The sequence below is a fragment of the Legionella sp. JM-2024 genome (assembly GCF_055389095.1).
This window is the reverse complement of record NZ_AP039388.1, coordinates 2854015-3084700: the sequence shown is the minus strand read 5'-3', so window position 1 is coordinate 3084700 and position 230686 is coordinate 2854015. Positions and strand designations below refer to the sequence as shown.

The window sequence follows — 230686 nt, the reverse complement described above, 5'->3', positions numbered from 1 at the left end:
GATTATAAATTTTAATGCCGGCATTTATTTTCTCTTGAGCCAGTGAATTAATAGCAACGGTTGCGGAATCCTTGGGTAAAATCTTTTTTTCAGAATAGCTCATTATTTTTGGACCTTTTTAGAATTTAAAATAATTATTTTGAACAATCGATTAACAAATTCCTGTTGTAAGTGGTACTCTTTGGATAAATGCTCATAATATTCAAACAATTTTTTTTCGCGCAGACGATCTACAATTTTTTTCCCTTCCTTCGATTTTAACGCCCCGATTTGTTTTGATAATTCTTGGCGTTGTGCCAGTTTTTCAATGATGTAAGCATCTGTTTGTTCAATTTGTTTTCTTAGCTCTTCAATAGTACTCATGAGGAACTCCTTACTGGACAAGGTCTTTATCACAATGTTTTTTTACCAATATAAAAGCCGTTTTGTTTGGATGGCTGTCCTGAATATTTCTGGCTCTTATTTCCAAATCATAAAGTGGTGCACAACGAGCTGAGGCAATGACAGCAGAGCAAGGCGGTAATACTCCTTGTGCCAAATCCTGTGCCGCTTTGGCTGTATCAATCCATTCTATTTGTTCAATATTCTTGAATTGTTTCAATAGAAATTGTCGACATTGAGCAAGCCCCTGAGGGTGCGATACTATGCTCGTAATTTCATGAAGTTGGGTACCTGGCCTAACCAGTAGGCATTGATTAATTTCATGCCAAAACTCATCAATGGGCATAAATAAATGTTTCCCCATCGCCTGAAATGCCGGTTTTACCAATCCCCCCAAAAGATTCATGACCGGCAATATACCGAGATCGATGGTTTCATTTTCAATGCCAGCCAGCACACCTTCCATATCCAGCAAATGAACAAGAACAGGATTGAGCCCTTTCTCCTCGGCATAGAGCATTGCAGCTTCTTCGGAAAAAGAGCCTGCTTCGCCTGAAACACCGAAGCGAGAAGTCATAATTTCTTCTCCTTTTTTAACGATTTTCTTCATAAAGACCTCAGATCTGCTAACTCCAACAGAAACGACTCTGTCTGTTCCCAGCTTAAACAAGGATCCGTAACGGATAGCCCACTTAAATCAAGATTTTCAGGATTGATAGAGTCTACTTTTTGATTCCCTTCCTTTATGAAGCTTTCTACCATGAATCCTTTGACCAGTTGTTTTAAATCAGGTCTATTTTTAAGATTTTCCAGAACATTTAAAGCAATGGATGGCTGCAATTGATGATTTTTTTTCCCATCGACCAGACAATTATCATGACTAACATCAATAATGACAGAAGGGTTAATTATTTGATGCAAGCCCATGTAATGCATCACTTCCTCAAGGTGAGAAATAGAGTAATTGGGAGTATGATTTGAACCGCGTAGAACGAGATGAGCATGGTGATTACCATGGGTTTGCACTTCATAACCATCGAAAACAGCGACATGAGGATGCTGTGATGCAACCAGGCTGTTTACTCCAATAGCCAGTGAGCCATGTGTAGGGTTTTTTAATCCTACGGCACAGTCGAGGGCGGAGGCAAAAATTCGATGTTCCTGATCCTCTGAGCTACGCGCACCAATAGCGACCCATGATAGAAGTTCAAGAAATCCCTTGGCATTATGAGTGAAAAGGGCCTCATCAGCGATAGGAAGCCCCATTTCAATGACTTTTATCATCATATCCCGAGTATATTTTATTCCTGCTTCAATATCGGGGGTTGAAAATAAATCGGGTTGATTAACAGGTCCTGTCCAGCCCTTGGTGGTTCTGGGCTTTTGAATGTACACCCTCATGATTAATTTTAATGAGTGTTTTACTTCATCGTTTAGTCTCACTAAACGTTCAGCGTATTCCAGAACCGCTTTTTTAGGCCAGGCCGAACAAGGGCCTACTATCATCAAGAGACGGTTATCTCGACCTTCCAAAATCGCTTTGATTTCTTCTCGGTCACGAAGAATTTGCTGATAGGCAGAATGAGGTAATGGCAATTCCTCAATAATTTCTTCTATTGGTGGTAGTTTTTTTAAGACTGAATAACTCATCGTGTCCTCCTACAGCTGGCAAACGCTATGGATGGATGATGAATTCGAGACGGATGGCACATCATTCACACTCCTATTTTGATTTCATCCAACTCCCATGTTTTTTATTGGTCTGGGGATGTCGGGTATCAAAAACCCCCAGACTAAGCTGGGGGTTGGAGTGTTATTTTCTTCTACCTACCACCCAGCTCGGGGTTAAAAAAGCTAAAATAAAAAAAGCAAGCAAAAGTCTGTACAAGACTTGCTTTTTTATTTAACTGATTTTGTGTAGTAGAGTAGAACATGAATAATCACAAAAAATTAATTTGTATATTATGTATACAATACTGTAACAGCCCTGTCAATACCCATAGCTAAAGGCCAGTTTTATAGCAAATCCTTTCGTGTGAATTAACTAAATAATTTATATGGAAAATATTAACCTAATATTAATCGTACTCACTGATCGGAAAATGATATAAAAGTATTGCATGAATCATTTTGATCGTATAGATTGCATTTTATACCAAATAAAAACTAAGGGATTAAGGTTGTGTCAATGTGTTGGGATTTATTCATAAAAAATGACACTCTGCAAGATGCGAATATCTACAATCACTCGATTAAAATTAATGACTCCGAACTGATCCTTAAAAGAATTTTTTCTGCTTTTGATAAACAATCAACTCACTTGACTAATGACGTAACCAAATACCCGTCTATCAATAATAGACAATTCATAAGCCTTTCAAATATTAAAACACAAACCAAGGAGGAGAACTAACCAACAAAACTATTAACGCTGTAACGTTGTAAGGATTTTGAATTTACAAAAAAGGAGTCAATATGTTTCATGTGGATAATAGTGGTAAAGGCAATTGTTTGTATTATGCATACAGTATTTCATTAATGTATTATTTGCGGGCAAAAAATAGCATCGGACTTACAGATGATATTTTTAATAAATTAAAACTAAGAGAAGAAGATCGGGCTCGTTTAAAAAAACTATTATCCAAGGAAGTCGATCAGGAATTTACGCGCGAAGAAATCAAAACGATCATAGAACCAATTCTTGGCAGGGCAACCAGAGATTTGGCCGCAGAACATACCAAAATAGAGTTTAAATCCTCTTCTAAAGATACGCCATTATTTACATCTCTCCACTATGCATTGGAATTTGGGTTCAAACGATCACTGGAGATAAATAGTTCAGATTTGTCGAAGCTGATTGACAATAATTTTTCGAATCCAGATTATACTGAGGCAGAGGTATACAAGGTAAGTGGTATGCTGGATGCTCTTCAAGAGTATATTTTAACAAAAACCCCTGGTGTCTTGGAAGAATTCAACCGTCAGTGGGAAAATAAAAAACTAGAGCTTAAAGAACAGGAGTTAGATGAAAAGGAAATCCAACGTTATCAAGTGACTATTTTAGATAATATTCTGAGAAATGAGACGGTGGAGTTTTTTTTATCCAGTGATGAGAAATATCTTAATTTATATCGGGATCATCTCCAAAAGGAGTATGTTTGGGGTACCGAAGAAACGCTCATGGTTTTACATCGTGCGATACAGGGCGAACGTATGGTGCGTAATCATAAAGGAACTATTGATGTCGTCTATGATAATGAAATAGTTTTACATATTCATAGAAATGGTATAAGTCCTTCTTATGAAGCTGGAAGTCCAGAAATGATCCTAAATAATGAAGGTAACTTTCATTGGACTTCTATAATTCCCGAGACCATATTTATATCAAAACTGAATGACAAAGAGCGAAAATTTTACGAAATACTGGAAAAGATGGAGGTAGAATGTGGTAGTAAATCCCTCGGAGTCGATAAATATTCCCTGGTGAATGACTGGATTGGCGATTTAAAGAAACAAATTGATGTTATTAAAAATGGGTCAACTCTTGTAATGAAAGAGAAAGAAATCGAGTTTTTCTTTCAACTTTTAGGCAAAGCGACATGTAAATTAGCATCCGATCCGTCTTTGAAAATGTCTTTGAATCACATTTTTTCTGCTTTTCTTGAATGTGTTCCTACCTTGTTGGTTGAAAATAAAGTCAGTACAGGATTGGTTCAATTTGGATTGTATAGCCATGCTCGAAGTCCTGAAGTAACTAATAAAAATGTCGTGTTATCAGCAGAAAGTTTAACCAGGGATGAAGAGGCTCCAAAACCATCGCAAAAAGGGGTGTTGAGTCAATTTTCCAAGCATACTCTGCTTGCGACATCAGTTGATACGACCCCAAAAACATTTCCTCGAGAAATAGCTCCTTATGTTCGAGAACGCAAGCAAACTGGTCCAAAAGTAGCATGTGCTCTTAGACAGATGTACCAAAAAGGGCTGGATGGGGATGAAAGGTATTCTCCTGAAAAATGTAAAGATATTGCTCAGCGATATGTAGAATATGCAAAGTATAATAAACGCAATTTTATTCTGACTGATGTGATGCTTTTTCAACAAGAAATGAAGAAAAACATTAAACAAAAAGAAGAAACGAATGAAAGCTTAGGTAAAATTGCTTCACTATAAACACCATATTATTTTCTTGAAATACATGGAAATATAAGGTCACTTGATACGTTTTGTTTCCTTATCAAACTCGTGTCTGAATTGGTAAGGGAGCAAAATGTTGTGGCTGATATTAGCATTATTTTTGATATAGATGGATTCTTACAAATCAGGACGGAAAGAAGCCCCTAAAGGCTGAAAGCTATTTGAATTGGTTTAAGTTGTTTCCTGGTACTGGATTTTCACTTGACGATTTTTTTTCTTGATGGTCCTTAAAAAAATAAGGAGATTTATCACTCATGGATGAACCGGATTTAATAACATTGCTCTCTTTTTTCAACTCGGAAGATGCGTTAATCGAACCACATAAATAAATTGTCTGAGGTTTCACCTGTTTTTCCACCGTATCATTTCGTCCGTTGGCAAGCATTATCTCGCCAAGATCTTTTTCGGTTAATACTACTTCTTCAGATGGATTGGTATTCGCCACAATAACAAAAGAGGTTTCTGTATAACCCCAACCCTGGTGAATAATAAACGTCACCAAATCAGGATGATCTGGCAGAAAGACGCGTTGCGCCCATTCAGGGAAATGAGGTTCGGGCAATTGGGCCAGGATTGTGTTGACTTCACATATAAAGCCAGAAAGATCAAATCGTCGCAGATTGTCTTCTTGATGATATTCAATAGGGGTTGGATCAAAAACATTAACCGGTTTTGTGGCACCGAATTCATCGCCATACTGTAAAATCCAGCCTCCATCAGAGCAAAATGCAGTAACAGCTAACTTTTCGCGCATGCGTTTTGCAAGTACAGCATTATCCTCGATGCCTTTATCAATTAGTTGCTGAACATATCTCGGCTCATCATGAGACCCGGGAAAACCAATCGTTGGGCCAACTTGTTGTAACAGTCCTTTATTTTTGGTAAACCAATTATCATCCTGATGCCACAAATCAAATGGATAGCCATACCCACCCTCAGGGCCTGGCATCCAGAATACACTGTTCATCGTGTGGGTTACGATACCTTTCAAAGCAAGGTTTTCCTCCATATAACCCCTGCCGATAGTTTCTGCAATAATAAGCGGATCACGCTGAAATTTGCACTGGCAGGCTTTCTTTGCGATTTCTGTCAAACGAGACAATACTTTGTTATTCACCATGGCCGGAGCGTCGATACGAATTCCCTGAAAACCAAGATATTCGATATTATGCTGGATAAAGGGTTTCCAATAATATTCGATGATTTGTTCGCAAATAACCGGATCATCATAGTTAAATGTTGCAACATCACACCAGGGGTTGTCGGTCAATGGTTTGTAATTTTCATCCATATTATGCATAACCAAATTTCCATTGGGGTGACGCTTAAACCATTTTTTAGTATCGATGTTGTATTTTTCAAGAAAAAATTGATCACCATTCACAAAACGATGATCAACTGCTATGTGTCTTGCAACTAAATCAAATACTGGTGTTAATCCTAACTCATTGGCTTTTCCAGTATATTGCCTGACACTGCTATCGTCCTTGGCATATCGGGGATAGATCGATTCATTTTGCATGGCATATGGACTATGAATACGATTAGTCATATTAGGAATAGGGTTATATTGGCAGGGTGTGTAAAATGGGTTTACCCAAACCTGCTTAAAGCCCATCTTTTTGATTCTCTCCAAATCTTCCCGCATCGCATCAAAATCCTGATACAACCCAGGGTATTGATTGTAACAACGAATACGTGGAAACATGCCCGTGCTCATTTTTATTTCTTGGTATATGAATTATAGTCAAATATATTTTCATTGCTCTAAAAATAATCACAATTGGTATCTTGACCTATTTAAGTATAAAATAATTGTATATATTGTGAGTTGAATGTAAAATATAAAATCAGTTTTCATCAAGATTATTCTAGAGAGTTAAACAATGCCTAATAGCAATATCTCGCTGGATAGATTGGGTTTACAAGTGCCTACGATGACTTTCCAGGATGGTAGTCGACTTGTAACAAGACCCATTACTGATCATCCTCCCATCATTCAAAACACTCTATGGGGAGCTATAGGAACGATCAATATACTACATCCAGGTTCTGCATTGGCTCCTCCAGCTCAGATCAATGGCGTAAAGAATTTGCCATCGGATGGTAAAGTACAAATGGAGTTAATGGCTGAATATATTTTTAAGATGTTTCAACAAGGTGTTGGAGTACTTGCGCTACAAGAGTTGCCTGACCCAAATTCACAAAATTTCAAATTTTTGAAGAGCAAACTGAAACGTCTTGTCGGCGGTTCAAATCTTATTGATGTTGATGCTTTGGAAGAGCAGTGGTTAAAAACAGGTACACATGCTTTTGGAACATCTGTTTTATTTAATCCCAATCTGTTTAAAATTTCTAAAAACGCACGGCCAGATTTGCATAATCGTGCTGCAGTGTATGAACTCATTGCAGCGAATGGAACACGCATCCCTGTCGCAAATATTCATGGAGACTTCCGTACACAAAAGGAAACACAAGATTATTTAAACCATTTTGACGGTTTATGTTTGGGCGATTTAAATATATCTCGTCATTCCATTAGCGTGGGTTCAGATAGTAATAGCATACAATCAATCGTAATACCTCATGCAGAAATTGAAGGAGTAAAGGTCGAAATTAATACTGTTGATGCGATTCAAGATACCTATAGTAAAAAAGCAAACCCTTCTTTTACTCCTGATTTGAATCGAATACCTCTGATGACAGTTACCCCCATGGTTAAAAAACCAACATTTCATCCTATTGTCATTAATATAGAAGCGGATAAAGCGAAAAAATGGTTGCAGGATTTTTCGAATTATTTATCAAGAGCCAAACCTCACCTAATTGATAAAGGGGCGATTATTGGCATTAAATTAAAAACGCCGCACCCCTATAAAATTGCTCATATCACTATCGATGAAAAGGAGGTTTATGAAAGTTATTTACAATTTGCAAATACTTCTAATGTGAATGTTGTGTCTGGAACACCAACTACCCCAATAACTCAAAAGCCAACATTTCATCCTATTGTCATTAATATAGAAGCGGATAAAGCAAAAAAATTACTCCAGGATTTTTCGGCTTACTTGTCATACGCTAAACCTCACCTAATTGATAAAGGGACAATTACTGGCATCAAGTTAAAAACACCACCTCCTTATACTACTGCCCAAATCACTATCGATAATGAGGAGGTTTATCAAAGTTATTTACAATTTACCCAATTCGAATTGAATAAGAAGAAGATTCAAGAAGAATTTATCAAAAATTTAGATGAATTAAGGACTAAATTGGAATCTCATTCATCGTCTGGTACACGTTCTCGTCAAAAGGGCGAGGATCTTTATAAAACGTTGTTCGATGCTCAAAAAATATTTTTTAGTCAATTGAGTCCAGCCGCAGATTCAGCCCAGATTAGCAGGAGTCTTATCAATTTTCGTAAAATCTGTGAACAGAATGTTAAGGATGCTGATAGAATAATGGGGCATGGCTGGTTGTATCGAGTAGCTGAAATACTTATTAAAGCAGTCGTTGGTTTATTTGCGGCAATTGGCATGACAGTAGGGGTGATTGCAGGCCAAGGCCTGCTAAAATCAGAACATCGTCAAGCATTTAAAAACACCTTTTTTACGTTTAACCAAGCTGATTCAACTAAGGCTTTAAATACATTTAAACAAAAGGTACTGGGTGAGGATGAAAAAGATCAAGGTTTGCTTGATGAAAAAAACATCTCTCCTAAAAAGAAGTAATGTGGCAAAAGGAATAAATTTTTCCAAAATGTCTAAACTAATGCGAGTTCGATATCAAAACTGTTTGCAAATTTGAATAATAGATTAGAAATAGAGTTCATTAAATATTCCTATTAGGAAGTATGGGGTTCAAGAGTGTCAATATTAATTAACTGTTAAAAGCATGCGTATTATATATGGCTGTGCTTACTTTCAATCCACATCCGCTCCCTAATGGTCGCGGCTCGGATTTGGTTTATTTGCTCTGAATTGGCATTAAAGGTTTCTTCGGCACTCATAACTCTATGTAAACTCCGCGCTCCCCGAAACTTTACGCCTTGCACTAAAGCAAAATATACAGCTTATGCAAGAGGTCTATTTATTGATGTCGGAGACTTCAAACTCAGAATTGTAGCTTAAGTTTTACTTAAGATATATGTGCTATATTTATACCCATGTTGTATATATTTGGTATTTTTCTCTGTTGTATAGAGAACTATTAAGATTCTAATCAACCAGGATAAAGTTATGAAAGAGCAGCAAAAAAAAGTTTTTATTGAAAACATCGCATTAAAATGTCAAACAGATGAGCAAAAAGCTAAGGAGATAGCTGAGGCATTGATTGAAATTCAAGAACAAAATGCAATTGCTGAGCAAACACTTTTAAATGATGTTTTTTTAACAAAATTTGCACTTTATCTTAAAGTTGGGAGAGAGGTTGCTTTAGATTGGGTTCGCAAAAATAAAGAATTGGATACACCGTTTCCTGAAGATGTTGTTGAACCTCAACACGTAGAGGAAAAGAAGAAGTCAGGTGAAGAAAAGCCCGATGTGCAAATATATGGTGCCATGACAGTTGGTTCTTCCAAAGTTAGAAAACAATTACTGGATTTAAAAGCAGATCTATTAAAAGAGGTTGTAGAAAAGGGATCAGTGAAGAAAGCTCAAAAGTTAGGGGAGTATATATTTGATCAGCTTGCAAGACGCTTGGAAGAAGCGCTTGGTAAAGAGCAAAAAGAAGATTTATATAACAGGATTCGAGGTGGTAAAGATCTGCCATTCTCAGAAGCCCAGCTACAAATTTTAAATGATCAAATTATTCCAGAATTAAAAGATGAGCTTTCAAATCCGGATAATGGACATGTCAATATTTTAGGGTTAGATGTTAGTCGTGAAGATAAGTATACCTTCGATACGACGGATGTATTTTCTGTCTGGTTTAGCAATAATCCAGCGCTTTACATGCCGGAAAAGGTCAAAGCACAAGTAGAAAAAACAGCACAGCTTAACCAGCCTGGCAAAACCAGAATTGTTTATAGCTCTTTGTGCCTAAATGAAAAAGCACAGCTTGATTTTCAACAATGGGCAAAAGAAAAGAATGTTGAATTAGTTGATATTGATTCGATAGATTTGGAATCAGTTAGCAAAACAGATGCTCAAATGCTCACTCTTGCCAAATATGAACTCGAGTCAATGAGAAATGGCAAAGGAGGTAATCCTGCTGCTGCATCGGATTTGGTCCGTTGGGTCGAGTCGGTAATTGGTAAGAGCAGTACGTATATTGATATTGACTTGCCAATGAAAGATAACAAAGTGACTGCTGAGGTTCAAGCAGGTTTTCCAGTATTGCTTAATATGGGGTCAGCACTGACGAAACAAGGTGCTCAACCCGCTATGGAAAACCCGGCCTTTAATACAGACATGATTGCTTATAGTACTGATCACGAAGCTCGTCGTCAGGTAACAGAAGGAGTTGCCAAAAATATTATTGCGCGTTATGAAAACTGTGCCAAAACTATTGAAGAAAGTAAACATGAAGATTTGGTTCGTTTAAGAAACTCGCCTGGTTATCAATTACTTCATCAAACGACAGCTGGTAAATTTGATTTATGCACTTTGAGATCGGCGGTTGCTAATGCTCATAAGGATGCTCTTACATATGCTACTTTTTTTGGTGCGGAGAATTTTGCTAAAATCTTCGCGTCACAAGAGCTTCTTCCTGTGATTCAAGAAGCGATTAAGCATCAAAACCAAGAGTTACTCACATCTATTATCCAAAGTTACATTGAAAAACGACGCTCTGAATCGCCAACCACGGCTCCAGAGAATATTCAACAATTATTAAAATCGCTTCAAGGTAACATGTACAAACCATTAGTGATGGAGTTTTCAGGTCCTAGCGCCGTATCATCCTCTTGGATAGAGGCGATATCTGGAAAATCTATGCCTCGGAATTTTGAATTTTTAGCTGAACCAATGTCTCAACCATTGCGGGTGTTGCAACATCATGCTTGTATAACTGAAAAGACCAATTTCTCTTCGGATAATATCCCTGCCTGGTGTGAGTTACAATCTGAGGTAGAAAAACGACAACAAGAAAGAAAAGACGGGCTTTCATGGCTTCCAGCAGCTCAAGAAGCAATAAAAAAAGAGAAGTTAGTCGGTTCAGAGTCTGAGGTTCCAAAAGTTGGCAAGGTCGAAGTTGAGCAAGAATCTACTTCTGAGGAAGTTCGCGGAGCAACAATATACCAAGAGCAATCTCATGCTATTGATCTTATTTTAAAAGATTTTGAAAATAAGATTGATTCCATTGGAACTCATCATGAGCCTGCAAAACAAATCGCCTTAGATTTATTAAAGACTCTTCGAGATCATAAAGCTGTGGCATTTCATGAGCCGAGCAACGAAAAGTTGACATCTTTTGCCAAAAAGGCAAAAGAGGCCATTCGAGAAGCAACCCCAATACTGCAAAAAGATTTAGGATGGGGTGATTACTTAGCGAATCTTGCAAAACAATTGGTGAATGCGGTTACCACTGCTGTAGCCTACGTGGTTACCTTGGGGGCTTCTAAACATCAAGGCTTTTTTGCTGTAAAACCTTCTGATGCCGTTAAGAAATCTCAGGAACTTGAGCAGCAACTGGATGATAAGTTGGTTAAGACAAATCCCAAGGTATAGATTAAATGGGTTTTTATCGCAATTGATAGCGTCATTTATAATTGTGAAATTAAAATGGCACATTAATTAGACCTCAAAGTGGAATGCCAGGAAAAAGTTGTCGAGTGATACTCCTGCATTCCCTTTCAATGTGTTTATACTTCTACAATCTCTCAGGCCCAAGGCGCAGGACATAGCTCTGATCTAATATTATGATTGATTTATTATCAGGACTTATGAAAAATTCCAATATCTTCGTTAAAAAAGTTTCTAATCCGGTCATTTAGTTTGTCTAAACTCCCTCGTTTAAAACTTTTTTGCCTTGACCATGGTGTTTTTTGTAAGTCCTGGTTATTTTTGAATGAAATATTAAATGGAAAAAACAAGATTTTTGTGATTAAATTATGGGCACTTTGTAATACAACCAGGAATTATTGATGCCTCCCAAGAAAAATCACAAAAAGATACCGCTGCCATATTTTGATAATTTAGTTTCTAACCTTGAACCTACAGATTATTCATCCAACCTTGAATTTACCGGAGACCCCAACACCAATAAGACGAACAAAAATAAAAAGAAAAAAAAGCAGGAAAATATTGTCCGTAAAGAACGAATAAGGGTGTTGGAACAATTACTTTCCAGTAATGTGCAAGAAGCAGTTGAGTCTGATGACAATTCTTTTGCCGCAGTAGAGTCTGATTCATGGAGACCTAGCAGATTCTTGTATCGTTTTGTGAGTGAAGGAGAATATTTGGTCATTCTTGAAAATTTAAATCAAGGAACAGGTATATTTTGTAATAAGCGTAAAAAAATCGATGAAGACGTTGAGGAACAATCTACTCTGGCAAAAGGTGAAACTTTTTTTGCTTTCGATTACAAGTATGCTCAAAATTATTTTAATAAAGGCACTCGGCGCAATGGTGTGATGCTTGTTTTAGAGTTGCACGAAGACGCGGATAGTAAGCTATTATCAAATAATGAAATTATAAGAAGAATTGGGGATGACCCTGGTATGGCCTGTGGCAGATGGTCTAAGTGTAAGAAAGTAAAAAAAGGCGAAAGGGGGGTGGTAGTTGTTAAATGCGAAGGCGTTAGCACAGGTAAATACCCTTATACCTTAGGTTTTAGGGATGGCGGAGAAGAAATGAATCCGTTTGATGTATTATTTTCGGTTACACGTACGCTCAAGGTATTGAGCAATGAGGGAAGCAGTAAAACACTTTATCACTATCTGGTTAAGGCGCCACTAGATAAAGAAACTGTTCCAGTTACAGCAAAAGTAAGTCGATTAGAGGAAGCAGGTAATGTTCCACTGGATGAGTCCTTAGTAAAAAGCGCAGACGTTCGTCCAGAGCGATATAGTTTTTTTGCTACAAATAAAGAAGAGATCAAGACTGGAGTGAATAATAGTTCCTTACAAATTAACTTGCAGTGATTCATTAGGACATTGATCATAATTGACCTACAGGAATTTTCTGTACAAAGGAATAGGATCCGTTGACAATAACGGATCCTTATACTTGGATCTTTGAAGATCCGAGGCACATTCATTTTATCCTTTATCAAGGCGTGGAGATTGATTTCTGCTTATTTTTTTTCGTGGTAATGGTAATTCCGAGACTGTCCTTTTAATAAGTTCAGTTAACCATTCACTGTCATCCCACAGGTCACCTGAGATTAGTAGATAGGGTTTTGCTCCAGTATATGGATATCCTTCAATATAATTTCCAATAAATGCTTTGCCAGTTTGAGTGGGTTTGACAAATAGCTGATCATCACAAACCAAAGCAACTACTTTTTCATTACAATAGATTGCATATTCACCAAACATTTTTTTGGATAAAACGGTCCCGGCGTCGTTGATTTGCTCAAGGATGAAATTAACGGTACTTTGCTTTGATGACATCACAAAATTCCTAATCTAATGAAGGTGAATATAATATACCAGGTATTCCTATTCTATAAATTATTTGTCAATTCTCCCTTATAACAGAAATTTTTTGATAAAATCCCTAGTAATGAATTCAAACCGGATAGGCCGGGTTAATAAATGATAACAGTTGATCTTCTTAAAAATCATCAAAATGCTATTCCACGGTTAGCTCAAATTTGGCATAACGTTTTAGGTCGCATTTGGGTCCCTGATGTTTCCATTGAGCGTGTTGAACAACGCTTTGCTGATCATTTGAATGACGATAAAATACCATTAACTTTAGTTGCCCTATATGAAGACAAACCGGTTGGTATGTGCAGTTTGCGAGAAAATGATGGCATCCGCCCAGATTTGATGCCTTGGCTTGGTTCCCTTGTAGTTGACCCTGATTATCAAAAGCAAGGCATCGGTCAATTGCTGATAGATGCCACGAAACAAAAAGCAGAACAATTGGGTTTTGCAAAACTCTTCTTATTTGCATTTGATCCCACAATTCCAGATTATTATGAAAAGCTCGGTTGGCAAAAAATAGGTGGGGATCAATTTAAAGGCCATCAGGTTACTGTGATGGAGATCTCTTTAGATCCAAATAAGTCCTGTAAGTAGTACTAAACTAAGGTTTATTGACTATCGACAGAGGTTTGAATTTTTATTTCAGAGTAAAACCAAACATGAAGTTACAATTATCTTTTGAAAAGAACCCTCATCCTGATGATATTCAGGTTATTGGTGATGGTATCATGACTTATGCCAATCAGGAAAAAGGTTTTCAGCCACTGGATTTTTTTGCTTTTTTTATTCGTGATCCAAATCATCTCATTATGGGGGGGTGTAATGGCAGCACACTCTATGGATGTTTGTATATCGACCAGCTCTGGGTCAATGATCACATAAGAAATCAAGGTTGGGGTACGAAGCTTATAGAGGCAGCACTGCATTATGGCAAAGAAAAAGGTTGTACTTTTGCTGCAGTGAACACCATGGATTGGGAGGCACTAGACTTTTATCAAAAATTGGGATTTAAGCTTGAATTTGAACGACAAGGGTTTCAGAAAAATTCAGTTTTTTATTTTTTACGTAAAGATTCTTTAGAGTCTGCTATATCAAATCAAGGGCAAGAAGCAATAAAAATTCGATCTTTCACAAAAAAAGATATCGACGTTCTGGTTAATGAGTTCACCAAACATAATTGGCCTAAACCAAAATCTACTTTTGAACAGTATTGGCAGGAACAAACCAATAATGAACGGTTGATATGGCTTGCTCTATACAAAGAACAACTCGCAGGCTACGTTACCTTGAAATGGGACTCTTTCTATGCTCCTTTTCTTGACAGGAATATCCCGGAAATCATGGATTTAAATGTCTTGCCTCCTTATCGGAACAAAGGAATTGGCTCTCTGTTATTGTGTACAGCCGAGAATGAGGCAAGTACTCGGAATAATAGCGTTGGTCTTGGTGTTGGACTTTATAAAGATTATGGAAATGCTCAGCAACTATATATCAGGAAAGGATATATCCCTGATGGGCTTGGTATAACATACCAGTATAAATCAGTTGAGCCTGGAGCCAATATTCCTCTTGATGACGATTTGATCCTGTGGCTCACAAAAAAATTGAAATAACCTAAACTAAACTAACTATCTAAAATGTAAAAAAACAATTTGGATGAGGAAACACTGAATTATGCCATCAATGTTTTTTGTCGAGCTGTTTTGTTTCTTGATGTTTTTCCTTGTATTGTTCCTTAATTGCTATTAAATCATTAACCCAGTTCGGTATAGATTCTTTGGGTCTGCTATCGTAAGAATTTTTGTTATCTTTTCGTTGTCTTTTTTTCCAAAAAACACCTCCGCCAACCAATTCATGACTATCCCAAGGATTTTCTAATGTTTTAAAAAGGTTCTTCCTTGATTTTTTTTCAGTCATTTCTTTTAGGAAAAAGGTGCCACGCATGATTTGTTTTATGTCATTATCCGGAATTTCTTCCATTAATTTATAGACCATTCTTAATTCAGCGCTGGAGTAATGTTTGTCAGCTTTGTTAATAACTGAAGAAAGATCTGGGTAAAAGCCTTTATCATCCTTGCTATGTTTTATAATAACCATTTCAATTGGGATTAATTCTCTCCCTTCATAAAAGCGCATGATATTTTCTTGTAATGTATCAACAATTATTCTTTTACTTGCGGATAAATTATGATCTTTCTTATTTATTTTTGTATTAATCTGTTTTATGCCAGATACGATCTGCTCATGAAATTTATTTAATATATAAGGTAGATCTTCATAACCGCTACTATGTAAAAATTCTTCTAATGAAAGGTTGGAGGAGGAGCTTTTCATAACTAATGCGGTGATAAAATCTTCCAGGGGTACATTTTTGAGTTGACACATAGTAACCAGGTTATTATTTCTTTCGGAAAAGTATTCCTGGATAGATTGGATATCAAACTGTTCTCCTCTCATTTCACAATACGAACACCATAAAATGCAATTTAATTCGCTGGAAAACTTTGGAAGAAAAGGAGTAATTTGTTCGATTAGAAGTTCTATTTGATTTTTATAATTTAAATCAAATTGTGCTTTTAATAATAATAAAGATTGTAAATCTTTTGAATTTTCATATAGTCGATATGCAGATGCAGCATCTCTGCGTAATGGATTAGAACTCCAGCCATAAATCTTGGTATAACGAACACCTGCATCCTTTATTAGTTCAAACCAACCTGATTCAGTAATTCCCAAGATGGTTGCTTCTGATTTAGATAAAGTAATTTTAGGCATTTATTTAATCATTTTGTTTACATATAGATATTATAGACGGAATTCAAAAAACAGATTCACTCACATCAGAGCTTAAGATGTAGCTTTAGAAAATCAGAAAATTACATTATCTGTTCAGGTCAATTTAAAATAGATGGGATTTAATCGTTAAATCGATCTCTCTGTCTTGATGTTCTCGTATTTTTTGTTCAGATAATTCGATACCTTTATCTAGTTCTATCTTGGAGAGTGGGGTCCCCGCGACAATTTTTTTTCGTTTAGTGAGATCTTCAAGATATTCTTTAATGGATTGCTTTTTGACACGCCATTCTTCTTTCGTGTTGCCAAAACTTAAATCATAAATATGTTTGTCAGCTTTGTTATAAATGAGCATATGACTGACTTCTCGGTTGTCATTTGAAATGGATTTTCCAGGGTTAGCTTCAAAGAGGATTTGACTCTCTTCAAGATTCTCAAAATCTTCAATTGAATTTAAAGATTGCCTGTTTTCAAAACCAAGAGCAACATGGAAGGTATCCAAATCGTCTTCTAAAGCACAGGCGGAAAAAAGGGTTGCCAGCTGCTTTTCTTTAATTAAACCAATAGAGCATAATGCAAACGCTACAAATTGCTCACAATTCATCACTGCATTCTCTGAATGTAATTTCATGAGGGCTTTAAATTGATCATTCAGTGATGTTTTGGGGGATAAGTAGGTCATAAAAGGAGAATAGACTGTTTGCAGCTCGTTTTTATTTTCTCCAAGTTTACCTGTGATTTCAAAATGCTGAGCGACTTCTGCTTCTTTGGCCTTTTTAAAGAAACGATGATTTAGTACATTAGACCGGGAAACATTTAAAGACTCATAAGTTCGTGGATTTGAAGCCCAGAGATGATACCCTATTCTGGAATGTAAAAACTCAGATAAAACCCGATCACGTCTTTCAGTGTAATTATCAAACCGTCTTGAATAATGGTAATGATAATGCATGGACATATAATCAATAAGTCCACTTTGTTTCCCTTTTTTCCATGCGGCCTTAAGTGCGTCTTCCCATGATGAGAAATGGTATTGGCTGTTGTTGCTGCTGGCCATTCCATTTAAGATCGACAAAAGAACTTCCAATTCCGAATAACGTTTGGCAATTTTCTTGGGGATCTTTGAATAGGGTTGAAAATAGCCGCCTTTTTCACTGTAGACGAATAGCATTTTGCGTTTACCAATAATAATTTGGTTGTGGTTTATTTCTATTCATTATAGCAAAAATCATAGCTAAATTGATATAAAGAAGACTGTTTTGGTACAGTCGTTTTTAAATTATCCACCAAGTTTTCTTAATTTAATTCCTGCATGAAGTCTCTTTTCAATTGATTCAAGTGTTTGATTTTTGGTTTCAGGGCAAAACAATACACAAATTCCCCAGGTTATTGTACAAACCAGAGCAAAACCAAGAAATAATTGACCCATCCCTATATATTCAGTGAGCAAAGGAAAGGCAAATGTCACCAATGCATTAATTCCCCATGCCGTAGCGGAAGCTATCCCTATCCCAAGAGTCCTCAGGTGGATAGGGAAAAGTTCCGTCATAAGAACATAAGGAATGGGGCCCATACTCACTGCGAAGGAAGCAACAAATACTAATAACATCAACGCCGTTAGCCATTTAAGTACTGAGTAGGTGTCCACATAGGGTTGAAAGATACTAAATCCAATAAGACTTAAAGTCATGAATAATAGACCATAAATAGCAATTGGTCTTCGTCCTAAATGGTCGATAAGCCACATTGATAAAAGCGTAGCGAGAATATTGATAATGCCAATGAAAATGGCTGCTCCAAGTCCGCCCTGAAGACTGGTAAAACCGGATTGAGTAAAAATAGTAGGGGCGTAGTACAAAATGGCATCGATACCGCTTAAATTTTGGAAGAAGAATAATCCGGAAGTGAATAACACGACAGGAAAAATAAAGGGATGAAGGAGTGTTTTAAAATGACTATCAGATCCTGATTCCGATTGAATGGTATCGACCTCTGCCCAATGGAAGCCATGCAACTTAAAAAAAACGATTTTTGCTTCATCTGTTCGTTTTTTAAGGAATAACCAACGTGGACTTTCCAATTGCAATGGAACAATCATTAACAACAAAATAGCGGGGAATACGCCGATTCCGAACATCATCTCCCAATTTTGAGTTGGTGCAAAATAATAATTGCTGATATAGGCCAGTAGGATACCGATGGTGATGGCTAATTGCACACTAGCTACTAAAAATCCTCGAGAATGATCGGGTGATGTTTCTGCTACATACATAGGGCCAATGACGGTTGTTGTCCCCACGGCTAATCCTGTAAAAAACCTGGCGCTGATAAGAGACCAAAAATTGATAGACAGCGCACTCCAAATTGAACCAATTATAAAGGTTAAGGCCACCAACATTAATGTTTTTTTATGTCCTAATGAGAAGATAATTTTGTTGCATAAAAACGACCCGCAAAAGCCCCCGACCAAAATAATTGAAACCAGCAAACCTTGATGCCAGGGATTCAGATTAAGAGCTTTATTGATCAAGGGAAGCACGCCAGCAATCACTGCTGTCACATAACCTACAAGGAGTCCTGAACAGATGGCTATTGTCAGAATACCGTATGTACGCCATGTTGTTGATAAAACGGGGTTCATTTTAGTACTCGTTTTGCTGCTATTTTAAATGCGGAGACGATTTGTTCACAATCTTCGGCCGTCAAACGAGATGCAATAGTTAACAGGGCTGCTCTATCATGTAATTCGTCACAAATTGGCAATGTGCCATGGTTATAGTGAATTTTCTGAGCAAATTTATTTTTTGGATGAGTCCAGGGAAATCCATCCTGACAAAGTGACTTTTTCTTCACCAGGCTAATATTATTAAAATACCAGTGTAAACCCCATTCACGCATGGTAATGCATGCTAAACCGCCTGGTTGTCCTTTTATACCCAGGTTATGCAATTCCTGAGTAAACATTCGACATGATTCCTTATCAGGGTAAATGCTAATAAGAAATGGACCAGTATCACCTTTGGGGTCTGGTATTTCACGAAAGGTTAATCCATTGATGCCACTTAGAGCTTCACGAATATACCACTTTGAACGCCGCATTGATTCTGTAATTTTATCTAATTTTCCTAATTGCGCTAAAGCAAAAGCAGCCGTTAATTCGGACATTCTGGAACCAATGCCCCAAAGCTGAAATTCTTCATTTAAAGTATCAAGGCGTCCAGACTCATTACGCGGATAGCCAAGATCATGGATAGCAAAACAACGTTGATAGATTGTTTTTTTCTTGCAAACTATCATACCTCCTTCACCACTTGTCATGTTTTTGTTTAACTGAAAACTAAAAATGGCCAGATCGCCGAAGCTACCAAGAGGTTTCCCATTGGAGTAACCTCCTGCTGCTTGCGCGCAATCTTCCAATAGATAAAGATTATTTTTTGCTGCAATGGCTGCAATTTTATCAATGTATCCTGATGCACCACTCATATGAACACACATAATCGCTTTGGAACGAGGGTTAATTTTGCGCTCCAAATCATTAGGATCCATACAAAAAGTGTGATCAATATCGACTAAAACAGGGATGGCTCCAAGCCTGACAATCGCAGAAAGGCAACTGACCCACATATAACCTGGAACTAAAACCTCATCTCCTGGACCTACGCCAAAAGCAGCCATTCCGATATGTAAAGCAGCCGTTCCTGAATTAACGCCCAGAGCGTATTCAACTCCAATTTTCTGACAAAATTTCTCTTCCAACTTATCAACCATATGTTGCAAATCAGGACCATAATAACGAAAAGGGCTATGCGCTTTTATCACGTCATCAACCAAGCGCTGTTCTTCCTCATCAATCCAGAGCGCTCCAGGGAATTCCCAAGGCAATGCTTTGGTACGAACGGGTTTCTCCTCACTCATGTCATTGTCCTCGTGTCTGAAGTTCATTAATAAGATGTGTGGCTAACCGGTCGGCCAGTGCCATAATAGTTAGTGTCAAGTGCTTATCCGGTAAATGAGGGATTACCCCGCCATCACAAAGATATAAATTGTTATGAGCAAAAGTCTTGAGGTTGGCATCCACAATGGATTCTTTATCATTAATACCCATACGACATGTCCCCGCATAATGAATGCCTGTGCCATCATTACTGAAATCTTCCACGATATGGGTTGCTGAAGCGCGGCGCAGTATCTTACGCCCAAACTCGGCCATTTTTTTCATACGAGCCAGAGTGGTTTCTGAACTGGTGTAATGAATGTCTACTTGGGTAATCCCATAATCATCCCTGGTATTGGATAGTTCGATTCGGTTCGAAGCCATCAAATCGCCTTCACAAAACAGTCCCAGGGTAACAAAGGAATTAAACATGGCTTTGACTATAAATGGTTTTATAGGTCGAGGGATCCAACGTATATCTGCAAGATAGTAAGGAACATCCGGCGGTGCTGAAATGGAATGACCTATGAAACGGAAAGGATCGCCGTTAGGTAAATTGGCTTTACCAAGTAAAATAAGCAAATCACCATACCCTATATCAGAGGGTCTTTTGCTGAACCATAATTTATAAAGTGATGTAGCCTGGACTACCTTGGGATTATCTTGTAAATACCAACCTAATGTACCATTTTGATTAGCCAGACCTTGTTGAAAGTGCGTATCATGTGAATTCAATAAAATCCGAGGGGTTTCTATGGCTCCCGCACTGAGAACAAAAAAACGGGCGCGAATTGTTTTTCTCTCATTTGATTGAAGGCAAAGATACTCCAACGATTGAATTTGATTCGTTTTCTGATTACCTATTAAACGAATAACTTTCGCGTTGAGTAACAAGGTATAATTAGGCAAATCACGGATTAATGGTAAAAGCCGTGCAGAAAATTTATAGACAGCGCCAGCGGCGCAACCAAAAGTGCAAATGCCTGTACTTACGCAATGATTTGGTTTATCCATTCTTGTTTCAATGGCTTTTCGATTTGGAATAGCATGACAATTTGGCCAACCTAAACGCTTTACGGCTTTAATGACCAGATAATCGGCTGGTCTTAAGGGTTTGGGGGGAATATAGTCTCCATCGGGCAATTCAGCCAGGCCCTCCTGAGTGCCACAAACACTAATCCGTTTCTCAATGGCACTGTAATGTGGTGCTAAATCCTGATAACTGATAGGCCAAGTAGACAAATCAGTTTCACTAAAACGAACAGACACCGCATTCCACAGATTTTGCAAGCCATTCAATGCATAAATTTGAAATTGGCGAAAAGCCGCTTCAGATTGCTGATTGCTGGATCGAGTATGGCAGTCAGCAAACAGCTCATGAATAAATAACGCATCGGCTACATTAGGAGGAAAAGTAGTTTTTGGTTTTATACCATACCATTTTTTAATGCCAGGAGGGTTTTTTTCACTAAAATAATCCGCTTGAAGTTCCCCCCCTTGCTCTACAGAAATGACATTAAGTCCGGCAGACGCCAGCCGGTGTGCAAGGATCCCTCCTGCAGCCCCAGTGCCCACAATGCAACAATCGTATGTTTTAGTATTCAACCTACGTCCTTTAGAAATTGTGGTGAAGTAAAATATAGATAATCAAAAAAACAATTAATTATTTCCCGTTCATCCGGGTTTAAGTGAGACCAGTGTAATTGATGTTCGGATAGAAAATTAGTTTTATTAGCTATTTCTTCCAGTGTTTGTCGCAACTGTTCATTCTGGACAATAAAAGAAGTCAGTCCAGAGATTAAAGGGATTATTTCTGCGGCATAATAATGCTTAGTGACTAACTGGCTAAGCATTTCTACCATTATTTCACCTGTTATTGGCTTATTCATTGGTAAATCATATGCAATCACTATAAGTTTATTATAGTATAGCTTGGTCAATTTATAGGTTGAAAAACGCTCTGGTTCGATAGCTTAGAGTTAAGGATGACAATATGGCTTGGTTAGTTGCAATAATAGGATCACTGGCTGGCTTTTTATTTGGCTATGACGAAGGCATTATTGCTGGTTCTCTTGAATTAATTAAACACTATTTTCAGATGTCTCATACGAGTATAGGTATGATGACTTCAGCTCTCCCATTTGGTGCCTTATTTGGATCAATGTTGATTGGTTCCGTGTTGGCGACACGCCTTGTCAGGCATTTTGGACGCAAACTCTGTCTTATTTTTGCTGGAATTCTGTTCCTGATTGGCGCTTTGGGAGCTACTTTTTCTTTTCATGAATGGGTTTTGGTGTTCTCACGTTTTGTTCTAGGAATTGCCATCGGCGTAGCGGCAGTGACTACACCTTTATATTTGGCTGAAACGGCACCCACTCATTTAAGAGGTGCAATGGTTGCCATCTATCAATTGGCGATTACTATAGGTATTGTTTGTTCCTACAGTGTTAATTATCTGTTGATTGATTATGGTTCCTGGAGAGCAATGTTTGCTTCTAGCACCATTCCTGCATTGATTCTTGTGATTGGTATTTTGTTTATGCCAGAGTCACCGCGCTGGCTTCTGAATGAAGGAAGACGTAAAGAAGCGAAAGAGGCATTAGATAAATTACGAGGAGGCGTTGGGGTTGATGACGAGTTGAGTGAGATTCAAACGGCCTTATCCCAAGAACCAGAACAAAAATACTGGCAATTATTATTTAAAAAGCCCTTATTGCCAGCACTGTCTTTAGGGGTAATTCTTTTTTGCTTGCAACAGTTAAGTGGTATCAACGTGATCATTTACTATGCACCGGAAATTTTCAAAAATTTAGGATTTTCCACCGCTCATGGCCAGATTCTGGCAACTATGGGCATCGGTCTTGTCAATATGCTGGTTACTATTCTGGCTGTGTTTTATGTTGATAAAATCGGGAGGAGAAATTTGTTATTACTAGGTTTTGCCGGAACGAGCATCAGTTTGGCTGCTATAGGAATTTTTTCTTATTATCAAGTTGCCTGGTTAGCTTATTTGTCCGTCACTTTTCTTACGCTTTATATTTTTTCGTTTGCTATTAGTCTGGGACCAATTCCCTATATTGCAATGGCCGAAATTTTTCCCTTATATGTCCGAGGTGCTGGCATGGGATTATCTTCTATTAGTAATTGGGGTTTTAATGGTATTGTTGTTTTCACTTTTCCTATTTTGTTTAGTGCAGTAGGCCTTGAGTATACTTTTTTGATTTATGCCGGTATTTGCTTTTTGGGACTTATTTATACCATTATTTACATGCCAGAAACCAAAAATTTAAGTCTTGAATACATTGAAGAATATATTGTTAGTGGTAAATCACTGAGGTGGCTAGGCAGAAAAAAACATTGATTCTTGTAGAATCAACATAGCTTTTATGTACTGAAGAGATTAAGTTACTTACCTGAACATATAATTAGTATGCAGTGATTTGGTCATGAAGTGGCGTTAGCTGTCTTCGGTACTTTTGAATCTTGAGGATGAGATAAAATAGCCAGGAATGATAGTAAGGCACAGATTAATAAATAGATAGAAGGCCCCTCAGCCACTTGCAATAATTGTATAAGCCATGTGAATGCAAGCGGAGCAATGCCGCCAAATAAAGCAATCCCTAGACTATAACTCAATCCAACACCTGAATATCTAATCGATGCAGGAAATGATTCGGCTATGAGAACTACATAGCTCCCGTTAATTATCCCTCCCAAAATAGCAAATCCTAATCCAAATACCCAAACGAATGTTTCACCTGAAGTAACCAGGCAATGGAACAAAGGATAACTGAATACAAATAATAATAATGCTCCCGTCGTCAATAATTTCTTTCTATCTACATAGTCAGAAAGCCAACCAAATAGTGCTGTCATTAGAGCAAAACAAACAAAAGTAACTAAATTAATCAAATAAGAATATGATATATCGAGTTGGATGATGTTGGATAAATAAGTTGGTAAAAAAAGAAAAAGAGAAATAATGCTGGAAGATGGTGCTGTTAATAAAAATCCTTTAAGTAATTGTTTTCCAGATGATTGAAATAACTTGGCCAGGGGATTTCTCTGGATTATTTGTTTTTCCATTATGGCCATGAATTCGGGTGTTTCATGGGTTTTTTTTCGAATGATGTAACTAATGATGCCTAAAAGAAAGCCAATAATGAAAGGTATACGCCAACCCCAAGACATCATTTGCTCCTGATTGAGTATTGAGGTTAAACATATTCCAACCAAAGCACCCAGAGAATTTCCCAAAGTAATGCACATGAACACTATGCCAATTGAAAAACCTCGCTTATTTTTTAGAACATGTTCCACAGTAAAAATAGCAGCGCCTGGTATTTCTCCACCAACCGAAAAACCTTGCAATAGTCTAAGTCCTATTAAGCCAAGTGGAGCAATGATCCCAATTGATTGATAGTCAGGCAAACATCCAATAAAAAAGGTTGTAAAAGCCATCATCAAGACGGTTAACGAAAAGGCTGACTTACGACCAAATTTATCCCCAATGTACCCAAATACAACTCCACCCAGTGGGCGAGCAAAATATCCTAAGGCAAATACCAGAAAGGTATTCATTAATCCAAGAAGAGAATTGGAGTTGGAGAAAAAATGGTGGCTGATATAAGGGGCAAATAAGGCATAAATTGTAAAATCATAAAACTCTAAGGCGCCGCCAATAGCGGTTAGTCTGACGATTTTATATTGATCCTTAGTCATTATTACACCCAATGTTTAAAAATAATGCTTTAGGATTTAGGCAAAATTCCAATCTCTTTGTTAAAAATGTTATTAATTCGGTCATTTAATTTATCCAAGCTCCCTTATTAAAAACATTTTTTGCCTCAATCTTGGAGTGTTGCGTAAGCCCTAACTTTAAAAAAAGTAGTATAGTTAACAGGGATAGTATTTTAATGGAGATTTAAATTATGGCAAACATAAGTAATTTAATGTTGTGAGTTCGATATCAAAAAATGAGACTATTTTTTGATATCGAACCAGATTATCTTGAGTGGATCGTTCGTTTAGCGATATAAAGGTATTCCCTTGCCTTTTATATCGAACTCACGTTAATTTATGGCATATTAAACATTATAAATAGATTGTCCAATGAAAGAAAAATATATTGGAATTAATAAGACTGAATTAGATACTCCTTGTCTTGTCATTGACTATGATGCTCTGAAATACAATTTAGATGCCATGCAACAACATGCTGCAAAATATAGTATTGGGATAAGACCACATTGTAAAACACACAAATGCACTCAGATGGCTCGTTTACAGATAGAATATGGAGCCATAGGCATTTCTGCTGCCAAACTATCTGAAGCGGAGGTCTTAATATCAAAACAAATTCCAAATATTCTGATAACTTCACCTATTGTATCGGAAATCAAATATTCAAGATTATTGAATTGCATTAAATCTGCACCAGATTTAATGTTGGTTGTTGATAATAAAGAGAATATTCGAATGATCGACTCTTTGGGTAAGTCACTTAACCAACCAATTAATGTACTACTGGATATAGATCCAGGCATTGGACGAACGGGTGTTGCTCCTGAGGTAGCAGTAGAATATGGCCATTTTATCAATGGAATGAAGTGGCTTAATCTGAAAGGAATTCAGTGTTACGCGGGTAATTTACAACATATTCAAAATTATGAGGAAAGGAGAGATTCCTCATTACGTATTATGGAAGTGGCCAGTGACATAGTCAGATGCTTTAGATCGGCTAATCTTCCTTGTGAGTTATTAACGGGAACAGGCACAGGTACCTTTGATATTGATGTGGAAGCCAGCGAAGTAACAGAAATTCAGCCGGGTTCGTATACTGTTATGGATGTAGAATACGAATTGATTGGTTCAAAGGCTGATCCCTTCAAATTTTCCATGTTCAAAAACTCGATGACTCTTTTAACATCTGTAATAAGCAGTAATCGTAAAGAGCATGTCACGGTTGATGCTGGAACCAAGTCGATTTATTTTGATTCAAATAATAAACCACGGATTATCAGTCATCCGGATCTGATTTATGATTGGGGTGGTTTTGGAGATGAGCATGGCAAAGTATTTTCCCTTAATAAAAGTAATTTGCCTCAAAATGGTGATGTTTTAGAACTAATCGTTCCCCATTGTGATCCAACGATCAACTTATATGATAAGTTTTATGTGACCGAAAATAACCTCGTTGTCGATATCTGGGATATCGACATGCGAGGAAAATCACAATAATCTATCTATATAATTTACATTTAGTTTATTATCGTACTTGTTATATAGGGGGCGGAGGCCCTCGACGGCCAAGTAATCCCATAATAAGAAATACAACAAATATAACCAAAAATATAAAGAACAATATTTTTGCAATTCCTGCGGCAGCAACAGCAATACCTCCAAATCCAAAAGCAGCTGCGATGATTGCAATTATAAAAAAGATAAGCGCCCATCCTAGCATAAGATACTCCTTGTTTTGTTTTTGGTCGATTAATTTAATTATAGCCCAATTAATGGGCTACAATTAAACAAAAGATGGTTCATCATGGAAGAGTATGAAAACCATAATATATCATTATTGCGGCAAACTATTTTTTGCATTATTTCTACTTATCTATTGGGGTGCAAGCGAAGTATTCGCTTGTCCTTGCTTTAATATGGGGTATTTACATTCGGCATTTGTAGATGATAAAGATACGGAGTGTCGGGTGTATAAAGAAGGAAGTGTTATTTATAAGATTGAGATTTTCGACAAAGAAAAAATTGCATCAAGTACCCATACTCAATGTACTCTTAATACAGAGCATCATGATGTTTCGATGAATTATGATCTTCATTATTTTGATGATCATATGGATTGTATTAGAGAAATTCTGGATGCCTGTAAACAATTGAAAATAAATTCTTTGCATATGGATGAATAGTTATTACAGAGCAAGGTGGAGTAACATCTATTAAGTTTCATTATCGTAACAGGTCAAAGTCATACTTTGCCTATAAACAAACGACGTCATCTTTCGCGATACTCAGGATAACATAGGTTTGAACTGAGCAATGGTTCTAAATCAACTCAATCGGATATGATTTTGTCCTGATTATCATAATCACCCGGATTATCGCTTGATGTAATCCGGGATGCTTTTTAATTATTAGTTTTATTGAATTATTACATATTATGTACTAATTGAGAGTCATTTGTATATTCCTTTTTCTTTTCCTCAATGATGCTGTTTAATATTCTTAATTCTGTAAAGGCCCAAGATTTTTTGGTATTCAATGAGGAAATTTGGCTATTCAATCGCTCTATTTCTTGGGTTATTCTATGAATTTCATTATCTAGGCTCAGAGATTTTTGATGATAAGAATTTAAAGGAGACATTCCAAGGGCTTGGAGTGCCAAGTATCGTTCTGCTCCGTTAGAATCACTCATAATAGCTTCAAGGGTATTCTTATATTCTTTTTCCGCTGCTTCAGCCTTTGGGTAGTAATTTGAAAGATCTTCCTGTTCACTTAGAAGGTTATTTTGTTTTTCTGTTAAAGTTTCCAGTGTTCCAGTGATTCTCTCAATACTATTTTTAATGCTTATAAAATGAGGGTCATAGGAACGGCGGATTTCTTGGAGTTTTTCCAAGCTTTGTTGTTGGAAATATTGACGAAGCTCACTAGTAGTTTTATTTGGAAATTTCGACATGTTTTTTGCCTTTTTGAATCAAAAAGAGCTATGCTATCATTTTGTTTTAAACACATCAAACATAAATGAAACATGTTGGATAATTGAAGGCTCGTACTGTAAAAGCCACACAAAGGACTATAACGGATAAGTTTGAATTAATACGGTCACTTTTAATTTTATGTGGATTAAAAGTGACTACATACCAGGCTGTTTGTGTCCAGGAATTTTTCCATAAAAATTATCTGAAATTATAAGAAAAATAATTATCGTGATCTTGGGTTGATTGAGGCCCGCATAAAGCATCGCCAACTATGGCAACAGGATAAGTTACAAACATACTGGCAACAGCAAGAAGCATTGCTACTGATGACAGGGTAAATGTAAAAGCACATAGAACTGGTAGCACAGGAACAACAAAGGTAAGAATTCCACAGACAACTGTAGCTGCAAGAGTCTTGGATAGGCAATCCTCGTTTTCAGTTTCCTTGGAGTTAACAATGGATAGGAAAGTATTGGTATAGGGTGAAAAGGCAAATTTAGTACATCCCCAAAAAAACGAACCGTATTTTTGTCCCAATGAGAGTATGAGTGACATTTTTACTCCAATTTAATCTTTATTAGGGCAGCGATTATAATTTAAATTCAGATTAAAACATATAAAAATAAGCATTAATTTGACGATTTCGTTATATTTTTGTTCGTTTCTAAACGATATTACTTCATTCAATGATTGTAATAAGGTTGGTGCTGATTGAGAAATAAAATTTAACATTCGATTTTAAGATCCATTAGATTATATGATCTAAGGGAAGGGCGGTTGTATCGCAAATATTGCGCAGTATAAAACTTGAGTGAACACTGCCAATACCATTGATGCGTGTTAATTTACTTAATAAAAAGGATTGGTAAGCATTTAAATCCGGCACAATGACCTTTAGTAAATAATCTGCCGATTGGCCTGTAATCAAGTAACATTGAACTACTTCCGGGAAAAGCTGAATCGTTTTTTCAAATTGATTCATAATCTCAGGCTGGTGACTGTTTAATCCTACTAAAACGATAACAGTTAATTTTAATCCTACTTTTTCTGGTTCAAGGAGAGCAACTTGTTTTTTTATATAGCCATTGTCAGTCAATAGCTTAACACGACGCAAACAAGAGGACGGAGATAGTGCTACCAGATCTGCTAATTCCTGATTGTTGATTTCACAATTTGATTGCAAAATTTCAAGAATTTTTTTATCAATACGATCAATAATCATAATTTTTGGTAATTAAACCAGCATTAATATTGGATATAATAAAATTATATTCTAAAAAATCATTATAAAATAGAATTTCAGTTCAAAATTAATTCGTTTATTTAAATTTTTGCAATACAATTTCATTGAAAGTAAGATAAAATACTATATGCAAATAATTTGATCTCAATGAGTTTTTCGTCTGCTTTTTTCGAGGGTTACTATGTCTGCTTCACGTGTCGCTGCCTGGTTTGTGTGGATTATTGTATCCATATTTTACGCATATCAATATGTCCTGAGAGTTATGCCTAACATTATGTTGGATGATATTACTCGGCAATTTCATATTGATGCCACTGTTTTTGGACAATTTTCAGGTATTTATTATATTGGATATTCTTTAATGCATTTGCCTATTGGTATTATGCTAGACCGCTTTGGGCCAAGAAAAGTGATGACAGGATGTATTTTGTTGACAGTGATTGGATTACTGCCCATCTTGTTCTCTGACAATTGGATCTATCCTATTATAGGAAGGGCCATGATTGGCATAGGTTCCTCTGCAGCAATTTTAGGAACATTTAAAATAATACGCATGACATTCAAGGAACAACATTTTCCACGAATGCTTAGCCTTTCAGTCATGATAGGACTTATAGGTGCTGTGTATGGTGGTGGTCCCGTCAGTTATATGTGTCAACTAATGGGCTACAAAATGGTAGTGGAAATATTTGTAGGTATTGGAATATTGTTGGCTGGCATGACCTATCTTATTGTTCCCGATGCACAACCTACTCACCAGGCTTCCGTCGTTTCTAATATAAAGACCGTTTTTCGCAACAATAATGTGATTCTGTTGTGTTGTTTTGCAGGGTTGATGCTGGGTCCTCTTGAAGGTTTTTCTGATGTATGGGGGTCTGGGTTTTTAAAAATGGCATATGGTTTGAACACAACCACTGCTAATTACCTTCCCTCAATGATTTATATAGGTATGTGTTTCGGAGCTCCTGTTTTAAGTTTAATCGCAGAAAAAACGGGACATTATCTTGGTACTATTATTGCTTCTGGTATTGTTATGTTTTTAATTTTTGCCTTGCTTATTGGAGGGATATTGACAGTTCCCGGCATAACCATAAGTTTTATTTTGGTTGGGGTTTGTTGCGCTTATCAAATTTTGGCAATTTATAAAGCGTCCACTTATGTGCCTGATAGCCTTGCAGGACTTACTACTGCTATTGCTAATATGATTATTATGATTTTTGGCTACGGTTTCCACTCTGTGATTGGTTATGTCGTTAATATTTATGGAGGTACTCAGGCAGCTCGTGCTTTTGTTTATGGGATTGGTGTTATCCCTGTGACATTAGCTATCGGCGTTATGGGTTTCTTATTTCTGGCCTATCAAGAGAAAAATTTTACATCTAATGCGACCTTAGCGGCACCTGAATTACAATAATGAGATTTGAGGCATATAAAAAAGGAGGCAATGCTAATGTATATGTTGTATTTTCATGTTCCGGAAACTCATCTTGAAGTGGTAAAAAAAGCCGTTTTTTCAGCAGGTGCGGGAAGTGTTGATAATTATATTCATTGTGCCTGGGAAACTTTGGGAGAAGGTCAATTCATGCCCATACAGGGTAGCCAGGCATTTATTGGTGAAATTAATAAATTAGAAAAAGTACCTGAATACAAAGTAGAGACAATTTGCACTAAAGAGAGAATCAAAGAGGTTGTTGCGGCTTTAAAAAATGCTCATCCCTATGAAAGTCCATCTTATCAGGTCATGCGTATTGAAACTGAATTCTAAAGAACTTATAAAGATATGATAGTACTGGAAGATTAAGCAAGTATTAATAATTGTTTTTTAAGGACACTTGTTCAATTGAGTATTCATAGATAATATCTAATGATTGATGAACCAATAGTTCAAATCCATCCTAGACAATATCTATGAGCCGTTTTTGAACAGATAGGGAAATACTGGTATACATGTTAAAAATTCTTACTATCTTTTGTTGTTTGATTCTAAGTTCCTGTCTGGTCGGGCCAAATTTTAAAGAGCCTAAAAAAGATATTGCTAACTATTGGCTTACTTCAAGCCCAACCATAAAACAATCTTCCTTTCAGAATGCCAATTGGTGGAAGGTTTTTAATGATCCTACTTTAACTGCATTAATTGATAATGGTTATCATAATAATCTTTCATTGCAGATTGCCGGAGTCCGCGTTTTGCAAGCCAGAGCCCAACTCGCTCAGTCCGTTGGAGAGCTTTATCCCCAGCAGCAAGTCATGATAGGAAGTTACAACTATAACCGTATTGGGGGCAGTCAATTACAAGGTATTCTGCCGCCTGATTTTTTAACTGCCAGCCTTGGATTTTCTGCAAGCTGGGAACTTGATTTTTGGGGAAAATACCGGAGAGCCATTCAATCTAATGATGCCCTTTTTCTTGCTTCTTTAGCCGCTTATGATTCGGCATTAGTTACTCTTACTTCAGATGTAGCCAGTACTTTTATTAAAATTCGTACCAGTGAAGAATTAATCAAAGTAACGAAAGCCAATATTCAAGTACAGGCCATGAGCCTTAAAATTGCGAAGGATCGTTATTATGGTGGTCAAACCAGTTTACTCGATGTGGAGCAAGCGGCAACAGAACTTGCTGAAACTCAGTCAAAACTTCCTCAATATGTGAGTGATTTGCAACATCAAAAAGATGTTTTGGCTGTTTTGCTAGGAACTACACCCGATAAAATGAATGTCTTGCTTAAAAAAAATAAAGGAATACCTAAAGCATCGGCCGTTGTAGAAGTTGGAATCCCTAAAGAAGCGATAGTTCGAAGACCTGATGTTTATCAAGCCAGAATGGAGGCGATAGCCCAATCAGCCGCAATTGGGGCTGTTAAGGCGAATCTTTTTCCTTCACTCTCATTAACTGGAACTTTTGTTTTCGCTTCCAATAATATTGGTAATTCATCTATCAGTGATATATTTGATTGGTCTAACCGCAATATAATAGCAGGCCCTTCCCTTACATGGCCTTTATTAAATTATGGACAAATCACTAACGCAGTACGTGCTCAAGATGCGGCATTTCAACAGTCCTTACTAAACTATCTTAATTTGGTATTAAAGGTGCAACAGGAAGTGCAGGACAATATAACCCGTTATGTTGAAGGACAAAAAACGGTACGCTCACTTAAAACAGCGAATGCCGCTGCTATTGAAACGACAAGATTGGCTTTAGTCCGCTATAAGGAAGGAGAGGCAAGTTATACCACTGTACTGAATGCAGAACAGCAACAACTCAGAGTACAAACTTCATTAGTAAATGCTACTGGTGAATTGGCAATATCTTTAGTTGCTTTATATCGTTCGCTTGGAGGAGGTTGGCAAATTCGAGGCAAGAATGATATTGTTTCAAATCAGATAAAAAGTGAAATGGCTGCTCGGACTAACTGGGGTAGTTTATTGAAGCAAGAAAATCATCAGCCACCTGATTCCAATGAGCAACGAATAAAACAGCTTTATTTACCAACCTGGTGATGAGAATGAACTCTCAAAATAAACAAAATTTAATTAAAAATGTAGCAATTGGATTGTTTGCTATTGTTTTTATTTACTTAATATATGAACACTTTTCAAGAACCAAAGTGACAGGCCCTACTCCACCAGTAGTGATCGTTCAAACTCCCAAGATAATGGAAATGACCCAGTATGTTACCCAAACAGGCAATACTGTCGCATTTCTATCTGTAGATCTGGTGGCTCGTATTGAGGGTTATTTGGATGCTATAAAATTTACTGACGGTGCATTCGTCAAAAAAAATCAGGAATTATTTATTATTGAACCGGAACCTTATCTTGAACAGCTCCGAGCGGCTGAGGCTACGGTGGCAGCCCAAAAAGCAAACTATATCTATGCCAAGTCAGAATATGCCAGACAACAACGAATGTATAAACAAAATGCCACATCCCTTAACAACGTTGAAAAATGGGAAGCCAAAGTAGAGGAGGCGCAGGCGGGGGTGGATAAATCCGAAGCTGATGCCAAGAATGCAGCCATTACTTATAGTTATACCCATGTTTCAGCCCCTTTCGATGGTCGTATGGGACGACATCTGGTTGATGTAGGTAATTTGGTTGGAAATGGTAAAGCGACTGATTTGGCTACTATAGAACAAATTGACCCTATTTATGTTTATTTTAATTTAAACGAACTTGATTTAATCAAGCTTAGAAATGCTGCCCACAAGAGAGGTTATAAACCAATGGAGCTGGTGAAAATCCCTGTTGAAGTGGCTCTGCAGGATGAAAAAGGATTTCCTCATAAAGGAACATTGGATTTTGTAAATACTGGCTTAAATGCTTCAACTGGAACCATGGAATTCCGAGCTCTGCTGCCTAATAAGGGGTATCCTCTGGTACCCGGTTTGTTTGTGCAAATACGGGTGCCTATATCAGAGCCTTCGCCAAAATTAACAATACCTGATACCTCTGTTCAGTATGATCAAATTGGTCCTTATGTACTTGTGGTTGATAAAGAGAATTATGTTCTTACCAGGCGAGTAACGCTTGGTGGACTAGAAAATGGAATGAGAGCTATTACTAAGGGGCTCGACGCTCAGGATAGAGTGATTGTTTCCGGGCTGCAAAATGCAACACCTAATCATCAGGTTACTCCTAAAACGGAGCAATCAAAGTAATGAAGACCATAGGAATTATAAGAATAGACTTCTTCGGAAACTCTACTGCGGTGACGAATTGTTTCGTCGAGGCATTGCTCGAATCCTCATGTACTGTCGTGTACATTCCGGTTCTGCGCTCCGCTTCTCCTTACACTTCACTCACCGCTGCGAGTTTTTGAAGAAATCTAATATAAGACCCGTTATTCAGGGAGCGAAACAACTGAAATGATTTCCAAATTTTTTATCGAAAGACCAGTTCTGGCTAATGTCATCGCCTTATTTATTGTGTTTATAGGAATAATAGCGATTGCCGTTTTGCCTGTGTCGCAATACCCTGCCATTGTTCCTCCTACTATACAGGTTACCACCACTTATCCTGGTGCTGATGCAAAAACTTTAATTAATACAGTGGCATTACCAATTGAGCAACAAGTCAATGGTGTAGAAGATATGTTGTATATGCAATCCACAAGTACCAGTGGTGGAACTTATAACTTGATTGTGACTTTTGCGATAGGAACTGATTTGAACTATGCTCAAGTGCTTGTACAAAATCGGGTACAGGCGGCTATGGCTCAATTGCCCGAAGCGGTGCAAAAACAAGGGGTCGTTGTTCAGCAAAAGTCTACCGCAATTCTTCAGTTTATTACGTTGACTTCAAAAAATAATGAATACGATGGGGTATTCCTCGATAGTTATGCCACTATTAATATGCAAGATGAGTTATCTCGGTTACCTGGAGTGGGTAACGTGGTTGTTTTTGGTTCGGGAAGTTATGCCATGCGGGTTTGGTTAGATCCTAAAAGAATGCTAGCCTTTTCTTTGAACCCAAGTGATGTTTTAAACGCTATCAATTACCAAAACAAAGAAGTTTCAGCCGGCCAACTTGGCGCTCCTCCAACTATAGGTAAACAAGCTTATCAATTTACTGTGAATGTACCCGGACAACTTTCTGATCCTGAGGAGTTTGGTAACATTATTATTAAAACGGCTGATACAGCACCAGATCAAAATTCTTCTGCCAGCAGTTCAGCTCAAGTAGTGCGTATTCGTGATGTAGGGCGAGTTGAGCTGGGTTCGGAGAGCTATAATCAATTGGCTAAATTAAATGGCAAATCAGCAGCGGCTATAGGTATTTTCCAACTCCCAGGTGCTAATGCTTTGCAAGTTGCGAAAGAAGTTCGCAAGGCCGTAGCTAAAATGGCAAAACAATTCCCTCCTGGCCTTGAGTATTCTATACCTTTTGATACCACGGTATTCGTCAAAGCATCCATTACAGAAGTATATAAAACCCTCTTTGAAGCAGGAATTTTGGTTTTAATAGTGATTATTGTGTTTTTACAAAATTTTCGTGCCTCATTAGTTCCTGCTACCACTGTACCGGTTACTATTATCGGAACTTTTTTTGCCATGTTGCTGCTTGGCTATAGCATTAATTTGTTAACCTTGTTTGCATTGGTGCTGGCTATTGGAATTGTAGTGGATGACGCGATTGTTATTGTTGAGGGGGTAACTCAACATATAGAAAAAGGTACTTCACCCAAGGAATCTGCCATATTGGCAATGAAAGAATTGTTTGGCCCTATCATTGGTATTACCCTGGTGCTGATGGCTGTTTTCGTACCAGCTGGATTCATGCCTGGATTGACAGGGTCTATGTATGCTCAATTTGCTTTGGTAATTGCAGCAACAGCTTTCATAAGCGCGATTAATGCGATGACCCTGAAACCAACTCAATGTGCTTTATGGTTAAGAGCTCCTGATACCAGCAAACCCAAGAACGTGTTTTTCCGGGCGTTTGATCGAATTTATAATCCTATTGAATCAACTTATGTTCAGTTTATAGATCGACTTGTACATCGCAGCGGAAAGGTTTGTTTGATTGGATTAGTTTTAGTTGCTTGCGCTATTTATGGTTTAACACGTATTCCAACCGGTTTTATTCCAATCGAAGATCAAGGTTACTTGATGTTAAGTATACAGCTACCCGATGGAGCCAGTTTGGGGCGTACCGATGAAGTGGTGGGTAGATTGGCTAAAAAAGCATCCGAGGTCGGGGGGGTTGATAATGTAATTGCCATTGATGGTATTTCACTATTAGATAACAACTCTCTCCTTTCTAATGCCGGTGTAGTATACGTCATATTTAAAGATTGGAGTGTACGAGGAAAATCTGAAAATTTAAGGGCTCTTTATACTAAGTTTAATGAAATTGCCAAAGAAACTCTTGATGCAAAAGTGTTAGTAGTTGTACCGCCTCCCATTCAAGGTTTAGGGATGTCTGGCGGCTTTCAAATGCAGGTCGAATTACAAGACGGTACTTTTGATTATAGAAAATTACAACAATCTACTGATCAAATGATCAATCTAGGAAGTCAATATCCACAATTGCAAAATCTTATGACAACCTTTCGTTCTAGTGTACCCCAAGTTTCAGCGCCTATTAATAGAACTAAAGCGGAATCTTTAGGAGTGCGTATTGAAGATGCATTTGGTACTCTACAAACTTATTTGGGTTCTTCTTATGTGAATCTGTTTACCAAGTTTGGCCAGGTATTTCCAGTCTATGTTCAAGCGGACGCTTCTTCGCGAATTAGCAGTGACGATTTAAGGAATTACTATGTAAGAAATCAATCTGGCTCCATGGTTCCGTTAGGTACTCTCACAGATGTAAGTCCAGCAGTAGGACCATCAATTATTACTCTATATAATCTTTACCCTTCAAGTAATATTAATGGCGTTGCTGCAAGAGGGTATAGCTCAGGTCAAGGAATTCAGGTTATGGAAGGATTGGCAAAGGAACAATTACCTCCAGGAATCTCTTATGAGTGGACAAGTACCGCCTATCAAGAAAAAGCAGCTGGTAATTTAAGTTATTTTATTTTCGCATTGTCTTTGGTTTTGGTTTATTTAATTTTATCTGGCCAATATGAAAATTGGCTTATTCCATCTGCCATTTTATTGAGTGTACCTCTAACTTTAGTAGGGACAGTATTAGCTCTGGGGAGTTTGGGTATGGATAATAATATGTACACTCAGATAGGTTTGTTACTTCTAATTGCATTAGCCACCAAAAATGCGATTTTGATTGTTGAAGTAGCGCGTGAGCAGCACGAGATTCATAATAAAACGGTTCTTGAAGCAGCGGTGATTGGTGCAAGAACACGTTTTCGGCCTATTCTGATGACGTCTTTTGCATTTATTATGGGAGTAATGCCTTTGGTTTTTGCGACGGGGGCTGGTGCTAATTCTCGACGATCAATTGGAATAGCTGTTAGTAGCGGTATGCTTGCCTCAACCTGCTTGGCAGTTGTTTTTGTCCCAGTTTTTTACGTGTTATTACAAACTTGGCAGGACAAAAGAAAAGCTAAACGTCAGCAAACTAAAACCTAGTACAAGGTTAGACAGCAAATTCTAGTAGTGATACATATGCGGTCAAGGAAGAAAAAAATGGGGCAAATAATACTTTTATATTCTAATGAAATATGATGAAATAAGTTTTTAAATCAAAAAATCAATAATATTTTATTGAGTAAATGTTATCCAGATGGTATAATGTTTAATTATTTTACTAGCTTTAATTTATTTTGTGCGAAGTGTGAATCATGTATGAAGACATAAGCATAAGCTTACCAAAATCACTCAGCCATTTTCTTTTTCAATCGGATTTGGATTATAAGAATTCACTTAAATCGATCCGTTTATTTCATCCTGAATATGCTACTTTATGGGATGACAATTTAAAAAAAATGTTCGCATCCATCTTTTATCATTTAAGAGGGCATTTTATAAATTTTGCCTGGTATATCGCCAATTTTTCAGATAATGAAGCTGCAAAACAGGTTATCATTAAAAACATTCATGAAGAAATTGGAATTGGCAATCGTTTTTCTCACGAAAAGCTGTATGAGCGCTTTGCAAAAGAATGTGGTGTTGATATTCATGATGAAATAGTTAATGAAACCAACTATATGCCTTTCGCTAAAGAGTTTAATAAAACCCATTTGTCTTGGCTATCACAACGTGACCCTAAAGACCATTTATGTGCTTTTGCTGCTTATGAGCGATTGGATAATCTTGATTATCCCCTGCTTGTTGAATTGGCTCAATCGATGAAAATATCCCAACATGCTACAACATTTTTTAATGTGCATACTCACGTTGATCACTTTGATACCATGCTTCAATTGATTGTGCCCATATGGGAAGAATCACCTCAACGCCTGATAGAATCATTTCATTTTATTCAAACCCATCAATTGAAGATGTGGGAGCAGTTTTCCTATATATTGTTTAATTAACGTGAGTTCGATATAAAAGGCAAGGAAAAGCCTTTTATATCGCTAAACGAACGTTAATTAATATTGGTTTGGCATAAGAAAATACAGTAATTTTTATACAGTATCTGAACGAACAAAATTTAATCAATTTTAGGGAACTTTAAAGTGAAATGAGCGAATTCATTTCTTTTTCCTTTGCAAGAAATGTCTCCTCCTGCCGCTTGCATCAGAAATTTGCAATACGCCAATCCTAAACCTGTTCCTTCCTTACGGCCAGAATAGAAGAAATCAAAAATTTTCTCATAGTCTTTGTTGCTTAAACCTATAGCAGTATCTTTTATGTGGAGGTAGTTAAAATTTTCCTTTTCCCAACCTTGCTCCAACCAAATGGTGATCTCGCCTTTACTGGTTTCCTCTATAAGTTCCAGACTATTTTTTAGCAAATTCCACATCATATTTTTAAAGCCCACTTCATCTATCCATATGGAAAAATCATTCTTATCATTTAAATTAATCAAAGATTTCTGATTGTCTTTGAACGGGTACTCGTCTAAAGAGGCTTTAAGTAATTTTTTAATTGAGTAAATTGAAAAAGTACTTGTATCTAATTTGTCACGTTGAATATTATTTAATTGCATTCGGATTAATTGATTACTCATTTCTATTCCACGAGTAATTTTGCTTAAATTCTCCTTTAGATCCTTTTGCACTTCCGGATTATTTAATCGCTCGACAATCAATTCCTGTAATTCCGCTTGCAAATAAATGCTGGCCAGTGGAGTTCGTAAGTCATGAGCAATACTTCCTGCCAACATGCGCATGCCAGATAAACGACCTGCATAAGTCAGTTCTCTATCTCGGGCAAATAATGCACCAATAATGATTGCTGCAATATAAGTCACTATCAAACTAAAAAGTGATATTGTTCCTGGATCATAGATAAACAGGTGACTGGATAAAAAGTAAAAATGAAAAAAAGCGAGGCCAACACCGATTATTAGCAGTACCAGCGCTCCTAAAACACTGGAGACCAACAAAAGAAAAAAGATGGCAGATACACAATTCATCAACCATAGAGTTGAACCGCTATTAATAAGTGTCAAATAGGCGAAGAAATACGGTAAACAAAAAAGCAGGACTACATACCAAAAAACCGGTAGACATTTTAATAATGATTTAGGCCAAAACTGATTAAGTGCTAAACAGACACACAGTAGAGTAGCAGTGATACGTAAAACAAATTCTTCTGTCAGTTGAAAACGCTCCAGTTTCCAGAAAACTCCGAAAAGTGGATAATTAATCATCATTACTACACCAAATAAAGTAATTTGATGACTTGCATCTTCAGTTTCTTTCAACAAGTATTGATAAATTATAGAGAATATATTTTTTAATCTTCGCATTATTTACTAATTATTTGAGTATATTTTAGTATTAATTAGGTATTAATCCATAAGCCAAGAGCATTGAACAAGTTGGCATAGAATTAGATACAATTATAACAACCCAGGGGAACACCAAGGATGAAACCCTATATTTACCCAATTCTACTCGGTGCTATGATTTCAAGATTTCTTGAACACCATTCAAATAACTGGGCTCCTAATTAAAAACAAACAGCAAGAATACCATAATCTCGGGTTTTTAATACCTAATATTATCTTTTCTCTAAGTAAAAGCCCATGTTATACGGCATAATATCTCCTTGTTATGGAAATATTTCTATATGGATAAGACCTATAACTATAGTAGCAGAAAATTTACTTAATTTTGGTTTTCTTTTATCCGATTCAAAATCCAGATTTTCTTCAGTTCATAACCTATAGAAAAATTTTGCTTTCTACAAAAAGTTCTTCTAGCATCATCACTAGGGCATTTGGAGAGAATTTATGAAACGAATATCCAGAAAACTAGGTTATTGGGAAGAATTATGCCAATGGGGAAATGATAAAGATCATGGAAATGGTTTAATTGTCGCCGTCGCAGAAGTATCCGAGCCTAGTTTGGATTTAACACGTTTTGTTAATGCACTTAGGCTCTTGCAAGCTCAGCAACCCTTGCTTAGAACTAAAGTGATCAAAAGTAACAAACAGAGTGAGTTTTGCGTAGAGGAGGGAGAAGCGGTTTATTTACCATTCCAAGTGATTAGGCGAACTTCTAAATCAATCTGGCAAGAAATAATTGAGTTGGAATTAAATCGGCCTCCTCGTAATCAAGATTATCAATGGCGATTGGTTCTTATTTATGATCAAGATGGTGATGATCATGAGATCATATTAATCGCCGGGCATAATATTGGTGATGGTGTATCTATCGCTTATTTTTTTAATAGCCTTTTTAAAAATTACCAACAAGGTGTTGCAAAGACGACATTCCCTCTCTATCCTCCTGTTGAAGAATTAGTACAACATAAATACGGGCAAAAATCTTCTCTACCCTCCGGGTTTATATCTACTCCAATTTATTACCAAAGTTATACCCCATTAGGCGAGCGAATAACAAAAAATCATTATCACTGTATCAATGTGGAACAAACCAAAGCGCTTTTATCTTTTAGTAAAAATAAAGGGTTTTCTCTTAATGCATTAGTTAATGCTGTGTCTTTAATTACCCTGGCGAAAGTTCTTGGCCAACCTTTGACAACAACATTACATACCCCGGTCAACTTAAGGAAGTGGTGTGAACCTTCTATACCTGAGGATTACTTTGGTTGTTATGTATCAGTGGTTACTACTTATCATCAACAGATCAATGCAGAATCAGACATTATACAGCTTGCTCAGGAGTACGATCATCAACTAAAACAGGAACGATTACCCTATGATGCAATATTTCCTGTTAATCATAGCAGACAGGATATTATCGATGCCTTGTCGTTATGGGAAGGTCATAGGGACCGGTTTTCAATGGGTGTTACAGTAACAAATATTGGTTTGTTACCCTTTGATGCTGAGTACGGGAATTTGAAATGGAGACGAAGTTATTTTTGTACCTCACGACAGAATGCTGATATACCTGTATTACTTAATGTTCTTACTCTTAACAATCAACTCATGTTGTGTTTTACCTTCACGGAACCAATGTATAATTGGGCATTTCAAGAGAAATATGTAGAAAATTTTATATCCTATATGAGATCTGCAATTGATTATTAAGTCAATGCTTCTTTGCTATCCATTTCGGAGTCTCTGGATTGATACGTTAATCGACTGAAATGCCAAGAAAAAAAGAGGGCGCCGATTCCTGAACCTATTAGACCTAAAGGAAGTGCATCAAGATTTCTCATTAACAAATATCCGGTCAGGATAGTTAAAAGAGAAGGACCAAGTAAACGTATGGTATTCATGAAAGCCATGGCTATCCCGGCGTTTTGTTTAAAATCACTCAGAGCTATGGATATAGTGGGGGCTGCACTCACACTGATACCCAGGTTAGAAATTAATGAAAAAGCCAAGGCTAAAAGACTAAATCCAAAAAATTTGGAAGTGATCAGCATGGCTGCGCCGCCAAGGATAATGAATCCATTTCCCAAATAGATAGTGGTCATAATGTTCAATCGCTCACGAAGCCAAATACCAAGATAGTTTCCAAAAATAATATTTAAACCATTCAGTATAAAAATAAATCCATAGGCAAGAGGAGAGTAATTGAGGACTTCGATAATGAGATAAGAAGAATTGATTATGGTAAGCATTACTGCTGAAATACCAAACATCAGAATAAATGATGCGCACCACAAAGAAGGCATATGGAGTATTGACTTATACTCATTAAGAACCTTTTTTATTGAAAAAGCCCCTTGAGGCGGCGTCCAGAAAGGGGATTCTAATAGAGAGAGCTTGGCTTGAATCAGCAAAACCAGAGCCACCACGGCCATCACGATAAAGTTAGCTTGCCAACCAAAATTATGAAAGATAAGAGCGCCAATTACGGGAGCAATAATGGGCGAAATTGAAACAGTCATGGAAATATAAGAAAGTACTTTGGCACGAACTACTGTGTCTTCAAAATCACGTGCTGCAGAATATGCAATGAGGTTTGCACAACACAAAGCAAAACCTTGTAAGGCACGGCCACAAATAAGCATAGTGATATTGGGTGCCAATGCGCACATTACGCTTCCAATGAAGGCTAATACGAGATTGCCGGGGAGTAAGCGTCGACGTCCAAAATAATCAATAAGTGGTCCCCATATGAGATGAGTGACGCCATACACCAATAAATAAATGCTTAAGGTTAATTGGCCTAGACTCGGGGTGATATTGAAGTAATTGGTGATAAAAGGCAGTGACGGTTGATAGAGATCAAAGGTTAACAAAGAAAATGCCGAAAGCAGGCCAAGAAAAATAATGGAATTGTGTGGTTTCGGCATAATATTCATTAACAAAAAAAGTGTATATTCTAACTAATTTTCGCTTGATCTTGAAAGAAAATATTAAGGCATGGTAGCAATTGCCACCATGCTTTAATCAGGAACAGAACGTTTTTCCTCAAAAAAAATCACTCTGCCTGTTTTGATATCATGCACACCCGCTACAATCCCTATTTGTTTACTTTTTACTAATTCATTTAGAATAGGGCTTTGCTCTAATATGTTTTTTACGACACGTAATGCATTTGCTTTAGCAATGGCATCGATTAGTTTTGGATCGGAGCAATTATCAGAACCTGTGCTTTCCATACTGGGTTTCACAACGGGATGGATCTTATTTAAGACATCCGTTAAGTGGCCTAACTTGACGTCTTTACATGCTCCTGCAACAGCACCGCATGAGGTATGAGCCAAGACTACCACTAAACGTGATCCAACTACTTTTGTTGCATACTCCATACTTCCCAAAATATCATCATTGATCACATTACCAGCTATACGTAAGGTAAATAAGTCAGCCAGTCCTTGATCGAAAACGAATTCAGGAACACTTCGCGAGTCCATACAATTTAATATGACAGCAAAAGGGTATTGACCGTAAGATGACTGTTTTGCTTGTTGTAGATAATCTCTTGCTAATGGTTTATTGCTCAGAAAACGCTGATTTCCATCTTTTAAACGTTGTAATGCCTGTTTCGGTGTCATTTGTTGTTGTTTAGCTTGGCTCAGCGTTTTCCCAAGTATTGGCACTTCAGTTGAGGAAGCATAGGCAAGATGACTAGGGTTCCAAATAAGATTCACTAAAAAAACTACTATCAATAGCTTATTATGCATTGATTGGCTCCTTGTTATATTTTGATTCATTCCCTGCTGTTATTTACTATATCATATAAATTTTCAATTAATGTATCTGGCGATTGATTTACAATTATCGTATTGCGAGCAGTCGGGTTTAAAAAGCCTTGGTTCACCGCATTGTCTAAAAATTGCAATAGGGAGTCATAGTAGCCGGAGGTATTCAATACACAGCAGGGTTTTGTGTGATATCCCAATTGTGCCAAGGTAAACATTTCAAAAAACTCATCCAGAGAACCTGAGCCACCTGGAAGCAAGATGAAACCATCTGACAATTTGCAAATCAATACTTTTCTTTCATACATTGAGTTAACAACGTGTAACTCTGTTAATCCGTCATGCGCTATTTCAATATCCACTAGAGATTTGGGAATAACTCCAATCACTTTTGAACCGTTTTTTAGCATGCGATTAGCAATGACTCCCATTAGACCTATTTTCGCCCCACCATAAACTAAGGTAATTCCAATACTGCTTAAGACGTCAGCCATATTTTCCGCAGACTGTCGATACTCATCAGAGTAACCTGTGTTTGAACCACAAAAGACGGCTAATTTATTGATTCTATTATTATGGAGCATTTTAAAATCCCAGATCTAGTATTTTATTTATATCATGAAATTATAAAAGTAGCTTATTTTTTTAAACGGTTAGAGACAGAATCTCTCGATTAAAACTTACTTTAGCTAGTTTCATTTATTCATTTAAGCGCTCCTTATTCACCTGCTTGAAGACACTGGTTTTTAGCATTTTCTTCACAGGCCTGAGTACAATCACCATAAGCTGTTTCTTCACATTTACTAATACATTGTTTATAAAATTGTTGTGCGCAGAGCGTCTGATCAGATTGTTGATCTTGTATGTCTACTTCTGGAATATCACCCGCTAAAACTGGAAGAAAAAATAATATTGATACAACAAATACGAGGAATTTGCTCATGATGTCGTTTTCCCTGGTTCATTAGACTTCTTTCCAAACTTTACTGCAGCGAGAAATTGCTTCGTCAGTACGGTGCTCGAATCCTCATATACTAATGTGTACACTCCGGTTATGTGTACCATTTCTCCTCGCAATTCCCACACTTCATCGAGTTTGGAAAGGAGTCTATTTAATCCAAAAAGAGATTAAAAGTTATACTGTAAATATAATTTTTTTTAGAAATATTTCCAGTTTTTCAAATCCATATCATGACAAATTGTTTCGATTAAAAACCGTTTTTCTGCTTTAATAAAATTAAAAAGAAACAGGAATACCAGGGCAAATTAATGAATATTGATAAAGTTGAAATTACCCATCCGGATAAAATGCTATTTCCTAAAGCCCGAATTTCAAAAAAGGAAGTAGCTGAATATTATAATAAAATAGCAGGTTTTATTTTACCTTGGATAAATGAAAGACCAATAACATTAAAATGTTATCCGAATGGAATTGATGAGGATGGTTTTTTTATAAAACATGCACCAGATTATTTTCCAGCCTTCATTCAGCGTGCCACTGTTCCTTTGGAAAAAAAAAACACTACGATGGAAATGATCCGGATTAATGAAGCGAAAGATTTGGTTTATTTGACTGAACAAAACACTATAGAGCTGCATATACCGCTGGCGAAAATGGCAGACATTAAAAAACCCGATCAAATTATTCTGGATTTGGATCCTTCAGATGATGATTTTGAGAAGGTGCGGTTTACTGCTTTCGTATTAAAGGGGATTTTGGATTCATTACAATGGCCTTCTTTTGTTAAAACTACTGGTTCACGAGGGGTACATATTCATATTCCCATAAAAGTTTATTATTCTTTTCATGAAGTAAAAGCTTTTGCAAAACAAATAGCAGAACGATTACACAAGGAATGTCCTGATAAAACGACTATCGAGCAACGTAAAAATAAACGTGGTAATAAGGTATTTATTGATTATCTGCGAAATGACTATGGGATGACAGCAATTGCTCCTTATTCACTAAGAGCTCTTGAAAATGCTTCTATAGCAACTCCTATTGATTGGAATGAATTAAAAGACAAGTCTATTGGCCCACAAAGCTATCACTTAAAAAATATATTTTATCGATTGGCACAAAAAAATGATCCTTGGGATAACTTTCAGCGAAGTGCTATTGCAATTCAAAGTAAAGATATTTTAGACCATTGATAAGGGTTTTATTGCATTGACTGAGTTTTATGCAAATGTAGTGTTTGAGTTGGCAAGGCACATTCAGCATCGTTTTCAGAGTAAATACTTAGAATATTCATGAATATTTCATGCTGTATTGTTTGAAAATCTACCCAATTTATTGTTTTGGTAAAAGCATACACCATAATATTTAAGGATGATATGCCAAATTCAACCAGATGAACTGCCACCGTTTGAGTGGTATCAATTCCTTCATGATTTAAAAGCATTTGTCGAATTTGTTTGGTAATCGTATTGATTTTATCAGCGTCTTGATATCGAACTCCGATATTGGTTTTGATTCTTCGATTTAACATTCTGGATGAGTTTTCAACGCTAATCGTCAAAAATACTCCATTGGGGACATAAAGCGGTCTTTTCTCAAAAGTACGAATTCTTGTAACTCGCCAGCCTATGTGTTCAACAATCCCCTCAATGTTCTTATCAGGTGAACGAATCCAATCTCCCACTTTAAAAGGTTTATCCATGTGGATAATAAGTCCACCAAAAAAATTAGCTAAGAGCTCTTTGGCTGCAAAAGCAATTCCAGCACCACCAATTCCCCCAAAAGCTAATAGTCCTGCAATGGGGATTCCTAATATTTGCATGATGACCAACAATCCAAGCACGAACACAATAATATTTAGAAATTGAGCTAAAGCATGAATAAATGTTTTATCGATTTCTTTTTGTCGTTTGTTATTCGAACTAAGGTAGAATGCTTCAATTTGTCGGATAAAGCGGATTGATATCCAGCATAGAGCAAAAGTAATCCCTGTATTTTTAATTTGAGGGAGGTAGTTAACTATAAAAAACTCTGATTTGTAACTTGAAATAAGAGAACAGGAAATGATTATGCCAAGAAACCATATCAGGAATGCAGTTGGGGTTTTTAAAGCATGCAGAAGAGCTTTATCATAAATAAAACTTGTTTTTTCAACACGAATAGTAACATAACGAATGGTTTGAGCGACTACCGAACGAATTATTCCCGTAGAGAACAGAGTAGCTATAACATACATTATCCACATATTCGATTTAACAAACTCTTGTATGTAGTACATGTCGTAGTAATTTTTAAAAAGAAACCGAAGTTATCAATGATACAGGAATCTCAATGTAATAAAAGTGTTAACGAACTAATCTTAATTCAAGTTTTGGTTAACTTTTTGCTCCCAAACCTCTAGTTTGGTATAATTTACCCCATTGTTTTTATTATTGTATTAATTCTCAGAAGATTAATGCTACTTTTTGGGCATGAAAAATTCTAATTTAACTATTTGTGATGCAACTATCCATCCTGGAGAAACAGCAAATTTGGCTCTTCCTCTCCCAGAGTTATATTCATGTGCCTCATTTTACATGCCAATTAAGGTTGTTCATGGGAAACAAAATGGACCATGTCTGCTTGTATTCTCCGCTCTTAAAGGGGATGAGTTAAATGGCCTTGAAATTATAAACCGCTTATTACATTCAGAAAAATTAAAAAATATTCACGGAACACTTATCGCTATCCCGGTATTGAATGTATTGGCGTTGGTTAATTATTTAAAACCTATATCTCAGGGCATTCCTCTTGAGCAATGTTTTCCAGGGCAAGAGCATGGGACATATGGAGATAGAATGGCTTATATTTTGACGAAAGAAATTTTGTCGAAAGCTAATTATTGTATAGAGTTGCAAACAGGCTCATTGAACCATGATATTCTGCCTCAAGTCTATTGTGATTTGAATGATAGACAAGCCAAGGAATTGGCCCGGCATTTTGCTGCTCCAGTTATCACTAATATGGGAACCAAACGTAATTCACTGTTACAAACAACAGAAAACATGGGTATCTCTTCATTGATATATAAGGCTGGTGAAGCTTTGCGCTTTAACGAACCAGCCATTTCTTTAGGTATCAGTGGTATCTGTAATGTTATGTGTGCGCTTGGAATGTTACCTAATGAAGTAATTGATAGTAGTAAGCAAATTAAGCCTGTGTATTCCCAAGATCAAGACTGGGTTCATTCACATCATAGCGGTGTATTAAGCATACAAGTTGAATTAGGCCAGTATATTCGCAGAAAACAGATTCTTGGATTGATCAGTGATCCATTAGGTGCTGGAAGTGCAGAGCCAGTGAGAGCTCCTCTGGATGGCATTGTAGTGGGCATCAATCGGCATCCTCTAATTCATGAAGGGCAAACAATTTTTAAAATTGCTTCATTTATTGATAATAATCGAGCCGAATCAGCCTTGGAAGTTTGGAGTGAAGCACAACTAGAAGAAGGCTTATGAGCGATACCGGATTGACAGCTCAAGGAGTGCTGGTTTGGTTCATTTGTGCTTTTTTTTTCATGTACGAATTTTTATTACGTACCGTGTTAGGGACTTTTCAATTTCCTATTATGGCTGATCTGCATTTGTCGGCAGTTCAATTTGCAATAATGAGTTCAACAGTTTACCAAATAGTATATGGGTTAATGCAGTTACCTGTTGGGGTTATCGCTGAAAAAATAGGATTAAAAAAAACCTTATTATTGGCAGCTGTTATTTGCACTGTGGCAAATTTAGGGTTTTCTTTAACACAGCAATTTGAATTGGCTTTATTTTTTAGAATTCTCATGGGATTAGGCTCTTCTTTTGGTTTTATTTGTCTTTTGCTTGCTGTTTATAATTGGTTGCCAGGAAAAAGATTTGCTTTTTTTGTTGGTGTTTCTCAGTTTATTGGTACTATGGGGCCAATGCTGGCTGCGGGACCATTAAATGCTCTTTCTGAGCATCATATTTTAGGTTGGAGGGGATTGTTTTTATCGCTTGCTGTTGTTGGTGGATTCATTGCGATTTTAATTTTTTGTTTTGTGAGTCAAAACAATAAAACTGCGAATAACTTTTTGGTATTATCCAGACCCTCTTCTCTTTTTACAAATTTACGCTTGTTGATGCGCCAAAAACAGGTTTGGTTAATAGGAATTTTTTCCTCAAGCGTGTATTTTTCACTGGAATATTTGTCAGAGAATGAAGGAACGGCTTTTCTGATAAGCAAAGGATTTTCTTCTGTTTTTTCTTCCTATCTTATTACCATTGCTTGGCTGGGATATGCGATAGGTTGTCCTTTTATTGGTTATTACTCAGATAAACTGAAACATCGTAAAAAAATAATGTGTTTTAGTGCCTGTCTGGTTTTAATTTCTTTAATTAGCCTCATTTATTTACCACTGAACAAGTTCCTAATTTTGGTTTGTTTTTTCCTGTTAGGATGTGGGGCAAGTGGACAAAGTATAGGGTTTGCAATAATTAAAGAATATTGTCTGGAGAGTTATCTTACCGTAGGGCTTGCTTTTAATAATACAATGATAATGATCTTCGGAGCTATCAATGCCCCTTTATTGGGCTTCATGCTGGATTATTCCAGCAGTAGTTCAAGCTATACTCTTGCGGATTATCAGATGAATTTTATAGTAATGGTCGCTTTTGTATTCGTAGGGGTATTGATAAGCGGAGTATTAATTAAAGAAACTTTTTGTAAACAAGTACATGAAAATACAGTATTAACCCCCAGCTCCTCTTTCCATTAAACAGAATACTCCAGAAAAGTAGATAATTGATAGAGTACCCTGAGTTTCGATTCAGTTGGATTAAATAACTCGTTCAATGACCGTAATATCATGTATTTCTATATTGGTTGAGTTGCTAGTGAATCGATGGGCGTTGTATCTTCCACTTTCTCTTTTTTAGCAAAAGGTGAAAACCAAAGTAATGCGCATTTGTCTTTATATTTAATATAGCTTGCCTCCTCAATTCTACTCAGATACTTTTGATTGGCATAGGAATTATAATTTCTTTTAGTAGATGCCGCCTCTTCAAATTTTTCTCGGAAATTGTTTAATTTGGCAGTTAAAAATTGTGCGGCTTCTGAGTCATCCCATTGTGATGACAAGGTTTGGGTAATAGTATTAGGGCAGGTAAAGATAGTTTCATCAAATGCATCAAAAAGAATGCTCCACAAACTCATCGATTCAAATTCACCGTGAACTTGTGAGATTTTTTGAATAAATTCACAGACGTTTTTGGTGTGGAGTTTTAATTGCCCATCTTTTCTTGCTTCTTCTAAAAGAAAAAATTGAATGGAATGTGCCCATTTACCATGAGCTGGGCCGGCTCCAATATCCGCAGATAAATAGCCCTGTTTTAGAAGAACATTGTTGAACAAATCTGCAGTTAATTCGCCATACAACACGGGGGTGTGGTTGGGATAATGAAAATTGGAGCTGGTTTCAAAAGGTATGTGGCTATCAGACTGGGTGCTTTGATTAAAATGATTTTTGCTTCCCCAGTCATCAAAAAATTGGCGTAATGTTTTTTTTTCTGGTTGGTTAAATTGATAAAATTGTGTAACAAATTTTTTTAAACCTTGTAAAACTAGGGCGTGTCCTCAATTTAAAGCCATTAATTGAACAGTTTTGGCACGTGGGAAACCAAATTTGTTCGGTCTTAAAACAACTCCTCAATTCAGCTTGACCCAAATTAGCGAACAAGCCAAAAACAGCATTGATTTAAAGTTGCGAGCTAATTTTTCAAAACGCATAGCAATACTTCTAAAATGCTTCAGTCTGGCAAAAAGGTTTTCTACTAAATGCCTCAGTTTATAAAGGTATGAATCAAATTCTGGATTAGGTTTTTTACTGTTTGATTTTCGCGGAATAACAGGGTTCATTCCTGCTAACCGCGCTTGCTCTCGAATGGTTTCGGAATCATAACCTTTATCTGCTATGAAGTGAGTTGCCTCTCCAACTTTCTCAATTATCGCTCCTGCAACTTGGGAATCGTGGACTTGACCCCCAGTGATTTCAAAATCGATCGGATTTCCATGCGCATCGGCGCACATATGAATCTTTGTAGTAGCTCCTCCTCGGGACATTCCAATGGCACGCTCTTCTCCATGCCTAGCTCCACTCGCATGTTGGTGAGCGCGGACATAACTTCCATCGCTGAATACCCATTCCGTATCAATTTCGCCTCGTAAATCAAAAAAAAATTCTCCCACAAGCCTTTTTCTGCCCAGCGGTTGAATCGGTTGTAGGCTGTTTTCCATGGGCATAGTTTTTCAGGGATATCACGCCAAGGCGCCCCTGTACGTAATTTCCATAAAATGGCCTCCATAATATTTCTATCGTTATTCCATCTATGACAACCAAAAAAGAGCATCGTTTTTTGAAGCTGTGACCATATCTCGTCTGTGAGAACCTGTCTTACCATTTCTACCCCCAAAAGGGAGTATAAGATCAGATCGCAAGATCTGTGTCAAGCTGAAGTGAGCGGTTGTTTTAAGACTGAACAAATTTGGCTTCCCACATGCCAAAACTGTTTAATTAATGGCTTTAAATTGAGGACACGCCCTAATTCTTCATTACAAAAAAATTTCCATACAGAAATAGCATCTTCTTTGAGGGATTTCTCCAGATTCTCATACCCAAACATGTTTAAATCTTCCTCATAATCATTGGTATCTATTTCTCCAATACGGATAAGTTTTATAGTCATAGATAATGCCTCCTGCAGTGTATGAGTTATTGTTGAAATACCAATTTAAGAGTTATTAATAGTGAGAATCACCTCTTTTTTTGTACTTAAGGATTGTTAATTAAACATAAATTAATAAAAAAAGATAGTAAAATCCTTGTAATTTTGAATACTATCTGAGTCATAAAAAGTTATTTTGTAGTCCTTCGTTTGCGGACTGTTCATTTCATGATAAAATAAGAACCCTACATTAGGGGTGCCATATATTTTCCGGCTGAGAGGATACTCCAACCCTTTGAACCTGATCTCATTAGTCTGAGCGGAGGAAAATGTGTCAATTGTTATGTTTTCGGGAATAGTTGCTTTTACTACTTCTTTTATTGGGCTGTTACCGCAAATTGTTAAATCCCTAAAAACCCGATCAACCCAAGATCTTTCTATGATGATGCTGATTAATTATCTGATTTGTTCCATAGCCTGGATAATTTATGGAAGCAGTACAAACTCATTTTTCGTAATAAGTTCCAATGTAGTAGGTCTGATAGTTAGTATTCTGCTTATTTTATTAAAAAGACATTATGATGCTCGATGTCATTAATTTTAAAGGTTATCGATCTATTTTATGTCTAAATGGAGAATTGCCAGATCCTTCATTTTTTCATAATTGGAGTTTACCAGTCATTGCAGCTGATGGTGCAGCTAATGCGTTGTATGATCTTGGTGTCTTCCCGGATTTAATTACAGGTGATTTGGATTCTGTCCGACCTGCAATTCTTGAAAATCATTCATTTCTTCACTTGCCCGATCAATCCAGTACGGATTATCAAAAGGCAATGCATTATTTAAAAGCTCATGATTTACTGCCTGCAATCGTTGTAGGGATAAATGGTGGTTATTTGGATCATATTTTGAATAATATTAATATTTTTATGGAAACAAACTGCCTCTTATACTCACCTCCAATCAGGGGGGTTGTTGTAAAAGAAAAATCCATGGTCAATTTCTTATTGCCTGCCCAAACCAAAATTTCATTAATAGGAATGCCAGAAGTTGTTCTCTCTTCAGGTGGCTTGAAATGGGAGTTAAATCAATCTCATCTTTCTTTTCCTGGAAAAAATTCCTGTTTTAATCGGACACTATCACCAGAAATTATCCTGGATGTTCATGAAGGTGCGGTGTTAGTTTTGATTTATGAGAAATCTATTGAGGATGCTGGTATTTCTCTATCTTATAATCCTTCATAACTTTAAAGCAGAAACACTCAGATAGTTTATAATTTAAAAAAATACATAAAGGAAAAATTATGTCCATAACAGTGTTTTTTGAAGAAGAGCAAAATTCTTATCTGAATGAATACAATAAAGATAAAAAAAGATTTGAGAGAATTCCTCTTATAACACGTAATTATGAAACGGGATGGCCTTTACTGCAAGTCAGTTTATTTACTCCTACAGTATCAGAAATTCCTATGTATGAGCATGCTTTAGGTGGGGGTAAATGTCATTATTTTTATATAGGAGCTTTTAATTTTGCCTGTTTGCTCGCTAAAATTCCTGGAAAAATGGAAATACTTGGAAGTTACGGCCATAAAGCTGAACCAGAACATTTGAAAGTAGATAATGTTGGAATGTTTTTAGATGGATTTGTATTTCATCATAAGGCCATAGGTATCAAAATAAGTTCCGAATCAGGGGCCTATGGTAAAACACTTACTGTTGAATGCCCTGAAGGGGATTCTTCAAAATTGAGAGAAGCACTTGATAACTCCTTCTCGTTTGCATTGAAGAAGGGCGCTCAAATGTCTGCTGTTGGTGGCTGGAGAGATTCTCCAGCATTGAGTGCTAGTGCAATAAAAGACAGCCTTGACGATGATGTGGCAGTATTTTCTAATGGTCAAATTTTTGTAGATTTAGGCCAGTTGATAGACCGTGTTGTAAAAGATCCTGAGATAAAAGAATATCTTGCGACTGTATTTAGGGTGAACGAATTTTTAGATTTAAAAAATAAGAATTCAGAGTTTAAACCATCGGCTCCTTTGGTTGAACGGGATGTCACTGTACCAGAAAACATTCAAAAAGAGTCTGAAGACGTTCATAAAATTGAAGTTAACCCCATGTTGGTCAGTTTATATTTTAAAATAAAGATAATGCGAGATTATGGGGATACTTTATCAAAGAAAGATAAAAAGAAAGGTGAGAGTGTTATTAAGTTAGCAGACAAGTTGAAAGAGAAAGTGGATTGTTTTAATGAGACTGTGTCACAAAGAAAACCTGACAATAATGAAGTCACCCTTTTTCAGTCAGAGTTTAAGAGGTTATTGCATAGCCAAGATGAGCAAATGAAAGAACACCGAGAGATATGGAAACCAATTGTTGCAAATATTCTCATCAGTTTAACCATTTTTGGACTGTTAGCAATAGGTGTTAGAGCTGGAATAAATGTTATTAATGCATTGAGAAAAAATGAAGAAGTGGGACTAAGTGATGTATTATTTTTTGCAAAAACTAAATCAGTACGTAAAGCGGATGCCATTGAGAAAGAAGTTGATTCTATTGATTTTAATAAAAAAATAAAATAATTCATAACCGTAATTTCTTATTGATTAGGTTCATTCTGAATAATAGTAATACATGGTGCTTTGCTATTATCTGCCAGTAGACACTGTATATGTAAATAAATCGAACAATATTCTACTATAATTTCATAAATAATGGAGTCTACGCTGGGTTGGAGAAGACTATGATCTTCATTGATAAGAATACAATTCGTACCCTTTTTTCCAGAGCCATGTCTGAAATGTATCAAAAGGAAGTACCTCAATATAGCACTTTACTGGAGCTTGTTGAGAAAGTGAATCGGCAAACACTTGAATCAAAACCTGCTTTGTTAGCCCAACTAAAGGAAGCAAATGATCTGAACCGTATTAGTGAAGAACGTCATGGTGCAATTCGCTTGGGAAAAGCTGAAGAGTTAAATACCATGCGTCAATTATTTGCAGTAATGGGAATGTATCCTGTCGGTTATTATGACTTGTCTATAGCAGGGATGCCTGTGCATTCGACTGGTTTTCGCCCGACTGATGATAATGATTTAAAAAGAAATCCTTTTCGTATTTTTACTTCTTTGTTGAGAACAGAACTTATAGCAGATAAAAAAATCCGGGAAATGGCTGAAGTGATATTGTCATCGAGGGATATTTTTACCAAAAGAGTAAGGGAACTCCTAGTAATTAACAAACAACAGGGAGGATTAACTTTCGAACAAGGCCATGAATTTGTGAGCGAAGCTATTGATACCTTTCGCTGGCATAAAGAAGCGATCATTTCCCATAAAAACTATGATCTTTTGAAAAAAATTCATCCATTAGTGGCTGATGTTGTCAGTTTTAAAGGTCCTCATATCAATCATTTAACTCCAAGGACTTTGGATATAACAACGGTGCAAAATGAAATGACCAGTATGGGTCTAAACCCAAAAGCGATTATAGAAGGTCCTCCTGAAATGGATTGGCCGATTTTGCTAAGACAGACTTCCTTTAAAGCATTGGAGGAACCCATATTATTTCCAACGGAAAGTGGACAATTGGAAAAGGGGACTCACAGGGCACGTTTTGGTGAAATAGAACAGCGTGGGGCGGCATTGACTCCAAAAGGGCACCAATTATATGAGAAACTACTATCCGAGGTGCACTCAAAGATTTTACCGCGCCTCGATGGTAGTAATGGAAAAGAATACTACTCAATACTGGAACAAACCTTTAAAGATTTCCCAAAAACAGTAGAGGAAATGCGGCGTCAGAAACTAATCTTTTTAGAATATCGTTTAAAGGAAAACAAATCTAATCATTTAAAGGACTATTCGGATAATCAATTGGATAATTTGATTAGAAATGGTCATATCGCCTACTATCCTATTGTTTATGAGGATTTCTTGCCTGTGAGTGCTGCCGGGATTTTTACTTCCAATCTCGGAGACCTGGCCCCTAAAATTACTGCCAGTTCAAATAAAGCTGCCTTTGAGAAAGCCTTGGGGACTAAGGTGATTGATCCTTTCCAATTATATCGAGCGAAACAAGAAAATTCTTTAAAAACTATTTTTACCTACTTCTAATTGACAGCTTTTCTAAAGAATAAAGAATCATAAACAGTTCTATTTTACTCATTATTAAAAAAATTTCGTAAGTACGAAAATGAAAAGGAAGCCAATCGCGATAGCGAACGCAGAGGATTGTTGGTAGTGACGCTCCTCTGCTTCAGGTACTAATTTTGTAATTGTTAAATAGAATAATCCCCCTCCCGCTGTACCAATCAAAAATCCAAGGATTGATGGGGATAATCCTCGGAGAAAGTACCATCCACCCATTGCTGATATTAACAGGGCTCCTCCAATCAGACTCGTCCATCCAAGAATCCTCTGTATGGTTCCGTGTCCTAGAGAGTTTTGCTCATGACGAATAAGTTCTCCAACACTCAAGCCTTCACTGAAGTTATCGACCACAATAGCTAAGGCAATTAGAATCCCCAAATTGGGATTGATGGCAGCTCCGACGCCAATACTTACCCCTTCGATGAGCTCTTCGGCACTGGTGCCTCCTGCCAGGACTGGCACTTCACTTTGTCGGATTTTATGCCGTCGATAAAACTGTCGAACCTTTGGATATTGTTCTGACTCTTCTCCGGCAAGTTGTCCATGATGCAACAACAGATCAAATAGATAAACCGCTATAAAACCTACAGAAAATCCTCCAATGGTAATTGAGAGTGAGCTTAGCTCCAACGCTTGTGGCAGCATTTCGAAACCGGAAGTAGCCAGGAGAACACCACTGGCAAAACCAAGTGCTAATGACATAACGAAAGTGTTTGGTTTGTGGCAAGCCGCAATTAGACCTCCAATGGGAGAGGCTATTGCAGCAGCAATAGCAATAGCTAAAATCGTTATGAAATCTTGCATCTGCTATCTCGGTGTCATTTCAAGAGTTACATGATGAAATAGTTTATGGGAGATGTCTATAGACGTTACTACGGCGCATATTAGTTTAATTTAGACGTACTTACGAAAAACTCCAATCTTTTCGTGTAACAAGGTTTTTTAATTTGGTCATTTAGTTTGTCTGATTGGAGTTTTTCGTAAGTGTCTTGTTAGGATGATTTTCGTTCAACCTATTTTTTACTATCCCATAAGGTATAACCTTCTCTCATGGTCTGTCTGTCATTTTGGCAAAAAAATCAAAAATACTTACATAATAAAGTCTATTTGTCTCCATGCTTCATACAAGATGATTGCTACGGAATTTGATAAATTGAGGCTACGGTTATTTTCTCTCATGGGAATATAGATGGTAGAGTATTGATTGAGGATTTCTTGAGGCAAACCACAGGACTCTGGGCCAAATAATAGCATATCATCCGCCTTGTAATCGATCTTACTATAAATAGCTTGCCCTTTTGCACTGCAGCAAAATAGACGTCGTTGCGAATGGGCTTGCAGAAACTTTTGCCAATTCTCATAGTGTAATATAGATGCCCATTGATGATAATCAAGCCCTGCACGGCGCATTTGTTTGTTTTCCAAGGTAAAACCTAAAGGGTGGATCAAGTGCAACTGTGCTCCACTATTGGCACATAATCGAATGATGTTTCCAGTATTAGGGGGAATTTCTGGTTGGTAAAGTGCAATATGGAGCATTGGTCTGTCCTATAGAATTCTAATTCCAATTTTAATGGATTCATCAATGAGCATAAATAGAAAAAAGATTGTAATCTTGACATATTTTTGGAAATTCGGGTTGGAGGCAGCATACAGTTATGCTCAGTATTCTCATTTTCAAATTAAAAAATTGTTCAAGACTCTTACTATACTTATGAGAAATACTGTAGCTTGATTAGGTGAAATTATAATAAAGAACTTTTATATATTGTTTTTTCACTTAATATTCTGTGTTAATTCGGCATGGCAACTACAATATTAATATACCAATGAAAATTTTTGGTGGTCTTTTGCGTGCGATCCTTTTTAAATATTATTTGTCGGGTACTTGAAATATGGATTAAATTCGGTCAGAAGTTAAGGATTTATCATGAATAAAAATCAGAATACAAAAAAAATCTTGTATAAAAATCATTTTGTTTTATTAGGCTTTGGTTGTATTGGTCAGGCGTTATTACCTTTAATTTTTGAGAAATTTGATATACAACCATCACAAGTCACGATCATTTCCGAAGATGATTCAAGAATTGAGATTGCACAAACATATGGAGTGCAATTCAAATTACAACATATTACCCTGAAAAATTATGTTGAAGTGATTGGCAGTACTCTGGAAGAGAATGATTTTTTAATAGATGTCTCAATTGGCATATCAAGTACCGATTTGATTGTATTGTGTAATCAAAAAGGGGCATTGTATATCAATGCTGCCACGGAGCCTTGGAAGGAAGATTTTGTGCTTGAGAATATATCACTAAATTGTCGAACCAATTATTCCTTGCGAGAAGAAGTGCTTCAATTAAAAGGTAAAACCAAAAAAACTGCAGTAATTACTCATGGAGCTAATCCTGGCCTGGTTTCTCACTTTATTAAACAGGCCTTATTGAACATTGCAAATGATAATGGGCTCACAATGAACAAACCGCAAAAGGCCTCGGATTGGGCTAATCTTGCTATGATTTTGGGAATTAAAGTGATTCATGTTGCAGAGCAAGACTCTCAAGTCACCTATCCACCTAAATCACCAGGTGAATTTGTTAATACCTGGTCAGCTAATGGTCTTATTCTGGAAGGATTACAACCTGCTGAAATCGGGTGGGGTACTCATGAAGTCCATTGGCCCCACGATGCCTATTCCCATAGCAATGGATCTCAATGTGCAATCTATTTGTCTCGCCCTAGTGCCGGTGTGATGGTTCGTTCATGGACTCCAACCTTAGGCGCTTTTCATGGTTTTTTAATTACTCATGCTGAAACTATTTCAGTAACAAACTTTTTAACTTTAAAAAATGATTCTGAATTGGTTTATCGACCAACAGTTCACTATGCTTATAATCCATGTCCTGATGCGAGACTCTCAATTTTTGAATTAAAAAGCAATGAATGGAAACATCAGGGAAAAAATCGCCTGGTTTTAAATGAAATTATTGATGGTAGTGATGAATTGGGTGTGTTGTTGATGGGAAATAAAAAAGGAGCGTATTGGTACGGATCAACTCTTTCTATTCACGAAGCCAGGCAAATTGTTCCATATAACAATGCCACAAGTTTACAAGTGGTTTCCAGTATGATTTCAGCAATAATTTGGGCAATTGAGCATCCTGACAAAGGGATCATAGAGCCTGAGGAGATTGATCATCAGTACATCATTAATATTGCTTCACCTTATCTTGGAAAAGTGGCTGGTTATTACACGGATTGGACTCCATTAAAAAATAGAGGGGAACTATATCCCGAGGAAGTGGACTTATCTGATCCCTGGCAATTTTTAAATATTCGTGTGAGTTAATATGGAACAGATATGCTATAGTAATTTTTAATAGACCTCTTTCCAAACCCTACTGAGGAGGCGTATTGTTTCGTCGATGCGGGGCTCGAATCCTCATGTACTGGCGTGTTCACTCCGGTTCTCCACTCCGCATCTCCTCGCACTTCGCTCTCCTCAGCGAGTTTGGAAAGAGGTCTAATATTCAATGAGATAGGAATTATACTATGAGTCCAATTAGTTGAACCGGGGCTTCAGTAGCGTTGATTATTTTCCATGGTAAGGCAAGAGTCCACGCACCAGTTGGTGGCAAGAGGTTGGCATTAGCAACATTTTCAATAATGTATTTACCGGCCTGTAATAACAATTGATGAACGGGATAACCTGATTCTGCTGTATCAGGAGAAAGTGTGTCGATCCCGATGCCGGCGATGTTTCTTTCAAGTAATAATTTGGCTGCATGGGCATTAAGACTTGGAAAAATCAAATTATTGTGATATTTGGAAGGATTAGACCAATATTTCTCCCAACCAGTATAGAAGATCACGAACTGATTGTTCTGTAATTTCCCATACGTTTCTTCAAAATCAAGAATATCCTGTTCAGATATTTTATAGCGTTCATCTAATTGATGGCTGACATTGATTACTACACTTTGGGTGAATAGATGATTGTCTAATAGGTCAAGCTCAGTAATACAGGCTGCTCCACTAATACAATGGGCTGGAGCATCCATATGCGTTCCTATTCCTAATGGCGAGCTTATTTGTTGAGCTCTGAATTTTACTTTGCTGGTACACTCTTCATAATCAAGAGTATTACTGTGAACAAATCCGCATTCAAGATCCCAGGAAGGTGAGTCAGGGGAAAGCGGGTGAGTTAAATCGATTATTTGAAATGGAAGTTTCATTTTAATTGGAAGAGTAACTGGATTATTCAGATTACAGTACCACAAAAGGATTTAGGATCAATGGTCTCAATTTCTTGAGTTTGGTTCGATATCTTATAAAACAATAAACATAATCCATAGATTATGGTGAATTATCAGGTTTTTGAAATGATTTTTAAATTCTTTTTGATTTTGAATTTGATGCCGCTTGTGGCATGAAAGAAAAATGAGATATGCTATTTCGATAAATAACTAAGAGAACATCATTTAACAATGAGTATCATTAAAAGAATAAAAAAGATTATATATAATCCTAATAACTACATTGCAGTAGTTATTGGCGCACTTGTGGGTGGGGTAAGTGGATGTGCTGTCGGCCTTTTTTCTGGTGGGATTATCGGTTATGAGTTTAAAATATGCAGCGAATGCCCTACTCATTTATTTGGTTTTAACATAGGATTTGTAGATCTGAATACGGCTATGGGGGCTATTATAGGTGGTGTGATAGGAGCTGCTGTGGGGGGTGCCATCACTGGGTTAGTTACTACCTTTCATATTTATAGAAAACCTGATTTTCCTAAAATACTCACTAATGACAACATAAAGGAAGTATTAATCGGATCCTTATGGATCAGCTTTGAACTAGCTATTGGAATTATTTTAGGTGCTATTATAGGAAGTTTAAAGTCACCTGGCATTGGTTCAACCATAGGTGCTCTTATAGGCATGGCTCTTATGTTGTTAATTACAATATGGGAAAATAGAACTAAAAAATAATGTCGAGAGTCTGACTCCATGGGTTTGGAGTCAGACTCTAATAATTAATCGATTATTTTACCTTTTCTATTTTGATCGTTTTCACATTTCCCCTGCTCTCCGCTTTTTTCGGGATGGTTATCCATAACATGCCTTTTTTAAATGATGCTGAGGCTTTACTCACATCAGCTGACAAGGGTAAGGAAATAGTACGTTCATAACGACCATAACTAATTTCCCGGCTGATGTAATTTTTATTTTCATCTTTTTTAGAAGTTGATTTTTCACCCTCAATGGTTAACCTATTCTCACAAAAAGACACTTTAATGTCTTCTTCTCCCATCCCGGGCATTTCTGCTTCTATTTTGAAATTATCCTTGTCTTCAACTATATCTAAAGACGGAGTGAGATTTATATGCTCAAATTGGGCAAGATTGGCACTTTTTTGAGGTTCAAATAAATTGTAAAAATCGCTCATAGCGTGATTTACTTCTTGTTGAAGCCTTAAAAAAGGACTCATCAGAAGATCGGATGTACTTGGTCGATGTTTTTTTAGACTGCTCATGATGTCACCTCCTTATTCCTAATATTGCTGTATCAAATTATCTGTTGGACATTTTCCAATTTGATATCCCTGAACTTATCAATGTAAATATAGTACCTGATCATATTATTTTCAATAATATCAAAATTATTTCATAGTAATCTGATTTTGTTATTTTTGCTCTAAATCGTGGAGGTCAAATGATGTTTAAACCAATCTTTAGCAAGACGCGCTACTTCATCCAGAGTTCCTGGTTCTTCGAATAAATGAGTTGCGCCAGGGATTATTTCTAATCGTTTAGTACATTTCAATTTTGCCAGGGCTTGTTCATTTAATTCAATCACTACGGCATCATAACCACCGACAATGAGCAGGGTAGGTGCAAGAACAGAAGGTAAATAAGTTTCAGCCAAATCAGGTCGACCTCCACGGGATACAATGGCTTTTACTGTGTCTGGGGCTTGAGCAGCCGCAACAAGAGCTGCTCCTCCTCCTGTGCTTGCACCAAAATAACCGATTTTTAAATGGAATGACTTCAGTTCAGTGTTACACCATTGAGTAGCATCTATGAGGCGTGATGCAAGCAAGGAGATATTAAAGCGGTATTCACGAGTATAATTGTCAATCACATCCTCTTCTGGCGTTAATAAATCAAATAACAAGGTTGCCAGATTGGCTTGATTTAAAGATCGAGCAACAAATTGATTGCGGACACTAAATCGACTGCTCCCGCTGCCATGCACAAACAAGACTAATCCTTGTGCCTTCTCAGGAACGTACAACAATCCATTAAGAAAATAATTACCACTTGGAATGTTGACAGAATGTTCGGTATTTGTTGCTAGAGTGTTCATGATTTATTAGATTCCTTTAATAGACATCTTGCATAGCCTGCCTCTTTTATTTTATTGCTGTGTTGTAAAGGTTTTTGCGGTGCTCATTTACTCTATGTAAACTCTGCTTCTCGAAACCTTTACGTCTTGCACTAAAGCAAAATACACAGGTTATGCAAGAGGTCTAATCAATCAAGTACTCCTCAATTGGGAGTTGATGGAGCTTTTAATAAGTATAGTTTTACTTCATAACAATAACACCAGCACCCCTATATCGGCCATTTCTTAAGTCATCCAGTGCTTGATTAACTTCACTAAGAGGATAGGTGTGGACTTCTGTTTTGACCGGGATTTTGGGAGCTAAAGACAGAAATTCTTCCCCATCTTTTCGAGTTAAGTTAGCAACAGAGCAAATGGTGCGCTCACCCCAAAGAATTTCATAAGGGAAACTGGGAATATCCGACATATGTATACCAGCACAAACAACGGTGCCCCCCTTCACTGTATTGCGAAGTGCAATAGGTACTAGGGCACCAACCGGTGCAAAAATGATAGCGGCATCCAGAAGATGTGGCGGTGATTGTGTTGAATCCCCTGCCCAGACAGCACCTAATTGGTAAGCAAAATTTTGGGATTCCTGGTCACCCGGATTTGTGAACGCATACACTTTTCGTCCTTGTTGGCAAGCTACCTGGATCAGTATATGTGCTGCTGCTCCAAATCCATAAAGGCCTAAATAGGTTGCAGTATCGGCTTTTAACAAAGCACGATAGCCAATTAAACCAGCGCAGAATAATGGTGCTGCTTGATGATCTGGATATTCCTGTGGAATTGGAAAGCAAAAACGGTAATCTGCAACACAGAAATCAGCAAATCCACCATCAATCTGATATCCCGTAAAATGGGCTTGATCACATAAATTCTCTCGTCCTGAAACACAAAAATTACAGACGCCACAACTCTTACCTAACCAGGGAACTCCAACTCGTTGCCCAATTACAAAATATTTTACAGCTGCCCCAAGTTGTTCAACAGTCCCTACAATTTGATGTCCAGGAATAAGAGGGACCTTTGGATTTTTTAGTTCTCCATCTATAACATGCAAATCGGTTCTGCAAATGCCGCAAGCGGATACTTTAATTAAAAGTTCATTTTCATTCGGGATAGGTTTATCTACTTCCAGATATTTTAATTTGCAATTTGGCTTTTCCATGATCATGGCATGCATTGTATTGGCTCTGATTTCATCTTATGTCTTACAATTATAGTAGGGTAGGTTATACTTAAACAGGCAGGGCAGGTTTACAAAAGTAATGATAACTAAGGGACCGTTATTCAATTGCGTGCTTGGAGGCATTATGCGAATTGGTGAATTCTGTAACAGGGATGTAGTCGTAATGAATGGTGATGAGTCTGTAAAACAAGCCGCTGAGCTTATGCGTACACATCATGTAGGAGATATCGTATTAATTGAAGAGCTCGAAGGAAATCGAGTCCCAGTTGGTATAGTAACGGATAGGGATCTGGTTGTTGAAGTCATGGCTCCAGGAGTCGACCCCGATGAATTGGCAGTTCAAGATATAGTGACACGATCGGTGTTAGTAGCCAGAGAAGATGATAGCCTCATTGATTCTTTAGAACTAATGAAAGAAAAAGGAGTTCGTCGATTACCTGTTGTAGACAGTGATCATATGCTCATTGGCATCATTACTATAGATGACATAACTGAATTGTTAGCAAACATGATGCACAAGGTAGTAGGTGTTGTTGATAGGCAACAAATTGTTGAGAAACAACAGAGGACCGGATGATTAAGGCTAAAAAAATTCAATGGAAGCATCGGTTGGTGCTGAGTTATTTCGTTAAGATACACTCTGTAAAAATCAACCGAAGGCCAATAGTCAGTTGATCCTATGAACGCAATACGTGCTTTTTTCGCCATCTCACTTCCCGGATCAGTTCAGAAAAATATCTGGGATATTTTAGAGCCAGTGAGAAAATCAACTTCTGCATGTTTCATAAGATGGACAAAGCCGGAGCATTTGCACATTACCCTTCAATTTTTACAGAAGCTGGAAGCAGATCATATTTCGTCCTTGATTGAGGGCGTAAGAAATAAGCTTAAAAGTATGGAGGAATTTCAGCTTGATTTGGGTACTTTAGAGTGGTTTCCTACACCTAAGCGTCCAAGGCTTATTTCTTTATCCGTAGGTCCACAATGCCTATTAAGGGATTTGTCGATGGCGATTGGACAGGTGATAGGTGAGCTAAATTACCCTGTGGAATCACGTCCTTTCCGAGGGCACTTGACTGTAGGTCGGGTAGTCAATTACAGTTCAAAACTTCAACAATTGCCACAAATGACATTGCCTTCTATTCCACCTGTACCTATAGATGAACTTTATTTAATTGAAAGTAAGCCTGATAAAAATGGGAGTAATTATCTTTCCCTGGCACAATTTAATTTAATTCATAATAGATAACCGTTCAAGGTCGCTTGCTGTATTCTCTTTTAGAGTAGGTTGGTTCAGTGCCAACCTACGTTTAAAAAAATATTATCCATAAACCAAGTTTGCCGAGCTAGCGGAGGAAATTCTTTCTTCCAATTGTTCCAATTTACTTCCGCTGTCGGTTTTACTAAAGAAGGTGTAATTACCAGTTGTTTTTTTGTTGATTAAGATTGCGGCAAGGTAACCAACTCCAGCCAAAAGTATTCCTAAAGTCACATTCGCCAGTATGTATTTCCATTCCTCGCGATGTTGATTTAAAACCTTTTTGGATTGATTGATATGCTTTTTGGCATTTGTTTTAAACGAATTTAAAGCAATTGTTTCATCGGATTCACTATTGTCGAGATAACTCTTTATCTCAGAGCGAAGATTGAACGCCAGTTTCTTTGCTGCTTTAAACGCATCTTCTTCTTTTCTTTCTTCCAGTTCTTTGGCTTTTTGTTCAATCTGTTGTATTTGCAGAAAAATAGGAGACATTCTTTCCATTCTGGCAAAGTATATCCCTTTTTTCTGTTGCATAGCCTGTTCATATCGTTTTTCAGCATCTTCGCTTTGAGAGATGGTAGACTGTAACTTTTTAATATTTAATTTTTGCTGTTTAATTTCTTCTTGTAAAAGCTCAATTTCCTCTTTCAGTTTTCTTTGAGCTGATTGAGTTGACACATCCTCTTCCATACGTTGAGGTAATTTAGGTTCTGTTGGCTTTTCCTGTTTTTTCGCTGAAGAGACCTTGGCGAGTTCTTCTGCCAACTTCCTGATGGTTTGTTCCTTTTCATTCAACGCTTGTTGCAGTTGCTCTAATTGCTCATTTAATTGATTTAATTTCTTTTTAAGATCCTCAACGAGATTTCGATTATGAGAATTTTCCTCATTTAAAGTGAGTTTTTGCTTTCCAATCTCGCGATTTTCAGATAGAAGATTCTGGATATTTTCTTTTAATTCCAATATTTGCTTTTTTTGGTCTTGAACGAGCTCTTGTAGAGTGAGAATTTGCTTAGACTGCTCGCTTATCAAAGAAGAACCTTTTTCTTTCTCTTGAATTACTTCTCTAAGTTGTTGTAATTGCAATTTTAAGTTACTTACTTGTTCCGTAAGAGAGATTATTTCGCGCTTGGCAGAAGATTTCTCAATCTCACTTTGTTCAACTCGCTTGCCTTTTTCATGTAGTTGTTTTTCTAACTCATGAATTTGGATTTGTTTTTCTTTGAGTTGATCGCCAAGAGAGTTTACTTGTTTAGTTAATTGGAGTTGATTTTCCTGTGTTTTTTGAGTTAACTCGCGTAAGTCTCTGCGAAGTGACTCATTAGAAGATTCAACTAAAGATTTTTCTTTGGTAATTTTTTGAATTGTTTCTTCATGGAGTGAATTACTTTTCTTTTGTTTTTGTAATTCTTCATTTAGATGCTCTGCGAGAGATGCTTGTTCTTGTATTTTTTCTTTAAGCGATTGTAATTGAGATTTTAAAGATTCCTGTTCTTGTAATTGTAACTTAAGTTTGTTTAGCTCTGAACTCAGAGATTCAATGGTAGTGTGAGTAGAAGATTTCTCATGCTTACTTTGCTCCACCGTTTTTTGCAGAATTTGATTTCTTTCTTCTTTTTCTAGCAATTGCTCATCCAGTCGTCGTATTTGTAATTTCTTTTCCTCAAGTTCTTTGCTAAGAGATTCTGCTTTTTTGGTTAATTCCAGTTGCTTCTCACTCGATTTCTCGGTTAATTCTTGTAAATCTCTTTGCAGAGATTTTATAGTAGATTGTGCCAGAGATTTTTCCTGCGTAATCTTATGAATTGTTTTTTCTTGCAGAGAGTTATTCTCTTTCTGTTTTTGTAGTTCTATCTCGAATTGCTTTGTGATAGATGTTTGCTCTTGAATTTTTTCTTTCAGGGATTGTAGTTGGGATTTTAAAAGTTCTTGCTCTTTCAGTTGTAATTTAACTCTGTTGAGCTCTAAAGACAGAGATTCAATAGTAGAGTCGTCAAGAGACTTTTGATGCTCCATTTGTTTGGAGCTTTTTTGTAGTTTTTGATATTTTTCTGTTGTTTCTTTAAAAAGGGAACGTAATTCCACAAGTTCTATATTTTGTTTTTTGAGTAGCTCTTCAAAATGGATTATCGTTTTTTTCAGCCCATCAATGTGTTCACCTGTTCTTATTGCGGAAATTTGCAATAACTGATGCCATTCCTGGATTTTAGCTATCTTTTCAATTGGATAATCCATACGACCTTTAAATACCCCGCTTTCAAAAGCAGAATTGATACGTTTCCAAAGCTTTTTATTACTGAGGATTCGTTCAATTAAAGGAGATGGTTTGGATTCATTTAATTCTTCCAAACAAATCGTAGCGAGCTGATATCCACTCATTTGAGTTAATGCTTTTTCATCAATAGGATAGAAAAAAGAGCTTTCTTTATTAGGTAAGACTTCCACAATGGAAGGTTTTTTTAATAATTCTTTTAAATCAAGTTCTGCGAGTTGAAAAGCAACTAATTGTTCTTTAAGTGCTTTTAAATTCTCACTCACAGCCTCGTCTATCCCAAATTCCCGGGCTTTTTTTATTACTTTAAGGGAGTTAATAATTCCGTTACCTAAAGTCAACAAAGTTTGAGCTTTAACCCAGGCAGAGTCTTTGTATTCCTTGCTATAGAGTTGACATGGTCCTTCAAAAGCAGCAAAACGAGATAAATTTAAAGTATTAGGGTCAACTGAAAATAAGCGGCGTAATACAACACTTTCTTTGTAGTAAGGAACAAAAGCATGCCCATGGATTGCTTCACCGCCACTACTATCATAGGGAGCAAAAAGATTATGCTTGCTTATTAATCCTTCTTTTGCCCAGATGTTGTTCACTTCACATGTGGTGGCCAAGTCATCAACGTAACGATTAAACTGTTTCGCTAATTCAGACAAATCCAATGGATCGCTTTCAAAAGGGGAATGTTCAATGTCTGAGGTTTTTAGAATAAGTGACCATTGATTGATGGTGTCATTAAAAGATATTGAAGAATTAACAGTCAGTGTTAATGGTTTTAATTCGATAATACTCTTATACATATTCTCCGGGTTTATTAAGGGTGACATGTCTTTTAGAGCAGAAATTTTTCCTAAGCGGTTTGCTAATAATGTTGCCATTGCGATGGCAAATTCTTCACAATCGCCTTTTGGACCAAAGGTAGTGCTTTTCATTGAATCCATACACATATATTTGGCAAGTTGTATTTTGGTCTCTTCTTCTATCAGATCGGGTGGGATGTTTTTCAGTGCACTAGTCACTATTTCAACCAGTAATTTAGGGTTTACTCTGGATTGCAATTGCTGGGCTTTTTCAGCCATAGAGGGAAATAGTCCATTGATATTTTTATAGTTCAGGAAATAATCTTTAGTCAGTGATTTATAATTAAACCATCCACGGTTTTCATAAGCGTAAAGGAGATTGTCATTATTATTAGGATGCGCAAAATAACGGAAGGCATCTCCCCAGTCTATTCGGCCAAATTGCTTGCTTTTTTCTTTTTCTTCGCCTGTAAGTACGACGATATTGCCGCTGTGGACACTATGGGCTCCTAGTAGCAAAGAAAACATAAGAGCCATAGAAAGCCCAAAATATTTGTTCTGTTTCGTGATGCCAACGTAGTAACTTGGACCAAAAAAGGTTTCTTTCATTCCATTGCGGTCACCACGATAGCTGGTTCCAATGACTTTATGTAACTCATCAAAAGAAACCAAAGGTTGTATCAGACCATAGGACTTGTCTTCAAATTGAATAACATCGGCGCAAATTAATGATGGGAAATAACTTTCATCAATCAATCCTCGCTTCATAAACTCTCTTAAGAGCAAGCCTGCGAATAGTTCAGTAAATAATTCGCGTTGATCCCCTGGTTTTTTTATAAAATATTTTTGTCCATCAGTGCTTTTATAAAATCCATCAACATCACTTTTATTTTTACCACCGCTTTTTTCTTTAAAGCGAACTATTTCTTTGCCTTGATAAGTTAACATAATCAATATGATCAAAAATTAAACCTGGCGTTATTATATCAATCAAGAATTAAGTGAGTATTAAGGGATGTTGCGTTAATTTTTTCGTCGTGATTGAGGTCTGTATTGCTCGCTAATTCGTGCTTTAATGGTCGTTTTTTTGCGGTTCATTAGATAATAAAGAGCAACAGAACTTAAATAAGGTAGCCCAAAGAGAACAATCACATGCTTTATTGTTTCTGCTGTTACGATATCAAAAATTAATCCCGCGATAAGAATGAATTGGAGCGAACGATTTTTAATAAAATCAGGGATGAATGGTTGCATCATTTTTTAATCCATTAAATTAATTCAGGCAAGGTCGCATGATTGGGTTAATTACATACCCATTTGTTCTCAGCAATAATGGAATACACCTCATTATCACCGATTACAATATGATCAAGTAATCTAGCATCTACTAATTCCAGCGCATCCCGGATGCGTTCAGTAAGGGCTAGATCTTGATGACTGGCGTCTGATACGCCTGATGGATGATTATGCGCTAGAATTAAGGCTGCTGCATTTAATTGAAGTACGCGTTCCACAATAGGCCTTGGATGTACTGTTGCAGTATTTATGGTTCCAGAAAATAATTCTTCATAGGCAATAATACGGTGTTGGTTATCCAGAAAGAGAGCAGCAAAAGTTTCATTTTTGTAATCTCTTAATCTTTTTTTTAAAAAGGCATAGGTTTGTTTGCTATTAGATAACTGGATTTCTTTTTGCAGCTGAATAAAATCACTCCGACGACATATTTCCTTGACGGCTTGTAATTGCAAATAACGCACTGTCCCCAATCCTTTGATTGATTTAAAATTCTGTATGTCAGAATTAAGGATGTTTCGCAAATTTCCCAGTTGATTCATGAGCTCGTAAGCTAAGTGGAGACAAGATTTTTTACCGCTTCCAGAGCTGATAAAAACTGCTAGCAATTCAGCATCTGAAAGGTTTTGTACTCCATAGGTAAGTAATTTTTCACGCAGGTCTAACTGCCGTGTTGATTGGACAACCGTCATTTTGTATTCCTTTTATATTCCTTTATTGCGAAGTTTATGCTTTGATCAGGGTTATTCTTATCAAAAATGGCTGGTCATGCAAGATTTTATTAATAAAAAAATTCTTCTCGGAATTTGTGGGGGCATAGCTGCCTATAAATCGGCTCATCTGGTTAGAGAATTAACCCGATTGGGTGCTGAGGTGAGAGTTATAATGACCCAGTCAGCCCAACAGTTTATTACTCCTTTATTGCTGCAAGCCTTGTCAGGTAATGAGGTAAGAACCGATTTATTTGATACACAGGCTGAACGAGCAATGGGGCATATTGAATTAGCACGATGGGCTGATTATCTGTTAATTGCACCAGCCTCAGCGAATTGTCTTGCTAAAATGGCACAAGGTATTGCTGACGATTTGCTTTCTACCTTGTATCTTGTTGCTGAAACACCCGTTATCGTTTGTCCCGCGATGAACAGAAGCATGTGGGCCCATCCAGCTACAAAGGCAAATTGTGAGTTATTACAAGAAAGAGGAGTTGTTTTTGTTGGGCCTGAAGAAGGGGCTCAAGCCTGTGGAGAGCATGGATTGGGGCGGGTTAGTGAGGCAGATCAAATTATTAATACCTTACGATTGCTTGACGTCAATCAACTATTGTTAGGGAAAAAAATCGTAATTACAGCAGGTCCTACTCGTGAATTGATTGATCCAGTTCGTTATTTAAGTAATTACAGTTCTGGCAAGATGGGATTTGCCATAGCTGAAGCAGCAGCTATAGCGGGAGCGCAAGTGACGTTAATAAGTGGTCCTTGTAATCTGCAAACTTTTTCGGATATCCAGTTAGTAAAGGTTGAATCAGCTCAATCCATGCTGGATGAGGTAAAAAAGCATTTACAAAAAGGAGACCTGTTTATCGGTACAGCAGCTGTTGCGGATTATAGAGTTCAAGCTCCAGCCTCTGAAAAAATGAAGAAAAATGAGAATTCCGAATTAACTTTGAAACTGATGAGAAATACCGATATTCTTTCTGAAGTGGCTAATAGTGGTAAAGCCTCCTTCGTTGTTGGATTTGCAGCAGAGACAACGGATTTGATTTCTTATGCAAAAGAAAAAATGAAAAATAAAAAACTGGACATGATTGTTGCGAATCAAGTAGGTAAGGGGATAGGATTCGAAAGCGATGTAAATCAAGTGACAGTTATTACAAAAAATAAACAGATAGATCTTCCGTTAACCCATAAAACCCGCTTGGCAGGGCAAATTATTGCAATCCTTGCAGCAACTCTGCAAAATGACGCTCGATAAAAATTACCGAGAATCATTATGCATCAAGTTATTCAGTTAAAAATTCTGGATTCAAGGATTGGCGATACCATCCCACTTCCTGCTTATGCTACAGATGGATCCGCTGGGCTGGATTTAAGGGTTTGTACTTCAGAACCCATGCAAATAGCACCTCAGCAAACCGTATTGTTGCCTACTGGCATTTCTATTTACATTGCTGATCCAAAATTAGCGGCAGTGATTTTACCAAGATCAGGACTAGGTCATAAAAACGGTATTGTTTTGGGTAACTTAGTGGGATTAATTGACTCAGATTATCAGGGAGAATTAAAAATTTCTTGCTGGAACAGAGGTCAGGAGCATTTTACTGTTAACCCAGGAGAGCGAATTGCCCAATTGGTTTTTATTCCTGTAGTGCAGGCTGTCTTTGAGGTCGTGCATCAATTCACAGAAAGTTCCAGGGGTGATGGTGGATTTGGAAGCTCTGGGAGGCATTAAATGATCTATCAACAAAAACAAATACGACGCTCTGTTTTTCGTGCTTATGATATTAGGGGAATAGTTGGTAAGGATTTGGACGAGGATTCTTTTTATAGCATAGGGTTAGCGATTGCCTGTTATTTACAGAAATTAAATCGTCAGCAAATTTTTGTGGCTCGAGATGGGCGTTTGACCAGCTGTGCTTTAACGAAGGCATTAAAAAAAGGATTGTTAGACAGCGGAATAGATGTCTTCGATCTTGGTGCTGTAGCTACCCCCGTTATGTATTACGCTACTCATACTCAAGGGCTGGATTCTGGTCTAATGGTTACCGGTAGTCATAATCCGGCTGATTATAATGGCATCAAATTGGTATTGGCAGGTAAAACATTAACACAAGAAGGAATTGATATACTTTATGGCTTACTTAACGAAGACAGACAAGAAGCTCCTTGTGGTAAAGAAAAGACTGTAGATGTGATAGATCATTATATTCAGCGTATAGTAAGTGATGTCAAACTGAAACGACCTTTGAAGGTTGTTATTGATTGTGGTAATGGTATAGCCGGACCAATTATCCCGAAAGTTATTTCTGAATTAGGCTGTGAAGTGATACCCTTATATTGCGATGTGGATGGGCGCTTCCCTAACCACCACCCCGACCCGTCAATAGAAGAAAATCTGGTTGATTTACAAGCAGCAGTTGCAAGACATAATGCGGATATTGGTTTAGCTTTTGATGGGGATGCCGATAGGCTTGGGCTGGTAACTAATAAGGGAGAAATTATTTGGCCCGATCGCTTGATGATGTTTTACTCAAGGGAGATTTTAAGTCGAAATCCAGGAGCTACTATTGTTTTTGATGTGAAATGCTCCAGTCATTTGGAGAAGGAAATTCAGGCTGCTGGTGGAGTAGCTAAAATGTGCCCAACTGGCCATTCCATAGTGAAAGCAATCATGAAGCAAGAGCAGGCTGTATTAGCAGGTGAGATGAGTGGGCATCTCTTTTTTAAAGATCGTTGGTATGGCTTTGATGATGCATTGTACAGTGCCTGTCGGTTATTGGAGATTATTAGCGCATCTCATTTGACTGTAAGTGAACAATTTGAATTGATTCCTAATAGTGTGAATACCCCTGAAATAAAAATTGCCATTACCGATGAAGAAAAATTTCATTTTATTAAACAGTTTAGTGAACTGGCTCATTTTCCACAAGCTCGAATTTTGAATATTGATGGCTTACGTGTTGAATTTTCTAATGGGTGGGGATTATTGCGGGCATCGAATACCACTCCCTGTTTGGTTGCGCGCTTTGAGGCAACAGATAAAGATAATTTGGAGCTAATTCAGGATCTATTTAAGAAACAAATTCGGCTATTGAATTCTGAATTGGATTTGCCATTTTAACCTGAAAACTCAGTTGTATTCATAGTAGGATGCAGCTGAGTTTTCAGGTTTAATCCTTATAATTTTTGTATGGCATACAACATGACTTCCAAAGCTTGTTTGTTTTGCATGCGAGCAGGTATTTTTACCTGCTTGGTGAGTTGAAATTGGTATTTGTTTATTAAGTCATTAATATATTCAGGATGGTGACTAAACCGAGCGCTGCTTTCCAGTTTCCATGGAGTTGTTGTATTGATTTCGGTTGTGAAAATAAAATATCCTTTCGGGTTCAAGAATTGATTGACGTAATTAAAAATACCATCCAAATCACCAAAATAAGGTAAAACATCTGCGGCAACAGTCAAATCGTAATATTGTGTATTTTGTTTTAAAAAATCAATTAATTCGGAACACACTAAGACATCATAAATGTTTTTTTCTTTTGCTCGAGCAATCATTTTTTCTGCTATATCTACGCCAGTTAGGTGTTTACTGATTTCACGAAGTACTACACCGGTTAATCCAGTGCCACAACCTAAGTCTAAAGTGTTACTGACTTGTAAGAGTTGAAGCTGATGAATGATGCGGCCAATGTGATGAGGAATGGTATAGTGTAACGCACCTTGCATATGCTGGTCGTAATATAGTGCATAATTATTAAATAAATTTTGAGCATATTTCTCTATGGTATTAGCACGAGTTTCTCCTGTGATAGCGTTTAACATATGTCTGCTGACAATATCTTGTGGATTGATTGCCAAAATTCGTTCAAGATATTCGCGTGCTGTCTCGCGCATCTCCATTTTTAGATAAATAGCAGCCAAATTATTCAAAGAAGGAATGTGATCTGTTTGTAAATCCAAAATTTGCTCAAATAAAATCATGGCTTCATTGAGATGTCCCAAAGCCATTTGAGCTACTCCAGAATTATATAAGTACTCTAGATTATTTGGTTCTTTTTTAAGTAACACATCATAATGCATGAGTGCGTTTTCGAATCGATCATGATGCATGAATGTGGCAGCTAAATTGTTGCGTGCATCAATATTCTCATTATCCAGAGCCAACGCTTTAGTGAAATAGTCAACAGCCAGCTGGTTTTGCTCTCTTTTTAAAGCAATCACTCCCAAATTTATTAAAGATTGGATATGTTCATGATCTTGTTCTAACACTTTATGAAAGGCGTGTTGTGCTTCTAACAGTAAATTATCTTCCAAATGCAAAATGCCCAAATAAAACTGTGCTTCTGTGTGGTGAGGATTTAAAGCAATCACATTATTAAATTGTGTTTTTGCTGCTGATAATTGGTGATTTTGAAGTAGTAACAAACCTAAATTAAAGTGTGCTGCACTAAAGTCAGGTTCTGTATTCACTGCAATTATATAATGATGCAGTGCTTTTTGGTAATTGTTTTGTAGGACATAGGCAGTTGCCAGATTATTATGAGCTTGAGCATATTCGGGTTTAATCGCAATTGCTTGCTGGTAGTATTTAATCGCTTCCTCTAATTGACCTGTTTTTTTGTAGGCGTTTGCAAGATTATTTAATAGACTAACGTCATTGGGATTGATTGTGTGAGCTTGTAAAAAATACAATATGGCACTTTCCATGTCTCCCAGTTGGGCATAGGTTAAGCCCAGAAAATGCAGGGTTTCCTTGTGTCTTGGTGATTGGATAAGTATTTGTTCGTACAGGCTAATCGCCTGAGGTAATTGACCTTCGTATTGTAGCTTATAGGCCTGCGCAAAAAGAGTTTCTACTTCACTGTTCATATCAATCTGGGAGAATAGCGCGTAACTTGCTTAAGGCTTTTGCGCGATGACTAATTCTATTTTTAATTTTAGCAGGTAATTCAGCGGCTGTGCATTGATATTCATTAACATAAAAAACAGGATCATAACCAAAGCCGTTTGTTCCAGAGGATTTCATACGAATTACGCCATGAAATACACCCGTAGCAATTAATGGGGTCGGATCTTTAGCATGTTGTATCAGAGCTATAGCGCAATAAAAATAAGCAGCTCTTTGTTCTTGAGGTAAACCAGACATGTTTCTTAATAATTGTTGGATATTGTCTTCATCATTTGCTTTTATTCCAGCGTATCGTGCGGAATAGATCCCAGGTTCCCCATTTAAGGCTGGTACTACAAGACCTGAATCGTCAGCCAAAGCAGGTTTATTGGCTAAAGTGCTTACATGTCGTGCTTTGATAATGGCATTTTCTATAAAGCTTAATCCTGTTTCTTCAGCACTGGATATTCCTAAAGCAGTTTGTGGTATACATTCAGCAGGTGTTAGTAATTGCTCCAACTCCTTTATTTTTCCGGGGTTACTGGTTGCCAAAATAATTTCTTTCATTCCTGTTCCATGTTATTAATCAGATCTTTTGAATAATCTGAGTATTGTGCTTTAGCGCAAGGCGCAAAGATCTATTCAGTATTTGCAAAAAAACAATTATGCATGAGAATTTCAGAAAAAAATATCAAGAATTCTCCATGGTATTTAAAATCGTCTTTTGGATTCAAAAACGAAAATATGTCCAGTAAATTTAATAGTGTTTTTGGGATTAAGGCACAAGGCTTTTGAATGGATCCCATAAAATGCTACGCATTTTACGGGATAACGTTCGTTTGGTGATATAAAAGGCGTTTCCCTGCCTTTTATATTGAACTCACGTTAATTTACATAGAACGAGAATATGAAGAATCCTCGTTAGGGGTTATATCCACAACTTTTCGTTGTTGTTGTTCTTCCGTAATAAGATCTACTACAACACTAAAGTCTTCTGCTTCTTCTTCAGTAATAGTTATTGAATCAGAGGGTTGCAAGTAATGCAGCTTATTCAAATCTTCCTGAATTTCTTCAATACTCTTTTGTGGGTGTTTTTCTATGTAGGCATCAGATCGTGTAATAAACTCATTAACAAAACCTGAGTACACAGATTGCCCATCCAACATCTCTAACTCACAGATATCAGCAAAATGAGCATTGACCCTTCCAAATTTATCTACACCAAATTTAGTAGCTAAACGTTCTTTAGCGCTCTCTTTGACACGTACATAATGCTTTTGATCCAATTCATCACGGTCTTTTCGATACTCTTCTGGGCAACTGTCAGTCATTGGAGCTCTTTTTGTAGACTTGGTTTGACCAGTCTTTATTTCATGTTGATATTTGCTCACTTTACCGGACAATGTTGAAGATTCTAAAGTCTGATCTCCAAGGTGTTGAATGTGGCATTGGTAAGGATCAGCATGTTTGTATTTTTTTCCAGGCGTTACATGCCAGCCAGTAAATTCTAACAATCTTTTAACTATCCCTTTTAATATATTGGGTAGCCAGGGTGATTGGGTAATCATATCGCAAACGGCTGCTTTAAATGACTTAAAAACATTATTCATTATTGCGCGAACTTTGATACCCGCTTGATCTTCTAATTGTTTTTTTACTTCTAATCCGATAGCTGCCCCATAGCAATCACCCTGTAATATAATATCATCTGGGTGAACACCCTGTTTGATTAAGGAGGAAACTACTGAAATTCCAGCATTGATTAAGTCATTTGACTCTCTAACTTTCCCAGAACTAAGTCCTGTTCCCGGAAAGTTAAAAGCATGTACCGTTGCGCCTGTTTCTTTACAAGCCGTGCTAATATCACGAAAACATGCTTGGTAATAGGTATTTGCTCCAGGGAAATAAACAATATGTTTCCCAGTGCCTGGTTTTTTAGGCTCATTAGATTCTGGTTGACATTTCATTACTTCCAATTGGCATGATTCACCAGAGACTAATTTTGTTTTTACTTTAGTCAGACTCAAATCCAAGCCTTGGAATTCCTTATAATAATGTGATTTTTCATCAGTTTTTTGTTTGTGGACGAAATCTCTAAAAGGGGCCTCGTCATCAACTTCCTTCTTTTTTCCGTAGCCTTTACTTTTATACCAATCACCAGATCCGGCTGGAAAAAGAGCATTCGCTACAAATTGTTGTAAACGACTATGGAAAAAACTGTCTTTAGTAATGGTTCTAGCCATTTAATTCCCCAATATGAACAATAAAAAAGAAATTCTTGTTTTAAATTTAGCATAAAAAACTTAAGGAAGTATTAATAAGGCACATTTTGAGTCTTATAAAAGCATAAAAAACAAACTAATTGGTTTATTTTTTTTGGGGATAGTGCTTCTGCCTTGTATTTGTTTGATTGTTATTTAATCAATTATTAGTATTTCTTAGCAATTTTTCTGTTTATGGGTTAAAATAGATCGAATTCTAAATAAGTTGAATCGATATGCCTTTCGCACATCTTTTATTAGCGTTATTAGTAGTTTTTGTATGGGGAATTAATTTTATTTTCGTCAAGCTTGGTCTTGAGGAAATTTCCCCACTGCTTCTTTGCGCTGTAAGATTTCTTTTAGCGAGTGTACCCGCTGTATTTTTTATTAAACGCCCGGCTGTCCCTTTTAGGATTATAGCAAGTTATGGATTAATCATGTTTGCCTTGCAATTTGCATTGCTTTTTATTGGATTGCGAGTTGGCATGACTCCTGGAGTAGCCTCTTTGCTAATGCAGGTGCAAGTATTTTTCAGTATGTTTTTTGCAGTGATGTTCTTAGGAGAACAACCTCGAATCGGGCAGGTAATAGGCGCCTTGATTTCCTTTATGGGCATTGGTGTGGTTGCCTTACATTTTGATCACAATGTTTCATTAATAGGTTTTTTATGCATTCTTGCTGCAGCCGCCTCTTGGGGAGTTGGTAATCTGATTACAAAAAAAATTAATTCCGCTAATCTGATAGCTGTTATTGTATGGAGTAGCTTTGTTGCCTGTTTACCCATGTTTCTTCTTTCTTTACTCTTTGAAGGACCATCAAGCGTTGTAACAACCTATGAACACCTCACTTGGAAAGGTATTCTTTCCTTGCTGTATATTGTTTATATTTCAACATGGGTAGGTTATGGGGTATGGAATTGGTTGATTAGTCGTTATCCTGTTGGCATGATAGTACCTTTTACTTTGCTGATTCCAGTTGTCGGTATTTTGAGTTCAGTTTTGGTTTTGGGAGAGCCTTTTTACCTCTGGAAACTGGTTGCTGGATTGCTGGTCATTAGTGGACTTTGCATTAATCTGTTGACCACACGTCTTTTTGTAGCGAAAACTCGGCGGCCTGAGGTGGCATAGTTTTTTTGCTGTAATTATATTTTTTTGCGGTTAGCCGTTCTCTTTATATTTTTATAAGAGTAAGAGGTTTGAATGGGTCCTTTAAAAAATATTCTATTATGTGCCGATGATTTTGGTCTTGGCATAGGCATCACCCAGGGAATTTTAAAATTAGCTCGTTTACGCCGCTTATCGGCAGTAAGTTGTATCGTTAATACCAGTGTTTTTAGCGATCATGCCAGAGATTTATTGACTTTGAAAAATCAGATTCAAACCGGTTTGCATTTTAATCTCACTGAAGGTTATTTATTATCTGACCCAAACACACCTTGTTTTAGTTTAAAGGAATTGTTAATTAAGTCTCATTTCAGGATTTTATGTTCAAAATTAATCCTTGATGAATTTAATGCGCAGTTGGATCATTATGTGAAAGTCACAGGAGAATTGCCTGATTTTATTGATGGTCATCAACATGTTCACCAATTTCCTGTGATTAGGCAAATTATTCTTGATATTTATGCACAGAGACTAAAGGGAACTAAGGTTTCTATTCGCTCAACTTATCCCTATATCAATATTTCGCGATATCAATCGAAATCCAAAATTCTAGCAATAACAGGGGGAAAAGCTTTAAATGTCCAGTTAAAGAAAATAAATATCCCTCATAATCCTTGTTTTGGGGGAATTTATGATTTTTCTGAGGAAATGAGTTATAGATCTTTATTTAGACAATGGTTAAATGATGCTCCGGACAATACTTTGATTATGTGTCATCCAGGTGAAAACGATTCGATTAGCGATGTTATTGCAGCTGCTCGAAATAGAGAGCTGGAATATTTTTTAGATGATGGATTTATATTGGATTGTGAGGAATATCGCGTCAGTTTAACGACAGGCCCAAAATCTTGAAAGAATGTAGTTGTAAACTGCCACTATCCCTAAAACAAAAATCAAGGCAGCGATATAATTAAGCGTAGTATAGCGTAATAGTATGTAATACAGTGTTTCATTAAGTAACCCAGCAGAGGAAGCAACCAGAAAAAAATGAGGGAAACTTAATTGCTTTTCATCGTGAAGTTGAGAAAAAGTGAAATACTTGTGGCCCAAATAGCTGATATTAAATGCGATTAAAAAGGCAATGACATTCGTTACAAGAGGTTGCAGATTTAGAAAATTTACTAAATTGAATACAATAAAGAGATGTACAATGGCGGCACTGGCGCCAATGCCTGTAAAATAAATTAATCTATGGGATAATTTAAGAGCGACCGTCGTCAAAGCTGGATTCCTCATCGATAATATAGTGGGGTCTGCGTTTCACTTCATCAAAGACACGCCCTATGTATTCTCCAACCACACCTATCGCAAATAATTGCAGTCCACCAAAAAAGGTTATCGTTGTTACTATGGTTGCCCAACCAGGGGTTTGAATACCAAAGATTAACGTGCTTAATACAATCCAGGCAGCATAAAAAAGTGCTAAAGCAGCTACTCCAATCCCGCCTAAGGCTATCATTCTTAGGGGAAATGCCGTAAAGGAAGTAATGCCAGTAATTGCCAAATCCAGTAAGGAATAAAAACTCCATTGCGAAGTCCCTGATTTACGTGGCTGCACATTGAATGGCACAGCAGTTTGTTTGAAACCAACCCAGCTGTATAACCCTTTCATAAAGCGATTACGCTCGGGAAGTTTTTGTAGTGCATTGACAATTTTTCTATCAAGTAATCTAAAATCACCCGCATTTGCCGGAATGTTGACTCGATTTATTTTTGAAGTCAATTGATAAAAAGTTTTGGCGCAGGTTCTCTTTAACCAAGACTCATCAGAACGATTTTGCCTAACTGCATAAACCATATCATAGCCTTCTTCCCATTTGGTAATAAATTCGCTCAATAGTTCGAGAGGATGCTGAAAATCTCCATCCAATAATATCACAGCATCCCCACGCGCATGATCCAGACCTGCGCTGAGTGCTTTTTCTTTGCCAAAATTTCTACTGAAACGAATGTATCGAATAGGGTATTCCTTTCTTAATTTTTGAATAATTGCAAAAGTATTGTCTTGACTTCCATCATCTACCAGGAGAATTTCATAAAGATAAGCTATTTCCTTAAGAGTTTTGTCCAGGGCTGCTATGAATTCAGCAATATGTACTTCTTCATTAAAAACAGGAACAACACAAGAGATGAGTTTTTTATGTCTTACAGTTTTAGGCATAATGAGCGTCATTGATATATAACAATAGATGACCTTATATGTTAACCCATATTGGTAAGTTACGTCCATTTTCAATAACTAACTTGTCAAGTCAATTTTTATAATCAATATTTATAAAAAATTTTAAAGTGCAGGTATATTGGTAGTAGTACAGATTATTCTATTAACAAACACAATAATGGATCCTTCCAATGCAAGATTCGGTATGGTTTTTGGTTTTAACGGCACTATTGCTTGGTATTCGACATGGTTTCGACCTGGATCATTTGGCAACCATTGATGCGATGACACGGTCCATTCGCAATAAGAGTTTTTTGTCCCAAATGGTTGGTTTTTTGTTTTCATTGGGGCATGGTTTGGTTGTCATTATTGTGAGTTTGATTATTGGTGGAGGTCTTATTTCATCAAGTACTCCTGAATGGTTAAATGAAGTGGGAGAAGTTGTCTCAATTACTTGTTTATTTTTATTTGGTTTTTTAACCTTATGGAATACGGTTAATTATTCTTCCCATTCAAATATTCCAACCAATTTAAAGAATTATTTGTCGCGTAAATTGGTTCACAACAATGCACATCCTTTGCTTATTCTTCTTATCGGAGCACTGTTTGCGCTATCTTTTGATACGATTAGTCAAATTGCTTTATTTTCGCTTTCTGCCAGCGCTTTATCAGGATTTCTATTTGCAGGTTTACTAGGTCTTATTTTTATGCTGGGTATGATGCTCTCTGATGGGCTAAATGGAATATTTGTGGCCAGATTGATTCGACGTGCTGATGGGATGTCATTATTTTTTTCAAGATTAATCGGGATGATTATTGCTTTTTTTAGTTTGGGTATTGGTATAATCAATTGTTGCAAATTGCTTTAAACAGGCCAAAAATGCATGAATTATGGTTGTGTAATAGTATTCTTGATATTATCAAACAACAGACCACTGATAAGAAATGTCAGAAGGTAAAAAAAATAGTATTGGAAATAGGTCAGCTGGCTGCAATCGATAGAGATGCATTGAGTTTTAGTTTTGGCGTTATAGTTCAAGGAACAATTGCTGAAAATGCTGAATTATCAATTATAGAAATACCAGGTGAAGCAAGATGTGATTCTTGCCAACAAATTGTGCCAATGAAACAATATTATGAAGAATGTCAGCTCTGCGGCAATTATTCTTTATCGTTGATACAGGGTAATGAATTAAAGGTGAAATCAATGGTGGTGGAATAATGTGCGGAATATGTGGATGCTCTGAAAACACAAGTCATGTCATGGATCATGAACATCATCCTAAGCATCATACTCATCATAGTCATGGTGAGCATTTGATTGAAATTGAACAAAATATTTTAGCTAAAAATAATCAGTTTGCTTCCTATAACCAAAATTATTTTCTCAAGAATGACATCCTGGCTTTAAACTTGATGTCAAGCCCTGGATCAGGTAAAACAACACTGCTTGCCAAAACAATAACCGATTTAAATCAAGTCGTTGATATTGCAGTAATAGTCGGTGATCAACAAACCAGTTATGATGCTGATGTGATTAAATCCAGTGGAGGTCATGCTTTACAAATTAACACTGGAAAAGTGTGTCATTTAGATGCCCACATGATTAGTCATGCCATAGAAGATTTCTCTTTAAATAATCAATCGCTGTTATTTATTGAGAATGTTGGTAATCTCGTTTGCCCGGCTTTATTTCATTTGGGTGAGCAATACAGAGTAGTGATTCTTTCCGTAACGGAAGGTGAGAATAAGCCAATCAAATATCCCGATATGTTTCATTCTGCGGATTTACTTCTGATAACTAAAGCGGATTTGTTACCCCATGTGAACTTTGATTTAGACTTATGCAAAGAGTATGTTCGTCGGGTTAATCCTTCTATAGACATCTTGACGCTGTCAACAGTCAATGGTGATGGATTAAATGATTGGTACGATTGGTTGTTAAACGCTTTAAAGACCAACGTGCAGGTTGTTTTATAGAAGATAGTCGATGGTATTGGGACGAGTACAAATCAGCATTCAAGGACGGGTGCAAGGAGTAGGCTTTAGACCATGTGTTTATAAGCTTGCCCAACAATTGGGGTTAACCGGGTTTATTCAAAATAATTCATCAGGTGTTTTAATAGAGATTCAAGGTGAGTGTTTATCAGAATTTATACCCAAATTGAAAGAGCGTTTACCACCCCTTGCAAAAATTAATAATATTCAGTTAATTTCACTACCAAACAACTCCAATGAAACTACTTTTAAAATTCTTGATAGCCAGCAAGGTAAAGTGAATACCATTATTGCTCCAGATGCTTGTATTTGCTCTGAATGTCTCGAAGAGTTGTTTGATCCCGATAGCAGATATTATCGTTATCCTTTCTTGAATTGCACCAACTGTGGCCCAAGATTCACAATTACCAGAAATCTGCCTTATGATCGCAGTCAAACATCAATGAGTCTGTTTCCTCTTTGCCAGTCCTGTCAATCGGATTATTTAAATCCTGATAATCGGCGCTATCATGCACAACCTACCGCCTGCATTGCCTGTGGTCCGCAACTTTCTGTGTCGGTTAATGAGATCGCCCAAAGAATTTTTGATGGGGAAATCATTGCTTTAAAAGGATTGGGGGGATATCAATTAATCTGTGATGCTCGTAATGAAGAAGCTATTTCAAAACTGAGGATAAGAAAAAACCGCGAATGCAAACCATTCGCTTTGATGGTCGCTAATATTGAAAGTGCGGAAAGACTCGTAGCGGTAAGCTCCAAGGCTAAATTGGTATTGGAAAGCAAGGAAAGGCCAATTGTGCTGCTAAGAAAAAGAGAGACATCCTTACCTGATGTCATTGCTCCGGGGTTAAATCATCTTGGTGTCATGCTTCCCTCTACTCCGTTACATTACTTGCTTTTTAATTCCTTCGCCGGAGGCCCGGATTATTGTCAATGGTTCAATGAATTTCATCCAATGATATTAGTGGTGACCAGTGCCAACATTGGGGGTGAGCCTCTTATCATTGACGATCAAAAGGCGGAGCAAGGATTGACTTCCATAGCAGATAAAATCGTTTCATATGATCGGGAGATTATCACTCGTGCCGATGATTCCGTAGTACATTTTATTAATGAAAGCCCTGTATTAATTCGCCGATCGCGTGGGTATGTGCCTGAACCTCTAAAATTACCGTATGCAATACCCCCTACTCTAGCAGTTGGGGGGCATCTTAAAAATACCTTTTGTATTACTCGAGGTGATGAAGCTTTTGTTTCACAACACATTGGTGGCTTAAATAATAAAGCGACCATTGAGTTTTTTCATGAATCATTGAATCATTTATTACGATTTCTGGCTGTGAAACCGGAAAGAATAGCTCATGATTTACATCCTGATTTTTATACCAGCCGGTTTGCGCGGGAGTATGGTATACCTTCGTATGGAGTACAACATCACCATGCACATCTCGCTTCGGTTGCAGCGGAATATGGTATTCAGGAACCTGTCTTAGGATTAGTTCTGGATGGTTACGGACTAGGTTCGAATGGTGAGGCATGGGGTGGGGAATTATTACTATTAGAGAAGGCTGCATCGAAGCGTATTGGACACTTTTTTCCTATTCCTCAACCAGGCGGGGAAATTGCTTCTAGAGAACCCTGGCGTATGGCGGCGAGTGTTTTGTATTCTTTAGGAAGAGGCCATGAGATTTCACAACGATTTAAAGAACAACCTCAGGCTCCTTTGCTACTCCAATTATTAGAGAAAAAGATAAATTGTCCTGCAACCAGCAGCTGTGGACGACTATTTGATGCGGTAAGTGCTCTTTTAGGAGTTGAATTGCTATCCCATTTTGAAGGGCAGGCTGCCATGCGGTTGGAAAGTATAGTGACTCAACCACAAACACTACATAACGGTTGGGTGATAAATGATACTGTTTTTGATATGCGCCCTGCTTTGGAATTTATAGCAAACACTCCAGATCCGCAATTGGGAGCTAATTTGTTTCATGGAACTTTAATAGCCGGCCTTACAGAATGGGTTATGAGAATTTGTCGTGAAAAAAGAATTCACATGATACTATTGAGTGGCGGTTGCTTTTTGAATCAGATCCTTGCGGAGGGATTAATGAATTCATTGATCAAATCAGGAATTAAACCACTACTACCCAAACTACTACCGCCGAATGACGGAGGGATTGCATTGGGTCAGGCCTGGGTTGGTGGAATAAAGTAATGAGGATGGTGTATGTGCTTAGCTTTGCCAGCGCAGATTGATCGGATTTTGGAAGATAATAGAGCCGTCGTTAATTTAGGCGGTATAACCAAGGAAATTTCCACGGTTCTGTTAGATCAGGTCTTTGAAGGAGAATACGTCATTATTCATGCGGGATTTGCATTAACAAGATTGGACGAGATGGAGGCGCAAAAAACATTGAGTTTGTTTGCCCAGATGTTAAAGGATGGCAGCAAATGAAATATATAGAAGAGTTTCGTAATGGCGCTTATGCTCAAGCCCTTGTCAATGAAATTAATGCTATAGTAAAACCACACAGGCATTATCAATTTATGGAGTTCTGTGGCGGCCATACTCATGCGATTCATCGTTATGGGATTCCCAGCTTGCTTCCCAAAAATGTTGAAATGATTCATGGCCCAGGTTGTCCTGTTTGCGTATTACCTATTGCGAGAATTGATAACGCCATTACCCTTGCTTCACTTCCTGAAGTCATATTGTGTAGCTATGCTGATATGTTACGGGTCCCAGGTACCGGACAAAAAAGTTTGTTGACAGCAAAAGCATCTGGAGCTGATGTCAGAATGATTTATTCTGCGAATGATGCATTAAAAATTGCTCAGGAAAATCCAGATAAAGAAGTTGTATTTTTTGCTATAGGTTTTGAAACGACAACACCGCCTACCGCTTTTGTTATTAAACAAGCCAGGAAGCTTAATATCACTAATTTCAGTGTTTTTTGTAATCATGTCTTAACACCCATTGCTATGGAAAGTTTATTGCAAACAAATGAAATTAAATTGGATGGGTTTGTAGGGCCTGCCCATGTCAGCATTGTGATAGGGAGTCATCCTTATGAACAAGTTTGTAAAAAGTACCAAAAACCGATAGTAATATCAGGTTTTGAACCTTTAGATGTATTGCATTCCATTCTTATGTTAATTCAACAATTGAATGAGAATCGCTGTGAAGTTGAAATTCAATATACTCGTGCAGTGAATCGTATGGGTAGCCTTTTATCGCAAAATTTAATGAATGAGGTCTTGGAAATACGCGATCGTTTTGAATGGCGTGGTTTAGGTTTTATTCCTGACAGCGCATTGAAAATCAGGGGATATTTTTCTGAATTTGATGCCGAACAACGCTTTGAGTTACCTGCCAGTACAGGACAGGAGCATAAACAGTGTCTTTGCGGAGAAATATTAAGAGGGGTAAAAAAGCCAACTGATTGCAAATTATTTGCTAAAGCATGTCTACCAGAAAATCCCTTAGGATCCTGTATGGTTTCGTCTGAAGGCGCTTGTGCTGCTGTTTATGCTTATGGAAGGGTCAATGCTTTATGAACGAAATTCTGATAACTAAAAAAACAAAAGGCCCCAAACTGAATTTTAAAGAAGGAGCTATTAATTTAACCCACGGCAGTGGTGGACGTGCCATGGCTCAGTTAATTGATCAATTATTTTTAACTGCGTTTGATAATGAGTGGTTAGCTCAGAAAAATGATCAAGCCTGTTTTACAGTTTCTTCGGGTCGTATGGTGATAACAACAGACTCACATGTCATTTCCCCTCTTTTTTTTCCTGGTGGAGATATTGGCTCATTGTCAGTCAATGGAACTATTAATGATATTGCCATGTCTGGAGCAACGCCTTTATATTTGACAGCCAGTTTTATTCTTGAAGAGGGTTTCCCTCTTAATGATTTGCAAAAAGTGGTTTATTCCATGGCTCATGCGGCCAAGCAAGCTCATGTTGCCATCATCGCTGGTGATACGAAGGTTGTTGAACGAGGAAAAGGAGATGGTCTTTTTATCACAACAACTGGTGTTGGTATTGTTCCGGAGGGAATTGATATTTCTGGCGATAGAGCCAAACCTGGAGATAAGGTGATTGTAAGTGGGTTTATGGGCGATCACGGGGTTGCTATTATGGCTTATCGCAATAATTTACAATTCCAGACCAATGTCCAATCCGATACCGCTTCTTTACATGGTCTTGTAGATAGTATGATAAAAGCTGTCCCTGAGCTTCATTGCTTGCGTGATCCTACTCGTGGAGGTCTTGCAACGACACTTAATGAATTGGCTTTACAATCAAAAGTTGGATTTGTAATTGATGAAAGTAAAATTCCAGTTCGTACTGAGGTTGCCAGTGCGTGCGAATTATTAGGTCTTGATCCTCTATATGTAGCTAATGAAGGAAAATTAATAGCAATTTGCCCTTCAGAGAAAACAGAGGAGCTATTAGCTGTTATGAAGGCACATCCACTAGGTTTGTACGCCGAGATCATTGGTGAAGTGATCGAAGATCCTCGATATTTTGTCCAGTTAAAAACAAAATTAGGCGGGATGCGAATTGTAGATTGGTTAGCTGGGGAGCAATTGCCGAGAATTTGTTAGGTCCTGATTATCCGCTCCCTCATGGTCGCGGCTCGGATTATGGTGAGGTAAACCGAGCCGCGACCATGAGGGAGCGGATGTATCAAGCACTGCAACATATAAGGATTAGCAGGATGAATGATAAGAAGAGCTATTTTTTACCTTATGAGAAATTACAAAGCCTAATTGACTCTTTGCAAAACGCCGGTTATTCCTGCATAGGGCCTCAAGTGCGGGACGATGCGATTGTGTATGATGTGCTGACTAAAGTGGATCAATTGCCATGGGGGATTCGCGATCATCAATCACCGGGCGGATATCGATTAGAACATATTTCCGAACACAAAGCGTTCGCCTTTGCCAATGGTCCTCAAGGAATAAAGCCTCTTTTGTTTAAACCACAAGAAACCGTATGGAGAGTAGAGCGCAATGACGAGGGAAAATTATGTTTTAAGCCTTATCAACTGAATGAATCCCCTATTGCCATTATTGGTTCCCGTTCTTGTGATTTAGTGGCTATGAGTATTCAGGATAAGGTGTTTGTAGAAAGCAATAATCCTGATCCCCGTTATAAAAAAAGACGCGAGCAATTATTTGTGGTTGCCGTGAATTGTACTTATTCCTCTGAAAATTGTTTTTGTGTTTCTGCTGGAACTGGTCCGGAAGTGAAAAATACATTTGATATTGTTATGACGGAAATCGACGGCGGATTTGTGGTAGGAACAGGAAGTGATAGAGGGAAAGAGATTATTAATCAACTGCATTTATGTGATGCAAAAAATACGCAATGTACTGATGCCCAAAATAATGTGAAACAAGCGGCGGCAATGCAAACGAAGAGGATTCCTTTAGATAATAAACGAGATTTACGAGACTTGCTTTTTTCCAATTTAAATCATGCGCGTTGGGACGATGTGGCTGAGCGTTGTTTATCCTGTGGTAATTGTACTTTAGTATGTCCAACTTGTTTTTGTCATAGTGAAATTGAAAAACCGGGCCTGGATGGCTCCACCAGCGAACACCAACGAGAATGGGATTCTTGTTTTACAACAGGCCATACTTATTTAAACGGAAAAATTATTCGTGATGATACAAAAAAGCAATACAGGCAATGGTTAACTCATAAAGTAGGAAGTTGGTTTGATCAATTTGATACTAGCGGCTGTGTGGGATGTGGACGTTGTGTGACATGGTGTCCCGTAGGAATTGATTTGACTGAAGAATTGGCAGCGATTTCGGGCGAGCCCAATGTAAGGACAATAGAAAGTGAATAAGGCAGAGTTTGACCCCTATCTACCTGGGGAAGTTGAAATTATGAAACTCACCCGGGAATCTTCTACAATTTTTACTCTTCATTTGCGTTTTACTGATAAAGAACAACATAAGCAATTTCAATTTTGTCCAGGGCAATTCAATATGCTGTACCTTTATGGGGTAGGTGAAGTAGCAATTTCTATTGTTTCAGATCCCAAAAAGAAGACTCTTCTAAGTCATACTATTCGGGCAGTAGGGCGGGTAACCAAAGCCATGCAGAAACTGCAAGTAGGAGACCGCCTTGGAATAAGAGGGCCTTTTGGGGTAGGTTGGCCACTTCAAAAAGTAAAAGGCAAGGACATTATTGTATTAACTGGTGGATTGGGTTGTGCTCCATCGGTCTCTATTATTAATTATATTTTAAGGAGACGAGATCATTACGGTAAGCTCAGTATTTTGCAAGGAGTAAAACATAGTGAGGATTTTATTTTCAGAAAACAGTATGCCAAATGGCAAAAATCACCTCATACTCAGGTATATATAGCTGCTGATCAAGCTGGTCCCAAATGGCCCTGGGCTGTTGGCTATGTCACTGACATGATTGAGAAAATTGATATTCGGCCAGATAATTCAGTAGTGATGATGTGCGGACCAGAAATGATGATGAACACAGCGGTTAAGGTATTTGCCCAAAAGGGAATAATTGAGGATGACATCTATCTCAGTATGGAAAGAAATATGGAGTGTGGTATTGGGCATTGTGGCCATTGTCAGTACGGTGGTTTATTTGTGTGCAAAGATGGCCCCGTATTTGCTTATTCTCAAATTAAGGAATTATTTAAAGAGCCTGGATTTTAGATTGATTGAGGATATCTATGAAACCACGTGTTGCAGTACATAAATTGACATCATGTGATGGATGTCAATTGGCTTTTTTAAATGCTGGTGAGTCTTTACTTATCTTATCTGACCTGGTTGACATAGTGCATTTTGCAGAAGCTGGGATGGTGGATGTTGATGTGAAGGCGGACATCGCCTTTGTTGAAGGCAGCATTTCCACTCCTGCTGAAGAACATCGAATACATAAAATTCGTGAAAACAGTAAATATCTCATTACCATAGGTGCTTGTGCTACGGCAGGAGGTATACAGGCCTTACGTAATTTTGCAGACTCCAGGGAATGGATGGCGAGTGTTTATGCTTCACCTGATTACATTAAGACTTTAACGACTTCTACTGCTATTTCGTATCACGTTAAAGTGGATTGGGAGTTATGGGGGTGTCCGGTAAATAGTAAGCAAGTACTGGAAGCGATCCGTTTTTTATTATCCAATGCCACTCCAAAGATAAAAAGAGACTCTGAATGTATGGAATGTAAACGAAAAGGGAATGTTTGTGTATTAGTGACAAAAAAACAACCTTGCATGGGACCAGTAACTCAAACAGGTTGTGGCTCGCTATGCCCAACTGTGGGAAGGGGATGTTATGCTTGTTATGGCCCAAAAGAGAACGCCAATACCAATTCTTTGGGAAATTGGTTTTTGTCTATGGGATTAAGTAAAGAGGCGATTGCCAGGCAGTTTTTACATATTAATAATCAAGCGCCAACATTTAATAAAGCAGGAAATTACTTTAAGGGAATTAAAATCAGCAATGGGTAAAGACATTTCAATTAATGTTCCAATTTTGGCACGAGTAGAAGGTGAGGGTGCTCTCGAGCTTAGTATTCGGGACAGAAAAATTGAAACATTAAAATTAAAAATTTACGAACCGCCAAGATTATTTGAGAAGTTTTTGGAAGGACGAAGTTATAGTGACGTGTTAGATTTTGTGGCACGCATTTGTGGCATATGTCCTGTTGCTTACCAAATGAGTGCTACTCAGGCTATAGAGCATTGTTTTAACATAAGCCCTATTCCTTGGGTCCGTCATATGCGTCGCTTGTTTTATTGTGGTGAATGGTTGGAGAGTCATAGCATACATGTCTATTTTCTGGCCTTACCTGATTTTTTGGGATTCCAATCAGCACCTGAGATGGCAAAGAAATATCCCGAGGAAATCAAACGCGGGTTGCGTCTCCAAGCTTTTGGTAACGATTTGATTAAATTGTTAGGCGGGCGTTCTGTTCATCCAGTGGGCGCTTGCGTTGGTGGTTTTTATAAAGCGCCGGCTTGTTCAGAAATAAAATTAATATTAGAAAAAGCAAAAGAACGGATTTCCGATTGCGAAGCATTAATTCATTGGCTTGCTGGACTATCATTACCGGACAATTCTCATGATTTTACTAGTGTTTCACTCTATCATCCTACCGAATATCCCATGAATGAAGGAAGAATTGTTTCGGATCGAGGTTTAAATATCAATAAGGACGAATTTGATAGTTATTTTAAAGAGCATCAAGTGAGTTACTCCAATGCATTGCATTGTTTATTGCAGAATAAACCTTATTTAGTGGGGCCTCTGGCTCGTGTTAATAATTGTTTTGGGCATTTGCCCGTACCAATTCATCTTCTTCTACAACGGTTGGGTATCCAATTTCCTTCAAAGAACATGTGTCATAGTATTATTGCTCGTGCTGTGGAGATGTATTACTGTGTTCTAGAAGCTATTCGTATTCTGGAACAATATGAATTGCCGGAGAATTCCTACCCGGAAATCAGGCCTCAGGCTGGGGTGGGAGTGGGTTGTACTGAAGCACCTAGAGGAATGCTATGGCAACAATATCGATTCGATGAAACTGGAAGAGTTTTGTCGGCACGTATTGTCCCACCTACCAGCCAAAATCAAGCGCGGATTGAGGAGGATTTAAATCATTCCTTAATGCAGTTTGGTTTTGATCAGGATGAAGAAGCCATACGCTATTTTAGTGAAATGATAATCAGAAATTATGACCCTTGTATTTCATGCTCCACTCATTTTTTGAATTTAAAAATCAATAGAAAATGAATCTTATAAAAATTTTAGGTATAGGTTCACCCTTTGGGGATGATCAAGTGGGATGGGTAGTTGCTGACTCCCTTAAAAATAAACTGTCAAGGGAGCAAGAGGCTTACCAAATGGTGAGCATAGAATGTTACGATCGTCCGGGTGTTCGTTTAATTGAATTAATAAGTTCCGCAAAAACAGTGTTTTTAATCGATGCAGTAAAATCTGAATGCGCCATAGGTACAATTCATCGTTTAAAAAATGATGAAATTTATGAATTTAAAAATATGTTATCTACTCATGCAATGGGAGTGGCACAAGCTCTCGAATTAGGTAATAGTCTTAAGGTATTACCCGAGGAGATTATTTTATACGGGATTGAAATTGATGACATCGTGTTAAACGATTCTATATCAAAGTCAGTAAAAAAAGCGATTATCATGGTTGTTACCCAATTAAAGCGAGATTTAGACAATATGTTGAAGTACACAGGATAAGTCCGATTAATGCCTCTCAAGATTCAAGAAACACAGAGAGGTTTATTGTTCAAATGCTAAAAATAGTATGCTTTGTGCTAACATTAAAGATAGGTAAGCAGTTATTTTTACAAGATGTTGTATGTATCCACCTTATATGCTAGGTAAAATTAAAAAGCTTCAGAATAAGTCAAAATCAGTAAAAACAGGGCACACGATTTACAATATTGATTATGCACTTAGTAAGGAAGAAGTGATACCACTGTTTTATAAAATCAATAAACACAATAATCCTAAAGCCTCTGTTAATGAAGTAGCTTTTAGCGAGTTAGCCCGTTTGTTTATGCTTCCTGATTCAACTCCTATCCACCATTTAATGCAAGATAAGGAAGGTGGTGAAATAACAGGTGTTACCAGCCATCATGTACAACTTTCAATAGCCAAACGAGAGACTATTTCTGCTACGCAGTTCATGAATATAGATTTTTCTACAGAAAGCAGGAAATATCTTATAGAAGCCGTAGAGGTCAATACGCCCTCTGAAATTCCTTATAAATTTCTTAACGACACGCCTCATGGCTTTTTTGCCTATTTAATGAAACTAAGAAGTGATGATCAAATTTCTATAGACATGGATTCGCTTGCCAGTGTTTTAGTGGGTAAATACACTTTGGAAGAGGATGATTTACACAAGGCTAATTTTGGATTTTATATTACATTAAAAGAAAACAGGCCACATGTTTCTTTTTTCTCTATAGATCATGATTTATTGTTAACTGGCAGTTTGATGTCTCATTTTGATTCGCGAATTTCAAGTTGGGGAAATGTCGAGTCCGCCTTTAATATTACTGCTCTCGACTTGCTTTGGTTCCCTGATCTTCAGGACTCCAAGAATCATTATTGGCCAACTCGAAAACGATTTATGGTGCACTATGGTGATGATAAAGTGTATGGTGATCCCACAGAACGAGCTGCATTTAGGGATTTGAAATACGATAGGGAGTTTAATCTTGCAAAATGGAAGAGATTATTGAAAAGTGCTGTCGTTCCGAATGAATTAATCCATACTGCGCTAGCCCTCCACCTGGATAAAAGAAATCCAGAATCTGCTGCTCATACCCATTTGATCGGCCAAGCGATGACAGAGAGGCTGATGCAACTACGAGCCACGTTATTTTCCATCCCTGAATTTAGAGATTATGTTAGCAGTGATATCGGAAGAAAAGACATCCTGGGTATTCAACGTGAGTTGACCGATTATATTAAGGAAATTCTTCCATTTTGTGATAGGGATGGCAGTGATTTGGAAGCGAACTTATTGCAAGAAATTCATGGCCTTACTGACTCGTGTTTATATTATTGTAATTCACAAAATATCAATGCCGTTCAGGAAGGAGATTCGCCTTTGCATATCGCCATACGTATTGGCCAATATCGTTTTGAGCAAAGCCAGAAGGCTTTTGGGCAATATATGACATCTATTAATGGTAGGCATCAGCAGCCGATTGATATCGCGGCAGAATTAGCAGAGCACTATAAACCGGGATCCGAAAAAATTAATCCAAGCAAAGATCCATTCGCTGTTATTAAACACTTATTATCCCAAGGTTCTGAAATGACTCCTAAAGTGAGATGTTTGTTAAAATCTAGAAATATTGATATTGCCAATTATCATTTTCACTCCAGGTATTACGATGAAAAAGCAACTAATTATGCTGAATTAAAAGCCGTGATGACAGAGATTGGGAAAGACAATTATTTGAGTCTAAAAACCAAGAAAATAATTACGGAAAAAGTGGTAAAGCAGCATATTCATCTGCTTACTCCTAAAGAGTGCGAGCAATTCAAATTGGATTTGAACGGTAGCGCTCAGAAGCCTATCGCACCTGAATTTTTGTTTATCAGCCAGTTACGTAGCAGTTTATGGATTGTCAGGGCTATAAGAGGATTATATGGTCTTTCATCAACTAGAATGGAACTTAATTCCATGATTAATCAACAGGTAAATACTCTCAAATCGGAACATTCATTTCAATTTTTTTCATTAAATTGTTCAGTCAGGCCTTCTTCGAAGAAGTTTTCCTTGAAAGAGGACAAACTGGATTCTGGCTCTAAGAAATCAAAAAATATTCATTAAATTTAAATTGTAGAAACGTTAGTGTCCCACTAGCGCATGCCTAAAATATAATTTTTTACTCAAAGTGCCAAGGGTTTGACCTCTCCGCCGTGTTGCATAGCACGTTTCATCACTTTGCGACCATAAAAATGACGAGCGATGACATAGGTTACAAATTGATTGACCAATTGAGGTAAAAATGGCATGGGACGCAGCACGTCAATGATTAAGACAGCACGATAATCATCACTTGTATTTCTTACTTCATGCGGCCAGGAATCATCAAAAAGGACTGCCTCTCCTTCTTTCCAGGTATAGGGCTGATTATTAACAAAAATTTGTGGTGGATTGTTTTTGGGAACATGTATTCCTAAATGATATCTTAGATAACCAATATAAGGGCCTTCATGTAATGGAATTGATTTTCCTGGCTCCAAAATTGAGAAAAAAGCTTGTATGAGATGAGGTATTCCTTTCAACAAATTACAAAGTGTGGGGCATAATAAACGTGCTTCCTTGAGTTGATAACCAAGGAGATAAAGCATAAAGACATTCCAGTTTTTTTCTGTGGCATTAGATATAGCTGCTTCTCCCGGATCTATGTCATGATAACGTGGGAACTCTTTCACATGAGTTTGCACGTTTTCAAATTCCTTTTTGATATCGAGAAAATGATGCGTTATATGATTTAATTCAGGGAATGTTTGATCAATATCAAAAAAAACCGGGCGCTGATTATATCCTACATAGCGTTCATAAAAACGATTCAACTTACTTTTGAAATAATGATAGTCTACCATTGTTTATTCCTTTCGTTTATTTCAGGACCTACCCCCAATCCCTTCGTTATAAAATATTTTTAATTCAGTCATTTTGTTTGTCTATTCCCTCATTAAAAACACTTTTTGTCTCGATTGTCTTGGCCTTGGGGATGTAAGTCTTGTATTTGTGATAATCATTAAGTGCCAAATGTTCGACTATCCTCGGGAAAATAAGCTATTTTAGAATGAAGTTTGAGGAAATGGAAGTTTAAAAAACTCGTTTACACACAGAGAATATCTGGCTCTCAGGTACTGAAAGTTATTTTTGGCATTAGGATTATTCCAAACAGAGACATTATGCAAAATAAGGCACCTGCCAGGAATGTAAATACAGAGCCTAAATTATCCCAGAGTAATCCAGCCACTATGCTGGCAATAAGCATAGCAATCCCGCATATCAAATTAAAAAAACCAAAGGCTGTGCCACGCAGCTTATTTGGGGCTGTACTTGCTACCATGGCAGCTAAAAGTCCCTGGGTTGCTCCCATGTGTAACCCCCACAGACCAGAACCAATATAAATAAATACTAATGAGTTGCTAAATGCCAGGGTTAAATCGGCAGCAATCAAAATGAATAATCCAATGATTAATAATTTATTGTGGTTCATTGTATCGGCTAGTTTTCCAAACGGGTATGCACTCATTGAATACATCAGGTTCATGGCTACAAGGATTAAGGGAATCCAGGTAACAGACGATCCAACTTGTTGGGCTCGTAAAAGAAGAAAGGCTTCACTGAATCGTGCCAGAGTAAAAATGGTACCTATTGTAACCACCCACCAATAAGCGCCACTTAGTCTTTTTAGTTCTTTAAACTGAATAGGATTAATTGCTTTTGTGCCAATGGGCTTTGCAGGTTCATGAACAAACAAAATAAGAACCAGTACCGATAATATTCCCGGGATAACAGCCACCCAAAACACCGCTTGAAAATTATTATTCCATATTATCATCAGTGCTAAAGCTAAAAGAGGACCAAGGATGGCACCTATAGTATCAAGTGACTGACGTAAGCCATAAGCAGCACCATATCTAGTGATTGGTGCAATGTCAGCGATAAGTGCATCTCGAGGGGACCCCCTCATTCCTTTCCCTATTCTGTCCAGAAATCTGGCAAGAAAGACTAGACCTATATTGGTAGCTAAAGCAAAAAGTGGTTTGCTTAATGCGCTGAAACTATAGCCGAAGACTGCTAATATCTTTCTTTTGCCTAAATAGTCACTGAACATCCCGGAAAATATTCTGACTATGAGTGCAATGGCTTCAGAGACACCTTCTATTAGTCCTATTAGAAATGCGCTTGCACCAAATACTGACACCAAGAAGATCGGTAGTAAGCTAAAAATAAGTTCCGATGAAAGATCCGTTAACATGCTGACGAAACCAAGTGCCCAGATACTGGAATGTATTTGAGTCAGTGGTTTTTTTTGATTAGAGTTAATAGTCATGTTCTTTCAAATGATTATCGGTACGTTTAACTTGTATTAGTAAAGCGCTATGCAGGGATTAACTATGAATAGTGCAATATCTATTACTCGGGTTATATTGCTCGTTATTATTGAGCAATGATTCGTAAAATACATCTCTGTTGTTTATAATACCAAGCTTCAAAAGGAGATACCTAATGATGTATGGTGAATTATGTACAGAGTTTTACGATGAAGACAAACAATTTGCAAACAAAGACGAGTTGCAATTGTATCAAGAGGTATTTAAAAGGACGGATTTACTTTTTGAACCTATGTGTGGGTCGGGACGCTTGCTTATCCCATTAATGCAACTGGGTTATAATGTGCATGGTTTAGATAGTTCTGCGAGTATGCTTGCAAGTTGTAAGCATAGGGCGGTTGAATTGAATCTTAAGCCCATTTTGAGCGAATGCAGTTTTGAGAATTTTGTCAGCGACAGCAGTATCAAGGTATCATTATCCCCTTAGGTTCTTTTCAATTATTTTATCCTAGAATAAACGCTTATAAAGTATTAGAACGATTCAAATCACTTTTGGCTCCAGGTGGTAAATTGGTTATGGACTTGTTTATACCCTGGGAGGTCATGACTGAACAAGAAGAGGTCGATATCAGTACTCGACAAGTACAACTTCCATCTGGCGAAATCATTGAAATTATTAGTAAAACGACAGTAGATATTTTTGAGCAACATATGCTGAGTAAAACGCAGTATACCAAATATTTTAATAATAAAATTGTAGCCCAGGAAGATGAGGATATGGATATCCTCTGGTATTATCAGTATGAAATGGAATTGATGTTAGAAAAACATGGATTTAAAGAAATAAAACAAATCAATCGTTTTCTCAATGGTAGTGATCACATAACATTTATAGCGGTGGCTTAAAGGGAGACCCTAATCCTCCTACCTACTATTTTTCTGCTACTATCGTTGGGAAGATGTGCGCTTCGTCATACAAAAAAGAAATGTTTCTGAATCCTGTTGATTCAAGTTGTTCCTTGGTTTGTTGGGACGAACGGAAACATTGGAATTTTGCATTTAGAATGTCCGAAAAAACAATTCTTTGCAGTAATAGATCCTCTTGATTGATTTTATCGAGCACCCATTCGCACTGTGGGCTTAGGTGAGGAGGATATGTTAAAAAACTGGTTACTAATTTTCCTCCTTTTTTCAGGGCATTATGGAATTGCTGGTATAGATCCAGGATTTTGTCATCGTCTGGTTCATAAATATTTAATCCATTGCTTGAAATGAGGTCAAATTCATCTTGAATATTAAGTTCCCATGCGTTACCACAAAGAGTTTGTGTAAAACTGGTTAGATTAAGTTTTTCTGCTAAGGTTATGGCATCTTGTAATGCTGCAGGATCGTAATCTATACCAATTAGTTGAATGTTGCTGATGCCTTTAAAATCAAGATAGAGCAATTCTCCTAACATCCCGCAGGGGATGGATGCAACAGTTGCCCCATTAAATATAGTTTTTTGATTTTCTTGCAAAAAGAGCTCAAAACGTTGTTGTGTTGCTAACATTGTAGGTGCTTTGTCCAATATAAAACTTTCCATGGGGGATAACGGTTTTCCGCTATTATTTAGGCCTGTTTTTCTCCCGAACCATGGATGCGTCAACATATAATGGGTCCAATATCCATTGATGCCCTGATTTTTTATTAAGAATTGCCCAAACTCAAATTGACATAATTCCTGAAGAATTTTAAGCTGAGTTTCTACTGTGACATGTGGTTTATCACCTTCTTTGATTATTCTTTCTTTCATTTGCTGCATGGCAGTATTCAGATGAGATGAACCTGTGTTATGAGATATAATATTTTCTTGTTTAGGCATGCAAACTCTCTATGTTATGGCTCTAATCGGACAAAATTTTAAGTGTTAATTAGTGCGAGTTCAATATCAAAAATAATGTTATTTTTTGATATTGAACCAGATTATTTTGAAGTGGATGGCGATATAAAAGGCATTTCCTTGCCTTTTATATCGAACTCATATTGCTTAATATTCCTGAGGATTCGTATTCTTTCTACCTGGATTAATTCTTTGAACGCAGGTCTTGCTAATGTCCTATCAAGATGGGCTATCAAAAGTACTGTAAACATATCCTGATATTGGATTCTCCGGATCAATAAACTCAGGGTATAATTGAGTAACGGTGTTATGGACTTTCTTTATATCGCTTCTGAGCAAATATCCGCTACTTTTTTCAAACATTTTTTCTGCAGTAAATGAGCGGACTTCATCTTTATAACTGACCTGTTTTGAGTCTTCTGTTTCCCATTCCTCATCGTATATATCGGAATTTAAAAAATGACAGATTTCGTGGATTAATGTTTTTGCAATTTCTTCAACACTTTTTGTCGAACTGATGTAAATATGATTGTTATCATAAATAATTCCATCTAACTCTCCCTCAATTTTACGTACAACGGAAATTGTTGGTGGAAACGTTTGGGGAAGAGTAATATGATGGTTTTTTTTCATATCTTGCCTCATTCTCTGGTAATGATCGTGAGTGATTTGAAAGAAAGAACTGACTATGATTTGATTGGTGTAAATCGCTTGCAGTACAAGTCTGGCGACAAGAGATTGATTTTGTTTTATCAGATTTATTGCATCATGAAATTTTTGTTCAAAATTGTTTTCATCAAAAGCCTGGTTTTTTTCAAAAAAATTGAATTGAGACATTCCTTTTCTCCTATTATCCAGTATTAATGATTCTTCCATGCCATTTCAGATAGGACTTACGCAAAACTCCAATCTCTTTGTTAAAAAGTGTTTTTAATTCAGTCAGTTAGTTTATCTAAACTCCCTCATTTAAAACAATTTTTGCATCGATCTTGGAATTTTGCGTAAGTCTTAATAGTAACCTGTTTTTCAATTAATGAACAATACTGAGCGTAATTTTTCAATATGAACAGTTTTATCACTATGAGAGCTTATGTCATTTTGGAAAATTAATTTGAAAGCAGGGGGTTGATTACTCAAGACAAAGAGGAAAAAATGTACAGATTATGGGAATTTACTTTCCCGATTGATCCAAGTTACCAAGCAGGATTAAATATTGTCTAATTTCTTAAAAATAAATCAAATTAATATTCCCTTAATTATAAAATTTTATAATTGAAGCTTTATTGTAAAGTTGTAGGAACACTATGAGTTTTGAGCAATATAAGTTTCGCATAGAGAAAATGAGTGACAACCTGCAGAAACTTAAGAATGAGGATAAACAGAATGGAACTGCCTTTACCGATTCTTACGTCGCAATAATTGAGAAAGAATATTTGGGTCAAATTAAGGAGTTGATTAATCAGCTCAATGCATGTCACGGCAAAGATGATTTACGCAGAGCGGAAATCATTGCTCAAATTAAAGAAGTAGACAAGCTGTTTTTGGCAGCACAAGAAAAGAACATTATTAATCAGATATTGTTTACACGGCATGGTCAATGTGATTTCTGGGGGCAGAAGAGATTTGGTTTAAATCCTAATTCACCTCTTGCTGAAGAAGCACTGGAACACTTGGAGACAACCAATCAATACACTCAAAGTTTATTGTATTTTACCGATAAATCTCCACGAATTGCTATATCACCCATGACAAGAGCAATGCAGACTGCAGGCTTGCTCATTCCCAAACAACTTTCTTCTGCAGAAATATCAATTGAGCCGGCATTAACAGAAAATAGTAGTGCACCTTCTGGACATGATGTGAGATCTGTTAAGGACATGCAACTCTTAAGCAAAGAATATACTTTTTGGAAATCACCACTTAAAGCCATATTATTCTTCTTATCCAGTTTAATTTACGGCCACAAGGTATTTGAAGAGCATAAACAAAAAAGACAAGAAGCAATAAAGAATATTCAGTTACATAATGGTGGAGTATCAATTATTACTTCAGAGGGTGATGTAAAACAGGATTTACATCTTGATAAAGAAAAGAAAATCGAGCGAATTCAACAATTCATTCATGATGTAGATGAAGGTCGTGATCTTTGGTTGATAGGACATGGCAAGAATTTTACTGATTTTTTTGAACGTATTTTTAATATTAATACCGATTTTGATTTCGGGGACACCCAACCAGTTTATAAGATTGCTCAATCAGAGAATAAATCTTATCTTTTTGTTACACCTTATACTCTCATTGTTAATCAGGACACAGGAAAGCTTGAAGGCAAATACAAAGGGGTCATTGGTCAGGTCGAGGAGCAAACGTTAAATATCGAGCATTCTATGCCTTGTGAAGACGAAGGGGCACAACTGATTTCTTCTTGTTCTTATTCCGCAATGAAACAGCGTGGAATTGATTTTATTCATCCTGATAGGAAATCATCTTTCTCAGAACACACTATTCAACCTACAGTAGGAAGTATGGCTCTTACTCATAGTGGTCCAACTCTGAAAATCGATGATTTCGACTCGACTACCGAACTAAATAAACATGAGAATGAGTTGCATAAATCATAAGAAATCACAAAAATAGACAGTGATTACCTTTGGATGAGGCGAAAGAGCCATAGCTAAATTTTACATGATCGGCTCCTCTTTAATATTTCCGAATGCCTCTGCAGGTGCATTATCACCTTTTCCCAAGATAGCTGGTACGGCGGGTTATATTTTTGGATTTTTACAAATTTTAGGTGGTGCGCTTTCCAGTGCCTTGATTTCTTTGAGTAAAGAGGAGAATCAACCCCCAATGGGGATTGCTTTGCTAATAACCGCAATTCTGGCTATGTGGATTTTTATTATCACTAAAAATCATAATAATGTTTAGGTGAACTTTAATCAGGAAGCATTCTTCTGATTTTGCATAATCTTATTCGCAATAAATTTACAGCTATACTTAAAGTATTGTTCAATTGACAATACTTTTGGCTTATGAAAGGAATCTTGTTTAACGAATTTCTAAATTACGTAGAAGAAACCCATTCTTACACTATGGTGGACGAAATTATTGAGGAGAGTCAGCTAAGTTCACGTGGAGCTTATACCTCTCTAGGCACTTACTCCCAGAGAGAATTAATTCAATTAATTAATAGACTAAGTGATAAAATTGCAAAACCAGCTTCGATTATTTTACAAGAATATGGAGAATACTTATTCGCAATTTTTGTAAAAAAATACCCTCAATTTTTCAAGAAAAAAAAGTCTGTTTTTCAATTTTTAGAAGGACTTGAATCGCACATTCATATGGAAGTGAAGAAACTTTATGAAAAAACAGAGCTACCCCATTTCAAATGCACGTATATTACTCCGTCTCAATTTGAAATGATTTACACCTCATCGCGTCCATTAGCTGATTTGGCGGAAGGCTTAATTCGTGGCTGTATTGGTTATCACGGGGAAACTATATCCATAGTACGTGAAAATATACCGACTCCAAAAGGTACCAAAGCAAAATTTATATTAATGAAAGGTTAACTCAAATGAGTGACTATGACGTGTTGTTGCGACGTCTTGAGAGAGAGAGACGCGCAAGAATGGAAGCGGAAGAAATAAGTGAACGAAAAATATCTCAATTATATCTTCTTAGTCGGCGTTTAGAGGAAAGCTTGAAAACACAAAAAGAAATAAGTAGGAAATTAAAGGAGAAGACTAAAGCATTAAAGCTTCAAATAGCTAAAACTGAAGAAGAACGCTATGCAAAGAGTACTTTGCAAACCATTTTAGAAAGTTCAATCGAGTATTCAATCATTGCAGTTAATTTGAGAGGACTTATATTAGTTTGGAATGAAGGAGCCAAGCGAAATTATGGTTACGAAGCTCATGAGATGATTAATAAAAAAAATATACGGATTTTATACACCCCTGAAGACATTCAATCTGACAAACTAAGGCAATTTTTTCAAACTGCTCGCAGAAATGGCAAGGCAGAGGCAGTATTTGAGAGGGTGCGAAAAAATGGCTCTCGTTTTACTGCTTTTGTGACTATGGCAGTACGCCGTGATTCAGAAGGCAAAAAAGTAGGTTATGTTATTATTTCAAAGGATATTACAGAGGCTAAAAAATTTGAGGAGCAGCTAATTAAAAGTAACCAGGAACTTGAAGAGTTTGCCTACATTACTTCTCATGATCTGAAAGCCCCATTAAGGGCGATTGTGCAATTAGCAACTTGGATTGAAGAAGATTGCTCAGAGAAGTTGGATGTTATTTCTAAAAAGAATCTTCAATTACTTCGAGAACGTGCACATCGAATGAGGGGAATGATAGATGGCTTATTACAGTATGCCCGAGCTGGCCAAATCAATGTAGAGGCAGAATGGTTAGATACCAAAGAATTACTTCGAGAAGTAATTGATATTTTGAATCACGGCAAACAATTTACCATTGTGATTCGTGAATCGATGCCTCAATTGTTCGCTGCCAAATTGCTATTAAGTCAGGTTTTTTCTAACCTTATCGTAAATAGTATGAAACACCATCATCGCAAAACTGGAACTATCGAAATTGGTGTTTTTGATAAAGGGTCTTTTTATGAGTTTTATGTGGCTGATGATGGTCCAGGTATTGAACCAGTATATTTTGAGAAAATATTTAAAATATTCCAAACCTTAAAATCCAAAGATGAGCTAGAAACCACTGGTATAGGATTAAGTATTGTGAAAAAAATTGTAGAATCCCAAGGTGGGCAAATCCAGGTGCAGTCTGAGTTGGGTAAGGGGGCAAAATTTTCATTTACATGGCCTAAATATCCTTGCCAATAAAGGATTAGGTCTATAATTAATTTAGACACAATAAAAATAAAACGTTTCTTTCAGGGAGATTTGTGATGGAACCCACGATTGATAAAGTAGATATTTTGTATTTAGAAGATGATGAAGTTGATATTCAGTCCGTTCAGCGTGTGTTTCATAAAATAAGTTCGTTAATTAAGATTGAAGTAGCCAAAGATGGGAATCAGGCATTAGATATGCTTTATGGACGAAATAAAGAAAATAAAATTCACCCCAAAGTGATTCTCCTCGATATTAATATGCCTAAAATGAATGGAATTGAGTTCTTAACAGAATTACGAGCGGATTCTTCATTTACAGATATTGAGGTATTTATACTTACAGCAGCTTATACTAGCAAAGATAAACTGGTTTTAGAGCCTTTAAATATTCGTGGTCATTTGATTAAACCACTAGATTATGGCGAAGCAATTAAACTGTTTTGGGTTTTGCAATCTCTATAGTGGGTTTTTGACATAATGGGACAAATGAGAGAAAAGAGGTTTTTACATTAAAATTTTTAATAAAAAATTAACCAATAGATATATTGTTGAAATTCAGAATACAAATTCAACTGTCTGCAAAATTAATGTTTTCTTAATGAATGACTAAAGCATCTTGGAACTCGTTTGGTTTGGTTCGCTTAACGTCATGCCACTTCCAGGTTGTTTTAATGCTTTTTCTAATGGTTCTCTTAATTTGGGATTGGCGTTTGGATGTTGCTTTAAATATTCATTACCCAAAGTAATTAAATCTTTATCATGAGGGTTTTCTTTAATAGCTTTAGCCAATTCATTGACTTTTTCAACGCGCATATGGCCGGTAAATTCTTTGTATTCTTTTTTAACGGACTCTTTATCGCTTTCAGTTAATTTGTCAAAACCCCCTACCTCTAGGGCTTTTTTACACAGGAGTATACCTTCAATGTTGGAACGGGAATTGGCTATTGTGCAATTGTCATTTTTTTGTCCTTTTTGTTTGATGTGATGAATAGGTTCCTTGTTTCCAGCAACGGATTTAATTTGGGACATAATATCATCATGGGCAGTGCCATTAGAATGTCCGTTCATCATGTTGTTGATAAACTGTGGGGTAATTTTACTGGAATCATCAATGCGAAATATGTGTGTACCATGATTATTGCTGTTTGCTCCAAGACCACGATTGGTATATACCAAATAACCGGATTTGGAGTCTGGGCCATCTGGTACATAGGACATTCCCATAGCATGTCCTGAACAACTTACTGGGATCGTAGTGAGTTTACCACTTTGAATACGTGCCGAAAGATCATTACCTGCTTCCGGGTTTCTTTGTGGTGTGCTGAACTTAAATGCGGATGCATTATTTGAAAAATGAAATGCATCAGAGATTTCCTGAAAATTCTTGTTGTCAGGATGAGACTTGGCAAAATGGCTTACAGAATCAGTCATCAATTGATAGGTTGGTGCTATATGACCGAATTGGGAGGGGGTGCCGTCAACACTGGTCATGTTGATACCTAAAACCAAACCAAAGTTTTTAACAGGATGGAGTTTTTCTTTGGAAGGGGGTAATGGAGGGAATCCAAATTCTTTGGCCGCTTTACTATCCAGCGCAATCTCAAAAACCGCTTTTTCTACTGGGCCTACTTTTGCTCCATTATCCAAAAAAGTTTTTGCCAAAGCAAAGTCTTGGTTTTGCAGAGCATATTGCAAAGGGCTTTGTCCATTGGCATTCACTGCTTTATTTAATGCATCTTGTACGTTTTCATAACCACTTTCCCTGGAAATTTTGCTTAATTGTTCTTGAAATAATTCTCCCTGGAGTTTTGAAGTGATTAATTCAGCAAGTAAACGAAAGAACATATCACTGTCTGCCTTGGCTTTATTATGCATGTCCGCCTGCAATGACATTTTTTTTCGTAGTTCATCAAGTTTATTTTGTTCAGTTATTGATTCATTAAATTTATTAAGCATCTCCATAGGAGCATTTAATTCGCTTAAATTTTTATTAGTTGTAATCTTTGGTGAATCTGGGGGAGGAGTCAGCATACGGCACCTAATTTATTGACTGTACTATACGTTTATTATACATGACAACCTAAAAACTGTCTAAAAATGGCTCATAGCTTATCCTACTTAAAGGTTAGAAGAGATAGACACACTGTGCCCTGGTTTTTCCTGAGGCATTTTGCTCCTACCTTTACAACCAAAAATACTGTACAGAAAGAGGCAAAAACAGGATTTTTGTTGTGAATCGGGTTTATTATCTCTTTCATTCCGATTGATATTATCTCGCTCGTCAAGTAAGGACCTTTCTTCTGGAGGAATTTTTTTCCTGGGTTGTTTTTTGTACTGGTCAACAAAAAAATCTTCGGGAAATTTTGTGGTTTTTACAACAAAATCCAATAACTCTTTGGGACTCGGTGTCAGATATTGGGATATCGTGACATTCAAATTAAGTCCACCTGGATCGGCTTTATTTTGGGGGGATTTTGAAAACCATTTTACTAATTCACTTTTTTCATAAAGAGTGGTAATGCCTTCAGAGGTCGGGTAAAAGACAGGGTTTACTGGTAGCTCTAAACTAATCGCACAACATAGCCAATCCAAATCAACTACTTCAAGCAGTTTTAGTTTCTGCGCTAAAATTCTTAACATCATTTTAGCGTCCGGTTCAACGACTTTTATGTTTTTGGGGACACTAGCTTTATAATAGAGCATCTGATTTGGGTCATTTTGCAGATATACGATTTGGGTCATAAGTGTCTCCAGAAAATATTATTTTCAATCCTATCATTAGTGATTAAACACATGCAAAAGTGTCTTTTATTGTGGCATTAATGTCAATTTAAAAAATTGAATCAAAGTTATAATGAATAACCGGAAAGAGGTAGTCCTTGTTAATAATAACTGAAACGATTTCCTTCAATTTTTTATTGCCGGGTCTGTTGACAATTCGAGCTGGAACCTACGTCCCGTGCCTTGTGCGTGTGATACATGGATGCCGTGGATAAAAACTATAGCACGTCGGCATTGTAGATTGAATTGCCACGTTAATTAGGTCAGCAATGGCATAATTTAATGTAAGAGATAAAAAATAATCCTAACAAGGATGGAAAAACATGAAGCAGAAAAGCTCTCATCTCCTGGAATATTGAAAAAGGATAATTCTCGAAGAGCATTGCATTGTTTTGATAATATACGTAAAAACAATCAGATGATTGGACGGTTATGGGATTAGCTATTCTGGTAATAAGTTTCTTTCCATGGCTATATGCGGTATACCATCTTCTTCATAGATTTCACCATAGGTCTTAAATCCAAATCCTTCATAGAATTTTTTTAAATAATTCTGTGCTGAGCATTTAATGCGGACTCCAGGGTAGTTACTGTCGCAATGAATTAATAATTCTCGGATTAATTCTTTGCCATACCCCTTGGAGCGAGCTGATTTGGCGGTGACTACACGGCCAAAAGCAATATAATTTTCAATCTCAGTAGGAAGAAATAAGCGTAGGTATGCCACTAGCGAATTTTTCTCCAGGCCTAACAAGTGCATTGAAAAAAAATCTTTACCATCTGGATCAAGATAGGGGCAGTGTTGCTCTACTACAAAAATTTCTGCTCGTAATGCCAGAACTTCATAGAGTTGCTTGACCGTCAAGTCAGAAAATTTATACCAATAAAAATGAATCATGAAAGACCAACCTGGTTAGAGCAATGACTGCATTATGCTGAAGTTATGCTTCGAAAATCAAGTATGGTAATTAACACAGATTCATATATTATGAGCAAGATTTTTTAACAGGGAGTTAATATGTCGTTTAGTAATTTTTTAAAAACATTCAATGAATTTTTATTAGATCAATGTGGTACTACTTATGCAGCTTTTGATCATTTATTAAAAGGAGAGAAGAAGCCACTCCGATCAGTCTTTTTTGCTCCTTATCAATCCACTACTAATTTTTTACATAGAGCGAGTCATGTCATTGCTGCCCCAATCAGTCTTTCAATCATTGCTCTGGAGCTGGCTAGCACATCTCTTTATCTAAGCTTAAAGTCACTGAGCAGTTTAGTATATTCTGATAAAAAAGCAGCAAAAATTCATATAATAGACAGTGTGATACATTTCGCTTTCTCGCTTATTGCTGCGATTGGTATCATTGTAAGTCCTTTTGTTAATTGTATTGATTTAGTTGGCAGTGGAATATCGACTGTAAGAAGAAAAAATGAGGCTGAAGAACAGATGCGGCCATCTGTTCTATAGTTCTTTTTCCAGCTTATGATTTCGGAATAACCTACGTTTATATTTAGGTTGCTAATCAGAGTTTTGCTATGGTTAAACCGCAGCAGGACTCAGTTACCGAATTAAGGTGGTCAATTCCTGTTGCAGCACTTCGAGTTAGCAAGTACAGTGGATTAAAAATAAGGGACATGAGAGTTGACAGTAAGGCGATGCCTGCCATACCTGTAGCTACTACGGCCCCTGCAGCAGTCCCTTTAAACGAAGCGACGGTTTGTTCTTTTAAATCAGATTTTGGTACAAATATCGCTAAAAATAATGCAAAAGGCGACAGGACTATCGCTGCTAACAAGTGGATTATCGCTTTTAATAAAAAACCTGCAGTGTGAATACCAAGCCAAAGAGGTTTTTCAATGGGCCGAACTGCTAATGTAGCAAATGAATCGATTGAATGGATTGGTCTGAAATAATCTTTTTGTGGTACTGGTACCGCATCAGAGTATTTTTCTCGAATAGGTCGGTAATACTGCCAATCATCACTCACATGAGAAAAAAAAGATTTTTGATAAGGCACAGCTGGCTCCTTGTTATTGAATTGGTGAATATTAAAAAAACTGGCAGTGTTTGTAAATAATAAACAGTAACCATGGACTGTTGATTTCCCACTCGATCAATCGGAATCTCTGTATACGACAGTTTTTTTGTCATGTATAGAGAATCGGAATTAAAAAAGATGGAAAAAACTTAACTTTTAGGGTATAGAGAGTCTTTGCTTTAAGCTGCTAGCCCCTCTAACAATAAAATCAACAAAAAACCGATGAAAAAACATAAAGTAATCCATGGAGTTTCACGGACTTCATGTGCTTCGAGTAATAATTCCTCGGTAACCAGATAAAGTAAGGCAGCAACACCAAAAGATAAAATCGCATTTGTAATAGATTGTGGCAAATGAATTAATAAACTGGCACCCAGGCCAGCTCCCAAAGGAATCAATATCGCCAAAATGAAACTGGTTAATAAACGAATGGGAGTACTTACTTGCCTCGCTCCTAAGGTGGAAGTGGTTGATAATCCTAAAAAGAAGATTTCAATCGCAAGAGCTATGGCAATAAGAATTCCTCCTTGCTCACCAGCCAAAAAAGCGACTCCAATTAAAACTCCATCAATCAACAAATCGATTCCAACTGCAATTAATAATCCCCATGATATGCCAGTTTTTTTGTGTTCAAGCTCTTCCAGTTGGCTGGTCAACCATTTTAAGAATAGCATCCCAAGAACACCTAATGAAAAACCGATAAGAAGAGCAATGGGGTCATGGTAAGCGCCAATTTTTGGCAATAGTTCTTTGGCTACGGCTGCAAAAACAACGCCAGCTGCAAAATGTTGAGTAGCACTGGTGACTTGGCCGCTTGGTCGATAAATGCTCGCAATACCACCACCTATTAACATTAATACAGCAGGCATTAAAGAATATAGAGTTATAAATAAAATAGATGGCGTCATAAGGGATCTTATTAAGGGAATAGTGACAGAATAATCAAACAATTAGGTTGATTCAAGTCTGGCAAACGTGATTAAGAGTTTATTATTGCACCATAAATTGCCATAGTTTGTTTTGTCACATAAGCCCATAAACGGTCGCCATAGGAAAAATGCCACCATTCTCTCGGGTAATTAACAAAACCATGCTTGCTCATTATTGTAAGCAATACAATACGATTTTGCATAGCTTCTATGGAAAGAAGTTTGGAATAGGTTTCACATAAATCCGGATCTACGATGAGCCAGTCTTTTACAGCCATTCCAAGATCTACAAGATTACCTTTGTTATCAATGAGTTCAAGATCTACTGCAGCGCCGGTACTATGTGGAGGCACATTGGCTGTACCATCTAAATGAATTACTGGAGAAATTAAGCGACAAGCTTCATTAAACAAATCTTCATAAGAATCATAGTTCTTTTTTTGACGTAAATTGTCACACTGTTGATTAAATAGAATTTCCTGAACAGGAAGACTTCTAAGTCCTTCATATATTCTGAAACGCCAACCATTAGGTAAATCATCTTGCGCCAAACATAATTTTTGATAGACGGTTTTGCGTATTTTGGTATAGTCATTTGCCGTTAAAGGTGTATCTGGAGGAGTACCATAAACGATGATATTTTGATTTTTAAGATCGATCAGCCCTTCACCGCATTCGTTGATAGGGATAGCAATTATTTTGTCATCAGCAATATGTTGTATAGTTTCCATGGACTTCTTCGCAGAGCTATAAAAATTTTGTTACATTGATTCGATAAGTTATTTTACACAATAATATTATAATTTCGACAAAAAATAGTATTGATGATCATATTATTTAATGTTTTAGGTATCCCTGAATAGGATAATTTTGTGGGGGGGAGCCTAAGCTTTGAAAGGAAAAAATTTATTTAATCAAGTATAAACTTGATTTAGCGCAAGAGATTTTTTTCCTTTTCGATAGGGCGTGAGTGGCGACTTTGTTCTTTGATTTCATCAGTTTCAGTACTTAGTTCTCCCTCAGCATGAGTTGCAAACTTACTTGACTCACGAGCAGCTTCTTCTTTTTTAGCTTTGGCCTTATGCTGCAGCAAGCGCACAGGAATGTCTTCAGGGAAACTGATTTCCATTCCTTTTCCAGGCCAGGAAATCTCGATTCCTGCATCTTGAAGAGCGCCCTTTACAAGACGAATAACCGAGGATCTTACTTTCCGCCAATGATATTTACTCCCATCCATCCAAAAGTAAACTCGCATATTAACAATACCAGCATTCAAGTTCTCTACTAACACCCAAGGCTCAGGGTCTTTTAATACTGCCGGGTGTTTCTCAAGCAATTTTAGGGCAATTTCCTGTGCTTTGGAAATAGCATCTTCATAAGTAATACCAATTATAAAATCTTCACGGCGATTAGGGTTACTTGAAAAGTTACGAATGTTGCTCTTATAGACTGTTGAGTTGGGTATTTGTATTTGATGTCCTTCTTGTGTCATTAACAAGGTGGCTCGAATGGTTAATCCTTCTACATATCCAGTAATACCTTTTCCATCGAGATCACTGATTTGAACCAAGTCATTTTTATTAAAAGGTTTTTGCATGCTTAATAAGATGCTTGCCAAAAGATTTTCTGTGATATCACGTAAACTGATTCCCAAAATAATACCTAATACACCAGTACCACCAAGAACTGTGAGAGCAAAAGTTGTTAATCCTAAAACCTGCAAAATGATATATGCCCCAAAAAGAAAGCAAAGCAAGGCTGCTCCACGAGAAATGACATCGGTAAGAAGTGGATGAATTTTACGATATTTCAATGACTTACGTGTGGAAAGTGAGGCGAAACGAGCTGCTAACCATGAAATTAAAAGAACAATTAATGCAAAAACAAAAAAAGGCAAGCCACGTAACATACGTTGCCATTGCTCCAGTAGCCCTGTAGTTATTTGTTGGAAAGACCAGAAAGTGGCATTAGCTACTTCAATTTGATTCACCACCGCGACAACATTTTGTGTATGGCTGGCCAGATTTTCTGCCCATTTTTTATATTCCAGATTTTTTGTTTTTCCTTTGAGGAAAACTACACCATTTTTTACCTGTACTTCGGGCGCTATGAACCAAGGGGTTGTTGTTAAAATTTCTTCAATACGTTTACGAATCTCATTATCCTGGACTTCAGGGTTTACTTCTATTTTATCGGCAGGATCAGGTATGGTTTTGCTCGGGGCAGTTTTGTAATCATCGGATTTAGAGTTCTCTTGTCCGAAGACTGCAGTACAATAAAAAGCAGGCATGGAAAAAATAAGAATGAAAAGCCACGCGGTAAACCATGTATGGAATAACTTCCCTTTAATCATATTATTTATTTCCCTAAATTCTTTTATTTCCTTGCTTTTTTAAAGTAACAAGTAAAATATTAGTACACATTGACTATTTTTTCTAATTACATAGCAGAAAAGGGTAACATCGGAAAGGATAAATTTTTATTTATTTAACAATTTTTAGTTGCGGTAATAACCCGTATTAGCAACACTCTAATACGGGTATTTTAAAGAGATATAACTTTTAATTTTAGTTAAATTGTAATGAATTTTTTTCAGATGAATTGAGTATTAGAAGATTAATTGCGTTACGCAGTTCTTCGGAAACATTCTTTGAAAAAACAGGGATCACTTTGTCATTCGCTCTATCCAAAGCCAGTTGAATGTGTTGTGTTGAACCATAAATAGTTTTGTGGTACAGGTGATTTTCGTATTTTTCAAGTTCCCCTTTTCCTCTACCCTCTCCTACATAAGTAAAGCCTGCTTTTTTTATTAATGTTTCAATTTCAGTTATCATAATAAAACCTATCAAATAAATTGAGGAGCAGAGTATACAGATAAAAACCCTTAAGATCAATTAACGACCATGTTATTGTTTATTAATCCATGTTGTCTCATGATTTTTCATTTGGTTTTTGAGGAACAGGATATCCCACAAAATTTACAATCTTCCATTGATTATGCGAGTCTTTTAAAAAAACATCCAAGCCTTCATCCTGGATTTCGGATATTAGTTTTTCATGCTCATATACTTGCAAATACCAGGTAATCCTTGCTGCAGCAAGGTTGCCTGAGCGATATACCTGGTTTAACTTAAAATGATATTGGTAACTCTTCTCCGGCTCTCGAAATATTTTTTTAAACCCTTCACAAATCGACGTGTAATTTTTTTGTGGGGCAGCCTGATAATTAGCAATTAATGATTTTGAAAATAAAGCACAGGTTGGAGCTAATTTTTTTTGATTAAAAGCCACCGTCCAATCAGTAAATATTTTTTCAAATAAAGCAAAATCATTATTTTCATTGGCTGCATATAGATTGGAAAAGCCAGAAAAGACTATCAAGAGAAACAATAGAGAGCTAATAAAACGATTCATATTTATCCAGGAAATTTAAGGAAAAAATTAACTTAGCAAATCCCTCCAAATAATGACAGCAAAATCATAATGCTGCCTTTGATTTTTATGTTTATAAATTAGACACTAAATTCATTGTAAGAACAGTATGAAAGATTTAAGATCATAAAATGTTCTGCTAATTTTCGTTTTGTATTTTTTAGGCGCTTATTATTATTTAGGGAGGCTCAATATGGGGTTATCCGCTCTACAAAAAACTGCCATAAGATCTTACTTTGAATCTAATTATAATATGTTTTTTGGGATTCCTACTGAACGAAAAGAAGGAGATTTAACACCCAATGAACATGTGATGGTATTGCAACACCTGCAACTACACTTATTGAAGCTTCCTATTGAACCTTTGGATGAGGAATTATTGGAGAAACAAATTAATGGTGACGACACGGTGGCAGATTTATTAAAAGATTTTCTAGAGGACAGTCTTTCACCAATGAAACCAGATTCTTATTTAAATCATCAAGGTAACTTTAAGAATATAGGTAATGAAGAAGATCCAGCGACACTTGAAGAAATTACCCAACATTTAATAGAAGTAATAGAAATTATTTCACAACAAATGGAGCATGGCTATTTAAAGAAAGAGAGTGATTCCAGGAGAGAAACCAGCGATTCCTCTGTATCTAAAATCATAAAGTGGGGTATCTTTGGTGGTGTCGTCTTAGGCATGACTTACGTTGCTGCTAAATTGTCTGAAAAAAATAATTCGAATACTTTGTGAAATAGTAGATATTGAGTTATGGGTGTAAGCGCCCTGGGCCTTTTGATCTCCGATAACACCTGTCTCAGACAATCAAACAGACACTCAAACAGTACTATGATTAAAGTCGATGTCTATTGCCGTACAACTGGTATTATGAATTAAGTTTCAGCCAGGCAGAAAAAGAATTATTCTGTGAAGTGATATCCATAGTGAAGGAGGTCGGAGATGACAGGATACTTCGTTAAAGTTTTACTTTTGCTTATTGGGTTAATGAATAATGCTTTGGCTCTGCCTTGGTTTCATCCCAATAATGATTTGAGAAACAACTCCAAGTTGCAATTCAAGGCTCGTGATGAAATCACGGAAAGCCAGATCAATTTTTCTGGCCAATGGGTTGGGCGATGTGACAATAGTCCAGCTTTGGATCTGACAATAAAGCATACAAAAGATCAAATCTCTATTTCATATGGATTTATGGAAGAAAGATATGTCTTGGGTGAAGTCAGATCAGCAACATCATCTCGCCTGGCCATATCTGAAAACAGCAATACTACTGTTGGATGGAATACAGATAACACAGCATTAATTTTTATTCATCATAATTTATTTAGCAATGAGAATGGCGGGTTGAATGTGTTTTTTAGTAAAGTGTCCATGTCATTGCAGGAAGAGCAGTTAGTGGTAAAAGGACAGCATTTTTACACAGGTAGCAATGTAGATGATTTTAAACAGGAAACAATATCCTGCGTTTACGATCCTAAATGATGACATATAGTAGACCTCTTGCAAAAGCCGGCTATTTTGCTTTAGTGCGAGGCGTAAAAGTTTCCTGGAGCGGAGTTTACATAGAGTAAAGGAGCACACAGAAACCTTTACAGCGCAGCAATTAAATAAGAGACGCGAGCTATGCAAAAGGTCTGGTAAAGAGCCCGTATTAATTACACCTAATTTTAATACGGGAAACTAAAGAGCAGCTCAACATAGAGTTATAGTTCAATTTAATAATTGACCCTTTTGTATTTTGATTTCTATTGATTTAAGGGATAATTTAACATCCAATGTATGCTAAATTTATCTATTAGCATGCCAAAATGTGCACCCCAAAATGTATCGGAAAGCGGTTGTACTATTGTTCCGTCCTGACTAAGTTTTTTAAAGAGAGTTTCAATTTCTGACTTCGTACTGCAATCAATATTGAGATGCACATTGTTACCTGGTTTTGCTTCACTGCCAGGCCAATCAGATGCCATCAGAGTGAACGTATCTTTTCTTAAACAAGCGTGCATGATTTCATTTTTATCTGCTTTTTTATCACAAGCCCCTTCGGGAGAGTCGCCATACGTCATCAGCTCTAATTCTCCTGCAAAACAATGTTGATAAAATGTCATGGCTTCACGGCAAGTGCCATTGAAAAAAAGATAAGGAATCAGGGGTTTCATAGGTTCTCCTTGATGTATTGATTATTAGACCTCTTGCATAACCTGCCTCCTTTATTTTATTGCTGCGTTGTAAAGGTTTCTGTGGTGCTCATTTACTCCATGTAAACTCCGCTCTTCGAAACCTTTACGCCTTGCACTAAAGCAAAATAGCCAGGTTATGCAAGAGGTCTATTGTTCGGCTGCAGTTTTCAGCTTTGCTATATCTAGCTTTTTCATTTGTAGAAGGGCTTTCATTACCTTTTCTGTTTTTTGAGAATCATTCAACAATTCGGGCAAGATATTAGGAACTACTTGCCAGGATAATCCAAATTTGTCTTTGAGCCAGCCACAGGGGCCTTCTTCGCCATCGGCAGAGAGTTTTTGCCAGAAATAATCCAACTCTTCCTGGGTTTCACAATTGATTATCAGTGAGATGGATTCATTAAATTTGAACTCAGGACCTCCGTTGAGTGCCAAGTATTTTTGTCCATTCAGACTAAAACTCACTGTCATGATAGTCCCGGCTGTTTTTTTATGAATTTCAAACCCCTCTTTTCCATAATAAGTAATTTGTTCGATATTTCCATTTTTGAAAACCGAGATATAAAACTTCACTGCTTCTTCGGCTTGATTGTCGAACCAGAGGCAAGGAGTAATTTTTTGCATAGTGTTTTATCCTTCATGACTATTGAGAAGTTAATCTACTCTCTCTATATTACAACATCTATGTGGTAAAAGAATGTCAGATTTCATTTCGGTTATGTGGTTCATCTAAATTTAATTTTGGGCCTTTTGGAACAATTCCTGTTGGATTAATTGTTAAATGACTACCATAATAGTGTTGTTTGATATGATCAAAATTCACGGTTTCTTTTATACCAGGATATTGATAAAGTTCCCGTAAATAATTGGATAAATGTGAATAGTCAATAATCCTCTGTAAGTTACATTTAAAATGTCCGTAATACACCACATCAAATCGAATGAGGGTTGTAAACAAACGCCAATCAGCCTCCGTGAGTTGAGATCCAATCAAATACCGCTGTTTAGCTAATATTTCTTCTATTTGATTTAAGGCATTGAATAAGGCATCAAATGCTTCTTCATAGGCTTTTTGAGTTTTGGCAAATCCACATCTGTAAACACCGTTGTTGATATTTTCATAGACGAATTGATTTATCTCATCGATATTTTTGCGCTGATGTTCTGGATAATAATCATACTTTGTAGAACTGAATGCATTAAATTCACTATTCAGGATGCGCATGATTTCTGATGATTCATTATTGACTATAGTTTTCTTTTCTTTGTCCCATAAAACGGGAACTGTCACTCTACCTGAATAGTTTTTTTTAGCAGCTAGGTATAATTCCTTGAGATAATGTATATCATTTACTTCGTCTCTTGTTTCTTTGCCTGATTCACCATAACTCCAACCATTTTTTCCCATTAATGGATCTGTAAAGGAAACAGAAATAATTTTTTCTAATCCTTTCAGTTTTCTCATGATTAATGTTCGACAAGCCCAGGGACAAGCATAAGATACGTATAAATGATATCGATGGGGTTCTGCTTTAAATCCGCTCTCGCCGTTAGAAGAGACGTACTGACGAAAATCTGATTCAGGGCGGAGGAAGCGACCCTCTTTATCTGTGTTTAGATTATTTTCATCATGCCAGATTCCATCAATTAATATTCCCATTAGAATCCCTTATGTTAATGGCTTATTAACAGACATCTTTCGAAACTCTACTGCCGTGGAGAATTGCTTCGTCGATACGGTGCGTAAACTGCAGTTCTGCGCTCCGTTTCTCCTCGTATTTCTTTCACGGTAGCGAGTTTCGAAAGATGTCTAATGTTTTTATTGCATACTACTAAATATTTATTTGCAAGAATATGCCTTGTTAAATAAATATTTTTTAATGCATAATCATTGGTTAACAGATTAATTTATTTGTCATAAATAAGCTTAAGGAAACAATTTATGTTCAGGATAGCAGTAATTGTAGGAAGTCTTCGTAAAGAGTCCTTTAACCGCAAGTTAGCGTCTGCTTTAGAGAAGCTCCAGCATCCTGCATTCCAGCTTTCCCAAATTAAAATTGATGATATTCCTCTTTATAACCAGGATCTTGATAATAATTTGCCGAAATCAGTCATTAGGTTAAAAAACGAAATTGCCGAAGCAGATGCGGTACTCTTTGTGACACCAGAATATAACCGATCCATTCCTGGCGTATTGAAAAATATTATAGATTGGGGAACCAGGCCTTATGGAAAAAATGTATGGTCAAAAAAACCAATGGCTGCTATTGGGACAAGTCCAGGGGCTATTGGAACCGCTGTTGCTCAATCTCATTTACGCAGCATAATGGTGGCAATAGATGGAATGTATTTTGGACAACCGGAAATTTACCTGGTTTATAAAGAAGGGTTAATTGATGACAATTTTTCCATTACCGTAGAGTCCACGCGAAATGTATTACAAGGATTCCTGGATCGTTTTGCTAAAGAAATTCAGAATTATAAATCGGTATAATTGATCTCTTGCGAGACTGAATTTTAAAAATTATTTTAATGACATATTCTGTTCGTCAGTTTCTTTTTTAGCTAAACCGCCATCCTTACCCACTTCATAATTTTCCTTGTTTTTAAGATAATCTGTAACTTCCGCATGAGTACCATGAACGAATGTGCCTTTGCCATCAGAATATACGCGATGATCTATTCCTTTGTTGTACATATCAAAAGCACGTCCTTTATTAACAGCTTGATCTTTAAAAAATTCAACAGCTTCTTCCTTGCTATTAAAGGTTAGTGCAAATCCATCTTTTTGTTGTATAGGTTCTTTACCATATTGCTCTTTATAATCTTTTATAAGCTCAATGAGATCTGGTTTAGCACCTTCTGAAAAAACATAATTGAGTTCTCCTTCGTCTTTTAAAGTTTCAGGATTAGCAATGACGTTGTTTCGTAATAAGTTGAAAAGACGATCGTATTCATCCTGTTCGGCTTGTTGCCGTTCTTTTTGATGATGTAATTCCTTAAAACGTTTGATATTTGCTTGTTGTACTTTATTTTCTTCGGTTTCCATATTACCACCTAATGAATACATGAATAAGATAATATATATGCATATTGTATATTATTTTTCTATTTTTTGTTTTGGGAGAATTTTTCTTTACACTTATTTATCATTCCTTGGTTTGTTGAAATAAGAGTTGATTATTGATAAAAGCAAGAATATTTTTATTGGTTATTTTGTAATGTATGGTATAAATCTGCTACTATTAAAATCCATTTGTATTTTTTTTATCTTAAAAGCATTTAAATCAGGTCGTTATTAATTGAACCCAATACGCTGGACAGAAAGACAATCTCTTTTCCGTTTATTTCCACTCATTATCAGCATTTCCTTTGCTATGGATGTTTTTGTTCCGGCAATTCCTGAAATGTGTCGTTTTTTTAAAACCGACGGCACAACGATGCAGGCAAGTCTCTATGTATTTATGCTTTCTGTCGCTTTAGGACAATTATTGGTTGGTCCGTTGGCTGATCGTTTTGGACGCAGGCGGATGGCCCTGTGTACTGCGTTTCTTTTTTTGGCAGGGTCATTACTTGCAGCACTGGCACCATCAGTACCGGCTTTCATCGTAGCTCGAATAATTCAGGCGTCTGGAGCTTGTGGAACTTATTTGCTGTGTTTTATTATAGTGAGGGATAATTTTTCAACGAATGCGTGTGCTCGTCTATTTAGTATCCTGTCCGGAACTAATTCAATGGTTGCCAGCACTGCTCCAGTGATAGGAGGATTGTTACTCGATTGGACTCAGGATTGGCATAGCGGGTTTTATTTTTTAACCTTGCTTGGATTTTTGATGAGCATGGTGGCCTTTCGTTATATCCCTGACTACAATTACTCCAAACCAGATCCATCTCAGTTTAGAATATATAAGGCGATGAAGGGGATGATGGATAACTCTGATTTTCGCCAATATACTCTGATTGCGTCTGCCAGTTTGCTTGGTTTGTATTTATTTTGCGCCTTATCTCCAGGTATTCTGATCACACAACTGCATCTTAGTGCAACTGAATATGGTTTCTGGTTTGGCTTGAATGCGATGACCGTATTCATCGCCAATATGATTGCTGCACGCCTTACTTATTCTCACCCTCTGGAAAGGATAGTACGTTGTGGGTTGGTTTTGATGATACTGTCATGCTTTTTCATGATTGTTCTTAATATTCATCAATGCAGTATTTTAAGTTTTATGTTCCCCATGCTTTGTTTGACTATAGGTATTGGTATTAGTATGGGTACAGCAACAGCACTTGCTTTAAAAGACTTTGAACAGCAAGCAGGTGTTGCTACTGCTTTATTAGGCGCTTGTCAGTTTGGTCTCGCGGGCTTAATTGGAATTCTGATAGCTCAATGGATGCCGGGACCATTGATCTTGGCTATCCCGGTACTTTGTTTCAGTGCATTGGGATTTGTTAGACTTACCAAATTGGGTTTTAAGCTGCTTGGCAATTCTTAATTGGTTAAAAGAGTTGCTTTCGCATCTCCCCACAAAATATTTTAGGTGAACGCAAATAGCCTTGGATCGGTTATTTAAATGGACTCTCTTTTTAATTTGTTTTATATTGCTCAACCAAATTTTCAAATTTGATATTTAGGCATCAATGTGTTTTTGAAAGTCGAATATGCAAAAATTATATCTCGAACAATTGCCCTTATCTTCCTATAAAAACCTGGATATACCTATTTTTATAAAGAATAAAAACAGCCAATATCTTTGGGCCAATGATTTTTTTATAAAAAAATCATTGGGTTATCAAAATGTAGCTCAAATTTATAAAAAAGAAGATCATGAATTTTCATGGTTTCATTATGCTGATGAACTCATATCAAATGACAAGTTTTTGTTTCAATCAGAAGAAACTATTAGTGTTACAGAACATATTATGAGATATGACGGTACCTATATCAACGCACTCAGTCGGAAATCACCATTATACGATGCCAACCAAAAGGTAATAGGTCTTATCGGATTTAGCATTGGAATTCAAAAATCATCTGAAATTAATTCTCTGAGTAAACGTGAATATGATGCACTTTTATTAATCTCTGCGGGGTTAACTGATAAGGAAATTGCTAAAAAATGGAATGTTTCTCCTAGAACAGTAGAGTCCTATATTAACAATGCGAAACAGAAAATTAAGGTGAGAAATCGAGCTGAATTGATAGCAAAATTTAATCGGAGTTACCCGTGATTTCACGGAGATACAATAAATATTATATGTAATAAAGTAGTTTAACCAAAAAGATTATTTTTGGTGTTTTTGAACATTATTTAAGTTTCAGGAGTTATTAATGAAAATAAAATTGCTGTCTAGCGCTATTTTTGTAGCCTCTACGTTGATTAGTTTACCTAATTACGCCCAACAAGATGCTTTAACCTTTAAAAATACTCGTGGTTCAGTTTTAGAACTGAAAACTCTATCAGATAATAGAGTTGAAGGATATTTTACCACTGCAGTCGCTTCTAAAACTTGCCCACAGGCAATTGGTAAAAAAAGACCAATTACTGGATATGCTGTAGGTAACACCATAACATTTAGTGTTGTTTACCCTATGTGTGGCTCAGTATTGAGTTTTAATGGTAATTTCACAAAAAAAGGAAACGTGATTGATACCATTTCTATCTTGACCCATCAAGCTCAAGATATCACCCATGAAGGACCTGGTGCTCGATTCATTGGTCATGATCGCTTTAAAAAAATAGCAGCATCAAATTAGTAATGTTGATTGAGACAGGACTTACGAAAAATTTCACGCTCGAGGCAAAAAAATTTTTTAACGAAGAGATGGGAGTTTTTCGTAAGTCCTGTTAAAAATCAAAAGAAGCCTCCATTTTATATGGGTTTCAAGAAATCAAAAAATGAAATGCTTTTTAGTAAACTAGTGTACATCTCGTTTTTCAAAACCAACCAAACGGACAATAAAAATTAAATAGTAACTTCCAGTATATTTTGTCTCTTTATAAGTAAAAATAACCAGTTATATTTTGTATTGCCATCTTGGAGCAATCGATTTAATCGTGCTTTTGATTTAGTCCAGAAAGAGTTTTTTTTCATGAACCTGGAGTTATGTCATGCAAGTTATTACCGTACAGTAAGACAGCGATACTGGCAAGCCACAGGTAAAATCCGATTAACAACTTTTCTACAAGGATGAAAGGAGAAAATAAGGCAAGAATAAAAGCGATTGACCCCAAACGATAGGAGGTTTTGGAACCATACGTAATTAAAGCAAACACATAGAATGGATTTGCTAGCCAAGCAGGTTGCCATGCTATCAGACCTAACCATCCAGTTATTAATATTTCAAAGCCATAATTGGTTTGATGTATACCTCGTTCAAAATCGGGTATAATTGCAGCAGGCAAGCTTAATGCAATGATATAAAGGATTATTGATAAAAAAATACATAGTGTTTTTAGCGTGTTTCGAGTCATTGATTACCTACTTTCTCCAATAGCTAACATAATTACTCAGTTAATTCGAGAATGTCATTGAGTAACTTAATACGATCCTGGATCAAGAGAAATTGCCAGCTTTCTGCGCTAATTTTGGGACATTTTACTCGACCAAGTTGAACCCAGGCCTCTTTATATTTAATCCAGGCTAACTCAGTTTTTTTAATACCTTCTTTTGTTATCGTGGTGTATTGAAGGGAAGAAATATCAGACATCACTTTTTTATAGAGATTATTTAATTGATGGTCAGATTCTTCATATTGCTTTGTGGTTACTGGAGGTATAGCACATTGATTTGTTTTTTCTAGCAATTCAAAAAAACGTTGATTCAGACTTAATTCCGCATTTACGGCAAATGCTGTTCTGGCTGTCCCGGACAAATCAATTTCATACATGGAATGATCATGGATATACGTTTGAGCAGTTTTATTAACTTGTTGATATAGTATTTGTTCTTGTGGGGTCCATTTACTCACTAAAGCATTCATTTTTTTATTGCGTTTCACATCTTGGAAACGTTTATCAAGAGAAGAACACCAACCCATCATATACCCGCTGGTAATGTCATCACAAATATCAAAAGATGCTTTCTTATTATTTTTCTTTATCTGAGCAAGGTGAGCAATTCGACCATCCATTTCAGCAGGAGCTGCATCTTCCATCAGGCAAGCAAAATGCATTGCAAGATCAGGATTAAAAGGAACCCCTTTTCCATTAGCATAAGCCATTACCAAGACATTATAATCATTATTCATTAAGGCGCATCGAAAAGCCTTGGTATAATCTGGGGCTGTATTAAAGCCGTAATATAGATCGATGGAATCACAGTTTTTAAGTGAGGCTTTACTGGCTTCATCCAGCTGATTGTGACTAGGCACTGCCAAATGAGCTGCCGATTGGCAGAGTTCTTTTGTTTGAGGGGAGTAATTCTCCCAATTAATATTGCTTTGTTCTTCACTAGCTTCGGCGTGCGATTTACTGATATCGGTTATAAACAATAAGCCCGATAGCAAAATAAAGACAACAGGATTTACCCACATTTTTTTAATAAACATAAGCGTTTTCCTTTTATAATTATTTTTTAATATGGAATTCCATTTTTATGCCTAAAATGCCACTGGCTATCTGAACCAAAGACCGCAATCAGATCATCAGCAGGATAACTTACCTCATCGTCTTTTGTTCGATCGCCTACTTCAAGATAGACAACATCATCAGATGTTCGATTTACTAATTGATGTGCAGTACCATCCTGAGTAAATCCAGCGCACATCCCTGGATGTAATTGAATCTCGTCGGTTTCAGTTATGAGTGTTGGTTGACCTTCCAGGATAAAAATAAACTCTTCTTGTAACTTATGTTTATGAAGCAGTGCCGATTGAGCACCAGGAGCAAGTCGAGTCAAATTGACGCCAAAATTTTTTATTCCAAAAACGTCTCCTAATGGATGTTTTTGACGGCCTTCCATCATCGATGCAAATGGCTCGGGATAAATTGAGCGTTTTGCTCGTGGTGGCACATCTGCCGCTATAATAGCAAGTGATGTGTTATTATTTTTATTTGTCATGGTTTTGGTTTACTTTTTATATTTAAATTAATTAATCCATATTAGCATAAATAAATAGCCTTAAATATGCACTCCAAATTTCCAAAACCTTACTACAAGACTTGAGCAAAACCCACTCTCTTTGTTAAAAATATTTTTAATTCAGCTATTTAGTTTATCTAAACTCCCTCATTAAAAACATTTTTGGTGTCGATATTTGAGTGTCGTGTAATTTCTGTACTATTTTAAGAGGGGTAGAGGCTTATCAAAATCACATTCTAATATCTCACCCAATGAACGAGGAATTTTTATTGCCCCATTTTATTTGCCTCGGGTGAGTCAGTATTTGATTTTTGCTATTATACTGTACATTTATTGATTAGTACTTTGTAGATATTATGAATTGCGGTATGGTTGAACCCTTCATTTTTGATTTTGGTAGACTTTATTTTAAGCAATGGACAGTAGCATTCTTGCTAAAATGACATGATATCAACAATTAGTATATGTATTATCATGTTTCATTTTAAAACTGGATTGAGGGCAGAATTAGTGGAGCAAAAAAGATGAGTAATACCTATTGGACACTGGATGGTAAAAAGGCTTTAATCACAGGCGGAACGAAAGGTATTGGATACGCCATTGTTGAACAATTCCTGCAATTAGGTGCCGAAGTATTTATTGTCGCCAGAAATACTACACAAATAGATGAAACAATTAAGACCTTTCGCGCAAAGGGGTTCAAAATTTGGGGCAAAGCGGTTGATATTAGTAAAGGATATAAATCGTGTACTGATATTATCAGAGAAATAGATACGGCATGGGGTTCCCTGGATATTTTAGTGAATAATGTGGGTATCAATATAAGAAAATCAGCACAAGATTACTCGCCTAATGAGTACGCTGAGATTATGAATACGAATTTGACTTCTGTATTTGAACTCTGTCAGCTGACTTATCCTTTTTTAAAACGATCCAAGCAAGGAAATATTGTTAATATCGCATCAATTTCAGGATTGGTAGATGATGCCTCAGGCGCGCCTTATGGTATGAGCAAAGCGGGAATGATTCAGCTGAGCAGACACCTGGCTGTCGAATGGGCAAAAGATAATATCAGAGTAAATGCTATTGCACCGTGGTATATTGAAACGGAATTGACCAAATCGACTTTGGAAAATAAGGTGAAGTATGAAGCCATTTTGGCACGTACTCCTATGCGTCGAGTCGGTCAGCCTGGAGAAGTTGCAGCTACTGCGGCATTTCTCTGTATGCCTGCCGCTTCTTATATTACTGGTCAATGTATTGCAGTAGATGGTGGGTTTCTGGTGAATGGATTTGGATAATTTAATTGCTTAAGTAGTAAGATATAGGGTTTATAAATAAGATTGATATAGAAAATTGATATGATGGTAAAGAAACAGGAAAAATATGTTGTTTGAGAAGCAATAGAAAGCATATATAGAGAATTAAGGTAATAATGATTTCATTTCAAGATGGCATACAATTAACACAAAAAAGTGAATCATCACTTCAGGCAAGCGAATCCCAATTATTAAGCAAGGGATTTACCAAAAAGTTATTGATGGTCAATCAACACCAGGAGACTTTTCTTGCCAAATCCCCAGATCCGCTATCAGTCAAAGAGGTATTCAGAGGTTATATTCCAGAAAAGGAATTAGATAGTACTACTCTAGCGGCACAAAAGCATTTATTCAGTTTAGAATTTGAAATATCGTTTATTGAAGTTTTAATTCCCCGCCTTATGAAAGCACTCTTTGCAGATCAGTTAATCACCCCAGAGGTGTATTTGCATGTCGATAAAGACCATCATATTTTTGTGTTATCCAAATTGCTTCATGGGTTTGATGAATTTTTACATTCGAAAGTGGAGAATAAATTCGGCTATATATTAAACCATAAAAAGATTCCATCTCGCGATGATTTGGAGTTGACTGAGCAAGAAGCCTATCTTGTCGGTCAATTGTATGCAGCTGCACTAATTTTCAATCATTGGGATATATTGAATTCCAAGTTGCTCAATGCTGGAAAAATTGAAGTCAGAGGTCAATCTACAGCATGCATAGTTGATTTTGGTTTTTGCCTGCACTTAAGTTACAAAGGGCGACATACAGATAGTTTATGTTTAGATGATGAAAATTTTAAACACGGTAAAAAAATTAATTATCGCTTTTTTAGCCAAGATTATAATCGAGATTACCGACATAGGTTTGCCTTACCATTCAATACTATAGTAGGAGCCTTATTGCCCCATACCTTGATAGAAGATTTATATCAATTATCTGGACAGGATAAGATAAGTACTGCAATGCGTAATGGTTTTTCAGCAATGGTTAATCAAGCTGATAAAAGCATACGTACTAATCCCAAACTTTATGAGCAAGTATTCAAGGAATGCCTACAAAGAATTTCTAAAGAATCTTCAATTACAGCTGAAGATTTACCTCAATTTTTAAACATGAACTATTATTTAGGCAAGATTGGAGACGATAATCTTTACACAATCGTAAAAGGACGGGTAGAAGATTGTTTTCGATTGCTAGCATGCTTTGAGCAAGGAATCGATCCACGTGTTTTACATGAACAGGCGCGTGATACTTATTATGAGGTTAATAAACTGTAAGAAAGATCTGGCATTTTGAAAGATTCAGGAAAGCTCTATTTGAAACCCAAAGTAAAGGAGTAAATACAGATGTAACGAGTCAAACTGAGGATGAAAATCTTGTGCCTTTGTCCAGTTCTTCCTTTTCATTTTGCTCCATTTTCATCTCGGTAAATTGCTTTTTCAAATTTCTAAAAGTGGTTGCCGCTTTCTTATCATCAATATCAGTTTTTTCTTCATCTTTATAATAGATGTTACCCCGTTTTCCCAAGTAGCGATGAGAAGCCAGAGCTGCTTTTACTGCCAAAATTTCTTTGTTTTTGATAAGCTGAGGATCCTCTGAAAAAATTTTCCCTCTTAATTCTACTGGTACGTTGAGTAAGGCATTCTCTATACGTTGCGCTTTATTATTTTTACCAAGAGAAAATAATTCTTTTGCCCCCTCACGATAGTTTTGGATTATTTTTTTCATTTCGGCTACTAGCGGTGAATCGATTAATTTTAATTGTTTTTCTAAAGACTTTTTAAGATCGATTAACGAATCAAGATTGTCTGCTTGTGCAATTTTTTGTTTTAAATTGTCACAGTATTCAGACATTTTTGGGTCAGGATCGGTTATTTTATACTTATTAATCTTCTCAACTAACGCGTCACATTCAGATTTTAAGTGTGATATTCCTTGCTCTTGTAACTTAATTTTCACATCGTTTAAAGTGTCAGGATCTCTTGCTTTATCAATTTTCTCAGAAAATTCTCTTGTTAGATTATCTTTTTTATGGCTAGTATCAAGGGCAATACCAATTTTGTTTAATAATTGCAAACATGTTTGTTTAAGAGAAGTAACTTGTCGCTGTATAAGCATGTCTTCATAATTTTTATAAGACTGAATTTCATGTTCAAGTAATGCTTGCTCTACACCAGTTACTGCCTTTTTTATGCCTCTAAGAAAAACCGGGAGTTTCTGGTTAAACTCATGTCTGTCTTCTTTATTACTCATCAGTTGCTCTAATCTTGGTAGGGTCTGAGTATACATATTTGCGCCGAGGCATAGTGCTTCTGCTTCTTTAGCTGTAATACCTGTTTCATATGCTTTTTTCATTCTCTCAAAATCTTTGGCTAAGCCTTCTTTAATGGTTTGAATATATTCTTTGTCTTTTGGTTCTTTTGTTTTCTTTATCAAATTTTCCAGAAATTCATTGATATCGCTATAGTTTTTTTGATCCAAGGGCATGACGTCGGGTTTTACTTTCATTTGATTTTTTAAGGCCTTGTATTCATCGGAACTATAGCCCGACATATTTTTTATTTTTGCTTCTAATTGCAAACTTTCATCCTTCATCAATCTCAATTTGACTTCTTTAATCATCCTGGAAAATACCGGGACAATATCATTAGTGGCTTCAGTTAAAGCGGTTTGCTTCTCAGTGTCTTTGCTGTGATCCGCCAATTGTATAATGGCTTGTATTGTTTTTTCCTCAAGGCTTTCAAGATATTTAACCAATTGCCCATGATGAATAGGCATCCCCTCACTCAATAAACTATTTATTCGTTTAATTGCCTTCACACTGTGTTGGATTGTATGAATTGGTTTTTCATAGCGTTCTCTTACTTGTTGGCCTTTGTGAAGAATTTTTTTATCAAGTAAATCAGTCCCTTTATTTAAAGCATCGATATCACCTGCTCTGAGCGCATTAACTTCTTTAATGTACTGAAGCTCTTTAGTCATTAATTGTTCGCCCATTATTTCGGCGATTAATTTTTCACTATCAAGCTCTTCAACTACAGGGGGTTCTGGCTTTGCTGTATCTTTCATTTTGGTTGGCAGATGGGGGGTATCTTGTTTCTGAACAGATTCTATTTTTACTTTCTCTAAGAGTTTGACATCATACAAATTACTTTTAGCCAGCTTGGCTATAGCATAACCTGATTTATTAGGTAAGCCTGCATTTACTTTCATTCCTGATTCGCTTTGTTGTAATCCCCTGGCTCCATGAGCATTTTCATCACAAATATCTCGGCTAACAGAAAATTCGACTACTGTTTTAGCTAATTCTTGTTGTTCTTCTCTATCCTCTGTTAAGATTCTATTTTTGCCAAAATCATATCTTGGAAAATATCCTTTTTGGGCGGAAAATCCACATAACTCTTCAATAAAATTATTCAATCGTCCTGTTCTATCCTCTCCACTTTTACAAAACCAATCCACGGATTTACCCATAAGTTGATTCACTAATAAATAACGTGATGGAAACTCATGAGGCTGATCATTTTTACTGTAATACAAGGCTTCGGCTTGATGGTATAATTGCATAAATTGAAAGAATTTTTTTAATGATTTCCCTTCTCCGCTTTCCATTTTTTGCCGATTTTTTTCATCACCAAGATAGGCAATTAATTGATTTTGTAATTCGCTTAGGTTTTGTTTGTTTCCCAACCAAATTTTTTCTCTTTCATGTTCTACCGCCTTATAAGCCTTATGTAATTTGTTCTCAATTTTTCTTACCTTTTGTACTTGAGCGTGATACATCGATTCATTTGCAGAACTTTTATCCTTCAAATAAGCTTTTTGTTTTTCTTCCAAGTCCTTATAAGCTGAGGTTAACTCGTCTTTCTCAAGCAACTGATTTAGTTTTTTTTGTGCCGTTTGTAACCCTTTACTTTCAGCATAAGCTTTATTAATTTTTTCATAAAGGCTAATAATTTCTGTTGCGGATTTATCGTTATCTAATAATTTATTTCTTTTGATTTTTTCAATTTCATCATGGATGTGATGAGTTGCATCTCCAATAAACGAGTGCATTCCCTTGGTATTAATTGTTTCATCTAAATCGGAAGAAACCCCTAATTTATGCCAAACTTTATTCAATGACTGATTGATCTGTTTGAGCTTTAATCCATGTAAATTGGCAGGATCATTCATCAAATTAATTTGAGGTTTTACTATTACTTTTTTGCCATTAATGATTAATTCCAAAGGTCTTTGGTTATACATCATTAAAGCGTATTGGCTTTCTTTGAGCTGGCGATGTTCCGACTCTTCCTTCATGAAACTTTTATCTCCCTTGATAGGAGATAGAAGGGCCATGGAGGATAGATTGATAACTAAGGGGTTATTTATGCCAAATTCACTAGGGTCACGACCTTCCAGTTCTTTTCTTGCCAATTCAGAAAGCATGTCTTTGACCGCTTCACATGCCATTGCTCTTCGTTCAATTTTGTCTTTGACTTTTATCGGCGGGTATGAACTGTGCCTATAGCCAGTAAAGTCGATCTGACTTTCTCCCTTTGAATTAACAGATCCAGTAGAAACTTGAACAAAATTGGCAAGTTTTCCTTCATCACGTTTGGTACTCGGAATAATTTTATCGCCAACAACGCGTTGGGTACTGATTCGAGTCATTTGACCCAATTGATACACATTAATGAAATCAGGACGCCCTTGTTTTGCTGTCCATTGAGCCTCAGCGTGTTGAAATAATTTCACGGCCTCGTCCAAAGTAGATTTTGGATAAACAATAGGTAAGGCGTGAGCAATAAAAAATTGTAAATGTTCAGCAGCTTGCTCAATTTTAGCGATTACTTCTTCTTCTTTTTTCACAAGGTCTTGAAGAGGAATAGCCTCTATTTCGCATTCTTCCTTTAATTTTTTTGCGGTAAGCTCTTTGTAATAAGTAAGGTTTTTCTTAAGTTCTTCTTTGTTCGTAAGTTTATCATTATTGTCAATTTCAGATATGGCTGTATTGTAGATGGCGTCTAGTCTTTTTAAGAAATCCTCAAGTCGAGGGCCATTATAAGACTCTTTATTAAATACTCTTATTTTGAGTTTATGTTTTTGACCATGCCGTTCTCCAGGAGTAAGGATCCATTCCTCAAAATGGTATTTGTCATGAAGCAATTTATCTGATTTTGAATTGCTTTCCTTTTTTTGTTTTAATGAGAATTCTTGTTTAACCCAAGACTCTATCAGCGGTGATTCACCTACTTTATTTTTTGCTGCTGCCATATCGATGCGCCTTCTTACTTCTATATAGTAAGTATATGACAGTATTTCTAGCAAATTGCCTTTTATTTATCCAGTATAGGGGGAAGTAGCGATAATCTGGATCTAATGAAGCACTTGGTGAGCTTAACTGGTTTGGTGTAATAGGCAGATTGAAATGCAGAGGACCTTCTCCCGCAAGTGAAGAAGGATTGCCCATTGCTGTCGATTTTTATTAGAAGAAACTATATTCGCTTGCCACCAAATTCTAAGTGGATGGTACAAGGAGGATATCCTTTGTAGGAATAGGAATAATAGAGAATTCTTTTGCCTTCACTTGAGTATGAAAGGACAATCTGCCTGCTAAAGGTTTCAGAGTTAGAACGGACGGTTTTTTTACTATAGGTTCCAGAGTCGGAACTGATGGTTTTTTTACTATAGGTTCCAGAGTCGGAACTGATGGTTTTTTTACTATAGGTTCCAGAGTTGGAGCCGATGGTTTTTTTACTATAGGTTCCAGAGTCGGAACTGATGGTTTTTTTACTATAGGTTCCAGCGTCGGAACTGATGGTTTTTTTACTATGGGTTCCAGAGTTGGAGCCGATGGTTTTTTTACTATGGGTTCCAGAGTCGGAGCCGATGGTTTTTTTACTATAGGTTCCAGAGTTGGAGCCGATGGTTTTTTTACTATAGGTTCCAGAGTCGGAGCCGATGGTTTTTTTACTATAGGTTCCAGAGTTGGAGCCGATGAATTTTTTGCTATTGGCACAGGTGAAGATTGTTGAGCAGTAAAAAATCCGCATTGACCTGCTCCCACAGTGATTAGTTTTTTTGCAACCGGAGCAGTTACTATGTTGGTGCGTTGAGTAGAAAAACCCAAAGCGCCTAATGCTTGGGGTAAATTGACATCAGTTAATAGAAGCCTGGGTGAAAACCAAGCTTCAATTGATGTTTTTGTGAAAATCTTTGCTGCAAACAATTCACGTACCCCAGCATTTCGAGTAAGATTTTCAGTTTTCAAGCAATCAAAATAATACTTAATTACTTTTAGCTCAATCAGTTGTTTTGCCTTTTCCAAATTACAGCCTCGCACTGTGGCTTTATGATGAATTGCCCTGTTCATTATTAAAGTAAAAAATGCTGGATCTTCAAAGAGAGCACGGGTTGGTGAGTGTTCATTTTTCTTTGCCTCAAGTGCTAATTCAATGATAAGTTGCTCTGTTTTATCATTGAGAGGTGCGTTTTGAAGAATCGTTTTAGCCAGATCCATGCGAGGGACGTTCGTGATAAGGTGTTTTATGAATTTTTCTATGTCACCCTTGGTGTCTACAATACCTTGAATCAGTTTTTTTTGTTCATCTGACGTTAACAGATTATATAGCTTGGCCAAGTAAGGCATTTGTTTATGAAGATTGATACACGATTGAATGTTTTTAGTGTCTGACAAAAGATTCAGTTTTTGCATTCGGAAGAATATGTTAAACAGCTCCGGATTCGCAAATATATATTGTCCTTGTTCTATAGGATTTTTTAATAAAATACTCGTGAGCTCTGCTTTTTGCTGATTGGTAGAGAAGGTACAAAAACGACAATCTCGTTTTTTAAGCTCTTCTAAACTGAAGGTTTCCCGCTTTTGATTATCCCATGGGTTGACTAGAACAAAATCATAACTGCCATTTGTTTTAGTGATAACCTTATCTATCCTTAATGCGTGGCGATCATGAATTTTCCCATGTTCATCCGTGTCACCATAAGCCAGGCTGATATATACCGCTTCAGTGGGGTTCATCAATTTTAATTTAATGACTTCTTCCAAATCTTCACTGTCTTTTGCTTGAACACCTAATAACTTTCCAACAAAACGCGTGGAAGTTTCAATATGTCTTCGACTTATGCTATGGGCTGTAAGACTCGAAGAGAAATCAGTATGATCCCAATCGCCAGTGTAATAATAGGAACTAATTCGCTCTAATACCTTGATAGCTAGCGAATTGGTTTGTACCCCTTTTTTTGAATCATCAATTTCTTTCAGTTTTTGATTGCCCAGGAAAAAAACGTCTTCATCAGTATTTCGGTCATAAACATGAATGTACTTGCCTCGCATTTTCTCAGATTTAAGATAAGTACTCTGATTGTTTCGTTTGATTCGAACGGTAAGTCCAACTGGAGTTTTCGTAAATTTTGATTCCAACAATTGACGAGCCTCATCCCCTGAATTAAAAATACAATCTAAAGCGACTAAAAGATAGCAATCATCCACGGGCCCTTGTTTGATAATAAGAGGTGTGTTCTTTTCTGGAAATAAAGGCATCGATATGTTCCAAAATTATTCAATAAGTATTCGGTGTGATCATTTTATCAGAGAATTATTATGTGAATATTAAGAAAACACAAGCAGGTACTGGGTGTGCCTATGGCCCAACAAAAAAATATTAAATTCTGATGCAAGGTTGACAATAGACCATTTAATCCGCTTTTTTTTGGACATGATTGCAAAGTTCAGGGGATTTGCCATAGGATAATAAGAAATACCCTCTGAGCAAAGAGCAATGAACAGAGCACATGCAAACCGATTAAATCTGCAAATTATCATCGCGATAATCATGGGCATTATTGTTGGTATTTTTCTTAATCTGCTTCCTGAAACCAGCCTGGCTTTTGAGTATCTCGTGGAAGGTCTGTTGGATTGGGGGGGGCAAGTTTTTATTACTATTCTTAAAATGCTAGTCATTCCTGTTGTTTTTGTCTCGCTGGTCTGTGGTACTTTTAATATTAATTCTAGTCGGCAGTTTGGTCGAACGGCATTTAAGACTATTACTTTGTACTTGATTACCACTGCAATGGCTATTAGTTTGGCTTTAGTCGTATCCGGGGCATTCGAAATCGGTAGTAGTACCCAGGCACCGGTAATAAATCATCACAAAATCATTTCCGCTCCTACTATCAAAGAAACATTACTCAATCTAGTGCCCAGTAATCCATTTAAAGCAATGGCTGATGGGAATATGTTACAAATCATTATATTTGCTTTATTACTTGGTATCTCTATCACCAGCGCTGGAGAAAGAGCTCAAAGCATTAAAGAATTATTCAAAGCGGGTGACGTGGTTGTGATGCGCTTGGTGCATCTGGTTTTTCTAGCAGCACCTTATGGTATTTTTTGTCTTATATCTGTTATGTTTGCTCGTATCGGTCTTGATTTAATTGTTCAACTCGCCGGTTATTTTTTTACTGTTTTGTTGGTCTTACTACTGCATTTATTTATTGTTTATCCGTTACTGCTCAAAGGTTTTACAGGTTTATCTCCAGCCACTTTTTTTCGCCAAATGTGGCCAGCCATGATGTTTGCCTTTTCCACATCAAGCAGCAATGCGTCTATACCGGTAGTATTGAAAACTGTTGAGGAAAAACTGGGGGTTGATGAATCAATAGCTTCTTTTATCATACCCTTAGGCGCTACTATCAATATGGATGGCACGGCCATTATGCAAGGGGTTGCCACGGTTTTCATTGCAAATACTTATGGTATTGATTTAGGACTCAGTGGTTATCTGACCGTAATTTTATTAGCAACATTGGCCTCTATAGGTACAGCTGGTGTACCTGGGGTAGGTCTGGTCACTCTGACTATGGTACTGACACAAGTTGGCATTCCCGTTGAAGGAATAGCCCTGATAGTTGGTATAGATAGGCTACTGGACATGTCAAGAACGGTCGTCAACATCTGTGGTGATGCTTTGGTGGCCTGTATCGTAGGGCATAGTGAAAAAGCTCTTGATGCTAATAAATTTTATAAAAAAGGCGTGGTCGAAATTTAAGAATAGGCGCTTGATGAGCTATAAATTATTTTATTGGTGCAGAGCGATGAAAATCATTGTCTGAAGCAGAAGTAACTGGGCGAAATGAGTTGAAGTCCGATTTAAGGTATAATTACTCAATCAATTAGGATTTGGTTTTCGAATGGACTTGAAACTTAAGAATAAAACAGCCTTTATTAGCGGATCTGGAGCAGGTATAGGCTTAGCGATTGCCTTAGGATTGGCCGAAGAAGGTGCTATCGTCTATATCAATGCACCCTCTCAGATTTTGATTGATGAAGCTTTAAAGAAAATCCAAAAAAAACAGCTGGAAATTTATGGTATTTCTGCAGATCTTTCCACAGAAAACGGAGTGGAAACAGTAATCAAACAACTGCCAAAGGCCGATATCCTCGTGAATAATTTGGGCATCTATGAACCGCAGGATTTTTTTTCTATCAGTGATGTCGATTGGCAGCGAATCTTTGAAATAAATGTCATGAGCGGGATTCGCCTATCAAGGCATTACCTGAAGTTAATGCTGCAACAAAGCTGGGGACGAGTGCTTTTCATTAGTAGTGAATCCGGGGTAATCATTCCTAAAGAAATGATTCATTATGGCGTGACAAAAACCATACAAATTGCTTTGGCTAGAGGTTTGGCGGAATTAACTCGGGATACCGAAGTGACGGTAAACTCTATATTAGCTGGACCAACCAGTACCCCAGGAATTAAACGATTTATTGTTAATTTGGCAAATGAATGGAATATTCCCGAGGAGCAAGTTGAAAAAGAGTATTTTTCAAGAGTGAGAACCGGTTCTCTGTTAAATCGCTTTGAACTCCCGGATGAAATTGCGCATTTGGCTGTATTTTTATCCAGCCCATTATCTGTGGCTACAAATGGAGCTACGCTGCGGGCAGAAGGAGGAGTGGTTAAATCGATTTTATAAGTCCCATTTTGTAAAGAGCATAAATATTGTCTCAATTTTATCCCTTAAATAAATCGATTTACACCTTGTTTCTCTGCTTGAAAACCTTTTAAAGCAAGTTATTCTATTATATTTTTCCGTTTGCCTAATGTAATATTTGTCCATGTCTGTTTTTAATTGTGGCTGCGCCTAAAAAACATACTATTGCGCTGATAATTAAATAAAAACTTGGAGATAAAATATCATGGGTAGTATTAATTAGACCCGTGGCAATCAAAGGGGTAAGGCCACCAAAAAACGCATAACCAATATTGTAAGTGATTGCCATTCCAGTATAGCGAACAGAAGTAGGGAACAGTTCTATAATAGTGCAGATATACATGCTGGTGCAGGCACTCAGAATGGAAACAGTCAGCATTACAAGGATTACGTAAATAATTTGATCTTTTGCTAACAGATAAAAGAAAATATAACTGAAAACAATAAAGCTAAGCGATCCAATTAACAAAAAAATTCGACGTCCAAATAAATCGGAGAACCAACCAAAAGCAACACAGAGGAATGCATTAAGAATTAAAGCGGTAGTATTAAGTATATTAATTGTTTCTTTAGGATAATGTAAAATGGAAGTTAAATAGGTTGGTAAATAAAGAAAGAAAAGGCAAACTGTGACGGCATCCAGCCAAGTCAATGCAACACCCTGAAAGATCTCTTTTCGATATCGACAAAATACTTCCCGAATTGGAAAAGCGGATTGTTCCGAATGAGATGTGTTTGATTTAAAAAGAGGAGTTTCTACTAATCCTTTGCGTAACTTAAAACTCACGATTCCCAGTATCCCACCAATAAAAAAGGGTAGTCGCCAGCCCCAGGAGAGCATTTGTTCATGAGAGCAGGTTATAATTAGCAAGACACTAATAGCAGACCCCAGTATCAAACCAATATTGATCCCAAAAAAAATGATTGCGCAAGTAACACCCCGGTGTTTGGGATTAACATGTTCTCCTGCAAAGGTAACAGCACCAGGGATTTCTCCCCCTACAGAAAGTCCTTGTGTCAAACGCAGCAAAATAAGTAAAACTGGTGCCAAAATGCCAATACTCTTATAATCTGGAAGTAAGCCTATTAAGAAAGTTGGTAAGGCCATCAAAATCAAAGTGATAACAAAAGTTTTCTTGCGACCGTACTTGTCACCAAAATGACTAAATATTATTCCTCCTAAAGGTCTAATCAAATAACCTATTGCGAAGGCAGCATAAACCCCCATTAAAGAAGCCAAGTGATTGGTGGCAGGAAAAAACAATTCACTTAACTCACTCGCCAAAAATATGTAAATAATAAAATCATAAAATTCCAATGCGCCACCCAAAGAGGATAAGAATATAACTTTTCGTTCTGTTTTCGATAAATTAATAATCGCCATTAAGTATCCCTTTATGAAATATATGAATGCTGCGGATTAGCAAACTCGCTAATTGGTTTAAGAGCCGCGTGGATAGCTGTGCAAGCTTGTTTTAGCTGGCTAAAATTTTTAGCACACGAAAATCGTAAATAAGCAGAGTTTTCACTGATCCCAAAAGCTGAGCCAGGGACAACAGCTACTCCCGCGGCATGCATTAGATAAGAGGCAATTTGAATGTCTGTTTTAAAAGTAGAAAAGCCAATTTTATTTTGTACCTTCGTAATGGTGTAATTGGTGTTGTTGAGAGTCACAGTCAGTGTATTGGGAATCGTTTTACCAAGAAGGAAATTGGCTTGGGCTAAAATAAAAAAACCATTATTGCCTGGAATAATATTGAATCCAAATGATTCAAGCTGTTGAGATACAAAATTTTTATTTGTTTTGTATTCGTGCAAGGTTTGAGTTAACCAGGCTTGATATTTAAAAGTGGTATTTAATTTTTCATTAATTCCAGCTATTAATGCCTGTTGGGTCAGGGATGAAATGCCGCCCGTTGTTATCGCTTGAATGTTAATCATTCGTTCTATCCATTCCGAATTGGCAGCAACCATTCCAGCACGTAATCCCGGCGCACCAATTAATCCTTTTGATGCTGAGTTAACAACTATACAGCGATTTTTTAAGGAAGGATCAATATCAAGAACAGTCAGATGTTCTGATGTAGTTAATTCTCGGTATACCTCATCGAGAATAATGCAAAGCTTAGGGTATTTTGCCAAGACTGTGACCATTTCCAAGATGGTTTTCCTGCTCAAATCAATGCCAGTTGGATTGTTTGGATAATTAAGAATGATCGCTTTTGCTTCGGAGAATTTGGCAAGAGTTTCTTCCAAAAGTTTTCCTGATGGTTGAAAATAATGATCTTGAGTCGGGATTTTGATTAAAGTACCACCTAATGCTCGTATTTGGCTTTCATAGGCAGCAAAATAGGGTTCAAAAGTTAAAACCTGATCTTCGGTGTTGATTAATATACTAAGCGCATTCCAAATCCCTTGTGTTGCACCATTAGTAATCATCACTTCATTTGTTGAGTAATCAACAGAGGGATAGTACTTTTTATAAAGCCGGGTGATAAATTCAAGACTATCCTGGTTACCAGGGAAAGGGGAATAGGGCAAAACCAAATTAGTTTCTGAAGGATTCAAAAATTGATTGAGTGATTTAATCACATTATCGTTAATACCCAAATGCGGTTCACCAATGCTTAAGTCAATAATAGGTAATAGATCTCTTTCCATGCGTTCATGGTTAATAACAGGAATTTTTGAAAAAATTTCATCAACAGGATTACGATAGGTCTTGGCTCGTAATGCTAAAAAATTCTCACCATACATGTAATATCCAATAATTAGTATCAGTTTGTGTATTTTACAAATATCAACAAATATGTGAATTAAGTCCGATTTATCTTCGCTATAGCAAAAACTTATAATTTGCTATGGCAATAGTTCTTAATGGCTGCTGCGATTGTTTGAATTGCTTGAATATTCCTGCTTTCATTACGATAAACCAGACATACTTCTTCTTTATAACTAAGGCTGTTATCAATACAAACAAGATTATCCGGGTAAAGGGTATTGGCCATTAATTTTGGCAAAATTCCTAATCCGCATCCGTTGGCTGTCATGTTGGCTATAACCTCCAAGCTATTGATGGTGACAATGCGATCAAATAGGAATCCTTTTTTTCGTCCCTTATTTAACAGATCTTGTGTTTGTTTTAAATCTGGATCACATAAAACAATAGCTTGACCTGAATAAACATCATGTATTTTTCGTTTGTTTGGTATTGTCCAAAATGCCATTTCATCATAGCAAAGCTTTTTTATAATTAAATCGAGATGTTTTTGTGGATTAATAAGAATACCTATATCGATTTGAAAATTAATTATTTGTTCTATGGTTCGTCGTGACACATCTGTAATTAAATTAATTTCTAATTTTGGATATGTTTCTAATAAGTCAGGAAGGAAGCCTGTCACGATATCAACTGCTGTCGTAGAGTGGCATCCGAGAGTATAAGAACCTTGAACATCAAATTTTGAAGCCAAGGCAAATGAGCGGGTATCTTGCCAACAATTGATTAAAGTTTTTATATGGGCCAGCAATTGTTTTCCGCTTTGAGAAAGAGCCACTCCATGTGGGTGGCGAATTAAAAGCTCCGCGCCAATCAAATGTTCCAGTCTTTTAATGGCGAGACTAAGTGCTGGTTGACTAATGCCAAGTCGTTCTGAGGCTCGAGATAAACTTAAAGAATTCGCTACTTCCTGAAAATATTGTAAATCTGAAAATGAAGGAACCATAGATGTCCATATAAACGATATTCAAGCCATTTTATAACAAGACTGGTTATTTTCTCCAATGTTCTGCTTTAAAAATTTTTATGACAATTTTGCAGGACAGCTAATGTTTTTTTAAGAGGTATAAATATCAACTTAAAGAAATCCGCAAATGACTTATTCAAATCACTATAAATAAAAATTCAAACCAATTGGGAATAAAAATATCAGTTGAGACTTATGTACAAACACAGCATTCAGGTTTTCCAATAACTATGCTGAAAAGTATAAAAATATTTAAAATAATGTCATTGTCTTTCCGTCTTATGATCTGGAAGAAGAGATTAATTTCTTGAAAGAAAACAATATATTGCATTACCATTGGTACAATATTTAAATTCATTAATCATTACATAGGGAAGTGAATATGAGAGAAAAATATGCTGGCCGCTCAGAACCTATTATCAATAAGCCTTCTGATATTCCAAAGGGATTAGTTGCTAAAAGAAAAGCAGAGTTGCTTTTAGCAAAATTAGAAGAGTCTCTAAAATTACAAGAGTCTATAAATAGAGAATCAGAAAGTCATACAAAAGAAGAGAGTTCTGAGTCGCTCAAACCCAGGTTGACTCATCCAACTAACGATCGCCCAAAAATTAAGCACAGACCTCCTTCTTCATTTAGTTATACCAATTCAGACAGCACATTGTTTTCTTCTTCCAAAGATGAAAAGAATGAAGAAGAACTTCCCGCAGCCATGACCAACGATGAAAAAAAAACAGAAGACAAGGCTCCCACACCAATTTGGACAGCTCTGAGCACTGCTTTATCAAGTGCAGTTGACAACTATACTAAAAAAAGATTGGAAGGTACGACTCCCAGCGAGGCTTATGGTTGGCTTAGCTGGTTGCGTCATGGTAAAGCAGGAAAAGACAAAGCAGGTGGATTAAATAGTGAGGTGCAAGAAACAAGTACTGTTGAATCCTTGCTGGATGTACTTCATCTCTTCTTCACGGATTCCCACACCAGATACAAGAATCACTCACTGGCGCCTTATGTGGTGGATGAGCTCAATAAACTATTGGTTCAGCATGCCCTTAAACCTTTTGTGCTCAAATTGGGGGCACAATACGATATCAATAGTTGGTTGCATATCAAAAATCAATTAAGTCAATTGATATGGAAGGAAGAGCCTCAAGAAAAACAATCTCTTCCTGCGTCTATGTAATTTGTCGGGAGTCCTTACAGGACTCCATAATTCTTTTTGTGCTCAAATTGGGGGCACAATACGATATCAATAGTTGGTTGCATATCAAAAATCAATTAAGTCAATTGATATGGAAGGAAGAGCCTCAAGAAAAACAATCTCTTCCTGCGTCTATGTAATTTGTCGGGAGTCCTTACAGGACTCCATAATTCTTTTTCATCTGGTAGATGAACAATCAAAAAGTATTCTATAGCGGTAATTCAATTTGCAAAACTTGAGGGGATATAAAAATTATCCTAGACTTTGAGTAGTTGTCTTAACCTCTAAGAGGATAGAATGAATACAAAAGGGATTTTATCTACTATTTTATTTTCAGTTGTTATGATGTTTTCAGTGGCTAGTAATGCAGAATACAATGAAAATGACAATAATACTGTAACGAGCAATAATTCACAAAATACCTCAGAGCAAACTTCTCAACAAAACCTCAAGCGTAGCCCTTCAGGACAAAACTGTACTGGAACAAGTCCTAACTCATTTCCACAAAACCCGTCATCATCCCCTTTTTCAATAGGGCAATTAGGCGCATGTGTTAATCAAACATCGTGTAATACGACTAATGTTACTTTAAAAAGTAAAATTGCAGACAGGTATTGTCAAGACGCGAATAAAACCACTTGTGATGCCAATGACGATTGCCTGCCACCCCCTGATTGTATGGGCCGTGTGAATGGAACAGCCTCTAATATAGTGCTTACTAACTGTCAAAATGCAGGTCCTAATCTTTGCACTAATGCCGGAGGAGGGATTTATTGCCTTTGCGATGCAGAAATCGCAGCGAATGCCCAAATTAAATGTGGTTGTGAATGCACTACGACAACTTTGCCTTAACAATAATCACCCTGGATATTTTTCATGACATTTTGTTCTTTTAAAGAAACAATGTTTGAGTTGTTTGTGAACTGTTCTCATCATGACTAAATTACAATTTTGTTTTTAAATTATAAATATTGTTCTTTTTATATATTATATTTCTATGCTATTGTTCAATGTCTTGATTAATACAATCAAGATGTTAGGCAAAAATATTCATATTTGATTAGCTCTTTAACGTTACTTGGAATTTAAAAGATGAAAGAAATTATCGAGTTGTTAGCAACCCTGGATGAATCTCAAAATCCCTATATACATCGTGTCAAAGCCAAATTACATGAGTTTTTAAAGTTGGATGAAAAAGAATATGAGGAAATGCGAATTGAGCAATCAACCAGCCGATCCTGGGAAGAGGGGGCTACAACCGATTTAAGAATAGGTCCTATAAAAGCGAAAGAAAAAATAGATCAAATAAGGGCTATGTTAGCAGCATTGTCCGGCGCAAACGCGGTGAAATATGAAGAAGGGCACAACATGCAAGATAATGGAGTGGTCTTTATTGTCACCGCATGTGATGTTGAGAAACTGGAGAGTTTTATTCCACAAAATGAGGAAGAAAACCAAAAAATTACTCCTCTTACAACGTTTATTCGAATGTCAATTGCAGGCAATAGAGGTTATGTAAGGGGTATTTCGTTTGATTCTGCGAAAGTTGATGGTGCCGGCTTACTTGATTCTCTTAAAGAACGAGAATCATCCACGCCAACACAAGAATGGTTTTCTGTTCTTGAGTTATTAGATTCATTAAATCGTGATTCGGAAATTAATCTGATTGAAATCCAGAAAGATTTAAAATCACTTCTGGATCTCAAGTTTGATGTGTATTTCCATTCCTCCAGTGAACAATTTCCAGTGGATTTGCGTACAGGAAAGTTGGATCCCAAGGATACTGATGTTCAGAAAATACAAAGAGCGTTAGATAGCCTCACTTTACTTAATTGTGTCAAAGTAGAGACCAAGGATCTTGAAGATGGGCAGAAAGTATTCATTATCAAGCAAGTGAATCCTAAAGAGCTTCATGATTTTTCGCTGAAGAAAAAAGTTGATATAAACTCCAGCGAAGAGATGCTATCCAATATTATCGAACTTTTAAAACAGACATTTCCTAATAATAAAGTAATACAGGATCTGGTCGTTTTTGATGGCAGAGACGGAAGAAGTATGACACGTCCTTACCTGCATATCAGAACCCAAAACTATCATCAAGAATCAATAAAAGACTATAAAATGGCAATGACTATTTTCAGGAACATTTATGTAAAAACATCAGAAAGAATCGCTTTTGATCAAAGAAGCGAGATGGTTGGGATGACAAATCAAACGAGACCCAAATACATTAGAAGTATTGTAAACTCTTCCACAACCTCTCAATTAATCATGGATGTTCCTGTCGATTTAACGACAAAAGAATTATCCGTTCTAAAAAATATCTGCGCTGAAATGAGTCAATCTGAGTCGAAATACTCTAATCGACATAAGCTTTTCAAGCCTCAAGTTAAGGAACAGAACTCTGATGATCAATTGAAATCTTTGTTTTTGGGTTAAAATGAAATTCGACATAAAAGGCAAATCATGCCTTTTATGTCATTAGATTAGCGTTATATCTCGCTGTGTCTTATCCAGAGTATGATACAGGCGTTTTATTAATTGCATTTTGATATCAGGCCACTCTGAAGAAAGAATACTAAAAATAATGGTATCGGTTAAGGCGTTGTCATGAAGAATCATGTGTTGGCGTAACAGACCTTCTTCTGTCGCTCCAAGTTTTTTGATGGCGTTATAGGAATGAATATTGCGAGAATCGGTTCCAATTTCAATTCGATTCATATCCCAGCGCTCAAAAGCTTGCATTAACATAAGAAGCTTTGATTCAGGGTTGACCATGCTCCCCCATACTTCAGGACTATACCAGCTGTATCCTAGTGCAAGACGTTTATTATTTAATTGAATATCGTAATAGGAGGTGGCACCCAAAATCGTTTGGCAAGTTTTACGGCGTACCACATATGTCATTTGCTCTCCAGAGCACATCTTCTCAAGACAATCATCAAACCAGGGATTAAACAAGTCTTTTGTTGCTTTGTGTGGCATATATAACCATATCTCATCACAATCAGCAGCATTACGCAAACCCTCGCGATGTTGATTTGAAATAGGCTCTAACTGGATATAGTGCCCAGTCAAGAAATCATGCTCTGATATAAGTAACTTTGAATACATCATCATGTTCTTCAAGTATTCCTTAGTATTTTTTTACTCAGGCTACCACTTTATTTAAATATTTTGTATGAAAAATATTTAAAACAAATCCATATATTGGAACAAAAGCAATCAAGCTAATTGTGATTTTAAAACAAATATCGACCACAGCTATCTCTGGCCAATGCTGACTTAAAAATGGGTTCGTACAGTGATAAAACGCGATAGTAAAAAACAAAATGGTATCTACCACATTACCCATTGTTGTTGAAAGAGAGGGCGCCAACCACCAGCATGAGTTATTTCGATAGCGTTGAAAAACGAAGACATCAAGAAGCTGACCTATTGCGTAGGCGAGAAAGCAAGCAGAGGCAATGCGCAATGGCATCAGATGAATCACTAATAAACTACTCCAGTTGAAAGCACCAGCTATCTCAATGTAGCTGGCTATTAGATAGGAAATCAGTAAACCGGGAATCATACTGCGAAAAATGATTTTCCTTGCGATGTTGGCATTGGACATCCGAGTAGTCATGTCAGTCAATATAAAAATGGCTGGGTAGGTAAAAGCTCCCCAGGTTGTATGATAGCCAAATACATCGAAAGGGTATTGTACTAATAGATTGCTGATTGTTAGTAATAGAACATGACAAACAGATAATATCTTAACTGAAGAAAAACAGGGATAACTTCGAAACAATTACAATAGTCTCCTTTTTATCTGTACAATGATTGCAGTGTTGATATGGCTATTTTCTCTCTATTGCTAATCGTTTGTAAAATAAAATCAGCAGAAATATTGGATAATTTAACTAAAACTATAGTGAAATATCTTGGGTATATACTTTACCATTTACTCCCATATTTTATGTTAGCAAGAAAATTGGTCACCATTGCTTGGTTGGAGGCACGTAAAACCAATCCCGGTATCCGCTATTATTTTCCAACAGCAATAGCAAGGGCTATTCAGTATTATCAACGAATTGTTTCATAAGTCCTGTTCAAAGGATCTGGCTAACGCTGCCTTAAAACAAATTCAAGACAAAGACAGATTCCTTTACTTGTCTAATATTTAAATCTTTTTCTCAATCCAATTATTGATTCTTTTTATTCATATAAGTTCATAAGTAATTCATTTATATATTGTTTTTCCATATAGACAATAATTAAGTCTTTGTGTATAAGGAATATATTTTTATTTTACAAAGATATTGTTATGCAATCTAATAAAGCGATACGCAAGCTGCATCGTATTGATAAGCTCAAAAGATTAAGATGGCTAATTAATAATGCCTATCAAGAGGCAATAGATTTTACGCCTACTAACCTCTATGAGAGAGTGCAGATAAATGACGCGATCAAACAATTACCGGTTTTATACGATTGCTTAAATAGCAGGACAAAACTGAAACATTTTCTTGCTGCACGCTGGCAACAAATTAAAGGAACCTATCTAAGTTATACTTCGACACCTAATTCCCTTATGACGAAAATTTGCTGTGAAGTGGCGAATTATTTAGCTGAGCAGTCAAAACTGAGAGTCCCGGATCATCCTGTCCCTGCCTTAATGTACTTGATGCCTGGTATGAATTGTTTTTCAGAGGGTAAATATAACTACGTGGACATTAGCAGCTATGACAATGTGAGCAAATTGGCTCTGATTGATGTAGTAAAATTTTACATTACTATTACTAATGAAAATGATGAAGATTGGCTGGTTCCCATATCGTTGTTAAAGCATATTAATCTGGCCACATCAGAAGAGTTGATAGAAAAGATTTTAATAAACCCATTCACAGGCCAATGTCTTTCGGAAAAGGACATGGAACGTCTAACTCATCACTCGGTGATTACAGAAATGTTAATGAAATCATATTACCGATTTCATTCTCTTACCAACAAGTCTTCATCACTTTATAGCGCCGTTGAGGTTTTGATCGCTGGTCTACAAGGGGGAGGTGAGCATGCTTTTTTTCACGGGGGAACGAGGGGCTTTGCCGGTGTCAAAGCATACATTGCTTTAGAAGAATTTCGTAATTATTGGAAAAGGCTATCATTTGAGCAACAAAGGAAGGCTAGAGAAAACCGTGAATTGAATACGGCTTTAAACAAAGCGATCCTGAATCCAAACTGGAAAGACAGTTGCGTTGAAACGCTTGCAGAATCTTTAGCCAGGGCGCTTGCAAATGATAAAGGAGAATTGACAACAATTTGTTTGGAAAAGACACAAATAGACTCCCTATTGGAGATTTATAGGGAAAATTTCACTCTCTATAAGAAATCACTGGAAGATGCTCTTGAGAAGGCAATAGAATATGATGGCAAGGAGATTCTTCCACTTGGTTCTTCCCAAGTGATGGAGCTGGATGAACAGGCGATTCAAAGTCCTCATGATGTTTTAATATTGCTAAAAGACTTGAATCCACAAGACCTTGCGCTATTCTGTAGTCGATTTAAGAACAGAATAGCAGCATCAATTGGGAATCTAAATGGCCTCATTAATGTTTTTATCGGGCTAAATGAACAACAAATTAACACATTGACTCGAATAATGGCTCGTCGGTTTACAAGACTTATTAACCGTAATGAATTTATAACCCTCTTGGATTTTCTTAATGAAGAAAGAATCAACGCCTTTCTTCAAGGCTTAGGTAAAAGAATATGGAAATTTATAAACCTCACTGAAATGGCTATAAATATTCCGAAAAGTAAAAAGATAATCCTATGGAATAATATACAAAGAGAGTTGATCCCCATTTCAACCAATCTTTCTATCGTAAAAGAAGTAGTTAGCGCCTTTCCTCAACAACAAAGAGTGACCTATCTAAATAATATTGGGAACAAACTAGTTGAATTTTCAACGGACATCTATCATTGCATTCAGATTTTAGGTTTTCTCCCGGAAGATTGCCAAATGATCTATCTAAGCAGTGTGTGGGATAAACTGATTAAATACACAGATAATATTTACCATTTTATGATTTTATTATGTGCAATTCAGGGAAAAAATAAAGAAGATTATCTCAATAAAGTAGAAAGTAAGCTGATTGATATTACAACAAACCATGAGGAATTAGAGAAGATTTTTTGGGTTCTTCCTAAAGATAAAAAAGAAAGGTACTTAAACCATATGAAGGAGGACAAGGAGCAGATATTTAATGAATACATGAGATTAACCTGTTGCAATTTTCTTGGAAAGATTAAATCACTTCGAGTCTCTCAATCCGGTTTATTGCAGGAAATTAAGAGTGTCCCTTCATTCAATATTGAGTTATTCAAAGAAAAAATCAGTCATCTATTATCAAACCAAGATAAAAACTATTTTAATTGGTTAAAGGAAAAAGCTAATCATCTTTTCTCTAAATCTACAGGCTTAACTTTCTTTCATAGTAAACCTGATAGATTAGAGGAGTGCTTTTACGAAGTATTGGATGATAATCCAGATGAATTTTTAGCCATTAGAATGTTTGTATTTAATATTGGACTAACGAATTCTCATGTAGACTCTCTACAATATTGAGTGAGTATCATCCGTTAAATAATTATTTCTTCAAATCAAGAATCGCAATGGAATGGATTGACAATCAACAAACCCCAACAATTCCACAAAGAGAGCAATCCTCTACGTCAAAATATTCACTAATCAGGAAAAGAATCGTTTGAAATGGTTGAGAAGGGTTACTTTTTCTTTTTTTCTAACCTGGTTTATTCTGCGAACAGCGAACATTTATGGCCTGTTCAATTTTGGTGATTACAAAATTCCGTCAGGTAACGAAACTCTGAACTGGCAAGCCTACCTAAGTGTCTCCAAGTTTCCTCCTAGCCTTTGTTGTTTTCTTTGGTCGTGGGCCATTAATCTGGCCTGGATCCTCATGTGGTTTAAACTTGAAAAACACTTTACTTCCATTCTTGTCTTATTTAAACCACTGAAGGTATATGGGCAAAGCGCACTTTTCTTTTTTATTGGCCACTGGTTTGTTTATTTTGGATTGTCTTTGTTGTTGCCGGGAAAGCTGTCTTCCTTTCCGGGCCTTGCTATAGTCTGGTTAGTGGGTCTCATGATTTTATACCCGCTTTGCCGGGTATGGTATCAATTTAAAAGTCGACAGAATAAAGAGTCCATATGGCGTATGTTTTAGTATTCGTTGACATCTGATTGCTTGACTGATCAATGTTTAAAACCAAAAGTCAAATTGGTGAGAGAGCAAATGAATTCCTGGATATGATAGCTGAGGTAAAAATTAATCAGTTAAAGCAGTTAGAATCAGTGCCTGATGTTGTCCCACAACTGCAAGCAAATCCTAATGCCATAGCAGAAGCTATTGCTCAAAATGAGGAAGGCGACGGTACTAATGTACATAAGATCTTTACTCCAAAATAACCACATCCACATAAGAGATTAATTGGAAGGGTTGACTCCATTTTTAAGTAAGGAAGCATTGCGTTCATGAGATCCTGTTTTTAAATGGGATGCTTGCTTACTATGCGACCCAATTTTTAAGTGAGATGCTTGTTTACTATGTGACCCAATTTTTAAGTGGGATGCTTGCTTGCTATGCGACCCAATTTTTAAGTGGGATGCTTGCTTGCTATGCGACCCAATTTTTAAGTGGGATGCTTGCTTGCTATGCGACCCAATTTTTAAGTGGGATGCTTGCTTGCTATGCGACCCAATTTTTAAGTGGGATGCTTGCTTGCTATGCGACCCAATTTTTAAGTGGGATGCTGCCTTATCGTGTGAGCCAATTTTTAAATGGGAAGCCTTTTTATCATGCGACCCAATTTTTAAATGGGAAGCTGCTTTATCATGTGAGCCAACTTTTAAATGAGATGCTGCCTTATCATGTGAGCCAATTTTTAAATGGGATGCTGCTTTATCATGCGACCCAACTTTTAAATGAGATGCTGCTTTATCATGTGAGCCAACTTTTAAATGGGATGCTGCCTTATCGTGCGAGCCAAATTTTAAATGGGATGCTGCCTTATCATGTGAGCCAACTTTTAAATGGGATGCTGCCTTATCGTGCGAGCCAAATTTTAAATGGGATGCTGCCTTATCATGTGAGCCAACTTTTAAATGGGATGCTGCCTTATCATGTGAGCCAAATTTTAAATGGGAAGCCTTTTTATCATGCGACCCCAATTTTAAATGGGATGCCTTTTTGTGATGGGAGCCAAATTTGGTATGTGAGGCGCTTTTAGTATGAGAGCTGTATTTTAGATGCGAATACAATCTATCATGTGACCATAAACGGTAATGTGAATCCAATCGATAATGTGAGCCAAAACGGTAGTGGGAAAACAAAATATCATGTGAGGCATTGCGATAATGAGAAAATTGTTTTTGATGCGACCCAAATCGACTATGTGATTCAATTCGATAGTGCATCGGGGTTGAATAGTTAGATTTATTTTTATAATGAATACCAGAAATCTGGGTATTATGTATAGGAATTATGGCAGGCTGGTTGGCAGACTCTGTTGCTTCTTTTTTGGCGATCTCAATATCACCTATGTACGTTGCATCATTTTTTGCTGCTTCTTCAATTGATTTTGTTCCATCGGCTAAGAGATTAATGTCAGTATCAATAAGGTAAGCAGGAGTAATAATGTTCTCATCATCTCCTATGCTTTGGAAAGAGGATTTTGGCATGCCTTGCAACCCATGCACCTCATCCGAATCTGAAAACGTATTTGTGCTTGCGTCATAGCAGGGACCTTCCGGGGAACAAAGTGCATCTCCTGTCGCCCAAACAAATTCGTCGATTTGAGATAAATCAATCTCATATTGCTTCGTGTAACCATAGCCAAAATCAATACCACCTGCCGAACTATTAAATTCTGGATGTTCATCATTCATATTCTTTGATAAATTACCCACGTTATATCGCCCCATTTGAGACCAGATACCTTTGGGATTTAATTTGTATAAGTACAAGCTGGAATCAAACGGTTTTGAAAAAGGTTCATCCACATCCAAGCCGAGATTGCGTAATTCACCATTTTCAGCAATTAACATGTCCCCTTGTTTAGAAAAAGCGATGTCTGATACCTGCAATGCATTGTCTATCGATTTAATCGGCAAAATAAATTCAAGTTGAATATCATTTAAATTGAAACTTCCTTGCTGATCTAATCCAATCGACCAGATGCTGTTATTATTACCTTTATCATCGGACCATACAGCATAATAAAGCCTTGTTTGACCATTAATAGGGTAGAGTCCAAGTCCCCAAACTCTTCGACCTGGTTTGGCAAGATTCCAACATACTATAGTTTCATCAAATTTATTGGCACAGTTTTTTATATTAGCAGATGAATTTGGATCGAATTTTATGCTCTCTAAGGAGCCATGTTTCCCGGTTTGTTTATCCAAAAATCCTGCTCTTCCCGTAACACCATGATCAAAATACCCGAGATCTTCACCTGTTTGAGCATTAATACGATGAATCATTCCAGTTTCTAAATCGGAGACAAAAAGTTGTTTGTGCTGGACATCATAGACTACATTACCTAACGAGGCTCCTGTATTTTTTCTTCCGTTTAATGTTATTTCGGTGAATATTTTGGGTTGATAATCATTCTTGGCTTGTAGCAGGTATATTGTACCAGGACCACCGTTGATACCCCACATACCCTCCATCCAGCTGCTGTTATCCTCATTACGGTGTAAACCAAATTTTGAAGTTGCTGCTACATAAATATCACCTGAATCATTATTGATTGCTATTCCAAAAACTTGTCCAGCGTCGCTTGCTTTGATTGGTACGCGTTGGGGTTCGTCTAACCAATGTGAGCCATCAGGGGGTCTTTTGGGATAGCGTAAATCAATGATACTTCCAACTGTTCCGTTCGGATCAATTTTACCTTTCACCTGTCCTTGTTCATGAATAACGCCGGAAAAACGGGTTACATATCCTTCTCCTGGCTGAATCACTTGTGCTGTGAAACCAATCCCTGTAAAAAGAGATCCAAATAGTAATGGCATTAATGATTTGCAGGTTTTCATTTAATAATCCTCGCTTTCTGGATCATCAGATTGAGTGTTATCAAAACACGAATAATACGAATTCACATCTTTGGCTTTTTTTGTACAATCTGAATAATATGACAATTGTGATTCATAGGAATAATAGGTATATGGGGTAATTAAGACACGGCTGGCGCCGTTGTCTGTATTGCCAAAGCGATCAATTTTTCCTTTTAGTTCAGGTGTTTGATTGATGAAAGCTTCTCTTAATTGTTCTCCCTTAATGAAGTTATCAGGAAGCTGATCAAAGGGCCCATCAAAGTAGTTATTGACCATGGAGTTACCGACATAAACGCCAATCAATATCAAGCGATTTTTCTTACTGTCTCGATAGAAGGAAAAGCCTGTTCTTGTCCCTATCAAAATGTCGTCGCTATTTTTTGCCGGACTAAATGTTTCCGGGACATCCTCACTGTCATTAAGTACATAATGAAAGCGCTTTATTTTGGGGTTATAGAGTAAATAAAATTGAATTCCAGACTCATCATATACGGGTCCAATGAATTGTTCATCGCGACGAATTTTATTGGGGGGTGGTGCCACATGAGAAAGATCATTTAACTTAAAAAGGACGGATTTGTTTCCATAAGACACTTTATATTGGAGTGGGCCAAGCTTTTTTACCTCTACACCGTCGCGTGCTGTAAAGAGCTTATATTGATTAACCAGCTCATCATTCCAGCGATTATATGTGGAAAAATAGGCAAAATGTACAGCTCCTTTATCTCTATCAAGTGCATCAAGCCGTATGTTGCCGGAGAGTTCAATACCATTATGATAAAATGAATAGTAATAATAATTTTCTGTGGGATACACTATCACTTCATCAGGTAATTTGTTTAATACAAATTGAAAAACTTCGTTGACCGAGTTGATGTTTAATTTGTCTTGTTTTTTAATGTTTTCAATATAACTTTGATTAGTAAACAGTTTAATATCTGGATTCGCATAAGCATAAAAATTAAGCAATATGAAGGAAAGTATCAGGGTTATGCAAAATATTATTTTTTTCATGTTCTACCTATTATTTGTCTTATTTCATAAGTAATCGGCAGTGAGAGGAGAAACTTTACAAAAAACAATCAAATTGATTTATAATATAACTTAAGAATTAAAGATACCGTTCAATTGTGCTGCGTTATTTTGCTTGTTATGTCAAGAAGGTCCTTAACTTATCTGTTGTAGCGCCCAGGAACAAATGGACTCCCGGCATAAGGAGTTTTCTTCCATTCTTTTAAAGGTGTTTGGATGGAAAATAAATTGCCTGACAAAAGATGGGGTTACCGTTTTTGCAGGCCTTGTTAAGGCTATGGGTATCATGCCCTTCTTCGAATTTATACGGACATAACTGAAGATTGATAATCCAGATTTGAAGGTTCAGATGAGGATAGGTCTTGTGGATTAATGGCGAATTTTAAACGCAAATGACCAATCATATAATCTTGCATTGTTTTACTGCGAGTTTTTGTATCAATCAAAAAGCGACGTGGAGCGGAGTGAGTAGATGGATTTGTATTTATTTTGTTTGTTCTGTCTAGTTTAAATTCATGAGATTCGGCATCATCAGCTAACAATTGCTCTTCTTCCATTGTGAGTGGTTCATGATTCCTCTGCTTTTTTTTTATCTGTTCTTGATGTTGCGCCATAAGTGAGGCAATAGATGAAAAACTATCGTGGACAAGATCATCATCATCATACTGTTCCGGATTTTGATGGTTGCGTGCCACAGAATAATCTTTGTATTGAGGTGGAATTCTATCCCATGCACTTGCAGCATCTATATGCCATCCTATAAAACGAATGATTGGTGCTATTGTGATATAACATAACCCTACAACTAAATATTTGAACCAATTTATAGGATTCCAAGGGTTGCTATTGCTTGCCGGCATCACGTAACCAACAATTAATCGTATTAGTGAGCGGTATGAGCGTTCGTTATATAATTTGACTTTAAATCCTTTATCGTGCATTTCTGCTGCGGAAATTGTAGCAGTGGCTCCGCCTAAACTCATCCCTTCAAAAGCTATATTTTCGGGTTTAACGCCTAATTCAAGAAGACGTTGCGCTTGAGCAAGAGAGTCATTAACTATGGCATGATGTGTTATGGCGAAACCTTCGCTGTAATCAATTCCTCGATAATTAAACCCAATTACCGTGCATCTAATATTTGTTGCAGAAGTATAAAAGTCTTTAAGCCAAAACATGTAATTTTGATTTCTTGCCATACAGGTAATAATGAATTTTCTTTCAGACATTGGCTTCATCTGTTCATCTGGGTTTGATACTTGTACTGATTCAAGAATTGCTTTATCAGGTGTTTCTAAGGTATAAAAATCTAAGTTAATAGTACGAGGGCGCTCGAAAAAATCTGTCCCATATTTTTGACGTATTTGTTCTTTGAAATAGGTTCTTAATAGATCATCAAGTCGTTCAATCCCTTTTAGATGAATTTCCTCAATGGTAAATTGTTTATTTTTACACTTTTCTTGATTGGATTTTCCTTCGAGAAGAAGACCAATTTCATCAATCATCAAATCAACATAGGATTTATGCTTAGGGTTATTAAAAGATAATTGTCGCCGTTTTGACTTAGAGGGAAACCAGGACATTTTGTCAAAATAACTCGTCATTACTTTATTGGCTTTGCCAGGAAGAAGATTAACAATGACATTTCCCTTTTCCGTACGATCATCAGATAAAAACAAAACATGTACTGTTTTTTGAGGCCTGATTTCATCAGGTCCTAATGCGACATTGATAATCCATCGTGTTATGAAGGAGGGCATAGCCCAACTGAAAATTATAAATGGACCTCTAATATACTTTGACCATAGGCCTTCTTTTGGTTTCTTAAGAATATAGTAGCCGGGGGCAAGGGTTTTCATTTAGATTCCTCTTTCAGAACACAATTTACGTAATACAGTTTAATGATCGTATGCCTCATTATTTAGATACATTTTGTCTTTTTCATTTCTAAATTCACTTATCTATTGCAAATGAGAATAAGTTAATCGGTGATATCTAGGAGCCCTATACTTTTAGTCAATATTTTCGCAGTGTATAAACTCCTGAACTGTGAGGAAAATATGACTGTAATAAATGGTCAGCTATTTGTTACCGTAACGTCAAAGTAGTTTCAATTACATCTTCAACTAAGGTAGGTTCTTTGTTGAAGAAACTTGGATAACTCTTAGATCGCCTCAGTATTGATGTGGTTGGATGAACACTAGGTTCTTCTTGCCAAAACTTGTCGTTAAACTCCGGTTTATGTTTAATTCTTTCCTTCACAGAAAGAGGAGAGTCGATATTAATAGACTTTTCCATGGTTGGAACGAAACGGGTTGAACGTAAAGATCCCTGAGCAATAAATCCCCAAAAATGTAACTTAATTACTTGATTGTCATCCGAGTAACGGTGAAACCAATTCAATAACCCAGAGTTAGTGTTAGCATATTCAGGATCACTTTCTTTTGGACCGAAAGAAAAGCTTTTCAACCATGAGGCTAAACTTTCTTTCGACAAAGTTACTGTATCAATTAAATGCGCTCTGGAAATATGCATGGCATCTGGATGGATATAAAACTGAAAATCTCTAGGCTCAAAAAAGGGAGGATTAAGGAAAGAAGTTTTACTTTCAGCATAGGCTGTGCATGTCTTGGATAAAGTATTATGGAGTTCAGTGGTTGATTCCTCACTTGCATCAAGATTGTAATACCATATAGCTAATCTGTTTTTCGCGTCTTTGGGTAATATTTCTTGCCAATGAGTTCGCGCAAGCTCTTCGCTGGATGTAAGATGAAGCGATTCTGTGCGAAAGGTGTGAAGAGATTGGGCGCACACAATTAAATCAACATTAAGTTTGGGTGGTAAATTTAGCTGGTGGGCGGTGCCATTAATTACTATAAATTGCTCCTTAGGATATTCACGGAATACTGTGTTGGACAGAATATTTCTAAATTCTTCATTGGGTTCAACCCCATAAACAATACATCCTAATTCTAAAAAAGCACGGGGATCAGCACCCGTACCGGGACCAATGCAAACTACTACCGGTGTTTTACGACTACCTATTCCTGACCAGGTATCCGATTTGGACTCATAATGTATACCCAATTTTTCCAGGCTTGCCAATGCAAAAGAAGTAGGCCAACTTGGTCGATATTTCGTATAGGCCTCTTCTTTCCCTTTAAAAGAATAGATGGGTAACGTGGTTTTCGCTTTCATTATTAGGAACCTACTCAACAGAAGTTTAATGCAAATGATTTAGGGGGGATGGATTACATTTAGAATTCTGACTTCTTTTCAATCGGAATTTAATACAGCCACAAGAGGGGGAATCAAGTGCATCTTTTTATGCATTATAACTTTCATACTCTATGTATTCAATGGCCATTAACCCTCTAATATTTAAACCCATAGATCCTATCTATAATCACATTAATTAGTGCTTTCATCAGTTATCTTAATCCTTTGCGTCAATCAAAACCCCCAATAGTAAAGCAGGCTCTGTGCCATTATTTATCCAATAATGATTAGTTCCTCGCTGAACTACAGCATCAAAAGGTTTTAAAGTGACTTCTTCTTCATCGAGTAAAAGTGTTACTTCTCCTTTGAGAACAACCACGTAATCTATGGATTTTGTTGTGTGCATCATGGGATTTAAACTGGTATCTACCCTGCAGTGCGAAGCATGTGCAGCTGCAAACACTTCACTTGCCTTTTTGTTTGCTTCTTCTGGAGATAAACTGTGATCTACGGGTGGAATTTCAAAAAAACGAAATATAGTTCCATTGGAAGAAGGTTCCAAACGCGTGGGTTTCCCTTGCAGAGCATTTTGGCCTCTGGTGGGGGCAGGAATTTGATCGGTAGCCCAGAAATCGAAAATTCCTAAAGGCCCCATAGGGATCTTTTTGTTTTCAGAAATGAATGATTTTCCATTATCTCTTTTTTCTGTTACTACACAACGAACAGTATTTTTCATGGGCTTTCCTTAGAATCGATTTAGAGGCTACTAAATATTCTACTTCATGTTGATATTATTATGATGTTTCATAAATCAAGCACTGGCAACAGAGACAGGATTGTTCAATATATGACCTCTATTTGGGTCATCCTCAACATTCTTTTTAATCCAGTTTTGAGCAAAATCTTTCTCTCGGGATGTCATTTCGCAGCTAGAGAAGAAAGTATGTCCCATAGCTACTCTGCCTATACCTATCAATAAACCTAAACCACCACATAAGCAACTAATCACAAGTAATGCGTCTGCAACTAATCGTCTTGTGCTGTGGCGGTGTTGAAATTGATCATGTGCTAATTGTACCAAACGTTGTGATACCTCTTTAAGAGGTAAACCTGATTTACGAATCTCAACAGCCTTGTTATAAAAATTTATAACGGACTGATTGTACTCAAAACCGTATTGATTATTGACATTGAGGGCTAATTTTTTATCATGAAATTGTTTTAACAGCTTTAAATCATGATTCAGATCTTTGGTATATCCATCAGAATCAGTGTTCTGAATGTGAATTTTCTCTGGTATTTCGTCTACTTTAATGCCCAAAAAGTTTTCTTGTTTGTCCTTGTACTCTTGTGAGCCGTAATAAGATAGAATGTCTTTACTATCAACCTCATAGGTTTGTTCTTGAACACCAGAGGAATTCAATCTTTGAATCGCAAGTTTATTGGCTAGTGGAATCTTGGCTTTAATTAATTCAGGAAATACAAATTGTAATGAATCAAATGGTGGTCTAAAATCACCACTTTTATGATTGATGCATCGTAAGTTATTCTCTTCATCAAAAAAAACGTTACCTGCAGTAATGCACTTTGCATCCAAAGGCATGGTAGTTCCTGACATATGCCAATGGGCTGGAATAAGACCGCTGGGATAGCCTTCATGAGCAAACACAAGCTCACCGTTTGTTCTTAACAAAAAGCGAAGAACTTTATAAACCTTATTTCCTTTAGTTATTGTGTTGCAATGATTGTCCTGAAGTAATTGATTTATCTTATCAGGCCGTACTATAAGTGGAGGACCATTTTTATGTCCTCTGATGGTACCTGTCAGGTGAATAGATTTTTTAATATAGTCTTTATTAAACAGATTGAATGACATATAAAAAACATAATGAATAAAATTTAAACCATTTTACGCTAAAATTATTAAAATATTATTAAGATAAAAAAGCAAATTTATGCTTTTTATGTGAAACAATTTTTTAAAATAGCACTCAGAAAGTAAGTTGGGTTAAAAGCAGAGGTATATTCATTCATTTAGAATGCCTCAAAAACGGAATATATTCTGTTCTCAATGGTTTATAGAAGTAATGAGACATTTAACTCGCATTTTGGCATTTTATCAAACCATCAAGATCTTGCAGGGCCTTTTGATCTTGGATTGTCAATAACGTTGTCCAGGCAGCAATGATCTGATTGTAAATAAATATTCGCCTTAGCCATTGTTTTTTCTTTTCTTCTTCAGCCAGGTGCTCAGTTAAGGCCATTTGTTTCTTGTTTAGTTTTTCCAAATTTTTTATCGCATTCGCAAGAGAGTCATTTTTATGGATGAGCGCCCATTTATAAATAATGGCGTTGCGATTTTTTTGATAGGATACCAAGTCGGGGTCGTTATGTTTTTCTGATAGATATTGCAAATAATACATTTCAAATTGATAGGGGTATTTATATAAATTGTGTTTCACTATTGTTTGGTAAAACTCTTTTTCAAAAGCTTGTTGCTTCTCATTTAGAGTCTGGCTTTGTGATTGATTAACCGCTTTTTCCCAACTTGGCATGATGACATTAAGGGTAAGATTCATCATGCCTTCCCAAATGGTTTCCAATTCTTTACCTTGTTGCTCTAATCGCTTTTCAAGGGAGTAGATTTTTTGCTTTTGTTCCGTTAAAGACCAGGAGGCAAATTCACGCGCTTCAGGCATTAATTGAATGATTTTATCCTCAGAGGCACGTGCAACATTAATAAATTGAGAGAGAGCACTGTCGTTGATGGATGGAAGTTCTTTTTTATAATTCAGATAAATCGATTGAATCATTTTGTTATCATAATTGGTAATACGAGACTTAAAATGCTCTGAGGTAAATAATTTGGCCCATTGTAGTAAATAATAATCAGAGGTACTTAAGGGAATATCTACGGTCATATCCTCAATTAGTCCGTTTTGGTGAGCAGCCAACATATTTTTAGCGGGTTCTCTGATTTTTTTCCCATCGATGACGCTATGACCAGTGTACCATTCTGTAAAAGAACGTTCGTAACCTTGATAGGTTACGCCATTGGCATCAGCAGTACAGCCACTGGCATAGTGATCGTCTGTTGAAGAAGTAAATCCACAAATTTTAGGGTCGGCTACAGGATATCCTTCTTGTGTTGTAACAGATAATTGATGAAATCCACCTGAATAGCATTGGGACATAGCAAAAATGACGTGTTGGCCAGGTATTAGGGAAAGCAGGGATGATAACTCGTTTTTGGATAAACAAGCTTTACGAAAGTTCTTTGCGTTGGTGAAATTATTGATAAATGGTTTTTGATAATGCCACAGATCAATGCAGTTGTTACTATATGGTTTAGCACTTTTATCTTCTAAAAAACCATGAGGCATGCCATGGTCGCTGACGAAAAGCAGTAAATTATCATTAGGATTGATTTGTTGAATTTTGGAAGATAAAAAAAAGGCATCAATATTGTGTTTATTGGCTTGCTGGTTGTTTGCAATAATACCAGTAAACATGACATCCTGTTTGTTTTGTTTATCTTCTTTGGTATTAATGAGTTTGTGAACATCAAAGGGGGCGGGTTGTGTGTTTGGGTTATTGCCTCCTCCAAAATAGATACTGACCGTTTTAGGATCAAAGCGAGTGATTAAATGTTCGTAAAGGGTTTTTGTTTGCAGGTATTGGGTATAGTGGTTGAGGCCAGGATTATCTCCTCCAGATAGAACTAACACTTGTTGATTAGCATAGGATGAAGTGAAGCATAGAAAAAGTAAAATCGTTAGTTTTGTTTTCATCTTCACTCCCTGAATCTTTGCTTAAAAAATTTTTCATTATTAGGGGCTGTTGACAATTGCTCTATAGCCCCAACGTATCGCGGCTTGTCCGCGGCATTCGGAGATCCCATGGATGCCGCGGACAAGCCCTGAGGTATCCCCTCATAAATTATTAATACTAGTTTAAGTTGATTTTATCTCAAATTATGGGTGTCGTCCCGGACATTAAGTGCGTCCAAGTTCGAAAGCTCACTAAGATGTGCTAAATTCCGGGACGACACCACCAAAATTAGAGGATAAATTATCCTGAATTGTGTGTAGTTAATTTAGGGGATGCCTCAGAGACAAGCCGCGGCACGTAGACGCTTTAGCAGGCTCATGAAAACAAAATGTCAACAGACCCTAATAAAACTTACACAAAATTGCAAGATCAAGGCAACAAATGTTTTTAATGAGAGAGTTTAGATAAACTAAATGTCGAATTAAAAACATTTTTTAACAAAGATTGGGGTTTTGCGTAAATTCTAATTAAGTCAAGGGTAGCAATTCTTGTACTGTACAGCTAATGGTAATTAAAATGGCATGAATGAGGACTTTTTGATATAGAAAAAATCATAATCAGCCTGCGATATTACTTTTTGCCTATTAAGTATCTTTCTATTTTTGCTCCTAATTTGTACTCCATTTTTGTGCGAAACCAATCTTTTTTTGGAATTTATTTGTTTTATTTTTTTAATTTTAATGCATTAATAGCCCTTTTGGTTTAAAATATAACCAATATGGTTCTGTCATTTAATATTATGAGCACATCAGAAAAAGACGTTCTTGAAAAAAAAGTAAAAACAGTCGCATTAAGTTTTTTGGGTACAGGACAACATCGCGAAAAGACTCATCATATTCTTACCAGTTTTCATAACACAATCACGGAAGTTCATAAAGATGATCCTACAGTAGTGACCAGATTGTTTGATGGTCCTGGCTCAGAACCAAAGTCAATCAATAGTAAGGATCCTATTCCTGGTACTTATATTTATAATCCAACTGATAATTCCAAGGTATTAATTAATCCAGCAATTTCCCAGACTATCACTAATGCAATGCAAAAGCTGACAGGGAATTTGGCTGGAGAAGGTTTAGAACATTTATTGTTTGAGGCAGTGCTTTATCTTAGTGATATCATTGAAAAAAATGGAGGCCAACTACCTGAAACAGTAAATCTGCACGGATTTAGCCGTGGAGCAGACGCTTGTATGCGAATGGCTAATGTCCTTTATCAATTGTACCCTGATATCAAAGTTAATTTATTTCTCATCGATCAGGTACCAGGACCTGGACGACGTGATGATCCACCCTCTTATACTGTTCCGCCAAATGTGGAATATTTTGAGTCTACATTGATGTTGCATGAATACAGACATGGATTTGACCCTCAACATCTAGGAAGATATGTGTTTGCGGATCCGGAAAAGACTAAAGCGACGGTTAAAATTTATTATGGAGAACATAATACCGGCAATCGGATTACCGAGATCCCCACCACGAATCATACTGCCATTTTGTTACATGATGATCTGAATAGATTTTGTAGAGAAACAGGTTCATTGCTTCCTATAGAGATTTCTCCACCGATTATTGCCAAGGTAGGAGATAAAAAAGAGGAGATTAGAATGTCTCCTGATTTATCTCCAGAAAAACGCTTTGAGCTGTTATGCGGTATGAAAGAAAATGAATGGAGCTATGCCAAAGAGACAACAAAGTATCACGAACGAAGTATTTTGTCTAAACGTGAAAATTATGTACAAAATTACAAATTGTTTGTCAATCAGGAACATCGGGAATTGTTTAAACAATTTTATCCCAAGTCATTTAACTGGCTTTTTGAAAAAAATCATGGTGGCCAAACCAAAAAAGAAGAGGTTGTAGCGGAACTGGAAACGTTGTCAGACGATCCAAGGTATGAACATTTTTTTACATCATTCGCCAAACAGTTTCAAATTGACGAGAAAAATATTGAAGAATCATTGCCAGAACCTTCTGGCGTTGATCGAGATGAAAAAAGAAGCTTCCGTCAACCTTTGGTAAGGGACAGGCTCTCTTATTTGCAACATTCACTGAGTTCTATTGCGAATTATTACCACTATCATTGTGATCAAAAGAATACAACTAATGGTGCAGTTAAAAACCTGTTGCTAGAAAGAGTGAAGGAATCAAGAGAAAAACCGGATAGCGAGGCTATCAAATATTTGGAACAGACTATTGAAGAGGTAAAGCATACTCTAGAGTCCAAAAATGAAAAAGGTTTTCTCTGGCAACAGATTAATCATATTTCTCCCAATGCACGACAATATTGCGAACAAGTGAAAGCGGCACTACAGGAACATCTGCAACATAATGAAGTGTTATCGGATACCCAAAGAGGGGAAATTCGTAAAGCCATGGATAGAATGGATAGCATAGTCAATGATGGTAGCAAAGATAGCCAACAGCAATATCGTGAAATAAGAAGTGAGGTGATTGAATTAAATGCTAAAGTCACCAAACCGGAAGACGATAATCAACTCGCAAGAAGTTATTTACAAGAAGCCTACTTCGCATTTTCAGATGATCCGAAAAAAACCTTAAACTTGCAGTCCTTGTCTCGAACCTTGAATCAGCTCTCGAATGCCCATTATGGTGAAACTAATATGACTGATAAAATTATTCATCGATTAGATAGTTATAAAAATCGAAATTCGTTTTGGAACTCAGTCAAAGACGTTTTGAACTTTTTCAACATTCCTTTTCCCAAACTTCATTCAGAAATCAAAGAAAAAATTGCGGACACATTGCAAAAAAGGCTTATTGATCTCAATGAAAAGGGCATGGGCAATGATATCAATGCTATTACAAAAGCGCTAGGTAAAGCACGTGAAGACCTAACTAAGCATTATAAGGAAATATCCAAACTGAAAATTGGGGAATTGGATAAGATTATTAATAAATCAATGGAAGAGATACTTGTTTCACATAAAATATCTAAAGATCTTACCCATGAAGAAGTCAGCCAGAGCAGGTTAAATTAGGTTTTGTTAGATTTTTTAAAAGTATCCTTTGCAATATCTCCTGGTAAGCGTATCCACTCTACCATATTTTGCTTATTCAATGACGATTAGCTTCTCAAGTTTTTTATGTAATTGATATTTAAGTGGAATTTGCGTTATAACTCTTGGATCAATCCATTTAACAGACATTGGAGTCATAAAAATTATGAAAAAAGTAATATTAGTTACGGGGACTTCTTCCGGTTTGGGGTTAAGCGTATCGATAAAACTGGCAGAACAGGGACAGACTGTGTATGCCAGCATGCGTAATCTTGATAAAGCCAATCAACTTAAACAGGCTATGATCAATAAAAACCTCAAAATTCACTTAATCCAGATGGATGTTGAATCAACAGAAAGTGTCACACAGGCTGTGTCAACTATTCTTAATCAAAATGGCCGTATTGATTGCCTGATCAATAATGCTGGTATGGGATTCGTGGAAACTACGGAGCAAACCTCGGAAGAAAAGATAAATCAGGTAATGAATATTAATTTCATGGGCGTTGTACGAACAATCAAGGCAGTAATGCCTGCGATGCGTCAGGCAAAATCAGGGCAAATTATTAATATAACTTCTGTTGGAGGCCTAATCGGACAGCCTTTTAATGAGATTTATTGTGCATCTAAATTTGCAGTGGAAGGCCTGACTGAAAGTATGGCCAGTTATATACAACCCTTTTTTAATATTAAATTTACCGCTATTGAGCCCGGAGGGATTGTTTCAGAGTTTTCTAATAATGTTATAAAAAATAGTAATATAGAGCATGGTTCAGACAATGATGAATACGCACCAATATTTAAACGATATTTTGAAGAAGCGAGAAATCGCCTAAAATCCTCAACTGGACACAGTGTTTATCAAAGTAGTGATCAAGTTGCTGATTGTGTGGTGGCAGTAGTTAATAGTGACAATCCGCCATTGAGAATCAGAACATCGGAATGGGCAGACAATTTCTGTAAATTAAAAACGCAGTCTGATCCAACTGGAAATAGGTCTGTTGCAGCCGTCTATCAATTATTTTTGGCTCATGCAGAAGAAACTGATAATGTGATGGTTGATTAGTAGTTAAAAGCATTTGTTACCTAACGCGTAAGAGTATGGCCGTGCCTCTCTTACGCGTTATAATCGGTGTCTAAATCTAATCGATACTAGTGATTAGAAACTCAATGGTTATTGTATAAGGATGGGGGGGTTGCTCCATGTTCTAGCAATAATGCACTTATTTCTTCCATATTTTCCGTCTCACTAATGGTTGTTTTACAAATTTGCAAAGGAGTATTATCCTGATTATCTTTTGCGTTAATGTCGACATTAGTATTCTCAATGAACCAGCGAACCACTGCTAAATTACCAGATTTTACCGCATAATGCAGAATGCTAAATCCTTCTGAGTCAGTTAAGTCGGTTTTGGCTCCATGTGCAATAAGAGTTTGTACCGCAGAAAGTCTTCCCAGCTCCGCAGCGAGCATGAGAGGTGTTCTTCCAAGGAAATCAACAGGGTCTTTATTGGTACCAAATTTACAACACTCTTCCATAAGAGGCTTGTTCGCGAAACGTGCAGCATAGTGTAACGGCGTCCAACCATTACTGTCAGTAAGGGTAGTTCCATCTTTAACTTGCAGTAAAAGGATAGCGCTTTGAATTTTATTGTTTAAAATTGCAGTGTGTATGGGGTAATGGGTATGATTATTTTTTATATAGGCAAGATCTTCATTGGTTGCCAATGTTTCTTTAAGTAACTCATCGAAACCTTGAAGTGCCATCTGATGTAAAACAGTATTACCATTATCATCTCGATGATTTAAAGGTTGATTTCCTTTATCTTTTAATAGCTTAAAAATTTTGATTTTATTCTGTCTTTGCTGATCATCATGAAGTACTGGTAAAATTAGTGCGCTAAATAAAGGGTATTGATTTTGCTTATTAAGAATACAGGTATCAGCGCCCATAGAAAGCAAGACTTGTATGGTGTTTAAATGACCTTCAAGAGCAGCCAAATGTAATGGAGTTAAGCCATCTATATTTTTATCATTTAATAAAGATTGTTCTGGTTTTAAAGAGAAAAGAACTCGATCAAAACCCATCGATGCGAGAGCAGAAATGACACTTTCCCCCTCTAATACCGGGTTTGATTTTCCAATATCATGAGTTGTTTCGGGAAGAATAAGATCCAGGTATAACTCCGTTACTTCTTTGCATTGTTCAAATTGCTCATTTTCATCTCCCGAGAAATAAACATCAGTAGACACGTGTTCTTGAAACCACTGCTTTAGAAGTTCAAGATTTTTTGAGGATGATTGGTCAGAATTGATTCCTATCTCTGAGCATAATAAATTAAATTTCATCTTTTATTATCCTTTAATTAAAATTTATATGATCTTTCTTCTTTTTTAACATGTTCGTCTTCTTTCTGTTGTTTTGGGGCCTCCATTTGAGCTTTAAATTTACTTTTGAAATCTTTAAAGCTTTGAGCCGCTTTTTCTTGATCAATTTCTCCTTCTTTGGTGACATAAGTCTTTCCACCTTTTCCCCAATGGCGATGGGATGCGATGGCTTTCAACACTTGTTCTGATTTATCCGAGCCGAAAAAATTAGATCGTTCTTCTATAGACAATTTGCTCATTTCATTTTCAATTCTGGTTGCCTTGGCTTTCATACCTACCGTGAATAGGCCAGCTCTCTCTCTAAAACCATTAATTACGTTTTTTACTTCTTGGGTTGCTTTATCCTCTTTTAATTTACTAACGGTAGTTTCCAGTTCTTTTAAAATTTTGGCACGTTCGTCGGGATTTGTCGTGCTATTGATTTGTTTTTGCTTATCACGAATATAATCGTTCATTACTTTATCATTTTCACCAAATTTTAATTTCTTAAGATCAGTAAAAACATCCTTAAACTCGGGATTATTAATCATAAACAAACGATCTACCGCTTCTCTTACGGGCATGCGTTTAGAAGGGTCAGGTTTAATTAATCCTTCAATTATTTCCTTATATTCTGGCCCTTCTTTCGTTTTAAAAAATTGACCACTAAAATCATATTTGGACCCGTCATCTCCTTTGCCAAGCCTGCCAGAGGTATAATAGTATAAGTTTTTCCCCAAAATATAAGCATGGACTGAATCTGAACTCATTGAAGACGACCCATCAAACTCGGGAGGTCGAAAGCCCCCAGTTGATAGAAATCCACAATATTCATTTCCTGGTATATTTGAGTGGTACTTTCCATTTTTGTCTGTAAAAAGAAAACTCTTGGTGTCTGCCAGACGAATTTTATTATTTTCATCGACCAACCAGTTGGTGATTTTTGCATCAGGAAACATACATCCTGCTTCCTGAATATCCAGCATAACACTTGACATTTGTTCAAAAATTTTACCAGTACTTTCCACCAGTTTTGGTACAGTAGTTAGTTGATTTCGTTGTTGATCAACACTACCTCCTTTACAAAATTCGGTGACAAGAAGAGTTCTCTGTATAGGTTTCCCCTCAGAATCCTTGCTTATGGCTGTCCTCTCTGTGTCTATTGGAGCAAATTTATCTCCCAGTTTTTCTCGTAAATGAGACTCAACATTTCTGGGCATATTGAGGCGGTTATCTACCTTTAAAACGGATTCAGTACCGTCTTTGAGTCGTGTTACTTTAAAATTTTTAGAGTTACCTCCACCCAAAAAGCTAATTTCATGTTCTTTAAGAAATTGACGAAAGGCTTTTGCTTCTTCACTCTTATCAGTTGGTTGATAGAGAGCTTTGAGTTCATTGTCTAAATCTGCTTCTTTACCCTTATTCAAAATACCAAGAAGTTGGTTGGTCTTCTCGGGGGACATATTGGCAATCACTTCTGGTAAAGAGGAAGATTTCTTTGGAGAGTTGAAAGAGGAAACTCCCAGGCTTGAATATTGATACTGTATGTCTTTAAATAGCGAATCATGGGCTGATTGATAACCAGGAGACCTCGCCAGTTGACTTGGCCGATACTTATAATCTACTTCTTGAATTTTTTTTTGTATTTCTTTTAGAGTGTCTATTTTACTAGAATCTTTGTCTTGTTTATTATACTGATCAATAAGTCGATTGACTTCCTTGGTGAATTTATCCATATCCTCACGAGGTAATGCACCATGTTCAAAATCAGAAAGATGTGGCATCGGCTTTTTGGGAGGAAGTTTAGGTTCCTTTTTAAGTAACTTGGAAAGCTTGGAAAGCATAATAACCTCGCATCAGGTTAAGGATATAGTTTAATTATAGTTGACTGTGTTATTTCTTGTCCTATGATTGTATTTTAACATAATGTCTAAATATTGGACAATAGTGGATGGAATAAAATATGGGTTATGGTGCGGCGAAGATTGAACTCAGGGTTAATACACCTCGTTAAAACCGTAGTCTGATGACTTCCGTAGGATGACAATCGTTATATCGACTCTCACAAACTTCTCTCCCTCCTTTCCTTTTGTATATTCCATTTAAGGCAGAACTCAGTGTTTCAAGAGACATTATTTCAGCATTCATTTCTCTTGCAAGGCTTTTTGCCTTTTCAATGATTAACCCCGCAAAACCCAGGTTTCGCGCACGTTCATCAATGTACACATAGTCCAAATAAGCATTGGTTATCCCAGGTACTCCAGGGGAGATAGGTGTTTCTATACTTTCTTCCAGATGGAGTTCTTTTTCAAGGACAGCCAGCATCCCCACGGCCAGATCACCATACATGGCGATATAAACATGCTCACACAATTCCTGCAGTTGCTTATAATGGAATTGTTCGTCATCGGAATGCATATATCCCCATGCCTTCTTCGCCCACATTGCTGCTGTATCCAGATTCTCCATACATTCTGATAATCTGACAAATTTCAATTCGGGTCTTGCCATAGTAAATAACGTTAGATCTCTGCTCAAACTCACACCTCGTTCACGGATGAATCAGCTTTCCAAAAAATGCTATATGATACTGTTTTCATATGCTTTATCAACTCAAAATCCTGATGTTTTTAAAAATGAATTGACTTGAGTTAACGTGCATAGACTGTGTGGCTACTTAGAATTTACAAAAACCAAGTAAAATAATTCAAAATAACGTTTGAAAATGGTTCAAGTTTGTATTTTTTATTTGTAGCCGGTTTGGATAGGGCATAACAGGAATTTGATGAGTTTCTGACAACTCTCCAAGAATAATTTTCATAGCTAATGTTGTATGATAAAAAATTGAACATATACTGGTTGTTGTTTTATTTTGAACAATTTGTTAATAAATGGTTAATGTTGATCTATTATTATTATAAGTAAGAATGTTTATTAAAAAATATGCAATATGTCTTCTTCAAATCGTTCTCAGGGAAAGTTAATTGCTCTTATTAACCAATATTTAAAATGGAATAATTTGCCCATTGAATGGAATGTGGGTGGAGTTTGTCGTGGGTTAGCAATTATACACGCTCAATACACTCTCCAGGGAAAAGAGGCGCAATTCTATAAAATGCTGGATAAAATATCAGCAATGACTGAAAAAGATTCCTTAGATACTCGTGACTTGGATCCATCTGAAGATGTGGATCATTTTATCCATCAGGTGTTATTGGCATTCAGACCCGATTTATGGGATAAACAGTACAGCCAAGACGATTCTCACAAGATGATTAAGGTAGGTGACAAACCACTGGATTCTGATTTTCATCTGGCGATGGTTACCACTGCAGAGAATTGGGAAAAAATTATAAGAGATGAAATTAACATGCAGGAAAATGAAACCTTTTTGGTATCTAGCGGTGTGCATGCTGTTAGTGTGCATCGTAAGAATGGACAGTATACGATTTATGATCCTAATTATTCTAAGGGGAAAAAAACATTTAAAAATGAAAAAGATTTGGTGAATGAACTTAGAACAAATGTTTTTCATCAAAATGGGCCTAGTCTATTTCATCAACTTTTTCCAAGTAAGACTATTGGATTATCATTTCAAAATTTGACAAGATCAGATTTAAAACCAGAAATATCGCGTCGGTCAGTACAAGAGATTTATAAAGACTATTTTAAACCGGGAGATTTATCAAAAACTTACTTTACTTTTGGTAAAGAAATACCGGCTGCATTTATGTCTATTAAGGTAAATGATAAATCCTTCGTGGAATATCTCATTAATGAGATACAGCCAAGTGAAGAGGATTTGAATCTCATGAGGTATTGCTCACTAGATAGAAACCATGAGCAGGTATTTGAAGTGTTAAATAATCGTATACAACAAAATATGTCTCCGAAAGAAAAAGCGCAGGATATAGAAAATATGCTTATGCTTTCTATTGTAACTGGAAGTCCAAAAGTTTTTAATCAAATTAGTTCTCTTGATCAAGGTGAGCGCTACTTAAAATTTTTCAATTCTGAAGAAAAAGCAAAGGAAATCTTGGGCGCAGCGGCATCTGGGGGGCAACCCGATATCTTGAAACAGATAATAAGCGATATTAAAACGTTTGGTGTCTCTTTAGAAAAAGAGGTCTCCTCTAATGATATGTCATTTTCTCCAATGAGAGATACTCATGTTAGAGATATCATTACCTTATCCAACAAACCGTTGCCTGCCAAAAATAATTCTAAAAATGTTGAAAGAAATTACTCCATAGGCACACTAATTCTGCAAAAGGATGCCAGAGTCAGTGGTATGGACATACTTAATCAGGCCATAGAAAGCAATTCCCATGAAAGTGTATCAATTTTATTAAATGAATTACGAAAAGAGAATGTTAAGCTGCCTGCAGGAAATATTGCCGGTTATCTAGAGAGTGCTATTTCTAAAAACAATATCTACATGGTCGATTCTATTCTTGATCTGCTTGATAAAAAGGAAGCAAATTTATTATTAGGAAATATGTCCATGAGTGTTACCCAAGCGAAACAAACAAACATCCATATTCTTAACTCGTTGCAAGAAAAAGGAGCCAGATTCAGTCCTCAAGTGAATGACGTCATCAAAGAAAAATCATCCCATGAACTATCACCTTTTGAATTTATGGGCATTAAAATAGCGTCATTTATTGAGTTTGTTAAAGATCAGTTTGGTTTGCAAAAGCACCTCGATATTCAAAAAAACACTGGGAAATTGGAGCAATTTCAATCTGAAAATAATAAGATGAATGATAGAACTTCAATACATTCTTTCAAAGATTTCAAATCGAAACTAAGCGTTATTAAAACAGACTATACTTCTGAATCTGAAAACGTCCATACAACAGAAACTACGCATTACCAAGCGCCTAAAATTCGTTGATCTATCCATACGCCAGCGATGCTTCAATAGCTCAAATAATACTAATGGGTCTGTGAAGAGACTGGAGTTTGCGCTTTAATGCTTTTCTGGTACGCATTGAAATGCCTCTTTTGCAAAGTTTTCTGTGTGATATTTTTGCCAAAAAAAACATAAGTTGTTAAAGAGTAATGGCAAGCATTGAAGTGGCTTGAGATAGACTCTATAATCTCGCATTAAACAAATAATGGCAGGATATAAAATGAATTGGGATAACGAAAACACTCAACCAGTCGATACTTTAACAGCTGAAGATTATTCCAGAGCGATGAATTTTATAGGACAAAATTTACTGTCTTCATTGAATCAAACTGTGGAAAAGTTGCCACCTCATTTTCGTAATCGTAAAGTGGTATCACAGGCTTTGTCTGCCTTTTTGGCTAATGTTATATATAAGCAATTTCCAGATAATCATGAATTATGCCAACAAATGCTTGATGAGATTACCAGGATTGTGAAGATGCAACTAGACAATATTCCACAACAAGCCTAGCCTGATTGTTGAGAACCAGAGCTAGTTTGCCACCATTTGCGGATATAAGTATTATTCCTCATTTTTTAATACATGGAGGAATTCTTTCATCCAGGGAGCATTCCCTAACCAGGTGGCTCCGGTAACTAATTTACCGTCTACTACTATACCATCCATGCCGGCATCAATAAAATGACCTCCGGCTTTTCTGACATCCGGTTCGCAAAAACTTACTGTTGTGCACTTTTTATTTTTAAGTATTCCCGCTTTATTTTATTTCCCATATCCGTAAGGATTACGCTTTTCACCATTAGCTCTTTTCTCAAAATGCTGGTAATCCTGAACATCATACCAGTTTCCTGCCCAATCCCAACCGTGTTTTGTAAACTCTTGATAAACAATACCGCTTTTGACAATTTTTCCAGGGGCCGGGATTGACCTATCCACGTAAGGAGCTCCTTGAGGTGGTAATATGGTTTTGCCTTTAATATAAGGATTGATGAGAGGATTAATATCAATAGCGCGTCCATAGCTATGTTGGGAAAACTCTCCGGGTCGATCGGTTACAGGTCGGCAATTAAATGCTGAGGTATTATTCGCGGCCATGGCAGCAGTATCATCTCCTTTAAACTCATCCATCAGCTCCATACGTTCAATGGGGAATTGATTCTGGAAAAGAACTTTAAAAATCTCAACGACTTCATTTGCCAACTCTTTGTTGACAATTAAAGTGCCGGTATGAGCCTTTTTATCAAATCCCCAATAAGTCATTTGAATATAGGCCAATTGAGACAACTCAAGCGGGCAGTTTTCATGCCAGGTGTATTGACGCATTTTTTCCTGCACTGGTTGCGGAACAGGAGTAATACTGCTTTTAAAAACGGGTTTTATTGTATTGGCTATAACAAAAGAAGACAGTAATAGGCTAAGCAGAAGGAAATAATAAATTTTCATAGAATAGTGTCTCTATTTTTTTAAAGATGTTTTTTCACTAATTTTTTCATCTTGGATAATTTAAGGGAAATATTGCCACAATGAAAAGTTTTTTGATGGTCTGTTTTTTGTGACAATAGAATCAAATAGTCTACAATTTAAATAGTATGGCTGTAAATTGGGTAAATATTCTATTTTCCCAAGTGAGATGATTGCAAGGATAAAGAAGATATTGATGCCGTTCTGATGCATTAATTATGACAATTCAGTAAGCACACAATACCTCTTAAGAGATAAGGAGTGAATCATGTTATATTGGGCCTTAATTTTTCTAATTGTTGCCATTGTAGCAGGTCTATTTGGATTTAGAGGCGTAGCATCAGCAGCAACAGGGATTGCGAAAGCTCTGTTTTTCCTCTTTATCGTAATATTCATTATCCTTTTGGTATTCAGTCTTTTGGGTGGTACGCCAGAATCGACGGTTATTATAAATCCATAGCGTTATTCTCAGGATAATGGGTGTTGTTGCGGTTGTCTCTCATGAAAAATACAGTATAACCCTGTAAAATATGGCAATAGACCTCTTGCATAACCTGTTTCTTTAGTTTTATTGCTGCGTTGCAAACGTTTCTGCGGTGCTCATTTACTACATGTAAACTCAGCTCCTCAAAACGTTTGCGCCTTGCCCTAAAGCGAAATAATCAGGCTATGCAAGAGGTCTAATGTATAAAGACCATGGGGTTCATATTATTCAAGTATGCGTTGATATATTAAAAAGGGGTAGCGAGAACATAATTGTGGGGATGGTGAGAGAAAATCTCCATATTATGCTTCTCTAATATGAATTGCGATTCCACTATGTAAAAGTGCTTCTAGGGTCTATTTTATGCAGAGAGCCTCGATCATTTTTATGAAGGTATTTTTTAAATTTTTTGACATAGAAATACGCTGAGTTGCTGGTTATATCAACGAGCATATAAACACCCGCTATACCACAGGGTGTTACCGACGTTGAAGGATAGTCAGGATGATTGCCTAGAACAAAATAATAAGACCACGCTGAAAAAACTGTACCTACTAGTTCTAAATAGTAGGTGACTGCGAACATAGTCAAATAAAATAAAGGTTTCTTTCTCTGTTTGAGAATAACCAGAAAAAACAAATAACAAAGAAAACCTGCGATATCTTTCAATATAATCAACGACATAAAACAAGTGATAAAAGCAAATTTACGTAAAAAAATTTCAAAAGCAACATGGTAATTCCATATGAATGGCTGTCGGGATAGTTGGTATACTATGGCATAGGTAACAGCGTGTCCTAGTGGGATATAAGGAGGGATGTTATCCAGATGATATTGATATAAGGTTAAGATCTTTGATCCTATGACTTCAGCGCAAAAACTGGCAACTATCATGATTAACATTAGCCAGTGTAATCTGCGGTTAGAAAGAAAAAATATCCAGCAATAAAAGAGAAACATAAGTACATTATTTATATCTTGTCCCTGAAAAAGATGATTGGCAAACCATGGGCTATCGAGAAATACAAAAATCGGTGCGCCAAGTAAAACTAAAGCGATTTGCAATTGAATTATGATATTTTTATTCAAAATTTGATGATCCTTTTAGAAGAATACAAATTCCAATCTATCCAAAACGTTGAAAATACACTCATGTTATCACATGACATTATGCCAATAGAAAACTGGGCCAGGTTAATTTGTTATGAAATGTGAATGAAAGTCACAGTGTGCTTACGAATAGTATTGAACAACAATTAAGTCGGGTAATGCAAGGGGAAATGGTTTCGGTAAAGATTGGATTGTCAATAGATACTATCATTGATAAATTAGTCGTATTCAAATGTCAGGGATAATTGTTGAGCATGAATATTACAAGCAGTTTTCTAAATCTATTAAAAAATCCTAATTTATATATTGCAGCTGTCGTTGGAACAATTCCCGGAGTAGTTGCAGGCGGTGTTATTGGAGCTTTATCTGGTAGTTATATTGCCCCTTTATTTGGATTGTTTGCCGGATATAAAGATCATCAATTTGGCATCGATGTAGATTTTCTTATGGGGGGTACTGTTGGTTTGATTATTGGAGTACTCTTGGGCGGATTGCTTACCGGGAGCATGGCAATCTTTAAAATCTATAAGAACAAAAAGCAAATCGAGGTACTCTCGAAAGATAATATTTCGGATATTTTACTTCCTGCACTCGGGGTTAGTATTGAGCTATCTATTGGAATGGCTATAGGCGCTGTGATTGGCAGCCTAAAATTGCTTGGCATTGGGACAGCCTTTGGAGCATTCACAGGAGTCGTTCTTATACTTATTACTACACCGATAGTAAAAAAAAAGAAAAATAATACCAATGATCGTCTTTCCTAAGGCATGAATAACAAATGATATGGATAGTATAGGTACAGTCGAAGCTAGTATCTCGCCCCGCTTACTCGAAGATATCAATTACAAGCGAAGCAGATTATTAAGAGTTTGATTACCTGATACAGTGGCTTTGTTTCAGGACAAAGATAAGTAAATAAATTTATTTCAGAATGGATTTATTCATATGATTTTGATATTTTTAAACAAAATTATAGAGAAATAACTTATGTATTAACTTTGTGTGTTAGAGGTATACATGTGGTTACTCTGAATTCCATGATTTTCTATTAGGTTTAAATCTTATGGCTACCAACCAGCATGCTGGTGATTCCCATAAAATAAGGATGTTATTGTGAATAAAAAATTAGGCATAATTGCTCTTTGTGTTTCTTCGTTTTCTTTATATGCCGGAACCATGGGAGAAACTGTCCCACCTGCCTATCCATGGTTTGCTTCCATAGGTACTGGTTATTCCTGGACTGAAAAACCAGGTATTGCTAATCCTAATCCTGCTGTTTGGGATTTTTCATTACAGGGCTATGATTCTGATTTGGGAGATAGAGGATTCTATACCTTTGCTATAGGCAAACAAGTTCATAAGTATATTGATATGAGCTTAAGCTATCTTGATCATGAGGTTTTTAACTATCAAAAATTCCAATCAGCACCACCTGGTACTATAGGTACCCCTGGGTTTACAGGGAGTGCAAGAACTCGCTATTTTAGCCTTGATAACAAGGCGTTATTAGTAAACGGATTTTTACATCCGGCAAATGCCTGGGCTAATCTGGCAAATGTCGATTTGACACCTTTCATCGATGGTGGTATCGGTTATGCTCATAATGAAGTGCGAAACTTTTATACGGTAGGGACAACAACCATTGCTGGTGTTGCAATTGGTTCAACTTCAAGTATTGGTGAGCCTACTGATAAAAACAGCTTTGCGTGGCAAGCGTCTGCTGGGGTGAACTTTCATCCGGCAGGAAGCCACATGAGTGTCGATGCCGGTTATCGATACTATGATGGCGGTAAATTTAATGGGCCATCAACTGTCTATACCAATAGCAATGGATTTCAGACTGCAACGCCCTGGTCAGGTCGTTTGAAGGCAAATCAGATTTTTGTTGACTTTAAGTATACTGTCTAAGTAACCTGATTGTATTTTCATGGTCTGTGTATCATGTAACTGTCCAGGTTCCTGTTCAATGGGGATGGGAACGGTAGCTTTAATTATTTGATTGTCCAGGACATCTGGCAAGTACAGATTTGCATTTTTAAATAAGTCACTGAAACTTAATCAGAGAAATCCCTTAATAAGATTGAATAAACATAACCCTTATTAACGTGTTAATAAGGGCTTGCCAAGCAAAATGGTAACGATGGATTAATTTTTTAAACCAACTGGAAAAATGATATTGATCGAGTTACCAGATTGCCATTGGACAGCTCCGCCTTTACCGTTTGTTAAGGTATATGCTACAGCGAACCTGGGTTCTATTGGATTATTGCTTGCATAGCTGCAAGTGACTTGGCCAGTTGTGCTGTTGTAGCTGGTGGTTTCATTGTAATAATTTCCAAGTTGAGCAGGGACATCATGTGCCAGCGAAATGGATTTAAAATAAATTGGATTATTTTGCGACAAAATATTTTCCATACCGTAACCAGCAATGTAATCTCCAAAATTAGTAACTACATTTGGAGCGCTCTGGGTAACAGGACAATAGATATCCACAATGAGACCTACAGGACTTGCCTTGATAACAGGAGAAAACATAATTGCAGAAAGCATTAACAACGAACATACAGGATTAGATTTTTTCATTGAAACTTCCTTTTTCAGTTATTTGGTAATGTATTGATTCGACCTGAGGATCCGTTAGTCATTACTTCAGATTGAGATCATCTTACTCAATGTTGTAAGTAAAGGCGTACAGAGAAAGGTACGATATTAATCATGTTTCAGGATATTTTGATTGTCAATATTAATCAGTATGTCTTCTCAAACAGGGCAAAAATGTTCTTTTTTTGGTTACGATTTTTTATTTGTTGCATTTAGAAAACACCATTTTCGTTAGGAGAGTTTTTAACAATCGGTTGTCCTAAGTCCCAAAGCTCTACTACCTGACCATCCTCAAACCTGAAGATGTGAACAACCGCGCTACCAATGTCATCTGGGTTCTGTTGGACATGTGAAACCGTGATTACAATGTCTCCATCTTCAAAAATCTTTTTTATTTCCAATTTCTTATTTGGATTTGCTTTGCTGGCTTCTTTCATTGCCAACATTAAGGACTGGCGATCACCTTGAAAATACTGATTGTGATGAATGAATTTCATAGAGATAAATTTTTCATACGCATCTCTAATGTTTCCATGAGCTACCATCGTTAGAAATGCAATGGCTGATTCTTTTCTGGTCATTGTTCTCTTCCTTCTTCTAAAAACTGTTTTTAGATATTAGCATTCCGTTAGTATCGTAATTCTTTCTCTAAGTATAAAGGATCTAAATGGATTTAAAATACACTTAATTTTTAATAATTGATCAAATAGATTTATTTTTGTTAACATGTGGATCTTGTATTATACTTATAGAGATTTGTTGGCATGACATCTGGTATGTCTATTTTCACTTCATTTAGGTTTTGTCAACACATCATGGATGATTCCTTAATTCATCTAAAAGGACAGAAAGTATCAAATCACAGCCTGTCTTATCGTATCAATATGGAAAAGATGGAGGGTAGGGCAATGAAAGCTTTTCTCCTAAATATTGTAGTGGTTACATTGTTACTTTTTAATGTAAACGCATTGGCAGATAAAGTCGTGATAACGGGTAGCCCAATAGTTGTGCATGACGAACAAGGTACTTATGTGACAACTACTACAGCTGATCCGGGCCGAGATTATTATTATTTTACAATCGATGGTACGAATAGAGTATGTTATCAGCAAGTTAACCCATCGCTTGTGGATCTCAATGCGGCTATGTTCAAAGTGAAAATTGGTGATGATGTCGTTTCTTTACATTGCTATGATTACAGCCCGGACTATTTTGTTATTCAATAATTGTGATTTTAATTTACGGTTTAATTTTTAATTTGGTTACGAATAAAAATTAAACCGTAATTATTGATTTTTTCTTGAAATCCAAAAATTGTTTACTAGGCTTATTAAGCAGCATCAATTTATAACTTTAATCATAAGGAGAACTATGATGAATAGGGATATTTTTGAAGGCCAATGGGAAGAAGTAAAAGGAAAAATCAAACAACAATGGGGTAAATTAACTGATAACGAATTAAAAGAGATCGAAGGAGATCAACAGGAAATTTATGGTAAGTTACAAAAACATTATGGTTATACAAAAGAGCAAATTAAAAAGCAAATTGATCTAATTAATCGGCATTAGACTTCTCTCGAAACTTGCCATGAGAGAAGTGCGAGGAGAAACGGAGCGAAGAACTGCAGTGTGCACGTCAATACATGAGAATTGTAGCACCGTATCGACGAAGCAATTCTCCATGGCAGTAGAGTTTCGAAAGAAGTCTATTAAGTAAGGTGGGAATCAACGGTAATCCACCATTGATTCCTTTTTAATCTCAAATAATCCAGAATCTGGCACGAAAAAATGAAAATGTTGCCTGTCTTAATTTTTTAAGTCTTAAATTACGGCTACTTCATATATTCTTTGAGAGTAGTCGAGAATAGACTGGTAAGAAATCCAATGAATGCTATTGCCATCATGAGATAGGCAGGTACCATCATATTGTGAGTTTTTTCAATTAAGCTGGTGGTAAGTAATGGACTCAAACCTGCGAAAATGGCAAAGGCTAAATTATAGCTTACCCCTATACCAGAATAACGAACTGGGGTTGGAAACATTTTGGCAACCACTGCTGCAAAACTTCCTGTTGTCATACCTGATATTATCGCCATGATAAGGGAGAGGAGAATGACATTGTTATGGTTCAGCAAGCCTTGATAAAAGAAGAAGCTTCCTGGTATTAAAAATAAGGCACCTATTATTAATATGGTTTTATGCCCATAATAATCAGCTAACATTCCCCATAAGATATTAGTCAAGCAAAATAGACTAAGGCCAATGAGATTAATATTGGTGATTTCTTTCTCACTATAAAGCTTAGTCAATTGCATGAAACTGGTAGAATAAAGATAAATAATGCTTATTAATGTTGCTTGTATGGCAACGATGAGTGTTGCCACTATTAATGCCTCACGATGTTGCTTGAATAAGTCTATCAGGGGAATGTTATGCACCTTATGTTGGAAGCTTAAATATTCAGGTGATTCTTCCAGTGAAGTTCGTAAAAAGTAACTGATAATGGCAAGTAACCCACCTATGATGAACGCTATACGCCACGCAGGTACATAAAAAGGCAAATGGGGTATCAAGAGAGAGATGCTGGCATCAAACAAATGAGCAATGATAATACCTAAATTTAAAAATGAAAAAATGATACCGCAAGCCAATCCTGGTTTGCGTTTCACATGTTCTGTGACGTAAGTAATCGCCCCCGGGATTTCACCACCTATAGCGATTCCTTGTATGACTCTCAAACTTAAAAATATCAACGGCATGCTCAATCCATAATCATGGTAGGAAGGCAGTAAACCCATGCAAAGAGTTGTCCAGCCCATGATGATGATAGAGAAGATGAAAGACTTTTTACGGCCATATTTATCACCAAAATGACTAAATAATATTCCTCCTAAAGGTCTTGCCAAGTAACCCACAGCAAAGGCTGAAAAGGCAGCCATAATTTCAAACAAGGGGTTATCATTAGGAAAGAAACTTTGTCCTATGTCTAAAGCAAACACGGCAAAAATGACAAAATCATAAAAATCCAACATACCTCCAAGGCTGGATAAGAAAATGACTTTACGTTCTTGATATGAGACAGTTGAAGACATGATACGCCACACGTTTTAAAAAAAAACAGGATAAAACAAAACCTTGGATTACTCCAGTATCGTTTCAATCATTATTTCACATGTGTTTGATCGCACTTTTAGTATCCTTATATTTGAATAACTCACTGTAAATATTGAAACTATTTCATAAAAAACTGAATGAAGATACTTTTTCTATAACTTACAATGAGTTACTATTGGTCGCGATGGCTATCCCTACCATTTTGAATTCAATAATTGCAAAGATGGGTTTAGATGCTTATAAATACCTCATTTTAGGTTAAAGCAAATTATTTCAAGCTTTGTATCAATGAGTGCGTTATGAAAAATAGAATGGATACTCTGCTAAAAATAGGCGGAGTTTTGGGCGTGCTTTCTGGTTGACTAACAGAGAGATAGATAATGTGGATATTTAAAGTTATCACTGACCGCTACTGTAAAAAAATATTAGATACCTACCAATCACAGGCTGATGAGAAAACTTATAAAGGTAAGGAAGCTGAATTATTAATACAAAGAAATGAATTTGCCCGGTGTTTAGTTAAGACAATTGCATTGATCGATGTTAAAAGCAAAGAGAACTATTCTAATTATTTTAAACAAGTTTCTGATGAAATTAACTCGGCATTAAAGCAAGTGAAAATTGCAGTTAAAGAATATAATGAAGAATTTAAAACGGAATTCACAACGGATCTTTATGAGAGTTTTTTCACCTCCAGTTTGACAAATTTTATTAATGTAATCTTTGAATTGTTTCAAAAATGCCCTTCTATTATTACTCACTTAATGGATGAATCATTGTTTAGCAATAGAAGAGATGTTCCCTGGGTATACCAGCTTTCTTTTGTATTATATGAGTATATTCTTGATAAAGAATTGGAGTTTTCTATAAATAAAAGTAACAGAGATATTTTTGATACTAAAAAACAATTGGTTCTTAAATATATTCAAAAGGCATCTGATCTTTACTTACACTATGAAAAGGAGGATTTTTTTACCTATTATAACCTTGTGAATGACTTATTATTAAGCATGAGTTCTGAAGAAGATGATATCCAAAAACGCAGAACTCAGGATAGTAGTTCAAATAATGTGTATTCTTATTTCACAAAATCATTTTATAGTGCCTCTGAAAAACTAATGGGAAAGGGGCAATTGGGACAAAAGATAGATTTTTTGATAGAAGAATTTAATGGCAGATCAGTGAATAGGGGGCCATTGCATAGTTAACCGCTTGCGCCCCAATTAAGAGGATGGCCACCTATATTTAATTACTATTTAGGTTTGCTGATCAGAAGCTCCTTTTTATCTTCTAAAATATTCATTAAACTCGTAATATCATCCTTTTTAAGGAATTCAAGAATTTTTTTGGTATCGTGGCCTTCAAAATTCCATCGTCCATAAAATCTATCATCTGAATTTATCTGCTTTTTTCTAATTAACTCTATAGAATTATGCAGATGCTTTAAGTTTTTTAATAACAATGTAAAATCATTGTCGTCATAATGTTTTAATGCCGCTTTAAAAACAAATATCAAAAAATGCCCAATTTCAATCTCACTGAGCTTATTGATCAATTCCTTCATGCAAGTATGTGAAGCACCGACATCAAGTAATGACATACGAATTGTATTTAATATGTTGCTAATTCCGGAAACAGGGCACAAATTTTGCCAGTTTTGAATTAATATAGGGTATAGGCCTGTAAATATTTTAATTTTTAATTCTGGACTATCCTTTTTTAATAATTTGTCCTGGAGAGATGGAGCCTCAAAGAATGTCATTGAGAATCGTAGGTCCCTGTTATTATTTTCCATTGGAATTAAGCTCTTTTCTTTTGGCTTAATTTCAGATTCTTCAACATCAAGCTTTTCCGTGGAGCAGGGTGGATGAGTTGTCAGAATACTTTCACACAATTCGCATAAATAGTGTTTGTACCCTTTTTCTAGATATCTAGAACAGGAAATAGCTTGATGCAGTTTTTTTAGCAATTCAAAATTCTTTTGTTGAATACAGTAATCCAATAACTCTTCAGGGTTTTGAAATTTTTCATGCATCCACTCATCGCGGTCAATGTGTCCGTAGGTGTCGATACAATATCCATGGCAATCTAAATAAGTCTTGGCGGCTGTCCTGCCTGATTCAATCAGTGTTTCCTGTATGTCTTTACTCAGTGAGAGATTTGTTAATGAAATATTAGGGGTTTTTATTAAAATGCTTTGATGTGCATGTCTCCTAAGTATTTGAAGATCCTCATGCCAATTATTAGTAACATTGAGATGTCCCGTAACAAATGAATAGAATGTATTACTCAACCATGACCACTTATATACCGGGTTTTGACTATAAAGGGCATTCTCTTCAAGCCCATTATCAAATTGTAAGGCAAGTACACTAAAATCCACATCATTCTTGTGTTTCAAAAAGGTTATGTTATTTCCTGTTCCTGTAAAACAAGTGGCTGGCAAATTATTTCCAATGCCCCCATCACTGTATACTTTTCCTTGATATTTTATACGTTCAAAAGCAATAGGTAAGTTTGCAGAAATAATAATGGCGTCGGCAACGGCCATGGTAGGTGTTGTATCAACTGAAAATACTTCATGTTGTTGCGTACTTAAGTTGGTCCCAGTTATAAATAGTTTTTCCCCTAATTCACATTCAGGACATATTTCCTTGATTTTGGCTAAGGTTTGAAATGTGATACCTTCCGGGCAACTGTATATGTTTTCTTCAAGAAAGTCTTGGAATTTAGCAAAGTGGGTCTTGTATTTTTCATCCGATATAATATCCATTACTTTTTTTAAGATGACATAATTGGCTGCTTGACGCATTAATTTGGCTGAACTAAGGCCTCCTTTATTGAATATTTGTTTTATGTTATTGAGGTTAAAAATGAGAGGGCTATCTAGCAGTTTATCTTCATTAAACCAGGAAATAATTTGCTTGATTTCAGAGCAATTATAACCAAGATACGCAAATGCTGCGACCATGGCACCTGCTGAACTCCCGGAAAATTCAGTGAAAAGTAATCCTCGATTCGTCAGTTCATCAAGTGCACCTATATGAGCCAGTATTCTGGAACCACCTCCACTAAAAACAATGCGGTGAGGAATGGGGGCTTGCTCTGTAACGAAGAGACTAAAATCATAAGAATCAAAGGTAATATTTAAAGTATTAGTTGTTACCCATGTTTCTTTTGTTGGTAGTGTTGTAGAAGAATTTGAACCACTTAATTCGTCATTATGAGAAACTTCTTGCTTTGTTTTCATACCTATAATCCCTTATATAAAACAAATTCTAAGTTATTTTTGTACGATTCCCTCTGCTCTATCCCTCTCAATCAATCGAGTGTATAAAATGATTAGTTATTACGTTTTTAGATTTAGATATTCTCCTTTTAGAGCGGTTTGAATTTGGTATTTGGGTATTTTAAACCAAATTGAATATGTTAAGATCTTATGGATCAATTATTAACATAAATGGTCTTTGAGCAGACGTCAACCTGTTTCAATACTTGGGATGAACATTCGAGATCATAGGTAAGTTATTTGGAAGGATACCTGGTGAGCTGAAAGGAGCATTAGGGTAGGAACTTGATATAAAAGAGATTGTTATAACGGCTTACAAAGCTTATCTCTCAAACAATAAATGTGTTAATCAATTACTCTTCACAAGCCTTGTTATATCCAACTGCATTCTTGATGGATGTTACACTGGCTATGCTGGTTGAAAAATTAAAAAATATTTAAGTCTATAATTTTATAGCAGGAGAAAAATCTGAGTAAGGATAATTATCGTGCGCTCTCGCATCTGAAATTTGATTTTCAATCGTTAAGATTATTTCGTCTGATGAATAGCTTACATTGTCAATGGGAGAATACACTCCATGTCCTATCCTGGGTAATTTGGATTGAATACCCTGATTTAATTGCCCTTTAGGTTCCAATATTATCAAATCGCCTGTTCCTGTCATGTTAAAAGCGACACTATCGCCAAATAAAGGGGTGGGTTTAGCCTTTGCTCGAGTCAATATTTTGAATGTTTGTTTATAGCATAAACTGGGCTCTTCGGTATTGCTACCAGGACCTGCCAAGGTAACTTGACCTTCCAATTCTGACCAGGATAGTTCCATATTGGTAAGTTTTTGTAAGTCAGAAAGTATTCTGTCCAATTCTTCATTAATTGCTACTTCTGTTGTTCGAGCACCAGATATATGGTCTAGATAATAACAAGGTATTCCTCGCTCGTCTTCAGTAGCTACCAAAACACCTGTACAGTCTACAAAACCTTCAGTTCCTAATACGTCCAAATCTCCTTCTTTAAATCCTGCTCCCGCATCTACTCCTGCTCGATAACAATGAAGTCCCTTCATGTTAGAAAGCTGATGAGAATCAGGTCTATGAGATAGTGAAAATTTTTTACATTGTTGTAAGAGTAAATCGATTTCTGGTGCTTCAGAATCCAACTGTTTTTTCTTAAGGCTTTTTAATAGTATTGCTGCTTTCCAATTGGTTTTTTCGTCAATACTCGATAGCAATATTAAACCCTCATCGAGTTTGTTGTAGTGTGAAAGCTTTTTATAATATTCTGATGATTCACTTGGCTTGATGTGTTCTGTATCCAGCAAAACCACCTCATGGCTATCGACCATTACAATTATCTTTGTCATACTATCATTTTGTTGCTTTTGGGAATTTAATTATACATTTTGAATTAATTTTTTCAATTATAATAGCTATTATTCAATTCTAATTGTCCTTTTTAAACCAAAGATTGTCCTTTTAAAACCATTAAACTTAATTGTGATTAATTTATAATTAATTAGTTTGTTTTTTAACTGGTTGATTGATGCCTAATCTTGCAATTTATAATAAAGAAAATTATCAGCAGCATCCGCAGATACGATTGATCCCTTGGACAATATGGGTAAATTTATTTCGGTGTTTTATAAGTCCGCATGAAGTATCACTAATGACATTGCCTTATGAAGGGGCTGTTAGTGTCTTTTTGTCAAAATCAGAGTGTATGGAGCAAATGAGGCAGTTGGTATGTATGTATTATGCACACTCAGATATTAATACCCAACATTTTTTTCAGGATATTAGTAGTAAGGGTGCAAAAAAAGAGGCTGTTTTTGTGTTTGCAGCATTAACAGGGCGATTGGAAATTTTAAATACTCTGTGTGACTTGCTAAAGTCTTCGGAAGTAAAAGGGATGCTTAAGGCAGAGAATTACTATGCTTTTCGTAGTGCGGCTGCAAATGGTCACCTGGAAGTTATTAATCGCTTTTGTGAATTGATACCTACTGAGGTTGTGGTGATGATTAAGTCCTATCGTTACGATGCTTTTAGCAGGGCGGCAGAGAATGGACACTTGGATGTTCTCAATCGTCTGTGCGAATTAGCCCCAGCTGATGTGGTCATGAAGATGATTAATGCCGAGAACTACTATGCGTTTCGCTGGGCAGCAGGGAATGGGCATCTGGACGTTGTCAATCGTCTGTGTGAATTGGCACCAGCTGAGGTTTTGGTGATGATTCAAGCAGAGAATTACGATGCGTTTCGCTGGGCAGCAGGGAACGGACATTTGGACGTTGTCAATCGTCTGTGTGAATTGGCACCTACTGAAATCGAAGCGATGATTCAAGCAGAAAACTATTATGCTTTGCGTTGGGCTGCGGTAGGAAAAGGTCATTATGATATTGTCAATTTTTTGCTAGCTTATCCAGTTGTACTGGCATATGCAGAAAGGCATGAGTTTGAATATGGAGACAGATACGTCAATCCTTTTATTGCACAGTGTCTGAGTAAATTACATGGAATGCGAGATTCCTTGATGCAGGATAACCCCATGGGTTTTTTTGATTTTGCCACTGAACAAGAATGTCTACAGGGATTTTATGTATTACACAACTTAATCCGTCGTAATGACGAAGTGTTGTTGGATGAAATTCACTTTTTACTGGACATTCCAGGCATAAAAAAACTGGTACATAGTGCAGTAATTCCGTATGGTGACAATGGATTACTTCGCTTAGCTTTAAGACTGGGAAATCAGGACGCATGTGCGTTGCTTTTAACGATTCCAGCCGTACGGGCATTGGCTGAGACAAACAATTATTATATTGATGAAGCTGAAGGACGGTTTGACTTGCGGGCGGTAGCACAAAACACCGAATCTTCTATGCTTGCCTTAGGTTTAGTGAAGCCCAGGATGCTTAAGAATGCTGCATGAATCACTTTAGGGTAACTAGTCGTATTCTATTGAGCCCACGAAATTTATAAAAGAGAATTAAGTCATGGGCTATGAAAAAATAAGCAGATATAAAAATAAAATGCCAGAGACATTCTTATATTTCAGTTTCACTACTGCCAGGGAGTTTACTGATGAAGTCTGTACCCATTAGTTGAGAGGGAGTTGTATAGCCACCGTTTACTTTATTTTTTATTAAATATTCAACCACGGCTAAGCTACCACTTATAGTAAGCGCATATCCATTGGCTGTTGTAATTCGGGCAGTTTTACTTTCGCCTTTTGCGTTTTTTGCTTCGCCCCAGACATAAGTAACAAGGTGTTTTAATTGCTCTGCATTGGGACCTTTTTGCTTCGCGGCTTTCCTTTTTAGAAAACTCTGTATAGGATTGAATCGCAAAAGCCAGCGTATGTAATTGGCTCTTTTAAGGATCGATAGTTTTCTTTCAGATACGGGGATATACACCTCTATATTAGGTATTCCTGTTGTGTAATAAGCAGTACTCACATCTCCCCAAGGAATGGTTGTCGCTAGTTTTTCACCCTTACCAAAATCAATTGTACGGGTTTTCCAGCCCAAAGGTACCGTTTTTATTTGACCATTAATACGAACTTTACCTCCATGCGCTAAACCTTCTACAGCCGTTTTTGCAGTGCCAGGAGATAAACCAGAGTTGGTATCAAATCCAAGCGCTAAATAATTGGCGTCAGGTAGTGCTTGTTTTAATTTGGCTGCGATACTATCTGTTGGTATGACATCAAATCCGACTCCTGGACAAAGTACGATGTTGGCTGCTTTTGCTTGTAAATTTTGGTTATGTGCGTATTCAAAAACGGAGATTTCACCAGTAATATCCAGGTAATGGGTTCCTGATTGAATGCATGCTTGTATCATAGGTTGACTCGTGGAGGAAAACGGGCCAGCACAATTTAAAACCAATTGCACATCAGAAAGTTGTTTTACCAAATTTTTTTGATCAAGCAAGTCAAAAACACGACCAGAAAATCCTAGCTCTTCAGCTAATGATTTCACTTTATTCTGGTTACGTCCGGCAATGATTGGTGTGAGTCCTCTTGCTTTAGCTTCCCTTGCTATCAATTCTCCAGTATAACCATTCGCCCCATAGATCATCCAGTTGTTCATTACCTTATTCCTTAAAATCGCATAGTACTCTTATATGATTCATGCCACACAGGTGACGCTCGCTATATCAGATTGAAGCATACTGTAAATGATATTGATTTAATATCACTTTTAGCGCATTCATTTCCTCACTGTCTTGAGAAAAGATTAGACATTGAATGGCGGTTCTCATCACTTGATGTTGTCGAACCATTAACAAGAGCTTTGTTTTATCCTTCGATGGTGTTTGCAAAGTAGATCTTTTAGTGGTCCAGCTGCTACATAAGCGATCTCTGCATTATTTTGACAGGCCTGTAAAAGTTCGAGAATTTTTTCAAGATTAATTTCTGAATTAGACCAGGTATCTACAACTTCCCGCGCTCAAAAATCTGCGTCACTTTTTTTCTAAAGTAGTTTAGATAGTCAGTAATTACATTATCCATCACTTGTTTACCTAAAAAAATATTACTACATATTTATCACATTTTGTGTTCTATGAATTATAAAAAATATAAGCGTCAAACATAGCAACTATATTTGTTTTAAGCATGGATAAGCTTGCTCCAATTTGGTTTTAATACTCTAAAGAAGGAGCATCTTTTAAGATACTATTCTTTGCATTTAGTAAAAACCGGCTAATTTCATCAGAGTGCACCCAGGCTAGACAAGCTTGAAAATAAGGCTCAACCAACTAAAATTGAACTTTAAAATAAGTTGATTTTTAATGTCCACAAAATAAAAACAGGGGGAAGGAGCATTGAAGATTTTCACTGCATCCTGGTTGTAAAGGATGGGGGATTATCATGGGGAAGGTAAATTGGCTGTAATTGAAGTAACTACTTTATTCGTAAAATACACTTTATATATAAAGTCTTCAGGTGATGCATGATAAGTCCATACCTCAGTAAGAAAGGGAGTTGAACCATATTTTACACCTGAGGAATTGAATAAAGCTTGAGTGGTACTGAGGATTTTTTTAGCTTGAGGGGTACCGCATTTATTTATTACTATTTCCTGTGTATCCCCTTCATAGACTAATTGTCCGTTGCATCGAAGTGCCCAGCAGTAATTGATATTTAATATAAACAATATAAACGCAATTAATTCTTTCATATCTTCTAAATAATAATCTAATACGTAAAATATAGTATTGTTTTCAGAAAATATATATCGAATACCTCATTCGATATTCAATCAAGGTCTAAAAATAGCATATATCTCTGCTATTTGTTAAATATTAATTGCCCATACTTGAAATTTTGATCAAATAGAGCGAGGATTAAAAAAAATGATCAAAAACTAAAAAAATGAATTTATATGCTGCTGCTGCGGAGGTTATTCCAGTAGAAGAACAGGTTGCTCAGACAACTTCTCCATACTTCATGTCTCTACTTTTGTCTGTGCAAATTTTAAGCATATTGATTGGCACAGCCTTTCTTTTTATTGCATTTTATATGCTTCGCCCAAGAGAAGAAGAGCAAAAACGCATTCAAGATCAATTTTTATTTTATTTGATCCTGGGGCTTTTTTTCATTTTTTCCCCTTTTTTACTCGAATATCTTAGATAATTAACTTAGGGAATATTGTGAAGTTTTAAAGTGTTTCTCAATATCGAAATTGGAGTTTTTAGCAATTTGCAACATCTCAGTACTGGTTCCAATCTATACAGAAATAGTAATCTCCTCTAAAAATAAACCTTAAAATATTGACTGATTAATAAATGATGCACATAATTTATGTGCAAATGGAGTATAAATTATGCCTAATTCAAGAGTACAAATCTGGTTACAAAGACAAATTGCTTCCGGAGCTTTTCCAGCGAATAGAGAGGACTGGTATATCAAAAATGGCTTCGGCAATTCAGATATGTCATTGAAAGAACGTTTTGCCAGTTTTGAAGAGGCAATACGTAAAGAGGATTCTCCCTACTTTGAACAATTCTCCAATATTGAATTTGAGCGCTTTGAAGTAGAAGTTACTTTGGCTAACCAAACAATTTGTAGGACAGAAATGGTAGGCTTCCATAATAATTCTGATAAATCAGAAGAGTCCAACTCCTCTGGGAAGGGAAAACATATACTTTATTTCACTGGAATGGGATCTCTATATCAAGATTGCCTGACCGATATAGCAAAGGCTGTTCAAATAACTGGGGCACATTATTATGCTTTTGAATACCCAGGCATGAGTAAACTGGGCGGTGAAGTGTTAGAAGTCAATGATATGGTTAATACTGGAATTGCACTGACTAATACCTTGCTTCAAAAAGGAATATCAATTGATAATATACTTTTTCAGGGGGATTCTTTTGGCGCTGCTATAGCAAAAAAAGTCAGTGATCAGTTCAAATTGCAATCAGATGTCACAGTAAGATGCATTATGAACAATACTTTTTCCACCTTTCAAGAGGCTTTTGAAGGAAAGATGGGATCGTTTTCCACTTTACGTTATGCAGTCCGTCCTCTGCTTCGTTACACAGGTTGGGATATTCGCCCTGGAGATAGCTATGGTCTTGATACCCCTTACCAAACACACATCAATCATATAGGTGATCTTACTCTGGGAGCAGGGCATGCGACCCTTGCAGAAAAAGTGGAATCCAATTCACAACTTGAAAATGTCGTTGATCCATGTCCTGAAGACTATCGTGATAAAAGAGACTCATATAAGCACTTGCACTGGGCTTCACTTAGCGAAGAAGGAATAACTTATCTCGAAACAAAATATGGCCGAAACAGTAATGGACAATTAGATACGCATCTGGCCGATTTATATTTACTGAAATATGATAATGGTTTTGGTGTGTATGAATCGTTTATTTGTAAATATCTCGAAGACAGTAATCAATATGTCGCCAACCATCCGCAACAACTTTCTCTCGACCGATTACCCAGTCCTCTTGTGTCCGAAACAGTCTCACTGACCCAATTGATTACCTCTGTGCTACCATCAAGACCTAGTATATTGGGTTTCTTTAGATACACTGCTACAGATAATAAGGAAGTAGCAAATCCAGAAAATAAAGATCAAGAATCAATAAAGTTAAAATAAACCGGCTCACGACTGATTGTTTGACTTCCCCTTTTGCAGTACTGCAATCAACTTGAGTGAACCACATAAACTGCTATGCAGGGGAAGCTGCAAAATGCTTAATGAAATGTAGAATCTATCGTTGGTGAAATGTCGTTGGATGTTTGTATTGTTTCAAGTTCAATCTCTTCAACGATTACTTTGATATCCTCCATCTTATCTTCGATGATGCATTGAATATTTTTGGGATTACTCAAGGTTTTATCATTATATTGCAGAAGTTTGTCGATCTCTTTAGGCCCCATTTCATTCACGGCATCTTTGATTTGCGGGTAAATTTCTTTAGAAACCAGATTTTCCATGCGAGCAAGCAAATCTTCTCTTGCAATTTCTTCGCTGGATTTCACTTTGAGTTGTTGTAATTCACTTTTTAAGGAGAGCGTTTTTTCTACCTTCATATTTTGCAGTTGATACATTTGAGCTACATTTTTCTGGAAAGTTTGATGCATCTCAGGAGAAATTATAATGATGTTTGCCGTATTAATTTCTAGTGGATCTTTTAATTTAAATATTTCCATTATACGTTTTTGTTGTTCTTCAGATTGTGGTGTAATACGAAGAGAAAGAGATCCATCAGAAATCCATTTATAACCAATATCTGCGTGATCCATATCTGTTTTGACTAATGATACCAGATATGGGAAAGTTTCAAGAGTATAAGTTGGTTCAACTAATAATTTATCCCGTTTTGCATGATATTGTTCATTAACACATTTCATGGCTTCAGTCATTCCCTTTTGATCCAGTGTACAACTTAAGCCATGTTCAGTTTGTTTAAAATCAAGTCCGAATTTTTCTTTCAATTCGGCACTAATATTTTTATTTGTTGTGGTTATCGTATAATTTCCATCTGAATCTGTACTTAATTGAAACGGTATTCTTTTATTAATCGGATCGACTCGCATGTGATTAAGAAAAACGGTTCCATCGTGCGAAAGAACAGATGTTGGCGAAACCGTTTTTTCCAATTTATCAAGAAAGTCGACTTCCTCTCTGGTCAGCAACAATCGTTGTTCGAACACTTCCAGGATTGTTTGATTGTTTATTGCTGCTCTGTTTGACATAGTATCAATAAAAGCAAGGTTATCCTTTAACTCTTCCGTATTCATATTAGTTTTTAAGGCATTTTCGATTAAATCAATTTTTGTTTCAGCAAAATAATGATCATATCTTGATAATTTTCCTGAACCAATCTGAATAATTAATCCATCAATCACTGATTCCTGTTGTTCGTTGCTGCAGGCTTTTCTTAGTGCAGCAAGCCGATTCAACAAATCTTCGGTTGTTGGGAAACTAGCCTGAATGCGATTGAGTTCCTGCCTTAAGCCTGGATAACTTTTAATGACTTCATCACCAGGATTTTCACCAGTAATCATTTTCTTTAATAAATGAACACCTTCCATGCGTTCGGATAAGGCCGTGTCATAAAAAATGCTGTAATTGCGATACATAAAATGACGTGCCTGGCCCATGAAGCCAGAACCTTTGAACATACTGGGAACTTTGGCCACGGGATCTTCAAATGAGAAATCATCCTGCAAGCTTTGGACAACTCCTGCTCCTTCAAAAGGCTTTCCGTAATCAAATCCGTAAAAAACTCCTCCGGCAAAACCTTTATTCTGAGCTTCCTTGCCGATACCATCGCGGTCACCAATTGCGATACCAAAAATCAGGTTCTTGCCCAAACCAGGCACAACCATAGATTTCTTGACTAAGGCTTCCTGATTTTCAACTAAAATACCATTATAATCAGGTTCTTTCCCACCATGAAGAAATTTCTTGAATGGCCGCATACCGTTTTTCCAACCACAGGACAGTTCGAAGTGAGTACCTGTTTTACCTGCGACTCCTACCAGTTTCTGTTTTTGATTGTCCATACTAAAATGACGTGCCAGTTTAGTACCGGCAAATTCACGCAATGCTTCTTTATTGGTTTTTATTCGTGCTTTGTTGTCATTTTTTTCAGCCTGGTCAAGTTTATACATCCAGGCTTCTAATTTCGGGTTTTTGGCGACTGCTTTCTCGATTTCTTTGCAGAGGTTGGCAATATCCTCATCCAGAGTTTGATTTTTTCCATAAGGTTTCGGCGTCATTGCATTAATGAGAGTGGCGAATGTCCTTTGTTTATGCTTTAAGTTGTCTGATTCCAATGATTTCAGAACACCTTCGAATTTATCACTACTTAGTGTCAGTAGAATGGGTTTCAATGCCTTGAAAAATTCTTCGTTCAAATCAATTGCCACAAAGCCAGGTTCTACACCGCCTGGTTTAGGGGCGTAACAAAATTGAGTGGTTCCTATCATGGTTCCCACACGGTTTTGTGTATTATGACTACGTAATTCCAATTGGCCTGGGATTTTTTGACGACCGATAGAATTCTCGGAAAGGCTTAGCATAACGTCTATTTTTTTAGTACTGGACAACACGGGGGCACTGACCGTTGTTTTTTGTGATTCCGACGTGGTCTTTTTAGGTTCAGGCAGTAATGATTCTTCTTGTCCGGATTTTTTTCCGAATTCACCAACCATTCGAGCAATGAGGCCATCAGTTTTTATATGGTATTGATTGTCTTTATCAAGCTCAACACCAAACTGATCCTCACACAACTTTTTAAGTTGTTTGCCTAATTTGCTGTTTTTTCCTCCTACTGATTTTAGAATACTGTTGTATTCTTCAGAAATAGCATCAAGCAAAGCAAATATTTTCGCATCTGATGATAATTTTTCGTTTTTAATTATTCCATCCAGTTTATTCATTAATGGCTTTTTATCACGGTCAGTTTTGATTTGTTCAATTTTAGCCAACTCAGGAACGATTCTCTTATATTCTTCTTCGAAAGTCTCACTGGTTAGTGCCTCTCCGATTGGTTTTTCTTCTGCAAGTAAGGTAAAATATTGCATGAGAAATTCATCATCAATTTCATAGTCTTCTGTTTCCGTTAGCAGTTTTAATTTGTCTTCGTCAAGTTCCATCGCTGTAAAATAATCATGGTCAACGACTAGATGCTCCAGCAATACACGGTACATAGCGTTTCTCAGTGCTGTGGAATTATGCTGAGCGTTAATTAGAGTTTGCCAGGCTTCAGAGTTAGTATCTACTCCGTCGGTTGGAAAATCAGGGCTACTCAATAATTTGTATAAAGCGCGATAACCACAACTCCATCCGTCTTTTTGCAGATTGTCTGTATTCACATTAACCGTTTTTGTCTCAAAATCGGGGAAGGCTTCGTAATCTTTAACCACATTATTAACATTGGATTGAGCTGAGTAATTGATTGCATCTGTTAGAGTGGTGGTCACTGCTTCTGCATCATGGGTCATTGAGTCGCTGTAATCAATGGTGATCGTATTAGTTTCAGGATTAACGGTTACCAAAGCTTCTGTCCAATGTGAACCCTGACTACGTAAGGAGCCGCTGCTGCCACAGTTGATCAGCAGGGGAATAGTGTATGGTTCATCACTGTCTTGATGTTTTTCACGTTCAAAATGCAGAATCATACCAATGTCTTCAACATTCAAACGGGTAATATGCACCTTGTCACGTACACCTAATTGGGTCAGAGCACGTTCTAAATCAACATCACTCAGCCATTCATGCTGGCCAAGGTCTTCATTTAAAAATTTTTCCGCAATGCCGAGATTGGCACTTTGTGCATGTAAATCTTGTAAAGAGACCGATGAGGATTTTTGTTTGATTTCTATAGCCAGTAAGCTGGCTCCTTTTTCATCAAAAGCAAGTGTTACAGGGGGAACATCTTCCGAAAAAACTACAACTTTATCAAGCAGGTTGACCAGGTTGTGAAATTGTTCTCCATGTTCTTCACGCGTGACACTATTACTGCTTCCTATGGCATCAAGCTCCAGGTTTTCAGAGTTCAGATTATAAAAAAAATCAAATGCTGTAATTAAATGGGTATAGTTCTCAACAGAATTTAACCAATTTATTTGGAATGTATCTTTGAATTTTTCCTTAAGATATAATTCAAGTATTAGGCGTTTTTTATCTTCTTCTAATAATTTTGCTGTTTCATGTTGGTTTTTCATGTTATTTCCTTTGGTTGGCTAGCGGTATTGGCGTTAATAAATCCCTATTTAACATTCCGCTTTATTATGTGTTTATAATTTCAACTATACTCCCGCAACATTAAGTTATGATTAAATCAATATGTAAAAGACCTATCTTATAAGTATAGTTATCAAGCAAAAACCTTGCCAAATAAGTTCATGACAAAAGAAAGTTCAAATTGTGTAATTGATTTCAATTTTTACTGAAATTTGATATAATTACGTTTCATTACGTGATTCAATAACAGAATAATTGATTGTTTATATGGGAAAAATTAAAGGAAATGAGATAGATGGCACTCTTTTTCCAATCAAACAAAAAAACAGAGAAATAATCTATTTTTTTAGTGATTTTAAAGAGTTTCTAGGGAATGGTGAGGCCGGTGATGTTTATAAAGGGTATCGATGTATTCCCAAAACAACTAAAACAGAACCTTTTCCTTATCGGATTAGTAAAAATGAACTGACTATTCTGGATGATAAACCTGTTGCCATAAAAATTTACAAGGAAGGAAAATTCCCCTCTGATTATCAGATAACCAATGAAAGCATAGCTGTTGTTGACATAGAAGATAGAACAGTCCTTATTATGGAGTTCAACGATGGATTTCATATTGAGCCGGATTTTAAAAAAAATAAAGAACTCAAGGACTTAACCTTTTTACAAGCAGTTGATGTTGCCTGGCAACTGGTTATAGGGCTCAATCCATTACACTATAGAAATACCAAGGGACTTCCTGTTGTCCATGGCGATATTAACGGCTCAAATATTAAAATAAAAAAAGTTACTGAAAAGCGAACGGATGTTTTCTTTTTAGACTTTGATTACGCAAAACCAATTTTGCCAGGTTCACAGCATCCCCAGGGAACACCTGAATTTGTTGCTCTGGAGATTCTTGATGGTTATTACTCAGAATCCAGTGATTTTTATGCATTGGCTCCTGTGCTTCTTAGCCTTTTCGGCGCAAACAATCCACTAAGGGAAATCTTTAATTTCAGAGATACGCATTCTGAAATGACTAAGGAAAATTTAATAAGACAATATGCCCAAATAGGATTTTGTTCAGATGGTTTGTTTAGCCATTTTGAACCGAAACCTTCTCTTGAGATATGCAATTTACTGGAAAATTTTATTAAACGTATGGGAACTAAAGAGAAACCTCAACGCCCATCCTCCGATGCCATACTTGAATTTTTTACTTCGCTAAGGCAATGGTGTTTGGTTAAAGAAGATCCCAAACTGTTAGAATTTTATTTAGTGAGACTCTATATCGCTTCTAACAATGAAAGTTGGTTAAAAGAAGAAAGATATATCACTGTTTTCTCTGAATTAACAAAAAATGTACAAGACAGATTAATTTGTTTAATGAACTTTGACCACTGTATTCATTTTTATAAATGTTTACCCCGTAGTGATCAATACCAAGATATATTAACCAAGCTGGAAGATATCATAGTGTCTGCCTTAGCAGAAAAGAGTTTAACGCTTAAAAAAAGTCCCTCGTTGATCAATACCCTGTTTAAGGGAGAAATAACACAGCAGGAAATAAAATGGTTGCTTTATTGTTTTGAGAACCATGATCATATTGAATTTTTTGCACCAAAAAATGAGCAGTACAGGAGAAGATTGGAGCAGTGCAAGCAACTCGATATGGCTCCTTTAATTTCCGCCCTTATCTATGGACTAGACAAAGGTTTGCAAACTGAAAGAGCGACTCGTCTTGAATAGCCATGTTTTTGTGAAAAGGGTGTGACCTTGGATTAATGTATCAGGCGAACAGGTCTTTCTCGCGCAGGTGGGAATCCATTTTTATTCTGGGTACAAGCTTATTAGAGGAATGGTTCCCCACTAGCTGGGTCGACAAGGTCTCTTTGAGGAATTTATTGTTCTTTCATCAATTCGAGTTTATACCCTATTTAAAATATCGCTTGATCGCAAAATTTTTTCATGTTTTCAAATTATTCATGAAGATATATAATGCCTCAATTTGATTTGTACTGTGAATGAGGTTGTTTATGTTTGGTCAATTATTTGAAAACTCAATAATGCTTGGTTTTCAGTATTACTCTAATCAAGCTTATGAAGCTGTAGTGGGTTTTTTGCATCAAATAGAGCGATTTGGATTAGGTTACACTAGAGAATTTATTCATGATCCAAAATTGATGATCCAAGCATTAACTTCGAAAGCACGGAATAGTGAAGTAGGGTATAGCGTTATCAGTTTGGGATATTTGGGGGGAAACTACGCAGTAATTACTCCAAAGTCTCAAACTCAACTTGTTGAATTACTCAATCGATTTGACCAGGAAAAATCCGGCCGAAAAGGACATGCTTCCTTTAAATTTTTTTCTGGGAACGACTTTTTTATTATTTCAGATACCGGACATGCTGCCATGTCATCTCGAAAAAATCTGTCTCGTTTTCTTACACCATCCAGACTGGTTAACCCTACCATCACAGAAATAGAAAAAAGTGTAGATTGTGATACAGATATCCAACTTCGGCACACAATCTGTGGTATCGTGCGGGCTGTTATGGTAGAAAATTTACTAGGAATTAAGCAATTACCAGATGATACTTATGATGTGATGGCGTCTTATAGAAATGATGTAAAGCGTTGGGGCGCATTTCCTTTTCCTGAACTGCTTAATTTTATGCCGAGTTTAAGACAAAAACGAGATGTTTACAGGACTTTTTCGAGAGGTATTTTAGAGCAAGAATTTGAAAAACTTGTTGAAGTACTTCGTACTGACGATCATCCAGGAAACGCTAATTTAATTGCTGCTTCAGTAGTCAGTTTATTTAAAGACGAAAACCCAAACCTTTCCAATGAAGAACAGTTATCTGCCTTAAAATCTTTATCTATTGAAGACATTAGACGATATTTTGAAAATCCTATAGTTCAATCCCTTCCAATGATACTAAAAGCGGCTGACAACTTAACTGATGCGATTGTGCTATGTTTGGAACAAATTGCCTCAGATCCCAGAAAACTCGAAATACTTCGAGATGAAATGGATAGATCAGATTTGGTAATAGGAGAAGACTTAGATACCAGGGCTCTTAAATCTTTACCTATACTGGATGCTTTTTATAGGGAGTCAGTTCGGTTTGATTCACCAGTAGCAGTGCCCCGGTACACTCAAAGTGGGTATTCATCTGATTCAATGACCATACCACCCAATACCATGATTATATTTGATTTGCATGCTTTGGCGAAAGGTGAGCAATACTGGACGAATCCTGAAGAGTTTGACCCTACACGTTTTCTGCAAACTGAATCACAACGCGAGGGTGAAGAGAAAGAGACTAAAAATACTAGCCATACCATAGGTCAATTTCCATTCGTTCCCTTTTCAGTAGGCCTGCGCAATTGTCCGGCATTTGCAGTGACAGAGTCTTTATTTAAAGTGGCTATAGCCAAATTCGTTTCAGACTACGAACTACAATTTGTTAAAAAAGGTGATGATGATTCAACATTGCATATTACTTCCAGAAATAAACATCTTGGACTAACGCAATAATGCCTATCGGTTTAAATTCGAATTGCAGAGAAATTTATGATCAATAAATCAAGCACACACCGTGGATTCAGATAGATGACAACTGAGCTGATCTCAAATTTGAAGACACTATGAGTATATTACTTAGTCGTGTTTTTTATAAAAAACCGAGCAATTTCTTCGGTTAAATGAGTAAGGTTCGTATTCATACTCTGCACAAGCGTTTCAATACTGATTAAGGGGACTTTAGTATGGTAATAAGCATTTCCCTTGTGGATTAATTCTTCTTTTCGATAAATAAGGTATTCGGCCCTTAAAATACTGTTACCATGAATATCAATTTCAAATTGTGAAATCATTACTTGAAGATGGTAATCTGGGTGGAACTTATTGTCCCAAGGTGAGATCTGAACGACTACTCCTGGCATTAGAGTTGAAAGATTAGTAGCTAATACAAGAGTAATATTCTTATCCAAGGCCCCAGCCCATTGGTTAAATTCTTCAAGAGTTACGTGATGAGGCGTCTGATGAATCATTAATTGAGGTTTTTTCATATAATCAGGAGTACTTACTCCATCAACACCAATCTGTAAATGATTAAAGGAATTACGACTGTTTTTTTGAAGGGGAATAGGCGTTAATAAATAAAATTGAGTTTCTTTGCTTCGACCGCAATCGCAGAGGGTTAAGACAATGAGCAATATTAAGAGGAACTTCACAGGTTTCTTTCGAAGTTCAACATAGCCAGAAAAAGACGAGGATGTGATGCTCGCAAAGGAGGAATGTATAAAGGCGGTTCGAACACTACCTAGCCAACCCAGATCTCTGATGCAATAGAATTTTAAAAAGTGTCTATTGTTTTTCATCGCTTGCCTCGGAGTAAAGACTCAGGATATCGAGACAAGTAATCTGTCAAATTTTGAGTGGAGTAAGCTGCACTGGTAATTTGTTTTAAGCTTTGATTTAAATACGCGACAACACTGGGTACATCTTGGTTTAAGCTAGAGGATAGTTGCGCTAAACTTTCAGAAACTTTTTGTACAGCCTCTAAAGTATCGTGAATTTCTTTGGAACGAACCAATTCACTGATGTCTTCAAAAGTCTTTTTCGCTGCCTCAAACGCTTCTTCCATAGATGTAAATTTTTCAACCGCATTGTGAGTGGGGAAAATAGGATAAGAATGGTAGTATGTTTGTATGAATTTTTTAGTGGGAGTTGGCTTAATCAACTCAATTTCAGCAACGCCCGTTAACAAGTTAGGTTTGGTGATATTTCCCACATACCCATTATTAATAAGCAGGTGAATAGGGTCTTGGCTAAAACCATAGGTTCTCTCGACAAAAAACTGCACGTACACAGGAATAAGTACTTTATTGCGCTCTTTATTTTCAGTGACTTCTATGATCTTGACTTCACCAATCTTCACGCCTCGATAGGTTACTGGAGCAGTGGTTACTAGCCCTTTTAAAGAGCCTTTGAAAAACATGACAAACGTTTGTTTTTGTGCGCGTTTATATTCTATATAAAAAAAAGTACCACCCAGAATCATTAAACATAGAGCACCTACAACAAAAATACCCACTAATGTATAGAATCGTTCGTTATGCACGTCGTCCCTAAAACGTAAGAGTAATATACATACTAGCTATGATCAGCCAGAATGAGCCACGAGTTAAAATTCGAGAGACTGCTTTTCTCAAATAAATATGTCTAATAGATGCTTCATAATAATAATAACCAGAAGTCAACCCAACTATTATACATAAAATGAATGTCTTAAAGACTGAGTATATCAGATCAAATAAGGTTGTCGAGTTGACGACATAGGATAAAAATTCATTGTTTGTAAACCCTAACATAAAATGAAAAGTAAGATAAAAACTAAAAAAAATAGATGATACAAGATAAACATATAGCAGTAAGGAAGTGATATTCATACCTATAATGATTGGTAATACTTGAGCAAGGATAATTGCCTCTGGGTTCTCTTGGTAATGTTCCAAACGGGTGTTAATCAAATGCAAGGCGGCTTGGATGCATAAAATGAAGCCAATAAGGATAGGTAATATTTCATGGGTTAAAATATTTTGAACAATGGGAAGGACTCGTTGATGTAGGTGAAAGGGATTTAAGAGAACATAAACCGTTTGTGAAACGGTAATGCCTAATAATATACCAATAAAACTCAATAGAATAACAAGGCGTGCTCCAGAATAGTAAATAATTTCTACTGTGTTAGACCAGACGATGGACAGCTTACCAAAAATAACCTTGATAGTACTATGAACCAAATGACCTAAAAATCGAAAAGCGAGTGCAAGTGAATGGATAAAAGTAATAATATGCATCGAAAAATGGCGAAAAACATACATGGCTAATCCATTAGACCTCTTTCAAAATGCTACTATAAAAGAATAATAGCTTCGTTAGTAAGATGCTCCAATCCTTATATGTAGGGGATATCCTGGTTCTGTATTCTATTTTTCTCGGCACTTGTCTTTCTGTCATCAAGTGAACTATTTAAACATTTTATCACTTGTTCGCAAGATGTTTGCATCAGGCAAAAAGAAGTTGATTCTTAAGTTAATAGCAGTGAGACTTATTGCTCTTTTACTATAGTTAAGAATAACACGCTGCATGGTTAGTTGCTAGTGATATTCGGAGGAGCGGGGGATCAAAATAAGGTTGTATAATAAACACCGATTACTCAAATAAACCATCGTCACTTCAACGTTTAAATCGCGTATATATAAATGGTATGCGAGGTTCTAGAATAGCTTGGTACCTCTTTATTTCATAAAACTAACTTTGTTAACAGTGCCATAATATAAGAAGAAAACCAATTCTGAGAGGGTACAATTGTGATTCCTTTTAAACGAATTAACTTAAATTTAATATTGCATTTGGAGGCTTTGCTGAGCGAAAAAAGTGTGAGTGCTGCTGCTGCTAAAGTGTTCATAAGTCAACCTGCAATGAGTTCTTCTTTAAAGCAACTTAGAGAGTTATTTAAAGATCCGCTATTAATTCCTGGTAAAGGAGAGTATTTTCTTTCTCCAAAAGCAAAAGAGTTACAGCCTCAATTAGAGCAAGTGATGTTTTTTATGAGGAATATTCTGCAACCTAGTGAACGATTTGATCCCTTTCAAACAAGAAGATCATTTAAAATTGCTTTACCCGATTATGTCGAATTAATTTTACTGCCCTCCCTAATGTCAGCACTTGAAAAACTACCTTATATTACTATTGAAACAACGATTGAGGCCATGGCTGATGATCCTCATCTGTTTATTGATGATAATGTAGATATAGCAATCGGGGCTATTAATGAGAATTCTTTATCATCGCAGCTTAAGGTTGAGAAATTATATGAAGAAGAAATTATTTGTTTTGCCAGTAAGGCCAATCCACTTATAAACAAACCGTTGTCTTTAAAAGATTATCTAAGCAGTAAACATATTGCATTCAGTTTTAATCAGGAAAGATACAGTCACTCGGGTGAGTACTTATATAAAAGAAAATTGCAACGTAATGATATGGTCTTTGTAAAAAATATCTTGCCCGCCATTTTTGCAGTGGCAAATTCAGATGCTGTTATTTCCACTGCCCCAAATTTTTTAATCAATATGTTTTCCAAGCAGTTTAATTTGGGAATACAACCTTTACCTTTCAACTTGGAACCAACTCCTATTTATCTTGTGATGCACAGTAAGAGTCAATATGATGAGGGAGTTCATTGGTTAGCTCAACTCATAAATTCTGGTATCAAAAATCCTTTCTGAGACAAGGCTAATATTGATGGCCTTTTCAGGAGCTCTGTAAAGAATTATTTAGTTATTTTTTGGTGGGGCTGCTACAGTAACACTAGTGTTTTCTAATTGCTCATATTTTTTTATTTGTGTTAAAGTTGCTTGATACCCTATCGTCAATAAATCATAATCTTCATTGTGTGCCAAAATATATTCTTTTGCATAAGCAACCGCATTTTGAGCTTGTTCATAAAGACGAGTATAAACTTCGGGTATATCTTCTGCCTTTTTAGCCGCTTGAAGAAAAAGAGCTAATGAGTGAAGCATTCTTGCATAACGGACTGGGTAATTATTCCATCCATGTTTTTTAAGTGCCGTGATATACATATCAATTGAATTAATGTAGGTATCAGTGAATTGTTTGTCATGAAGTAAAATTTGAGCTTCAGTTAAATTGATGGAAGCATCATAGTTTCTTTGTTCCCACCTCCAGTTTTTTGGAACATACATCGGAAAAATCCACCAATCATAATGGTATTTTTTAGTGAAAAATTCATCCGGGTTTTTTTTAAATAGATGTTCAAATGTATGTTGTTGAATTCTAGTAATGATATTTAAACGTTTATTTTGGTTGAAATGTACAATTAGAATTTTTTCTCGCGAGGTTAATGCAGGATTTTCTAAACATTTTTCAGTATAGTCTCCTATGCTTTTTGGGTCTTTAAAAAATGAAATCGCTTTAGATATTTCGCCAGTCGAATTGGACATATACATCCCCTATAAATCCATTAACTCATTGTAGCATTGCTTAAGTAAAGTTTACATCTCGCTTCTTCAGCTTTTATTCTGAAGAAGTTAACCCTATATCAGAAAAATAATGTTGTACCTTTTCGGGATAATGTTGTTTTAAAAGATGACTCAAGTTGACTGTATCACCATGTTCTAATGCATGGTGTAATTCTTTAAATAAAGCTGGATTTTCCTTTTGAAAAACAATCTCATATTGATCAGACACATCAATTACTGGCGCTACAATTTCTATGCGTGGATAATTATTATCTTTAATTTCTCTTACAGTGACACATTCAGGATTGTTCCTTATCAGAGAAGCAAGCTCTATACGGGCATTATCATAAAAAGGATTCACTGCTACGAAATCATTTTCATTCGGTTCTTTTGGCTTCTGTCGAGATGTTTTTATAAATTGTAAATCTTCAAGCCGACATCTACAGGTAGTCTTACTTTCTAAGTCATGAATAGCTTTTTGAAAATGAACGGATTCTTTTTCGGTAGGCCATTCTCCAAGCAATAATTTTTTAAGGAAGAGTGAGATAATTTGCTCTGACTCAGAATACTCCTCATCTCCAGATACTATATCATTTTTGTTATAGACGCGTTCATATAAGTCCACAAATTCAAATGGGATTAAGTATTTGATCAGGCCATTGTCTATGGCGTGTGCTTCCAGATTTATCATAGGGATTAATTGTCTGGATTTTTCTTCGATGAAATATAGATCATAAACTGTTTTATTTGCAGTGTAATGATAAAGAGAAAGAGTTTGTCCATATTTGATAGCTAAAGGCTCTTGTTCTTCAATGATATCTATAAAATTATGATTACTGCTATCAAATCCAAAATAAAAATCCTCACCAAGATACAAATCTGGTCTTTGTGCCAAGAGTTCGAACCTATTGGATTGAGTTAATATTTTGGCAGGTGAAGAAGAATGAATACCTAATGGACTTATGTTGATTTTCATTGAAGACTCCTTAATTGAGCTGAAAAACATCTCCTTTGTTTTTCGGCATAAATCATCATTTTACTTTTATTAATCCCTTTTGTGCTTTATTAATCCATTCTCAACAATATGTGACCATCTAATTTAGAATCTTATTCAAATTATAGACTATCGGGGAATGCTTTCTTTTTTAGCGAAACGCGGTGAATTTATTCAGAAACCAGGGTGTGTTTACAATTCATCCCTCTGCCTGCGCGCCGCTGAGATGAATTGTAAACACGTCCTGGTACATAGGAAGTTTATAATACGAGTGTTAATTTATCTTGGATAGCGTGCTTTACCTAATCTAAATTAGTACGTAATGGATAAACTACCGCTGTTTTCCTTGATAAAACTATCCCAAGATTCTTTTATTTCACCATTTGCCTTTACGACTTCTTCAATATCAAATCCTTTCGTATCAAAAAATTTAACTCCATTCTCTTTAGTCAGTACGTTAGTACAAAAATTAGTTACTTGCTCGAAATTATTTAATATAAGTCTGCTGGTTGTGACATCGCCGTTTAAATTTTCAATTGCTTTCTTGGTTTCTTCAAAAGCGGATTGATAAATACGTAGTACCGAGGTGGGTGGAGGCGAGTTTTCAATTTGAAGAGTTCTGAATTCAGAAACCACTTTTTCTTCATATGCGGAAAGAGCCTGAAGTTGGGAATCTAATATGTTTTTATCCTCTTCACTAGTAGGGTTTGCTGATTTGGATGTTAATATCTTCATTGCATCTCGAATGGGTTGAAACGCAGTCATAATGAATTTATCAATTTTTTTGTTTCTTTCAATTTTAGACATTACTCTCTCCGATTTGATTCTTCTTCAATCTGAATCATAGGCTTGAACATTTTTTTTGTCAAAAAATTACACACTAAAGACACATATCCAAGCAATATATAAATAATAACTCAATTATTAAAAAGAAATCAAATTTTATAAATAAAAAACATAGAAATCAAAAAAGAGACTGGACTAAGTTGTTTTATGATCATAAAATATTCAATAACAGTATTTAAAGTACAATTTGATTTAGTGAGAATATCTAATGAGAACATTAATCAATCAAAATCGGTTTCTTAAGGCCATTGAGTATGTCAGTGAAAATCATTTTTCAAAGTCTTATTCCATATCTCCTATGGTTGATAGATGGTTTAACCAATTGTCAATGGTGCATCTTGCAAATGGGAAGATAGTACATCTATCAGGAAAAGAAGCAACCGCATTTGTTGATATTATCTTAGATGGAAAAGTAGTTGATAAAAAAGATTTGGCTATCGTGTTTCAATTTCATTCTCAACAATCAGAATATGAAAAGGAAAGAGCTGCTCTGGTAAAAAAAATTGATGAACTTAAAGAGGAACTGAAAAGCATTGTCCCTGAGGATAAAGAGAAAAAGGGTCAGCTGGAAGCAGAAGAAAAAAAATTAGAAGAGTTTGATGCCAATAAAGTAAAAGCAAAAAAATTATATGAGGATATCGTTGAGCGTGGCACATCCTCTTTAAATGAAGAGCGTTTGGAAAAAAAATATAATTCAAAGATAACTCAAATTGTTCATCGCCCAAATCATGGTTTAACACACTCAGTTAGAGTTTCTTATCTTGTGACAGGAATCCATGCTTTTAAACAGGAGTTTAATAAACATTCAAAAGCAATTAACAAAGATGCAGAACTTGAAAAATTGCAGATGATGATGCTATTCAGTGTCGTTGGTCGTCGCGATGAAACCGGTTTTAATGATACAGGCGATAATGTTAAGGGATGTGAAACGTATGAGAGTTTTAGAATAACTTCAGGAAGAGAGTTTCTTAAGTACTGCCGTGCCCATTTAACAGATTTGTATAAAGACGATCTGGATGCCATGTATCGGGATGCTATTGTTGTAGAACTCATGGGTTACTCCAATATTCAAGATCGAATAGATAGAAGATCAGACGGTCCACCACAAGTATTTATTGATTACGTTATTGAAAAAGAAAGGCAATTGGGGAATGATGTTTCGCGTGAAGAAGCGTTAAACTTGATAACCAAGCCACAATCTCGCAAGAATAAATCACCTAAATATAGCCTCGATAAATTTTTTCCTGGAGGTGCCGTTCGTGAACTTGCTGATGCCAAGTTAGGTATGATGAATGATGCCCATGGTATCGATTTAACACGTTGCTATCCGCTATATCCCTCAAAAAAAGGAGGTGCAAAGGCAATTGGTATCATAGAGGGCTATGTCAATTTATCGGGTCTTTCCGATTCGTTAAAAAGCGCCAATTTAGAAAAATTGGAATCCGTGTTTAAATTCTTACGTTGTAGCTTTGATACCCTTGAGTTAACTGGACAGAAATCCATGTTTGGCTTGATTTCTCAGGAAACCTTCGACAGTCAAAAAGACAGTATTCTGTTAGCTATTCAGGATATTAACAAACGATTCCAAACTCCTATCAAGAAAGAAACACGAGAAGAATTGATTGAAGAAATAAAAAAAGCGCGTGAAGCGGATAATTATTATAAAAATTTAGAAGGCAGTCTGGCACTTAGTAATAAAAGCAACTCGACTCTTGAAGCCTACCGTAAGCATTTAATTCTTCAGGAAATAGTAAAACATATAACAGCAGCCCCTAAATTAACAACTGACAAACGAATGTTTGATTTTCAAAACACTCAAGAAGGTAATCCTCATAAAATTGATCATCATAAAAATGCTGTCAGCTTAGTGAATGGATTGCAATCCATTACTCCAGTTAAAGGAGTAACCAAGTTTGATTTACCTGTAATTTCTGCTGTAAAACATGATAGGCTGGGTAATAAAGTTACTGTTTCTTTCGAGAGTCAGGAACAAGCCCAAGCTTTTAAAGAAACGTATGATACTCTTTTTGGTGCCAAGCTGGATATTACTGAACACTCGCCTAACCATTTTTCTATTGAAGCAAACAGGGAACATTACAAGCAATTACGTGATGATAAGTTGATTGAGTTTAAGCAAGTTACTGTACCTAAAGTGATTAATAGAGAAGAGTCTTTGGTTGATCCCGAAGGTAATATTACTGCTTTGGATATGATACAAAATAGCCAGGCTTTAGTACGTCTTGTTTCTACTACGGCATTAAGCGGCGAGACTTTTCCTGATTATGATTATCTTTTAAGAGCTTTTGAAGATCCGGTTCATGAGCGTTATACTCCTCCTATTCGAGAGAACATACATTTTCCAATAATTCATGGAAAATACACTGATCCAAGAACAAACAAAGTTTATGATCGAAAAGTAGTGACAACAACACTTCCTGATGTTCGTTTTCAAGAGCCTGTAACCGAGCCGGTTAAGTTTGAAGACAAGGTGTCCGATGGTTGGGTTGTGGGAAAACCAGGGGCTCCTCAAAATACTATTTTTACTAAAAAACTGGCTCATACTTTACTACCTCATCATGGTAAGGTGATACCATTTGCTGGTTACCCAGAGAAAAAATGCAATTATTTTCCTATTGGTGTTCTGTCAGACGTTCGTCAGGTTGATTTGAGAGATGAACGCTATATCTGGTCTGAGAATATGGATACGGTGACCAAATTTTGGGTAAAAGATCCTTCGATAACTGACAGACAGTTTTATCGCTATTTGAATGCCCAGATGGAGAAATCCGGAGAGCCTAAGCGTTATTCCAAAACCAACGTTATTGCTTTGGACAAAAGCAAACTTCTTAAAGAAGGCAGCACGAAAGAAGAGCTCATAGACCATTTACAAGAGCGGAAGAAAAAGATTTTTGATGTTCTTAATACTAAGGGTTACCGTCCAAGAGATGAAGCATTACAGGATTTTAAAATGTTACTTCGTCAAGAGCGAAAAATATATCTTGAGCGTTTTAATGGGAAAAAAGAAGTACAAAAAGAAATTAAAGAGCTCTATTCGGCAATAGAGGAACGTATTAATCTTGAGGCTGCAAGAAAAAGTTCGAAATATGCGATTAATCTTAGTCAATTAGTTGAACAACAGAAAAAGAGCATTGAGGCTGGGGGGCATAATGAAATTTTGGCAGGAAATACCAAAGGGGCTACACAAGCTCTCTACGCAACTCGTGATCAACTCTTTGATCGTCTTAACCTGGCATTTCATGCTCTGGAAATTAAAAAGAAATATCAATACGACGTGCCTCTTTTGATTCTAAGTCAAGATAAGCCACCATATCATTATACGGAGGCGATGATTAAGGAAGATCTTAAAGCCGCCTATGCTCTTTTACGCAAAGGAGAGTTTCCCTACGATAAAACTAAAAATATTGCTTATGAACTTGACTCCAAGGGAAATGCTCTGCGGGACAAAAATGGGAAGCGAATACGGAAGAAAACCTCTGGGGGTGAAGATGTTTATGAGGAAAAAAACCAGGTTTATCAGAAAGACTTATTAGTTAATCTTTTTAAATTAGCGTTGCCTTTAACCGATGTCGAACAGCTCGAGAAGGGACAAATTGATTCTGAAACACTTGATGGAGAAAAGATTGATCATGCTATCGATTTAATTATTGAGCGTATGGACGTTATTGGTGGTTTAGCCCGTGAACGCAAATTGATGGAGCAGATCTTTTCACAAAAAAATACAGAAAAAAAGGAACAGTTCTTTTTACGTCAAGTGGCATTAGGAAATCTTCCTTTGATAGAAGAAATGGGAAACAACCGATCATTTGTTATCTCCCCAATTTTATTAGAAAAAGCTGTCCTGGTTGCTGAAAAAAATAATCAGAAAGCGGTAAGAGATTTTCTTGCTCCTCCTAAACCATCGATTGAAGAAGTTCGAGAAGAAGTAGAGGTGAAAGAGCCAATTCAATTGATACCTGAATCAGTTGAAAAAGAAACTGTTGTTGTAAAATCCGATTTAAAATCGGAACTTGACGATCTAAAAAAACCTATTGATTCATTGGGATTAGAACATATATTAAAAACTCATAAAGAACGTATTTCCGCTATAGTAGAAATCAATCTACGAGATCGAAGTTCACTAAAGCTGGATGAAATACAATTACTTCAAAGGACAACAGAAGAGTTATTATTAAATGCTTCTTCAAATAATGAAAAAAATAAAAATAAATTAGATGAATTTATAAAACTACTAAATGCACATCCGGAGTATAGAGAAAGTTATGCTCATATCCTGGCAGCTTCAGATAAACCAGTTGCATTAAGCAGTATTCTAAAAGCTCATGATCTTTGGGGTGTTGAACTCACTGCACAAGCAATGGCACTTTTAGCCTCTCAGGAGAAAAACACATTTACTTTAGATGATCTTATTAAAGTATATGAGCGAATGAGCTCTGTTATATCGCCGGTCGTTTGTCAAAAACATTTGAAAAATGCAATGTCGCTTGTTGAGCGGCGTGGTATGGAAGATGCCAATAATTACCTTCTGCTGGTTGAGTTTAATAGAGAGACAGTTGCTAAGGTTTATTTTAAAGACTCGACTGCTTTATTACATCAACCTAGAATTGATGCATTATACTCTAAAGTTAAGGGATTAATTCAGGAAATTGAAGCAAATGGCTTTGGGCCAATGGATAAAGGAACAAATGATTATTGCAGTATCATGAAAAAATTGGTCAAAGAGAATAAAAATGATTATCTTTTCTTGTTGCTTAGATACCATGATCTGGTAAAAGTTCATAAAGTAATATCTTCACCGGAAATGCAAGATATTAAAAAAGAGATTGCTGTTCTTGATCGTAACGGATCAGGCTTTTGGGGGTCTCGAACCAGTAAAGAGAAAGCTAACACCCTGAAAGAAGCTATGGCCCAAATTCCATTACTCGAGCGAGATCATATTTTTACAAGTGATTCACATTCATGTAGAAATGTACAAAGAATTCTTTACTCTAATGGGATATTAGTTAGCAAACTCGATGTAGAAGAACTTTCTAAAGAGGAACCAACTAAAAAATTATCGAATTAATGTTTGCCTAGTATCTATTTATCATTCAATTTATTGGTAGTCCTATACACTTTGTCTATCAGTTAAAAAAGAGTAACTGATAGACAAAGTGTATTTATAATAAAGAATACTGGTGGATAGATTTTGTTTTACCAAAAGATTCATGGGGCTCAATTTGCTTTGATAATAATAGTTGTCCCATCTATTTTTTTTGCCTTAGCATGGCTGTTTCAATTGATACCTTAATTCAAGGGTACATCCCCCTCCACTTGGAATAAGTGAATCCTATGTTTTCTGCAAGTCTATGTGATTAATGCGAATGAAAATACGATTGACCTATATAGCAAGGTTTCAACACATCGATTTTCTTAAGTGCATGTAACTTGGTTGAACTATAAAGCAAACTACACTACATTAGTCGTTTTTCATATTTTGAAGTGCTGAGGCTATTATGAAAAATAGAATCGAATGTCTGCAATTGTTATTTAAAAAAATATTAGATGATGACTATATTGATTTAGACCATATCATAAAGGCGTTAAGAGAATTTTCAGGAGTTTCTGGAAATTCAGATATACAGCAACAAAACGAACTTTTAAAGATTAAAAGCTCGGATGGACGACTTAACATCATTCCAGATAGAACTGAAAGTATAGCCAAAGCGATTTCCTATATTGTGTCAGTAAAAATGCTGATGACTTTATTTTCAAATACAGAATTTATAAGGGCTATAGGCGGTGATATTTCTCCTGATATGCTTATCCTTTATAGAAGAAATCCTACTCAATTTTGTAAAGTCATGGATCAATGTTCTCATCTTGAATCGATTCGGTATTGGATGAGAGTGGAATTTGTGAAGTATTTCAGTAATCATTTACCCGATGAAAATGTTATTTTGGGTGCAGAAGTTTTGTTAAGTCTAGATAATATTTTTGATGATGTTTCGTATTACATGGACAAAGTAAAAGGGTTAAACTTAAAACTTATAACACGTTACATTCAAGATACACAAAGAAGTATTCCTGATGCTTTATACAGGTATTGTGTTGAGACTATAACTAACCCCATGTTTCCCGAAGAAGATTTCAAGGCCTTTTCCAAGCTTATCATTGGCAGATATAATTCAAGATTTTCAATACCGTTAACTATTTCTTCAGATGACGAAAGTTCCAAGAGTGAGATAGAGATGCTTAGGAAGGAAAACGAGCAGTTGAAGGCCGAATTAGCTAAATATAAAATAGACTCAAATAGTAGTATAGCCTTTTTTAAGCCATAACCAATGTGGTTTCGCGGACAGAGGTTTCAAAAAAACCTTTTTCCCACTTTCTTGCTGTATATTTTGAATTAAATAGCGTCTAACAAGAAGTAAAAAACCAATTAGCAGGCTACTGTTAATTGGTTAATTAAGAATGTAGTATTAAATCAACTGTACATCGATAGTCGGATTTCTTCGAACCGATCGTCATCGCGTTTTTTCATTTCTTCAGCCGCATGCAACTCCTCTTGCTCTTGTTCTTGTTGATCCTTTAATTTCATAAGTTCGAGCATATTCTGAGTTTTTAATTCTTGTAAAATGGCAGCTAATAAAATGTCAGTAGTAGTTTGCAGGCTTATTTCTTTAGTGGGTTGTTTTACTTCCTGTGTTTTTGGTGTTTCCTGTATTTCTGATGATGGGGATATTTGTTTTTGATTAAAAAACAGTTGTGATCCATGATCAGAATAAGGTTGTTTGGATTTATTATTTCCATTTGTTAGACGAGTATTTGTACTACTTTGAGCCATGGTGATCTCCTTTTCCGTGTGAGTCCCATTCAGGTTAATCTAAATCTTGAGTAAAATGCAAATGTTTTTTTCAAAATTCACAAATTTTGCGTTTTTGACATCAATATTAATCTAAGAAGTGTCTTTATTGATAAAAAGATCAAGAACTTAGCAAAATGGAACGATATCGGGACTTGAAAAATATTTTACAACCCTTTCTTTTTGGTCTAAATATTAGTTACTAAGGATTAATATTAGACAAATATGAGAAAATGGATTATTAGTTTGTTGCTGTTGATCATCATCGTCCTGGGTTCTTACCCTATCGTTGGCATGATAGCCGGAAGCACATTGAAAAAAAATGTCGATAATATTCCCAAAAATCCCTTGATCACCTGGCAATTAAAAAATTATAAACGTGGATGGTTCTGCTCTACCGCTGATTTGAATTTACTTATTAATCTGCCTGCCCAGAAGAGTAAAGACGCACAAGGTCATGTTAAAATACAGCCAGAACTTCATTTGAGTCTGGATTTCCCGCTGAGCGTGCGCCATGGTCCATTCATCTTGACCAATAATGGCTTACGTTTTGGGCTGGCTTGGGTAACCACCCAACCAGAAACTCATTATGGTGCCCTGATTAACTATCTTAACCATACACTTATCAGCTATAGCCTACCCTCGATTAACATGAAGGGCACGAGTAAAAGTGATCAAGGCAATTTTACTTTTGTTTGGCAAGGACTAAGTACAAAGCTAAAGGTTAACCCTAACATCGATAAAATCTCTGGTTATTTAACCATCTATGGTATGCGTACCCAAGTCAAAGACACCGATGTCAGGATTGGGAAAATCAGCACATATTTTGCATTGAATCGCTACATGGAAGGCTTATGGCTTGGTGACTCACATATTCTACTGTCTTCTGTTTCCACGGCCATTAATTCACAGACAGTGTTTGATCTGCAAAAACTGAGTATGGATGCCTGGGCTGGGGTCAACAACGACTTACTGGAATTTCATCTGCATCTATCCCTGGATAAATTTATAATGAACAATAATCGTTATGGTCCTGGCACATTAAAAATCGAGTTTAAGAATTTGGAACCCCAAGCCATGGCTAAACTCAATCAATTGAACTACGACTATCCCTTCAACCAAATGGCTGTTCTCTCTGAAACCTTTACCCTACTCTCCAAGGGTGCGACATTGAATCTGAGCCAGGAATTGGATCTGCCGCAGGGGCATTTATCTGCTTCTCTGAATCTGGCTCTGGCAAACAATCAATTAAGTAATCCAGTCGATCTCTGGAAAAATCTGAAAGGAGAGGGCAAGTTTAGAGCGCCGATTAAGCAAGTTAAAGATCTATTGCTTGAGTCAATCAAATCAAAAATAGCCCAGCAACCAGCGACCATGCCCCAACAACCCCAAGCTAGAGAGGCCATTCCGACCCAACCAATTGACATCGATGCTGAGGCCCAGAAGCAAACGGATGAACTTTTGCAAAAATTGATAAATAAAGGTTTCTTAAAGGTTGATGGTGATTACTATCAGGCCTCTTTTACTCTGGAAAATACCAAGTTCATGGTCAATGGCCATCCTTTTGATCCTGCTTTATTGAACTAAATTCAAGATTTGGTCATGGATCGAGCTGTGCTGTATGCAGCAACTGTACAATGGTTTATTTACTATAGTGGCTTATTTTTTTGAGTAAAATAAGCCTGTTTGCAAGCAAACAGGCTACATTTTAATTCATTCACAATAGTAATCCTTTCACTACAATAAATCAGAGAGGATTACAGTTGTGTATATGTTCTTTCAATTCTTCAGGGATATTCGTGTTAAACATGTTCTTTTGTTGGTTTTTGGCAAAAAAGATACATTGATTTAACAAGGATGGGACTTCTGGATTTCCAACACCAAGTTCTCTAATGAGATTAGAAACTTTGATTGAATGTGACGAATCAATTTCTTTGCCATTTCCATCGACCAAGGTGATTGTTTGTAGGTTGGGGAATACTGCTCTTAGTGCTTGCCTTTGTTCTTTTGACATGTCATTGACAGTATCATAGCTTAAACAAAGAGTTTGAATATGTGCGAACGAATCCTTAAGCCATACTAAACCATCAAGAGATATTTGATGCAATGGGTTAAAACTCAAATTAAGTGAAGTCACGTGTTTAGGGGTAACAAAATAAGTTTTTGTTAATCCAAGTTCATTGCAACTCAAATCAAGAGAAGTCACACTGGCAGGAATGGCGTCGGTGATTTCTAATAACTCACAACATGTTTGTAAACCCAGGTGGTTATTACTTAAATCAAGAGTGGTTATACCATCAGGGATAGAGGTAATTGCTTGTGCTGCGTTGTTGTCAGTTAATATTAACTTATAAATCATAATTAAAACTCCATGAGTATATGTATATTTTAATTCACATGGATTATAATATTACATAATTGATTATATTTTAAATAGATTGTTTATATATTGAGTATATGAATTTCCTATGTGCTCAATTAAAGTGAGGGGATCGTTTTAACTCAAGCAAAAGACATGACCTGACTAGAAAATAACTACAAGGGTGTTATTGAGTCATCCATGTTGGTTTGGGAGACGTTTGTAAAGGAGTCATTGAGCTGTTATTGACATTGCTCTCAATCTCTTCAGAAACAGAAAATTCTTTCTCGAATGTATCTGGTTTTTCTGATTCTTTTATTACTTCACTCAGATCCTGCTGAGTGGGGGTATTATGAGTGCTATCATAGCGGGCAGGGGAGGAATTAATGCCCAAATTAGTAGTTTTTCCTCCTAACTCATTCAGATTCCTGGCAAAACCCCATTTAGGAAAAAAGTAGTTGGCTGCGTGTTTCATTTGCATCGTTGAAGGGATGATTTGTTCAGCGAGAATATGTCCATTATGCGAGTTGGCGAAAAAAACCACAGCATTTTTCTTATCCTTATCCTGTAAATCTATCACAATCCAGGCTCTGTAATCATTCATATCACCTGAATGATAGGCTGTGATAACCTTCCCTTTATCATCTGTTTGCAGCCCCCAGCCTAAACCCCATGCAACCTGTTGTAGAACAGTATCAGGTATGTTGCCTTTGGCAACTCCGATAGCTCCTGCCAAACCTTTATCTTTTGTCATGAAGACATGAGGGACGAAAGGGTCTTCAACAGTACTGTCGTTTATCAGATACTTAACAAAATTGGCATAATCTCCTGCTGTGGTACGTAGAGTATTCGCAGCACAGGGTTTGGGTTCCTGGCATTCGTATTGCACCGTAATCGCTTTAATCAAATCCACACTATTTGAAGACTTACACACAGCGGGCAACATTTCAAGAATGTTTGGAACTACCCTTTCAGGGAATGATCGATTAACCATTTTTCCATTTTCCAGCCAATATGCTGTCAAGTGTTCATCTTCTTGTAGTATGACAAGCTGACCCGATTGCATTTCTTCAAATACAGGTTCTTTTTCAGCATGTAAAACCGAATTATAGACTCTGGGTACATAAGTGCTATGAGTCATGCCACAAGGTGCAAATACATGTTCTCTGGACAGTGTTTCAAGATCGGAACCAGTCAGTTTTTCAATCACTTGTTGTAAATAAATAATCCCAACGTTCGAATACCCATGCTCTTTTTCTTCAGGATTTGGCTTAAATTGAAATGTCATTTCCCCATGGGCTAGTCCAGTCGTATGGGATAACACCATCCTTGCAGTGAGTGCTTTAGAACTAGAAACGGTAGATTCATCCGACATATCAAATTTCATTCCATCTATGTTAAATTTTTCCAAGGGGAGAATATGAAAAAGGGGAGTATCCAAATCAAAATGTGTTAGTGTTTCTGGCAAAATAAATTGACCTGATCCTGCCTCTGCTTTATTGCTTGCATTCGCTTGTACCAATTTTTGCACTAGATAAGCGAATACTGGTTTGCTTAACGAAGCGGTACCAAAAACAGTTTCTGGTTTTACCTTTGTAGGTGGAATGCGACCCGTTAGAGTTGTGATTAATTCATGCTCATGAACATTCGCTAATTTATAGGTTTCGGTACATTTGGTTTGTAATGTTTCATAGGCTATTTTATTTGTTTCAGTTAATGGGATTTTCTGAACTGTTTTTGATGTGTGGTCAACATAATAAAGCTTAGTATTAAAGGAAACTACTGCATTTTTAGTTCCCACGCCCAATTCACTTTCAGATCCTAGAACTAATTCTTGAAATTGGCACTTGGTGGGGTCATTGGACAGTTTGACAAGACCACACCCATCTGTAAGTCCTATCTCTTGTGTGGAAATGACTCCTTCATGACTTACATAGGCAATAGAGACGCCAGGAATTTGTGCTTTTTTCATGGTATCTTTTAGAAGTAGTTCTTCTATTTTCATATAGGACATAAGTTTACTTAAAAATAATCTGACTATAAATTATACTTTTTGATATTCAAAATTCCTATTTCCTTGAAACTCACTTTTCGCAAAAATATAGTAAAAATTCTGCAATGAGCAAGCATAATCCAGTCAGAGAAGCGTCATACGGGTTTCGATGCTTTCAGCTTATTCTAGGAGTTTGCTTACCAAAACCAGTTTTTTTGTAATGGTTTAATGGATAAAATTACGATTATAATCAAATATAACCACCATTTGACCTGAACAAGAAAGGGAAAAATGAGCTCAGCAACACAAGATAAAAAGAACATGACGAGAAACAATAACACCTGTAAAGACGGAGAGTTGGATTTTACACAAGAAGAGAATTTAGATTTCAACTTATCTCCTGGCTGTGAAATCAAATGGATGATTAATGGAAAAACACAAACAATTATTAGTAATACATAGAACCACCAATCAATACTTCTTAAAGGAGGATAAATCGATACAATTAACAAACCAACAACAAAGTAAACTAACATAACCAAAATATATTCAGTTACATTAAAGAGACGCAGTTTTTCAGAAAGAAATGTTTCAGAAGACATGAGAGTATCCTTTTACATCTATCATCCTTATAATAATTATAAGACAAAATTCAGTCTTGATTGATCGAAGCACAATCAAGGTTTTCATTTTTCGATTATCACCTTCCCTATGTTCGTTCGGGCTGAGGAGGCGTTTACGCCGTCTCGAAGCCGCTGTGTCAAGACCAGTAAGGTTTCGAGACAGCGTTCAAGCGCTTCCTAATCCTAAAAGGATAGTGGATTTATAAGGGTAATCACTCTTAGCTTCACGGCAATGGGTGCTCCACTCAACTTACTATACTCCTGCCCGTTATCCAAATGTGAATGCATACGCTTCCAGACCTGGCGAATCGCATTGTATTTCCAAAACACCGTTACTGACATTTGGCAAGCTAATAAGCTCATATAACCGATCTTCATTTACCTTAATGCGTTGTTCATGCACATCTTTACCCGCTTGTGCAGGGCTGATTGGTTTACCGTTGAGTAAAATGGTCACGGTTTTGGGTTTATCATCATTCGATCCCAATACTAAGAACACTTTCTTGGCATGGAAATGCAACAGGATGCTTGCATTGGCTTTCAATGACGTAATATTCTGTGCGTTCACTTGCCATTGTCCCTGCAATGCCCAAAAATCTTGCTTCAACATGCCATGGAACTGATATCCCGACTCATCATCAGTCTTCGGATTGGCAAACCGTTCCGCCCGGTTGGAACCAAGATACGTTTCAGGTGTCACACCATAAGTAAGTGCTTGCTTTGGTAATGTGTCTGAGTGTTTTTTCTTGGATTTGGCTCCCAATAACACTTGAATATTATGTTCAGTGACCGCATACTGCCCTTCACCAAAATGGATGTATACCACCTGTCCTTGCTTATCAATCAGATAATGCGCAGGCCAATAGTGGTTACCATAATTATCCCAGGTTTGGAATTGATTATCCAAAGCGACGGGGTAATGAATTTGGTATTTCTCCACGGCCTGTTTGACATTCTGATATTCTTGCTCGAAGGCGAATTCTGGCGAGTGTACACCAATGATCACTAGACCTTGTGACTTATATGTCTGATACCAAGCTTTCAGGTAAGGTAGTGTTCGAATGCAGTTGATGCAAGAATACGTCCAGAAATCAATGAGGACAACGTGTCCTTTCAGCGATGCCAATGTCAGCGGTGGCGAATTGATCCAGGCTGTAATGTCTTTCAAAGGTGGTGCAGGATATGGCTGTTCCAGGCCATCTACCAGGCCCTTGGATTGCAATTGTTTGACGTCAGTCCCGTATATCTGCTCCGGCACATAAAGTTCTCCTCGCATATTGAGAATGACTGCCAAAAAGAGAATTCCCCCCAATACCTTACGAATACTTTCAGCATATTTCGTTAAAAATGCACTCTTGGTAAGAGCCTTTTTACCTAAGAGAATGATTAATAATAAGGGAATAGCTACTCCGATACTAAACACTATCAGTGTTAATATCGATTCCAGGTTTGTCTTGGCACGAATGGTCTGTAAAATGACAGCCGCAATGATAGGGCCGGCACAAGGTGTCCAAATCAATCCAATAGGCAGTCCAATCAAGAATCCACTGATAAAACCGGTGCCTTGCCGTGTACTGGAAAACCATGCTGTCCCTAAAGTGGACAGTTTTTGTGTCAGACGGGAAAACTGTCTGCTTAAATAAGAAGAGATCATCACAACAGCTAACAGGAGTAACAAAATAAACGAAATGAAGCGTACCCAGTCCAGGTTAATACCAGTTGACAGGATTAACGTTCTGGCGAAGAGAGTAAATAAACAAAAAGCGAGAATAAATCCCAGCATCACCCCATAGGGCTTCCAGCGTCCTCCACTCATCCCTGTTGCAAAAATGATAGGCAAAACTGGCAGAATACATGGCGACACAATTATTCCAATGCCTTCTACAAACGCGAGTAGTAGATTAAAAAGCATAAGCAGTACTCAGCCGATTTACGATAATAAAGAGTATAATATACAAAAGCTTAGATGGGCAAACATGAGTATTTCTAGTATCGAGTGTTCTATTGATAGACAATGGCATTTAAAATTTCTATCTAAATGCGTTTACAACAGATAATGTGTATCTTTCAAAAAAAGTATGTCAGGAGTTTCAGCAAGCATAAGTTATTTGTGTGATGTGTTTGAACTCCTTCAATATGAGTTTTTAGTAAGGGTATAGCAAGCTCGTGCCAAAGGCCACCAGTAATGCCCCAATCCACTGATATTGAGATATTGTTTCACCAATGAAGTAAGCGAATATTTGCGCAAATATCACTGAAGTATTACGTAAAGTCAGTGCTAGCCCAGCTTCCGAATGACGCAATCCAATTAAAAATAGCAAAAAGGATAAGGCACTTATCATTCCACCAATAGACGCCATTTTCCACCCGGATTTGATTTTCTTTCCGAATAGTTGTCGTTGTTTTTTATTCATTAAAAGAAATATTCCCGGTAAAGCTATCCATAACGCTGCAGAAAATAGAGCGGCTGGATTAGCACCGTATGCCAAAGAGCGGCCATAGCATAAATGATAACCAGCGATGCAAATGCCACATAAAAGCGGAAATAATAATTGTTTTGACTGATTAAGGTTATAAGTTTGACTGGTAAGCATCAATCCAGCTAATACGGATAATATACCAATGATATTGGATGAATTAAGATTTTCTCCAAGGAAGCAAGTAGAGATGCACCAGACAATTATCATGGCACTTCCTCGCATGATAATGTAGGCTTTTCCAAGTGAAGACTGTGTTAAGCTGATGGCTAAAGTGATTACATAGCCACCCTCAAATAAACCAGAGGCCAGCGCCCATAAAAAGGAATTGGATGTTTCAAACAATGGGGCAGGGAAAAAGGGGATAAAAAGAAGCGAGAAGACGGTTGCAAAACTCATAATTCCCAACACTTCATAGTATGGCGTTGAAGTTCTTTTAGCAAACGTATTCCACGCGGCATGGAGTATTGCTGATAAAATTATAAAGGTTCCTGAACCCACTTCTGTTTATCTCTAACTATACATCCCAAAGATTGTAGCATTAGAGTTGTCTTCTGGACTACAGTCTGGTCATTGGGTTTAGAATCAACAGAATATCATCTATTTGCTTCAAGAATCCTCTTCTATATTCGACTTCTTGTTTTATTATAAGGTGTTGTTGCCAAAAGAAGATTCAGAGGAAGACAAAAAGAAAGAATTGGTCCCATGGTGTGTGAGGAGGGGCATTACACCCTCCTATTTGAGATTTTTTAAGAATTTAATAAATTTTTAAGCCAGACCTTGGCCTCCGGGCTAACCTTATCATCATTTAAAGCGATCTCGTAAACAGCTTTTTTTCTTGCAATTTCTTCACCATACATATCATCTAACGCCTTATTCCAAAGTGATAAAACAGCAGGAGAAGATATTTTGCCAACTTGTTCAAGAATGCCATAAATCCGGTCTCTCCAATAGGCATCAGTGGCTTTTTCTATCCAGGATATTAGTTCTGGTGTTAACCCAATATCCTCAAGACCTTTTCCTTCTCCAAATCCTTTTTCCCATTTTTTTGTCCTTAGATGGGCGTATTTTTTGCCGTATATCCCATTAACCCACTCCATGTATTTCTTTCCTAATTGAATACCGATAGTTGAGTAAGGATCTTGATTAAGATTATTTTTCAGCTCATTCAAAAGTTGCTGCCATTGCTTTTCGAAAGCAGCTTTTTGCTCAGGCGTTTTATTGGCTTTCATTTCTTTTTCGAATTCAACATACTGTTTTAATTCATCAGGTGTGAATATTTCTTTAACCCAGCCATGTTCAAGATTTTCTGTCATTTTATATACCTCTATTATTTCAATAATGGTTTCCCAAGGAATGGATTTATTGCTATCAACAGAGCTAATAATGCTTCTCAGGGTTTTGGAGCCCTCAAGTAAAGCAGTTGCTTTTTTCTCCAACACTTGAGCTTGATTGCTAAAATGTTCGAGCGCACCTCTTTCTTCAGAAAGCAAGGTTTTGATTTGTGCTAACTCAAAACCAAAAAACCTCAAAGCAATAATCTGTTGCAATTTCAATAAATCCTTTTCGGAGTAAACGCGATACCCATTGGACTGTCGTAATGATGGCTTAAGTAACTGGATGCGATCATAATGATGCAATGTTTGCACGGTGACGCCGGTTAATTGAGCCAGATCTTTTACGAACCATTGAGTCATGATGTTTCCTCCTTATTGATTAAGGTAAGGTATATAGCAACAATAGGGTCAAGTATTTTACAGGACTTATTAATAACTTTGATCTCTTTGTTAAAAAATGTTTTGAATTCGGTCATTTAGTTTATCTAAATTCCTTTTTCAAAACATTCTTTGCCTTGACCTCAAAGTGTTTCGCAAGTCCTGTTTTATAGTCATAATCAATACATTTGTCTTAAGATTAAAAAATGATTCTGGTATAACCAATAAAAATCTATGAGTAATCACTTTTTAAATCAAACCACATGGCGTTGTGCGATTACCACCCCTTGAGAACAATATTTTTCAATATTGTTCTTGACATGATCATTGTGAATCACAATAATTCTATTGATTTTTGGAAATCACTTGACTGCAAGGATTGCCGGCCTTAACTAGGAAAAAATATGAAAAATAAAATAGTTATGTTGGCTCTAACCTCCTTATCGCTTACTTTTTCTCTCGATGCTTATTCCTCCGATTACAGTTGGAATGGGGTATCGCTAAGCACTTCTTTAGGAGTCCTGTCAGGTAAGGCTCACGAATATGTTTATTATCCAGACACAGCCAGTAAGTTAAGCGAGCTGGATTGGCGCATAAAAAATGCTGCGATAATAAAAGGGGAATTAAATTATGATTTCCTGGCATGGCTGAGTCTTAATGGTAGAGGCTGGACAACTTTGGCAAAAAATAAAGCCGCCATGGATGACTATGATTGGCTCAATCCAAATCAAGCAACCTGGACCGACTGGTCACATCATGACAATACACATCTTAATTATGCCAATGAATTGGATGTGAGCTTAAGAACCTGGCTGATGCAAAAACAAAATTACAAGTTTGGTCTGGCGACTGGTTATCAATGGGATTCCTTTAGTTGGCGAGCCGTTGGCGGCTGTTACCAATATAATAGTGGTGCCTATACAGGTTGTTTTCCTGGTGATCAGCCTGGAATTGGATACCAACAAAAGTTTGGAACCCCTTATGTTGGCCTGGCCGGAAAATATTTTATCAATAATTTTGAGTTCAGTGCTCTTTTAAAATTTAGTGATTGGGTGTCAGCGCGAGATTATGATGAGCATTATGCCCGCAATTTAACATTCAAAGAACGTGGAAACAACTCCAGGTATTATGCTGCAACGATTCATTCTGGCTACTTTTTAACACACAACACGAAAATTTTTGTTGAAGCATCCTACAATCATTATTCTAATGGGAGGGCTGATACCGAGATAATCGACAACGATACTGGTGAACACGACTATAACAGTAACTCAGCTGGTTTATCCAATAAAAACTATATTATCGCTCTCGGTCTGCAATATCTTTTCTAGAAAGATCGAACTCCCTGATTCTCAAAGAGCTAGTAACGGTTTTGAATTTTTAACTCAAAACCGTTACAGCAAGGCTACTGCCTAATTATAACTTTGCCGTTCCTGAATTTGATATCACTGAGTTGTCAATGGTTTGAGTTTTTTCATCTAATGTGGAAACAGGGAGATCCTTTGTAACAAAAGGGGCTTTGCTAAAATCCTGAGAAACTAAAGTGTGGTTGACTTGAGTTTCAGGGACAGGCAAAGGAGTTTTCAATAATTCACTCATATGTTTTGAATAACTACAGAAACCAGTATGACTGAATTCCTTATTCTGTTGATGCTGATAACAATCAATCGCTTCATTTAAAATACTGTCTTCTTGCCCCTCTTCTTTTTTTGTTTTAATGTCTAAATCTTCTACTTCCGCATATTTTTCAGCAACCCATTTTATAAGACTGAATGCTGCTATTCCAATTCCAAATCCCACAACCACTGGTAAGACAAATGGTGGGGCTGCAACGGTGCCAATTATCAATAATAAAGCCATCACTGAAAGTACAATACCAGTAGATGAAAGAGCAAGATTGGTATAGGATTGCGCAAGGTTTTCATTGCCTTTTAAGTGTGCGAGTTTGGTTGCTCTTGCAGGTTTGATAAGCTCGTCGATTTTTTTATTCGTTTCACCAATCTTCTTTTGCAATTTCAGGATATCATCTAGAATTGTCGGATCAGGTGTTGTTTGAGGATTTTTATTGATCAACGCAATTTTTTGGGTTAATTCTTTTAACTGTTCATCGTGCAAGTCATATAGTTTTTTTAGTTTAACAGCAGGTTTATAATCCGTAATAACAATATTCTTTTTACTAATTACATGCTTAACAAAAATTAATTCATTTATTATCTTTAGTTTTTCACCCTCAAGTGCAATAAGTTCTTCTAATAACAAGTTAGCAGGAGGTTTTTTATATTGATTTTTCAATTTCTTTAATTCATCCAGTTTGATGTCCTTAGGTTCAAATTTTGAATCAATATACGAGTTAACTTGAGTTTTTTTAATCTTTTGTTCTTGCTCTATCTCCGCAAGACGTTTACCAGCAACATAGTCTAACTCTACTGATCGTATTGCAAAATCTTGATTAAAATCAGTGCCATCTGGTATATTCTCCGGGTTTTCGCGACCAAGCTTAAGCAAGCCTTCAAATTTTTTCAGATGCTCATAAGTCTTTGTAGCATTCATTTTCTCAATTAGTTTTCCAAAGAAATCAAGCCCTTGCATTACGGTAGTAATAGAGGCTATTACTAAGCCAATAATTGCTGCTGTTGTTGCTCCTACAACAAATGCAGCAATGCTGAGAGCGGTTATGGCGGTAAGCACAACACCCGAAAATATTTTGGTGGAAATTGGGGATTTGGGATCAGTGAGGGTTGCGATTGACTGAGGAATTATCGCTACCATCTGCAGAGCAAAGCCAACAATTGGGAGATCTTTGTTTGCAGTCAGAATAGCCGAAAAGAGCCTGACTCCATTGTTCACTCCCTCTATTATACTATTTAATAAAGTACTTGTTTCATGTGCTTTTTTGGCGATTGATTTTTTTTCTTCTTTACGTTCTTTAAGCAGTTGCTTTAAGGTTTTCGCCAGACTCTCTGGAGTTTGCAAATGGTTAGCCATAAAGGTAAATTATTTAACCATAATAATGTAATTATAATACACTTTGATTAAATACCGTGGTATAGATTGGAGTAGAACGCACGCTCTATAAGTCAAGTCTTTTGATAAATAATTTATTCTTTATTTGATCTTTAAAATACATTAATCAAAAGATTTACCCACCTTTGATTTTTGTCTTTGGAATTATTTTTGTGATGAAATTCATTGTGAATTCCATGATAAACTGGAGTGTATAAATGGTCAGTAAAGGGAAGAAGTATGCCGTATTCGTACAATCCGCATAGACATGTCAAAATTTGGATAAGTAAGAACCCTGGTGTTTTTATGAACCTGGAAAATCAAATCCGTCTCATCAAAATGAGAATTAAAAATCCCAAAGATTCTATTACATTGGCTTATGATTCCTCTGTTTTAAATGAACAGGCAAGGGCGGACTTAAAAGCATTTTGCCAAGAAAATCATATTGAAGCTTATGATGTTCACCAGATTGCTCAGGGTCAGTTATCAGAAAAAGAACAAAGACTATATAAGCATTATAAAAAGGAATTGGCTCACATGAATAATGGCGGCAATTTAGCTGTGTCGAGCGATATTTTAAGATGGATTCGTCCTATATATGAATTAGGTACATATATGGATTTTGATGCGCCGGTCGATACGTCCAAACTTCCACCTACCGTTACTGTTCAATCTCCTATCTTGATAAATATGGGTAGTTTGAAGTTGGGTAAGGTGGAGTTAATTCTTTTAAATAACGATACTATTGCTATTATTGATGGAGACGCAGCGAAAGAACACATTGAAAAAATACAAAGTGCTATGCTAGAAGTATTAGAGCACTATGATTCAGATTTTATTGAAAACGGCGCTAATAAATTAGGTCAGAGCAACTTCTTTTATAAAAAGATTGTCGAAACTCTGAAAAAACGTAAGGAAATTGAGTATATTGAAAAGTCAAGCTCCATTAACGCAAAAGAAAAGTATTCATCCCTTGAGTTAAGGGCTCTAATAAATGAAGTTACAGCAAATCCCGAGACTTTTATTAAATTCAATCGCTCAGAAGATTCCGAAACTCACGAAGACATCATAAAAAAACTGAGAACGAAACTGTCTGAGCAGCTTAATATTATCAAGTGGCTATTTTTTCGTAAGGAATATAATAAAATTAAGTCCATATTAGCCCAGGATGATAAGACATTAATTCATTATTTAATGAAAAAAGAGCGATTTTTATATTTGAAAAGTATAGTACTTTGTACAACGGGTCCAGTTGTGGTTACCAAGGCATTATTTGATGGTTATTTTTTAAATAGTACTCTATTTAAAGAAAAAGCAGCTCCGATGTCATTTGGCTATTACGGCTTGGATAGCGCTTTCCAATCACCTAATTCTATCCCTTTATGCCAATCTCCTCTAGATTTGTTAAAATATCTTGATGTCGAAGATGGGGAATTAAATGATGCCTCTTGGCTAGAAGAAGGCGTTCAATTACAAAAGAAAAGAGAAAGTCAACTTGAAGCTACTCGTGCGAAGAGGATTACTGAATTGCCAGACAACCTTTTGGCAATTAAAAATCAGTTCAAGCAAAAAATTCAGGATATTGAAGAGGATCAAAAGCGATTCTTTGGATTATTTGGATTTTATAGAAAACAAGAACGGCGTGCAAAAATTGATGCATGTAAAGCGATTCTGGATTGCTTTCATGAGGATAGAAACGAGTTTAATATTGAAGAATTTAGGACATTATTGACCACCATCCATCTTAATAAGAAGGATGTATTTGCTTCCTTATTTGTGAGTCATACTCAAGAACTGATACAAAAGTTAGAACATCTTTGCACTGATGGGCAGCTCTTTAGAATAGCAATAGGAGGAAATTTGCTGGTTTCGTTGCAAAAATAATTCCAGATGTAAAATGAATTATTTAGAAGCAGGAACAACAACATTGAAAACAGCTGCAATTTTTAAACTGATTCAAAGTATTTTCGTTAGGTTCTTTAGCTAATACTTCAGTTTTTTGTATGACCTCATAGGCCATTTCATCAGTGATATGGCCATCAAGGATTTATCAACCATATATTACTTTGAAACCTTAGGTGGCGCCATGCCAGCTGGCCCTAATTGCGGAAGATGATGTCAGGATTACAAGTCTTACTGTTACTTGATATACTGTTTCTAAAGATGATAAACCACTTAGGGAGAGTGAAATGGCTTATTGGCATCAATATCAGTCCAATGCATCTACTCAAGGATTTGTTCCTTTTCTTACTCGGCCTGCTATTTCACCTAAGTGGCAAGTTGAAATTGGCCCCGTTTCTTTTGCTTCACCGGTCATTGGTTTGGATGGCACTGTTTACATTGGCAACTTAACTGGCGAATTACTAGCTATTGCTCCTGATGGAAATATTAGATGGCGTCGTCAACTCGATGTGAGAGGAAGTTTTATTTCAGGATCTGCAGCGATTGATTCAAACGGTAATATTTACTGTATCACTACTTATCGCGCTAGGGTGCGAGATCATAGAAACGGCCAAACAATCGTTAGCAAAGTAGCTCGTAGTAAGCTGCATAGCCTTAATCCCGATGGTTCGCTTAGGTGGACAATTCAATTTCCTGTCAGTGATACGGGGTATAGTACGGATGGCTATACGTTATCTTCGCCCAAAATTGTCGGTAAGCAAAATCAGGTTATTTTTGTGCCGGCTATTTTTATGCGAATTGCATCCAGATTAGATTTATTGGCTATCGATCTTTCAGGTAACTTAATAAATAGGATAACAGTATCGGATTATCCTACTCCTCCAGTCGTTACGACAGGTGGTGGAATAGGGGGTATTTTTGCCGGGATCTGGGATTTTTTAAATGGCGCTGAATTTTCCCCGCGTGGTGATTATACGTTAAAAGAACTATACGGCCAAACTGAACCCTCTTTAGCTATTGCTGATTTTGGTGCGTTTAAAGATCAACCTATCATTGTTATCGATGATAATTATAAGCAATTGGCTGCTTTTAAATGGGAATCTAATAGCATTTTTAGCCCTTTGTGGAAAAAAACCTCTTCTCAAGTTCGTCCTGCAGCCTCACCTGCCATCTTATTGAGCAGTATGGTTGCAGCAGGTCAAGCAGATGGTACCTTAGCTCTATACGATGTGTTAACTGGTAACGAGTTATGGAAGCCTTGGTATAAAGCTAAAAACGCCATTCAATCGCCGCCCGCTTCTTTTATTAGCCAAATATATTTAACAAGCGATACTAGTGTCATCTTATTGGATACGAATGGTCGGTTTTTGAAAGAATTTAAAATGAGCGAAGATTCGCTGGGCGCTGCATTGGGTTCTCCTGGTATTTCTGCAAATCATGTGTATGTTAATGCTCAAGAGGGATTATTTTCTTTTTCTTTGGATCTTAATTCTTTTACCAAAAACAGCATAATACCAGGGGGAGTTTCTTCTATTGCCATCGCAGATGATGGTACTGCTTACTTGGCCGATAGAAATAAAAGACTGTGGGCATTTGGTGAATAGATAACTATGCTGATGTTGCTTACTTCTTTTTTACACAAGTTCAATACCAATTGCTGATGAGTTATTATCTAATCCGTCTCATTAGAAGTTTTGTCTCAGTATTAATGTCACTATTAGGCCTACGAATACAACTATAGTAAATTAAAATTTAAATGACCTATTCAAAAAAACTACGTGCCTCGGCTTGACCTCAGGGGCTTGGCCGAGGTATCCAGAGTGATTTATGGATACCGATGTCAAGCAGCGGTACGTCGAAATAAGTCATTTAAAATTCAAATCACTATAATCTCTTTAATGTTGAGTTTTTAAAAAAAATTAGTGATGGGTTCTAATGTTAGCGAGTGAAAAATAAACACCTATAGTCTAGATTTGCAATGCTTGTTTCAATGTCCAAAAATTTTTCCAAGGATCTTCTTTGAGTGCTTGCAAGCGAGGAGGCAAAGAGAAAAGAGTAAAAAAAGTATCTCTTTTATCATGAGTCAATTCATCCCAATGGATAGGTGTCGAGATCGGGGCATGTGGTTTTGCACGAGTGGAATAGACTGCTATGGCAGTTGCACCATGCAGATTACGCAGATAATCCAGATAGATTTTATCGGTTCGCTTGTTTTTAGACATTTTTGTAACAAAATTATCCGGAGCTTGTTGTTCAATAAACCGTACAAAAAGTTCAGAAAACTGCTTAATGACCTCCCATTTGTATTCTGGTTTTATAGGGTTGTTAAAGCTTTTAAAACCCTATACAAATGATGATTTAGAATGTTATCCGGTAACAACCAAAATGAACAACTCTCGATTTAATGACCATCAAGCCATAGAGCCGTTATAAATTCCTTTTTTTATAAAGTCGCCATACTTCTTAACAAAAGGGCTATTACAACATTATCTTGAATTTAAACCATAATGAGCCAGTATAGGTCGAACCAAGGCCCGACCTATACTGGCTAAGTTGCTATTAGCTATTCACCAGAGTCACTCATATCTTCCTTATTATTGTTCTGTTTCACCTGTTTTATTTCTTGCATCATTGTATCTAGTTGCTTTTGTTGTGAGGGTGTTAGAATATGATAAATTTCATGTTTCATTTGGATTCTTAGCTTAAATTGAGAAGCAACTAACTCTTTTTTCTGATTAATTAAATCATCCAGTTTGGCATTATCGATTTTGTCAGATTTAATTAAATCATGCATGGAAGAAAGTAATTTTTTATACTCTTCGCGATTAGACTTCATTTGTTCTTTATATTTCTCCTTAATCGCGCTAATTTGATTTTTTTGCTCTTGTGTCAAGTCGAGTTTATCAAACATATTTTTTGCCTTCATCATAGAACATGGACATTTTTTCATGTCGCTTGGACAATTTGCCAATACGGGTTGGCTGATGGTGAAAGAAAAGAATAAAGTTGATAATAATAGAATGATTTTTTTCATGATAAATTCCATTTTGTTAGTTATTAAGCAGGCAAATAAAGGTATAGAATATAATTCTGCTTTTTTCAAAAATTATTAAACAATTCATTTTATTACAAATCAAAGTTTCTATTTTTAAAATGACGTTTATCCAGATCAAAAAGGAGAATCTCTGTGAAGGGGTACCGCAATGACGTTTTTGCAGTTTGAATTTAGAAAAGGGTAACTTATGCATCCAATCTATTTATTAAAAGAATGGCTTGATGAAGAAAAATCAAATGGTGCTCAATATGCTCAGCATGCCGTTTTATCAACGCTAGGAATAAATGGACATCCACATGGGCGTGTGGTAGCTATTCGTGAAATAGAAGAGGACAGACTATTATTTTTTACACAAAAAAGAACTCGCAAAGTTGAAGAAATTAATGCTTGTAAGTCAGTTGCTCTGACTTTCTGGTTTGAGAAAAACGCAAGGGAGGTCATTATTGAGGGAGAAGCTGAGTTTTTATCTGAAGCTCAGAACGAAAAATATTGGAAGACTTATCCTCAGTGGGCTCAAATTCGTTTTTATAGTTATGCTTCTACTTCCGGGTTACCCATTGATAACAAACAAGTACTGGAAAATAAAAGGATTGAGATAGAGCAGTATTGTCAAAATAAACCATTGTTGTGTTCTCCGGATTATTGCGGTATCTCAGTAAAACCAATGCGTTTTGTGTTTTATACCTATCGTTTGGATGAATTATCCGATGTGTGGGAATATCAGCAAGAAATGGAGAACTTTGTGAAAAAAATATTGTCCCCTTGATTTTTTAACATCAATGAAAATAAATACACCGTTATTTTGTAACCTGCCTATCTGACTTCATCACTAGACAATCCTTTTAATAAAGAATACCCGGATTATGATTTTGTCTAACCGGAGTTGACTAATAAGGAGTAGGGATTTCAATTTCTTATGATATTATTTGCTAGACTTATGAAAAAGATAATGCCTTTGTATTTTTCCAATTATCATTGTCAAAAATCAGTATAAAGATAAATTTTTTCAGTAATTACTAACAAGGAAGGAGATAAAATAAATGAAAAAATTTTATGCATTAACGATTAGTCTCGTCCTTTTTAGTTATATGACCATAAGTTATGCAGATGAACAAACTTGCAATAATAAATATGATCAATGTATGACATCTTGCAACAATCAATACGATAAATGTACTGAGAATAATGGTGCGAATTCTTGTAAGGATCAATATCAACCTTGCATTTTGGAGTGCAGTAATATTCGAGATAATTGCCCATCTCAGCCAAAGTAATAAGGGTAATAAATTAGACCTCTTGCATAACCTGCCTCTTTTATTTTATTGCTGTGTTGTAAAGATTTCTGCGGTTATGCAAGAAGTCTAGTGGGATACAGCATGGAAAAGAGAAGATTATCTAAGTGATTTATAAGATATAAACACAACGCTCCGAGATTTTTGTTGGAATTATTCTATACTTACATAAGGATAATGAGAGGTTATGATATGACATATGGAAGATCTGAATCTGAGGCAATTGATGAGGCTATCATAAAAACTCTAAATGCATTATTAGAGATCGAGATGGCGGGTGTGGTGCGCTATACCCACTACTCCTTTATGGTCTTTGGTTTTAACCGCATTCCTATCTGTAAATGGATGCGTGATCAGGCTCAAGAAAGCTTAAACCATGCTCACTTGATTGGTGAACTGATTACCCACTTTTCCCATCATCCTTCGCTTAAAATTGGCAAATTATTAGAGTCCCATGTACATAATATCAGTACTATTTTAGAAGAGTCTCTTGAGCATGAAAAAGAAGGTTTGAATTTGTATCATCAACTATTAAAACAATCGGAAAAAAAATCTGTGCTAGTCGAAGAATTTGCAAGAAAAATGATTCAAGAAGAAGAAATGCATATTGGCGAAATTTATAAAATGCTTAAGCCGCCTGAAACTTGGAAAGATTAGAAAGTAGGTTAGGTTATTTTGACCCAACCTGTCTCCACTCAGTATATTCCATAAAAAATATCTAAGAGCTGGCAATAAGGCGATTGCAAATGTCAAAGAATTTGACTTGGTTTTTATAAGGTGACTCATCTCATAACGAAAGTAGAAGAATTATGTCTCAGATTATAATAAGTGTCGTAATCGGGGCGAAACGGAGCAATACTATTTTAAATCCTTACTGAAGTTGGTGATGATACTGGGGGATAGCAACCAAGGCAACACTCAACCATGTAACCCTCAATTGCTACGTTGAAGAAAGAAGCTGGATTAGGAAAACTATCCTGGAAAGATGTATTGCATCAATCCAGGCATAGATATTATATGAGATTAAGCTGCTTGAGCGTTGGAATGATTAGCATAATCTGCGCTACGAGAATTCAGGGCTTTTCTTTTTGAGTCTTTGATGACAACAGTCATAGTCCAAATCCCCGTTATCATTGGAAGTATCGCTGTATACATACCTGGGAAGTAATGATATGGACCACCGGCAATGATTGGAAAAATAAAGTGAGTGACTTCTGCAATTCCCATGCCTATCACTAAAAAACTGGCGAAAAAGTTGGAGAATTCATTGCGAACAGCTAGACCTGCAATGACAAGGAAATAAACAATTGGACCTAACTGTTCAAATACAAGTAAAAAAGTTTGTTTACTGAAGTCCACTTGGAACAGAGCACTTATTGCTTGTGGGAAGTCCATGTAATATTCTTCCATAATGTGGATAAAAAGTGCAGCTAACATAATTGAAAAAGGTGGAATAAGTGCAAATGGCTCAGTGGGTTTGCCGTAGCTGTATTTTAGCCAGAAGAAGAACCCCACAGTCATACTCCCACCAACAATGGTAATTATCGGAGTTGAAAGATAAGTTAAACCCATTATCCAGACAAAAGCCAGAAAAAGGACGGCTAAGATTAAATTAAGTTTTTTCATTATATCTCCAATGAAACCATGTTTATTAGGGTCAATTTTTAAGATATCTAAAACAGGCAAGTTATACAATAAAATAGAAACAGAAACTTTTTTTAAAAAAACAAAATTGTGCATAAGTGTAAAATTGAAATGAAGACACACTTTAAGGATTCACGTTATGATAAAAAAACCATATGTTATATGCTCTTAAGGTTTACCTGGACTAATAATTTTTTTAATCCCTCAATACACAACTGCATTTTATAGTGTTGTTCTGGATACCAAGAGGCTATAAATTCTCCGATAATTTCAAAACCAGCCTTTTATAAACATGAACTGCTCGTTCATTTTTGGCGTCCTTAAAAACAAGAAACCATTTTTGAAAATTAAGACGTTTACTTTTAAAGTGTCTATGCCTGCTTTGAAATAAGCATCCATGTGGAGAGAATTTCATTTATGTGTTAGCTTTGTATGTGATGTGTAAATAAGATTTATACAAAAATCCATTTTAGATTTTATTATTTTAAAAAGAGTGCAGAGCGATCAAATTTATTACGGATAATTTATGATTAAAAACAGAATCGCTTCAATTTTTTGGAAAGGCTTTTTTACTATCTTACCTATTTATTTAACCTTTTATTTTATATATTGGCTTGTCACAAGCATTGAGAGAAATTTAAGCCAATTATTAAAAACTATCATCGGTACATGGTATTTCCCAGGTCTTGGTTTGCTAATGGTAATCGTTGTTATTTTTGTGATCGGGATTTTGATGCAAGTCTATATTGCCCAATATTTTATTCAACTGATAGAAAAAGTTGTGCAAAGAATGCCTCTAATTGGTGACTTATATTCCTCCCTCCAAAGTTTAACTAAATACTTGTCTTCATCGGGGCAAGTCAAGGGCAAAGAAGTTGTTATGGTTGAGTTTAATGGCGTTGAATTATTGGGAATAGTCACTCGAACTGATTTTTCTGAGGCGCCAGATGGTGTTGTAGAAAAACAAGATTTAATCTCTGTTTATTTACCCATGAGTTACCAAATAGGCGGCTTTACAATATATTTGCCCAACGACAAAATACGAAAAGTGGATATGACTCAAAAATCAGCTTTAAAATGGGCATTAATTGGCGGAATCGGAGAGTAACTTACAAAGAAAACTTTTGGAACCAGGGCTTGATGGATCTACAAGTTCTTTGGTTCCATAATTTATAAAGACAATCCACAAAGTGCATTATTAAAGAGTTTTCCTAATATCGTACTCTTTCTTCGCTTTGACCAAAGCTTATCTCTGAGCTCCGCCTGCTCTAAAAGCGCGCATGAAAATAAGGATTACCGGTTAAACATTTACTCAACGCATGTTAATGCCTCTTTAAAAAACAATTGTAATTCCTTCGTGTTCTTTAAATTTATATTTTTTGAATTGTTGCTTAAGAAAGGTAGATTATTTTATAAGTTATTGAACAAAAATCATTTCTACAATAATTTGTTTGTCACGGATAACGTATCTTGCCTCAGCATTGGGATTTAGAATATTTATTACTTTTCAGCTTGCTTGTGTTTGGTTTGCCATATTATCCAGAAAGCCAAGTACCCATAACTTATTATAATCTGGGACGTAATTCTTCTACTTTCGTATCGTAAGCAAGACATTCACCAACATCTCTAAAAAATCCTGGACGTGGTGGTTGTTTCGCCACAAATTCTTCCAATTTAATAACTACATCACGCCTACAATCTTTCTTTTTAACCTGTTCGGCATTTAATGGTTTTAATTCATTAATGACCGTAGCATATTCAAACGCCGTATTATTATAATCCTCACTATCAGGATGTTTTTTAGAGATATTAAAATAAGTACTTCCACTAATCTTATTGAAGGCCGATTTTAATCCATTTAATACAGTAAAGTACCCTGCAACTATTTTCTGAACCACATTATGACCGATTTTTATCAATGAATAGCTAATATTTGAGACGTTCGTACTCCACCACAATGGGCGTAAAATATGTGAATTAACTCGTTGTAGCATTTTAACGATATGCTGATTTGAATCGGCACTGATTTGTCCGGCAGTTGTTACTCCATTATTAATGCCCTGAATATAAAATATTTTTCGAGAAAAACCACTGAAGAATGTATGATCGCTACCTACTCTAATGTCGCGTAATTCTTCTGATACTCTAGCGATGATTTTAGGATCTGTCCCTCTTCCTTCTAACCCTTTTCTGTCTTGTTGATGATAATAACAATGACAATCCAAAACTTCCTCAAAAAGCTCCTGCATATGTTCTATCATTTTTTTAGCAGGCGACTGCTCTATATCAAAGTTTTCTACTTCTTCCGGGAGTACTAGAAACTGGTTAATTAACGCTTCTTTATCTTGTTTTCTAATTACTTTGATAAAGGACATAAACTGCTTGGCTTCTTCCACAGGATTTGGTTTATTCATAGCCTCAAACAATACTGTCAGATCTTGCTCATTAAGAAAACCAAGTACTTCATCAATAACAGCAATAAATTGTTTATGAAATAATATCGGTGTAATTGAATTACCCACCAATTCAATTACTTTCGTGTTATCCAGTGCATTTTCAATTTGTCCTAGCTGTGTAGTGAAATATTCTTTCAAAGAATTAATCCGTTCATCCATAGTTGCAATTGCATTAAGAGAAGGATCACTGGATTTAATGATGGTTAAAATGGCTTCCTTATCTAAGGAAGTAATTCCTTTTTCCAGCATTTGATCAACAAGCAAGGTTATGTGCTCTGTAGAACTAATGTAAGTCATTAACAAATTAAAATCCTGGGTATTTAAAATATCCTTCATCAAATCACGAAACGCCGTGCTGCTGATAAAAGTGGTTAAAACAGTTTTTTGTATCTCTTTAACCACTATCTCGGAAGAATGAGTTGCTTTCACTTTAGGATGAACAATATCTTCCAAAACTAATTTTTCTTCTTGTGGAACTAATTGATTAATTAAGGTAAACACTGTTTGTTTTAACTGCTCATCATCTTGTCCTGTAAGAGTAGGCAAAGTAGCTGAGTTTCGCATCATGAACTCATTTAATGTCTTGTCATCCCTTTTGATAGAAAGGAATTGCTCTTTTTTTCGATCATCATCGATAAAACTGGCCAGGATAGGGAGTAATCGATGGGATACTAATTGAGTATATTTACTGTGTATTACAGGATTTACTGCAGTGAAAGGATTAGCAACAATTCCCTTAATAAAGTCATCAAAAGCTTGAGCAGTCTGAATTGTAGCCTGTTGAGAACCTACATATTCAGTCTTAAATTGTTTATTCAATACCTCCACCAAATCTTCAGCAGATAGATCAGATAATTCTCCTGCTTTGATTTTATTGATTAATACACGAGCGACGGATAATACTCCTCCATAATCCTGATTCATTCTATCTTTTAATTGTAACCATTGGTTATAAGGCAACATGATTGAAATCGCATTAAGAAAACCGTCACTACGCAATAAATCGGCAACTGCTGTATCATATAAATATTCAGGTTTTAAACTCCATGATGATATGGAAAATAACTTCCCAACCAAGAGACTGGAAATACTTTTTTGCATCACTGCATTAAGTTGCTCTATAAAAAATTGTTTGCTCTCTTTGATTTGATGAGGGATATCAATAGTCGGTGGTAAAGGAGTAGAACAAAGTTTTGAAAAAATAAAACCAGGTAGTTGATCCCTGTTATTTTGCATTAAATCAAATAATTCATTTCCATGTACCTTGATTAATTGCTTAATTTTCAAAGGATCAGATGCTTCATTGAATAATTTATCTCGGTTTTCCACAGCATAATTATTTACAAGCAAAGGTAATAATTGTTGCTGAATTATGGTGCTCAATTGTTCAAGATGCGATTCATCAAGCGATTGAAACAAATTATTACCTGTTTCCAGTTGCAGCATCGTGAATTCGTGAAATAGTTTTTCGAACTCTTCATCAAGCCTGTTATATTCTTCTATTTTAAAATAACTAGTGAGTTCAGATAAAAACGTCTCTGGAGAAAATTCCAATTCTTTATTGATGATTTTGGTCAAACAATGTTGGACAAATTGCTGTGCATTCTGTTTTTTACCAAGAATATCCGCTATTCGTTTCACATTAGGGTATGTGATAAAAGCAGAAAGATGTTTGAGAAAGTCACCCTTTAAATAATTTCCTAATTTAATGGACAATTTTTCCTGTAATTTTGGATGATTGAGTAGAATTTTAGCTGGCTCATGAGCTAAGAGCTTCTTAATTTCCTCCATACTTTTGGGATAATTCACTATGTCTTGAACTACTAAATCCTCTAAACCCGGGATTTGTTGCAACAACGCAAGTAAGGTTGCTTCAAATTGAGCCTCATTACCCGATGAAACTGTCACTATAGTTTTTAGATTGGCTTTAAGTAAAGGAACCAGATGTGGGAAAGCAGCTAATGCAGCAGTAACTTTTTCTTTCCTGGAATCAACAACCATTTTAACCAGAAGTGGTTTTATACATTGTTTTTGATGGCTTTCAAACTCGTCATATACTTCTTTTTTAACATAGGATTCGATGTTATTTGCGATATGGGGCATTACTCCTTTCACTTTTCTACTTAGCCAATTCTTAAATTCCAAGGCAGAAGATAGATTCGTTATAATCTTTTTAAAATTTGTATTTGATAGAATTTTTATATAAACATCATCGGCATGTTTTGGCGCTACGTCACTTTGTTTTGCTGTTCTTGTTCCGAACCAGGAGTATTGAAACATCTTCCAGGCAGCAGGTATTCTTTTCACTGCGTAATAACATTCT

General features: G+C 36.5%; 199 protein-coding genes, 1 pseudogene and 1 riboswitch (2 of these 201 running past the window's edge). Of the genes and pseudogenes, 94 read left to right on the top strand and 106 right to left on the bottom strand.

Translation table 11 applies throughout. The features are described from left to right. The 4 genes in view from ACZ5EK_RS13455 to ACZ5EK_RS13440 are tightly spaced (at most 29 nt apart) and all read right to left on the bottom strand, a layout consistent with a single transcriptional unit that may run on beyond the window. On the bottom strand, positions 1 to 103 hold the beginning of the coding sequence (locus ACZ5EK_RS13455) for a pyridoxal phosphate-dependent aminotransferase (RefSeq protein ID WP_464430183.1). It extends 1064 nt beyond the left edge of the window; the window shows 103 of its 1167 coding nt (coding positions 1-103); it begins with the start codon at positions 101 to 103; the stop codon falls past the left edge of the window. Next, entirely contained in the window at positions 103 to 363 is a 261-nt protein-coding gene (locus tag ACZ5EK_RS13450; RefSeq protein WP_464425173.1) for a chorismate mutase, read from the bottom strand. Before ACZ5EK_RS13450 ends, ACZ5EK_RS13455 begins: the two co-directional genes overlap by 1 nt. Before the next feature lie 10 nt (positions 364 to 373). After that, complete coding sequence (locus ACZ5EK_RS13445; RefSeq protein ID WP_464432505.1) at positions 374 to 958, bottom strand: prephenate dehydratase domain-containing protein; 585 nt, start codon at positions 956 to 958, stop codon at positions 374 to 376. A gap of 29 nt (positions 959 to 987) precedes the next feature. Beyond that, positions 988 to 2031 carry a 3-deoxy-7-phosphoheptulonate synthase gene (locus ACZ5EK_RS13440; RefSeq protein ID WP_464430182.1) on the bottom strand — a complete coding sequence of 348 codons (1044 nt, stop codon included), beginning with the start codon at positions 2029 to 2031 and terminating at the stop codon, positions 988 to 990. Positions 2032 to 2856: 825 nt separating this feature from the next. Between ACZ5EK_RS13440 and ACZ5EK_RS13435 the strand changes: the two genes are divergently transcribed. Beyond that, positions 2857 to 4551, top strand: a complete 1695-nt coding sequence (locus ACZ5EK_RS13435; RefSeq protein ID WP_464430181.1) for a hypothetical protein — start codon at positions 2857 to 2859, stop codon at positions 4549 to 4551. A 181-nt stretch (positions 4552 to 4732) separates the two neighbouring features. On the opposite strand, the gene ACZ5EK_RS13430 is transcribed toward ACZ5EK_RS13435, so the two are convergent. Further along, positions 4733 to 6283, bottom strand: a complete 1551-nt coding sequence (locus ACZ5EK_RS13430) for an alpha-amylase family glycosyl hydrolase (RefSeq protein ID WP_464430180.1) — start codon at positions 6281 to 6283, stop codon at positions 4733 to 4735. A 178-nt stretch (positions 6284 to 6461) separates the two neighbouring features. Here ACZ5EK_RS13430 and ACZ5EK_RS13425 point away from each other — a divergent pair, with 178 nt between their 5' ends. The 3 genes from ACZ5EK_RS13425 to ACZ5EK_RS13415 all read left to right on the top strand — a co-directional run bounded on the left by ACZ5EK_RS13425 (position 6462) and on the right by ACZ5EK_RS13415 (position 12658). Next, complete coding sequence (locus tag ACZ5EK_RS13425) at positions 6462 to 8306, top strand: hypothetical protein (RefSeq protein ID WP_464430178.1); 1845 nt, start codon at positions 6462 to 6464, stop codon at positions 8304 to 8306. A gap of 507 nt (positions 8307 to 8813) precedes the next feature. After that, positions 8814 to 11243 carry a glycosyltransferase family 88 protein gene (locus tag ACZ5EK_RS13420; protein WP_464430177.1) on the top strand — a complete coding sequence of 810 codons (2430 nt, stop codon included), beginning with the start codon at positions 8814 to 8816 and terminating at the stop codon, positions 11241 to 11243. Between the two features lie 416 nt (positions 11244 to 11659). Continuing rightward, positions 11660 to 12658: a hypothetical protein gene (locus ACZ5EK_RS13415; RefSeq protein WP_464430175.1), complete on the top strand. Its 999-nt coding sequence runs from the start codon at positions 11660 to 11662 to the stop codon at positions 12656 to 12658. A gap of 117 nt (positions 12659 to 12775) precedes the next feature. Here ACZ5EK_RS13415 and ACZ5EK_RS13410 read toward each other — a convergent pair whose 3' ends face one another. Next, positions 12776 to 13129, bottom strand: coding sequence for a TfoX/Sxy family protein (locus ACZ5EK_RS13410; protein WP_464430174.1), 354 nt, complete (start codon positions 13127 to 13129; stop codon positions 12776 to 12778). 144 nt (positions 13130 to 13273) lie between these two features. On the opposite strand from ACZ5EK_RS13410, the gene ACZ5EK_RS13405 reads away from it, so the two are divergent. Then, positions 13274 to 13762, top strand: a complete 489-nt coding sequence (locus ACZ5EK_RS13405; RefSeq protein WP_464430173.1) for a GNAT family N-acetyltransferase — start codon at positions 13274 to 13276, stop codon at positions 13760 to 13762. A 65-nt stretch (positions 13763 to 13827) separates the two neighbouring features. Beyond that, complete coding sequence (locus ACZ5EK_RS13400) at positions 13828 to 14781, top strand: GNAT family N-acetyltransferase (protein ID WP_464430172.1); 954 nt, start codon at positions 13828 to 13830, stop codon at positions 14779 to 14781. Positions 14782 to 14848: 67 nt separating this feature from the next. Here ACZ5EK_RS13400 and ACZ5EK_RS13395 read toward each other — a convergent pair whose 3' ends face one another. The 6 genes from ACZ5EK_RS13395 to ACZ5EK_RS13370 form a co-directional block, all read right to left on the bottom strand. After that, a complete protein-coding gene (locus ACZ5EK_RS13395; RefSeq protein ID WP_464430171.1) occupies positions 14849 to 15943 on the bottom strand; it encodes a hypothetical protein in 1095 nt (364 codons plus the stop codon). Between the two features lie 124 nt (positions 15944 to 16067). Further along, positions 16068 to 17132: a hypothetical protein gene (locus ACZ5EK_RS13390; protein WP_464430170.1), complete on the bottom strand. Its 1065-nt coding sequence runs from the start codon at positions 17130 to 17132 to the stop codon at positions 16068 to 16070. Between the two features lie 108 nt (positions 17133 to 17240). Continuing rightward, the gene (locus ACZ5EK_RS13385) at positions 17241 to 18602 is read right to left on the bottom strand and encodes a sugar porter family MFS transporter (protein ID WP_464430169.1); all 1362 of its coding nucleotides are present in this window, start codon (positions 18600 to 18602) and stop codon (positions 17241 to 17243) included. Further along, positions 18599 to 19876, bottom strand: coding sequence for a DegT/DnrJ/EryC1/StrS family aminotransferase (locus ACZ5EK_RS13380; RefSeq protein ID WP_464430168.1), 1278 nt, complete (start codon positions 19874 to 19876; stop codon positions 18599 to 18601). The genes ACZ5EK_RS13385 and ACZ5EK_RS13380 overlap by 4 nt, the downstream gene beginning before the upstream one ends. A gap of 1 nt (position 19877) precedes the next feature. Next, positions 19878 to 21500 carry a GMC oxidoreductase gene (locus tag ACZ5EK_RS13375; RefSeq protein ID WP_464430167.1) on the bottom strand — a complete coding sequence of 541 codons (1623 nt, stop codon included), beginning with the start codon at positions 21498 to 21500 and terminating at the stop codon, positions 19878 to 19880. Then, positions 21497 to 21784, bottom strand: a complete 288-nt coding sequence (locus ACZ5EK_RS13370; RefSeq protein ID WP_464430166.1) for a hypothetical protein — start codon at positions 21782 to 21784, stop codon at positions 21497 to 21499. The genes ACZ5EK_RS13375 and ACZ5EK_RS13370 overlap by 4 nt, the downstream gene beginning before the upstream one ends. Positions 21785 to 21888: 104 nt before the next feature. Here ACZ5EK_RS13370 and ACZ5EK_RS13365 point away from each other — a divergent pair, with 104 nt between their 5' ends. Further along, positions 21889 to 23256 carry a sugar porter family MFS transporter gene (locus tag ACZ5EK_RS13365; protein ID WP_464430165.1) on the top strand — a complete coding sequence of 456 codons (1368 nt, stop codon included), beginning with the start codon at positions 21889 to 21891 and terminating at the stop codon, positions 23254 to 23256. Positions 23257 to 23339: 83 nt separating this feature from the next. Here ACZ5EK_RS13365 and ACZ5EK_RS13360 read toward each other — a convergent pair whose 3' ends face one another. After that, a complete protein-coding gene (locus ACZ5EK_RS13360; RefSeq protein WP_464430164.1) occupies positions 23340 to 24617 on the bottom strand; it encodes an MFS transporter in 1278 nt (425 codons plus the stop codon). Between the two features lie 390 nt (positions 24618 to 25007). Here ACZ5EK_RS13360 and ACZ5EK_RS13355 point away from each other — a divergent pair, with 390 nt between their 5' ends. Continuing rightward, on the top strand, positions 25008 to 26135 hold the full coding sequence (locus tag ACZ5EK_RS13355) for a DSD1 family PLP-dependent enzyme (protein WP_464430163.1): 1128 nt from the start codon (positions 25008 to 25010) through the stop codon (positions 26133 to 26135). A gap of 40 nt (positions 26136 to 26175) precedes the next feature. Here the strand turns inward: ACZ5EK_RS13355 and ACZ5EK_RS13350 are convergent, their stop codons facing one another. Continuing rightward, positions 26176 to 26358, bottom strand: coding sequence for a DUF1328 family protein (locus ACZ5EK_RS13350; RefSeq protein WP_464425141.1), 183 nt, complete (start codon positions 26356 to 26358; stop codon positions 26176 to 26178). Between the two features lie 94 nt (positions 26359 to 26452). On the opposite strand from ACZ5EK_RS13350, the gene ACZ5EK_RS13345 reads away from it, so the two are divergent. Continuing rightward, positions 26453 to 26821 (top strand): hypothetical protein, encoded by a 369-nt coding sequence (locus tag ACZ5EK_RS13345; protein ID WP_464430162.1) that lies wholly within the window; start codon positions 26453 to 26455, stop codon positions 26819 to 26821. A gap of 242 nt (positions 26822 to 27063) precedes the next feature. Here the strand turns inward: ACZ5EK_RS13345 and ACZ5EK_RS13340 are convergent, their stop codons facing one another. The 3 genes from ACZ5EK_RS13340 to ACZ5EK_RS13330 all read right to left on the bottom strand — a co-directional run bounded on the left by ACZ5EK_RS13340 (position 27064) and on the right by ACZ5EK_RS13330 (position 28832). Further along, positions 27064 to 27588 (bottom strand): hypothetical protein, encoded by a 525-nt coding sequence (locus tag ACZ5EK_RS13340; protein WP_464430161.1) that lies wholly within the window; start codon positions 27586 to 27588, stop codon positions 27064 to 27066. A gap of 220 nt (positions 27589 to 27808) precedes the next feature. Then, complete coding sequence (locus tag ACZ5EK_RS13335; protein WP_464430160.1) at positions 27809 to 28165, bottom strand: hypothetical protein; 357 nt, start codon at positions 28163 to 28165, stop codon at positions 27809 to 27811. A gap of 193 nt (positions 28166 to 28358) precedes the next feature. Next, on the bottom strand, positions 28359 to 28832 hold the full coding sequence (locus ACZ5EK_RS13330) for an Lrp/AsnC family transcriptional regulator (protein WP_464430159.1): 474 nt from the start codon (positions 28830 to 28832) through the stop codon (positions 28359 to 28361). 202 nt (positions 28833 to 29034) lie between these two features. Here ACZ5EK_RS13330 and ACZ5EK_RS13325 point away from each other — a divergent pair, with 202 nt between their 5' ends. The 6 genes from ACZ5EK_RS13325 to ACZ5EK_RS13300 all read left to right on the top strand — a co-directional run bounded on the left by ACZ5EK_RS13325 (position 29035) and on the right by ACZ5EK_RS13300 (position 37797). Continuing rightward, the gene (locus ACZ5EK_RS13325; protein ID WP_464430157.1) at positions 29035 to 30267 is read left to right on the top strand and encodes an MFS transporter; all 1233 of its coding nucleotides are present in this window, start codon (positions 29035 to 29037) and stop codon (positions 30265 to 30267) included. Between the two features lie 36 nt (positions 30268 to 30303). Continuing rightward, positions 30304 to 30618 (top strand): YqfO family protein, encoded by a 315-nt coding sequence (locus ACZ5EK_RS13320; protein WP_464430156.1) that lies wholly within the window; start codon positions 30304 to 30306, stop codon positions 30616 to 30618. Positions 30619 to 30800: 182 nt separating this feature from the next. Next, on the top strand, positions 30801 to 32354 hold the full coding sequence (locus ACZ5EK_RS13315; protein ID WP_464430155.1) for an efflux transporter outer membrane subunit: 1554 nt from the start codon (positions 30801 to 30803) through the stop codon (positions 32352 to 32354). Positions 32355 to 32359: 5 nt separating this feature from the next. Beyond that, positions 32360 to 33514: an efflux RND transporter periplasmic adaptor subunit gene (locus ACZ5EK_RS13310; protein ID WP_464430154.1), complete on the top strand. Its 1155-nt coding sequence runs from the start codon at positions 32360 to 32362 to the stop codon at positions 33512 to 33514. A 207-nt stretch (positions 33515 to 33721) separates the two neighbouring features. Then, positions 33722 to 36889, top strand: coding sequence for an efflux RND transporter permease subunit (locus tag ACZ5EK_RS13305; RefSeq protein WP_464430153.1), 3168 nt, complete (start codon positions 33722 to 33724; stop codon positions 36887 to 36889). A gap of 212 nt (positions 36890 to 37101) precedes the next feature. After that, entirely contained in the window at positions 37102 to 37797 is a 696-nt protein-coding gene (locus ACZ5EK_RS13300; protein WP_464430152.1) for an iron-containing redox enzyme family protein, read from the top strand. Positions 37798 to 37916: 119 nt separating this feature from the next. Here ACZ5EK_RS13300 and ACZ5EK_RS13295 read toward each other — a convergent pair whose 3' ends face one another. After that, complete coding sequence (locus tag ACZ5EK_RS13295) at positions 37917 to 39179, bottom strand: sensor histidine kinase (protein ID WP_464430151.1); 1263 nt, start codon at positions 39177 to 39179, stop codon at positions 37917 to 37919. A 486-nt stretch (positions 39180 to 39665) separates the two neighbouring features. On the opposite strand from ACZ5EK_RS13295, the gene ACZ5EK_RS13290 reads away from it, so the two are divergent. Next, complete coding sequence (locus tag ACZ5EK_RS13290) at positions 39666 to 40931, top strand: phthiocerol/phthiodiolone dimycocerosyl transferase family protein (protein WP_464430150.1); 1266 nt, start codon at positions 39666 to 39668, stop codon at positions 40929 to 40931. On the opposite strand, the gene ACZ5EK_RS13285 is transcribed toward ACZ5EK_RS13290, so the two are convergent. From ACZ5EK_RS13285 to ACZ5EK_RS13270, 4 genes are all read right to left on the bottom strand, one after another. Then, positions 40928 to 42148, bottom strand: a complete 1221-nt coding sequence (locus ACZ5EK_RS13285) for a multidrug effflux MFS transporter (RefSeq protein WP_464430149.1) — start codon at positions 42146 to 42148, stop codon at positions 40928 to 40930. The two genes, ACZ5EK_RS13290 and ACZ5EK_RS13285, sit on opposite strands and share 4 nt — an antisense overlap. Positions 42149 to 42241: 93 nt before the next feature. Next, positions 42242 to 42982: a carbonic anhydrase family protein gene (locus ACZ5EK_RS13280; protein WP_464430148.1), complete on the bottom strand. Its 741-nt coding sequence runs from the start codon at positions 42980 to 42982 to the stop codon at positions 42242 to 42244. 26 nt (positions 42983 to 43008) lie between these two features. After that, complete coding sequence (locus tag ACZ5EK_RS13275) at positions 43009 to 43584, bottom strand: LOG family protein (protein WP_464430147.1); 576 nt, start codon at positions 43582 to 43584, stop codon at positions 43009 to 43011. Between the two features lie 134 nt (positions 43585 to 43718). Further along, positions 43719 to 43943: a hypothetical protein gene (locus ACZ5EK_RS13270; RefSeq protein WP_464430146.1), complete on the bottom strand. Its 225-nt coding sequence runs from the start codon at positions 43941 to 43943 to the stop codon at positions 43719 to 43721. A gap of 326 nt (positions 43944 to 44269) precedes the next feature. Between ACZ5EK_RS13270 and ligD (ACZ5EK_RS13265) the strand changes: the two genes are divergently transcribed. Next, a complete protein-coding gene (ligD, locus tag ACZ5EK_RS13265; protein WP_464430145.1) occupies positions 44270 to 45154 on the top strand; it encodes a non-homologous end-joining DNA ligase in 885 nt (294 codons plus the stop codon). An 8-nt stretch (positions 45155 to 45162) separates the two neighbouring features. Here the strand turns inward: ligD (ACZ5EK_RS13265) and ACZ5EK_RS13260 are convergent, their stop codons facing one another. Next, entirely contained in the window at positions 45163 to 46197 is a 1035-nt protein-coding gene (locus ACZ5EK_RS13260; protein ID WP_464430143.1) for a mechanosensitive ion channel family protein, read from the bottom strand. Positions 46198 to 46432: 235 nt separating this feature from the next. Here ACZ5EK_RS13260 and ACZ5EK_RS13255 point away from each other — a divergent pair, with 235 nt between their 5' ends. Both ACZ5EK_RS13255 and ACZ5EK_RS13250 read left to right on the top strand, forming a co-directional pair. Then, on the top strand, positions 46433 to 47458 hold the full coding sequence (locus tag ACZ5EK_RS13255; protein ID WP_464430142.1) for a succinylglutamate desuccinylase/aspartoacylase family protein: 1026 nt from the start codon (positions 46433 to 46435) through the stop codon (positions 47456 to 47458). Then, positions 47455 to 48738, top strand: a complete 1284-nt coding sequence (locus ACZ5EK_RS13250; protein WP_464430141.1) for an MFS transporter — start codon at positions 47455 to 47457, stop codon at positions 48736 to 48738. Before ACZ5EK_RS13255 ends, ACZ5EK_RS13250 begins: the two co-directional genes overlap by 4 nt. Positions 48739 to 48836: 98 nt before the next feature. Here the strand turns inward: ACZ5EK_RS13250 and ACZ5EK_RS13245 are convergent. From ACZ5EK_RS13245 to ACZ5EK_RS13235, 3 genes and pseudogenes are all read right to left on the bottom strand, one after another. Further along, positions 48837 to 49586, bottom strand: a pseudogene (locus tag ACZ5EK_RS13245) (LirA/MavJ family T4SS effector); the annotation flags it as partial. 81 nt (positions 49587 to 49667) lie between these two features. Beyond that, a protein-coding gene (locus ACZ5EK_RS13240; RefSeq protein WP_464430140.1) for an IS5 family transposase occupies positions 49668 to 50419 on the bottom strand; the annotation gives its coding sequence in 2 pieces (ribosomal slippage) (positions 49668 to 50221 and positions 50221 to 50419; 753 coding nt in all). 45 nt (positions 50420 to 50464) lie between these two features. Beyond that, entirely contained in the window at positions 50465 to 50704 is a 240-nt protein-coding gene (locus ACZ5EK_RS13235) for a hypothetical protein (protein ID WP_464430139.1), read from the bottom strand. 221 nt (positions 50705 to 50925) lie between these two features. Then, a riboswitch (TPP riboswitch) is annotated at positions 50926 to 51028 on the top strand. Between ACZ5EK_RS13235 and ACZ5EK_RS13230 the strand changes: the two genes are divergently transcribed. The 4 genes from ACZ5EK_RS13230 to hglS all read left to right on the top strand — a co-directional run bounded on the left by ACZ5EK_RS13230 (position 51015) and on the right by hglS (position 54793). Continuing rightward, positions 51015 to 51281: a SemiSWEET family sugar transporter gene (locus tag ACZ5EK_RS13230; RefSeq protein ID WP_464430138.1), complete on the top strand. Its 267-nt coding sequence runs from the start codon at positions 51015 to 51017 to the stop codon at positions 51279 to 51281. (Overlaps the previous riboswitch by 14 nt.) Further along, entirely contained in the window at positions 51265 to 51927 is a 663-nt protein-coding gene (locus ACZ5EK_RS13225) for a thiamine diphosphokinase (RefSeq protein ID WP_464432504.1), read from the top strand. Before ACZ5EK_RS13230 ends, ACZ5EK_RS13225 begins: the two co-directional genes overlap by 17 nt. A gap of 59 nt (positions 51928 to 51986) precedes the next feature. Continuing rightward, the gene (locus ACZ5EK_RS13220; RefSeq protein WP_464430137.1) at positions 51987 to 53261 is read left to right on the top strand and encodes a hypothetical protein; all 1275 of its coding nucleotides are present in this window, start codon (positions 51987 to 51989) and stop codon (positions 53259 to 53261) included. A 161-nt stretch (positions 53262 to 53422) separates the two neighbouring features. Further along, positions 53423 to 54793, top strand: a complete 1371-nt coding sequence (hglS, locus tag ACZ5EK_RS13215; RefSeq protein ID WP_464430136.1) for a 2-oxoadipate dioxygenase/decarboxylase HglS — start codon at positions 53423 to 53425, stop codon at positions 54791 to 54793. 54 nt (positions 54794 to 54847) lie between these two features. Here hglS and ACZ5EK_RS13210 read toward each other — a convergent pair whose 3' ends face one another. Together ACZ5EK_RS13210 and ACZ5EK_RS13205 are read right to left on the bottom strand one after the other, a co-directional pair. Then, entirely contained in the window at positions 54848 to 55633 is a 786-nt protein-coding gene (locus ACZ5EK_RS13210) for a ZIP family metal transporter (protein ID WP_464430135.1), read from the bottom strand. A 285-nt stretch (positions 55634 to 55918) separates the two neighbouring features. Beyond that, positions 55919 to 56368, bottom strand: coding sequence for a tRNA (cytidine(34)-2'-O)-methyltransferase (locus tag ACZ5EK_RS13205; RefSeq protein ID WP_464430133.1), 450 nt, complete (start codon positions 56366 to 56368; stop codon positions 55919 to 55921). A gap of 391 nt (positions 56369 to 56759) precedes the next feature. Between ACZ5EK_RS13205 and ACZ5EK_RS13200 the strand changes: the two genes are divergently transcribed. Next, positions 56760 to 58178, top strand: a complete 1419-nt coding sequence (locus ACZ5EK_RS13200; protein WP_464430132.1) for a homospermidine synthase — start codon at positions 56760 to 56762, stop codon at positions 58176 to 58178. A gap of 196 nt (positions 58179 to 58374) precedes the next feature. Here ACZ5EK_RS13200 and ACZ5EK_RS13195 read toward each other — a convergent pair whose 3' ends face one another. Beyond that, positions 58375 to 59064: a cyclase family protein gene (locus tag ACZ5EK_RS13195; protein WP_464430131.1), complete on the bottom strand. Its 690-nt coding sequence runs from the start codon at positions 59062 to 59064 to the stop codon at positions 58375 to 58377. A 252-nt stretch (positions 59065 to 59316) separates the two neighbouring features. Between ACZ5EK_RS13195 and ACZ5EK_RS13190 the strand changes: the two genes are divergently transcribed. Further along, complete coding sequence (locus tag ACZ5EK_RS13190; RefSeq protein WP_464430130.1) at positions 59317 to 59820, top strand: hypothetical protein; 504 nt, start codon at positions 59317 to 59319, stop codon at positions 59818 to 59820. Positions 59821 to 59872: 52 nt separating this feature from the next. Here ACZ5EK_RS13190 and ACZ5EK_RS13185 read toward each other — a convergent pair whose 3' ends face one another. From ACZ5EK_RS13185 to ACZ5EK_RS13175, 3 genes are all read right to left on the bottom strand, one after another. Then, positions 59873 to 60364, bottom strand: coding sequence for an Hsp20/alpha crystallin family protein (locus tag ACZ5EK_RS13185; RefSeq protein WP_464430129.1), 492 nt, complete (start codon positions 60362 to 60364; stop codon positions 59873 to 59875). A gap of 161 nt (positions 60365 to 60525) precedes the next feature. Further along, complete coding sequence (locus ACZ5EK_RS13180) at positions 60526 to 61197, bottom strand: dienelactone hydrolase family protein (protein WP_464430128.1); 672 nt, start codon at positions 61195 to 61197, stop codon at positions 60526 to 60528. 220 nt (positions 61198 to 61417) lie between these two features. Further along, positions 61418 to 62404, bottom strand: a complete 987-nt coding sequence (locus ACZ5EK_RS13175) for a zinc-dependent alcohol dehydrogenase family protein (protein WP_464430127.1) — start codon at positions 62402 to 62404, stop codon at positions 61418 to 61420. Between the two features lie 130 nt (positions 62405 to 62534). Here ACZ5EK_RS13175 and ACZ5EK_RS13170 point away from each other — a divergent pair, with 130 nt between their 5' ends. Together ACZ5EK_RS13170 and thpR are read left to right on the top strand one after the other, a co-directional pair. Then, positions 62535 to 62987, top strand: a complete 453-nt coding sequence (locus tag ACZ5EK_RS13170) for a CBS domain-containing protein (RefSeq protein WP_464430126.1) — start codon at positions 62535 to 62537, stop codon at positions 62985 to 62987. A 102-nt stretch (positions 62988 to 63089) separates the two neighbouring features. Continuing rightward, positions 63090 to 63659: an RNA 2',3'-cyclic phosphodiesterase gene (gene thpR, locus ACZ5EK_RS13165; RefSeq protein WP_464430125.1), complete on the top strand. Its 570-nt coding sequence runs from the start codon at positions 63090 to 63092 to the stop codon at positions 63657 to 63659. A 72-nt stretch (positions 63660 to 63731) separates the two neighbouring features. Here the strand turns inward: thpR and ACZ5EK_RS13160 are convergent, their stop codons facing one another. Genes ACZ5EK_RS13160 through radC form a run of 3 tightly spaced genes read right to left on the bottom strand, consistent with a single transcriptional unit; the run spans position 63732 to position 68722 of the window. Next, positions 63732 to 67700 (bottom strand): LepB GTPase-activating domain-containing protein, encoded by a 3969-nt coding sequence (locus tag ACZ5EK_RS13160; protein WP_464430124.1) that lies wholly within the window; start codon positions 67698 to 67700, stop codon positions 63732 to 63734. A gap of 60 nt (positions 67701 to 67760) precedes the next feature. Further along, positions 67761 to 67994 carry a hypothetical protein gene (locus ACZ5EK_RS13155; RefSeq protein ID WP_464430123.1) on the bottom strand — a complete coding sequence of 78 codons (234 nt, stop codon included), beginning with the start codon at positions 67992 to 67994 and terminating at the stop codon, positions 67761 to 67763. Positions 67995 to 68038: 44 nt separating this feature from the next. Next, positions 68039 to 68722 carry a RadC family protein gene (gene radC / locus ACZ5EK_RS13150; protein WP_464430122.1) on the bottom strand — a complete coding sequence of 228 codons (684 nt, stop codon included), beginning with the start codon at positions 68720 to 68722 and terminating at the stop codon, positions 68039 to 68041. A 76-nt stretch (positions 68723 to 68798) separates the two neighbouring features. On the opposite strand from radC, the gene coaBC reads away from it, so the two are divergent. The 3 genes from coaBC to ACZ5EK_RS13135 are packed head-to-tail and all read left to right on the top strand — an operon-like array spanning position 68799 to position 71870. Beyond that, a complete protein-coding gene (coaBC, locus tag ACZ5EK_RS13145; protein WP_464430121.1) occupies positions 68799 to 70004 on the top strand; it encodes a bifunctional phosphopantothenoylcysteine decarboxylase/phosphopantothenate--cysteine ligase CoaBC in 1206 nt (401 codons plus the stop codon). An 18-nt stretch (positions 70005 to 70022) separates the two neighbouring features. Further along, positions 70023 to 70481, top strand: coding sequence for a dUTP diphosphatase (gene dut, locus ACZ5EK_RS13140; protein ID WP_464430120.1), 459 nt, complete (start codon positions 70023 to 70025; stop codon positions 70479 to 70481). Then, a complete protein-coding gene (locus ACZ5EK_RS13135) occupies positions 70482 to 71870 on the top strand; it encodes a phosphomannomutase/phosphoglucomutase (RefSeq protein ID WP_464430119.1) in 1389 nt (462 codons plus the stop codon). A 56-nt stretch (positions 71871 to 71926) separates the two neighbouring features. On the opposite strand, the gene ACZ5EK_RS13130 is transcribed toward ACZ5EK_RS13135, so the two are convergent. The 3 genes from ACZ5EK_RS13130 to sdbB (ACZ5EK_RS13120) all read right to left on the bottom strand — a co-directional run bounded on the left by ACZ5EK_RS13130 (position 71927) and on the right by sdbB (ACZ5EK_RS13120) (position 75883). Next, positions 71927 to 73621, bottom strand: a complete 1695-nt coding sequence (locus tag ACZ5EK_RS13130; RefSeq protein ID WP_464430118.1) for a tetratricopeptide repeat protein — start codon at positions 73619 to 73621, stop codon at positions 71927 to 71929. 1 nt (position 73622) lies between these two features. Next, the gene (rdgB, locus tag ACZ5EK_RS13125; protein WP_464430117.1) at positions 73623 to 74207 is read right to left on the bottom strand and encodes an RdgB/HAM1 family non-canonical purine NTP pyrophosphatase; all 585 of its coding nucleotides are present in this window, start codon (positions 74205 to 74207) and stop codon (positions 73623 to 73625) included. Positions 74208 to 74530: 323 nt separating this feature from the next. Beyond that, positions 74531 to 75883 carry a Dot/Icm T4SS effector alpha/beta hydrolase gene (sdbB, locus tag ACZ5EK_RS13120; RefSeq protein ID WP_464430116.1) on the bottom strand — a complete coding sequence of 451 codons (1353 nt, stop codon included), beginning with the start codon at positions 75881 to 75883 and terminating at the stop codon, positions 74531 to 74533. A 254-nt stretch (positions 75884 to 76137) separates the two neighbouring features. Here sdbB (ACZ5EK_RS13120) and ACZ5EK_RS13115 point away from each other — a divergent pair, with 254 nt between their 5' ends. Both ACZ5EK_RS13115 and ACZ5EK_RS13110 read left to right on the top strand, forming a co-directional pair. Then, on the top strand, positions 76138 to 77028 hold the full coding sequence (locus tag ACZ5EK_RS13115) for an EamA family transporter (RefSeq protein ID WP_464430115.1): 891 nt from the start codon (positions 76138 to 76140) through the stop codon (positions 77026 to 77028). Between the two features lie 72 nt (positions 77029 to 77100). Beyond that, positions 77101 to 77916 (top strand): ChbG/HpnK family deacetylase, encoded by an 816-nt coding sequence (locus ACZ5EK_RS13110; protein ID WP_464430114.1) that lies wholly within the window; start codon positions 77101 to 77103, stop codon positions 77914 to 77916. On the opposite strand, the gene ACZ5EK_RS13105 is transcribed toward ACZ5EK_RS13110, so the two are convergent. Then, positions 77893 to 78300 carry a GtrA family protein gene (locus tag ACZ5EK_RS13105; RefSeq protein WP_464430113.1) on the bottom strand — a complete coding sequence of 136 codons (408 nt, stop codon included), beginning with the start codon at positions 78298 to 78300 and terminating at the stop codon, positions 77893 to 77895. The two genes, ACZ5EK_RS13110 and ACZ5EK_RS13105, sit on opposite strands and share 24 nt — an antisense overlap. Continuing rightward, a complete protein-coding gene (locus ACZ5EK_RS13100) occupies positions 78266 to 79225 on the bottom strand; it encodes a glycosyltransferase family 2 protein (RefSeq protein WP_464430111.1) in 960 nt (319 codons plus the stop codon). The genes ACZ5EK_RS13105 and ACZ5EK_RS13100 overlap by 35 nt, the downstream gene beginning before the upstream one ends. Before the next feature lie 191 nt (positions 79226 to 79416). Here ACZ5EK_RS13100 and ACZ5EK_RS13095 point away from each other — a divergent pair, with 191 nt between their 5' ends. From ACZ5EK_RS13095 to ankK, 13 genes are all read left to right on the top strand, one after another. Then, entirely contained in the window at positions 79417 to 80094 is a 678-nt protein-coding gene (locus ACZ5EK_RS13095; protein WP_464430110.1) for a HoxN/HupN/NixA family nickel/cobalt transporter, read from the top strand. An 11-nt stretch (positions 80095 to 80105) separates the two neighbouring features. Continuing rightward, positions 80106 to 80447, top strand: a complete 342-nt coding sequence (hypA, locus tag ACZ5EK_RS13090) for a hydrogenase maturation nickel metallochaperone HypA (protein WP_464430109.1) — start codon at positions 80106 to 80108, stop codon at positions 80445 to 80447. After that, positions 80447 to 81205, top strand: coding sequence for a hydrogenase nickel incorporation protein HypB (gene hypB, locus ACZ5EK_RS13085; RefSeq protein ID WP_464430108.1), 759 nt, complete (start codon positions 80447 to 80449; stop codon positions 81203 to 81205). Before hypA ends, hypB begins: the two co-directional genes overlap by 1 nt. A gap of 10 nt (positions 81206 to 81215) precedes the next feature. After that, positions 81216 to 83438, top strand: coding sequence for a carbamoyltransferase HypF (hypF, locus tag ACZ5EK_RS13080; RefSeq protein WP_464430106.1), 2223 nt, complete (start codon positions 81216 to 81218; stop codon positions 83436 to 83438). Positions 83439 to 83450: 12 nt separating this feature from the next. Next, positions 83451 to 83678 (top strand): HypC/HybG/HupF family hydrogenase formation chaperone, encoded by a 228-nt coding sequence (locus tag ACZ5EK_RS13075; RefSeq protein WP_464430105.1) that lies wholly within the window; start codon positions 83451 to 83453, stop codon positions 83676 to 83678. Further along, the gene (gene hypD / locus ACZ5EK_RS13070) at positions 83675 to 84781 is read left to right on the top strand and encodes a hydrogenase formation protein HypD (protein WP_464430103.1); all 1107 of its coding nucleotides are present in this window, start codon (positions 83675 to 83677) and stop codon (positions 84779 to 84781) included. The genes ACZ5EK_RS13075 and hypD overlap by 4 nt, the downstream gene beginning before the upstream one ends. Continuing rightward, positions 84778 to 85836, top strand: a complete 1059-nt coding sequence (gene hypE / locus ACZ5EK_RS13065) for a hydrogenase expression/formation protein HypE (RefSeq protein WP_464430102.1) — start codon at positions 84778 to 84780, stop codon at positions 85834 to 85836. Before hypD ends, hypE begins: the two co-directional genes overlap by 4 nt. A 113-nt stretch (positions 85837 to 85949) precedes the next feature. After that, positions 85950 to 87089 (top strand): 4Fe-4S dicluster domain-containing protein, encoded by a 1140-nt coding sequence (locus tag ACZ5EK_RS13060; RefSeq protein WP_464430101.1) that lies wholly within the window; start codon positions 85950 to 85952, stop codon positions 87087 to 87089. Beyond that, on the top strand, positions 87082 to 87927 hold the full coding sequence (locus ACZ5EK_RS13055; RefSeq protein WP_464430100.1) for an FAD/NAD(P)-binding protein: 846 nt from the start codon (positions 87082 to 87084) through the stop codon (positions 87925 to 87927). Before ACZ5EK_RS13060 ends, ACZ5EK_RS13055 begins: the two co-directional genes overlap by 8 nt. Before the next feature lie 17 nt (positions 87928 to 87944). Further along, on the top strand, positions 87945 to 88730 hold the full coding sequence (locus ACZ5EK_RS13050) for an NADH-quinone oxidoreductase subunit B family protein (protein ID WP_464430099.1): 786 nt from the start codon (positions 87945 to 87947) through the stop codon (positions 88728 to 88730). Beyond that, positions 88723 to 90015, top strand: coding sequence for a Ni/Fe hydrogenase subunit alpha (locus ACZ5EK_RS13045; protein WP_464430098.1), 1293 nt, complete (start codon positions 88723 to 88725; stop codon positions 90013 to 90015). Before ACZ5EK_RS13050 ends, ACZ5EK_RS13045 begins: the two co-directional genes overlap by 8 nt. Next, positions 90012 to 90491, top strand: coding sequence for a hydrogenase maturation protease (locus ACZ5EK_RS13040; protein WP_464430097.1), 480 nt, complete (start codon positions 90012 to 90014; stop codon positions 90489 to 90491). Before ACZ5EK_RS13045 ends, ACZ5EK_RS13040 begins: the two co-directional genes overlap by 4 nt. Positions 90492 to 90612: 121 nt before the next feature. Next, positions 90613 to 92607, top strand: a complete 1995-nt coding sequence (gene ankK, locus ACZ5EK_RS13035) for a Dot/Icm T4SS effector AnkK/LegA5 (protein ID WP_464430096.1) — start codon at positions 90613 to 90615, stop codon at positions 92605 to 92607. 59 nt (positions 92608 to 92666) lie between these two features. On the opposite strand, the gene ACZ5EK_RS13030 is transcribed toward ankK, so the two are convergent. Then, a complete protein-coding gene (locus ACZ5EK_RS13030; protein ID WP_464430095.1) occupies positions 92667 to 93386 on the bottom strand; it encodes an aspartyl/asparaginyl beta-hydroxylase domain-containing protein in 720 nt (239 codons plus the stop codon). 266 nt (positions 93387 to 93652) lie between these two features. Next, a complete protein-coding gene (locus ACZ5EK_RS13025; RefSeq protein ID WP_464430094.1) occupies positions 93653 to 94855 on the bottom strand; it encodes an MFS transporter in 1203 nt (400 codons plus the stop codon). Between the two features lie 176 nt (positions 94856 to 95031). Here ACZ5EK_RS13025 and ACZ5EK_RS13020 point away from each other — a divergent pair, with 176 nt between their 5' ends. Then, the gene (locus ACZ5EK_RS13020) at positions 95032 to 95343 is read left to right on the top strand and encodes a class I SAM-dependent methyltransferase (protein WP_464430093.1); all 312 of its coding nucleotides are present in this window, start codon (positions 95032 to 95034) and stop codon (positions 95341 to 95343) included. A 116-nt stretch (positions 95344 to 95459) separates the two neighbouring features. Then, entirely contained in the window at positions 95460 to 95762 is a 303-nt protein-coding gene (locus tag ACZ5EK_RS13015; protein WP_464430092.1) for a hypothetical protein, read from the top strand. A gap of 25 nt (positions 95763 to 95787) precedes the next feature. On the opposite strand, the gene ACZ5EK_RS13010 is transcribed toward ACZ5EK_RS13015, so the two are convergent. Together ACZ5EK_RS13010 and ACZ5EK_RS13005 are read right to left on the bottom strand one after the other, a co-directional pair. Further along, positions 95788 to 96720, bottom strand: a complete 933-nt coding sequence (locus tag ACZ5EK_RS13010) for a methyltransferase domain-containing protein (protein WP_464430090.1) — start codon at positions 96718 to 96720, stop codon at positions 95788 to 95790. Positions 96721 to 96957: 237 nt separating this feature from the next. Beyond that, a complete protein-coding gene (locus tag ACZ5EK_RS13005) occupies positions 96958 to 97575 on the bottom strand; it encodes a lpg2461 family Dot/Icm T4SS effector (RefSeq protein ID WP_464430089.1) in 618 nt (205 codons plus the stop codon). Positions 97576 to 98042: 467 nt separating this feature from the next. On the opposite strand from ACZ5EK_RS13005, the gene ACZ5EK_RS13000 reads away from it, so the two are divergent. The 5 genes from ACZ5EK_RS13000 to ACZ5EK_RS12980 all read left to right on the top strand — a co-directional run bounded on the left by ACZ5EK_RS13000 (position 98043) and on the right by ACZ5EK_RS12980 (position 102069). Next, positions 98043 to 99359 carry a phosphoglycerate mutase family protein gene (locus ACZ5EK_RS13000; RefSeq protein ID WP_464430088.1) on the top strand — a complete coding sequence of 439 codons (1317 nt, stop codon included), beginning with the start codon at positions 98043 to 98045 and terminating at the stop codon, positions 99357 to 99359. A gap of 64 nt (positions 99360 to 99423) precedes the next feature. Further along, complete coding sequence (locus ACZ5EK_RS12995) at positions 99424 to 99666, top strand: hypothetical protein (RefSeq protein WP_464430087.1); 243 nt, start codon at positions 99424 to 99426, stop codon at positions 99664 to 99666. Positions 99667 to 99782: 116 nt separating this feature from the next. Beyond that, positions 99783 to 100313 carry a heme NO-binding domain-containing protein gene (locus ACZ5EK_RS12990; protein ID WP_464430085.1) on the top strand — a complete coding sequence of 177 codons (531 nt, stop codon included), beginning with the start codon at positions 99783 to 99785 and terminating at the stop codon, positions 100311 to 100313. Between the two features lie 5 nt (positions 100314 to 100318). Next, complete coding sequence (locus ACZ5EK_RS12985) at positions 100319 to 101596, top strand: sensor histidine kinase (RefSeq protein WP_464430083.1); 1278 nt, start codon at positions 100319 to 100321, stop codon at positions 101594 to 101596. Positions 101597 to 101661: 65 nt separating this feature from the next. Further along, a complete protein-coding gene (locus tag ACZ5EK_RS12980; protein ID WP_464430082.1) occupies positions 101662 to 102069 on the top strand; it encodes a response regulator in 408 nt (135 codons plus the stop codon). A gap of 144 nt (positions 102070 to 102213) precedes the next feature. Here the strand turns inward: ACZ5EK_RS12980 and ankD are convergent, their stop codons facing one another. The 3 genes from ankD to ACZ5EK_RS12965 form a co-directional block, all read right to left on the bottom strand. After that, on the bottom strand, positions 102214 to 103638 hold the full coding sequence (ankD, locus tag ACZ5EK_RS12975) for a Dot/Icm T4SS effector AnkD/LegA15 (RefSeq protein ID WP_464430081.1): 1425 nt from the start codon (positions 103636 to 103638) through the stop codon (positions 102214 to 102216). A gap of 87 nt (positions 103639 to 103725) precedes the next feature. Further along, positions 103726 to 104349, bottom strand: a complete 624-nt coding sequence (locus ACZ5EK_RS12970; RefSeq protein ID WP_464430080.1) for an RING finger protein — start codon at positions 104347 to 104349, stop codon at positions 103726 to 103728. A 481-nt stretch (positions 104350 to 104830) separates the two neighbouring features. Then, on the bottom strand, positions 104831 to 105286 hold the full coding sequence (locus ACZ5EK_RS12965) for a GNAT family N-acetyltransferase (protein ID WP_464430078.1): 456 nt from the start codon (positions 105284 to 105286) through the stop codon (positions 104831 to 104833). A gap of 120 nt (positions 105287 to 105406) precedes the next feature. On the opposite strand from ACZ5EK_RS12965, the gene ACZ5EK_RS12960 reads away from it, so the two are divergent. Next, entirely contained in the window at positions 105407 to 105856 is a 450-nt protein-coding gene (locus tag ACZ5EK_RS12960; RefSeq protein WP_464430076.1) for a hypothetical protein, read from the top strand. A gap of 55 nt (positions 105857 to 105911) precedes the next feature. Here ACZ5EK_RS12960 and ACZ5EK_RS12955 read toward each other — a convergent pair whose 3' ends face one another. From ACZ5EK_RS12955 to ACZ5EK_RS12930, 6 genes are all read right to left on the bottom strand, one after another. Further along, the gene (locus tag ACZ5EK_RS12955; RefSeq protein WP_464430074.1) at positions 105912 to 106406 is read right to left on the bottom strand and encodes a hypothetical protein; all 495 of its coding nucleotides are present in this window, start codon (positions 106404 to 106406) and stop codon (positions 105912 to 105914) included. 200 nt (positions 106407 to 106606) lie between these two features. Then, positions 106607 to 107335 carry a ZIP family metal transporter gene (locus ACZ5EK_RS12950; protein ID WP_464430072.1) on the bottom strand — a complete coding sequence of 243 codons (729 nt, stop codon included), beginning with the start codon at positions 107333 to 107335 and terminating at the stop codon, positions 106607 to 106609. Between the two features lie 71 nt (positions 107336 to 107406). Then, positions 107407 to 108087 (bottom strand): M15 family metallopeptidase, encoded by a 681-nt coding sequence (locus ACZ5EK_RS12945; RefSeq protein WP_464430070.1) that lies wholly within the window; start codon positions 108085 to 108087, stop codon positions 107407 to 107409. A gap of 200 nt (positions 108088 to 108287) precedes the next feature. After that, on the bottom strand, positions 108288 to 109709 hold the full coding sequence (locus ACZ5EK_RS12940; RefSeq protein ID WP_464430069.1) for a mechanosensitive ion channel domain-containing protein: 1422 nt from the start codon (positions 109707 to 109709) through the stop codon (positions 108288 to 108290). A gap of 214 nt (positions 109710 to 109923) precedes the next feature. Further along, complete coding sequence (locus ACZ5EK_RS12935; protein ID WP_464430067.1) at positions 109924 to 110190, bottom strand: hypothetical protein; 267 nt, start codon at positions 110188 to 110190, stop codon at positions 109924 to 109926. Positions 110191 to 110287: 97 nt separating this feature from the next. Then, positions 110288 to 110770, bottom strand: a complete 483-nt coding sequence (locus ACZ5EK_RS12930; RefSeq protein WP_464430066.1) for a Cif family virulence factor — start codon at positions 110768 to 110770, stop codon at positions 110288 to 110290. A 211-nt stretch (positions 110771 to 110981) separates the two neighbouring features. Between ACZ5EK_RS12930 and ACZ5EK_RS12925 the strand changes: the two genes are divergently transcribed. Next, entirely contained in the window at positions 110982 to 111530 is a 549-nt protein-coding gene (locus tag ACZ5EK_RS12925) for a p24 family protein (protein ID WP_464430064.1), read from the top strand. 207 nt (positions 111531 to 111737) lie between these two features. Next, a complete protein-coding gene (locus tag ACZ5EK_RS12920) occupies positions 111738 to 112277 on the top strand; it encodes a lpg2443 family Dot/Icm T4SS effector (RefSeq protein ID WP_464430063.1) in 540 nt (179 codons plus the stop codon). Between the two features lie 263 nt (positions 112278 to 112540). Here ACZ5EK_RS12920 and ACZ5EK_RS12915 read toward each other — a convergent pair whose 3' ends face one another. The 3 genes from ACZ5EK_RS12915 to ACZ5EK_RS12905 form a co-directional block, all read right to left on the bottom strand. Next, positions 112541 to 112951, bottom strand: a complete 411-nt coding sequence (locus ACZ5EK_RS12915; protein ID WP_464430062.1) for a VOC family protein — start codon at positions 112949 to 112951, stop codon at positions 112541 to 112543. Between the two features lie 168 nt (positions 112952 to 113119). Beyond that, the gene (locus tag ACZ5EK_RS12910; RefSeq protein ID WP_464430061.1) at positions 113120 to 113596 is read right to left on the bottom strand and encodes a VOC family protein; all 477 of its coding nucleotides are present in this window, start codon (positions 113594 to 113596) and stop codon (positions 113120 to 113122) included. Positions 113597 to 113672: 76 nt separating this feature from the next. Beyond that, a complete protein-coding gene (locus ACZ5EK_RS12905) occupies positions 113673 to 114632 on the bottom strand; it encodes a glutathione S-transferase family protein (protein ID WP_464430060.1) in 960 nt (319 codons plus the stop codon). Between the two features lie 282 nt (positions 114633 to 114914). On the opposite strand from ACZ5EK_RS12905, the gene ACZ5EK_RS12900 reads away from it, so the two are divergent. Then, a complete protein-coding gene (locus tag ACZ5EK_RS12900; protein ID WP_464430059.1) occupies positions 114915 to 115466 on the top strand; it encodes an NADPH-dependent FMN reductase in 552 nt (183 codons plus the stop codon). A 30-nt stretch (positions 115467 to 115496) separates the two neighbouring features. Here ACZ5EK_RS12900 and ACZ5EK_RS12895 read toward each other — a convergent pair whose 3' ends face one another. Next, positions 115497 to 116021 (bottom strand): hypothetical protein, encoded by a 525-nt coding sequence (locus ACZ5EK_RS12895; RefSeq protein WP_464430057.1) that lies wholly within the window; start codon positions 116019 to 116021, stop codon positions 115497 to 115499. A 253-nt stretch (positions 116022 to 116274) separates the two neighbouring features. On the opposite strand from ACZ5EK_RS12895, the gene ACZ5EK_RS12890 reads away from it, so the two are divergent. The 3 genes from ACZ5EK_RS12890 to ACZ5EK_RS12880 all read left to right on the top strand — a co-directional run bounded on the left by ACZ5EK_RS12890 (position 116275) and on the right by ACZ5EK_RS12880 (position 118727). Then, positions 116275 to 117465, top strand: coding sequence for a multidrug effflux MFS transporter (locus tag ACZ5EK_RS12890; RefSeq protein ID WP_464430056.1), 1191 nt, complete (start codon positions 116275 to 116277; stop codon positions 117463 to 117465). Between the two features lie 166 nt (positions 117466 to 117631). After that, on the top strand, positions 117632 to 118201 hold the full coding sequence (locus ACZ5EK_RS12885) for a LuxR C-terminal-related transcriptional regulator (protein ID WP_464430054.1): 570 nt from the start codon (positions 117632 to 117634) through the stop codon (positions 118199 to 118201). 100 nt (positions 118202 to 118301) lie between these two features. After that, entirely contained in the window at positions 118302 to 118727 is a 426-nt protein-coding gene (locus ACZ5EK_RS12880; RefSeq protein WP_464430052.1) for an avidin/streptavidin family protein, read from the top strand. 334 nt (positions 118728 to 119061) lie between these two features. Here the strand turns inward: ACZ5EK_RS12880 and ACZ5EK_RS12875 are convergent, their stop codons facing one another. From ACZ5EK_RS12875 to ACZ5EK_RS12865, 3 genes are read right to left on the bottom strand one after another with little or no spacing between them, the layout of a single operon-like run. Next, positions 119062 to 119445 carry a hypothetical protein gene (locus ACZ5EK_RS12875; protein ID WP_464430051.1) on the bottom strand — a complete coding sequence of 128 codons (384 nt, stop codon included), beginning with the start codon at positions 119443 to 119445 and terminating at the stop codon, positions 119062 to 119064. A gap of 32 nt (positions 119446 to 119477) precedes the next feature. After that, positions 119478 to 120521: a lysozyme inhibitor LprI family protein gene (locus ACZ5EK_RS12870; protein ID WP_464430050.1), complete on the bottom strand. Its 1044-nt coding sequence runs from the start codon at positions 120519 to 120521 to the stop codon at positions 119478 to 119480. A 26-nt stretch (positions 120522 to 120547) separates the two neighbouring features. Next, positions 120548 to 121033 carry a cupin domain-containing protein gene (locus ACZ5EK_RS12865; protein WP_464430049.1) on the bottom strand — a complete coding sequence of 162 codons (486 nt, stop codon included), beginning with the start codon at positions 121031 to 121033 and terminating at the stop codon, positions 120548 to 120550. A gap of 545 nt (positions 121034 to 121578) precedes the next feature. Here ACZ5EK_RS12865 and ACZ5EK_RS12860 point away from each other — a divergent pair. After that, positions 121579 to 122355, top strand: a complete 777-nt coding sequence (locus ACZ5EK_RS12860; RefSeq protein WP_464430048.1) for an SDR family oxidoreductase — start codon at positions 121579 to 121581, stop codon at positions 122353 to 122355. A 134-nt stretch (positions 122356 to 122489) separates the two neighbouring features. Further along, entirely contained in the window at positions 122490 to 123653 is a 1164-nt protein-coding gene (locus ACZ5EK_RS12855; RefSeq protein ID WP_464430047.1) for a hypothetical protein, read from the top strand. 79 nt (positions 123654 to 123732) lie between these two features. Here the strand turns inward: ACZ5EK_RS12855 and ACZ5EK_RS12850 are convergent, their stop codons facing one another. Beyond that, positions 123733 to 127635: a hypothetical protein gene (locus ACZ5EK_RS12850; RefSeq protein WP_464430046.1), complete on the bottom strand. Its 3903-nt coding sequence runs from the start codon at positions 127633 to 127635 to the stop codon at positions 123733 to 123735. Between the two features lie 244 nt (positions 127636 to 127879). Beyond that, complete coding sequence (locus ACZ5EK_RS12845) at positions 127880 to 129922, bottom strand: hypothetical protein (RefSeq protein WP_464430044.1); 2043 nt, start codon at positions 129920 to 129922, stop codon at positions 127880 to 127882. Between the two features lie 238 nt (positions 129923 to 130160). Between ACZ5EK_RS12845 and ACZ5EK_RS12840 the strand changes: the two genes are divergently transcribed. Together ACZ5EK_RS12840 and ACZ5EK_RS12835 are read left to right on the top strand one after the other, a co-directional pair. Next, complete coding sequence (locus ACZ5EK_RS12840) at positions 130161 to 131429, top strand: dicarboxylate/amino acid:cation symporter (RefSeq protein ID WP_464430043.1); 1269 nt, start codon at positions 130161 to 130163, stop codon at positions 131427 to 131429. A 142-nt stretch (positions 131430 to 131571) separates the two neighbouring features. Further along, positions 131572 to 132360 carry an SDR family NAD(P)-dependent oxidoreductase gene (locus ACZ5EK_RS12835; RefSeq protein ID WP_464430042.1) on the top strand — a complete coding sequence of 263 codons (789 nt, stop codon included), beginning with the start codon at positions 131572 to 131574 and terminating at the stop codon, positions 132358 to 132360. A 124-nt stretch (positions 132361 to 132484) separates the two neighbouring features. Here ACZ5EK_RS12835 and ACZ5EK_RS12830 read toward each other — a convergent pair whose 3' ends face one another. The 3 genes from ACZ5EK_RS12830 to ACZ5EK_RS12820 form a co-directional block, all read right to left on the bottom strand. Beyond that, positions 132485 to 133762, bottom strand: coding sequence for an MFS transporter (locus ACZ5EK_RS12830; protein ID WP_464430041.1), 1278 nt, complete (start codon positions 133760 to 133762; stop codon positions 132485 to 132487). 11 nt (positions 133763 to 133773) lie between these two features. Continuing rightward, the gene (locus tag ACZ5EK_RS12825; protein WP_464430040.1) at positions 133774 to 135135 is read right to left on the bottom strand and encodes a pyridoxal phosphate-dependent aminotransferase; all 1362 of its coding nucleotides are present in this window, start codon (positions 135133 to 135135) and stop codon (positions 133774 to 133776) included. 92 nt (positions 135136 to 135227) lie between these two features. Beyond that, positions 135228 to 136103, bottom strand: coding sequence for a LysR family transcriptional regulator (locus tag ACZ5EK_RS12820; RefSeq protein ID WP_464430039.1), 876 nt, complete (start codon positions 136101 to 136103; stop codon positions 135228 to 135230). Positions 136104 to 136506: 403 nt separating this feature from the next. Between ACZ5EK_RS12820 and ACZ5EK_RS12815 the strand changes: the two genes are divergently transcribed. The 3 genes from ACZ5EK_RS12815 to ACZ5EK_RS12805 all read left to right on the top strand — a co-directional run bounded on the left by ACZ5EK_RS12815 (position 136507) and on the right by ACZ5EK_RS12805 (position 139761). Beyond that, a complete protein-coding gene (locus ACZ5EK_RS12815) occupies positions 136507 to 137304 on the top strand; it encodes a hypothetical protein (protein WP_464430038.1) in 798 nt (265 codons plus the stop codon). A 315-nt stretch (positions 137305 to 137619) separates the two neighbouring features. Continuing rightward, the gene (locus tag ACZ5EK_RS12810) at positions 137620 to 138174 is read left to right on the top strand and encodes a hypothetical protein (RefSeq protein ID WP_464430037.1); all 555 of its coding nucleotides are present in this window, start codon (positions 137620 to 137622) and stop codon (positions 138172 to 138174) included. 240 nt (positions 138175 to 138414) lie between these two features. Beyond that, positions 138415 to 139761, top strand: coding sequence for a hypothetical protein (locus ACZ5EK_RS12805; protein WP_464430036.1), 1347 nt, complete (start codon positions 138415 to 138417; stop codon positions 139759 to 139761). A 42-nt stretch (positions 139762 to 139803) separates the two neighbouring features. Here ACZ5EK_RS12805 and ACZ5EK_RS12800 read toward each other — a convergent pair whose 3' ends face one another. Together ACZ5EK_RS12800 and ACZ5EK_RS12795 are read right to left on the bottom strand one after the other, a co-directional pair. Next, complete coding sequence (locus ACZ5EK_RS12800; protein WP_464430035.1) at positions 139804 to 140442, bottom strand: GNAT family N-acetyltransferase; 639 nt, start codon at positions 140440 to 140442, stop codon at positions 139804 to 139806. Between the two features lie 31 nt (positions 140443 to 140473). Continuing rightward, positions 140474 to 141115: a 7-cyano-7-deazaguanine/7-aminomethyl-7-deazaguanine transporter gene (locus tag ACZ5EK_RS12795; protein WP_464430033.1), complete on the bottom strand. Its 642-nt coding sequence runs from the start codon at positions 141113 to 141115 to the stop codon at positions 140474 to 140476. Between the two features lie 45 nt (positions 141116 to 141160). Here ACZ5EK_RS12795 and ACZ5EK_RS12790 point away from each other — a divergent pair, with 45 nt between their 5' ends. The 3 genes from ACZ5EK_RS12790 (at position 141161) to ACZ5EK_RS12780 (ending at position 144796) form a co-directional block, all read left to right on the top strand. Then, the gene (locus ACZ5EK_RS12790) at positions 141161 to 141409 is read left to right on the top strand and encodes a hypothetical protein (protein WP_464430032.1); all 249 of its coding nucleotides are present in this window, start codon (positions 141161 to 141163) and stop codon (positions 141407 to 141409) included. 222 nt (positions 141410 to 141631) lie between these two features. After that, positions 141632 to 143935, top strand: a complete 2304-nt coding sequence (locus ACZ5EK_RS12785) for a hypothetical protein (RefSeq protein ID WP_464430031.1) — start codon at positions 141632 to 141634, stop codon at positions 143933 to 143935. A gap of 651 nt (positions 143936 to 144586) precedes the next feature. Beyond that, complete coding sequence (locus tag ACZ5EK_RS12780; protein ID WP_464430030.1) at positions 144587 to 144796, top strand: hypothetical protein; 210 nt, start codon at positions 144587 to 144589, stop codon at positions 144794 to 144796. Positions 144797 to 144814: 18 nt separating this feature from the next. Here the strand turns inward: ACZ5EK_RS12780 and ACZ5EK_RS12775 are convergent, their stop codons facing one another. The 7 genes from ACZ5EK_RS12775 to ACZ5EK_RS12745 form a co-directional block, all read right to left on the bottom strand. Further along, positions 144815 to 147424 carry a hypothetical protein gene (locus tag ACZ5EK_RS12775; protein WP_464430029.1) on the bottom strand — a complete coding sequence of 870 codons (2610 nt, stop codon included), beginning with the start codon at positions 147422 to 147424 and terminating at the stop codon, positions 144815 to 144817. Next, on the bottom strand, positions 147425 to 148459 hold the full coding sequence (locus ACZ5EK_RS12770) for a hypothetical protein (protein WP_464430028.1): 1035 nt from the start codon (positions 148457 to 148459) through the stop codon (positions 147425 to 147427). A gap of 320 nt (positions 148460 to 148779) precedes the next feature. Further along, positions 148780 to 150333: an alpha/beta hydrolase gene (locus ACZ5EK_RS12765; protein ID WP_464430026.1), complete on the bottom strand. Its 1554-nt coding sequence runs from the start codon at positions 150331 to 150333 to the stop codon at positions 148780 to 148782. Positions 150334 to 150562: 229 nt separating this feature from the next. Next, positions 150563 to 151672 carry a class I SAM-dependent methyltransferase gene (locus tag ACZ5EK_RS12760; RefSeq protein ID WP_464430024.1) on the bottom strand — a complete coding sequence of 370 codons (1110 nt, stop codon included), beginning with the start codon at positions 151670 to 151672 and terminating at the stop codon, positions 150563 to 150565. Between the two features lie 238 nt (positions 151673 to 151910). After that, the gene (locus ACZ5EK_RS12755; protein WP_464430022.1) at positions 151911 to 152429 is read right to left on the bottom strand and encodes a cupin domain-containing protein; all 519 of its coding nucleotides are present in this window, start codon (positions 152427 to 152429) and stop codon (positions 151911 to 151913) included. 75 nt (positions 152430 to 152504) lie between these two features. Then, the gene (locus tag ACZ5EK_RS12750; protein WP_464430021.1) at positions 152505 to 153569 is read right to left on the bottom strand and encodes a hypothetical protein; all 1065 of its coding nucleotides are present in this window, start codon (positions 153567 to 153569) and stop codon (positions 152505 to 152507) included. Positions 153570 to 153789: 220 nt separating this feature from the next. Continuing rightward, on the bottom strand, positions 153790 to 155484 hold the full coding sequence (locus ACZ5EK_RS12745) for a hypothetical protein (RefSeq protein ID WP_464430020.1): 1695 nt from the start codon (positions 155482 to 155484) through the stop codon (positions 153790 to 153792). Positions 155485 to 156263: 779 nt separating this feature from the next. Here ACZ5EK_RS12745 and ACZ5EK_RS12740 point away from each other — a divergent pair. Further along, positions 156264 to 158525 carry a Dot/Icm T4SS effector Lem25 family protein gene (locus ACZ5EK_RS12740; RefSeq protein ID WP_464430019.1) on the top strand — a complete coding sequence of 754 codons (2262 nt, stop codon included), beginning with the start codon at positions 156264 to 156266 and terminating at the stop codon, positions 158523 to 158525. A gap of 184 nt (positions 158526 to 158709) precedes the next feature. Beyond that, a complete protein-coding gene (locus tag ACZ5EK_RS12735; protein ID WP_464430018.1) occupies positions 158710 to 159609 on the top strand; it encodes an SDR family oxidoreductase in 900 nt (299 codons plus the stop codon). Between the two features lie 101 nt (positions 159610 to 159710). On the opposite strand, the gene ACZ5EK_RS12730 is transcribed toward ACZ5EK_RS12735, so the two are convergent. From ACZ5EK_RS12730 to ACZ5EK_RS12720, 3 genes are all read right to left on the bottom strand, one after another. Beyond that, entirely contained in the window at positions 159711 to 160892 is a 1182-nt protein-coding gene (locus ACZ5EK_RS12730) for an ankyrin repeat domain-containing protein (protein WP_464430016.1), read from the bottom strand. A 17-nt stretch (positions 160893 to 160909) separates the two neighbouring features. Beyond that, on the bottom strand, positions 160910 to 162754 hold the full coding sequence (locus ACZ5EK_RS12725) for a hypothetical protein (RefSeq protein ID WP_464430014.1): 1845 nt from the start codon (positions 162752 to 162754) through the stop codon (positions 160910 to 160912). A 166-nt stretch (positions 162755 to 162920) separates the two neighbouring features. Beyond that, the gene (locus ACZ5EK_RS12720; RefSeq protein ID WP_464430013.1) at positions 162921 to 163454 is read right to left on the bottom strand and encodes a GNAT family N-acetyltransferase; all 534 of its coding nucleotides are present in this window, start codon (positions 163452 to 163454) and stop codon (positions 162921 to 162923) included. A gap of 406 nt (positions 163455 to 163860) precedes the next feature. Between ACZ5EK_RS12720 and ACZ5EK_RS12715 the strand changes: the two genes are divergently transcribed. Together ACZ5EK_RS12715 and ACZ5EK_RS12710 are read left to right on the top strand one after the other, a co-directional pair. Next, positions 163861 to 165807 carry a hypothetical protein gene (locus ACZ5EK_RS12715; RefSeq protein WP_464430012.1) on the top strand — a complete coding sequence of 649 codons (1947 nt, stop codon included), beginning with the start codon at positions 163861 to 163863 and terminating at the stop codon, positions 165805 to 165807. 238 nt (positions 165808 to 166045) lie between these two features. Beyond that, positions 166046 to 166336, top strand: coding sequence for a hypothetical protein (locus ACZ5EK_RS12710; protein WP_464430011.1), 291 nt, complete (start codon positions 166046 to 166048; stop codon positions 166334 to 166336). A 51-nt stretch (positions 166337 to 166387) separates the two neighbouring features. Here the strand turns inward: ACZ5EK_RS12710 and ACZ5EK_RS12705 are convergent, their stop codons facing one another. Together ACZ5EK_RS12705 and ACZ5EK_RS12700 are read right to left on the bottom strand one after the other, a co-directional pair. Continuing rightward, positions 166388 to 166576: a hypothetical protein gene (locus ACZ5EK_RS12705; protein WP_464432503.1), complete on the bottom strand. Its 189-nt coding sequence runs from the start codon at positions 166574 to 166576 to the stop codon at positions 166388 to 166390. A gap of 12 nt (positions 166577 to 166588) precedes the next feature. After that, positions 166589 to 167269, bottom strand: coding sequence for a M15 family metallopeptidase (locus ACZ5EK_RS12700; protein WP_464430010.1), 681 nt, complete (start codon positions 167267 to 167269; stop codon positions 166589 to 166591). 286 nt (positions 167270 to 167555) lie between these two features. Here ACZ5EK_RS12700 and ACZ5EK_RS12695 point away from each other — a divergent pair, with 286 nt between their 5' ends. Beyond that, positions 167556 to 167747: a DUF1328 domain-containing protein gene (locus ACZ5EK_RS12695; RefSeq protein ID WP_464430009.1), complete on the top strand. Its 192-nt coding sequence runs from the start codon at positions 167556 to 167558 to the stop codon at positions 167745 to 167747. 357 nt (positions 167748 to 168104) lie between these two features. On the opposite strand, the gene ACZ5EK_RS12690 is transcribed toward ACZ5EK_RS12695, so the two are convergent. Continuing rightward, complete coding sequence (locus ACZ5EK_RS12690; RefSeq protein ID WP_464430008.1) at positions 168105 to 168860, bottom strand: hypothetical protein; 756 nt, start codon at positions 168858 to 168860, stop codon at positions 168105 to 168107. 275 nt (positions 168861 to 169135) lie between these two features. On the opposite strand from ACZ5EK_RS12690, the gene ACZ5EK_RS12685 reads away from it, so the two are divergent. Next, positions 169136 to 169645, top strand: coding sequence for a hypothetical protein (locus ACZ5EK_RS12685; protein WP_464430007.1), 510 nt, complete (start codon positions 169136 to 169138; stop codon positions 169643 to 169645). A 349-nt stretch (positions 169646 to 169994) separates the two neighbouring features. After that, the gene (locus ACZ5EK_RS12680; RefSeq protein ID WP_464430006.1) at positions 169995 to 170789 is read left to right on the top strand and encodes an outer membrane protein; all 795 of its coding nucleotides are present in this window, start codon (positions 169995 to 169997) and stop codon (positions 170787 to 170789) included. A 237-nt stretch (positions 170790 to 171026) separates the two neighbouring features. On the opposite strand, the gene ACZ5EK_RS12675 is transcribed toward ACZ5EK_RS12680, so the two are convergent. Beyond that, positions 171027 to 171464, bottom strand: coding sequence for a hypothetical protein (locus ACZ5EK_RS12675; RefSeq protein ID WP_464430004.1), 438 nt, complete (start codon positions 171462 to 171464; stop codon positions 171027 to 171029). A 230-nt stretch (positions 171465 to 171694) separates the two neighbouring features. After that, positions 171695 to 172063 carry a nuclear transport factor 2 family protein gene (locus ACZ5EK_RS12670; RefSeq protein ID WP_464430003.1) on the bottom strand — a complete coding sequence of 123 codons (369 nt, stop codon included), beginning with the start codon at positions 172061 to 172063 and terminating at the stop codon, positions 171695 to 171697. Between the two features lie 327 nt (positions 172064 to 172390). Here ACZ5EK_RS12670 and ACZ5EK_RS12665 point away from each other — a divergent pair, with 327 nt between their 5' ends. Both ACZ5EK_RS12665 and ACZ5EK_RS12660 read left to right on the top strand, forming a co-directional pair. Then, positions 172391 to 172708, top strand: coding sequence for a hypothetical protein (locus tag ACZ5EK_RS12665; RefSeq protein WP_464430002.1), 318 nt, complete (start codon positions 172391 to 172393; stop codon positions 172706 to 172708). A gap of 148 nt (positions 172709 to 172856) precedes the next feature. Beyond that, positions 172857 to 173051: a CsbD family protein gene (locus ACZ5EK_RS12660; protein WP_464432502.1), complete on the top strand. Its 195-nt coding sequence runs from the start codon at positions 172857 to 172859 to the stop codon at positions 173049 to 173051. A gap of 263 nt (positions 173052 to 173314) precedes the next feature. On the opposite strand, the gene ACZ5EK_RS12655 is transcribed toward ACZ5EK_RS12660, so the two are convergent. After that, positions 173315 to 174574 carry an MFS transporter gene (locus ACZ5EK_RS12655; RefSeq protein ID WP_464430001.1) on the bottom strand — a complete coding sequence of 420 codons (1260 nt, stop codon included), beginning with the start codon at positions 174572 to 174574 and terminating at the stop codon, positions 173315 to 173317. Between the two features lie 402 nt (positions 174575 to 174976). Here ACZ5EK_RS12655 and ACZ5EK_RS12650 point away from each other — a divergent pair, with 402 nt between their 5' ends. Then, entirely contained in the window at positions 174977 to 175804 is an 828-nt protein-coding gene (locus ACZ5EK_RS12650; RefSeq protein WP_464429999.1) for a hypothetical protein, read from the top strand. A gap of 44 nt (positions 175805 to 175848) precedes the next feature. On the opposite strand, the gene ACZ5EK_RS12645 is transcribed toward ACZ5EK_RS12650, so the two are convergent. Next, positions 175849 to 177846 (bottom strand): patatin-like phospholipase family protein, encoded by a 1998-nt coding sequence (locus ACZ5EK_RS12645; protein ID WP_464429996.1) that lies wholly within the window; start codon positions 177844 to 177846, stop codon positions 175849 to 175851. Between the two features lie 482 nt (positions 177847 to 178328). Beyond that, the gene (locus ACZ5EK_RS12640) at positions 178329 to 179246 is read right to left on the bottom strand and encodes a hypothetical protein (protein WP_464429994.1); all 918 of its coding nucleotides are present in this window, start codon (positions 179244 to 179246) and stop codon (positions 178329 to 178331) included. Between the two features lie 302 nt (positions 179247 to 179548). Between ACZ5EK_RS12640 and ACZ5EK_RS12635 the strand changes: the two genes are divergently transcribed. Next, positions 179549 to 180811: an ankyrin repeat domain-containing protein gene (locus tag ACZ5EK_RS12635; RefSeq protein WP_464429991.1), complete on the top strand. Its 1263-nt coding sequence runs from the start codon at positions 179549 to 179551 to the stop codon at positions 180809 to 180811. A gap of 115 nt (positions 180812 to 180926) precedes the next feature. Here the strand turns inward: ACZ5EK_RS12635 and ACZ5EK_RS12630 are convergent, their stop codons facing one another. After that, positions 180927 to 181973 carry a saccharopine dehydrogenase family protein gene (locus tag ACZ5EK_RS12630; RefSeq protein ID WP_464429990.1) on the bottom strand — a complete coding sequence of 349 codons (1047 nt, stop codon included), beginning with the start codon at positions 181971 to 181973 and terminating at the stop codon, positions 180927 to 180929. Between the two features lie 780 nt (positions 181974 to 182753). After that, positions 182754 to 183065 carry a DUF2845 domain-containing protein gene (locus ACZ5EK_RS12625; protein ID WP_464429989.1) on the bottom strand — a complete coding sequence of 104 codons (312 nt, stop codon included), beginning with the start codon at positions 183063 to 183065 and terminating at the stop codon, positions 182754 to 182756. Between the two features lie 194 nt (positions 183066 to 183259). Between ACZ5EK_RS12625 and ACZ5EK_RS12620 the strand changes: the two genes are divergently transcribed. Both ACZ5EK_RS12620 and sdbB (ACZ5EK_RS12615) read left to right on the top strand, forming a co-directional pair. Next, a complete protein-coding gene (locus ACZ5EK_RS12620; RefSeq protein WP_464429988.1) occupies positions 183260 to 183520 on the top strand; it encodes a hypothetical protein in 261 nt (86 codons plus the stop codon). 190 nt (positions 183521 to 183710) lie between these two features. Continuing rightward, the gene (sdbB, locus tag ACZ5EK_RS12615) at positions 183711 to 185003 is read left to right on the top strand and encodes a Dot/Icm T4SS effector alpha/beta hydrolase (protein ID WP_464429987.1); all 1293 of its coding nucleotides are present in this window, start codon (positions 183711 to 183713) and stop codon (positions 185001 to 185003) included. A 98-nt stretch (positions 185004 to 185101) separates the two neighbouring features. Here the strand turns inward: sdbB (ACZ5EK_RS12615) and ACZ5EK_RS12610 are convergent, their stop codons facing one another. Continuing rightward, on the bottom strand, positions 185102 to 189085 hold the full coding sequence (locus tag ACZ5EK_RS12610) for a hypothetical protein (protein ID WP_464429986.1): 3984 nt from the start codon (positions 189083 to 189085) through the stop codon (positions 185102 to 185104). A gap of 286 nt (positions 189086 to 189371) precedes the next feature. Between ACZ5EK_RS12610 and ACZ5EK_RS12605 the strand changes: the two genes are divergently transcribed. Both ACZ5EK_RS12605 and ACZ5EK_RS12600 read left to right on the top strand, forming a co-directional pair. Continuing rightward, complete coding sequence (locus tag ACZ5EK_RS12605; RefSeq protein ID WP_464429985.1) at positions 189372 to 190835, top strand: protein kinase domain-containing protein; 1464 nt, start codon at positions 189372 to 189374, stop codon at positions 190833 to 190835. Positions 190836 to 191122: 287 nt separating this feature from the next. Further along, positions 191123 to 192631 (top strand): cytochrome P450, encoded by a 1509-nt coding sequence (locus ACZ5EK_RS12600; RefSeq protein ID WP_464429984.1) that lies wholly within the window; start codon positions 191123 to 191125, stop codon positions 192629 to 192631. 119 nt (positions 192632 to 192750) lie between these two features. Here the strand turns inward: ACZ5EK_RS12600 and ACZ5EK_RS12595 are convergent, their stop codons facing one another. The 3 genes from ACZ5EK_RS12595 to ACZ5EK_RS12585 all read right to left on the bottom strand — a co-directional run bounded on the left by ACZ5EK_RS12595 (position 192751) and on the right by ACZ5EK_RS12585 (position 194982). Further along, the gene (locus tag ACZ5EK_RS12595; protein ID WP_464429983.1) at positions 192751 to 193476 is read right to left on the bottom strand and encodes a PqiC family protein; all 726 of its coding nucleotides are present in this window, start codon (positions 193474 to 193476) and stop codon (positions 192751 to 192753) included. Further along, positions 193473 to 194159 (bottom strand): MlaD family protein, encoded by a 687-nt coding sequence (locus tag ACZ5EK_RS12590; protein ID WP_464432501.1) that lies wholly within the window; start codon positions 194157 to 194159, stop codon positions 193473 to 193475. The genes ACZ5EK_RS12595 and ACZ5EK_RS12590 overlap by 4 nt, the downstream gene beginning before the upstream one ends. Before the next feature lie 67 nt (positions 194160 to 194226). Continuing rightward, complete coding sequence (locus ACZ5EK_RS12585; protein WP_464429982.1) at positions 194227 to 194982, bottom strand: ABC transporter permease; 756 nt, start codon at positions 194980 to 194982, stop codon at positions 194227 to 194229. A 486-nt stretch (positions 194983 to 195468) separates the two neighbouring features. Here ACZ5EK_RS12585 and lelA point away from each other — a divergent pair, with 486 nt between their 5' ends. After that, positions 195469 to 196389 (top strand): LysR family transcriptional regulator LelA, encoded by a 921-nt coding sequence (gene lelA, locus ACZ5EK_RS12580; RefSeq protein ID WP_464432500.1) that lies wholly within the window; start codon positions 195469 to 195471, stop codon positions 196387 to 196389. 48 nt (positions 196390 to 196437) lie between these two features. Here lelA and ACZ5EK_RS12575 read toward each other — a convergent pair whose 3' ends face one another. From ACZ5EK_RS12575 to ACZ5EK_RS12565, 3 genes are all read right to left on the bottom strand, one after another. Continuing rightward, positions 196438 to 197124, bottom strand: coding sequence for a hypothetical protein (locus ACZ5EK_RS12575; protein ID WP_464429980.1), 687 nt, complete (start codon positions 197122 to 197124; stop codon positions 196438 to 196440). A gap of 73 nt (positions 197125 to 197197) precedes the next feature. Next, entirely contained in the window at positions 197198 to 198118 is a 921-nt protein-coding gene (locus tag ACZ5EK_RS12570) for a hypothetical protein (RefSeq protein ID WP_464429979.1), read from the bottom strand. A 330-nt stretch (positions 198119 to 198448) separates the two neighbouring features. Further along, a complete protein-coding gene (locus ACZ5EK_RS12565) occupies positions 198449 to 198943 on the bottom strand; it encodes a hypothetical protein (RefSeq protein WP_464429978.1) in 495 nt (164 codons plus the stop codon). Positions 198944 to 199190: 247 nt separating this feature from the next. Here ACZ5EK_RS12565 and ACZ5EK_RS12560 point away from each other — a divergent pair, with 247 nt between their 5' ends. Then, complete coding sequence (locus ACZ5EK_RS12560; RefSeq protein WP_464429977.1) at positions 199191 to 204065, top strand: SidE phosphodiesterase domain-containing protein; 4875 nt, start codon at positions 199191 to 199193, stop codon at positions 204063 to 204065. Between the two features lie 430 nt (positions 204066 to 204495). Next, positions 204496 to 205320: a hypothetical protein gene (locus ACZ5EK_RS12555; RefSeq protein ID WP_464429975.1), complete on the top strand. Its 825-nt coding sequence runs from the start codon at positions 204496 to 204498 to the stop codon at positions 205318 to 205320. A gap of 146 nt (positions 205321 to 205466) precedes the next feature. Here ACZ5EK_RS12555 and ACZ5EK_RS12550 read toward each other — a convergent pair whose 3' ends face one another. Next, positions 205467 to 205826 carry a hypothetical protein gene (locus ACZ5EK_RS12550; RefSeq protein WP_464429974.1) on the bottom strand — a complete coding sequence of 120 codons (360 nt, stop codon included), beginning with the start codon at positions 205824 to 205826 and terminating at the stop codon, positions 205467 to 205469. A gap of 243 nt (positions 205827 to 206069) precedes the next feature. Here ACZ5EK_RS12550 and ACZ5EK_RS12545 point away from each other — a divergent pair, with 243 nt between their 5' ends. After that, positions 206070 to 207431 (top strand): YdgA family protein, encoded by a 1362-nt coding sequence (locus ACZ5EK_RS12545; protein WP_464429973.1) that lies wholly within the window; start codon positions 206070 to 206072, stop codon positions 207429 to 207431. A gap of 160 nt (positions 207432 to 207591) precedes the next feature. Here the strand turns inward: ACZ5EK_RS12545 and ACZ5EK_RS12540 are convergent, their stop codons facing one another. From ACZ5EK_RS12540 to ACZ5EK_RS12515, 6 genes are all read right to left on the bottom strand, one after another. Next, on the bottom strand, positions 207592 to 208203 hold the full coding sequence (locus ACZ5EK_RS12540) for a Dot/Icm T4SS effector Lem15 (RefSeq protein WP_464429972.1): 612 nt from the start codon (positions 208201 to 208203) through the stop codon (positions 207592 to 207594). A 187-nt stretch (positions 208204 to 208390) separates the two neighbouring features. Next, the gene (locus ACZ5EK_RS12535; protein WP_464429970.1) at positions 208391 to 210217 is read right to left on the bottom strand and encodes a serine hydrolase domain-containing protein; all 1827 of its coding nucleotides are present in this window, start codon (positions 210215 to 210217) and stop codon (positions 208391 to 208393) included. A gap of 176 nt (positions 210218 to 210393) precedes the next feature. Next, positions 210394 to 210798, bottom strand: a complete 405-nt coding sequence (locus ACZ5EK_RS12530) for a hypothetical protein (protein ID WP_464429969.1) — start codon at positions 210796 to 210798, stop codon at positions 210394 to 210396. A 289-nt stretch (positions 210799 to 211087) separates the two neighbouring features. Beyond that, positions 211088 to 212731 carry a cytochrome c biogenesis protein DipZ gene (locus ACZ5EK_RS12525; RefSeq protein WP_464429967.1) on the bottom strand — a complete coding sequence of 548 codons (1644 nt, stop codon included), beginning with the start codon at positions 212729 to 212731 and terminating at the stop codon, positions 211088 to 211090. A 232-nt stretch (positions 212732 to 212963) separates the two neighbouring features. Continuing rightward, positions 212964 to 213797, bottom strand: a complete 834-nt coding sequence (locus tag ACZ5EK_RS12520) for an EamA family transporter (protein WP_464429966.1) — start codon at positions 213795 to 213797, stop codon at positions 212964 to 212966. A gap of 248 nt (positions 213798 to 214045) precedes the next feature. After that, a complete protein-coding gene (locus ACZ5EK_RS12515; RefSeq protein ID WP_464429964.1) occupies positions 214046 to 214993 on the bottom strand; it encodes a MerR family transcriptional regulator in 948 nt (315 codons plus the stop codon). Positions 214994 to 215415: 422 nt separating this feature from the next. Here ACZ5EK_RS12515 and ACZ5EK_RS12510 point away from each other — a divergent pair, with 422 nt between their 5' ends. Beyond that, entirely contained in the window at positions 215416 to 216342 is a 927-nt protein-coding gene (locus tag ACZ5EK_RS12510) for an omptin family outer membrane protease (RefSeq protein WP_464429963.1), read from the top strand. 85 nt (positions 216343 to 216427) lie between these two features. On the opposite strand, the gene ACZ5EK_RS12505 is transcribed toward ACZ5EK_RS12510, so the two are convergent. After that, a complete protein-coding gene (locus ACZ5EK_RS12505) occupies positions 216428 to 217996 on the bottom strand; it encodes a T4SS effector SidA family protein (protein ID WP_464429962.1) in 1569 nt (522 codons plus the stop codon). A 258-nt stretch (positions 217997 to 218254) separates the two neighbouring features. Between ACZ5EK_RS12505 and ACZ5EK_RS12500 the strand changes: the two genes are divergently transcribed. Together ACZ5EK_RS12500 and ACZ5EK_RS12495 are read left to right on the top strand one after the other, a co-directional pair. Further along, positions 218255 to 219898, top strand: coding sequence for a glycosyltransferase family 88 protein (locus ACZ5EK_RS12500; RefSeq protein WP_464429961.1), 1644 nt, complete (start codon positions 218255 to 218257; stop codon positions 219896 to 219898). A 305-nt stretch (positions 219899 to 220203) separates the two neighbouring features. Continuing rightward, positions 220204 to 221520, top strand: a complete 1317-nt coding sequence (locus ACZ5EK_RS12495; protein WP_464429960.1) for an outer membrane protein assembly factor BamB family protein — start codon at positions 220204 to 220206, stop codon at positions 221518 to 221520. A 363-nt stretch (positions 221521 to 221883) separates the two neighbouring features. Here the strand turns inward: ACZ5EK_RS12495 and ligD (ACZ5EK_RS12490) are convergent, their stop codons facing one another. Together ligD (ACZ5EK_RS12490) and ACZ5EK_RS12485 are read right to left on the bottom strand one after the other, a co-directional pair. Then, a complete protein-coding gene (gene ligD / locus ACZ5EK_RS12490) occupies positions 221884 to 222234 on the bottom strand; it encodes a non-homologous end-joining DNA ligase LigD (protein ID WP_464432499.1) in 351 nt (116 codons plus the stop codon). A 245-nt stretch (positions 222235 to 222479) separates the two neighbouring features. Further along, complete coding sequence (locus ACZ5EK_RS12485) at positions 222480 to 222950, bottom strand: Spy/CpxP family protein refolding chaperone (RefSeq protein WP_464429959.1); 471 nt, start codon at positions 222948 to 222950, stop codon at positions 222480 to 222482. A 208-nt stretch (positions 222951 to 223158) separates the two neighbouring features. On the opposite strand from ACZ5EK_RS12485, the gene ACZ5EK_RS12480 reads away from it, so the two are divergent. Together ACZ5EK_RS12480 and ACZ5EK_RS12475 are read left to right on the top strand one after the other, a co-directional pair. Then, positions 223159 to 223737, top strand: coding sequence for a pyridoxamine 5'-phosphate oxidase family protein (locus ACZ5EK_RS12480; protein WP_464429958.1), 579 nt, complete (start codon positions 223159 to 223161; stop codon positions 223735 to 223737). A 718-nt stretch (positions 223738 to 224455) separates the two neighbouring features. Beyond that, complete coding sequence (locus ACZ5EK_RS12475; RefSeq protein WP_464424870.1) at positions 224456 to 224920, top strand: ferritin-like domain-containing protein; 465 nt, start codon at positions 224456 to 224458, stop codon at positions 224918 to 224920. A 366-nt stretch (positions 224921 to 225286) separates the two neighbouring features. On the opposite strand, the gene ACZ5EK_RS12470 is transcribed toward ACZ5EK_RS12475, so the two are convergent. Further along, the gene (locus ACZ5EK_RS12470; RefSeq protein ID WP_464429957.1) at positions 225287 to 225889 is read right to left on the bottom strand and encodes a hypothetical protein; all 603 of its coding nucleotides are present in this window, start codon (positions 225887 to 225889) and stop codon (positions 225287 to 225289) included. A gap of 544 nt (positions 225890 to 226433) precedes the next feature. Between ACZ5EK_RS12470 and ACZ5EK_RS12465 the strand changes: the two genes are divergently transcribed. Beyond that, complete coding sequence (locus tag ACZ5EK_RS12465; protein ID WP_464429955.1) at positions 226434 to 227015, top strand: DUF502 domain-containing protein; 582 nt, start codon at positions 226434 to 226436, stop codon at positions 227013 to 227015. Positions 227016 to 227472: 457 nt separating this feature from the next. On the opposite strand, the gene ACZ5EK_RS12460 is transcribed toward ACZ5EK_RS12465, so the two are convergent. Further along, positions 227473 to 230686: the 3' portion of a DEAD/DEAH box helicase family protein gene (locus tag ACZ5EK_RS12460; RefSeq protein WP_464429954.1), read on the bottom strand. It continues 2762 nt past the right edge of the window; only the last 3214 of its 5976 coding nucleotides appear in the window; the start codon falls outside the window, past its right edge; the stop codon is at positions 227473 to 227475.

What these genes read in the sequence shown, in the direction of transcription:
- ACZ5EK_RS13450 (WP_464425173.1), bottom strand. Translation starts at nt 363, where the DNA reads ATGAGTACTATTGAAGAGCTAAGAAAACAAATTGAACAAACAGATGCT.
- ACZ5EK_RS13445 (WP_464432505.1), bottom strand. Translation starts at nt 958, where the DNA reads ATGACTTCTCGCTTCGGTGTTTCAGGCGAAGCAGGCTCTTTTTCCGAA.
- ACZ5EK_RS13440 (WP_464430182.1), bottom strand. Translation starts at nt 2,031, where the DNA reads ATGAGTTATTCAGTCTTAAAAAAACTACCACCAATAGAAGAAATTATT.
- ACZ5EK_RS13435 (WP_464430181.1), top strand. Translation starts at nt 2,857, where the DNA reads ATGTTTCATGTGGATAATAGTGGTAAAGGCAATTGTTTGTATTATGCA.
- ACZ5EK_RS13430 (WP_464430180.1), bottom strand. Translation starts at nt 6,283, where the DNA reads ATGTTTCCACGTATTCGTTGTTACAATCAATACCCTGGGTTGTATCAG.
- ACZ5EK_RS13425 (WP_464430178.1), top strand. Translation starts at nt 6,462, where the DNA reads ATGCCTAATAGCAATATCTCGCTGGATAGATTGGGTTTACAAGTGCCT.
- ACZ5EK_RS13420 (WP_464430177.1), top strand. Translation starts at nt 8,814, where the DNA reads ATGAAAGAGCAGCAAAAAAAAGTTTTTATTGAAAACATCGCATTAAAA.
- ACZ5EK_RS13415 (WP_464430175.1), top strand. Translation starts at nt 11,660, where the DNA reads ATGCCTCCCAAGAAAAATCACAAAAAGATACCGCTGCCATATTTTGAT.
- ACZ5EK_RS13410 (WP_464430174.1), bottom strand. Translation starts at nt 13,129, where the DNA reads ATGTCATCAAAGCAAAGTACCGTTAATTTCATCCTTGAGCAAATCAAC.
- ACZ5EK_RS13405 (WP_464430173.1), top strand. Translation starts at nt 13,274, where the DNA reads ATGATAACAGTTGATCTTCTTAAAAATCATCAAAATGCTATTCCACGG.
- ACZ5EK_RS13400 (WP_464430172.1), top strand. Translation starts at nt 13,828, where the DNA reads ATGAAGTTACAATTATCTTTTGAAAAGAACCCTCATCCTGATGATATT.
- ACZ5EK_RS13395 (WP_464430171.1), bottom strand. Translation starts at nt 15,943, where the DNA reads ATGCCTAAAATTACTTTATCTAAATCAGAAGCAACCATCTTGGGAATT.
- ACZ5EK_RS13390 (WP_464430170.1), bottom strand. Translation starts at nt 17,132, where the DNA reads ATGCTATTCGTCTACAGTGAAAAAGGCGGCTATTTTCAACCCTATTCA.
- ACZ5EK_RS13385 (WP_464430169.1), bottom strand. Translation starts at nt 18,602, where the DNA reads ATGAACCCCGTTTTATCAACAACATGGCGTACATACGGTATTCTGACA.
- ACZ5EK_RS13380 (WP_464430168.1), bottom strand. Translation starts at nt 19,876, where the DNA reads ATGAGTGAGGAGAAACCCGTTCGTACCAAAGCATTGCCTTGGGAATTC.
- ACZ5EK_RS13370 (WP_464430166.1), bottom strand. Translation starts at nt 21,784, where the DNA reads ATGAATAAGCCAATAACAGGTGAAATAATGGTAGAAATGCTTAGCCAG.
- ACZ5EK_RS13365 (WP_464430165.1), top strand. Translation starts at nt 21,889, where the DNA reads ATGGCTTGGTTAGTTGCAATAATAGGATCACTGGCTGGCTTTTTATTT.
- ACZ5EK_RS13360 (WP_464430164.1), bottom strand. Translation starts at nt 24,617, where the DNA reads ATGACTAAGGATCAATATAAAATCGTCAGACTAACCGCTATTGGCGGC.
- ACZ5EK_RS13355 (WP_464430163.1), top strand. Translation starts at nt 25,008, where the DNA reads ATGAAAGAAAAATATATTGGAATTAATAAGACTGAATTAGATACTCCT.
- ACZ5EK_RS13350 (WP_464425141.1), bottom strand. Translation starts at nt 26,358, where the DNA reads ATGCTAGGATGGGCGCTTATCTTTTTTATAATTGCAATCATCGCAGCT.
- ACZ5EK_RS13345 (WP_464430162.1), top strand. Translation starts at nt 26,453, where the DNA reads ATGAAAACCATAATATATCATTATTGCGGCAAACTATTTTTTGCATTA.
- ACZ5EK_RS13340 (WP_464430161.1), bottom strand. Translation starts at nt 27,588, where the DNA reads ATGTCGAAATTTCCAAATAAAACTACTAGTGAGCTTCGTCAATATTTC.
- ACZ5EK_RS13335 (WP_464430160.1), bottom strand. Translation starts at nt 28,165, where the DNA reads ATGTCACTCATACTCTCATTGGGACAAAAATACGGTTCGTTTTTTTGG.
- ACZ5EK_RS13330 (WP_464430159.1), bottom strand. Translation starts at nt 28,832, where the DNA reads ATGATTATTGATCGTATTGATAAAAAAATTCTTGAAATTTTGCAATCA.
- ACZ5EK_RS13325 (WP_464430157.1), top strand. Translation starts at nt 29,035, where the DNA reads ATGTCTGCTTCACGTGTCGCTGCCTGGTTTGTGTGGATTATTGTATCC.
- ACZ5EK_RS13320 (WP_464430156.1), top strand. Translation starts at nt 30,304, where the DNA reads ATGTATATGTTGTATTTTCATGTTCCGGAAACTCATCTTGAAGTGGTA.
- ACZ5EK_RS13315 (WP_464430155.1), top strand. Translation starts at nt 30,801, where the DNA reads ATGTTAAAAATTCTTACTATCTTTTGTTGTTTGATTCTAAGTTCCTGT.
- ACZ5EK_RS13310 (WP_464430154.1), top strand. Translation starts at nt 32,360, where the DNA reads ATGAACTCTCAAAATAAACAAAATTTAATTAAAAATGTAGCAATTGGA.
- ACZ5EK_RS13305 (WP_464430153.1), top strand. Translation starts at nt 33,722, where the DNA reads ATGATTTCCAAATTTTTTATCGAAAGACCAGTTCTGGCTAATGTCATC.
- ACZ5EK_RS13300 (WP_464430152.1), top strand. Translation starts at nt 37,102, where the DNA reads ATGTATGAAGACATAAGCATAAGCTTACCAAAATCACTCAGCCATTTT.
- ACZ5EK_RS13295 (WP_464430151.1), bottom strand. Translation starts at nt 39,179, where the DNA reads ATGCGAAGATTAAAAAATATATTCTCTATAATTTATCAATACTTGTTG.
- ACZ5EK_RS13290 (WP_464430150.1), top strand. Translation starts at nt 39,666, where the DNA reads ATGAAACGAATATCCAGAAAACTAGGTTATTGGGAAGAATTATGCCAA.
- ACZ5EK_RS13285 (WP_464430149.1), bottom strand. Translation starts at nt 42,148, where the DNA reads ATGCCGAAACCACACAATTCCATTATTTTTCTTGGCCTGCTTTCGGCA.
- ACZ5EK_RS13280 (WP_464430148.1), bottom strand. Translation starts at nt 42,982, where the DNA reads ATGCATAATAAGCTATTGATAGTAGTTTTTTTAGTGAATCTTATTTGG.
- ACZ5EK_RS13275 (WP_464430147.1), bottom strand. Translation starts at nt 43,584, where the DNA reads ATGCTCCATAATAATAGAATCAATAAATTAGCCGTCTTTTGTGGTTCA.
- ACZ5EK_RS13270 (WP_464430146.1), bottom strand. Translation starts at nt 43,943, where the DNA reads ATGAGCAAATTCCTCGTATTTGTTGTATCAATATTATTTTTTCTTCCA.
- ligD (WP_464430145.1), top strand. Translation starts at nt 44,270, where the DNA reads ATGAATATTGATAAAGTTGAAATTACCCATCCGGATAAAATGCTATTT.
- ACZ5EK_RS13260 (WP_464430143.1), bottom strand. Translation starts at nt 46,197, where the DNA reads ATGTATGTTATAGCTACTCTGTTCTCTACGGGAATAATTCGTTCGGTA.
- ACZ5EK_RS13255 (WP_464430142.1), top strand. Translation starts at nt 46,433, where the DNA reads ATGAAAAATTCTAATTTAACTATTTGTGATGCAACTATCCATCCTGGA.
- ACZ5EK_RS13250 (WP_464430141.1), top strand. Translation starts at nt 47,455, where the DNA reads ATGAGCGATACCGGATTGACAGCTCAAGGAGTGCTGGTTTGGTTCATT.
- ACZ5EK_RS13235 (WP_464430139.1), bottom strand. Translation starts at nt 50,704, where the DNA reads ATGACTATAAAACTTATCCGTATTGGAGAAATAGATACCAATGATTAT.
- ACZ5EK_RS13225 (WP_464432504.1), top strand. Translation starts at nt 51,265, where the DNA reads ATGCTCGATGTCATTAATTTTAAAGGTTATCGATCTATTTTATGTCTA.
- ACZ5EK_RS13220 (WP_464430137.1), top strand. Translation starts at nt 51,987, where the DNA reads ATGTCCATAACAGTGTTTTTTGAAGAAGAGCAAAATTCTTATCTGAAT.
- hglS (WP_464430136.1), top strand. Translation starts at nt 53,423, where the DNA reads ATGATCTTCATTGATAAGAATACAATTCGTACCCTTTTTTCCAGAGCC.
- ACZ5EK_RS13210 (WP_464430135.1), bottom strand. Translation starts at nt 55,633, where the DNA reads ATGCAAGATTTCATAACGATTTTAGCTATTGCTATTGCTGCTGCAATA.
- ACZ5EK_RS13205 (WP_464430133.1), bottom strand. Translation starts at nt 56,368, where the DNA reads ATGCTCCATATTGCACTTTACCAACCAGAAATTCCCCCTAATACTGGA.
- ACZ5EK_RS13200 (WP_464430132.1), top strand. Translation starts at nt 56,760, where the DNA reads ATGAATAAAAATCAGAATACAAAAAAAATCTTGTATAAAAATCATTTT.
- ACZ5EK_RS13195 (WP_464430131.1), bottom strand. Translation starts at nt 59,064, where the DNA reads ATGAAACTTCCATTTCAAATAATCGATTTAACTCACCCGCTTTCCCCT.
- ACZ5EK_RS13190 (WP_464430130.1), top strand. Translation starts at nt 59,317, where the DNA reads ATGAGTATCATTAAAAGAATAAAAAAGATTATATATAATCCTAATAAC.
- ACZ5EK_RS13185 (WP_464430129.1), bottom strand. Translation starts at nt 60,364, where the DNA reads ATGAGCAGTCTAAAAAAACATCGACCAAGTACATCCGATCTTCTGATG.
- ACZ5EK_RS13180 (WP_464430128.1), bottom strand. Translation starts at nt 61,197, where the DNA reads ATGAACACTCTAGCAACAAATACCGAACATTCTGTCAACATTCCAAGT.
- ACZ5EK_RS13175 (WP_464430127.1), bottom strand. Translation starts at nt 62,404, where the DNA reads ATGCATGCCATGATCATGGAAAAGCCAAATTGCAAATTAAAATATCTG.
- ACZ5EK_RS13170 (WP_464430126.1), top strand. Translation starts at nt 62,535, where the DNA reads ATGCGAATTGGTGAATTCTGTAACAGGGATGTAGTCGTAATGAATGGT.
- thpR (WP_464430125.1), top strand. Translation starts at nt 63,090, where the DNA reads ATGAACGCAATACGTGCTTTTTTCGCCATCTCACTTCCCGGATCAGTT.
- ACZ5EK_RS13155 (WP_464430123.1), bottom strand. Translation starts at nt 67,994, where the DNA reads ATGATGCAACCATTCATCCCTGATTTTATTAAAAATCGTTCGCTCCAA.
- radC (WP_464430122.1), bottom strand. Translation starts at nt 68,722, where the DNA reads ATGACGGTTGTCCAATCAACACGGCAGTTAGACCTGCGTGAAAAATTA.
- coaBC (WP_464430121.1), top strand. Translation starts at nt 68,799, where the DNA reads ATGCAAGATTTTATTAATAAAAAAATTCTTCTCGGAATTTGTGGGGGC.
- dut (WP_464430120.1), top strand. Translation starts at nt 70,023, where the DNA reads ATGCATCAAGTTATTCAGTTAAAAATTCTGGATTCAAGGATTGGCGAT.
- ACZ5EK_RS13135 (WP_464430119.1), top strand. Translation starts at nt 70,482, where the DNA reads ATGATCTATCAACAAAAACAAATACGACGCTCTGTTTTTCGTGCTTAT.
- ACZ5EK_RS13130 (WP_464430118.1), bottom strand. Translation starts at nt 73,621, where the DNA reads ATGAACAGTGAAGTAGAAACTCTTTTTGCGCAGGCCTATAAGCTACAA.
- rdgB (WP_464430117.1), bottom strand. Translation starts at nt 74,207, where the DNA reads ATGAAAGAAATTATTTTGGCAACCAGTAACCCCGGAAAAATAAAGGAG.
- sdbB (WP_464430116.1), bottom strand. Translation starts at nt 75,883, where the DNA reads ATGGCTAGAACCATTACTAAAGACAGTTTTTTCCATAGTCGTTTACAA.
- ACZ5EK_RS13115 (WP_464430115.1), top strand. Translation starts at nt 76,138, where the DNA reads ATGCCTTTCGCACATCTTTTATTAGCGTTATTAGTAGTTTTTGTATGG.
- ACZ5EK_RS13110 (WP_464430114.1), top strand. Translation starts at nt 77,101, where the DNA reads ATGGGTCCTTTAAAAAATATTCTATTATGTGCCGATGATTTTGGTCTT.
- ACZ5EK_RS13105 (WP_464430113.1), bottom strand. Translation starts at nt 78,300, where the DNA reads ATGAGGAATCCAGCTTTGACGACGGTCGCTCTTAAATTATCCCATAGA.
- ACZ5EK_RS13100 (WP_464430111.1), bottom strand. Translation starts at nt 79,225, where the DNA reads ATGCCTAAAACTGTAAGACATAAAAAACTCATCTCTTGTGTTGTTCCT.
- ACZ5EK_RS13095 (WP_464430110.1), top strand. Translation starts at nt 79,417, where the DNA reads ATGCAAGATTCGGTATGGTTTTTGGTTTTAACGGCACTATTGCTTGGT.
- hypA (WP_464430109.1), top strand. Translation starts at nt 80,106, where the DNA reads ATGCATGAATTATGGTTGTGTAATAGTATTCTTGATATTATCAAACAA.
- hypB (WP_464430108.1), top strand. Translation starts at nt 80,447, where the DNA reads ATGTGCGGAATATGTGGATGCTCTGAAAACACAAGTCATGTCATGGAT.
- hypF (WP_464430106.1), top strand. Translation starts at nt 81,216, where the DNA reads ATGGTATTGGGACGAGTACAAATCAGCATTCAAGGACGGGTGCAAGGA.
- ACZ5EK_RS13075 (WP_464430105.1), top strand. Translation starts at nt 83,451, where the DNA reads ATGTGCTTAGCTTTGCCAGCGCAGATTGATCGGATTTTGGAAGATAAT.
- hypD (WP_464430103.1), top strand. Translation starts at nt 83,675, where the DNA reads ATGAAATATATAGAAGAGTTTCGTAATGGCGCTTATGCTCAAGCCCTT.
- hypE (WP_464430102.1), top strand. Translation starts at nt 84,778, where the DNA reads ATGAACGAAATTCTGATAACTAAAAAAACAAAAGGCCCCAAACTGAAT.
- ACZ5EK_RS13060 (WP_464430101.1), top strand. Translation starts at nt 85,950, where the DNA reads ATGAATGATAAGAAGAGCTATTTTTTACCTTATGAGAAATTACAAAGC.
- ACZ5EK_RS13050 (WP_464430099.1), top strand. Translation starts at nt 87,945, where the DNA reads ATGAAACCACGTGTTGCAGTACATAAATTGACATCATGTGATGGATGT.
- ACZ5EK_RS13045 (WP_464430098.1), top strand. Translation starts at nt 88,723, where the DNA reads ATGGGTAAAGACATTTCAATTAATGTTCCAATTTTGGCACGAGTAGAA.
- ACZ5EK_RS13040 (WP_464430097.1), top strand. Translation starts at nt 90,012, where the DNA reads ATGAATCTTATAAAAATTTTAGGTATAGGTTCACCCTTTGGGGATGAT.
- ankK (WP_464430096.1), top strand. Translation starts at nt 90,613, where the DNA reads ATGTATCCACCTTATATGCTAGGTAAAATTAAAAAGCTTCAGAATAAG.
- ACZ5EK_RS13030 (WP_464430095.1), bottom strand. Translation starts at nt 93,386, where the DNA reads ATGGTAGACTATCATTATTTCAAAAGTAAGTTGAATCGTTTTTATGAA.
- ACZ5EK_RS13025 (WP_464430094.1), bottom strand. Translation starts at nt 94,855, where the DNA reads ATGACTATTAACTCTAATCAAAAAAAACCACTGACTCAAATACATTCC.
- ACZ5EK_RS13020 (WP_464430093.1), top strand. Translation starts at nt 95,032, where the DNA reads ATGATGTATGGTGAATTATGTACAGAGTTTTACGATGAAGACAAACAA.
- ACZ5EK_RS13015 (WP_464430092.1), top strand. Translation starts at nt 95,460, where the DNA reads ATGACTGAACAAGAAGAGGTCGATATCAGTACTCGACAAGTACAACTT.
- ACZ5EK_RS13010 (WP_464430090.1), bottom strand. Translation starts at nt 96,720, where the DNA reads ATGCCTAAACAAGAAAATATTATATCTCATAACACAGGTTCATCTCAT.
- ACZ5EK_RS13005 (WP_464430089.1), bottom strand. Translation starts at nt 97,575, where the DNA reads ATGTCTCAATTCAATTTTTTTGAAAAAAACCAGGCTTTTGATGAAAAC.
- ACZ5EK_RS13000 (WP_464430088.1), top strand. Translation starts at nt 98,043, where the DNA reads ATGAGTTTTGAGCAATATAAGTTTCGCATAGAGAAAATGAGTGACAAC.
- ACZ5EK_RS12995 (WP_464430087.1), top strand. Translation starts at nt 99,424, where the DNA reads ATGATCGGCTCCTCTTTAATATTTCCGAATGCCTCTGCAGGTGCATTA.
- ACZ5EK_RS12985 (WP_464430083.1), top strand. Translation starts at nt 100,319, where the DNA reads ATGAGTGACTATGACGTGTTGTTGCGACGTCTTGAGAGAGAGAGACGC.
- ACZ5EK_RS12980 (WP_464430082.1), top strand. Translation starts at nt 101,662, where the DNA reads ATGGAACCCACGATTGATAAAGTAGATATTTTGTATTTAGAAGATGAT.
- ankD (WP_464430081.1), bottom strand. Translation starts at nt 103,638, where the DNA reads ATGCTGACTCCTCCCCCAGATTCACCAAAGATTACAACTAATAAAAAT.
- ACZ5EK_RS12970 (WP_464430080.1), bottom strand. Translation starts at nt 104,349, where the DNA reads ATGACCCAAATCGTATATCTGCAAAATGACCCAAATCAGATGCTCTAT.
- ACZ5EK_RS12965 (WP_464430078.1), bottom strand. Translation starts at nt 105,286, where the DNA reads ATGATTCATTTTTATTGGTATAAATTTTCTGACTTGACGGTCAAGCAA.
- ACZ5EK_RS12960 (WP_464430076.1), top strand. Translation starts at nt 105,407, where the DNA reads ATGTCGTTTAGTAATTTTTTAAAAACATTCAATGAATTTTTATTAGAT.
- ACZ5EK_RS12950 (WP_464430072.1), bottom strand. Translation starts at nt 107,335, where the DNA reads ATGACGCCATCTATTTTATTTATAACTCTATATTCTTTAATGCCTGCT.
- ACZ5EK_RS12945 (WP_464430070.1), bottom strand. Translation starts at nt 108,087, where the DNA reads ATGGAAACTATACAACATATTGCTGATGACAAAATAATTGCTATCCCT.
- ACZ5EK_RS12940 (WP_464430069.1), bottom strand. Translation starts at nt 109,709, where the DNA reads ATGATTAAAGGGAAGTTATTCCATACATGGTTTACCGCGTGGCTTTTC.
- ACZ5EK_RS12935 (WP_464430067.1), bottom strand. Translation starts at nt 110,190, where the DNA reads ATGATAACTGAAATTGAAACATTAATAAAAAAAGCAGGCTTTACTTAT.
- ACZ5EK_RS12930 (WP_464430066.1), bottom strand. Translation starts at nt 110,770, where the DNA reads ATGAATCGTTTTATTAGCTCTCTATTGTTTCTCTTGATAGTCTTTTCT.
- ACZ5EK_RS12925 (WP_464430064.1), top strand. Translation starts at nt 110,982, where the DNA reads ATGGGGTTATCCGCTCTACAAAAAACTGCCATAAGATCTTACTTTGAA.
- ACZ5EK_RS12920 (WP_464430063.1), top strand. Translation starts at nt 111,738, where the DNA reads ATGACAGGATACTTCGTTAAAGTTTTACTTTTGCTTATTGGGTTAATG.
- ACZ5EK_RS12915 (WP_464430062.1), bottom strand. Translation starts at nt 112,951, where the DNA reads ATGAAACCCCTGATTCCTTATCTTTTTTTCAATGGCACTTGCCGTGAA.
- ACZ5EK_RS12910 (WP_464430061.1), bottom strand. Translation starts at nt 113,596, where the DNA reads ATGCAAAAAATTACTCCTTGCCTCTGGTTCGACAATCAAGCCGAAGAA.
- ACZ5EK_RS12905 (WP_464430060.1), bottom strand. Translation starts at nt 114,632, where the DNA reads ATGGGAATATTAATTGATGGAATCTGGCATGATGAAAATAATCTAAAC.
- ACZ5EK_RS12900 (WP_464430059.1), top strand. Translation starts at nt 114,915, where the DNA reads ATGTTCAGGATAGCAGTAATTGTAGGAAGTCTTCGTAAAGAGTCCTTT.
- ACZ5EK_RS12895 (WP_464430057.1), bottom strand. Translation starts at nt 116,021, where the DNA reads ATGGAAACCGAAGAAAATAAAGTACAACAAGCAAATATCAAACGTTTT.
- ACZ5EK_RS12885 (WP_464430054.1), top strand. Translation starts at nt 117,632, where the DNA reads ATGCAAAAATTATATCTCGAACAATTGCCCTTATCTTCCTATAAAAAC.
- ACZ5EK_RS12880 (WP_464430052.1), top strand. Translation starts at nt 118,302, where the DNA reads ATGAAAATAAAATTGCTGTCTAGCGCTATTTTTGTAGCCTCTACGTTG.
- ACZ5EK_RS12875 (WP_464430051.1), bottom strand. Translation starts at nt 119,445, where the DNA reads ATGACTCGAAACACGCTAAAAACACTATGTATTTTTTTATCAATAATC.
- ACZ5EK_RS12870 (WP_464430050.1), bottom strand. Translation starts at nt 120,521, where the DNA reads ATGTTTATTAAAAAAATGTGGGTAAATCCTGTTGTCTTTATTTTGCTA.
- ACZ5EK_RS12865 (WP_464430049.1), bottom strand. Translation starts at nt 121,033, where the DNA reads ATGACAAATAAAAATAATAACACATCACTTGCTATTATAGCGGCAGAT.
- ACZ5EK_RS12860 (WP_464430048.1), top strand. Translation starts at nt 121,579, where the DNA reads ATGAGTAATACCTATTGGACACTGGATGGTAAAAAGGCTTTAATCACA.
- ACZ5EK_RS12855 (WP_464430047.1), top strand. Translation starts at nt 122,490, where the DNA reads ATGATTTCATTTCAAGATGGCATACAATTAACACAAAAAAGTGAATCA.
- ACZ5EK_RS12850 (WP_464430046.1), bottom strand. Translation starts at nt 127,635, where the DNA reads ATGGCAGCAGCAAAAAATAAAGTAGGTGAATCACCGCTGATAGAGTCT.
- ACZ5EK_RS12845 (WP_464430044.1), bottom strand. Translation starts at nt 129,922, where the DNA reads ATGCCTTTATTTCCAGAAAAGAACACACCTCTTATTATCAAACAAGGG.
- ACZ5EK_RS12840 (WP_464430043.1), top strand. Translation starts at nt 130,161, where the DNA reads ATGAACAGAGCACATGCAAACCGATTAAATCTGCAAATTATCATCGCG.
- ACZ5EK_RS12835 (WP_464430042.1), top strand. Translation starts at nt 131,572, where the DNA reads ATGGACTTGAAACTTAAGAATAAAACAGCCTTTATTAGCGGATCTGGA.
- ACZ5EK_RS12830 (WP_464430041.1), bottom strand. Translation starts at nt 133,762, where the DNA reads ATGGCGATTATTAATTTATCGAAAACAGAACGAAAAGTTATATTCTTA.
- ACZ5EK_RS12825 (WP_464430040.1), bottom strand. Translation starts at nt 135,135, where the DNA reads ATGTATGGTGAGAATTTTTTAGCATTACGAGCCAAGACCTATCGTAAT.
- ACZ5EK_RS12820 (WP_464430039.1), bottom strand. Translation starts at nt 136,103, where the DNA reads ATGGTTCCTTCATTTTCAGATTTACAATATTTTCAGGAAGTAGCGAAT.
- ACZ5EK_RS12815 (WP_464430038.1), top strand. Translation starts at nt 136,507, where the DNA reads ATGAGAGAAAAATATGCTGGCCGCTCAGAACCTATTATCAATAAGCCT.
- ACZ5EK_RS12810 (WP_464430037.1), top strand. Translation starts at nt 137,620, where the DNA reads ATGAATACAAAAGGGATTTTATCTACTATTTTATTTTCAGTTGTTATG.
- ACZ5EK_RS12805 (WP_464430036.1), top strand. Translation starts at nt 138,415, where the DNA reads ATGAAAGAAATTATCGAGTTGTTAGCAACCCTGGATGAATCTCAAAAT.
- ACZ5EK_RS12800 (WP_464430035.1), bottom strand. Translation starts at nt 140,442, where the DNA reads ATGATGATGTATTCAAAGTTACTTATATCAGAGCATGATTTCTTGACT.
- ACZ5EK_RS12790 (WP_464430032.1), top strand. Translation starts at nt 141,161, where the DNA reads ATGGCTATTTTCTCTCTATTGCTAATCGTTTGTAAAATAAAATCAGCA.
- ACZ5EK_RS12785 (WP_464430031.1), top strand. Translation starts at nt 141,632, where the DNA reads ATGCAATCTAATAAAGCGATACGCAAGCTGCATCGTATTGATAAGCTC.
- ACZ5EK_RS12780 (WP_464430030.1), top strand. Translation starts at nt 144,587, where the DNA reads ATGTTTAAAACCAAAAGTCAAATTGGTGAGAGAGCAAATGAATTCCTG.
- ACZ5EK_RS12775 (WP_464430029.1), bottom strand. Translation starts at nt 147,424, where the DNA reads ATGAAAACCTGCAAATCATTAATGCCATTACTATTTGGATCTCTTTTT.
- ACZ5EK_RS12770 (WP_464430028.1), bottom strand. Translation starts at nt 148,459, where the DNA reads ATGAAAAAAATAATATTTTGCATAACCCTGATACTTTCCTTCATATTG.
- ACZ5EK_RS12765 (WP_464430026.1), bottom strand. Translation starts at nt 150,333, where the DNA reads ATGAAAACCCTTGCCCCCGGCTACTATATTCTTAAGAAACCAAAAGAA.
- ACZ5EK_RS12760 (WP_464430024.1), bottom strand. Translation starts at nt 151,672, where the DNA reads ATGAAAGCGAAAACCACGTTACCCATCTATTCTTTTAAAGGGAAAGAA.
- ACZ5EK_RS12755 (WP_464430022.1), bottom strand. Translation starts at nt 152,429, where the DNA reads ATGAAAAATACTGTTCGTTGTGTAGTAACAGAAAAAAGAGATAATGGA.
- ACZ5EK_RS12750 (WP_464430021.1), bottom strand. Translation starts at nt 153,569, where the DNA reads ATGTCATTCAATCTGTTTAATAAAGACTATATTAAAAAATCTATTCAC.
- ACZ5EK_RS12745 (WP_464430020.1), bottom strand. Translation starts at nt 155,484, where the DNA reads ATGAAAACAAAACTAACGATTTTACTTTTTCTATGCTTCACTTCATCC.
- ACZ5EK_RS12740 (WP_464430019.1), top strand. Translation starts at nt 156,264, where the DNA reads ATGAGCACATCAGAAAAAGACGTTCTTGAAAAAAAAGTAAAAACAGTC.
- ACZ5EK_RS12735 (WP_464430018.1), top strand. Translation starts at nt 158,710, where the DNA reads ATGAAAAAAGTAATATTAGTTACGGGGACTTCTTCCGGTTTGGGGTTA.
- ACZ5EK_RS12730 (WP_464430016.1), bottom strand. Translation starts at nt 160,892, where the DNA reads ATGAAATTTAATTTATTATGCTCAGAGATAGGAATCAATTCTGACCAA.
- ACZ5EK_RS12725 (WP_464430014.1), bottom strand. Translation starts at nt 162,754, where the DNA reads ATGCTTTCCAAGCTTTCCAAGTTACTTAAAAAGGAACCTAAACTTCCT.
- ACZ5EK_RS12715 (WP_464430012.1), top strand. Translation starts at nt 163,861, where the DNA reads ATGTCTTCTTCAAATCGTTCTCAGGGAAAGTTAATTGCTCTTATTAAC.
- ACZ5EK_RS12710 (WP_464430011.1), top strand. Translation starts at nt 166,046, where the DNA reads ATGAATTGGGATAACGAAAACACTCAACCAGTCGATACTTTAACAGCT.
- ACZ5EK_RS12700 (WP_464430010.1), bottom strand. Translation starts at nt 167,269, where the DNA reads ATGAAAATTTATTATTTCCTTCTGCTTAGCCTATTACTGTCTTCTTTT.
- ACZ5EK_RS12695 (WP_464430009.1), top strand. Translation starts at nt 167,556, where the DNA reads ATGTTATATTGGGCCTTAATTTTTCTAATTGTTGCCATTGTAGCAGGT.
- ACZ5EK_RS12685 (WP_464430007.1), top strand. Translation starts at nt 169,136, where the DNA reads ATGAATATTACAAGCAGTTTTCTAAATCTATTAAAAAATCCTAATTTA.
- ACZ5EK_RS12675 (WP_464430004.1), bottom strand. Translation starts at nt 171,464, where the DNA reads ATGAAAAAATCTAATCCTGTATGTTCGTTGTTAATGCTTTCTGCAATT.
- ACZ5EK_RS12670 (WP_464430003.1), bottom strand. Translation starts at nt 172,063, where the DNA reads ATGACCAGAAAAGAATCAGCCATTGCATTTCTAACGATGGTAGCTCAT.
- ACZ5EK_RS12665 (WP_464430002.1), top strand. Translation starts at nt 172,391, where the DNA reads ATGAAAGCTTTTCTCCTAAATATTGTAGTGGTTACATTGTTACTTTTT.
- ACZ5EK_RS12660 (WP_464432502.1), top strand. Translation starts at nt 172,857, where the DNA reads ATGAATAGGGATATTTTTGAAGGCCAATGGGAAGAAGTAAAAGGAAAA.
- ACZ5EK_RS12655 (WP_464430001.1), bottom strand. Translation starts at nt 174,574, where the DNA reads ATGTCTTCAACTGTCTCATATCAAGAACGTAAAGTCATTTTCTTATCC.
- ACZ5EK_RS12650 (WP_464429999.1), top strand. Translation starts at nt 174,977, where the DNA reads ATGTGGATATTTAAAGTTATCACTGACCGCTACTGTAAAAAAATATTA.
- ACZ5EK_RS12645 (WP_464429996.1), bottom strand. Translation starts at nt 177,846, where the DNA reads ATGAAAACAAAGCAAGAAGTTTCTCATAATGACGAATTAAGTGGTTCA.
- ACZ5EK_RS12640 (WP_464429994.1), bottom strand. Translation starts at nt 179,246, where the DNA reads ATGACAAAGATAATTGTAATGGTCGATAGCCATGAGGTGGTTTTGCTG.
- ACZ5EK_RS12635 (WP_464429991.1), top strand. Translation starts at nt 179,549, where the DNA reads ATGACATTGCCTTATGAAGGGGCTGTTAGTGTCTTTTTGTCAAAATCA.
- ACZ5EK_RS12630 (WP_464429990.1), bottom strand. Translation starts at nt 181,973, where the DNA reads ATGAACAACTGGATGATCTATGGGGCGAATGGTTATACTGGAGAATTG.
- ACZ5EK_RS12625 (WP_464429989.1), bottom strand. Translation starts at nt 183,065, where the DNA reads ATGAAAGAATTAATTGCGTTTATATTGTTTATATTAAATATCAATTAC.
- ACZ5EK_RS12620 (WP_464429988.1), top strand. Translation starts at nt 183,260, where the DNA reads ATGAATTTATATGCTGCTGCTGCGGAGGTTATTCCAGTAGAAGAACAG.
- sdbB (WP_464429987.1), top strand. Translation starts at nt 183,711, where the DNA reads ATGCCTAATTCAAGAGTACAAATCTGGTTACAAAGACAAATTGCTTCC.
- ACZ5EK_RS12610 (WP_464429986.1), bottom strand. Translation starts at nt 189,085, where the DNA reads ATGAAAAACCAACATGAAACAGCAAAATTATTAGAAGAAGATAAAAAA.
- ACZ5EK_RS12605 (WP_464429985.1), top strand. Translation starts at nt 189,372, where the DNA reads ATGGGAAAAATTAAAGGAAATGAGATAGATGGCACTCTTTTTCCAATC.
- ACZ5EK_RS12600 (WP_464429984.1), top strand. Translation starts at nt 191,123, where the DNA reads ATGTTTGGTCAATTATTTGAAAACTCAATAATGCTTGGTTTTCAGTAT.
- ACZ5EK_RS12595 (WP_464429983.1), bottom strand. Translation starts at nt 193,476, where the DNA reads ATGAAAAACAATAGACACTTTTTAAAATTCTATTGCATCAGAGATCTG.
- ACZ5EK_RS12590 (WP_464432501.1), bottom strand. Translation starts at nt 194,159, where the DNA reads ATGATTCTGGGTGGTACTTTTTTTTATATAGAATATAAACGCGCACAA.
- ACZ5EK_RS12585 (WP_464429982.1), bottom strand. Translation starts at nt 194,982, where the DNA reads ATGTATGTTTTTCGCCATTTTTCGATGCATATTATTACTTTTATCCAT.
- ACZ5EK_RS12575 (WP_464429980.1), bottom strand. Translation starts at nt 197,124, where the DNA reads ATGTCCAATTCGACTGGCGAAATATCTAAAGCGATTTCATTTTTTAAA.
- ACZ5EK_RS12570 (WP_464429979.1), bottom strand. Translation starts at nt 198,118, where the DNA reads ATGAAAATCAACATAAGTCCATTAGGTATTCATTCTTCTTCACCTGCC.
- ACZ5EK_RS12565 (WP_464429978.1), bottom strand. Translation starts at nt 198,943, where the DNA reads ATGTCTAAAATTGAAAGAAACAAAAAAATTGATAAATTCATTATGACT.
- ACZ5EK_RS12560 (WP_464429977.1), top strand. Translation starts at nt 199,191, where the DNA reads ATGAGAACATTAATCAATCAAAATCGGTTTCTTAAGGCCATTGAGTAT.
- ACZ5EK_RS12555 (WP_464429975.1), top strand. Translation starts at nt 204,496, where the DNA reads ATGAAAAATAGAATCGAATGTCTGCAATTGTTATTTAAAAAAATATTA.
- ACZ5EK_RS12550 (WP_464429974.1), bottom strand. Translation starts at nt 205,826, where the DNA reads ATGGCTCAAAGTAGTACAAATACTCGTCTAACAAATGGAAATAATAAA.
- ACZ5EK_RS12545 (WP_464429973.1), top strand. Translation starts at nt 206,070, where the DNA reads ATGAGAAAATGGATTATTAGTTTGTTGCTGTTGATCATCATCGTCCTG.
- ACZ5EK_RS12540 (WP_464429972.1), bottom strand. Translation starts at nt 208,203, where the DNA reads ATGATTTATAAGTTAATATTAACTGACAACAACGCAGCACAAGCAATT.
- ACZ5EK_RS12535 (WP_464429970.1), bottom strand. Translation starts at nt 210,217, where the DNA reads ATGTCCTATATGAAAATAGAAGAACTACTTCTAAAAGATACCATGAAA.
- ACZ5EK_RS12530 (WP_464429969.1), bottom strand. Translation starts at nt 210,798, where the DNA reads ATGTCTTCTGAAACATTTCTTTCTGAAAAACTGCGTCTCTTTAATGTA.
- ACZ5EK_RS12525 (WP_464429967.1), bottom strand. Translation starts at nt 212,731, where the DNA reads ATGCTTTTTAATCTACTACTCGCGTTTGTAGAAGGCATTGGAATAATT.
- ACZ5EK_RS12515 (WP_464429964.1), bottom strand. Translation starts at nt 214,993, where the DNA reads ATGACTCAATGGTTCGTAAAAGATCTGGCTCAATTAACCGGCGTCACC.
- ACZ5EK_RS12510 (WP_464429963.1), top strand. Translation starts at nt 215,416, where the DNA reads ATGAAAAATAAAATAGTTATGTTGGCTCTAACCTCCTTATCGCTTACT.
- ACZ5EK_RS12505 (WP_464429962.1), bottom strand. Translation starts at nt 217,996, where the DNA reads ATGGCTAACCATTTGCAAACTCCAGAGAGTCTGGCGAAAACCTTAAAG.
- ACZ5EK_RS12500 (WP_464429961.1), top strand. Translation starts at nt 218,255, where the DNA reads ATGCCGTATTCGTACAATCCGCATAGACATGTCAAAATTTGGATAAGT.
- ACZ5EK_RS12495 (WP_464429960.1), top strand. Translation starts at nt 220,204, where the DNA reads ATGGCTTATTGGCATCAATATCAGTCCAATGCATCTACTCAAGGATTT.
- ACZ5EK_RS12485 (WP_464429959.1), bottom strand. Translation starts at nt 222,950, where the DNA reads ATGAAAAAAATCATTCTATTATTATCAACTTTATTCTTTTCTTTCACC.
- ACZ5EK_RS12480 (WP_464429958.1), top strand. Translation starts at nt 223,159, where the DNA reads ATGCATCCAATCTATTTATTAAAAGAATGGCTTGATGAAGAAAAATCA.
- ACZ5EK_RS12475 (WP_464424870.1), top strand. Translation starts at nt 224,456, where the DNA reads ATGACATATGGAAGATCTGAATCTGAGGCAATTGATGAGGCTATCATA.
- ACZ5EK_RS12470 (WP_464429957.1), bottom strand. Translation starts at nt 225,889, where the DNA reads ATGAAAAAACTTAATTTAATCTTAGCCGTCCTTTTTCTGGCTTTTGTC.
- ACZ5EK_RS12465 (WP_464429955.1), top strand. Translation starts at nt 226,434, where the DNA reads ATGATTAAAAACAGAATCGCTTCAATTTTTTGGAAAGGCTTTTTTACT.